Origin of the sequence: Flavobacterium sp. NG2 (assembly GCF_034119845.1) — a bacterium.
GTDB lineage: Bacteria > Bacteroidota > Bacteroidia > Flavobacteriales > Flavobacteriaceae > Flavobacterium.
This window is the reverse complement of the sequence record NZ_CP139420.1, coordinates 2,346,856-2,577,541: the sequence shown is the minus strand read 5'-3', so window position 1 is coordinate 2,577,541 and position 230,686 is coordinate 2,346,856. Positions and strand designations below refer to the sequence as shown.

Below are 230,686 nucleotides of genomic sequence, written 5' to 3'. Positions count from 1 at the left end.
AAATTGATTACCACCGATATAAACACAGTTAAAAACACACTTGAAAACAACGAAATAGTTGCAATTCCTACTGAAACCGTATACGGATTAGCGGGAAATGCATACAATGAAAGTGCAATAAAAAAAATATTCGAATTAAAAAAAAGACCCTTTTACAATCCATTAATTGTTCATATCAAATCGACAGAATTCATCCATCAGGTAGCTTGTGATATTCCAGAAATGGCTATCCGACTCGCAAATCAATTTTGGCCGGGTTCCTTAACGTTAATTGTAAAGAAACAAGCCCACATTCCTGATTTAATTACTGCAGGAAAAGATACTGTTGCTGTCAGAGTCCCTAATCACCCTTTAACTTTAGCTCTTTTAGAAAAACTGGACTTCCCATTGGCCGCACCAAGTGCTAATCCTTTTGGTTCCATTAGCCCTACGAGTGCTAATCATGTAGCTAACTATTTCGAAGATAATCTAGAATTTATTTTAGATGGAGGCGAATGTACTAATGGTGTAGAATCAACCATAATAGGATTTGAAAACAATCAGGCTGTACTCTATAGACATGGCTCTATCGCGATTGAAGAAATTGAAAAGATTACTGGCAAAATCTCTGTCAAATCAAACAACAATAGCAGTCCAGAAGCACCAGGAATGCTCTCGAGACATTATGCTCCAAAAACAACCACCTATTTAACTCAAAACATTGATGAACTCATTACATCATTTGAAAACAAAAAAATAGGCTTGTTATTATTTCAAAACAAAATAAAAAATGAGACTATAATACATCAAGAAATATTATCCGACTCAGGAAATTTGAAAGAAGCTGCCAAAAACCTATATGCTGCCATGCATCGCTTAGACAAAAAGAATTTAGACGTCATCATTGCAGAAAAAATGCCCGACAACGGACTAGGAAAAACTATTAATGACCGACTGCAAAGAGCAATCAAAAAATAAATTAATGAAAACAATTATACGAAAAGCAACTATTGTAAACGAAGGTAAAATTAATGTAGCTGATGTTTTAATATCAAATGATAGAATTGAGAAGGTTAGTGACTCTATTAATTTAAATCCTTCAGAATCGTATTTTGAAATTAATGCCGAAGGCTTAGTACTAATGCCAGGAGTAATTGATGACCAAGTTCATTTTCGTGATCCAGGCCTTACTTATAAAGCAACTATTGATTCTGAATCAAAAGCAGCCGTAGCAGGCGGAATTACTTCATTTATGGATATGCCTAACACGATTCCAAACACACTTACCCAAGAACTTTTAGAACAAAAGTATGACCTAGCTTCAAAAACCTCCATGGCCAACTATTCTTTTTTTATGGGAATAACTAAAAACAATTTAGAAGAGGCATTAAAAACCAATACAGAAAATGTTTGTGGAATAACCGATGACGGCTTGTACTTCAACAATGACGAAGGTATCTTAGCAAATTACCCCGATTTTCTTGAAAAATTATTTGCAAGAACCGATACCTTAGTAGCACTACATAGTGAAGATGAAGCAATCATCAAGCAGAATACAGCAATCTACAAAAAGCTTTACAATAATGATATTCCGTTTAAATATCATGCAAAAATAAGAAGTGAAGAAGCTTGTTATAAAGCAACTAAACAGGTTATAGAAATTGCAAAAAAACACAACAACCGCTTGCATTTATATCATATTTCAACTTTAGCCGAAGCCAATTTATTTAACAACCAAATCCCAATTAATCAAAAAAGGATTACTGCTGAGGCTTGTGTTCATCATCTGTGGTTTTCTGAAGAAGATTATGAAGTTTTAGGCGCTAAAATAAAATGGAATCCATCGATAAAAACAAAAAAAGACAAAAACGGTCTACTTACTGCTTTGCTGGAAGACAAGCTCGATATTATTGCTACTGATCACGCACCTCATTCAATCGAAGAAAAAACAGGCAACTATTTCCAGGCTGTTTCTGGTGGTCCATTGGTACAACACGCCTTAGTGGCCATGCTGGAACTTCACCATCAAGGAAAGATAAGTTTGGAAAAAATCGTTGAAAAAATGTGTCACAATGTAGCAGAATGCTATAAAATTAAAGAACGCGGGTACATAAGAGAAGGATATTATGCTGATTTAGTATTAGTTGATTTAAATAAAACTTGGAATGTTACTCCAAACTCTATTTTATACAAATGCAAATGGTCACCATTTGAAAATCAAAACTTTAAAAGTTCAGTAACCAAAACTTTTGTAAATGGGAAACTGGTTTATGACAATGGTGTTTTCGATGAAAACAATAAAGGAATGAGACTTAAATTTTCAAAAACAAGATAATTAAGTATAAATTTCTAATTTAAAAAACTTACTACCCTATCGTTACTCTTTTTTTTATATAGGTTGAATATTCAATAATCGTTCATTAATAAAGGTTATTGAGTATTCAATCTTTAATAATTAGGAATAAATCACTCCTTAACAATTATAAATTTTCCTTTTACTCCTGTGTCCCAATTTTCCCAAAAATCAGACCGTACATGCTTTCCTTTATCATCATATATCTGGAACTCTGCTGTATTCCCACCCAAACTCCCTCTGTTCAATGCTTCTAATTCAAATGTATTAATACCTTCTTTAAAATAAATACGGAACTCTTGGTAGCTATTTTCTAATAACAATCTACTTTTTACCGTTTGATTATTCAATGTAGCTTTGATTAAATCACCATCAATCTGACCGAAATCTCGACATTTAATGACAAAAAACTCTGATTTAGTTCGAATATCTCCAAAATTCACATCAATTTTCACTAACAATCGAGAATCTTCCTTTAAACCTTGATCTACTAATGATCTATCTAAACTTCTTGACAACTTCGCTTTTAGCTCTTTCCCAGGATCGTCAAAATCATTTTGCTCTATCATCGAAATAGGCGCTGGTTTTTTTCCATTTGAATATGTTGGGTCTTCTAAAGGCTTTTCTAGATTCTTTGCATTAGGAACGGGCACAACTGCAAAAGGATCTTTGTCATTTGGGATTTTAGGCACTGGTTTCACTTCCGCTTTAGGCGGAACAGTTGCAGGCGGAATTACTTTGAAGGTTTTGTTAAACTCAATTTGAGAATACCCTGTAGTAACTATACCAATCATAAAAATAAAAAAAAGAATTCGCTTCATACTATATTATAATGACTACGTCTAAAACTATTTTTTCCAAAAATAAAAAACCAACCTTATATAATACCCGTTTTGGTTGTACTTTAACTTTACTTTATTAGTCGAAAATAGAGCAAAATATATCATCTAGAAGATAAATACTAAAACTCATACAACCACAGATTACTTTGCCTATTCGCTTTCGCTGTTGCTAATTTTATTAAAAAATTTAAATACAAATAAACCGCTTTAAAGCGGAATTACGCTATTTTTTTCGTCTCAAATAAAAATAGATATCTAAAAAAATCTGCCAATTTGCAGTAATTTTATAACTATATACAATTGCCTTTATAAATAAAAAATCAGTGTTTTTTATTTGACTATTTTTTATAAATTGCAAAAAATATACCAGAATCATCATTTAGGTATAACATTTTAATAATCAGCTTAAAACAAACAAAATGAAAAGAGAAAACATATTAACAGGTTCGCCATGGGAGGACAAAATGGGCTATTGTCGTGCGGTACGTATTGGAAACATCATCGAAGTTTCGGGTACAGTGGCTATCATTGACGGTGACAAAGTAAAAGCTGATGATGCTCATGCTCAAACGCTAAACATCCTAGAACGTGTTGAAAAAGTTTTAGAAGATTTAAACGCAAGTATGAAAGACGTTATTCGTACGCGTATTTTTACAACTGACGTAAGTACTTTTGAAGCAGTTGCAACTGCTCATGCTCAATTCTTTAAAGATGTTAAACCTACTACAGGTTTTTACGGAATCAATCAATTAGTTGCTCCAGAATATTTAGTTGAAATCGAATTAACAGCTGTTCTTTCTGTATAAAACATCAGACTTTATAAAATATCCCGAGCAAACTGATGCAATAATAATATAACCGCAGATTCACAGATTTCTTCCTTAAAATTTAAATTTAAGGTTTGTGTAAAATTTGCGCTAATTCCGCTTTAAAGCGGTTTAAATGCATCAGAATAATTCAAAAAAAAAAAATGCAAATCTGCGGTTACATAAACCATTTATTTGCCCTGACAAATAACTTCATGTTAGAAAAAGTCAAAACAATACTGCCTATCTTACTCAAATGGTTTTTCATTTGTGTTTTGATAGGCTTTTTTTCTGGTTCTGCCTCTGCTTTTTTTCTAGTTTCTTTAGAATGGGTTACCCAAATTAGAGAACATCATAATTGGATTGTTTGGCTGTTGCCAATGGGAGGATTGCTTATTGGTTTAGGCTATCATTATTATGGAACATCAGTCGTAAAAGGAAACAACTTACTCCTAGAAGAATATGACAAACCGCAAAAAGTGATTCCATTAAAAATGGCTCCTTTTGTCCTTATTGGAACTTTAATAACTCATCTTTTTGGAGGGTCTGCAGGACGTGAAGGTACAGCCGTGCAAATGGGTGGTGCCATAGCCGACCAGTTCAAAATTATCTTCAACTTAGAAAACACAGATAGACGAGCACTTATCGTCATGGGAATTAGCGCTGGTTTTGCTTCCGTATTTGGCACTCCATTAGCAGGTGCTATTTTTGCCATTGAGGTTTTATACTGTAGTAAAATCGACTTTAAAAGTATCATTCTTTCGTTTGCGGTTGCTTTTATGGCTCATTTTACAGTTGAATTTTGGGCTGTTAAACACACCCATTACAGCATTCCTACTATTCCAAACATAAACGGAACTATTTTACTTTGGATAGTACTAGCAAGTATCTTTTTTGGATTTGCGGCCATGCTTTTTTCTCGAACCACTCATTTCTGGGGGCGATTATTTTCCAAAAATATCAAATACCCACCACTACGTCCTTTTATTGGTGGAACCATTTTGGCATTAGCCATCTACTTTTTCAATGTTCATAAATTTGTAGGCTTAGGAGTCCCAGTTATTGTGGATGCGTTTAGTAATCCAAGTGAGAATTATGATTTTTTGCTCAAAATACTCTTTACAGGTTTTACACTTGGCTGTGGATTTAAAGGAGGCGAAGTTACTCCACTCTTCTTTGTAGGTGCTACTTTAGGTAGTGCTCTATCATTAATCATCCCGCTACCAATCGCATTACTAGCCGGAATGGGCTTTGTGGCTGTTTTTTCAGGAGCTACACATACCCCAATTGCTTGTACCGCAATGGGAATGGAACTTTTTGGGTTCGAAAGTGGCTTATATATTGCTTTGGCCTGTTGTATAGCCTACCTGTTTTCGGGTTCTGTAGGGATTTATAGTTCCCAAAACTCGAAAGGAGCTAAACACAAATTGTACCAACGCTTTAAAAGAGCGAACTTGAAGCATTTGTAAATTTTAAAAAAACATCCCCAAAGTTATTTTCAAATTTCGGGTAATTATATGCGCAATTCATTCGTTCCAATTCGTGGCTCAAGCGAAACCGAACGAGCGAAGCAAATTTGTATCTAAATACAATAGATAAAGTTATCCTCTAAAATCATGTTAATTTTGATTTCAACTCCTATTTTACAGTAAAAAAATGTAAATTCGCACACTATGAAAACACAAGACATACAAGCTATACAGCTATTATTAGCTAGCCCAAAAAAAATTGCCATCATTCCTCACCGTAATCCAGATGGAGACGCAATGGGCTCTACTTTAGCCTTATACCATTTTTTATTAAAATTAAATCATCAAGCAATAGTAATTGTTCCAAATGAATTTCCTGATTTTTTAGCTTGGTTACCAGGTTCAAAAACAGTTAAAGTATTTGAAAAAGACAAAGAAAATTGCACTAAAATATTAAACGAAGCTGATCTTATTTTCACTTTAGATTTCAATGCTTTTCATAGAACAGGTAACGAAATGGAAGTTGTTTTAGCTGAACAAAAAGCTACTTTCATTATGATTGATCACCATCAAAAACCTGATGATTACTCCACTTATATGTATTCTGATACTTCGATTGGATCTACTTGTGAAATGATTTACAATTTCATTTCGTTTTTAGATAAAAAAGAACTTATTGATACAACAATTGGAACTTGTATCTACACTGGAATTTTAACAGACTCTGGATCTTTCAAATTCCCAGGAACTACCGGAAACACTCATAGAATTGTCGCTGAACTGATTGATTTAGGCGTTCAAAACACTCAAATTCCAAATTTACTTTTTGACAATAGTTCTTATAGTCGTTTACAATTATTAGGAAGAGCACTTCAAAACATGAAGATTCTTGCTGAACATAACACTGCTTACACTACCTTAACCCAAGACGAACTTGATACTTTCCATTATGTAAAAGGAGACACTGAAGGAATCGTTAATTATGGATTAAGTATCAAAGGGATTATTTTTACAGCTATTTTTATTGAAAATAAAGATGAAAAAATAATTAAAATTTCGTTCCGCTCACAAGGAGATTTTGATGCAAATCAATTTGCTAGAGACCATTTCAACGGAGGTGGACACCGCAATGCCGCTGGAGGAAAATCAGAATTATCAATGGAAGATACCATTCAGAAATTTGAAAATATAGTAACGCAACTAACCTACACACAACATGAGCTATAAAATAGTATTTGGGGTATTTCTTTCACTATTCCTATTGAATTGCAAACATAATCAAGAAGTTCGAAGACCGATTTCACATGCTTCGGGAACTTTTATGAAAAAATCAATTGATAGAAATAAAAAGTTAAATGCAAGCGAAGAAGAAAGAATCAAAGCCATTATAAAAAAAGATTCTAAAACACAATACTATACATCTGACAAAGGATATTGGTACAATTACATTACTAAAAACCTACAAGACACCATTACTCCCAAAAAAGGAGATGTTGCTTTTTTCAACTATGAAATTAAAGACATTGATGGCAAAATAATCTATTCAGAACTAGAACTCAGACCGCAAACCTATTATGTAGACAAGGAAGACATACTTATAGGATTAAGAGATGGTATTAAATTAATGCATCGTGGAGAAAAAGTAAACTTCTTTTTCCCTTCACACAAAGCATATGGATATCGTGGAGATACTAAAAAAATTGGCACAAATGAACCTTTATTAATCACAGTAACACTTAAAGATTTTAAATCTGAAGTTGCTTACCAAAAAGAACAAGAGGAACGTAAAATAGCAACTCAAGTTGCACTTCAAAACGCTTTAAACGACAGTAACAATCCAACTGAAAAGACAGAACATAAAGCCCCAAAAACACCTATAAAACGAAAAGACAGCATTAAATAACAACCAAATAACTATGAAAAAAAACATCCTATATTTTTTACTTATAATCTTTAGCTTTTATTCGTGTAAAGACGAAAACGATAATTTAGCTGATGGTCTGTATGCTAAAATTGAAACCAATAGGGGCGAAATTATTCTTGAACTCAATTATACTAAAGCACCAATAACTGTGGCAAATTTTATAACATTGGCAGAAGGAAAAAATAATTTTGTTACCAATGAACATCTTAAAGGACGCCCATTTTATGATGGATTAAAGTTTCACAGAGTTATCAATGATTTTATGATTCAAACTGGAGATCCATTAGGAACTGGTTCGGGGGATGCAGGTTATAAATTCAAAGATGAAATTACCGATTTAAGATTTTCGGATGGTGGTGTTTTGGCAATGGCCAATAACGGACCAGCTACAAACAGTAGTCAATTCTTCATCACACACCTTCCTACTTCTTGGCTGGACGGCAAACATACTATTTTTGGACATGTAGTAGATAAAGGAATGGAAGTTGTCAATCAGATACAACAAAACGATTTTATCAAAAGTGTGACAATTATTCGAAAAGGAGAAGCTGCAAAAAAATTCAATGCAGAGAAAACATTTTACGATTATTTCTCAGTTGAGGCTGAAAAACAAAAGAAAAAACTTGCTGAATTATCCGTTTATGATGAAAAATTCAAGGAAGTTCGAGAAGACAAAACCAATTATTTTAATGCATTAAAAGCAAAAGCTACTAAAACGTCAACAGGTTTAAAGTATGTCATTACCAAAAAATCAGCTGGTAAGAAACCTTCAAAAGGAACAGAAATTTTTATTCATTATGCCGGTTTTTTAGAAGATGGTAGACTTTTTGATACTAGTATCCAAAACATCGCTAAAACATTTGGAAAATTTGACCCTGCTAGAGCCGAAGCAAATCAATACATTCCTATCCCATTTCAAGCGGGTAGAAAAGATGGCATGATTCCTGGATTTATAGAAGGACTTGAAAAATTGTCCTTTGGAGATAAAGCTGTATTATTTATTCCTTCCCATTTAGCTTATGGAGCTGGTGGAGCTGGAGATGTAATACCTCCAAATGCCAATATTATTTTTGAAATTGAACTTTTAGAATCACAACAATAAAAAAGACCTTAAAATTATCAAAATGAAATTAAAATTTTTATGCCTTGTGCTCTTAGGTGTTTTAAATATCCAAGCACAAACTACAAAAAAAACAGTTGTTACTAAAAAACCAACAACTACCACCAAAGCAGCTTCTAAAAAACCTGCCGAAGGAATTTTTGCAACGATAAATACTACTAAAGGTACTATTGTTATCGAATTAGAATACCAAAAAACGCCAGTAACGGTTGCTAACTTTATTTCACTTGCTGAAGGAACAAACAAATTCGTAAAAGATGAAAAACTAAAAGGAAAGCCTTTTTTTAACGGTCTTAAATTTCATAGAGTAATTAATGACTTTATGATTCAAGGAGGAGACCCACAAGGAACGGGTGCAGGAGATCCAGGCTACGCCTTTAAAGATGAATTCTTGCCAGAATTAAAATTTGATAAAGGTGGTATCCTAGCGATGGCTAATTCTGGACCGAAAACCAATGGAAGTCAATTCTTTATTACACATAAAGAAACACCTTGGTTAGATGGAAAACATACTATTTTTGGACATGTTACTGAAGGTATGGATATTGTTAATGCTATCACTCAAGGAGATGTAACTACAAAAATTACCATCACAAAGGTGGGTGCTTTGGCTAAAAAGTTTGATGCTGCTAAAGTTTTTACTAATTATTTCAATAACAAAGCAGAAGACGATAAAAAACAAGCTTTGATTGACGAAGAAAACAGACAAAAAGAGATCGCTCTACAAGAAGAACAAAAAAGAGCTTACTTTGAAAAATATGCCCCAGTAATAGCAGCTAAAAAAGCATATATCAATGAAGTTAAAGCTTCGGCTAAAACAACAGCTTCAGGTTTAGCGTATAAAGTAATCAACAAAGGAAACGGAGTAAAACCTGCTCCTGGCTCAACAATCTACTTTCACTATGCAGGTTATTTTGAAGATGGAACCTTATTTGACACTAGTTATGAAGAGTTAAGTAAAACTTACGGACAACACAACCCTAATCGTGCAGCTCAAAACGGATACCAACCTTTCCCTTATGAAGTAGGCAAAAAAGACAGTATGATTCCAGGATTTACTGAGGCTATGGAATTACTAACCATTGGTGAAAAAATCATTGCAGTTATCCCATCCAATTTAGCTTATGGTGAAAGTGGCGCTGGTGGTGTGATTCCGCCAAATGCTACACTTATTTTTGAAATAGAAGCATTTAAAGATAAGACTGCAAGCAAGCAATAAAACCAAATACTTATATAGTAAAAAACTCCAGAGCATTCTGGAGTTTTTTATTATACAATTTTGTGTATTTATATTTTCTTTATGTACACGTAATAGGCAACATTCTCCTCTCCTTTGTCATCTATAAAACTAGCATTTAAAGTTGTTTTACCTGCTTTTAGATGTACTCTAAAGTTAGCTGCAAAATCAGTAGGTGATACATTTACTTTTTCTTTTACAGTATTCCCAAAATTAATAGTTGCTGCTACATAATTCATAACTTTTCCGGCAGGAACATCTTCCTCAAGACCTGAAATTTCTTTTCTAGTTATAGCCTTTGCTGATGCATTTAAAGCTAAATTTGCCTCGAGCGGATATCTTCTTAGTGATAGCTCGTAAGTACCTTCTGAAAGAATGTTTACACTCCAATATCCTGATCCTTTTTGTCCTTCACGAATACTCGGTTGGTTCCAAGGTTGTTGTCCGTTAGCCGCATGTACGTCATGAGCGGTTAGTGTGATTGGATTTTCTAGTTTATTACCTATCTTAAAACAAACTTCTTTATCAAAATCAACAGAAACTTCTTTCCACCAGTTTTCATAGAAATTTCTCATTTCAGCCACTTTATCAGGTTTTTGTGCTGCAATATTGTTTTTTTGACCTTTGTCATTGGCAACGTCATACAATTCTTTTCCGTTAATTAAACGCCATTTGTTTTGCATCACGGCAGAGGATTTCCATTTTTCAGGATTTTGAATACGTTGAGAATCGGTAACTAATATACGATCATCAGAAGTTTGTGTTCCTCTCAATAAAGGAAGAATACTTTTTCCGTTTATTTTTTTATGGTCTTTTGGCAACTCAATTCCACACATTTCAGCCAATGTAGGCATGATATCTAGTTGTGCCGTTAGTTCATCAATATCTTTGGGAGTTGAAATTTTCCCATCTTTCCAATAAATAAAGAAAGGTACTCGATGCCCTCCTTCGTATTCACTTCCTTTTGTGCCACGCATTTCAGCATTGTAACCAGTTACTTTTGCTCCTTTAGCATAATATCCCGCAGCAGTTCCGTTATCTGTCATGTATATCAAAATGGTATTATCAGACACTTTTAATTTTGTTAAAGCTTTACGAAGTTTTCCAAAATTATCATCGATATTAGAAATCATTCCGTAAAAACGTTTTTGTTTGTCAGCTAAAACTGTTTCAGGAAGATCTTTATATAGGTTGTAATATTCAACTGGAACATTGTATGGCCCATGAGGAGCGTTAGGAGCTAGATAGCAAAAGAAAGGTTTGTTTTTATTCGTTTTAATGAAGTTGATAGCTTGTTCAAAAAACACATCTGTACAATACCCTTTGTATTTTTGAGGCTTTCCATTTTTAAAATAAGTATCATCAAAGTACGTATTTCCCCAATAATCAGGTGTTTGTTCAATTCCTCCACCTTGATGCATTACGGTTTCATGAAACCCCCTGTTTTCTGGTTTAAAATCATAATTGTCTCCTAGGTGCCATTTACCAAAAGCCCCAGTTATATAACCTGCTTGAGTAAACATATCACCTAAAGTTTTTTCGTCTTCGCGAAGTAAAGACCATCCTCCTACTGTATGCCAAACCCCAACACTATTAGCGTATCGTCCAGTCATCAAAGAGGAACGAGTAGGTGCGCAAGTAGGTCCAACATGAAAATCTGTTAAGTGGTAACTTTCATTATAAAAAGAGTCAATATTTGGCGTCTTAATAATAGTATTTCCTGTAGCTCCTAAATCGCCATACCCTTGGTCATCTGTAATAATCAGGATTACATTAGGTTGTGATTTCTTTACTGATTGCGCTTCATTTTTAGAGACACACCCTAGAATTAAAACACTCAAAAGTACCGTCGTCTTTAATATTTTCATTTTTATAATTACAATTAATATTTTTCCATTGTTGTTAATTCTGGTGATCCACCTCTATTACCACTTCCTGATGCTATATACAAAACATCCTTATAATTTAATATTCCCGAACCGTGTCGTCCTCTTACTAAAGACGGGAAAACACGCCAAGTATGATTGGTGATATTCAAAGCATCAACCTCATTGTGTGCATGCCCTTGACGAATTGACTCACCTCCTATCACTAAAATTTCGTTATGATAAACAGTAGACATTGATCCAGCACGTTGATTGGGTAACTCCTCCTTCAATGTTTCCCACTTCCTGTTTTTTATATCGTACACATCCACTTCTCCAATTGTTTCAGAAAATGTTTTGTCTGGAGCCATTGATTGCCTACCTCCTAGTACGTAGATTTTACCATTAGTCGTTACTGCCTGAAAATGATCTCTAGCTCGTGGAGCATCTGGTAACACTTCCCATTTAGCTGTAATTATATTATAACTGTCTAAACCTTTTTGGTGTCCACTTCTATGTCCATCAATGATACCACAAGAGACATAAACCATATTCCCTATAATAACGTTACCTGTAGAACCTCTCAAACGAGTTGCAGGAATGACCCCTCCTTTTGACCAAATATCCTTTTTAGTATCATATATATAAATATTAGGCACTGGCGTTTCACTTGGATAAGGTCCTGTCAAAGCTCCAATAATATAAACTTTACTATTATGTACTACAGGCTGAAAGTGATGCAATTCAATAGGTGGTTTTGTTCCTTTAGTCCACTTTTGTGTTTCGATATCAAAAATGCTTGTCGGTTTAATTCCACGCCCGCCTAAAAGAAACATTTTTTTACCCACTCTTATAAAAGCAGCTTCATGACGAGCGATTGGCAATGAATTATCTGCCGATGAAACGGTTGTCCAAACTTTATTAATTTCAGCTGTAGGTTGTAACTTTTTAGCACAAGCCATAGCCAAGAGTAACATTAAGAAACTTACAAATAGTATTTTTTTATTCATTTTAATTTTACAGGTATTCTTTATTCAAAATCACAAAACCTACAGCATCAGGGAAAGGAAATCAATAGACACATTATTGTTTTGTGTAAATCCGATTCCAGGAATTAAAAGACTTAATGTTAGCTGTACAGCTTTTAATATTAATTTTTAAAAGTTATTCCTGTAATTTCTTTAGATTTTGTTTTTTTATTTTCAAAGTCTTTTTCAGTACCAAAATTTAATACAAATCGGTGATTACTACCTTCTAAAGCTGTTTTTACCGGAACACTTATCTCTTGCGTACTATTTCCTGGAGCTACTTTCATCTTAGGTGAAGATGAAATCCAGTTATTACCACTCCATACCGCAACCTGCACATATTGTTCTTTACTAAATTGACAATCAATCTCAAAATCCAATACTTCAGCACTTTGAAGAACATTAGGAGTCAAAGGAGAAAATGAAGCATTATCTGCAAAACGAAATTCTTCATCTACAAATTCAACATTGTAAAGAACCACAGAAGATATGGTTGTTTTCCAGTCTCCATTACGCTCTCTTAGCGCCAACATTAATCGATATCCATCACCAACTGGAATTGGCTTCACTACATCAAGTTTTATTTCAAGTATTCCACGACCTTTTTTTACGGGTACTTTTTTACTCAACCAATACTTTTCTGGACCTTGAGTTAGTTCAAAATTTACATCACGGTCTTCATTTACTACATACCCCACTGTAAAAGAATAGCTATCACCCTTAGTGTATTTTACTGCAACTGGTTTTACATATAATACTTTTTCGACTTCTTGAGCAACTCCTTTTCCTGACAAGAAAATTGTCAACATAAATACAAAAATTAATTTCATTTCTTTCTTCATAATAATCTAGTTTAGTTATTTAATTATAGTTAGTTATTTCAAGTTGTGAAACTTAAAATGAAATATTCAATACATTTTTCTAGTACACCCCTTAAAACATAAATTGTTGAATGGTAAATATACCTTTTTCGATAAAACACAAAAGTCAGTCATGTTTCTAATACTACCACATATGTTTTTTTTAAATATAAAGCTGCTCTATACTACATTAAAACTCAGTAAAATCAACTATTTTAAATGTTTAGGCATCCCCAACTAACATATAATCGTACTGATTTTTGCGGGTACAAAGTCACTATTCAAGATGTTTTAGGATCAGAATCTTAGCATCGGATTATTGCTTCTTCCTATCAAACAATTCAACATAACAGCAAAAACTGTTAAAAAATATTCTGCGGAAAAAATCCTAAAATCAAAAGACACTTCATTACTTTTACAAAAAAAAAAGAATGCCCGAATACTTCCTCGACCAAAACTATAACACCATTTTCTACCAAGAGGAAGAACTCAATTTCAAAGAATTTGAAGCTTGTATTTTTACAAATTGCGATTTCACCCAATGCAATTTCAAAGCTATTACTTTTATCGATTGTACTTTTACCAATTGTAATTTCAACAATGCCAACATCAATCATGTTGCTTTTAGAACAGTTTATTTTAATCAGTGCCAAATCATTGACGTTAATTTTGCAATGACGGATAAATTCATTTTTGAAATCCATTTTAAAGATTGTATTTTGGATTTCTCTAAATTTTATGCACTCAAAATGAAAGGTACCACTTTCACCAACTGTAGTTTGATAGCGGTCGATTTCATGCAAACAGATTTGACTGCAGTTTCCTTTACAAATTGCGACTTATATCGCGCCGAATTTGATAAAGCTACAGCTAATAAAGTAGATTTTTCAACTAGTCGAAATTACACCATTAACCCAAAAACTACCAAACTCAAAAAGGCTGTTTTCTCCTTAGAATATTTAAAAGGGCTGTTATTTAAACATGATGTTATCGTGGAATAAGGCTTAACCACAAAGAACACTAAGAATGGCACTAAGAACACTAATTTTTTTTTACCACGACGGCGCTAAGGCACAAAGATTTTAACAATTACTCCTAACTAGAACCAACCAGAAACAAGATTAAGTATTTTTTCAGAATACTTGGTGTTGCTACAAATGCTAAAAAACAATCTGTGATAATCTGTTTAATCCTTGTCATCTACGGGTTATAAACTATAACTTTTTCTCCATTACATAATCCTCCATCAAATAACCTTGACCAATGTCAATATCCTCTTCTCGAATAATCGAAAAACCTATTTTTTGATAAAAAAATAACGCCTTATTAAATCGATTGACGTTTAATAATAGGGATTGGGATTTTGCTTTAAGAGCCGAATCAGCAATATAATCAACGATTTTCTTGCCCATACCTTTGCCTTGTGTCTCAGGCAAAAGGTAGAGTTTGTGAATTTTGGTTGCCTTTTCGCCATTATAATCATGCTCGAAGGAAGCAAAACCAACAACAGCATTATCATCTTTAGCTAATACAAAATAATGCCCTGATTGCGCTACATTTTCCTTTAGTTTTTCCACTGAGTAAAAAGAATCCAACATATACTCCATTTGCTCTTCGGACAAAATCTGTCCGTAAGCCAACGGCCAAGTTTTACGAGCAATCGCTTCGATAACAGCAAAATCTAGAATGCTTGCAGGGACAATGACAACCATTCTTTATTCGTTAAAAATTCTGTTTTCTTGTTCACTTACTCGAATAAAAGTTGTGCGCTTGGTCAATTCTTTCAATCGAGATGCTCCAACATAGGTACAAGTACTACGCAAGCCTCCCAAAATATCTAAAATCGTATCAATCACATCACCTCTAAAAGGAACTTTAACAGTCTTCCCTTCGCTGGCACGATATTCAGCAACGCCTCCCACATGTTTTTGCATCGCTGTAGTCGAACTCATTCCGTAGAACTGCTTGAATTTCTTTCCGTTATTTTCAACCAACTCTCCTCCACTTTCAGTGTGTCCTGCCAGCATTCCGCCAAGCATCACAAAATCGGCACCAGCTCCAAAAGCCTTTGCTACATCACCAGGTGTAGCACAACCGCCATCACTGATGATATGACCACCCAAACCATGTGCAGCATCAGCACATTCAATGATAGCCGAAAGTTGGGGATACCCCACACCTGTTTTTACCCTTGTCGTACAAACGGAACCTGGCCCAATACCAACTTTAATAATATCAGCACCCGCGAGTAACAATTCTTCAACCATTTCGCCTGTGACCACATTTCCCGCAATAATTACTTTATCAGGATAAGATTTCCTCGTTTGTTTGAGAAAGTTGACAAAATGCTCAGAATAACCATTGGCAACATCAATGCAAATAAATTTTAAAGCTGGAAGTTTTTCTAAAATTTCGGCTAATTTTTTAGCATCGTTTTTACCTGTTCCTGTACTAATGGCAATATAATCATACATTTCAGGAGATAATCGACTAAAAAATTGTGTCCATTCTTCTAACGTATAATGCTTGTGAATAGCAGTGAAAAGTTTTTCTTTGGCTAGAGCCAATGCCATTTCAAAAGTCCCTACGGTATCCATATTGGCTGCAAGAATGGGAATACCTGTCCAAGTTGTTGTACTGTGTAAAAATTTAAAAGTACGTTCTAAATCCACCTGAGCTCTACTTTTAAGAGTAGAACGTTTGGGTCTAATCATCACGTCTTTGAATCCTAATTTGAGGTCGGTTTCTATTCTCATCCGTTTGAAGTTTTGATTACTCCCAAATATACCGATTTTGAAAAAGAAAGCCTTTATATTGCCATTGAAACTAATCCCTAATTTATTAACAATTACGTTTTTTCTATGCTTAAAAATGCCTGCCCTAAATAATTGATAATATCTGAAGCAATAAACGATTGTACTCCCATTTCGGGCAAAGCAATATCAGCAGTAAGACCATGAAGATAAACACCGATAATGGCTGCATTGATGGGTTCGTAAGATTGTGCCAATAAACTGGTAATAATCCCCGTTAAAACATCTCCACTTCCAGCTGTAGCCAAGGCTGCATTCCCAGTAGTGTTTTTGTAGATATGAGAACCATCTATAATGAGTGTAGGAGCTCCTTTTACAACGACAATGACATTGTATTTTTTAGAAAAAGAAATTGTCATGTCAATTTTTTCGTCCTCAGTTTGCCAATCTCCAATTAACCTTTTTAATTCTTTGAAATGTGGCGTAAGAATTGTTTTTGGAGGTAACAGTGCCAATCCTTCTCTGTTTTTAGATAAAATATTTAATCCATCAGCATCTACCACTAAAGGGTAGTGGTTTTTTTTCAAATAATTCAAAACTGCTTTTTGGGTTTGCGATGATAAGCCTAATCCAGGACCTAATCCTACGGCGTTGGGATGTATGCCTACATTAACATTTGAAATTCGTCTTTCTACATCATCTGTATAAACCATCACTTCGGGGTTTGCGAGTTGCATAATATGATAACCGCATCGAGGGACGAAGGCAGTTACTAATCCACAACCCGATTTAATACACGAACGAGTAGCTAAAACTGCTGCCCCCATTTTCCCATAACTTCCTGCTATGAACAAAGCATGCCCTTGCAATCCTTTGTGTGTTGTGGGTGAAATAGGCTTATAAAGTTTCAGAATTTCACTTTTATCGATTGGTTTAAGTGTTTTCATTTTGTGCAATTTTACTTGAAATTACAAATTTAAAATGAATAACAAAAGTGTATTCTATTCCAAATGCCCTAGCCCAGATGGAAGCGGCATCCTTTTCCTCCTTTTTTTTCAAAAGGAGGAAAAGATATAGCGGACAGCTGGATTAGCTCCTTAAAAAAAGACTGCATATCTGCATGGCTTTCGCTTTGGTATGTCCATAAAAAAGCAATAAATTAGCGCCTTCAAAAAAAACAGAAAATCACGATGAAAAATACTGCTCTTACGCACATACACGAAGGTCTTGGCGCCAAAATGCTTCCTTTTGCAGGATACAATATGCCTATTTCGTATGAAGGAATCAATGCTGAACACGAAACGGTACGTAATGCAGTGGGTGTTTTTGATGTTTCGCACATGGGGGAATTTTTACTATCAGGTTCTAATGCATTGGCTTTGATTCAAAAAGTGACTTCAAATGATGCCTCTACTTTAACTGACGGAAGAGCACAATATTCATGTTTACCTAATGCTACTGGTGGTATTGTTGATGATTTATTGGTTTACAAAATCAAAGACGAACAATATTTATTAGTCGTTAACGCTTCGAATATTGATAAGGATTGGGAATGGATTTCGAGCCAAAATGATATGGGTGTCGAAATGAAAAATCTATCGGACGATTATTCCCTATTAGCCATTCAAGGGCCAAAAGCCGTTGAAGCGATGCAATCCTTGACTTCAGTTGATTTGAGTGCGATTGCTTATTACCATTTTGAAGTGGGTGATTTTGCTGGAATCGAACATGTAATTATTTCGGCTACTGGATATACAGGTGCTGGAGGTTTTGAGATTTATTGTAAAAACAGTGAAGTAGAACAAATTTGGAATAAGGTTTTTGAGGCGGGTGCTGCTTTTGGCATCAAACCAATTGGATTAGCCGCTCGTGATACTTTACGCCTTGAAATGGGATTTTGCTTGTACGGAAACGACATCAACGATACCACTTCGCCAATTGAAGCGGGATTAGGTTGGATTACCAAATTCAATAAAGAGTTTACCAATTCAGAAAATCTTAAACAACAAAAAGAAGCAGGTGTTAGCCGAAAATTAATTGGTTTCGAAATGCAAGAACGTGCTATACCGCGTCATGATTATGAAATTGTAGATGCCAATGGAAACGAAATCGGAATTGTAACATCAGGAACCATGTCGCCTTCGTTAAATAAAGGAATTGGACTTGGTTATGTAACTATCGAAAATAGTGCAGTTGATAGCGATATCTATATTCGTATTCGTAAAAAAGATGCTTTGGCCAAGGTGGTGAAATTGCCATTTTATAAGAAGTAAAGAAAGGTGCTGAGGGACTGAGTTACTGAGGAGCTAAGTTTTTTTTAAAACATATAAGTCATAGAAGTTTTTTTACTGGCTTGTGTGATTTAAAACATATAAGAAATTGAAGAACATATAAGCAGTTGAAGCATACGACGAGATTTTTTAAATTTCTCTAATTTCTTTAATCTGTGTTTCAAAAAGTTTAAACATATAAGTCATAGAAGTTTTTTTACTGGCTTGTGTGATTTAAAAACATACAAGAAATTGAAGAACATATAAGCAGTTGAAGCAGACGACGAGATTTTTTAAATTTCTTTGATTTCTTTAATCTGTGTTCCTAAAACTCTAGACAAATAATAAATCATTTTAAAACTTGCGGAATAATTGTATTTTTGCTCCGCATTAAAAAATAATAATCAGAAATGGGAAGAGCATTTGAATTTAGAAAAGGGCGTAAAATGAAACGTTGGTCAGCGATGGCTAAAGCATTTACAAGAATTGGGAAAGACATCGTAATGGCCGTTAAGGAAGGTGGTCCAAATCCTGATGCTAATTCGAGATTAAGAGCCGTAATCCAAAATGCTAAGGCAGCTAATATGCCGAAAGACAATGTGGAACGCGCCATCAAAAAAGCAACAGACAAAGACACTGCCAACTATAAAGAAGTATTATTCGAAGGTTACGCACCACACGGAATTGCACTTTTGATAGAAACTGCTACTGACAACAACAACAGAACAGTTGCGAATGTGAGAAGTTATTTTAACAAATGCAATGGTACAATGGGAACACAAGGTTCTGTTGAATTTATGTTTGACCACACTTGTAACTTCCGTATTCCAAAAGAAGGAATTGATGCTGAAGAATTAGAGTTAGAATTAATCGACTTTGGTGCCGAAGAAGTTTTTGAAGACGAAGACGGAATCTTGATTTACGCTCCTTTCAATAGTTTTGGAACTATCCAAAAAGAATTAGAAGCCAGAAATCTAGAAATTCTTTCTTCAGGTTTTGAGCGTATTCCTCAAATTACAAAAAAATTAACCGAAGCTGAAATGGCTGATGTTGAAAAACTAATCGAAAAATTAGAAGAAGATGATGATGTGATGAATGTTTATCACACTATGGAAGAAGCTTAACCACTTCACCTAAATACACATAAATTGTTTTTTGTTACATAACGATCTAATTCACGTATCGTTATTTCAAATTACAAGACAAATACTTAAAAAACTCTAGTTACGCTAGAGTTTTTTTTTGTCTAAAATCATCCATCAATCCATTTATTTGGCAAAGAAATTGCTTACTTATATTTAGAGAAATTTAATTTCATTTTACCCTCATAAACTTCTCTAAAAAAACTATTTTTGAAATTGATAAAAAACATCTGGACAATGACCCAAAACTTTTCAGCAGCGGTACTTTCTTTCTTTTTAACAGTACTTTTTTCAGCTACTCAAGCACAAGTAAATACTATGCATCCTAAAAACGAATTTAGAGCAGTATGGATAGCAACTGTTGTTAATATTGACTGGCCAAAAACTAGTCTTGATGGTGTTGCAAAACAAAAAGCCGATTTTATCGAAATACTAGATACTTACAAAAAACTGAATTACAATGCTGTTATTGTTCAAATACGTAGCGTAGGTGATGCTTTTTATCCATCAAAATTAGCGCCTTGGTCTCGTTATTTAACAGGTAAAGAAGGCAAAGCACCAGACCCTTATTACGATCCTCTTGAATGGATGATTAATGAAACTCATGCCCGTGGATTTGAATTTCACGCTTGGTTTAATCCTTTCAGAGCTACTTTTGACTTAAAAAAAGAAACCCTAAGTCCTAACCATGATATGATTAAACATCCCGAATGGATGATTAAATACGGTGAGAAATATTACTACAACCCTGGCTTACCTGAAGTACAAAATCATTTGGTTGCTGTAGTAGATGAAGTAGTTAAAAATTACGACATTGATGCTGTTCATTTTGACGACTATTTTTATCCTTATAAAATTGCAGGACAAGACTTTAATGACTCCGCTTCTTATAGAAAATATGGTAACGGCTTATCACTAGCAGATTGGAGACGCCAAAACGTGAACAACTATGTAAAATGCACAAACTACGCTATCAAAAAACTAAAACCTTGGGTACAATTTGGCATCAGTCCGTTTGGAGTTTGGAGAAACAAATCAGTTGACCCTCGAGGCTCTGACACCCAATCTGGTCAAACTAACTACGATGATTTATTTGCTGATCCAATGGCTTGGATGGAATACGGTTGGATTGATTATTTATTACCACAACTGTATTGGAGTATTGAGCACAAAACAGCTTCTTACTCAAAATTATTAAAATGGTGGTCTGAAAACACAAATGGTAATACCGCAATTTACATTGGAAACAGTACCTATAAAATCAATACCGACTCGGATAAAAAGTGGAACAATCCGATGGAAATTCCAAACCAAATCGATTTAAACAGAAGTTATCCTAACATACAAGGGAATGGTTTTTTTAGTGCCAAATGGTTTCTTAACAATAATAACAAAGCCGTAACTGATATCTTAATAAACAATCAATATAAATATCCTGCGTTACCAAATGTGGTTCCACAATCTAAAATGAAGGTCGAAGATTATCCTGAAGTTTGGGATATTAATATTGACAAAGAATCAGACAAAGGTACGATTACAATCAAATATCCAGAAAAAAGTAAAATACGATACCTACTTGTTTATGGTGCCAAAAACCAAAACGAAATCGATACAAACCATCCAAAATACATCGTTGATAAAATTCAATTGAAAGAAAAAAAGGCTGCTTTGACATTCGAAATTCCAAAATGTTATTTAGAGAAACACAATGCTTGTGCTATTTCATTTATTGATTACTACGGAAATGAAAGTGAAGCTACAGTGGTAAAAAAAGTAACAACTACCAAGACTCCAAAAACGAATTCTAAAATTCAAACCACTTTACACCATGAGTAATAAACACAATCCTTGGTACTGGATACCTGTTCTAAATTTCGCTTCTGGATTACCGTATGCTATTATAATATCTGTTTCGGTAATCATGTATAAAAACCTAGGTATCAGCAATGAAGATATCGGAATTTACACGAGTTTATTGTATTTACCATGGGTAATAAAACCACTCTGGAGTCCGTTTATTGATTTATATTCCACCAAACGAAAATGGTTTTTAGCCATGCAATTATTGATATCCATTGCCTTTTTGGTCGTTGGTTTTACAATCCCTCTGAATCAGTTTTTCATGATTAGTTTAGCGGTGTTTTGGGTGGCAGCATTTGCTTCGGCTTCGAATGATGTCGCCAGTGATGGTTTTTATTTATTGGCATTAAAAAAAGAGGAACAATCCTTTTTCCTTGGAATCAGAAGTACCTTTTACCGCCTTTCGATGTTAACCGGAAACGGATTGATTGTTATTATTGGAGGATACCTCGAACAAGAATATGGCGACAAACATAAGGCTTGGTCTTACACTATGATTATCGTGGGATTAATAATGACGCTATTAACGATTTACAATTATTTCACCACACCAAGAACCGAAGTAGCCAGCGAAAAAGAAACCACTTATTCCGATTCTAAGAAAAATTTCGCCTTAGTTTTTGCTAGTTTTTTCAAAAAGAAACAAATAGGATTAGTACTATCGTTTATTTTATTATTTCGTTTAGGTGAATCTCAATTATTAAAGATGTTGACACCTTTTTTAATTGACGATATTAACGTGGGAGGCCTTGGTATTACCACTCAAGATGTCGGTGTTATATATGGAACTTTTGGAATTTTAGCTCTTACTATTGGTGGAATTCTTGGTGGAATTGCCATCTCTAAAGACGGTCTTGGAAAATGGATGTTGCCAATGATTTTAACAATGCACTTACCTATTATTGGTTTTATTTTGCTAGCTCATTTTCATCCTGCATCTATCTATTACATCTATGCTACTGTGATTGCAGAGCAATTTGGTTACGGCTTTGGTTTTGCCGCTTTTATGATGTACTTAATTTATGTGGCTGAAGGCGAATCAAAAACATCACATTATGCCATCGCTACTGGATTTATGGCATTAGGAATGATGTTACCAGGAATGTTGAGTGGCTATATTCAAGATTATTTAGGATACGGTAATTTCTTTATCTGGGTGTTCTTAGCTACGATTCCAGGATTGATTTTGTCGCGATTTTTGATTTACCCTAAGGATTTCGGGAAGAAAATTGATTAAAAATCCTTAAACATATAAGTCATATAAGTTTTTAAACTTAACAAGAAAATAAAAAAGTGCAAATAAGAATTTAAAAATTTTTGAACTTTGCGAAAAACTTAGTGCTCTTTGCGGTTAATTAAAACTTACATGACTTATATGTTTAAATATAAATTTGTGCCCTTCGTGTTTAAATAAACGTTTTTATGACATTAGAACAAAAAATAGGACAATTCTTTTTTCCTGCGGTTTTCATCAATGATACCGAAGAAAACATTCAAGCTACCGAACGTTTGATTCGGGAGCATCATATAGGCGGATTGACTTTTTTTCATTCGCGCGCCAGTGCTGCCACGAATTATGAGAGCAAGAAAAAAGTCGAGTTCAATGACGATAGTTACAATCGCTTGAAAGAACTGATTGTTCGTTACCAAAAATGCGCTTCAACTCCCCTATTAATGAGTATTGATGCCGAATGGGGATTAGCCATGCGAGTGGAAAAAACACCACAATATCCGTATGCGATTACATTGGGAGCTTTGCCTGAATCCCAATCCAATTTGGTTTACGAATTAGGAAAACAAATCGGTTTAGACCTAAAAACCGCGGGGATTCATTATAATTTGGCTCCATTGGCTGATATTAATAACAACCCTGACAATCCCGTGATTGGGTATCGTTCCTTTGGTGAAAACAAAGAAAAAGTAGCGCGTTTTGCTGTGGAATATCTAGAAGGGATGAGTGATTCAGGCGTTTTAGGTTGTCTAAAACATTTCCCTGGTCACGGAAACACAAATGTCGATTCGCATTTAGGATTACCTATATTAGAGGAAAACTTAGAAGAATTATTAGCTAACGAATTATATCCTTTTATCGTTGGAATCGACAATCAAGTCGATTCGATTATGATTGGACATTTGGCTGTTCCCGCTTTAAATGAAGGTAAAAACACTTCAGCAACCTTATCCAAAAATATTATTGAAAAATTATTACGAGAGCAACTAAAATACGATGGTTTAGTTATTTCTGACGCGTTGAACATGCACAGTGTTTCCAAATTATACGATAAGAAAGGACAACTAGAGTGGGAAGCTTTCAATGCTGGAAATGACGTTTTATGCTTTGCCGAAAATGTTCCTGAAGGCATTCAAGAAATCCTTAAAAATGCGACATCAGAACGTATCGAAGCGAGCTACCAACGACTAATGCGTTGCAAAGAAAAAGTGGGTATCTTAAAAGGAAAAACACAACCTGAAGGTAAATTAAACTTTGTCACAACATCCAACTTAAACCGAAAAATAGCACAACAGAGCATTAGCACTATAAAAAACACTGACAATTATACAACCATTACAAAAAGTGCTAAAAAAAACCAATTTGCTGTAATTAGCCTTTACAAAGACAGAAGTTGTGTATTCTCAGAGACAGTTGCCAAAGAACTAAATACAGCTTCTTTTTTCCTCGAAAATGGTTCAGCAGATAACATCGTATCTTTAGAAAACCAAATAGAAAATTTAGACACGCTTGCAATCGCATTATTCGTTCCCAAAGCTAAACCTTACAACAATTTTGAAATCGAAGATTCGGTTTTAGCGCTGTTAGACCGTCTTTTTTCAACCAAAAAATGTATCTTGTATGTTTTTGGAAATCCGTATGCTTTACAAGTGATTCCTAATTTGGCTTCCGCTAAGGGTATCATTCAAGTTTATCAAGATTTCACCGAATTTCAAGAAATAGCTGCAAATCAGCTACTAAACAATACAAAAACAAAAGGCAGTTTACCTGTATCAATTCCAAGTTTACACAACCTATAAACCAACCTCAATGGAAACCAAAATTCATAGAAATAAGGAGTTATCAATAGGAGAAGCTTTAATCCCAATTCTCTTTTTGGTTATTTTATTAGGGTATAATGTATATGTTTTTGGCGACAATGCGTTGAGTGGTAGCAATCAATTTATATTACTTATTGGAGGAGCGATAGCGGCTATTGTTGGTTTTTTTAACAAAGTAAGCTTTCATAACATGATGGAAGAAGTGGCTAACAATATCAAATCTACCGTTCCCGCTATTCTAATTTTATTGATGGTGGGCGCCTTAGCAGGAACTTGGCTCGTGAGTGGTATTATCCCAACCATGATTTATTATGGACTACAAATTCTAAATCCTACTATATTTTTACCGGCTACCTTAATCATTTGTTCAATTATCTCTATTGCAACCGGAAGTTCATGGACAACTAGTGCTACTGTTGGTATTGCGCTTATTGGTGTGGGAGGCGCATTAGGATTTGATTTAGGCATAGTTGCTGGAGCTGTTATTTCTGGCGCTTATTTTGGAGACAAACTATCCCCTATGTCGGATACTACTAATTTGGCACCAGCAATGGCTGGAACAGATTTGTTCACCCACATTCGCTACATGACTTTGACAACAATCCCTACTTATGTAGTAACATTGATTATATTCACTATCCTAGGGCTAAATAGTGAAAGCAAAGGCGATGTCAATATTGGCTCCCTAATACAAGATATACAAAACACCTTTACCATTTCAGCATGGTTATTTTTGGTTCCTTTAGTAGTTATAGGACTTATCATCAAAAAAACAGAACCCTTAATAGCACTTTTGGCCGGAACCATACTGGCTGCAATTTTCGCCCTCATTTTTCAACCACATATCATCAATCAAATTGCAGGCGTGCAAAACATGAGTTTTGAATCTGCATACAAAGGGGTTATGAACGCCATCACAATAGAAGTCGTTATCCCAACACCTAACAAAACTTTGGCTGACCTATTCACTTCTGGCGGCATGCAAAAAATGCTAGGTACCATCTGGTTAATTATTTGCGCAATGGTTTTTGGCGGAATTATGGACGCTATTGGAGCCTTGGCTCGCATTAGCCAATCTTTATTAAAAATGGCACACAGCACTTTTGGTCTATTTGCCTCAACCGTTGGAAGTTGCCTTGCTATCAATATCACTGCCTCTGACCAGTATTTATCGATAGTAATCCCTGGTAAAATGTTTGCCAAGGCCTACGAAAAAAAGGGATTAGCTCCCGAAAATTTAAGTCGTACTCTTGAAGATGCGGGTACTGTAACTTCAGTCTTAATTCCTTGGAACACCTGTGGTGCCTATCAATCTAGTACTTTAGGAGTAAGTACACTTGATTATTTACCTTATGCTATTTTCAATATCTTAAGTCCAATAACCACCTTACTTTTTGCTGCATTCAATATCAAAATCAGGCAATTAATAGCGCAGAAAAATGATATCTAATTGTAGATTAACGATTTTTGACCCGTGCTAAAGCGAACTAGCGAAGCCATAATAAATCTGCAATAATTCACCTATCGATTATCTTTTGGGGCGTGCCATCAGGATACAAAGGGGCTTACAATACTGTAACTTTATAAAGCCCCTTTGCATCCTGCTGTCGTGCTATCCGTGCTACTTCGGTAGCTTACTCCTATCACTCACGCAACAATTGTTTTCATAACTTTTTCTCTTCAACAAAATATAAACCACTAATTTAAAAGAACTTACCCAGAAAAATTAATTAAAAATAGTCAAACACTATTGTAATATAAAATTTTATAATCGGAATTGATTGTTATCACAGTCTTATATCTCTTATTTTTGCCGCATAGAAATTTAATTATAAAATCATAACATTATGGCATTAGTAGGAAAAAAATTCCCAAGTATTGCAATCGACGCTATCTCAGAAATGGGAGACAATTTGAAAATCAACGTTTTTGAAGAAGCTACAAAAAACAACAAAAAAGTACTTTTGTTCTGGTACCCAAAAGATTTCACTTTTGTATGCCCAACAGAATTACACGCTTTTCAAGCTGCATTACCAGAATTTGACAAAAGAAACACAATCGTTATTGGTGCTTCTTGTGATTCTAACGAAGTACACTTTGCTTGGTTAAACACTCCAAAAAACAATGGTGGAATTGAAGGTGTAACCTATCCAATTTTAGCTGATACTACTCGTAATCTTTCTTCTGCATTAGGAATTTTAGATATCGAATCTTCTGAGTACAATGAAGAAACAGATTCTTTAATCATTGAAGGATCAAATGTAACGTTTAGAGCTACTTACCTTATTGACGAAACTGGAAAAATTTTCCACGAAAGTGTAAACGATATGCCATTAGGTCGTAACGTAAACGAATATTTACGTATGATTGATGCTTATGCTCATATCCAAGAAAAAGGAGAAGTTTGTCCTGCTAACTGGGAAGCTGGTAAAGAAGCAATGAGCGCTGATAGAATCAGTACTGCAGCTTACTTGAGCGCGAACTAAAATAAATTCCAAATTTTAAAAATTCCAAATTCCAATAGTAAAAATAGAAAATCCATTTTTTTTAAAATTCCAAATTACAATTTGGATAATGAAATAAAGATTTTAAAATTAAAATATTTTTTACTTGGAATTTGGAATTTAAAAAATTGGAATTTCTTAAATCCTAATTGAAATTTGGATTTGAAACTTATTCAATTCATCATTAAAAACAAACTTTTATGTTAATCGAATTAAACGAAGATACCTTGGCAAACTTAGTTGCCGAAAACAATAAAGTAGTGGTTCAATTTTCAGCTTCATGGTGTGGGAACTGCCGTATCATGAAACCTAAATTTAAAAAATTAGCAACCGAAAACGAAAACATCACTTTTGCACTTGTAGATGCTGAAAATTTCCCTGAATCTCGCAAACTAGCTAATGTAAGCAACTTGCCTACTTTTGCCACTTTTGTAGACGGAAAATTAGTAAACGAAACACAAACGAATAAACAAGAAGTACTAATTGAATTAGTTAACGAAATAGCTTAGTCGTTGAATTGTTTAATCGGTTAAACGGTTAAACAAATAACCAATTAAACAATTTAAAAAATGAAACTACCTGTAATAAAACATCTTACCCAATTTATCGAAGAAAACGATCAAGATTACATCATAGAAACGATTGAAGTACTAGAAGCAATGACTGAAATTCCTTCTTTAAAAGACGAAGAACTTGATGTTATAGGTGAGTTAATTTCGAATATGTATGGCGCCCTCGAAGTGAATAAATTAGTAAAAAGCGGAACTGACAAAAAAGAGGCCCTAAATACTTTCATGAAACGCGTTATGGGCTCAATAGACAAATAATAGACTCTGTTTTTACATTTTTACAAAGAAACGCATACTAAATTTAGGTGCGTTTTTTTTGTTTTAAAACTTAATTCTTAAATAAATTTCATACTTTTGAACCTCAATAAAAATAATACATATGGCTTCAATTACATTAAAAGGTAATGCAATAAACACGATCAGTGAATTACCAAAAGTTGGTTCTAAACTGGCTGATTTCAAATTAGTACAAGAGGACCTTTCGGTTGCTACTTTAGACTCTTTTGCAAATAAAAAATTAGTTTTAAACATATTCCCTAGTATTGACACAGGAACTTGCGCTACTTCAGTTAGAAAATTTAACGAAACTGCAGCCCAATTAAACGATACAGTAGTATTGTGTATTTCAAGAGATTTGCCTTTTGCTCAAAAACGTTTTTGTGGAGCTGAAGGAATTGCAAACGTAGTAAACCTTTCAGACTTCCAAGAAGGTAGTTTCGGAAAAACGAATGGATTAGAAATTGTTGATGGACCACTTAAAGGATTACATTCACGTGCAATTATAGTAGCTGATGCTGACGGAACTATTCTTCACACAGAACAAGTAGGCGAAATTGTTGACGAACCTAATTACGAAGCTGCTTTAGCGGTACTTTAATCAAACATTAATGGAGTTTCAAAAAGACAACACCTTCTTTACCGGAAGGCTTAAAAGCGTTACTTTTGCTGTCAAAGGTGCTATCAAATTAATCACAACCGAACACAGTGTTATGGTTCAATTTTCAACAGGAATTTTGTTGACAATTGCTGGTTTATATTTTGGTATTTCTGCTACAGAATGGCTTTTTCAAACTTTAGCCATTGGCTTAGTTTTGAGTATTGAAGGCTTGAATACTGCTGTTGAAAAAATTGCAGACTTCATCCATCCTGATTATCATGAAAGAATAGGTTTTATAAAAGACATTGCTGCAGGAGCAGTCTTTTTTGCTGCTATCACAGCAATCATTATCGGTTTAATCATATATGTGCCTTTATTTCTATAGGCTATAGTACATCAAGAATGGCAAAATCAAGAAAAGAAACTTTAGACAAGAAAAACAATTCAGAGACTAAAGAAACTAAATCATGGAAAATGACGAGACAGCACAAAATTGTTTTGGGCTGTCTTTTTGTATTATTTTCAATCGCTTTACTAGTTGCTTTTACCTCCTTTTTCATTTATGGTCAAGAAGACCAAAGCGCTATAACCGAACTAACGGACCGTTCCGAAACCGTTCGGAATTGGCTAGGGAAATTTGGAGCCTATCTTGCCGACTTAATCGTTTATCAAGGTTTTGGTTTGGCTTCTTTTCTATTTGTTAGACTATTTTTCCTAACTGGAACTTTTATGATTCTTGGACTTTCTGCCAAAAAACTAAAAGGAATTTGGTTTTGGGATTTATTTGTTCTTATCATACTTTCGGTTTTATTTAGCTTTTTTGCTACTTCATTACCAGAATTAGGTGGCGTTGTAGGCTATGAACTAAACTTACTTCTTCAAGATTATATTGGAAAAACAGGGACTTTATTAGTATTACTTTTTGGTGTGGTTATCTATGTAATTTTCAAACTCCAACTTTCACCACAAAAGATTCAATCCTTTTTTGAAAAATCAAAAAAAGAACTAAAAACGGATTTGGCCTCTATTAATAATACTAAAACTGATGCAAGCTATAATTTGGAAGAATTTGCAGTTCCTGAAGAGGAAATGACTTTACACACCAAAAAACCACAGTTTGAAATCAATAAAGAAGAATTAAAGCCTACGATACAAAATTCCTCTGAAATTAAATTAGATGCCGTTACCCCTCCTCCATTCGAGAAAATTGTAGCAGAACCTTCAACTCATTCAGAAGATTTTGTTATCGAAACTGCTCCCGAAGAAGATATCATCGAAGAAAATCTTGCATCAAGACTAGTTTCTGATTTTGGACTGTTTGACCCAACTTTGGATTTATCTAATTACAAATACCCAACTCTTGATTTATTAAAAGAATATTCTACTGGTGGAATTACCATTAATCAAGAAGAACTAGAAGAAAATAAAAACAAAATTGTAGATACCCTTCGCAATTACAAAATTGAAATTGCACAGATTAAAGCCACTGTTGGCCCCTCTGTTACCCTATATGAAATCGTACCCGAAGCTGGTATTCGTATTTCAAAAATTAAAAGCCTAGAAGATGATATTGCCCTATCACTTTCGGCATTAGGTATTCGTATCATCGCTCCTATTCCTGGAAAAGGAACTATTGGTATCGAAGTGCCAAACAAAAACCCAACCATGGTTTCAATGAAAAGCGTGATTGGTTCGGCTAAATTCCAAGAAGCCGAAATGGAATTACCTATCGCTCTTGGTAAAACCATTTCGAACGAAACTTTTGTCGTGGACTTAGCCAAAATGCCTCACTTATTAATGGCAGGAGCAACAGGACAAGGAAAATCGGTTGGTTTGAATGCTGTACTTACTTCTTTGTTATACAAAAAACATCCAGCTGAAGTCAAATTTGTTTTGGTTGACCCGAAAAAAGTTGAACTTACCCTTTTTAATAAAATTGAAAGACATTATTTGGCTATGCTTCCTGATTCGGAAGACGCCATTATCACTGATAATACCAAAGTAGTAAATACTTTAAATTCTCTTTGTGTAGAGATGGATAACCGTTATTCTTTATTGAAAGATGCAATGGTTCGAAATATCAAAGAATATAACGAGAAATTCAAATCGAGAAAATTAAATCCAGAAAACGGACATCGCTTTTTACCTTATATCATACTTGTAGTCGATGAGTTTGCCGATTTGATTATGACCGCTGGAAAAGAAGTAGAAATCCCAATAGCTCGTTTAGCTCAATTAGCACGTGCCATTGGAATTCACTTGATAATCGCTACTCAAAGACCATCCGTAAACGTAATTACAGGTTTGATTAAAGCCAATTTCCCTGCTCGTATTGCTTTTAGAGTAACTTCTAAAATTGATTCAAGAACAATTCTTGACGCACAAGGAGCTGACCAATTGATTGGTCGTGGGGATTTATTATACACCAACGGTAACGATGTGGTACGTGTACAATGTGCTTTTATTGATACACCGGAGGTAGAAAAAATCACTGATTTCATTGGTTCACAAAAAGCATATGCTACCGCTTATTTACTTCCTGAGTTTATTGGAGAAGAAACTGGCATTAATCTTGATATGGATATATCCGAAAGAGATACTCTGTTTCGAGAAGCAGCCGAAGTTATTGTAAGCGCACAACAAGGCTCTGCATCCTTATTACAGAGAAAATTAAAACTGGGGTATAACCGAGCAGGTCGCTTGATTGACCAACTTGAAGCCGCTGGAATTGTTGGCCCTTTTGAGGGGAGTAAAGCACGTTCAGTGAATATCCAAGATTTAACTTCTCTGGAGCACTTTTTAAACAATGAAAAAAACAGTTAACATCATGCAACTTAACATTCAAAAAAGCAACGGGAATTTCGCTACTATTATGACAAAAAAAATTATTCCAATTTTGTTTGTCGTTTTTAGCTGCATTTCTTTACAAGCACAAGACAAAAAAGCGAAAGCACTTTTAGACCAAGTTACCGCCAAAGTAAAAAGCTATAACACTATTGCTATCGATTTCAAATATTGCTTAAATAACGCCAAAGAAAACATCAATCAAGATAGCAAAGGAAACGTTACCATGAAAGGCAATCAATATGTTTTGAATTTCATGGGAATCACAAAAATATTTGACGGAAAAAAGACCTACACTATTGTACCTGAAGACGAAGAAGTAACCATTTCAAGCTTCAATGAAAAAGACGACAATGCGATTACACCATCAAAGATGTTAACCTTTTTTAATAGTGGTTACCGTTATTCAATGGATATCATACAAGACGTTAGAGGGAGAAAAATTCAATACATCAAACTGGTACCTACAAATACCAAAGACCAAAGAAAAGAAATTCTATTAGGAATTGATGTGCAAACGAAACACATCTATAATTTAATTGAAATAGGTAAAAAAGGAACAAAAACCACTTTAACGGTTAATTCTTTTAAAACCAACCAACCTTTATCAAAAAATCATTTTACCTTTGCACAAAGTAAATATCCAAATTACTACATCAATAAATTAGACTAAACAAGGTAAGTGAAAATACTTGACAAATACTTATTAAAAACATTCCTGATTACATTTGCTACGGTATTTGTAATCTTGTTTTTCATATTCATACTGCAAACCATTTGGTTATTTATTGCTGAATTAGCGGGTAAAGACCTAGACATAGCAATGATTATAAAGTTTTTGATGTTTTCAATGCCTAGAATTGTTCCTCTAGTACTACCTTTATCAATATTGCTAGCATCAATCATGACTTTTGGGAATTTAGCCGAAAATTATGAGTTTGCCGCCATGAAATCGTCGGGTATCTCATTACAACGAGCGCTACGACCACTTACTATATTTATCTGCTTACTCAGTATTGTTGCTTTTTTATTTGCAAACAATGTCATTCCTTATGCGGAATATAAATTTATCAATTTTCGAAAAAATATAGCTCAAGTAAAGCCTGCCATGGCAATCACCGAAGGTCAGTTTAGCGATGTAGGTATTTACAATATTAAAGTCAACAAAAAATCTGGAGAAAACGGAAATAGCTTAACCGGTATTACCATTCACAAAAAGTCCTCAATGGGTGACGGAAGTAAAATAGTCATTAAAGCAAAAGACGGTGAATTAATAAGTAATGAACAATCTAGTATTTTAAAACTTGTTTTAAATGACGGAAACTATTATGAAGATGTTATTCCCAAAAGGTACGAAGACAGACTAAAACTACCTTTTGCTAAAAGTTCATTTAAAAAATACACCATTAACATCGATTTATCACAACTCAACAAAGCCGATGCTAATGAGCAAAACGTTTCCAACACCAATACCATGCTCACTGTAAATGAACTAAACTATACTTTGGATTCTTTACAAAAAAACATGAAAACTGAAGTTGTTTCTTTTACAGAAAATATTAATCTTCAAACAGGGATTACAAATCTTATGAATTCAAAAAATAATATCAATCCCCCTGTAAAAGACAGTATAAAAAAATTAAAGGAAATACCTAAAGACATATTATCTCTATTTAAAAATAGTGAAAAAATGAATATTCTAACTACTGCTAGCAGCAATCTAGTTAGCATTGGGTATAATATAGACGCTTCAAAAGCAAATTTAGAAAACAAACAAAAAAGTATTAACAATCACTTTTTAGCCTATTACGATAAATTTGTAATTGCTTTTGCTTGTTTTCTAATGTTTTTTATAGGTGCTCCTTTGGGTGCTATTATTAGAAAAGGTGGTCTCGGACTTCCTATTGTTTTTGCGATTTTAATTTTCATCTCTTTTCACTTTATCAATACCTTTGGAAAAAGAATATCTCAAGAAGATGGCTTGTCCCCTTTTTTAGGAGCTTGGATGTCATCATTTATACTCGCTCCTCTTGCCATATTTTTAACCTACAGAGCAACCAATGACATTGGATTAATCAATATAGACGTGATTACAGCTCCTATTCAAAATATATTTAAAAAATTCTTTCAAAAACAAAAATAAACACCAAACATGGTTTCAAATAAAATACAACTTAATACTATTGAAGAAGCAATTGAAGACATACGACAAGGTAAAGTTATCATTGTTGTTGATGATGAAGATAGAGAAAATGAAGGTGATTTTCTAGCTGCTGCTGAAAAAGTAACACCCGAAATGATCAATTTTATGGCTACTCATGGCCGCGGGTTAATTTGTACTCCTTTAACCGAAAGCCGCTGTAAGGAACTAGGTTTACATGTTATGGTTAACAACAACACAGACCATATGGAAACAGCTTTCACTGTTTCTGTAGATTTAAAAGGAAATGGAGTAACCACAGGTATATCAGCATCCGACAGAGCTAAAACTACATTAGCTCTAGTTGATCAAAATACAAAACCGCATGATTTAGCACGACCAGGACATATTTTTCCTTTAGTAGCTAAGCAAGGAGGAGTTTTAAGACGAACAGGTCATACGGAAGCTGCAATTGACTTCGCTAGATTAGCAGGTTTTAAATCGGCGGGGGTAATATGTGAAATCTTAAATGAAGATGGAACTATGGCAAGGCTTCCTCAATTGGTCAAAGTTGCAAAAAAATTCGATTTAAAATTAGTATCTATCGAAGATTTAGTAGCCTATAGAATGCAACACGATAGCCTTATTATCAAGAAAGAAGATTTTGACATCCATACGCGTTTTGGAACTTTCCGATTAAGAGCCTATCAACAAACTACTAACAAACAAATTCATATTGCTTTAACCAAAGGAACTTGGAATTTGGGTGATCCTATATTGACTAGAATTCATTCTTCACAAGTAAACAATGATCTATTGGGCACTTTGACAAATAATGTAGACCAGCAGTTAGATGATATGTTCAAGGTAATTAACGACCACGGAAAAGGTGCATTTATATTCATCAATCAAGACATGCAAGCCGTAAATTTATTAAGTCGACTTACTGAGTTAAAAACATTACAAGAGTCAGGTGAAATGAAAGCTCCTAAAATTGTTATCGATAGTAAAGATTTTGGTATTGGTGCACAAATACTTCATGACATTGATATTTCAAAAATACGTTTGGTTTCCAATTCCGTTCAAGGAAAACGAGTTGGAATGATTGGATATGGACTTGAAATTACTGAATACGTAAACTATTAAACTTTATTTTTAAAATTTTATTTTTCATAAATCATAGAAAATGAAACAATTAAAAAATAAAAACTAAAAAATCCTATTTTTTTATTGAATTAGGCTTTAAAAACCAAAAAAGCAACTTATATTTGCACTCGCAATCAGAAATGATAGTGACATACTGGAGAAATGGCAGAGCGGTCGAATGCGGCAGTCTTGAAAACTGTTGACTGTAACAGGTCCGGGGGTTCGAATCCCTCTTTCTCCGCCAGCTGAAAAGCAAATGGTTACAAAACCCACTAAATTCAACGATTTAGTGGGTTTTTTCGTTTCTAGGATAATCAAATTATTCAATTAATCTCAAAGTTTTGGTGTCTTTCGAGGTGTCACTAAATTATAATAATTTAAGTGACACCTCTCACAGAAAATCACCAGTACAGTAAGGTGTTCAACAACATATTCATAATATGTACATCTTGACTGTAATTATTAGAAAATTTAAATTTCATAATAACTAAAAGGTTACCACTTATGAACACAACTGTCTCAATTCTCTTTTACATAAAGAGATCAAAAACCAACAATGAAGGCGTATGCCCTATTTACACAAGAGTAACAATTCAAGCCAAAAGATTTGAGTTTAGTACAAGCAAGTATATAAAACCTGATAGATGGTCAGGAGAAGGCTCTAAAGTCAAGGGTACAAATGAAGAAGCAAGAACAATAAATAGCCATCTCGACTATTTGAAAAATCAAGTATTAGAAGCCGAAAAACGACTATTCAAAAAAGACATTCAAATTACGTCTGAAAATTTGAAGAATGAATTGTTTGGAGCAGGTGAAACCAAGCGAATGCTAATCCCCATCTTCCAAGACCATAACAACAAGATTAAAGAATTGGTTGGCAAAGAATACGCCCCAGGAACTTTAGAACGTTACAACACTTCTTTGAAACATACCAAAGAGTTCTTGCAATGGAAATACCAAATCTCAGATATAGACATTACAAAGATTGATCATGCTTTTATAACCGATTATGAATTCTGGCTAAGAAGCGTTCGGAACTGTGCTAACAATACCGCAGTAAAATACATCAAGAACTTCAATAAAATAATCAAACTTTGTCTGGCCAATGACTGGCTAGAGAAAAATCCATTTGCCAATTATAAGTCTAAAGTAAAAGAAGTCGAGCGTGTTTATTTATCTGAAGATGAAATTCAAAGTATCATTAATAAAGATTTCAAAACAGAAAGATTGTCATTAGTACGCGATATCTTCCTTTTCAGCTGCTTTACTGGTTTGGCATACATCGATGTCAAAAACTTAACTAAGTCACATATAAGTTTAGGCATTGATGGTGAGAAATGGATATTTACACATAGACAAAAAACGGAAAGTGCTTCTAAAATCCCAATCCTTCCGGTAACACAAATGATAATTGATAAATACGAAAACCATCCACAAAACAATAATCAAGAGAAACTACTTCCCATTTTGAGTAATCAGAAAATGAATGCCTATTTAAAAGAAATAGCAGCTATTTGTGAGATAGAAAAAGAGTTAACCTTCCACATTGCCCGACATACTTTTGCTACGACTGTAACCCTTACAAACGGAGTCCCAATAGAAAGTGTAAGCAAAATGCTTGGTCATAAAAATTTGAGAACCACGCAGCATTATGCGAAAGTTTTGGATAGGAAAGTTAGTGAGGATATGAAAATACTAAAAGAAAAACACTCATCATTAGTAAATTTAAAAATAGCTAAATAAGTTAATAAATTATATCATTTTGAATTTAAAAGATTATTTTTGAATTTAAAAAACTATTATTTGGTATGCTTTATCTTACTGGTGTTGTTATTACTTTTTTTCTAGCATTTATTTTACTGAGTAAAAGTCACAAAACTATCGCTGACAAAATTTTATTTTTTTGGTTGATAAGTATTGGACTACACCTTTTGTTATTTTACATCTTTTTCAGCGGAAAATATATCATATACCCTTATACATTAGGACTGAGTATTCCACTGCCTCTAATACACGGTCCTTTTTTATTTTTATATACTGCAGCAGTAACGAATCAATCTAAAAATTGGAAAATCAATTCATTGCACTTTTTACCCGTAATTCTATGTTATTTTTCAATAAGCAACTTTTTACTACTACCTAATGAATCAAAAATTTTAATTTATAAAAATGAAGGTGCGGGATATGAAACGCTACAAAATATAACATTATTTGCCATTTTATGCTCTGGAATAGTTTATGTCATTTGGTCATTAACATTACTTAAAAAACATAAAAAAAATATATTAAATCAATTTTCATATATGGAAAAAATAAATTTAGTCTGGCTACGGTATCTCATATATGGAATTGCTTTAATTTGGCTTTTTGTTGTTATAGGTAATGATGAATTACTATTTTCAGTTGTAGTATTATTTGTTGTTTTCATTGGATATTTTGGAATTAATCAAGTTGGATTATTTAGTAAGATAGAGCCTGTTAGCCAACCAAAAATTAATTATATTGATAAAAAAAGTGTATTTATCGAAAATGAAGATAAATTTAATATTATAGAAGATAAAACTTCAAAATACGTAAAATCGGGACTGAATGAAGAAACGGCTAAAAAAATACATCATTTACTTACCCTAGAAATTGAAAATAATAAGCTATTTACTAATTCGGAATTAACTCTAGTAGAGTTATCTGAAATTCTAAATGTACATCCTAATCATTTGTCCCAAGTGATAAATACTTTTGAAGTAAAAAACTTTTATGATTACATAAATTCTAAAAGAATTGAACATTTTATTTCCCTATTAGACAACACTGATAACCAGAAATATACAATTATTTCACTCGCTTATGAATGTGGATTTAATTCAAAATCTTCTTTTAATAAATATTTTAAAAAGGTTACAAACCAAACCCCTACTGAATATATGAAAGCAATAACATAAAATTTATTTGTAAAATTCAACCTTTTATTAAAAGATACAGTACAAAAAAAGTATGCAGAATTGATAAATTAATTTCGTAAGAAATATTATATTCGTATAAAACTATACAGTCACGAAGTTCGCAATTTCTGTAAGGTAGCAAGTCTAATAAACGACTGTAACATCTTAAAAACAATGCAAAACATACTATTTGACTTTATATCAAAATACATTTCGCTGACCGAAGATGAGAAGAGCGCAATACGGACTGCCGTGGTGTATTGTTACTGAAACAGACACATAATTACCAGATATTAATTTAATTGCGACTATGCTTTTGACTAAACTTCATATACCATCTCTGGGGAAGAATTTAATTCAACGTTCCTATCTTTTTAAAAAATTAAACGAAGGTCTCAATCGCAAATTAATTCTTATTTCAGCACCTGCCGGATTTGGCAAGACTACCCTTATAAGTGATTGGATCAATGAATACAAGATTTTAACAGCATGGGTTTCATTAGAAAAAGGAGATAGTGATCCAGTAGAATTTTTGAATTATATAATCGCAGGTATTCAAACTATTAGTTCAGAATTTGGGCAAAGTGCAATGATGCTTTTAAATTCTCCCGACAAACCTAATTATAAGTCTATTACCAATTTGCTTCTGAATGATATGCTGCAAATTAGTCAAAATATTTTATTAGTACTTGACGATTTTCATTCGACTGATTCAAGTGAAATAACAAAAATAATAGCTGATTTACTGGAATGCATCCCCAATAATATTCATATTGTAATCTCAACCCGATCAGACCCAGCACTTCTTTTAGCTAGGTTAAGAAGCCAACAGCAACTTGTTGAATTGCGATCATCAGATCTTGGTTTTTCGGCAAATGATATTTATGTTTTATTTAATAAAAAATTAAGAATTGGCATATCACGTGATGATGCTAATTCACTTGAGACCAAGACGGAAGGCTGGATTGCTGGCCTACAACTTACAGCATTATCATTACAAGAGCGTAAGGATGTTTCTGGATTTATTCAAGACTTAAATGGAGATAACCGATATATTATGGATTATCTGATTGAGGAAGTGCTTAAAATCCAATTAGATGATATCAAAGAATTCTTGTTGCAAACATCAATATTAGAAAGATTCTCTGCCTCCTTGTGTAATTCCATTTTAGATAGAAATGATAGTCAGATAATTATTGAGAAGCTGGAAAATAATAATTTATTTGTTATCCCGCTGGATTCAGAAAGGAAATGGTACCGGTATCATCATCTCTTTGCTGATTTGTTAAAACAGAAACTTTTACTAAAAGATAAAACTTTAGTTGAAAATCTTCATAGAAAAGCCGCTAAATGGTTTGAAGATAATGAGATGTATGATTTAGCAATAGATCATACTTTAGTCATTAAAGATTACGTAAAAAGTATTCAATTACTTGAACGGGTAGTTGAGAATATGTGGAAAAACGGTCTTCATTCTGCTATTTCAAGTTATGGTGGATTGATTCCACATGATGTTATAAAATACAATCCTGAATTTTGTTTATATTATTCGTGGATATTAATTAATCATGGAGAAATTCAAAAGGCCGAACCACTTTTGAAATTTGCTCAAAAAATAACCAATGATAAAATACTGGATAAAATAACCAAAAAAAAGGAAGTTGAAAATTATATAAAATTACAGGGGAAAATTGCGGTTGCCTTTGCCCATTTATATTCAAATCTACAGAAACCAGAGATAATATTAGATTATTGCCAAATAGCCTTTCAAAATCTTTACAAGGAAGATACCTTATGGCTGGGTTGGGCTTGGAATTCTAAAGGTATTGCAGAATTGAATAAAGGAAATATCAGGCAAGGTATAGATGCATTGATTATTGCTTTAGAATACGCAAAAAAATCGGGGAATCTATATCTTATTTCATCAGCAGCTTCATCTCTATCCTACCACGAGTCAATCTTTGGTCAGTATAAATCCGCATATAAACGCTGCTCCGATCTTTTGGATTTTATGAAGGAAAAAGGATATTCGGAGATTGCGAAAGCAGAATGGACTTATGCAGGAATATTTACTATGATGTCCGTTACAGAATGTCTTTGGGCCGATTTTGATAAAGCTTTGAAAAGTGTAGAAACGGCATATAATCTATGTAAAAATGAAAAGAATATTACTCAAAAAATAATAGCGTTACTGGCGTATTCATATATTTTGCATGCTCATGAAGATAAAACTGGAGCTGTAAATAAATTAAATGAATTAGAGGGAGTACTGAAACAATTTAAGATCTCACCTTATATTATTACAACTTATGTTGGATGGAAAATATACTTACTAATTGAAGCATCGCAACTTGAGAAAGCAAATGATTTTGTTAAAGAATGCGGATTGGAAATTAATGGAGAGATTTCCTATCAAAATGAACATTCCTATCTTAATTTTGCGCGTTTATTGATTGTGCAATATCAATTTGATGAAGCAACATCCATTCTAACTAAAATATTCACGTTAGCAAGTACTGGTGGTAGAATTGAAACACTGGTTCAAGTTGAAATTCTATATACTATCCTGAATATAATGACCGGTTTTCAGAATAAAGCTATTAGAAGCTTAATTGCCGCGATGGAATATGCAGCTGACGAGGATTTAATAAATTATTTTCTTTTTGACTTAACTACTACAAATAAAATATTGGGAGAAGTTTATAAAATACAAGCTACAACCCAAACAAAAATTCCCAAAACATTTATTGACAAACTTAAGTACGCAATAAATAAAAAGCAAAATCGTGTGAAAAATTATGCGAATTTTGAATTAAGCGACCGTGAACTGGAAACACTAAAACTTATTGCTCAAAACTTAACGAATCTGGAAATTGCGGATAAACTGTTTGTTTCTGTCAACACTGTTAAAACACACTTAAAGAATATCTACATTAAACTTGATGTAAACAGCCGGTCTAAAGCTGCTACGAAAGCAAAAAAAAATCAATTGATTTAGTAATAACTCTTCATACTAGATTGTCTTCACGAAATTATTTACCCATAAAATCACCCAAACGGGTGATTAATCTCATGTGGGTACATCATACTTTTGTCTTGTAGTTAATTCTTCAGAATATGCAAAACATGACAAAAATAACGGTCAAAGGACATCTAGATAAAAAATGGAAAAAATCCTTTGATGGGATGAATGTCTCTTATGATGGAGACAATACGGTTCTTTCTGGAAAAATTAAAGATGAAGCATTTATGCATGGAATTCTTAACCGGATAAGGGATTTAAACCTGAAACTTATTTCTGTTTTTACATCTTAAAATTAAAAATAATCACTTAAAAATAAAAAAAATGAAAAATAAAAATTCATGGTATGGACTTCTCATTTTGTTGGCAATCAGTTTCCATGTGAATGCACAAGATGTCAAACAAGATAGTACCTACAGAAAGTGGTTTGTTGGAAGTTCACTCTTTATGTTAGGAAATTTTGACAAAACAAACAACCCAGAGTACATACAATTAAATCTTGGTTATAGAATTACACCAAAAGATGTTGTTTCCTTTGATTTTAAAAGGTCTGTTTATGCTTGGCCATTAGGTATTTCTTTAGCATCATCATCATTTGATAAACCTGGAGAAGGCTATCCTGGACATGCACGAATCCTTGCACCTACAATAGGATACCAACGTTTTTTGTGGAAAGGACTTTTTACATCTGTTCATGCATTGAATGCTTTTGAAAAATATTATGATAGTAATAAAAATGCGATTGGAAATGGATATACGTTATATCTGAACTTCCATTTGGGTTATCAGTTTAAGTTTTTTAAAAATCGGTTCTTTTTTGAACCAGCTATTGCATGTAGTTATTGGCCTGTAAGAACTGGTGTTCCAGAATCTTTTAAAGTAGTAGAAAAAAAATGGGATAACTCCGTTTTTCAACCTGGCCTTAATTTCGGGTATAATTTTGATTTTAAAAAGAATAAATAATTACTACAATGAAAAAAATTAACCAAAAAATCGTCATTTATTCCGTTTTATTATTGCTCGCGACATTTCTTAATTCGTGTGGTATCGGTCACGCCTATGTAACCAACCACAATCAAAACGCTACTGAGGTGCGCTTAAGTGAGAACAACTTCAAAGTAATTGATCAAGTAAGCGGAAGTTCGAAGACGTCTTATGTATTAGCAATTGGAGGTATGAACAAAAGGCAATTATACGAAAATGCATATTCAATAATGATGAAGAAAGCCAACTTAATAAATGGTTCCAAAGCAGTAATCAACGTGATGACAGAGGAACACCTCAGCGGGTTTGCCCCTTTCTTTGTCAGGAGAACTATAACGGTGAATGCCCAAGTAGTTGAATTTACTAGGTAAGTTCAAATAAAAGAGCTGTTTACTATTTTAGAACATACTGAAATGCCTCATGGATTTAAACAAAAAGATGACAAGAAGCCAAAATACACGCCTGAACAAGTGCTGAATTTTGAGTATAATTTTTAAAATGATAATTTATGAATATACAAAAAACAACACAAAATTCACTGGAAGACATCAAAGTCAGTTTAAAATTGAAGCTTGCTACATTGTGGGCGAGTTTCATGTTTCTCTATACTTATGTCGATTATTTTCACTTATATATGCCTGGTACTATAAAAGATATATTGGCAGGAAAAGTATTTGTATTTGATATTTCATATATCTTTCTGCTGATAGCAATGATTTTTGTAACAATTCCAGTTCTAATGATTTTCCTTTCTGTTGCCCTGCCAGCTAATGTAAATCGCTGGACAAACATAATCGTGGCTATGGTATTTATTCCTTATATGTTGTTTAATTTGGTAGGAGAGGCTTGGGTGCACATGTATTTTGCTGCGGCTGTAGAAGTCGTTCTACTTGGACTAATTATCCGTTATGCATGGAAATGGCCTCATATTGAAGCATGAAAAATTATTTAAACGCAAAATTTATTAAAAGTATAGATAGTAATATTAATTAGTATTAAAACGAAAACTGCTTTTTTCTTGATAAAAAAAAACGGTTTTAACTTACTCATATTGCGATGATTCTTTTCACTAAAAAAATAAAATTGTCAATAACTCTACCAAAAAGAATTTAAAACATTCTCCTTTAAGAAAGTAGTTACTTAAAGGCATACCCCCACTTATTTATTAAATGCGTACTTACTTATAAGCAAAGTCGATTAATTGCTTTTGTTTAACAAATATTTGCCAAAAAAAATAAATTATTAGTTTATGAAATTAAAATCTGTTTTTTTAAGAATGTATTTTTTACTCCTTGTTACGACTCAATTTTCTTGCACAGAAATTGCCCCAAATCAACTAGGAGCTTTAGTTCTCAAAAACGTTGATCAAGAAGCAACATTATCCTCACTTTCTGTTAACGAAACTATACTACACGCAAAAACTTTTAGAAATCCACATTATTTTACAAATATAATTCAATAAAAAGAATCCAATTAAAATGAAAACAAAACATAAATTATTAACTCTGTTATTCTTTCTTTCTCTAGTTTCTCATGCACAGAAGGTCACGATTAGTGGAACAATAAAAGATATTAAAACAACAGAAACACTAATCGGCGTTAATGTTTATATTGATGAATTAAAAACCGGAACAAACACAAATGAATATGGTTTTTATTCTTTAACAGTGCCCACAGGAGACTATACGCTTAGAATGAGTTATGTGGGTTTTAAAACTATTGAGGTAAAAATAAATTTATCACAAAGTATAAAAAAAGACTTTTCACTTGATGAAAATGAAAACTCATTAAATGAAGTTATTGTTACAAACGATAAAAAGAAATCTGAAATTAAAAGTACCGAAATGAGTGTCAATAAACTCTCAATTCAAACCATAAAAAAGATACCAGTCATTCTAGGTGAGGTTGATATTATAAAATCGATTCTTCAATTACCTGGTGTTACAAATGCAGGTGAAGGACAATCAGGTTTTAATGTAAGAGGAGGAAGTACCGATCAAAATTTAATATTACTAGATGAGGCTACTGTGTATAATTCATCTCATTTATTTGGTTTTTTCTCCGTATTTAATGCTGATGCCATCAAAGATTTAAAATTGTACAAAGGAGGAATTCCTTCCCGATTTGGCGGTAGACTTTCATCGGTTCTAGACATCTATCAAAAAGAAGGAAATAAAGAAGAATACAGATATTCTGGAGGTATCGGAATTATTTCTAGTAGATTATTAGCCGAAGGACCACTATCAAAAGGAAATGGGTCATTCTTAGTTGCAGGTAGAGCCTCGTACGGGCATTTATTTTTGAAGTTATCTGACAATAAAAACTCGGCTTCATTTTACGATTTGAATACAAAATTAAACTATCGAATAAACGACCAAAATAAATTATTCCTTTCGGGCTATTTTGGACGAGATGCATTTGATTTGAATGGAATTTTTGTAAATACCTATGGTAATTCATTCATGAATCTACGATGGAATCATTTGTTTTCAGATAAATTATTTTCAAATTTATCTTTAATCTATAGTGACTATTATTATGGTTTGGATTTTAATTTACTTGGTTTTAATTGGGATAGTGGTATTCAAAACTATAATTTAAAATACGATTTTAAACACTATTTAGGCAATGCTACCAAATTAACCTATGGGATTAATTCTCAATATTATAAATTTAACCCAGGAACAATCAACCCTACAACAGCAGATTCTGGAATTAACAAAAAACAGTTAGACAAAAAATTTGCCATAGAAACAGCTTTGTATTTTGATGTAGATCAAGAAATCAGCAATAAAATATCGGTAAATTATGGACTAAGGTACAGTACATTTTATCGCCTTGGTAAACAAGAACTCAACATATACCAAAATAATCAAGCAGTACTTTTTAATCCTGAATTCAACATATATGAAAAAGCGACTCCAATAGGTACAAAAAACTATGGTAAAAATGAAACAATAGCAGACTTCAATAATTTAGAACCACGTCTAGCAATTTCATACGCTATTAATGATGAGCAGTCTATTAAGGCAAGTTACAATAGAATGGCACAATACCTACATCTTATTTCTAATACGCAATCACCTACTCCATTAGATATTTGGGCACCAAGTGATGATTTTTTTAAACCACAGTTGTTAGACCAATTTGCTTTAGGATATTTTAAAAACTTTAATAACGATAGGTATTCTTTAGAAATTGAAACCTTTTATAAAAAAATAAAAAACCGTGTAGATTACATTGATGGTGCAGAATTAATTGCTAATAATAATGTTGAACAACTTATTTTGAACGGAAACGGCAGGTCATACGGATTAGAATTTATGTTAAAAAAGAATACCGGAAAATTTAATGGTTGGGTATCCTATACACTGTCAAGAGCAGAACAACAAACACCTGGCAGAACAGCTACAGAAACCGGAATTAACGATGGTAAATGGTACAAATCAGGTTTTGATAAATTACATAACCTATCCATTACTTCAACTTATTTATTGAATAACAAATGGAGTTTTGGTTCTGTATTTAGTTTACAATCAGGACAACCTGTAACGTATCCAAATGGACAATACGAATATGGAGGCATTATCATTCCTAGTTTTGGTAATAGAAATGAAGAAAGATTACCTACGTACCATCATCTGGACTTGTCAGCTACCTATACACCTAAACCTAATAAGCAAAAAGGATGGCAAGGCGAATGGATATTTAGCATCTATAATGTGTATAACCGACAAAATGCTGCTTCCATAAACTTCAGACAAAATGTAGATACAGGCATAAATGAAGCAGTTAAGTTTTCCATTTTCGGGGCTGTTCCTGGTATTACTTACAATTTTAAATTTTAAAAATTACCCAAAAGAAATCATATAAAAACACTTATTATGAAAAAGATACTATTGTTTATATTCTTCACTTGTTTAACGAGTTGTGAAGAAGTTGTAAATGTAAATTTATCTACAGCAGAACCTAAACTTGTTGTAGATGCAACCATTAATTGGAACAAAGGGACAACTGGCAATGTTCAAACCATAAAACTTACTACTACAACAGGATACTATCAAAGTGAGATTCCAAAAGTTTCTGGAGCGATTGTTTTTATTAAAAATAGTTCCAATCAAGTATTCAATTTTACAGAAGATATTAATTCTTCTGGAAATAGTGGTCAATATAAATGTGTGGATTTTATTCCGCAATTAAATGAAACCTACACTTTGACTGTTTCTTATGGTGGACAAAGCTATAGTGCCACTGAGAAATTATTACCTAGTCCGGTAATTACTGATGTTGAACAAAGAGACGACTTGGGTTTTAATAGTGATGAAATTGGTTTAAAGATAAATTTTAATGATTTCCCAAATCAAATTAATCATTATTTAACTCGATTTGATTCGGCTTTCCATCCATTTCCAGAATACCAAACCATCCCTGATGAATTTACAGAAGGAAAAAACATGGCAGCTCTATATTCCAATGAAAAACTCAAAAAAGGAGATGTCATAAATATATCATTAATGGGAATTTCTAAAACTTTCTATAACTATATGACTATTGTTTTATCTAATGCCAATCCTAGTGGTCCTTTTCAAGCGCCACCAGCAAAAATTAGAGGAAATATTGTAAACCAAACTGACAAAAACAATTATGCCTTAGGGTATTTCAGATTGGGTGAAGTAGAGAAATTAGAATATAGTGTGGAGTAATTTAATACCTATTAAACCTATGGATGTATTAAAATATGTTATAACAAAAGATAATGAACCTATTCTATTTAGTATAAAAATACTACACTCAGAAATTAAAAATGATAGTATTAGAGCTGGTTTTCTAATCATTCTTAATGGTTCTAAACCTCGCCAATACACAGTAAGTTGTTTTGGAGAAAGTAGTACGTTAAAACTGAAATCTGACAAAGTAAAAGATAAAACTATTATTGAAAGCTTTTTAAATTCTATTATTAGTTATTAAAATTAGATGATCACTTCAATCAAGGTCGGAAAATTACTAAGACAATCCAATATTTGCCTTATAAAAATAATAATAAACTTCGAACGAATATTCAGTAATTGGAATTCGGAGACATATTCACAACAAGTAAATTTTATAATAACCTTAAAAAAAAAAGAAAATGAACAAAATTAAATTATCAATTACCTGTCTTACAATTTTTTCAATGTCTATTACAGCTCAAATCCAAAAAGGAACAAACCTAGGGGATATAGGTTTAGGTTTATCTTCATATGGCACTCCTATACACCTAGGATTTGAACATCTTGTAACTAATGAAATCGGTGTTGGATTGGCTGTAAATTATACCTCCTATAAGGACAATGATTATTTAAATGATTACAAATGGTCATTTATTTATGGTGGTATAAAAGGGAACTATCACTTTAATAAAGTACTCAATATTGACTCAAAATTTGATGTTTATGGAGGTTTAACACTTGGATACTGGAAAGCGACACTAAAAGATGAAAACACCATATCTCACACCAGTTTGGGTAATTCTGCCTTTTTTTCTGGACAAGTTGGCGGTCGTTACTTTCTTACAGATAAATTCAATGTTTTCTTAGAAGCTGGAGGGGGGAATATTTCAGGATTAACAGCAGGTGTATCTTTAAAATTTTAATAAAAACTATATATAGAAAATTATGAAAACAATGAATGTAATAAAAACAGTTATCTCTCTTTTGACTTTAACCCTAATAATTTCTTGTAGTAAGGATGATAATGGTACATCATCTGACAGTAGGAATGTTAAATATGAAGTGTCTGGAACCGCTATTGGTACCTTTGATATAACCTATATCACAGGGTCTAGTTCAGGGTCAAATGCAGTCCCTTCTGTTTTGCCATGGACAAAAGAAATAGTAGCACCAGATGGTTTTTTTGCTCCCACAATTAATGCCTCAGTATTTGGTGCGACTCCTGGCAAAACCTTGACCGCCAAAATATATGTGGGTGGCGTGGTCAAAAAAGAACAAACAGAAATAGTGCAATCAAACGGAATGGCTATTATTGGAGGGCTTCAATATGTTTTAAAATAGTAAACAACAAGGATAAATGCCTTGATAAATAGTTTCTTATATAATTTACTAGAAAGCTTTTTAAATAAATGGAACAGACTATGAAACAAGAAACACAAATACTTGAGTGCGAGAAAAGACTTTTAGAGGCTATGAAAAATAGCGATATTAAAGAACTGGATGATTTATTGCATGATGATTTAATTTTTAATATTCCAAATGGTCAAAGCATTACCAAAGACATAGATATTCAAAATTATAAATCAGGAATTATGTCTGTTTCTGAAATAATTGTACTCAATCAAAATATAAAATGTAACACAAAAAATGCAACTGTTATTACAACAATTTATTTGAAAGCTAAATATGGTGAACAACTAGTAGAAGGCAAGTTCAGATATTGTAGAGTATGGATACCAACCGTAAATTCTTGGAAAGTTATTGAGGGAAATGCAATTCAAATTTAGGTCAAACAGTTTACATTTTCTAAACTAAATTATAAGGTAAATTTTTCAAAACTTTAAGTAAAACAAGTATTTAATTAGCATTAAGAAATTATAAAAATGGTAGAAATATTTAAGACAAATATCATTAATAAGGAGCAAATAAAACGGGTTGTTAATAAAATACAAGAAAAATTCCCGTATTATAAAATTGATTTTGACATTGATGATTGCGACAAAATTCTAAGAATAGAAAATACCAACAATAAAATCGATTCAGAACAGATTATTAATGTGGTAAGTGGATTAGGCTTTTTTATAGATATTTTGGCTGATACCCACAATCAAGAATAGATTTAAGAAAAATAACCTATTGAAATTATTGAAAAAAGTTAAAAAGGCTTCGGAAATAAAACCGAAGCCTTTTTTTAATTCCGTAATTTCTAAAAAAAAAATCAAATCAACCTGTTTATTTCATTCTATAAAAACCATCTTTTTTCTAATCTTGCAGACAAATATCCCCTGTTTGAATAATATATTTTCGGGTGAAATTAAAATCTTAGAATATTGTGCTTCTAAATATCTAAATTTGAAGTTATGAAAAAATCAATTGTTATTTTCTTAAACCTGTTTTTTTGGTTGTGTTATGTACTTTTAATACTAATTATTTTGGTTGTATTTTATAATGCAAAAGACACAGCCATTCAAACAACCGAATTTATTAACGCCTTGAATTCGGTTTTACTCTTTTCATTTGTTCCGTCCTTGATTACATTTTATGTTTGTTATTGGGTGGTTTTTCCAAAATTTCTACAACAAAAAAAGTATTTGTTGTCACTGTTTTTTGGTTTGTTATCCTCGTTGGGAGCGGCCGTCATGGCTTATGTTTTAATGCGGTATTTGATAGAATCGGGCCAACTAATTGACCTAGATAATGGGGGCAAAAACGGCAGGTCAACCGCTGGTAGGGTTATCTTGATAATGAGTTTTATTGCTGCCATTGCGGGTTTGGTGGCATTTGTGCTCAAGGGGTTTGTAACTTGGGTGAATGAAATAAAATTGAAAGAAGCACTCAAACAAAAAAATCATGAAACAGAAATGGCTCTGATAAAATCCCAGTTAGACCCTCATTTTCTATTCAATACCTTGAATAATATAGATGTGCTTATTTTAAAAGACGCCACTGTGGCTTCTAATTATTTAAACAAATTGTCGGATATTTTGCGGTTTATGCTTTACGAAACCCAAACGGATGAAATTTTTCTTAAAAAAGAAATTGAATATATAGAAAAATATATAGCGTTGCAGAAAATAAGAACAACAAATACCAATTTTGCAACATTTGAGGTTCAGGGCAATCCTGATAATTTAAAAATTGCTCCCATGGTTTTTATTCCATTTATAGAAAACGCTTTTAAACACAGTACCAACAAAAAAATTGACCAGGCTATAAAGGTGCAAATACAAATTGAAAAGGAGCATATTATATTTTTATGCGAAAATAAATTTAATCCCAACCAAAAATTAAAACAAGAAAAATTTGGTTTGGGTAATGTATTGATTCAAAAACGCTTAGATTTGATTTATCCAAAACAACATACTTTAGAATTAAACAATCAAGTCGATTTTTATACCGTAAAATTAATCATCAATAATGGATAAACTATCTTGCATTATTATAGAAGACGAACCTTTGGCTCTTGAGAGAACCAAAGGTTTTGTGCTTAAAATTCCTTTTTTAAAGCTGTGTGGCACTTTTGACAATGCCCTTGATGGACTTTCTTTTTTAAAATCAAATACAGTTGATTTGCTTTTTTTAGACATTAATATGGACGAATTATCTGGTATTGAGTTACTCGAAAGTTCAAAAATAGAAAGTGAAGTCATTATAACCACAGCCTACCAAGAATATGCTTTAAAAGGATATGAACTAAATGTTGCTGATTACTTATTAAAACCCTTTACTTTTGAGCGGTTTTTGAAAGCCGTAAACCGAGTACAGGAAAGTAAAACCCAACCAATAATTGCTCAACACGATTATATTTTTGTGAAAACAGAAAATAGGCTCGAAAAAATAAATTTAAACGACATTTTGTTTATAGAAGGCATGAGGGATTATCGTAAAATTCACACCATCAATAAACGAATCATGACTTTGCAAAATTTTGGCGAATTGGAGCAAATAATCCCCTCGACATTAGTTTGCCGAGTACACAAATCCTATATGGTGGCTATTAATAAAATAGAATCTGTAGAACGCAAGCGAATAAAAGTTGCCAATACAATCATTCCGATTTCAGAAACCTACAAAGACCTTTTTTTTGAATTAATTAAGAATAAAATATAAGTCTCCATTTAATGCTTGCAGACTTTTTATACCCGTTTGCAGGCATCTTTATGTGCTTTGCATAACAATATTGTAGCATTGGTTTTAATCATAGAATTTTGTCTAAATAAATGTATCAATTTAGACAAAATCATTATGGACACAAAACTAATTTATCTCTTAACAGCATTCTTGCTACTTTTTTTTGGTACTGTATTTTCGCAAGAAACCAATGCCAAAGAATTGCTAAAACCAAAATTTACTTTGAGCGGCGTTGTTTCTGACGGTAAGAACAACGAAAACTTAATTGGCGTAACTCTTTATTTTCCTGAACTCAAAACAGGCACTACAACCAATGAGTATGGTTTTTATTCCATAACAATTCCAGAGGGCAGTTATACGGTTCAAATAAGCAATCTGGGGTTTCAAACCCTAGCAACCAAAGTCAATCTGGACAAAAATATTAAAACTAATTTCAGCCTTTTTGCAATTGAAGAAGTGCTAAACGAGGTTGTAATCTCTGAGAGTAGAAAAACAAACATTTCTAAACCCGAAATGAGTGTCAACAAGCTCTCAATAGCTGCTATAAAAAAAATGCCCGTTGTTTTGGGCGAAGTTGATGTACTCAAATCCATCTTGTTGCTACCCGGAGTTACAAATGCTGGCGAGGGAGCTTCTGGTTTTAATGTTCGTGGCGGTGGTGCAGACCAAAATTTAATACTCTTGGACGAAGCTACAATTTTTAACTCCTCTCATGTTTTTGGTTTCTTTTCTGTTTTTAATCCAGATGCTATAAAGGATTTAAAATTATACAAAGGCGGCATCCCCGCAAGATATGGCGGCAGGGCATCTTCGGTTTTGGATATTTATCAAAAAGATGGCAGCAGTACGGGTTTTCATCTCAACGGAGGTATTGGGTTAATCTCCAGTAGATTATTGGCCGAGGGGCCAATTGTAAAAAACAAAGGCTCTTTTCTTATTGGTGGTCGTGCCTCTTATGCGCATTTGTTTTTAAAACTTTCTGAAGAACAAAAAAATAATGCTGCTTATTTTTATGATTTGAACGCGAAATTTTCTTATAAATTAAATGCAAATAACAATGTCTATTTGTCGGGTTATTTTGGTCGAGATTTGCTTAGTATAAGCAAAAGTTTTTCCAATACTTATGGCAATTCAACCTTTAACTTGCGCTGGAATCATTTGTTTCATAATAAATTATTTTCAAACTTATCCTTAATTTTTAGCGATTATTATTATAAAATAGGCATTGACTTGGCTGATTTTGAATGGAAATCTGGAATTAAAAATTACAATATCAAATATGATTTTAAGAATTATGTTTCTGATTCATTCAAATTAAATTTTGGTGTCAATGGTATTTATTATGATTTTAATCCAGGTACAGTAGCACCAACAACTGCAAATTCGGGGATAAATTTTAATCAATTTGACAAAAAATATGCTTTTGAACCCGCTATTTATCTTGATGCCGAACAGCAACTTTCTAACAAAATAGCCCTTTCTTATGGCTTGCGTTATAGTTTGTTTTATAGATTAGGGCAATCAACAATAAATAGATATGCCAATGACCAACCCGTAGCTTATAATCAAAATACGCAAACCTATCAAAAAGCGACCCCTATTGCAACCCAGTTTTATGACCAAAACAAAACCATTCAAAGCTATAATAACCTAGAACCAAGAATGTCTATCGCTTATCAATTGACCGAAAATCAATCAATAAAAGCGAGTTATAATAGAATGGTGCAATACCTACAATTAGTTTCAAATACTTCTTCGCCTACACCGCTAGATGTTTGGATGCCCAGTGATAATTATATAAAACCACAAATTGCAGACCAAGTTGGCTTGGGGTATTTTAAAAACTTTAATACAAACAAATATTCTCTTGAAATTGAAACTTTTTATAAAAAAAACCAAAACAGAATGGATTATATTGATGGAGCAGATTTGGTTGCCAATGAGGCCATTGAGCAAGTTATTCTAAACGGACAAATGCGTTCGTATGGTTTAGAGTTTTTAATCCGAAAAAATGAGGGAAAATTGACCGGTTGGATTTCTTATACTTTATCAAAATCGGAACAACAAACACCGGGCAGAAATAGTTCAGAAATTGGCATAAACAACGGCCAATGGTACCATTCGGCCTACGACAAATTACACAATATTGCTGTTACAAGTTCTTACAACTTAAATAAAAAATGGAGTTTTGGAGCCAATTTTATTCTCCAATCCGGGCAACCCGTAACCTACCCAAATGGTCAATACACCTACCAAGATATTCTAGTGCCAAGTTATGGATTAAGAAACGAAAATAGATTGCCTGCCTATCATCATTTGGATATTTCGGCAACCCTTACGCCTCATAAAAACAATAATCGAAATTGGAAAACAGAATGGGTTTTTAGTATTTACAATTTGTACAATCGCCAGAATACTGCTTCCATCAATTTTAAACAAAATCTGGATACTGGGAATAATGAAGCCATCAGAACTTCAATTTTTGGGATGGTTCCGGCCATTAGCTACAATTTTAAATTTTAAAAAAATATATATTATGAAAAATACAATAAAATTTATAACCCTACTAGTAACAGTTTTACTGTTTAGTAGCTGTACAGAGGTGGTTGAGGTTGCGCTCAAAACGGCCGAACCAAAATTGGTTATTGACGCTTCTATCACTTGGCAAAAAGGAACTGCTGGAAATAATCAAACCATCAAATTATCCAAAACAACAGATTATTATACCAATAGTATTCCTGCAGTTTCTGGTGCAACGGTTTTTGTAAAAAACAGTTCGAATGTTGTTTTTAATTTTATAGAAAAATCAAATACAGGGGTTTATGAGTGCGCCAATTTTGTTCCTGTGATTGATGAGCGATATTTTTTGACCATCATTAGTGAAGGTCAAACTTATACCGCCACCGAAACTTTAAAATCTGTAGCTGCAATAACCACAGTAACTCAAGAAATTCAGTCCGGATTTGGAACTAATTTTTTGAAATTAAAAACATTTTTTAATGACCCCGCCAATACCGAAAATTATTACCTCTACAAATTCAAATTCTCAAAAAACGCTAAACCACAATATGCTTTAGATGACGACCTTTTTTTTGAAGGAAACACTTTTTTTAGTTTAATTCTCGAAGAAAACACAAAAGCCGGCGAGCAAGTAGCGATAACGCATTATGGTGTCTCAAAAGATTATTTTGATTATATGAATATTCTATTAAACGCATCAGGTTCTTTGGGTTCTGGCCCTTTTCAATCGCCACCTGTAACAGTAAAAGGGAATATTATCAATCAAACAAATTCAGAAAATTACCCTTTTGGCTATTTTAGATTGAGCGAAGCCGATGTAAAGAATTATACCATTCAATAAAAAAAAGCTTGATGATGAAAGTAAACCTTAGTGAATTATCTTAAAATAAATACGAAGTATAGAAAAATTTAGTACTCAATAATTATAATTATAAATCAAAAACAAGTATGAAAACAATGAATCTATTAAAAACAGGAATTTCGTTTATGACTTTTGCACTACTACTATCTTGCAGCAAAGATGATGCAAATAGCAATGATAATGCAAGTACGCCAACTGACAGCCGAAATGTAAAGTATGAAGTGTCTGGAACTGCTACTGGCACCTTTGATGTAACCTATATCACAGGGTCTAGTTCAGGGTCAAATGCAGTTCCTTCTGCTTTGCCATGGACAAAAGAAATAGTAGCACCAAATGGTTTTTTTGCTCCCACAATTAATGCCTCAGTATTTGGTGCGACTCCTGGCAAAACCTTGACCGCCAAAATATATGTGGGTGGGGTGGTCAAAAAAGAACAAACAGAAATAGTGCAATCAAACGGAATGGCTATTATTGGAGGGCTACAATATTCACTAAAATAAATTTAACAGTTTTTGTTTATTTTTTTGAAAATAATGAGCCTAAACTATTCTTGATTGGGTGTTATTTTTAAGAAAAAGTTTTAAATCACTTGCGCAACTGATTAATTGCATATATATTTGCAACTAATTAGTTGCGTTTTTAATAAAAAGATAATGAGAAGAGATGTATTTCAGGCAATAGCCGACCCCACGAGAAGAGCAATTTTAGGATTGATTGCAGTACAAGCCATGACTCCCAATGCCATTGCAGCCAATTTTGATTCGAGTAGGCAGGCTATTTCAAAACATATTCAAATTTTGACCGAATGTGAACTTTTGAATCAAGTGCAATCGGGCAGAGAAATTTACTATCACTTTAACCCCGAAAAAATGAAAGAAGTTGCCGACTGGTTAACCCCATTTAAGAAATTATGGGAAGACCGTTTTGACCAATTAGACCAATTGCTTCTTAAAATGCAATCACAATCAAAAGACGAATAGTAATCAATAAACAACCGTTATAATGAATACAGAAAACAGACAATTAAACATTAATAGAATTTTTAAAGCTCCAATAGAACTTGTTTGGAAAGCTTGGACAGAACCAGAACTTATTGCAAACTGGTGGGGACCCAACGGATTTTCTACTACCATTCACAATATGAATGTTGAGGTAGGGGGTGAATGGAAACTCACTATGCACGGTCCTGATGGAACAAATTATCCGAATAGGAGTATTTACAAAGAAATCATCCCATACAAAAAAATTGTGTTTGAACATTTTAATCCAAATTTCATTACTACTGTTTTATTTGAATCTCAAGGAGAAGAAACTCTAATGGATTGGACGATGTTATTTGAAACAGAAGAAATGTTTGAAGCGGTAGTAAAAGCCCACAAAGCAGATGAAGGTTTAAAACAAAACGTAGAAAAATTAGCCGAATATTTAACGAACCTAAAATCCTTGTAAAATGAAAAATAACTTAGTATTCGATTTTAAAATCAATAAAGAAAATCATACTGTTGCTATTGAACGTGAGTTTTTAGGAAATCTTGATTTGGTTTGGAAAGTTCCATTCGTGCATTTCGAATCCTGAATATGGCAATTGTTGGTGTATTGGTGAATACAAAGAAGTTGTACCAAATTCGAAAATTGTATTTACAATGATTAACGCAGATGAAAATGGTAATCCGACAGACCCTACCAAAATCGGAATGGATCCTGATTGGCCAGGGCAAACATTGGTTACCATTACTTTCAAAAAAGAAAATACTAAAACAAGAATGGAATTGCATCAAACAGTTTCTCAAGAATTAGCAATAAAAACGGGTGCCTATCCTAGTTGGTTACAAATGTTAGATAAAATGCAATTGCTTCTCCATCAAAAAAATTAGAATGAAAAAGACAGTCATTTATTCAGTATTATTACTACTTATTCTACTCTCGTGTAGTGCCACAAAAAATAAAATTGAAAGAAATCAAATGAAAGCAACTGAAAATAATTCCTTAAGTTATATGGAAGTAAATGGACTAAAAATGTATTATGAAGTTCACGGACAAGGCAATCCATTAGTATTAATTCACGGTGGTGGTTCTACAATTCAAACGACTTTTGGAAGAATTTTAGCTACACTGGCAAAAACGAATAAAGTAATTGCTGTCGAGATGCAAGCTCACGGGCATACGGCAGACCGAGATACACCACTCACATTTGAGCAAGATGCCGATGATATTGCCTCATTACTTCAGCAACTCAACATTAAAAAAGCAACCATTTTTGGTTTTAGCAATGGAGCAAGCACAACGCTTCAGTTTGCCATTCGACATCCAGAAATGACCGATAAAATCATTGTAGCATCTACATTTTATAAAAAATCTGGTGCTCCAGATTGGTTTTGGGATATGATGAATAACCCCTCGTTTGAAGGTATGCCCCAAATGTACAAAGATGCATTTCTAGAAATAAACCCAGATACCATAGCACTCCGTCAAATGTATGAAAGAGATGTACAAAGAATGCAAACTTTTACGAACATTTCAGAGGAGCAAATAAAATCCATCAAAGTACCTACTTTAATCGTTATTGGAGACAAGGATGTTGTTACTCCTGAACACGCCATTGAAATGCAAAGGCTTATTCCAAATTCTGAATTAGCAATTGTTCCTGGGGGTCACGGTACGTATATGGGAGAAATTACCACATTAAAACCAAATTATAAAGAAACTGACTTTGTTATTATTCCATTGATAAATAATTTTCTAGCCAAAGGAAATGATAAAAATGAATAGTTTTTCTATTCTGACTCAAATTTAAAACTTTAAAAGCACTCGAAAAATTTAACTAACTAAAATCAATAACTATGGAAACAATCAAAAAAATATCGAAAGCAATTGTATGGACATCCTACATTCTACAAGGTATTATAGTCCTAATGTTCTTAATGGGTGCTTTTATGAATCTTTCACAAAATGAAGAAGCTATAAAAGGCGCAGTTGAAATGGGGTACCCTAAAGAAGCTATGCTCTATTTAGGTATTGTGCAACTTATAGCTATCCTTTTATATGCTATCCCCAGAACAGTAATTATTGGTGCTATCCTCATAACAGGCTGGCTTGGTGGTGCAGTTGCAACTCACGTTATCCACAAAGATCCAATGTTCAATATTGTTTTTCCTGTGATTTTTGGAATCATTGTTTGGGGAAGTATTTGGTTGCGAAATGAAAAGCTAAAACTTTTGGTTTTAAACTAAAAAAAAAATGAATACACCTAAACCAAAATCAATTGAGGAATACATTGCAATTCAACCCGAATTTCATCAAGAGTTGTTGTACAAAATAATAAAAACGATAAAAAAAACAGCTCCACAAGTTGAGGAATCGATACGTTACAATATGCCGGCTTTTAAATTAAACAAGACCCATATTTATGTAGCGGCATATAAAAATCATATTGGGATGTATCCTATGTATGGATTGGATGAAATAGAAAATGAACTTTCGAAATACAGAGCGAAAGGCACAAAAGATAGTATTCATTTTCCGTTCAAAAATCCCATTCCTTTTGACTTAATTGAAAAAATAGTTAAACTAAAAATGATCTAAAACCCACTATTATGGCAAATCCAACCGTTGTTACAGCAGAACCAAATAGACAAGAGCTTTTTATAACAAGAGAATTTAATGCACCAAGAGAATTAGTATTTAAGGCATTTACCACACCTGAAATACTATTGCAATTTTATGCCCCTTTTGGAATAAAAATGAAGTTTAATTATGCAGATTTCCAAAATGGAGGATCTTACAGTTGGACACATTCTGATGGAGCAGATAAAATTTATTGCACTTTCAAAGGGGTGATACACGAAATTGTGGCGCCAGAAAGAATGATTCAAACGGCTGAAATGGAAGATTTACCAAAAGGCGGACAAGTGTGTTTGGAAATTTTCACTTTTGAAGAGTTAAGCAACAACAAAACAAAACTTATTATTCAAGATGTATTTCGATCCATTGAAGATCGAGATGAAATGGTACAAAGTGGATTTGAAAGCGGTGTTGTTGCTATTTTTGAGCAATTGGATGAATTATTAATAGAAGGAAAAATTAGATAATAGCATCTATAATTTTAATGAGAACACTATGAAGCCATTAAAAATTTTAAAGACTTGTTCAGAAGGACACCAATTTTATAAAAGTTCCGATTGTCCAACTTGTCCTGTTTGTGAAGAAAATAGAAAACCAAAAGATAACTTTTTATCATTGCTTGGAGCTCCTGCTCGACGGGCTTTGGAAAATAACGGAATAATCACTGTAGAACAACTTTCAAAATTTAGCGAAAAAGAAATTTTAAGTTTTCACGGAATGGGAAAAAGTTCTTTGCCAAAACTTCAAAAAATCCTAACCGACAATAAATTAGAATTTAAAAAGTAAACTAGAAATTTAAAGATATTTAAAAATGGAAAACAAAAACATAATAATCGAACGCGTTTTTAATGCTCCTCTCCCACTCGTTTGGAAAGCATTGACCGAAAAAGAATTAATGAAACAATGGTATTTTGATTTGGAAGAATTCAAAGTAGAAATTGGTTTTAAATTTCAATTTACTGGTGGTCCAAGTCCAGAGAAACAATATGTTCATCTTTGTAAAATTGTGGAAGTTATTCAAGAACAAAAACTAGCTTACACTTGGAGATACGAAGGTTTTGAAGGAAATTCATTGGTTATTTTTGAATTAATTCCTGTAAACGAAAACCAAACTAAACTAAAGCTTACCCATTCTGGCATTGAAACATTCCCACAAAATAACCCTGATTTTGCAATTGGTAATTTTGAAGCAGGTTGGAATGCAATTGTCAATACTAATTTGAAAGATTTTTTAGAACCCAATTTTAAAAATAATTTTACAGTAAATGCTAGCGCTGATGTCGTTTTCGATGCATTAATAAACCGTATTCCCGATTGGTGGACTGAGGATTTTTCCGGATCATCAAATAAAATTAATGATGAATTTACAGTGCGTTTTGGGTCAACATTTAAAACAATGAAAATTTTGGAACTTATTCCAAATCAAAAAATAGTTTGGCTTTGTACAGACACCTTGATTGCTATTCCAGAATTACCGCATAATACCGAATGGAAAGACACTAAAATTATCTGGGAATTGGAAAATAAAAATCTAGAAACAACTATTTCTTTAACTCACGTTGGGCTAACCCCACAATCGGAATGTTATGAAATATGTGAACAGGGTTGGAATTCTTTTGTGCAAAGTTTAAAGCAGTTGTCAGAAACCAATACTGGACTCCCGTTTAAAAAGGAGTAATTTAATTCTTTAACCTTCAAAATGACAATATTAAAGACAATTTTTAAAAGAAATAAACCCATTATACTATATGGTTTTCTGCTCGCTATTTTAGTTTTTATTCTAAAATGGTTGCAATGGAAATTTCTAATTATTGATAATTCTGTAGATATTTATGTGGGTTTAGTGGCTTTATTTTTTACCATTCTGGGAGTTTGGATAGCGACCCAATTGACAAAACCCAAAGTCGAAACTATTGTTATTGAAAAAGAAATAGTTGTATTTAAAAACGAATTTACGATTAACGAAGCGGAATTAAAAAAATTAAATTTAAGCAATCGTGAATATGAAATAATGCTTCTTTTAGCAAAAGGATACAGTAACGCAACCATTGCTCAAAATTTATTTCTTACACTAAGCACTGTAAAAACACATATTTCAAATCTATTTTTGAAAATGGATGTCAAAAGTAGAACGCAAGTAATAGAAAAAGCAAAACGCTTACAAATAATAAAATAATTGATTTTTTTGTATAGAAATTTTCAATTTGGTACTAAAGTATGAATAGGGTATTTCATATAATTTTTAGTTTTGAATTTAATTTAAAAAACAAAAGCTATGAAAAAAAGCGTTCTTATTTTTGGGTTAATACTAGGCGCTGTCTTATGTATTAATATGATTTACACAGTGAATTTATGTTATTCCGATTTTGATTTTAAAAGTAATGATGTTATAGGTTATGCCTCAATGGTTGTTATACTTTCTTTAATCTTTTTTGGGGTGAAAAACTATCGAAACAAGCAGTTGAATGGATTTATTTCGTTCAAAGAAGCATTAAAAACAGGAGCTTTAATTGCTGTAATTGCCTCAACAATATACGTTGCTGTTTGGTTATTTTACTATTATTTATTTGTTCCAGATTTTTTAGACCATTACATACCACATGTATTAAAAGAAACACCTGCAACTGAATTGGCTACTAAAACCCAAGAAATGGCAAACTTCAAAGAAATGTATAAAAATCCATTTTTTGTAGTGCTAATAACCTATGCCGAAGTCTTACCGCTAGGATTAATCGTTTCACTTGTAAGTGCTTTGATTTTAAAAAAGAAAACAATAAAAAATACAATTGGTTAGTTTTAAGTAAAATAGTCGAAGAAAAATAATTTAAAAAACACTTGACTCATACGTATCGTTATGTCTTTACTTTGCATTGTTAATTAATAAAAAATGAAAAAGTATTCAGTAAAGGAATTGTCAAAATAAGCTGGTGTAAGTGTTCGCACACTGCATCACTATGATGCTATTGGGTTACTAAAACCTGCCATCCGTACCGAGGCTAAGTACAGATTGTATGGAGAAAATGAATTGTTGAAATTGCAGCAAATCCTTTTCTATAAAGAACTCGATTTTTCCCTTCAAGAAATTATAGAAACTTTAGAATATCCTGATTTTGATTTGGTTCAAGCGCTTGAAAATCACAAAAGGACTCTTACATCAAAGCAAGAACAAATTGCTGTAATGCTGAATACAATTGAGAAAACAATGTCTAATTTAAAAAACAAAAAAATGATTACAGACAACGAATTGTATGAAGGTTTTTCTAAAAAAGAAAGCAAAAAACTTCGTGATGAAGCTATTGAAAAATATGGTAGTAATGCCGTTAAAACAAGTGAGAATTATTTAAAAAAACTATCCAAAGAGGAAAAAGAGGAACTGGAACAACTGAAAAAGGAACAACAAGAAATATTTAAAAACTTGTTTAAACTATCTTCAAAAAGTGCAGAAACTGAAGAGGTTCAATTAGAAGTAGCACGACACTATTCTAATATAAGAAAACTTTGGGGAACAGCTGGTCTTTTTGACACTCAAAAAAAGGAATATAAAGGATTAGGAAAATTATATCTAGATGACGAGAGATTCACTATGGTGGATGGAAAAGCACAACCTCATTTTGCTAAATTTCTCTCTGGAGCTATGATCTATTTTATGAATTCACAGTTAATATAAAATATTTTCACTTTTTAAGACTATAAAATGTAACAAATTAAGCAGTTACGATACTATTTATAAAAAAACAAAATGAACGATAAAAATAATCAACGTGTTTACAAAATGCCTTTTGCCACGGTCTATCCTCTTTACATAAAAAAAGTAGAACGAAAAGGGCGTACAAAAGCAGAGGTAGATGAAATTATTTTTTGGCTGACGGGATACAATGCACAAACATTGCAAGAGCAAATTGACAATAAAACTGATTTTGAAAACTTTTTTGCCCAAGCTCCTCAAATGAATCCAAACGTTTCTAAAATTACTGGAGTAATTTGTGGGTATCGTGTTGAGGAAATTGAAGATAAAGTGATTCAGCAAGTGCGGTATTTGGACAAGTTGGTGGACGAATTGGCCAAAGGCAAGACAATGGATAAAATTTTAAGAAAATGATTGTTTAAGTCAAAAACAACTGTCAAAGGGTTGTCACTATAATTGAATTTCTTTGTATTATAAATTTAATGATTGTTCCAAATGATAGAAATTTACAAAACCAATATTATCAAAATTGATCAGGCAAAAAAAGTTTATAACCAGCTCAAAAAAAGTTTTCCTAGCTATAAAATTGATTTTGATTTGGAAGATTGCGATCGTATTTTAAGGATCGATACAATTGATAAAGAATTAAACCAAGATGCTATTCTAAAAATAGTAACTGATTGTGGTTTTTATATTGAAGTCTTAGCAGATGAAATTCCGTTTTTAAAGGTCTAAAAATTATTCTATGGCATATACTGATAATATTTCGAGACTATCCCGATTGACAGCGATTCATTTAAAATTACAATCGAATTTGTATGTTTCTGTAGAGCAATTATCCGAACAATTTGAAATTAGCAAACGAACTGTGTATAGAGATTTAGCGGCTTTGGAACAAGCCAATGTACCCATAGTTGCCGTTGAAGGAAAAGGATACACCTTAATGGATGGTTATAAAATCCCACCAGTTATGTTTACAGAATCAGAGGCTAATGCACTCATTTTTGCCGAAAAAATGATGGCAAAAACCAAAGACGAATCACTGATAAACGAATTCAACAAAGCCATTAATAAAGTAAAAGCTGTCTTGCGAAAAGACGAAAAAACAAAAGCCGATTTCCTATCCCAAAGAACCGTAATTGGAAAAAATTGGGAAAATGAAAAAACGAGCAATTTTTTATCGACCATACAAGGTGCTTTGACCAATTTTGATGTTTTAAAAATTGGCTATCAAAAAGAATTTGAAACCAAATCCAATCTCAGAGACATTGAACCTTTTGCTATTTATCACAGTTTTTCTGAAGATTGGATTGTTGTCGCATGGTGTCGATTGAGAAATGAATTTCGGAATTTTAGAATCGACAGAATGAAAACGGTGGTTGTATTACAACAAAAATTCGAACCTCATATAATGACTATGGAAGAGTACGGAGAAATTCAAAGAAAAAAATATAGTGATGGAAATTGCGACAAAAAAGTAAATAAAAATTCTGATTCATTCTCAAAATAAAACTATCTGATATAAATAAAGGAAAAGAAATGGAAAATAAAAGCGCAACAGTAACCCAATTTTTAGACGAGCAAAACCATCCGTTCAAAAATGAAATTGAAGAATTACGCAATTGTATTTTGGCTGCAAACCTTTCTTTGACAGAAAACATAAAATGGAATGGTCCTAATTATTGCGTTGACAATGAAGACCGAATTACGATGAGAATTCAGCCACCTACTAAACAGGTGCAACTAATATTTCATAGAGGTGCAAAAAAGCAAGAACAACCAAAAGATAAATTGATAGCCAATAAAAGTAAAATGTTAGTTTGGAAAGAAAATGACAGAGCCATTATAACTTTTAAAAGTAGGCAAGATATCGAAAATGGAAAAACGGAAATGACAACAATTGTAAACGAATGGATTAACGCCTCGAAATAAAAAATGGTAATCCTTATCTTTGGAAGTGAAAAAATAGTAACCCAATTAGAACAATTGTGAGAAAAATAATAGCAGCAATCAATATGACACTTGATGGCGTTTGCGACCATACTGTTGGGATGCCCGATGTCGAAATTCACTATCATTATACGGAACTTTTAAACCAAGGAGACGTAATACTTTATGGTAAAACAACCTATCAACTTATGGAATTTTGGCGAACGATTTTAGAGACCCCTTCCGAAGAAAAATCAATGAACGACTTTGCTCAAGCTATTCACAAAATTCCGAAAATTGTTTTTTCCCATACACTTACAAATGTGGATTGGGAAACGGCTTCAATTGCTAAACGAGATTTAAAAGAGGAAGTTTTAACACTCAAGCAACAAGCAGGTAAAAATATTTTAGTGGGTTGTCGCAGTTTAATTATTCAGTTAATGAATCTTAATTTAATTGATGAGTTTCAAATTTGCATTTATCCAATGGTAGAAGGAAAAGGGCTAGCCTTGTTTGACAAAATAAATGACAGGAAAATTTTTAAGCTTTTAAAATCAAAAACCTTTGATTTAGGTGCTATAATACTTTATTATGAACTTATAAAACAGTAAAATTTTACCAATCAGAAAATAAAAAAATGAAAAAGCTAAACCATTATGTTTCTATATACAAAGAACAACTCGAAAAAGGTGACATTCAAGAAGCTTATGTTGGTCTAGTCAAGTATGTTACCAAACTAGGAACCTACCTATCCAAAAACTTATCGGAAAGTTATTCCTTTGGAAACCTATTTCAAGGCTATATGGATTATACTTATTTTTATTATACCAATGATTTTTTAAAACAGCGAAAACTAAAAATGGGCCTCGTACTAAACCATTCAAAAATGCAATTTGAAGTTTGGTTATTAGGGCAAACCATTCCTATTCAAGAAAAATATTGGGACTATTTTAAAACAACCCAATGGAATAAAAATAGAACTAGCAGACCTCAATATTCCATTTTGGAAGCGGTGTTAATTGCTAACCCTGACTTCAACGATTTGGATAAACTTTCAAAACAAATTGAAGATAAATTAGTAGTGATTACTCTTGAAATTATTCAAGACATCAAAACGAGTAAATTAAACTAAATCTAAAATATGGAATTCTCCCCTTTTAATAAAGTGGTTCAACTTTGCATTCAAGGTATGGATATGGAAGAAAACAGTCAAAACGCAGAAGCCGAAAAACTATTTCTTCAAGCTTGGGAAGTAGCCACCAATGATTTTGAAAAATTTCTGGCAGCACATTATATTGCCCGACAGCAGAAAACGATTTCTGACAAATTAAACTGGTTAGAAACCGCTTTAGAATTTGCCCTGAAAGAAAATAATGATGCTGTAAAGAGTGCCTTAGCTTCTCTTTATTATACTATTGCCCAATGTCACAAAGCATTAAAAAATGAAGACAAAGCAACTGAGAATTTCAATTTAGCGAGTTCTCATCAAAATAACCCTTCTGATAAAGGTCCGTTTTATCATGGTACAAGAGCAGATTTACAAATTGGCGATTTATTAATTGCAGGTGGGAAATCCAATTACAAATCCGAACTACAAATGAATCATATATGTTTTACCGCTTTGGTGAATGGAGCTGGACTTGCAGCAGCCTTAGCCAAAGGCGATGGAAATGAAAGAGTTTATATTGTGGAACCTACTGGAATTTATGAAAACGACCCGAATTTGACAGACAAGAAATTCCCTGGTAATCCTTCACGTTCCTATCGTTCGGAAGCTCCTCTAAAAATCGTTGGAGAAGTCACCGAATGGGTAAAGCAGTCCCCTGAGGATATCAAAAAATTTCGAGAAAAATTAGAAAATAATAAAGGAGAAATAATAAACTAATAATTACATAACAATAGAATTACGGATAATCTTCCAACCAAACAACACTCTAAAAATTTAATATTATGAAAACGTATAAACCCGAAAATTATAATTCACTTTCACCCTATTTAATTGTTGATGATGCACAAAAATTGGTTGACTTGCTCAAAGCCGTATTTAATGCAACTGAATTTAGAAGATTTGATCGTGAAAACGGAACTATTGCACATGTGGAACTCAAATTAGACGATAGTATTCTAATGATTAGCAACAGCACACCAGAGTATCCAGCAAACAAAACGATGCTTCATATGTATGTTGCCGATGTTTTTGAAACTTTTGACAAAGCCATCGAAAACGGTTGTGAAATAATCGAAAAACCGATCAACAAACCCAACGATCCGGATACAAGAGGTGCTTTTTACGACTTTGCAGGGAATTATTGGGCTGTAAGTATGCAGACAAATTAAACGTTTGTTTTTAAAAGAGAAAAAAAAATAAAAATAGAGAGCAAATGCGAAAATTATCACTCTTCATTGCCACAAGTTTAGATGGTTATATTGCCAAACCAAATGATGACTTAAGTTTTTTAAAAATAGTAGAAAAAGAAGGAGAGGATTATGGTTATGCTGAATTCACAGCAACTATTGACACTATTATTATTGGGAGAAAAACATATGATTATGTCGTTAAGGAAATTGGTGCTTCACACTATGATAATGGAAAAAGAGACGTTTATGTAATTACAAGAACAAGAAGGTCTGATATTGGTAAAGTAAAATTTTACACAGGGGTGTTAAATGAATTAGTAAAAAAACTTAAAAATGAAACTGGCAAAACTATTTACTGCGATGGTGGAGCTGAAATCATTAATGAGCTTTTAAAAAATGATTTGATTGATGAACTCATTATTTCAGTTATTCCAATTTTATTAGGCAACGGAACACGATTATTTAAAGACGGAAGACCTGAGCAAATACTTGAATTTGTGACGGCAAAAACGTTTGATACGGGCTTGACACAATTACATTACAAACGCAAAAAATAAAAAACAATATGAGTGCAAAATTTGAAGCAGGAATTAACATCGCCATAAAAGTCCCTAAAAGTAAATACGAAAAAACAGTAGCTTTTTATAGAGATATTTTGAAATTGGAAGTCGAAGAAAAACCAATAAACAACCCAACCATTTCTAGAACACATGAAGTGAAATTCGGGAATAATATTATTTGGCTAGATTGTGTAGATAACTATAGCCATTCCGAAACTTGGTTACAGCTTACTGTTCCAAACATAGAGGAAGCAACAGGTTATTTAAAATCAAATGGAGTGGAAACTTGTGACGAATTGGAAGAACTTCCCACCAATATGCATTGGATTCAAGATCCAGCTGGAACGGTTTTCAATTTGCAAGAGCGATGAATAACGTAATTTTAATTAATGATCAGTCGAACACCACACCTTAGTTCTAGACATACCCATAACAGAGACAATAAATAGTATAGCATGCCAACAAAAACTAATAAATAAGAGTAAAACAAATTAAAAAATATACCAATTGGTATATTATTTTTTTTATCTTTACATCAAAATAATACCATTTGATGATTTCAAAAGCAGAACGTACCAAACAATTAATAATAGAAAAAACAGCTCCTATATTCAACGCTAAAGGATTTGTAGGTACTTCTATGCATGATATCACAGAGGCTACAGGTCTCACAAAAGGTAGTATTTATGGCAATTTTGAAAATAAGGATGAAGTAGCATTAGCAGCATTTGACTATAACCATAATGAGATTATTGCATACTTACGTAAAAGGATTGAAGCAAGGACAAATACGATAGATCGGTTGTTAGTATATCCTGAAACATATAAAATATTTTTAGAATTACCTATTTTAAAAGCTGGCTGTCCAATTTTAAATACCGCTACCGAAGCTGATGATACACATCCACTTCTAAAAGTAAAGGTCATTAATGCTTTAAAAAATTGGAAGAAAGCAATAGAAAAAATGATAGAAAGAGGTATTGAGCGACAAGAAGTAAAAAGTACTACCAATGCGAGTGATTTTGCTTTTATTATGATGTCTTTAATTGAAGGAGCTATGATGCAAGCCAAAGTTACAGGGGATCCCGAAGTACTTAAAGTAAGTATGTCCTATTTAGAAAAATTAATTAACGAATTGAAACCTTAAAAAAATTTAACTTTAAATATACCAATCGGTATATTTTAAATATAGATTAACAAAAGTTTGACTTATGAAACAGGTACTAATTATACACGAAGTTCAAGATTACAAAGTTTGGAAACAAATATTTGACAACGCTTCTGACATCAGAAAAAAAGCGGGTGAAATCTCCTATCAAGTTCTTAAATACGAGAACGAACCAAATAAAATTGTTCACTATTCGGTCTGGTCCTCAATTGAAAATGCAAAGAAATTCTTTGAATCACCAGAATTGATTGAAATTCGAAAACAAGCAGGAGTAAAATCACCTGATTTTATATATTTAGAAGAGTTAGAAGCAGGTGTGTTATAAATCATTTATACATCAATTAAAATCGAAATAGTATGGATACAAATTATTTAGATAGCGTTATAAAACAATTTGAATACTATAAAATGTTAGGGGACAAAACCTTTGCGCAAATCCCTGACGAAAAATTATTTTGGAAGTACAACAATGAAAGCAACAATATCGCCATAATAGTTAAACATCTTAGCGGAAATATGCTTTCACGTTGGACAGATTTTCTTACTTCAGATGGTGAGAAAGATTGGCGCAACCGTGATGCTGAATTTGAAAATGATATTCAAACAAAAGAAGAATTAATTGAAGTTTGGAATCGTGGCTGGGATTGTCTTTTTTCAACATTAAAAAGCCTAACTGCTAGAGATTTAAATACAATTATTTACATCCGAAATCAAGGGCATACAACTTTAGAAGCTATCAATCGCCAATTAGCACATTATCCTTATCATATAGGACAAATAGTTTTTCTAGGTAAAATGATATGTGACGATAAATGGGTTTCTCTTTCCATCCCAAAAGGCAATTCAAAAACTTATAATGCGGAAAAATTTTCAAAGCCCAAACATAATGAACATTTTACAAATGAATATCTAATTAAAAATAAGGAAAATGAATAAAGAAAACATCATTATCAAACTTAGAGATAATCATTCTGATTTTTGGAAAACAGCTTCTAATCATGAAGATAAGAATAGTTCAACTGATGGTAAATGGACAGTTAACGAAAATGTGGATCATATCAATAAGTCAATTTCAATATTGATAAACTTTCTATCAACTCCTAAACCAATGTTAGAATCAAGATTTGGATTGAACGATGGAAAATCCATCAGTTACGAAGCTCTTGTGGAAAAATACCATTTGGCAATAAAGAATGGAGTCAAGTCACCTCCACCTTTATTACCCAGTACAGATTTAAACCACGAAGAACTAATCAAAGGCGGAAATAAATTAGTAAAAGATTTAATACATTCACTCAACAATTGGAGCGAAAAAGAATTAGACCAGTATCTGTGTCCTCATCCCGCACTCTCTTTAATCAGTGTCCGAGAGGTTTTGTATTTCACAATGTATCACGTAGAACATCATCATCAAATGATTAAAAGAATTTCAATTAATCGTTTCAACTATGAAAACACAATTTGAAAAAGCGGAACTTTTTAAAAAACTCCATGAGGATAAATCCACGTTCATAATTCCAAATCCCTGGGATGTAGCCACAACGAAAATAGTAGAGAATTTAGGCTTCAAAGCATTAGCTACATCGAGTGCAGCGATAGCTTTTAGCGAAGGAGTTTCAGACAATCAATTACCGTTAGATAATGTGCTACAGTACCTTGAAAAAATTTCTAGAGCAACTAATTTACCTGTATCAGCTGATTTAGGGAATGGGTTTTATGATGAACCTAAAAAGATTTTTGACACAATCAAATTAGCTGCAAATACAGGTATCGTAGGTGCTTCAATTGAAGATGTAAAGAATAACGAGAGCTATTCGATTGAATTTTCTGCTGAACGAATTACCGCTGCAACTGAAGCCATAGCAAGTTTAGATTTTCCTTTTTTATTAACTGCTCGCGCAGATAATTATACTATTGGCAAAACTGACTTAAAAGATACAATTAAACGATTACAAGCGTACCAAAGTGCAGGTGCTGATGTTCTTTTTGCACCAGGTATTAAAAGTATAAAAGACATTCAATCTATACTGCATGAAATAGACAAACCATTAAATGTAATGATGGGGTTAAAAGATTGCCATCTTGATTTTGAGAGTTTATCAAAAATAGGTGTAAAAAGAATTAGCCTTGGAGCTTCCCTGTATAGACATGCAATGACGTCATTCATCGAAACAGTAAAAAGTTTAAATCAAAATGGAAAATTTGATTTTGCGCAAACAGCAATTAGTTCGGATGCACTTAATGAATTATTAAATATTTAATCCTTCTAAAAAACAAATATCATGAATAAGACACCCCAGTCAACATACAGAATACGCTTTAATGACTGTGATTTATTTGGTCATTTAAATAACTCGAAGTATTTAGATTATTTTATTAATGCACGCGAAGATCATTTAAAACAATTTTATGAATTTGATTTAAGTGAGTATTATAAAAGCAATTTAGGATGGGTAGTGTGGAGTCACGAAATTGCGTATGTACGACCAGCAAAATATAATGAAATGGTAATGATTCAATCTTCTTTACTTTCTGCATGTGACCAATTTCTACATTTCGAAGCCATAATGCTGGATGAAAATCAAAATCATTTAAAAGCAATAATGAGAACCAAGCTGATACATGTAAGCACGGTTACAGGTAAAAAAGAACTTCATAGCTCCGATTTTTTGAAATGGGCTAAAACAATTGAAAACCAAGAAGCCAATCAAATTCCAGATTTACAAGCCCGGATTAAACAATTGACTTCTATTCTTAAAGACAATAAACACTACTCTTTAACCAATAAATAGAATTAAGCAAAAAAATGTATGAAAACAGTATTAATCACAGGAGCAAGTCGTGGTATTGGAGCAGCTACAGCTGTATTAGCAGCTCAAAAAGGATACAATGTGGCGGTAAATTACTTAAAGAATAAAGAAGCTGCAGAAAAAACTGTAACCGAAATTTTAAATCTGGGCGGAAAGGCTGTGGCATTTCAAGCTGATGTTTCCAAAGAAAAAGAGGTAATAGATTTATTTAAAAACATTGTGTCTCATTTTGGAAAAATAGACACCTTGGTTAATAATGTGGGTATTCTTGAAAATCAATCACGACTTGATAATTTAAAAATGGACAGGTTGGAAAGAGTCATCAATACCAATATTTTCAGTTGCTTTATTTGCTCAAAAGAAGCAATTAAACAAATGTCAACTGCTTATGGTGGCAATGGCGGTGCAATTGTAAATGTTTCATCAATTGCCTCAAAAACAGGAGCTCCAAATGAATATATTGATTATGCGGCAACAAAAGGCGCTATAGATGCACTTACCACAGGTTTGTCTAAGGAAGTAGCAAATGAAGGAATCCGAGTAAATGCAGTTCGTCCAGGCTTTATTTATACCGATATTCATGCAGATGGAGGCGAGCCAAATAGAGTGGAGCGATTAAAAGATAGCATTCCTATGAAACGTGGTGGCTCATCAACCGAAGTTGCAAATGCAATCTTATGGCTACTTTCAGATGAAGCGTCATACGTTACTGGATCCTTTATTGATATCGCAGGAGGTAAATAAATCAAATCTTAATAAGCATGAAATTCGACTTAGATAAATCAATCGAAATACTAGAAAGGACGCCTACTACCATATATTCTTTACTGAATAATATATCAGAAGATTGGGTGCTTTTGAATGAAGGAAATAATTCTTGGTCAGCATTTGATGTACTTGGTCATCTAATTCACGGTGAAAAAACGGATTGGATTCCTCGAGTAACAACTATACTCTCTAATAATTCAGATAAATCATTTCCTCCGTATGACCGCTTAGTCCAGTTTAAAAATAGTAACGGAAAAACGATGGAGGATTTACTTGAGGAATTTGTCCAACTTAGAAAAGAGAACATACAGTATTTAAAATCAAAAAAAATCACTACAAAAGATTTAGAAAAAAAAAGGAGTTCATACGATATTTGGTGAAGTCACTTTGGCACAACTAATCGCAACTTGGATGGTACATGATTTGAATCATATTGCACAAATCACCCGAATATTGGCAAAGCAATACAAAAAAGAAGTAGGTCCTTGGATTGAATACCTAACCATCCTTCAATCAAAATGATTACGCTTTATAGTTTTTACATAAAGAAACGTTACTAAACAATTATCAGTGAACCAAAAAAGAATCAATAGCTATAAAAATAAAATGCTGTCAATTAAAAGCATCGAGTACTTAATCGGTGAAATAGCATTTGCGAATCATATTACTTTTATCGCGATAGACCCACTCCAAGCTGACTAAAACGGTTTGATTGAATTATACCAATTAAAGTCCTATTTGGACACTTTGAATGCTACTAATTTTCAGAAATAAATCATACTTACACCAATGTTACACCCAAACGACAAAATAAATATGTTTGTTATTTCAAACATAAAAACTATATTTGTCCATAATAACAGACATTAAGTATGGCAACTAGTAAAAAGCAATCCGTTTTTCCAAAATACGAAAAGATATTGGAACAGATGGGTGAAAATATAAAGATGGCTCGTAAAAGAAGAAAACTCACTATGATACAAATAGCTGAGAGAGCCGATATATCTCGATCTACTTTACACCTAATCGAGTTAGGAAACTCAAGTGTGGCAATGGGAGCTTATTTCAATGTACTTCGCGTTTTGGGACTACAAGACGACTTCCTAAAACTTGCTGCAGACGATGAATTAGGAAGAAAACTCCAAGACCTCGAACTGCTAAAATAGTTTTAATACAAAAAATGTATTAAAAATGATGTTGTAATTTACGATAATCGACTGTCCTTAGCTTTCGCAGTCGAGTGTCAAATGTTTGAAGAATACGTAAAAAGAAAAGCTGTTTGAGCGTAGCGAGTTCTTTTCTTTTAGTTTTCGAAAACTAATTTGACCGACGAGAAAGCGTTAGACTTGAAATCGAAGATTCATGAATACAAAAAAAAACAATAAATGCGCATGAATATTTTTTTGTTTCTTTTTTGATCAAGCAAAAAAGAAAATAGGTAAAACTAATTTTTACTTTTAAGACAAACTATTGGTATTAATTGAAGATCTGTAATAATCTAATCATATCAAACAAAATATGTCAACAAAAACCTACATATACATTTACGCCCACTGGAAAGGCATGCAAGACCCTAAACTAATAGGCATTTTATCAGCACAACAAGCCAAAGGCAAAAAAGCATTCAGCTTTGAATACGATAAAAACTGGCTCAAAACAGAACAGAAGTTTCTTCTAGACCCAGACATCCAACTCTATGGTGGTCCACAATACCCAAACCAAAAAGAAAACTTCGGAATTTTTCTAGACAGTATGCCCGACACTTGGGGACGCACACTAATGAAACGCAGAGAAGCACAATTAGCTAGAGAAAATAACGAAAAACCAAAAACGCTTTATGATATTGATTTTCTTTTAGGCGTCTATGACGAAAGCCGTATGGGAGCCTTGCGTTTTAAAACAGATCCACAAGGCGATTTCTTAGACAATAATAAAACCACTTCTACTCCTCCTTGGTCTTCTATCCGAGAGTTACAAAAGGCAGCATCCATTTTCGAAAATGACAACGACAACGAAGAAGTCAATAAATGGTTAACAGTATTGATGGCTCCTGGTTCTTCATTAGGGGGAGCAAGACCAAAAGCCAATATTCTAGACAGCGACAAAAGTCTTTGGATTGCCAAATTTCCATCCAAAACAGACACTATCGATAAAGCAGCTTGGGAATTCCTAGCCTATCAATTAGCAATCAAAGCAGGAGTTGAAATGGCACCATGCCGTATAGAAAAAATTAGGGGCAACCACCATACTTTTTTCACCAAACGATTTGATAGAGAAAACGGAGAAAGAATTCACTTTGCTTCTGCAATGACCATGACAGCGAACAATGAAGATACCATTCGAGACAATCAGGCAAGCTATTTGGACATTGCTGAATTTATTAGTAATCATGGTGCTAATGTAGAAGCTAATCTACACCAACTATGGCGAAGAATCGTTTTCAATATTGCTATTTCAAATACAGACGACCATCTACGCAACCACGGTTTTATATTAACTAATGAAGGTTGGATTTTATCCCCAGCATATGACCTTAATCCTTCGATAGACAAAGACGGCTTAGCCCTAAACATTGATATGGATAACAATGCACTCGATTTAGATTTAGTAAAAAGTGTGGGCGAATATTTCAGATTAAACAAGAATCAGATGGATATAATTATAAAAGAAGTTCTTAAAGTAACAAGCAATTGGAAAACCATTGCCAAAGAAATAGGGATTTCAAGAGTAGAACAGGAATTGATGAATAAAGCATTTAATTTTTAAACATAATTATGATAGAATCATCTTTCGATAAAATAATTACAGCTTTAACTGTTAGATTAAAAGATTACCAGAATAATGATTACATTGGTAGTGGTGTCATATACTATCAAGATAACTTAAAGGATAAAGTTTACATACTAACAGCTTCACATTGTCTGTTTATAGATGGGGATAAATTCCAAAATCCACGAAATGAAATCTGTATTGATTTATTAAAATCTAATTTCTCTGATTATGAAACAATCAAAGTTCAGGTAAATTCAGATTTACTTTTTACTTCTGAAAAAAAAGATGTTGCGATCTTAATTTTAGACAAAAAAAATGTTGAAAATATAATCGGTGAAATTCCAAAAATATCTTGCGTTAAAGAAAGAAGCACTTACAGTGGTTTCATAACAAAGGGCTTCCCTAAAGCCACTTTTGGAGAAGAATTGGCGGTTCTGTATCCAACTTGGGATCAAAATATTGATTCTAGATTTCAACTACAAATGAAAGAAGATTATTCAGAATATAGTACACGGGGTTTTTCTGGAAGTGGTGTTTTTTTAATTGCTGATGAAGAAATATATTTATATGGTATTTTCACAAGATTTAGACCTAAAGAAAAAGGAAAAGTAATCTATTGTCAATATATAGAAACTGTAAATGAACTTTTAGATAAAAATTATTTCACAAAAATATCTTTCAGTTATTTTGGGAATTACGGATTAACCCCTAAGTTTTTTAATAAACATATTCAAAATGCAATTAAAGATTTAGGTCCAAGATTTAATGAAAGTTTGAATTTTCAACTACCTATTGCAAAAATTTTCAATGATATTGCAAAAGATAATTTATTCTTTAAACGGTTTTTAAATATAGTAGATAAATGGATTTTAGAGAAAGGCTATAGAAAAATAACGAATAATGTCCATCTTGATAAAATTGAATATGATTATGATGAGCTAAAGCAAAAAGTAACAGATTGGATAAAGAAACAAGAAAATTTAGTTACTGAAAAAATAGAGGTAAATTGGATATTTAATTCGATAGACAAACTCAATGAAGAAATTGAAATAAAAACAAGTGAACTTTATAAATTACAACGAGAAGAAGAGAAAAAAAATAAAGACATCCAAAAAGATTACAGCTATCGACCTCCTTATGAAGAAGAAATTAGCAGATTAAGAGAAATTGAGCATGGTAATAATGAATTTATTGATTCTATTTCGAACAAAATAAATGTCAATTTAGCTAATAATCCATATCTAATAATTAAAGGTGATGCTGGAAATGGAAAATCACATTTACTTGGAGACATTGCAAAAACAAGAATCGAAAGGAATTTACCTACATTGTTATTACTTGGACAGCATTTTGTAGAAAACAAGAATATTTGGGAAAACATCAATTCTAGTTTATCAATTTCTTGTACAAATAAGCAACTATTAGAAACTTTAAATAACATAGGGAAACACATTGGTTCGAGAGTGTTGGTATTGATTGATGCCATAAATGAAGGTGCGGGAGCAAATTTGTGGGAACCACAAATTGCTGGTTTCATAAATGAATTTCATCAATACCCTTTTGTTGGTTTAGTTTTAACTATTAGAACTACCTATTTGGATTTTGTAATCCCTGAAAATGTAAAAAACAACTCTGTCATAACATTTAAGAATCACGAAGGTTTCAAAGGAAATGAATATGCAGCACTTAAATTGTTTTGTGAATTCCATGACTTAAAACAACCACATTTTCCAATACTTGCACCCGAATTCACAAAACCTTTGTTTTTGCAACTAATCTGTAATGCTATTAAAGATACTCCAGATAAAACTTTCCCTCAAGGTTTTCAAGGAGTAAGCAAAATATTTGAAATCTACATCAACTCAATAAATTTAAAGTTTCAGAAAAAACGTGATGAGTATAAATATTCTAATGTTGTTCTAGAAGCAATTCATAAAGTTGCTTTTGCAAATTACAATAACGAAAATAATTCATTGCTTTTAAAAGATGTAAGGGCTTTATTAAAATTAGAATTTCCTGACAATAAACTTTTATTAAATGATTTGATTGAAGAAAACATATTTATAACAAACCCTCAAAGGAACTATAAAAGTAATCAAACAGAAGAAATAGTATACTTTGCTTATCAGCGATTTGGTGACTTTTACGTTGCTGATGAGGTATTAAAGAAATTCAAAAATCAATCGGAAGTTATAGAATCTTTTAAAAATGAAAATGAATTTGGAAAATTACTTTCAGATAGAAATGGATATTGGTATAATAACGGAATTTTAGAAGCATTTTCTATTCTACTACCTGAAAAATTTAATCTTGAGATTTTTGAGGTTTTTGACTGGTACTTTGAATTTGATGAGGATAAACATTATAAATATCATGTCATTGGAGAATTAAACAGGTTTTTATTAGACAGTTTGAATTGGAGGAAAATTGAGAGTATTGATAATGAAAAACTGGTCAATTGGTTTAGAGGAGATTACTTCCGTGTCTCTGATGATGATTATTTTTATAAACTAACTGAATTATCAACGGTTATTGGGCATCCGTTTAATAGTGATAGATTATTTAGAATTTTAAAAAGTTATAAAATGTCCCAAAGAGATAGTTTTTGGCAACAACATTTAAGACTTTTTAATGGTTTTATTGATGAAAATAATGCAAGTCCTCTCCGTAGATTAATAGATTGGGCTTGGACTCCTTATATTTCAAGTAAATTAGACTTTGAGACAACAAGACTTACTGGACAAACATTGGCTTGGGTTTTATCAAGCACTAATCGTAAATTAAGAGATCAAACAACTAAAGCGATGGTCAATCTTTTAGAACAGCAACCAGATGCCTTGATTCAAATCTTGAAAACATTTAAAAGGATTGATGATTTATATATATCCGAAAGATTATATGCTATTGCTTATGGTTGCGTTTTAAGAACCGAAAATATCGATTCTATAAATAAAATAGCATCGTTTGTTTATAATTCAGTTTTTAAAAACGGAAATTCTCCAAAACATATTTTATTGAGAGATTATGCTCGAAATACAATTGAATATGCCATTTATAAAAATTCAAAAATAAAAATAGACGTCAATCTTATTAGACCTCCGTATAGAAGCAATCTCCCTGAACGATTGCCTTCTAAAGAAGAAATATTAAAATACAATTTCCCATATAATGATCCTAAATCTAAAAAAGATGATAGATTAATGAACAATAGAATATATCACTCTGTAACAGGTTTTGGGGATTTTAGTAAGCATATTGATGGTTGTTTGGATGATTTTGCTCCAACAAGTTTTACATTCGAAACAGAATATAAATCATTTTATAGTTCATTAAGTAATGATAAGAAAAAGTTTTTACGAACTTTTATTAGCATTTTAAAAGCAAAAGCTTCTACAAAGAAAAACAAATATCATTTGACGCATACAATTGGAGATGATAAATATAAGTCTCAATTAGAAACGATTTTTAGATTTTTAGATGAAATTTTAAAGCTAATTGAGGATGTTTTTGAAGCTGAAGAAAAATTATATATACAGAATAAAGTACTTCCATTCTTAAAAGCAAAATACCGATTTAATGATTCGAGATTAAATAAAACGGATATTAACTCTTTTAAGTATTGGATTATTGATAGAGTATTTAAACTTGGTTATAACCATAAATGGCACGGTCAGTATGACGATCAAGTCAGCAGACACAATTATAGAAGTGATAATAAAATTGACCGAATTGGAAAAAAATACCAACGAATAGCATTATTTGAAATTCTAGCGATAATTTCAGACAATTATAAGCTTAGTAAATTTAGCTGGAGTAATGATAAAAAATATGAGTTTTACAAAGGCTCTTGGCAAATGTACATTAGAGATATTGATCCGGCATTCATAGTTAAAAATATTGAAGAAGATGAAGAAAGTGATGATTTAGGTATTCTAAATGGGGAAAAAGAATGGTGGGAGGATTTAGATTATAAATATTGGAAACAACCCAACTCTGACTGGATTGAAAAATTAGAAGATTTGCCAAATCTTAAGGATGTTTTAGAAAAAAAAGATTTACAAAACGAGGATTGGCTTTACTTAAAAAAGTTTACTTCTTGGGATGAACCAAAGCCTATAGGTGAAGATAAATACGAAGTTCAACGAAAAGAAATTTTTTATAAAACACAAGGTTATTTGGTTAACAAAAATCATAAAAAGAAAATAATTAGCTGGCTTGTTCAACAAAATTTTTGGGGAAATTGGATGCCTGAAAGTAGCGATTATAGTAAATTAATAAATAGAGAGAAATTTTGGTCACCAGCGTATTTTGATAGTGATGAAGAATTAAAATGGAGTACAATACGAGACACAAACTTAAAAGTTATAATTGCTTCTACAAATGCAGTTGGTAATATGAGTGATGATAAATCTGGAGCTCAATTTAGTTATGATATGCCTTGCAAAACAATTTTTGAGGGGATGAATTTACAATATGCATCAATTGATGGGCAATTTAAAAATGAATTGAATGAAATTATCGTAACTAACAATAAATATAGAGGAGTAATGATAAGAAAAAAAGAATTTTTAAAATTTCTAGATTCAAATAATTTGGAAGTAATTTGGACAGTGTTAGGTGAAAAAATGTCTTATCATTCAAATTGGAAGAATAATTTTTATAAGCGGTTGAGTGGTGTCTATTATCTTGAAGACGGTATTATTAAAGGTCAAACTAATTCTTTTAACGAACAATAGTTTTATAGTATGGAAATCAAATTTTTTCAAGCAGAGTGTGGAGATGCTTCATGTATCAGGTTTTTAGGAAATGATAATAAATATCATAACGTTTTTATTGATTCTGGTTACGAAAGAACGTTTCGGCATGTTTTAGAGAATGAGATTCAGAATATTATTGACAATAATGAAATAATTGATTTATGGATTATTTCACATATTCACGATGATCATATTGGCGGTGTAGTTAAATATATTGATACTGTCAATGATGGTGAATATAGTGATATTGTTAACCAATATTTTTATAACCCGCCTAGGATTTATGACTTCAAAGAATCAGCAAAGAGCATTAGTGAATTTAAAAGTATAAGCCAGGGAGATACATTCTATGAATATTTAAAATCAAACAATAAGCTTTTGGATTATGATATAACGAATTCAATTGAGCCAATAGATCTTTATGGTTTGAAATTAACAATCTTATCTCCAACACAAAAAAAAATAAATGATTTAAGATTAAAATATCCATTAGAGAGTAATAAATCACTTGAAAGAGAAGAAGATGAAAAAATAAGCGATGCGGTTGCTCCAAAACAAAATGACTACAAGACACTTATCAATGATTTTAATTTAAATAAATGGAAAGAAGATGATTCTGTTGAAAATGGAAGTAGTATTTCAGTTCTTACAGAATACAATAATAAAAAAATACTTTGGTTAGCAGATTCTCATCCCACTGACATTGTAAACTCATTAACAAAAATGGGATTTAGTAAAGAAAATAAAATAGTTTGCGATTGGGTCAAAGTTACACACCATGGTAGTAAAGGAAATAACAGTAATGCACTTTATGATTTGATTGAATGCAAAAACTATCTATTTAGCGTCAATGGAGAAAATAAACACAATCTGCCTTCTAAAGAATGTATTGCCAGAATTTTAAGAAATAAACAACGACGTAAAGACTCAAAATATAAGTTTCATTTTACTTATGATAATCAAACTTTGAGAAGTATTTTTAATGTGGAAAATGAAAACACTTTTAAGGAACATAATTTTGAAGTGTTTTATTCTGACAAAAGGTCTGTGGCCATTAACCTGATAGAAATCGAGTAAATAAACAAATAGTTAGACGGTATATTAAAATGCCATTTTTAACCTAACGGATGATATTGAAATTGTTCCTAAAAAACTATACATCGCTTTCAAAAAGAATAAAAACATTGCCGATATTGTAATCCTAAAAAAAGGAATCAAAATCTTTATTAATCTCAAAAAAGGACAATTAGATGATTCCAAAGGATTAATGAAAGACGTTTCAGAAACGGGACATTGGGGTAATGGTGATTATGAAGTAGTCGTAAAAGACACCTCACAGTTAGAGTACATTATGAGTTTGGTCAAACAAACGATACTGTAAAGAGCACCTGCCTACTAAGCAGGCTGTCGAAGCTTCGAATCCTTCTGCGTTTACATATTATTTTTTTTCTCAATAATTATCAAAACAAAATTCAAATAAAAATTGAGTTTAGCTTTCTTCAAACTTAATTATCTTTGATTAATAGATTATGTACCATAATTTCATTCTTTATCATTATGAAAAATATTCCAGTACGTCATATTGCTGAACAAAATGAACCTAAACTTTCCAGTAGTTTTAGTATTAGAGATATAACTCCTTTATTGACTGATAAAGATATGGAACAACAACTGCACAGACATGACTTTTTTTATATATTGATAATCAAGAAAGGTGCAGGAAATCACGAGATTGATTTTACAAACTACGAAATAACAGACCATACCGTTTTCATGATGCGACCAGGACAAGTACACCAGCTTTTATTAAAAGCCAACAGTACTGGATACTTAATCCAATTCAATTTAGATTTTTTATATTCTCATAATAACGCATCCCAAAATCATTTAACCAAACTAATCCAATACAATAATTACAATCTGGATCTGGACGGATTTAATAAAATCGAGTCCATTTTGAAGGAATCTTTAAAAGAATATACTGAGAAAATTAAAGGCTATCAGGAAGTTCTTAAGGCCAATCTTAGTATTTTTCTAATTGAACTATTGCGACAAAGACAAAATAAAATAATGCCTTCAGTGTCTACTAACTCTTATGTGCAAGAAAAACTAGAGCACTTTTTGGAACTAGTCGAAACTAATAGTACAACCTACAAGCAAGTTTCTCAATATACAAATTTACTAAACCTATCTTCCTATCAGCTGAGTGCTATTACAAAGTCATTACTAAATAAAACACCTTCAGAAATCATTAATGATTATATCATCCTTGAAGCAAAACGGCAATTATTGGCAACCTCAAATCAAGTTAGTCAAATAGCCTATCATCTAGGTTATGAGGATGCATCGTATTTTACACGCTTTTTTAAAAAACACACTAATTTATCTCCCGAATCATTTAGGCAAAACTCAAAATAAGTCCTATCCATCCTCATTTTTGTCCTATCAAAAAGATTTTTTTTCGAACTAATTTTGACTTATGAAATTATTAAAAAAGGAAATTATTATGAAAACAAAAATGAAACTAATGGCCTCCATAAAAATATGGCTAGCCATATATCCGTCAATTACACTCTTTTTATTCCTATTTGCTAAGGAGTTAGCAGTATTACCGTTATACCAACGAACATTTATTTTAACGATTGTACTAGTTCCTTGGATTGTATTTATAGGAGTTCCATTTGTAGATTATATACTGCGCCAATTTGGACAAAAAGACATAAACTAATTTTTGAATATGATAGGATTCTCTAAATTACCTGAATCAGGTTACCTTGTGACAAAAATTATTTTGATACATCTTGTTTATGGGTTTGGGTTATACTTCACAGCTCTTATTTTGAAAAAAGTACCAATTACTAAATAAAATGGAAACATCTATAATTAGTCAGCAAAACATAGCACGAAGAAAATTTATTAAACAAGCAGGATTTGGTTTACTAGCAATCACTTTTCCATTTCCATTTAAAAAAAATAGTATGAAAACAAAGACGAAACAATTTGATGTAATCATTATTGGAGGAAGCTACTCTGGCTTAGCCGCTGGAATGGCATTAGGAAGAGCATTGAAAAAGGTTTTAATTATAGATAGTGGCAAACCTTGCAATGCTCAAACACCACATTCCCATAATTTTTTGACACAAGACGGAAATACACCCAAGGCAATAGCTGATTTAGGAAAAAAACAAGTAGAAGAATATCCAAATGTTGAATTTTTCAATGGTATTGCTACAAGCGGTTCTAAATTTGAAAATGGTTTCGAAATCACTACTGAAAAGGGAGAAAAATTCCGTGCATCAAAATTAATATTTGCAACAGGCATAAAAGATAGTATGCCACAAATTGAGGGCTTTGCCGAATCTTGGGGAATTTCTGTAATACACTGTCCCTACTGTCATGGTTATGAAGTAAGAAATACCAAAACAGGAATTCTAGCTAATGGAGACTATGCCTATGAATTTTCAATACTAATCTCCAATTGGACTTCTGATTTAAAAATTTTTACCAATGGTAAATCAACATTGATAAAAGAGCAACAAAATAAATTGAAAAAACATAATATCAGTATTATTGAAAAGGAAATTGATAATATTGAACACATCAAAGGCTATATTCAAAATTTAGTATTTAAAGATGGTACAAAATCACCCTTAACGGCATTATATGCTCCAAGACCATTTGTTCAACATTGTGCCATTCCAGAAGCATTAGGATGTACAATAAACGATGAGGGTTACATAAAAGTTAATGCATTTCAAGAAACATCCGTTGAGGGGATCTATGCCTGTGGTGATAATACAACTCGATTAAGAACGGTGGCAAATGCAGTTGCAATGGGTACAGCAACTGGAATGGCAGTAAGTAAGAAAATGATTTTCGAACAGTTTTAAAGGTATAATGATGAATAACAGAAATAACGAATACAAAGATTTTTGGAATGAACGGTACGGTAAAGCCGATTTTGTTTACGGCAAAGAACCGAATTTATTTTTTAAAGAATGGATACAAAAATTTACTCCTAAATCTATTTTAATGCCAGCAGATGGTGAAGGAAGAAACGGCGTCTATGCGGCCCAATTAGGTTGGAAAGTAATCTCAATTGATTTAAGTGAAGATGGAAAATCAAAGACATTAAAATTAGCAAAAGAGAATCAAGTTAGTCTTGAATATATCATTGGTGATCTTGAGGATATTCAATTAAATAAAGAATCATTTGATGCGATTGGATTAATTTATGCCCATTTTACAGCTGAAAAAAAATCAAAATTGCACAAAAAAATAAATGATTGTCTCAAACCTGGTGGAATTATCATTTTTGAGGCTTTTAGTAAACTTCACTTATGTTACAATGAACATAATCCAAAAGTTGGAGGTCCTAAAGATATTGATATGTTATTTTCTAAGTTGGAAATAATATCCTATTTTCAGGATTATGAAATACTACTTCTAGAAGAAAAAGAGATTAATTTAAAAGAAGGAAACTATCATAACGGAAAAAGCTCTGTTATTAGATTTGTCGGAAGAAAAAAATAATTAATGCTACAAAACAAACATTAAAAAAGTCACTATCGTGGCTTTTTTAATGTTTATAAATTTTACAGTATTTAATAAGCAGCAACTCATATTATTTTCAAATGATTCAGTATAAATCAAATAATTAAAGTGTTCCTACACAATTTGAATTTTATCCTATTCAACTTCATTTTTATCCTATAACCCCCTCAGTACCTCAAACTATCTTTGTTTAATAAAATTATTAATTAAAATTTAATCAAATGAAAATCATTATTGTAGGTGCGACTGGCACCATGGGAACACACTTAGTAAAAGCTTTAGAAAACGAACATGAAGTAATTAAAGTTGCTTCTAAAGGTGGGGATATTGACACCGATATCACCTCGATTGAATCAATTAAAAACATGTTTGAACAAGTCGGTTCATTTGACGCATTAATATCAACAGCAGGACCAACATTCGTTGGGCCATGGAATAAACTTGATAATAATACATTCAGAAAAGGAGTGGAAGGGAAAATGATGGGACAAATTAATTTAGTGCTTATCGGACAACACTATATCAATCCAGGAGGTTCATTCAGTTTAATCACAGGTGCTTTAACGGAAGAACCGCAAGTTAATTTCGCCAATGCATCTGCTGCTAATGGTGCAGTTGAGGGATTCGTTCGTGCTGCAGCTATTGAACTTGACAATGGCATCCGTATTAATGCAATAAGTCCAACCGTTATTGAAGATTCTCCTCAGTATTTTCCATACTTCCCTGGAGAAATTCCAACAACTATGAGGCAATTGGAATTTATGTTCAAGAAAAGCTTATTTGGAAAAGTAACTGGACATATTATTAAACCTTAATTGCAAATACGATAGTTAACTATAGGTCATTATTTGCAGTGGTGTTGACCTATAGTTTTTATGTAGTTTCTCCCGAACTACTTTTCAAAGAAAAAAAAACTAATAAGTGCTTCTAACGGTCATTTATTAAGTAACAAAAAATAAAATACAAGATCAAATATTCAAATAAAAATGAAAAATAATTTAAATAAGACCATAGTAATTGCCTTGTTCGCAATTGCAACAAGCTCGGCACAAAATAAAATAAGTTGGGAGCGTTACGAGGATAATTTTACTGCTTTAAAAAAAGACACTTTAAAAAAAGGGGTAGATAAATTAAAATATATTCAACTTAGCAAAAATAGTAGTGTATCATTGGGTGGAGAAATAAGAGAACAATTTCAATACTACGAAAACCAAAACTTTGGAGATGTATCAACTACAATCACAAACTCTAATGCTGTACAAATATGGCACAGAGCAATGGTTCATGCTAATGTAGAATTAGGAAGCAAGGTGAGACTGTTTGCTCAAATAGGAAGTAACTTCCGCTTCGCCAACCCAGATCCATTAGTAGCACAAATCGATGAAAATCAATTGAGCATTCACCAAGCATTCATCGATTACAAATTTCATAGTAAATGGTTAGCAAGGGTTGGTAGACAAGAAATGTACTATGGAAATCATCGTTTATTCACTTTTAGAGAAGGTCCAAATAACAGACTTACTTTTGATGCTGCTAAAATTGTATATCAGTCAAATAAAAGAAAATATGACCTGTTCATTATGGCACCGGTTATAGCTAAAAAAGGAGTATTTGATGACTCTTCTTTTAATGAAGTCGTAATAGGTTTACACACTACTGAGAAAATTATAACTAATTATTTAATAATGGATTCATATACTCTATACTATAACACAGACAATAGAAGCTATAATTACATGAAAGGTCATGAAAGACGTGAAACTTCAGGAATTAGACTCTATTCTTCAAACAACACTTTAAATTATGAAATTGAAGCGAATTACCAAAAAGGAAAATTCAATGATTTAAAAATAGAAGCCTACAGTTTAAATGCAGATATTAACTATAATATAAATACAAAACACAATCTCATTTTGGGAGTTGGTGCTAACTATACATCGGGAGATAAAAATCCAAGTGATAACAAATTAAACACCTATAATTCAATATTTTCAAAACCTCCATTTGGATTAGTCGCTCCTATTGGTTTGTCAAATATAGTAAACATAAATCCCTATATAAAAATCAATCCTACCGAAAAAAGCAATATATATGCGGGCATTTATTGGTTAAGAAGACAAAGTAATAAAGATGGTACTTATTCTCCAGGCGCAGGAGGAGCTATTGAAACTAGACCTACTCCAGCTCTACTGTATAGTTCTGTTTCTAAAGATATTGGAACTCTATTTTTAATAGAAAGTAATTATTTTATCAACAAAAATATTTCGCTTGGTCTTGATACTTCATATCTAACTGCTGGCAATTATCCCAAAGAAACAGGAACAGGTCAAGATATATTATACATTTCATTTAAATCAACATTCAAGTTTTAAATAGTACTATGTTTTAATCAAAAACTCATTAATTTTAAATTATTAAATATGAAAAATCAATCTCCCACAGAAAATAAAAACAGCTATTATAGCCATTCATTAATCTTAAATAATAAAAGAAACGCAAAGATTACAGGACTATTTTTTATAGCAGCTACGGTATTTGCTATTACAGGACTATCATTATATGATCCTTTATTAAATGAAGAAAATTTTTTAATAATTGGAGATAATAATACTATACAGATGGTATTAGGAGCTATTTGCGAATTAATTTTAGTCGCTTCAATGACTGGAACAGCTATAATGTTATACCCATATTTAAAACGATACAATAATCAGCTAGGTCTTGGATACTTATGCTTCCGTTTATTTGAAGCATTATTTATAAGTTTTGGAATAATTAGTATGTTAGCACTTTTATCTTTAAGTAGAAGCTATAACAACAGTGTAGAGGCTGACTTTATTATGTACCAAACAATTGGTAATCTTTTAAAAGCCATCTATAATTATACTTTCATTATTGGGCCGCATTTCATGCTTGGGATCAACACATTCATTTATAGTTATATATTCTATAAATCAAATCTAGTTCCAAAAAAACTTGCAATTTTAGGGTTAATCGGAGCAGTATTGATTTTTATTGTAGCTAATTTAAAACTATTTAATATTCTTCCTCAACTTTCTTCAACTGCAATTGCATTAGCCATACCAGTTGCATTTTATGAAATGATTTTAGCGACTTGGTTAATTAGAAATGGATTTAATCTTAGATAAAAAAAAAGATTTATTAGAAATAGTCATTAAAAATATTGAAATGATTAATTTAATTAGTACCTCGAGGTTTAGCTATAATTGGAATTGTTGGTGCATTTCCTTTAATTTTTCGATTTATTGCCATAATGTTTGGAATCATAGAACGAACCTCAACTTTTGCAGCTTTATCTGCTTTAATGGTAGCTGTTTTTGAATTTTCTCTAGGAATATATTTTTTGGTAATAAGTAATAAAAATAAATGAAGTAATTCTTTAACTAACGTATTTCTGTTTTATCAAAATATTACATTTCATATTCATAAAAAAACAAATACGTTAATAATCAATAAAACTAGGACTTATCTTTTCAATGGTTCATACGCAAGCATGCTCTCCCATCTCTCCAAAGTCTTATGATTTTGGAGTTTTTTTTATTCAAGTTCATTCAATACTATTTCACATCAATTTAAATGAAAAGCCATTTTTCTTATGTAATTTTGTAATGAAAACATTCATTTTGCGGACAAAAGAGCATATTAAGTTTAATTTAAATGCGGAAATCATGAATAGCAATCTAACCACAATCCCAGACGATTTTAATATCGGTAGTGCTGATACAATGATTTATTTTTATTCAAATAATCATGCATCAGCTAATAATAAAGTGGTATTTACTAAAAACATGATTTGTTTGCTGCAACATGGTTGCAAAGAGATTCATACAGCACTAGGAAAGGAAATCCTTTCTAGTGATGAAGCTTTAATAATGACAAACGGCAGTGCTTTGATGTCAGAAAGCCTAGCTGATAACGGAAAATATGAGGCCATCCTCATCTTCTTTGGTAACGATACTTTAGCACATCATTATCAGGAAGGGAAACATTCCCAAGCTACTAAGATAGAGACACCACCCATTTTAAAAATAAAGAGAGATGAATTTTTAAATAATTACTGTCTCTCGTTGAAGTTATTGCAAAAGCATCAAGACAATAAAATGGAAAAAACTAAGGTACATGAACTATTAAGTTACCTTAAACATTATTTTCCAGAGGTATTTGAACAGTTAATTGCAAAAGCGTTCATCGATAACAGTGAGATAAAAATCAAACAAGTTGTTGAATTGAATACTAATTCAAATTTAACGATTGAAGAACTGGCGTTCTTATCAAACATGAGCCTTTCCTCTTTCAAAAGACATTTTGCTTTAATTTACGGTACGACTCCTCAAAAGTATTTCACGAACTTAAAAATGCAACAAGCCAAAGTCATGTTACATCTTAACAATAAACCATCTGAAGTTGCTTTGCAAGTGGGATATGAAAATCTTTCCTCATTTAGTAAAGAATTCAAAAAACATTTTGGAGTAGCACCAAAGTATTTTCAATTAAATGAACCTTTAGGACAAGTTTTTGAACAAACAGAATAAGGTAGTTATGGTAGTGTTTTTTCAATTTTGTATAAAAACATTTAATCATGAAAAATAACTATCTATTTATCGTTATACTCCTATTAGGAATGAGTATTTCAGCCCAAACTTTTACACTAAAAAGTAAAGAGCTAGGAGGACAAGCGACCAATAAACAATTGCTCAATGGCTTTGGATGTACAGGTGAAAATATTTCACCGCAATTATTCTGGGAGAACGCTCCCAAAGGAACAAAAAGTTTTGCCATTACAATGTATGACGAATCTGCCCCTACAGGTAGTGGATGGTGGCATTGGATTGTTTTTGATATTCCCGCCAACTTAGTAGAGTTGAAATCTAACGCTGGTAACCCAACACTAAAACTAGTACCCTCAACTATTATTCAAAGCATAACTGATTTTAGAACGAAAGGATACGGAGGTCCTTGTCCACCAGAAGGTAGTGGGTTTCACAAATACCTAATTACAATTCACGCTCTAAATACAGATAAGTTAGGATTAGATGAAAACGCAAATCCAGCCTTAGTTGGTTTTATGCTACAACAACATTTGATTGAAAAAGCCACATTAGTATTTTACTTTAAGAAATAATAAAATACTAACCCGTTAGGTGAAATTATTCAGATTAATTTAAAAATGGTAATTCTAATTTAAATCTAAAGTTATTTATACCTAACATGTCAGTCTGAGCCCGTCGAAGACTTCTTTGTACCCAACGGGTAAGATACTATAAAAAACGAATCGTCAATAGTAATACTCTAACCTAAAATGGCGTTTATACATTCAAACAAAAGTGGATTTTTTTATTAAACAGACGCATAACGTCTCATATACAATACTGACATGACTATTAGAATTTTGGATAAAACTGATGCTGATGAATATAGGCACTTACGTAAATTCGCTTTACAAGAATCTCCTTTTGCTTTTTGTGATAGTTTAGAAGATGAAGCAACCAAATCGATAAAGGATTATCAGCAAGAGATTTCGAATGATAGTAATAAATCTGAAAAATTCACTTTAGGTGCTTTTAGTAGCGCAAATGAATTAGTAGGCTTTGTTAAATTTAAGAGAGAGGAACGAACAAAAGCCTCTCACAAAGCGAGTTTACATGCCTTATATGTTCATCCCGAATACAGAAATCATGGTGTAGCCACAAAGCTAATAAATTGTTTGCTAGAGAGGATTGAAGCAATTAACAATTTGGAACAACTAATTCTTTCCACAACAATTACAAGCAAAGTCAGCCTAGTGAAATACTACGAAAAATTTGGTTTCGAAATTATCGGAGGACACTAGTGTCCACTAAAAAATAAAATAAGTTCTTTGAAATTATTGTAAATCTGTATTTTAAGAGTCATATTTGAGCGTGACGATTTGAAATGATTATTATGTTCGTAATTCAACATTACGAATATGAATCAGGGTAAATATGTTTTCTCTCAATTGGTTGAATTTCTACCACAGCGTGTTTTTGATAGGTTAGCTGCTAAATATTTAGGCAATAAATCGGTCAAACATTTTACTTGTTGGAATCAATTATTATGTATGATTTTTGGTCAACTTTCGGCTAGAGAAAGTTTAAGAGATTTGATAATTGTTATAGAAGCACATCAATCAAAATCATATCATTTAGGATTTGGCAAAAACGTGACTCGTAGCAATTTATCGAAGGCTAATGAAAATCGCAATTTTAAAATATTTGAGGAGTTTGCTAATCATTTAATATTAATTGCTCAAGATAAAAACAGCAATGATACTTTTGAAATTAAAGGTAATATTTATGCCTTTGACTCTTCAACAATAGATCTATGTTTGAGCGTGTTTTGTTGGGCTCATTTCCGAAAAACCAAAGCTGGAATAAAGTTGCACACTCTTTTTGATGTTAGCACACAGATACCTGTATTTATTCATATTACAGAGGCAAATGTGCACGATGTTAACGCAATGGATGGTATAGATTATGAGCCATTTGCTTATTACATTTTTGACCGAGCGTATGTTGATTATGAACGACTTTTTCGCATTACAAAAGCTAATGCTTACTTTGTAGTTAGAGCAAAATCTAATGTAAAATTCAAAAGAATGTATTCTCAAAAAGTTGACAAAACAACAGGAATTAAATATGACCAAATTGGAAAAATAGAAGGTTTTTATACTTCGAAAGATTACCCAGAAAAGATACGAAAAGTTAAATTTTTCGATTGTGAAAATAAAAAGACGTTGATCTTTTTGACAAATAATTTTGAATTATCCGCTGAAGATATCGCATTACTTTACAAACAAAGATGGCAAGTTGAATTGTTCTTTAAATGGATAAAACAACACCTAAAAGTTAAGACCTTTTGGGGAACAACAGAAAATGCTGTTAGGATCCAAATTAATGTAGCAATTATAACTTACTGTTTAGTTTCTATAATCTCGAAAGATTTAAAAATCAATCGTTCTACTTACGAAATTCTACAAATTTTATCTGCATCATTACTCGATAAAACATCTATAAATGAATTACTTATGAAATCAGATTACAATAATGTCAATGAACAAAATATTAACCAGCTGGTTTTTAGCTTATTTTAAGTGGACACTAGTGATCGGAGGAATAATAAAAGAAGACTTAATTGTCCAAGGGCAATACGTTGATGCTGTGTACATGATGAAACCATTAAATAACAAGAAATCATGCAGTTCTCACTTAACCAAACTTTAAATCAACTCGAGAATACGCCTGCTGTACTTAAAAGTATGGTAGTAGGTATTCCTACAGATATGCTTACAACTAAAGAAAATGAAGATAGGTGGTCAATCAAAGAAGTCGTGGCGCATCTTATTATTTGTGAAAAAACAAATTGGCTAGACAGAATAAACATCATTCTTTACAAGGGAAATAATCAACCATTTGTTCCAATTGATATGGTAATTCACTTTAAATTGGCACAAGAAAAGACCTTTGAAGAACTCATTTCAGAATTTCAGGAACGTAGAGAAAAAGCAATTACTAAAATTAGATTGTTAAATCTACAACCGTCTGATTTTAATAAAACGGGGTTACATCCTACACTTGGGAAAGTAAATATGGAGCAATTACTAGCTACTTGGGCAACACATGACTTAAGTCATTTAATTCAGGTATCACGTATTTTAGCCAAACAATACGATCATATGGTAGGGCCTTTTAAAAGATACTTAAATGTTTTAAATACTTAAAGAAAATGGAAAATAGGATAGCTAAACAATTTGCTGAAGAATGGATAAAATCATGGAATAGTCATGATATTGACACCATCATGTCTCATTATGCAAATGAGATAGAATTTCATTCTCCTTTTATTAAAATGCTAAATTTTAATGACACTGGAATAATAAGCTCTAGAGCGGAATTAAAAGATTATTTCAAAATAGGATTATTAAAATATCCTGATTTGCATTTTAATTTCCATAAGTATTTTGTTGGCATAAATACAATATGCATCAGTTACACTTCTGTGAATAACAAAGAAGCTTTGGAGGTATTTGAATTAAATAATGAAGGTAAAGCCACCAAAGTTTTTTGTAATTACGCAATTATAGAAGAGTAAAATAGGAAAGTGGGATAAATACTAACTATATTAGTTGTCACAAAACTAAAGAATATGAATATTGAAAAATTAAAATATCCTATAGGGAAATTTACGGCACCAACTAATACAACCAAGGAAATCGTAGAGGAATACATCCTAGATATTCAAGCGTTCCCTGAACGACTAAAAAAAGAAATTGAAACGCTTTCAGAGGCTCAGTTAGACACCGTTTACAGACCAGGGGGTTGGACTATTAGACAACTCGTAAATCATTGTGCAGATAGCCACATGAACAGTCTTATTAGATTCAAGCTAGCTTTGACCGAAGACAAACCAACAATCAAACCCTATTTTGAAGATAGATGGGCTGAATTAATAGACAGTAAAAATATCGATATAAAACCCGCTTTATTAATTTTAGAGGGACTACATGCGCGCTGGTCATTGTTATTGCAAAGTTTATCAAATGAAGAACTCAAAAAAACATTTATTCATCCTGAGACAAATAAAGAGATAAGAATAGATGAAAATATAGGAATCTATGCTTGGCATTGTAATCATCATCTGGCTCATATTATTTCTCTTAAATCAACAATGAATTGGCTGTAGAATTATAGCTAATAAATAAGATGCAACTCTCCAGGATATAATCCATAGAAATTCTTTTTCTTGTAGTAAAATGAACTTTTCATCAAATCCACAACAAAACAAAGAAATTCCAACAAAAGCAGAAGGCAATTGGATTGAACATCCGTTAACATTAGAAAGTGATAACTATTGCTTACTACCTTTAGAAATGGAACACTTCAAGGATTTACTAGAAATTTCCAAAGACAAGCGCATTTGGGAATTTTATATAGTCGATGGCAGTAATTCCGAAAAACTGCTGCAAAGCTGGAATACTGCAACGATTGAAAGAAAAGAGGGTAACCAATATCCTTTTGTAATTAAGACTAAAAAAGATAATAAAATTATTGGAAGTACCCATTTTTTAAATATTCAACCAGAACATAAAAAACTAGAAATTGGTTGGACATGGATACATCCCAACTATTGGAATACGAATGCAAACAAGGAATGTAAAAAATTATTACTTACCTACTGCTTCGAAACTTTAAAAGCAAATAGAGTACAACTTCAAACGGATGAAAATAACATACGCTCTCGCAAAGCAATTGAAAAAATAGGAGGTAAATTTGAGGGTATTCTACGCAATGATTTGATAAGAGATAATGATACAATAAGAAGTTCTGCTTATTACAGTATTATTAGCACAGATTGGGCAATATTGAAAAAACAAATATTCCATTAATATTTTTCTAAAAACAATAACAAATCGTCATTAAAATCACGGGCAATCAAGCGGTCTCTCTTCGGTCGTTCCCTTTGTTCCGTTCGGCTGTTCCAGTCGGGCTACACTATTTTGTGGAATTACTTACTTCAATGTAACTTTCAACAATCCTGAGCTTGTCGAAGGGCCCTCCGTTCCACAGACACGGCGCAGTCACAATAAAACAGCAGCTTGAAAAAAGCAGCTGTTTTATTGCACTGCTTGTTCCTCATCTTCACACGGTCTCTTCCTGCGTTCGGTCGGGCTTATGCATCCACAATACCGCTTCATTCCGTTTCGCTTTCAGAATATTTTGTTTTAACATTACGAAACATCTCCTTTTTATATTTTTTGTCATCCTGAACTTGTCGAAGGACGCTTCACTACATTCCAGCAGTATTATGTCTGCCGCCCTCCGTTTTTTAAGCGGTTGCTCCTTCGCCCAGCCATCGGGGTTGGCTCGCTCCTCAATCTACATATAAGTAAGTTTAATGTAAAAGGTCGATTATGTTTTCTTTTCAACTTTAGTATAGGAAGGTCGCTATGCCCTGAATCAAGGTTACCCGCCAAAAAAAGGCGGGAGTCTTTTATTATTTCCCCGCCGTTACACGCTCATAGCCGCTACGTTTCGCTCCACCTACATATTAAGATTTCTTTTGTCATCCCGAGCGCAGTCGAGGGACTGAGCTTGTCGAAGGGCGCTCAACTCCCGCGTCTATGGTGGCTGTTCGATTGCCGCTACCCCGCCACTGCGCTCCTCATCCGCAAATAAAGTTCCTTGCCCCTGAAAAAGGGGCACCACTTTATTTGCTCCTTGCGGTGCTTGGGGGTGTTTGATTGCCGATTTCCATAAGAACTTTTGTGCTTCTGAGCACGCCGAAGGACCGCAGTACATTTGAAACAATCTGCTCCAAAAAAAAAATAAATAAAAAGAAAGTAAAGATCTGCTACGGTTTCAAATAGTAAAGTTCAAGCCCTCCGGGTTTTTGAAAAAATCTCCACCTTCACTTCTCCCATTCACCATCCGACTTCAAAGTACGTACCGACTTTACAAAAATACTTAGGTAGTATTTTTTCAAAAAAACTTGACTTCATTTGAAACCTTCACAGAAAGGACGACTTTCTTTTTTTTCTTTTTTTCTTTTCAAAAGATATGTTGCGAAGCGTAGCGAAGCAGAACCATAATTTTAAATCCAGAATTATGACTTCTCACAACGTACTGACACACCAACCCCAAAGAACGGTTACACAACCGCATTTCTTTATTTTAAGCAAAGGCAAAAATGCAGGCAAGCCATTAAAGGAAAGTTGTCCAAATTGCTTTTTAATTACAGTTAAAACCGAAGAAGAAACAGAAAGCTTGTATTGGATAGCATACACGCTCTGGAAAGCCAACTTTTGGCACCAACACCAATATGGTTCAGTAATCCCATTTATCAGAATTAGTACTTTCAAAAACTGTTTTCGTGATGAGGTTCTTAAAGCTTATAAGAAACATCAAAAACATCTAGATTTTGTGAATCGCATTCGAAAACTAGAAGAACTACAGCAGCATTATTCAAAAACCATCGATCAAATCGAAAATTTAAAATGGGCTTTACTCCAGAATCAGTTGAGGTAAAACACAAAAAGCCTGATCATCGTGAGATCAGGCTTTAGTATTGTCTCGGAAAAGGTTACCAATCAAAACCGAAACTATTTTTTGGATTTTATCATCCTTTTTAAAAGGAGCGACACGATAAAACTGACTGTGGCTCCTATGACTGCTAAGATAATGGTTTTTAAAATATCTTCAGATAAAATATTGGGTACAATACTCAAAAAAGTCCCTGAAACAGTCCCAATCGGAAGGCTGTTATTCGTTTCCATCACGGGCTAAGTTTTCGTTGTCTTTTTGCAATTGCTTTAAAATCGCTTCGTCCGTTTCAGCCTCTTGATCAACTGTAATTTGGCTAATCGCCGAAATTACACCACCTGCTACTACCAAATACCCCGCTGCACTAACTACCACCGCAGGCAATGCCACTGGCGCAGCGACAATCGTTCCGCTGATGGCTAATAAGGCCAAACCAATACTTCGTAAGACTTTAAAAAACTTTGGTGTAGGTGCTTTTGCTCTTTCTACTAAATTCATAATATAGCTTCTTTATTTAATCTTTTTCATCTTACACAGAATCGAAGAATTAAGATTCAACAATTAGTTCAACACACTCACTACTGTCAAGAGCTTTGTATACCATGTCTTTTAATTTCGTAAACGCGATTCTAGACATCAGTCCCAATCCTGGACCAGATAGTTTTGTGACCGGAGCGATACATCCATTTAATTCGCTCAAAGCATTATTGGCGGGATGGAACAAAATATAGCTTCTATTTTGTACATCAACAACTTCCAAATGCCATTTGAATTTTTGACTGTAACGCTTTCTAATAAAATACTTCCCTTCCGGAATACAGGAAACTCGCTTTTCATTATTCTTCCAAGGCAATTCAATCGTATTACAAATTAATTTACCCTCACATTCGAGTTTCCCATTAGTTCCATCAGGGAAATAAGTTCTGTTTAATATAAGTCTCATACTAATCACTTAAAACTAAACACTGAATACTGGCTATTAAACGCCTCCATCAACTTTAATAAGCGATAGCGGGTTGTACGCTCCATTTTTCAACGAATACATGCTACCGTTTACTTCTTGATAGAACTCAAGACCTAAAGCCAAAAACAAGGGCTTAGTGCTGTTAGGAGTAACTGTGTTTACTTGGTTAATTACAGCTGTAGCCGTAGCGTCCCAAGGTAAAATTGCCGTTTCTGAATGTTCCTCAACAAAGGTTTCATTCTCGAAATCTACCTCAACACCAGCCGAAATGATTTTAAAGTGAGTAGTTCCTCCAGGAGCAGCAATCATATTCGATGGAATAAATGAAGGAATATCTACAGACAATTCACCAGTTACTCTGTCGATAGCTCCAGTATAAGGGGCATACAAACTAGTTCCTAGTTTTCCACGAATATTGAATTCAAATCCTGCCAATAATTGCGCTTCACCGTCAATCACATTTCGCAATCCACGTTCGTTAGTGGCATCAGCCTGAATTACCTTAACCATGGATTGTGTCAAACGACTCACCATTCTACCATCAGCCGAATTCAAAAGCAAGACACGTAAAGCCGTTCTTAAAACCTTTCCTGCTTTCCCAGCTCGACCGAACTCAGAACCATTTTCACGCGTTCTTTGAAAAGCTGGATCGTTTTTGATTCTGTCAGCATCAATGCCTCCTTTCTCACGGGCTAAATGCCCGTCTTTCGTTTTGTAAAAAGTAATATCTCCGATAGTACCTTTCAATTTAATTATGCCTTTTTGCCTTGCCATAATTCCTAAAATTTAGATTAATAATTGCTCTAAATCATCATCCTGTTGCAACATTTCTGAATTGATTTCTAAGCAAATTTTAGGAGAATTATATTTATAAAAAAGCACACCCTTACAATATGGCGCAATTGAACATAAATGGCTTAAACAGTACAATATGTCAACTGATATTCAAAATAAAACACATAACAAAGCTATATGCTTTTACATATAAACTTTAATTTAATAATGTATTTATATGCTTTTACATATAATTTACTATATTTGTATAAAATCGTTGCATAAGCATATAATTATGAAAACAATAGCCAATTTTGTAAAGGAGAAAAGAAATGAAGTTAACCTCACACAGGAAGCTTTTGCGGAACGTGCTGGAGTAGCATTAACGGTAATCCGAAAAATAGAACAGGGAAAAGAAAACCTGAATCTAGAAAAAGTAAACCAAGTACTAAAAATGTTTGGTCATACATTAGCACCTGTAAATGCGAGGGAACTTTCCAAAAATGAAGAGGAGAACAAATGAGAAAAGCAGCCATATACTATAAAGACTTCCTAGCGGGTATGCTCACAGAAACAGATGAAGGAGAATACCACTTTCAATACGATGACAATTTCATAACAGAACATCCTAAAGAAAGCATCAGTTTAACCATGCCGGTTCGCTCCAAAACATACACTGACAAACGATTATTCCCGTTTTTTGAAGGATTGATTCCTGAAGGATGGTTACTGGATATCGCTTCTAAAAACTGGAAAATTAATCCAAACGACCGCATGGGACTCCTTTTGGCTTGTTGCCAAAATTGTATCGGTGCAGTAAGTGTTCAACCAATACCTAATGAAGATGCCTAAGAAATGTTTATATTGTTACCAATCATTAGACGATGCCATCGTTGGTGATTTTCATGAGCAGTGCAGCTTCGCTTTTTTCGGTTCCAAACAACCACCAGTATTCGAGCATTCGCTAAAGCAAATGGTTGAATTGGCCAAAAATGTAGTCGAACGAAGTGTTGCTGTTCCTGGAGTACAACCCAAATTATCCTTATCTATTGTAAACAATACGATACAGGACGGAACTAAGGGACGGCTTACGGTAGTTGGTGCATTGGGCGGAAATTATATTTTCAAACCACCATCCGAACATTATTCTGAAATGCCCCAAAACGAACACCTCACCATGCGAATAGCGGAAGCCTTTGGAATCAACACTGTCCAATCCAGCTTAATCCGATTGCAATCAGGGGAACTCTCGTACATCACCAAACGCATCGACAGAACAGAAACTGGAGAAAAAATCCACATGCTCGACATGTTCCAAATCACAGAGGCTTTTGACAAATACAAAAGCTCCATGGAGAAAATAGGCAAAGCCCTGGATGAGTATTCAGATAACACCTTACTCGACAAACTATACTTTTTAGAACTGGGTATCTTCAGTTTCCTAACAGGTAATAATGATATGCACCTCAAAAACTTTTCGATGATCCATTCGGCAGATACCTGGACATTGGCACCAGCCTATGACTTATTAAACGTAGCCATAGTAAACCCCGACGACACCGAAGAACTAGCACTAACATTGGAAGGTAAAAAGAAAAAACTAAAATGGGAACATTTCAAAAGACTAGGAATCAGCCTTGGCTTAAACGAAAAACAACTAAAAGGAATTGCAAACCGTTTCAAAAAAAATAAACCCATCGCCCACCAGTGGATCGATAATTCATTCCTTTCAGTAGAGTTTAAAGAAAAATACAAAGCACTGCTAGAAGAAAGATATCATAGATTATTTGAAACGGACTAAGCAAACACTTTTTTTTTCATAAATTTATGCTTAATAAAGTCTAACAAATAGTACTTTACAGTATATCAAAGCCGAGTCAAAGCAATAGATAGAGTATGAAAATAGAGAAACAAAGAATTTGCATTTATCCAAAGGACATACAACGCATTACAGGAAAGAGTTATCGTCAAAGCACAAGATTGATGCAAAAAATAAGAACAGACCTCAAAAAACTCGAAAATGAGTTGGTGTCCATTGAGGAATTCTGCCAATACACCAGCCTAAAAATGGAACAGGTTGAACCTTTAATTATTGGATAAAAAATAGAGTATTGATGTTCAAAAATTAAACCTATTCCCTATCATTTTTTGAGCATCTTAAGCCCCATTTTTGAACTTAATTTTGTAAATTTGAGTCATGCAATATAAGTGCTAAATGGAGTCAAAAAAAAGGGTGCACAATTCGGTGCACTTATTCTGAGAATTGTCTGTAAAGTCAACAAATACAAGGGGTTCATAATTCAAAACAGTCCCTCTTTCTCCGCGAGCTGAAAAGCAAATGGTTACAAAACCCACTAAATTCAACGATTTAGTGGTTTTTTTCGTTTCTAGGATAATCAAATTATTCAATTAATCTCAAAGTTTTAGTACTGAAACAACACCTAAACAAGTTCAGTTACCAACTTTTTAACTGCATTGTAAAGCAAATCATTTTTAATTGGTTTAGACAAATAATCATTCATTCCGATTTCAATTACTCTTGCCTTTGTCCCTTCCATAACATCAGCAGTTACAGCAATTATAGGTACTGAACTATTTTCTTGCCCTGCTTCACCATTACGAATAGCAATTGTAGCTTCATAACCATCCATAACAGGCATTTGTAAATCCATTAATACTAAATCAATGGAATGGCTTTTAAAAGCATCTAAGCCTTCTTGCCCGTTATTTGCAAACACCACATGAGTATTCTTCCATTTTTTCAAAATCATTTTAATCACCATTTGGTTTATTGAATTATCCTCAACAACCAAAATAGTTCTCCCTTCCAAATCATATACTTCTGGTAATGGCGCAATAATTTCTTCTTTGGGAGCTTCGACCATTTTAAAATCCAAAGTGATGACACAGCTGGTGCCTTTATTCAAATAACTATTCATCACAATAGTTCCGTCTTGCATATCTACCAAGGTTTTTACAATGTAAAGTCCTAATCCTAAACCTCCAAATTTTCGTTTATTATCAATATTGTGCTGTGTAAAAGAATCAAAAATACTATCCATTTTATCTTTAGAAATTCCGACTCCTGAATCCGAAATTGTCAATACTAAACTTGCACAATTATCCGACTTCATTTTAGTCTCAATCTCAAATTTGACAAATCCTTCAGAAGTAAATTTAATCGCATTACTCAATACGTTATTAATGACTTGCGCTAATCTTGCTTCGTCTCCTAACAGCAATCTAGGCATCGAATTTCTAGCTGTAAACACAAAATCTAAGCCTTTATCTTTTGCTCTTAATTCGGCACTATTTTTCACTTGCTCAATAAGTGATGCAGGATTAAAAACAACATTATCCAACTTAATTTCTTTCTTCTCAATTTTGGAAAAATCTAAAATATCATTTACTGAACTCAATAAACTATGGGATGAATATTTAATTACTTGGCAGTTTCTTTTGATTTTCTCATCTTCAACATCATTAGAAACCGAATCAATTAAATTCATTATAGCATTCAGAGGCGTACGCAATTCATGACTAATATTCGATAAAAAATAAGTTTTTAAATCATTCATCTCTTCTGAACGAACTAATGCCAGGCGATTCAGTTCGTTTTTCTCGTTCTTTAAATTCCGAATCAAATTGGCCATCGAAAGCGAAAGAAAGATTATCTCTAAACCTGTTCCAAACTTAGAGCTATTTTGAATTAAAAAAGTATTAGGGAGTAATCCAAAATTATTGAGAATAAAAACCCCAAATCCTACTATTAAAAATAAAATACCCGAAGCAAAAAAGGAATCAACCCTTACTTTTGCACGCATAAGCACCACCATCGAACTAATGATAAGTAACAAAATAAATAACCCTAAAACATTTGCAATAGGATAACAATACACCAAGGCTGAAGGAACAAAAAGAATAAAACCTATTAAAACAAAAGCCAACCCATATACCACATTAAACAATTTGTAGATTATAGTATTATGCTGTTTTATCTTCAAAAACACCTCACTATATTTTCCTAATAAAATACCCGTTATCATCGAAAATAGCAATACGGAATGTTGTGATAACCAACCACCATTTGGAGTGAAGTATTTATAAAAATAACCATCTAATGACAACTGCATTAAACTGACGAAAAACACATATAAACTATAATACAAAAACGTTTGCTCCTTCAAGGCAAAGAAGAAAAAGAAATAAATAATCGACGCAATTAGAAGTATCCCATAGAATACACCAAAAATAAACTGCTCAAATGACTCTGTTATTACAAAACTATCCGAATTAGATAACTCTAAAGGCATTTTCACCACCTCACCATCACTCTTTAAATGCAAATAAATATCAAGAGAGCTATTAGGTTTAAAATTTAATTTAAAAATTGTTTTTCGGTTATCAAAAGCTCTTTCCTTAAAAGGCATTTTGTCGCCACTAACAAACTTTGTGATAACTCCTGATTTTTTATCCACTACATAGAGTTCGACACGATCAGTAATAGGTCTTGCTGTTTCTAAATAATAATGCAAATCCAAACCAGATTCATTTTTGACCGAAAATTTTCCCCAAAAATAATCTTGAGTAAAACCTAAATCATCATTATCTGATTTTAATTTTGAAGTGTTAAATGTATTGTAGTTCTGAATTACATACTGAATCTCTAGCTTTTCTTGGCCAACATTTGCAATGGAAGCAAATGGATGTAAGGATATTTTTTCGGGAATAGTCTCTTTATAAAAGACATACTGAGAATAAGTACTTGTAATAAACATCATAAAAAAAGCCAAAATGATGCTTTTACAATTAAGTGTGGTATTTAATTGCATGTTCTATTGTTTTTGGGATAATTGAATTTACGATAAATAAGTGCGCTTGGTTTTAAAAAAACTTATTTTTTTTGGATCAAGTCAAAAAGTTGTGGGGAAATATTAAATTTCGATATTTGTGTTTTAAATTAAATGCAAATGAAAGATTCCTTAGTTGAACTTCTCAAGTTATTGTTGCCAGAAATTATCGTTGATTATTTTGAACTTACTTCTTATGAAAAAGGTGAAGAAATTCTTCATTTATACTTAAAAGAGATTAATTCGATTCCAAAAGAATACCGTCAAAACAAATTAAGTTCAAAAGGTTTTTTTGATGAGATAACTGTTCAAGATTTTCCAATACGTGGACATCAAGTGTACCTACACATTACTCGTAGAAGATGGCTTAACGAAGATACTGGACAAGTTGTATTTAGAGATTGGAATTTAGTAGCAGACGGAACTCGGGTAACACAGGAGTTTGCGTCTTTTTTAAAAGAAATCAATAGATTCAAAGCCTAATGATTGTAATGCTATCGCCTCTTTCTATGGTGTCAAAGGCAAAAACCTACTATATCAATACAAGGATTTCTTAAGTGATTTTAAAATCTGGAATCAAAAAGCACATGCGAAACAATGGCTTATTTTTCCTGAAAACATTGGAAAACGGTTATCTATTGATGAAACCTCTCTTTCTAATGGCGAGCTTTACACCGTTTTAACAAACAAAGCTGCTAACGGTAGAAAAGGCACTATAGTAGCGATGGTTGCTGGAACAAAAGCAGAAACAGTAATTGCAATTATTGAAAAAATCCCTCTTAAACAACGAAACCTAGTTAATGAAATAACATTGGACATGGCTGGTAATATGGGATTAATTGCTAAAAAATGTTTTCCTAAAGCAATACAAGTGACCGACCGCTTTCATGTTCAAAAACTTGCCACTGAAGCTTTGCAAGAGATCAGAATTAAACACCGATGGAAAGCTATAGACCAAGAAAACGAAGCAATGGAACAAGCTAAAAGCAGCAAAACGAAGTATGAACCAAAAATATTAACCAACGGCGATACCCTCAAACAACTACTAGCTAGGAGTCGTTATTTTTTATACAAAAACAAATCAAAATGGTCTCAGAACCAAAAAGAACGTGCGGACTTATTATTCAATTTATATCCCGATATTCATAAAGCATACAATCTAACACAAGACTTACGCAATATCTTTGAAAACACAACTGATAAAATAATTGCTTTTACTAGACTGGCCAAATGGCATGAAAAAGTAAATCAATCAGGATTTAAGTCTTTCAACACAATATCTCGAACCATAACCAATCATTATCAAAACATATTAAACTATTTTGACAACAGAAGTACTAATGCTTCGGCAGAATCCTTCAATGCCAAAATAAAAGCTTTTAGGTCGCAGTTTAGAGGAGTTAGAAACATTGAGTTTTTCCTTTTTAGGCTAACTAATATTTATGCTTAATTTTTGTCGCTCCACAGGTTTTAGGATTGATCCTTTTTTTTCAAAAATTCTATAACATGCAGATAAATTGAGATTTTAAAGCACAAAAAAAGCCTTGAATTTCTTCAAGGCTTTTACTTTCTGGGTGGGAGACGGGGCTCGAACCCGCGACCCTCGGTACCACAAACCGATGCTCTAACCAACTGAGCTACAACCACCATTTGCGTTTGCGGTTGCAAATATACAACTAAACTTTACATCTACAAACGTTTTTTTAAAATAAATTGAGAAAAATTACATCAAATCTCCTAAACTATTGACAGCCAAATATCTTTCAACCGTAAAACCTTCTGCATGATCTACCCCTACTAACCTACCTAAGTCTCTGGAACGATAATTTAGGCTTTCAAAAAAGTTTTTGGATGTAATTGGAGACTCGGGCTCCTTAGAATTTGGGTCATAAAATTGCGATTTATAGGCTAAAATAGATTCTGTTTTTTTATCCGTAAATCCAGTTATATCAACTACAAAGTCAGGAACGATGTTTTTCCATTGAATATAATGATACACTACCTTAGGCCGCCAAGCTTTTTGTGACAATCCTTCATATTCCGTTTCTATTTTCATCAATCCTGATAAGAAACAAGCATCAGAGACTAGCTTACTTCCTTTGGCATGATCAATATGACGGTCATCAATGGCATTACACAAAACGATTTCAGGTTGGTACTTGCGAATCATCTTTATGACTTCTAGCTGGTGTTTTTCATCATTTATAAAAAAACCATCTCGCATTTCTAAATTTTCACGAACCTTAACCCCTAATATCTTTGCAGCAGCAGCAGCTTCTTCATCTCTAATTGCAGCTGAACCACGGGTACCTAATTCTCCACGAGTTAAATCAACTATTCCTACTGATTTCCCTAACGAAATCTCTTTTAAAATTGTTCCTGAACAACCTAATTCGACATCATCAGGATGAGCCCCAAAGGCTAAAATATCTAACTTCATTTATTTTAAATCTATGAGTAATTACTTAAACTACTCCTATCTATAATTATTTACTACAAAACCCTTTTCATCGTCAAAGACTTATTGACACTTTCCTTCCATTCGTTTACAGGAATACTATCCTTGGTAATACCACATCCCATATACAAATGCGCTTCTTTATCTTTAATTTGCATACAGCGCAAATTCACATAAAAATCTGACCTTGTTTGATGCTTATCAAACTCCTTAATATTTAATTCCCCTAAGAAGCCTGTATAATAACTTCGGTCATAATCTTCATTGGCTAAGATAAACTCTTTGGCAACATTTTTTGGCAATCCACAAACTGCTGGGGTGGGATGTAATACTGCAACTACCTCACCTAAATTCGAATTCTCATCAATAACTCCCTCAATATCAGTTATAATATGAAGCAATTTTCCCGCTTGTAAAGTATAAGGACTTGAAATAGCAATTTCCGAGGTTTTATTTTTTAAATTTTCTAATATAAAATCCGTTACAATCTGTTGCTCTTCCATTTCTTTAGCATTCCAGACTGCATTTTCGGCATTGTCTCCAATTTTTGTACCCGCCAAAGCCATGGTGTAAAATTGCTTCCTATTTGCTTTTAATAATCGTTCAGGTGTTGCTCCCATCCACAGACCAATTTTAGGATGGTACCAACAGTAACAAAAAGCTTCTGAATAATTTTCAATCAATTTTTTAAAAACAGTGACTAAATCAAATTCTGGAACCGATACTATTTCTTCTCTTGACAACACGACTTTATTGAAATCTCCTTTGATTATTGCATCAATTCCTTTTTGAACCAAAGATTCAAAATGAGCTTTACCAATCGTGTTTTCATTACTAGAATACTCCCCTAGTTCTAATTCTTCCGATTCCTTAGATAAAACAATTCTTGTTTCCCATTTAACCGATTCTTCTTTAGGAATAAGAATCATTTGACAGCCTTCAAAAGGAGCAAAGACGAATCCTCTCTCTTTAAAATTTTCAGCAAAATACAAATGATCATTGTTTTGAAAAAAACCAACTAATTTTTTCTTATTTGGCTTTTTATAAATAACAAATGGTAAATGCTGAGCTTCTTGCTGTTTCACTTTAATAAAAAAATCAATCATAGGCTTTCATTAACTAAATACTGTATTAAACAACATATTATTACTTGATTTTTTTATCTAAAACTATATTAGATAATTTACATAAAGAGATTAAATTCCCTTCTTCATCAGTAATTTTTATTTCCCAAAGATGTATGGTCCTTCCTTTATGAATCATTCGCGCTGTGCCATAAACAAAGCCCTCACGGATACTTTTTAGATGATTGGCTGAAATTTCAATTCCTCTAACTTCCTGTGTTTTTGAATCGACAAATAAATGCGAAGCTGCACTACCAACACTTTCTGCTAAAGCTACAGAAGCCCCTCCATGCAACAACCCCATAGGTTGATGAACCCTAGAATTCACTTCCATTCGACCAACTAAAAAATCAACACCAGCATCAACAAATACAATTTGCAAGGTTTCCATCAAAGTATTTCGACTTATCGAATTACATATCTCAAGGACTTTTTCTCTATCAAATGTCATCTTATTTATTTTAACGATTGTAAAAATAAACAAAACTAATCTAGCAAATTAGTAAATAATATTGATTTTTAATACCTATAATTGAAAATCATTTTTAAAATTAAATTTGTTTTTCCCTATTTTTACAAAAAAAAATTCAATGCGTTACTTTTCCCTACTCTTTTTTGCTGGAATTCTAATTACAATCTGCTCCTGCCGTACTGATTTTGAAACAGTAGCTAGTAATGGTAATTTAGCTTTTTCTAAGGACACTATTTATTTAGATACTGTTTTTACTACTATAGGTTCAAGTACTTACGCCTTAAAAGTGTACAATAATTCCAAAAACGATCTAAACATCCCAACTATAAAATTAGGCAAAAGATTAAATTCCAAATACCGCATGACAGTTGACGGAATGGGTGGAAATCAAGGTAAAGAATTTGAAAACATTACTTTACTAGCCAAAGACAGCATGTATATTTTCATCGAAACAACGGCTTCAATTACAGATGCCAACCCAACTGATTTTTTATACACTGATAAAATCGAATTTGATTCGGGTGCTAACTTACAAACCGTCGAATTAGTAACCCTGATACAAGATGCTACTTTTTTATACCCTCAAAAATTCAATGACGGAACAACTGAAACACTGACTATTAACAACGAAAAAATTAAAGGATTTTATTTAGATGAAAATGACCCTATAAACGGGAACGAACTTCATTTTACGAATCAAAAACCTTATGTTATCTACGGATATGCGGCAGTTCCTGAAGGAAAAACAGTAACGTTTGATGCGGGTTCAAGAGTTCATTTTCATGATAACTCAGGACTTATTGTGTCTAAAAACGGAACTCTAAACATCAACGGAACAACTTCAACTACTGAAAAATTAGAGGGCGAAGTCATTTTTGAAGGCGATCGCTTAGAACCACTTTATTCCGATATTCCTGGACAATGGGGTACTATTTGGCTTCTCAATGAAACTAAGAACAACTCGATAAACCATTTAACATTAAAAAATGCAACCATCGGTTTATTAGTCGAAAACAACACCGGCACTATCATGCCTATCAAGAATACCAAAATCTACAATTGTACAAATTACGGAATATTAGCTAAGAATGCGAAAATAGAGGGCGAAAACATGGTTATCAACAATACAGGACTATCAAGCCTAGCCTGTACTTATGGAGGGAATTACAAATTCACTCATTGTACTTTTAATAATAACTGGAATGGCAACAGTCCTTTGGCAGTAAGCATAAGCAATTACACATTTGGAGCAACACCAGAAGCAAAAGATTTAACTCAAGCTACTTTTAATAATTGTATCATCTACGGCTCGTATTCAAATGAATTGAGTTTAGATAAAAAAGATAGTGCAACATTCAACTATGCTTTTAATAATTGTTTGATTAAATATTCTGGTTCAACAACTAATCCTTTGTACCAATTTACAACCGATGCGACTCATTACACCAATATTATCACAAACAAAGACCCAAAGTTTTACAAAGCAGCACAAAACAATTTTAATATTGATAATACTTCCAGCGCTTTCGCAAAAGGGAATCCTGCTTATATTATACCGTTGGATATCACTGGAGCAACAAGAACTTCACCACCCGATTTAGGAGCTTATCAAAATAAAGATTTTCCGAAAAAAGAATAACCTTCCTTATACTACAAATGCACGAATTCGGACTTTTTCAATAATCTAAATTCGTGCATTCGTGGCTAAAAAAACACTATATATTACCCGTTTAATGTAATTAGTTTTTGATACACGTCACTTCGAGTGCGAAGCGAATCGAGAAGTTTTGTTCCGTTTCTCTCCACAAAAAACACTCGAACTGACGTTTTTAATAATTACACCCGACGCGTAATATATTGGATTATTCAAATTAAAAAACTAACTACCAGACCAAATCTGGAGACAAAAAAATCACCGCAGATTGCTTCGTCTGTGCGCTATCACTCGGGTCGCTAATTTTTCAATTTATTTTGATTGTGAACAAACCGCTTTAAGCGGCATTAGCGTAAATTTATTCGTTCCTAATAACAAAATTTAAGAAAAAAATAAATTAGCGAATCTGCGGTTGTAAAACTCATGCGTTTACCCTGGCCAAATTGCAAATTATTACTACCTATTTCCTTGTTACTGGCTACTAATTTCTAGTCACTAAAAAACAATTACCAAACTCTATTTAACAAACTAAAAAAACACTGTTAATTGCATTTGCTGTTACTACTTTTTTAAACTAAATTTGCACCGCAATACATCAAATTATATAAAATGATCCATTTCTTTGAAAACCAAAGCAAAACTGTTTTTGCAGTACAAACGCAAAACGAAATTTCGGCTCAAGACATATCTAAACTAAACTGGCTTTTTGCCAATGCAAATAAAATAGAGAAATCCGCACTGACGGATTTTTTTGTTGGTCCTCGCGCCACAATGATTACGCCTTGGAGCACCAACGCTGTTGAAATCACTCAAAACATGGGGATTTCAGGAATCATCAGAATCGAAGAATTCCACGCTGTAGACTTTGATTTCACTGATTTTGACCCAATGCTTTCTCAAAAATATTCAGAACTTAATCAAGACATATTCACTATCAATATTGAACCAGAAGCTATTTTGGACATTGATGATATTGCCGCTTACAATCAATCCGAAGGATTGGCTTTAAGCCCAGAGGAAGTGGAGTATTTGAATGATTTGGCAACCAAATTAGGAAGAAAACTAACAGATTCTGAAATTTTTGCTTTCTCACAAGCCAATTCAGAACACTGTCGTCACAAAATTTTCAACGGAACTTTTGTAATTGATGGTGTTGAAAAAGAAACTTCTCTTTTTAAATTAATTAAGAAAACATCTCAAGAAAACCCTGGAGATATCGTGTCTGCTTATAAAGACAATGTGGCTTTTGTAAAAGGGCCAAAAGTGCAACAATTTGCTCCAAAAAGCGCTGACAAAGCCGATTTTTATGAAACAAAAGAATTTGATTCGGTTCTTTCATTAAAAGCAGAAACACACAACTTCCCTACTACCGTAGAGCCTTTCAATGGTGCTGCAACTGGTGCAGGTGGAGAAATTCGTGACCGTTTAGCAGGAGGACAAGGTTCGTTGCCTTTAGCAGGAACAGCCGTTTACATGACTTCTTATTCAAGATTAGAGTCCTTCGACTCCGCTCAGGATAGCAGACCTTGGGAAAATGCAGTGGAAGAAAGAAAATGGTTGTACCAAACACCAATGGACATCTTAATCAAAGCATCAAATGGAGCATCTGATTTTGGAAACAAATTCGGGCAGCCTTTGATTACCGGTTCTGTACTGACTTTCGAACATGAAGAAGATGCTCGCAAACTTGGTTTTGACAAGGTAATCATGCAAGCAGGTGGTATTGGTTACGGAAAAGTAGAACAAGCATTAAAACACAAACCACAAGAGGGTGACAAAATTGTTATCCTTGGTGGAGAAAATTATAGAATTGGAATGGGTGGAGCAGCAGTTTCATCGGCTGATACAGGTGCAATGAGTACAGGTATTGAGTTGAATGCTATTCAACGTTCGAATCCAGAAATGCAAAAACGTGCTGCCAATGCCATTCGTGGTTTAGTAGAAAGCGACATCAACCCTATTGTATCGATTCACGATCACGGTGCAGGTGGACACCTAAACTGTCTTTCTGAATTAGTAGAAGATACAGGAGGTTTAATTGATTTAGATAAATTACCTGTTGGTGACCCTACTCTATCAGCTAAAGAAATCATTGGTAACGAATCTCAAGAAAGAATGGGATTGGTTATTGCTCAAAAAGACATCGATACACTACAACGTATTGCCGACAGAGAGCGTTCTCCTATGTACCAAGTAGGTGATGTAACGGGTGACCACCGTTTTACTTTCGAATCAAAAACTACGGGTGCAAAACCAATGGATTATGCTTTGGAAGACTTCTTTGGTAGTTCGCCAAAAACCATCATCAACGATAAAACTATCACTCGTAACTACGCTGATTTAAGTTATGCTGTAAAAAACATTTCAACTTACCTTGAACAAGTATTACAATTAGAAGCAGTAGCTTGTAAAGACTGGTTGACAAATAAAGTTGACCGTTGTGTAAGTGGTAAAGTTGCTAAACAACAATGTGTAGGTCCTTTACAATTGCCATTGAATAACTGTGGTGTAATGGCACTGGATTATTTAGGAAAAGAAGGTTTAGCTACTTCTATTGGTCACTCTCCTATCGCTGCTTTGATTGATGCTGCTGCAGGAAGTAGAACGGCTATTGCTGAGTCTCTATCAAACATTGTTTGGGCACCAATTAAAGATGGTATAAACGGAATTTCATTGTCGGCCAACTGGATGTGGGCTTGTAAAAATGAAGGTGAAGACGCTCGTTTGTACGAAGCTGTACAAAGTTGTTCTGATTTCGCTATCGAATTAGGAATCAATATCCCTACAGGAAAAGATTCTCTTTCGATGAAACAAAAATATCCTAACGACGAAGTTATCGCTCCTGGAACGGTAATTATTTCGGCGGCAGGACATTGTACGGACATCAAAAAAGTGGTAGAACCTGTTTTACAAAAAGATGGTGGTTCGATTTACTATATCAATTTATCTCAAGATGAGTTTAAATTAGGCGGAAGTTCATTTGCTCAAACTTTGAATAAAATTGGTACAGAAGTTCCAACAATTAAAGATTCTGCTTTCTTCAAAAGAGCTTTCAATACGGTTCAAGAATTAATTTTAGATAACAATATCGTTGCTGGTCACGATATTGGAAGTGGTGGTTTGATTACTACTTTACTTGAAATGTGTTTCGCTGATGTGAATTTGGGAGCAAAAATAGATTTCTCTGTTTTTGAAGAAAAAGACATTATCAAATATCTTTTTGCTGAAAACATCGGACTTGTTTTTCAAGCGAAAAATGATGGTGATTTAGAAGCTAAATTAAAAGCTAACGACGTTTCTTTTTATAAATTAGGAACTGTTACTACAGATGCAAGACTAGACTTTGGTCCTTGTGGATTAGATATTGCAAAATACAGAGATATTTGGTTTAAAACATCATTCTTGTTAGACCAAAAACAATCTAAAAACGGAACAGCACACGCTCGTTACGAAAACTATAAAAACCAACCGTTACAGTTTAGTTTCCCTACACATTTCACAGGTGTAAAACCTTCAGTTGACAATAGCAAACCACGTCCAAAAGCGGCCATTATTCGTGAAAAAGGAAGTAACTCGGAACGCGAAATGGCGAATGCCATGTACTTAGCTGGTTTTGATGTAAAAGACATTCACATGACCGATTTGATTTCGGGACGTGAAAACCTAGAAGACATACAATTCATTGGAGCTGTTGGAGGATTCTCTAACTCGGATGTATTAGGTTCTGCTAAAGGTTGGGCTGGTGCTTTCTTGTACAACGAAAAAGCAAAAACTGCCTTAGATAATTTCTTCAAAAGAGAAGACACTTTATCTGTAGGTATCTGCAATGGTTGTCAGTTATTGATGGAATTAGAGAAAATCAATCCAGAGCACGAAGTACACGGAAAAATGCTTCATAATGATAGTCATAAACACGAGAGCATCTTTACATCGGTAACGATTCAAGAAAACAAATCGGTGATGTTATCTACTTTAGCAGGAAGTACTTTAGGAGTTTGGGTATCGCATGGTGAAGGTAAATTTGAATTACCATTAGCCGAAGAAAACTACAACATCGTAGGTAAATACGGTTATGATAGTTATCCAGCAAACCCTAATGGTTCTGATTACAATACAGCAATGTTATGTGACGCTACAGGTCGTCACTTAGTAATGATGCCACATATCGAGCGTTCTACTTTCCAATGGAACTGGGCAAACTACCCAGCAGGTAGAAATGACGAAGTAACTCCTTGGCTAGAAGCCTTTGTAAATGCTAGATTGTGGATTGAAAAACACTAATCTTTATTTTTAAAATAATTTTGAAAGCGTCTCGATAATTTCGGGACGCTTTTTTTATACAAGCCATCCTAAATATATTTAACAAAATAAAGTTTATTAAAATCAATATCTTACAAAAAAAACCTTAAATTTAATTCGGCCACTAACTTACCCAATTTGTATATGAGCAAAGAAACCAATAAACTAAAATTAGTATGGGATACCGGTAAAAAAACGGCTATCCAAAAAACGGTGTTGCCTGAAATCAATTTCAATAACATCATAAGCAACATCGTTAGTTTAGGTCCTTACTACTCTTATATAATTGACTTTTTTGATGGTTCCATTTCGCATGTAAGTCCTTCCATACAAGACATTCATGGTTTTGACCCTGAAACAGTAACACTTGATGATATTATTAATAGTATCCATCCTGACGATATGGATTTTGTAGCCAAAGCAGAAGAATCTAATATTAATTTCCTTTTTAACACCATCGGCAAAGAACAGGTACTAAACTATAAAACCAATTATTCTTTTAGAAGTCGAATGAAAAATGGCGAATATGCCATGTTGAATCATCAAGCCATTTTACTAACCTTAGACGACAACGGGCGTTTTGGAAAATCGTTAAACATTCACACCGTAATAGATCATATTACCAAAACCAACAGTTTTACTTTTTCTTTAATTGGATTACAAGATCATCCTTCCTATACTGATATTAAAGTATGTCAAAACATAAATGAATATATTGCTTTTTCAACCAGAGAATTAGAAGTTATCAAACTAATCTACTCCGGATTATCCACCAAGGAAATAGCTCTAGCTCTTTCTATCAGTGAACATACCATCAAGACACACCGCAAAAATATTTATAAAAAGTCAAACTGTAAAAACGTATCAGAGTTGATTCATAGATGTATTGCTTCGGGCTTGATATGAGGCAAAATACCCCTTTGTAGGTATTGATAGTTAATGAAGTGTTAATTATTTTTATAAATTCTTTAAAAGACAAAATGCTACAATATATACAGAACCATATATATTCCTTAATTTATTTATTTTTAGCGTTTCATACAGCTAAAGTTTCCGCACAGGTTGTATCTTTTGAAACCCAAATCCACTACTCTCCTACTGAGCTTACTAATTTTTTATCTTCAATTAATTCAGATGAAAATCAATTGTACTTCATAGCGAGTGACTACAATTTATATTGTTATGACAAAAATACTTTTGAGTTGAAATACAAAAAAGAACTCAATAGTAAAACCAACACAACACCTTACCTCTATAAAAACACCCTCATAACAAGCATATATGAAGATAAAAAACATTATGCAGCATTTCTAAATAAAAACACTGGAGAAACAATTCAAAAAATAAATCTATCACCTTTAAAAACAAAGTCCTATTTCATTGATGAATCCACATTTATTTCTACCATTATTGACGATAATGGCGGACAATTAGTCTGTTATGATTTAAAAAACGATACCCTTTTATGGAAACATTATATAGGTCATGGTGTTGATAAACCATTTTATATACAAGAAGAATCTATACTAGCCAATTTTGATAACGATGAATGGAAGATTGTCAGTTTTGATGGAACAATTCAAGAAGAAATAGTTGAAGAGTATCAAACAAACACCAAGTATAAACGACACAGTCTATTCTTTGATTTAACACATGATAAAAAGGAAATCAAAGTAGAATTTTTGAATAATTATTTTTCTAATACACAAAACTTAAAGGTCAAAACAAATGCTACTGCTACCGTATTATTGAATCCCAAAAAACTGATTGTACTTGCTGATAACCTAAAAGTTATTTCAAATAAAGAATTACACAAAATAATTCAATTACCCGATGAAGGCGAAAACGAGTATTTAGAAATTCTAAAAAAAGACACCAAAAATGTATGGTTCTTTTACCAAAACCTTATAGTCAATTTTGACTCTAAAAAAAACAAAGTAGCTAAAACCTACGACCTAACAAAATGGAATGTACACCAAGCTATTTTAGAAGAACATACATTTTGGTTGATTTCTAAAAACGACGGGCAATTGTATGGTTTGCAATTAGAAGTTACTCAAAGACAATTAGACGAAAAAACTGCAAGGCAGAAATATTATAACTGTACCGAACCTGAGAAAGCTAGAATTGAGGCTGAGAAAGCGGCGGAGGAAAAAACAAAAATTAATTAAATCTAGAAACATGAAAAAAATCATCACAATTTTCCTAGTAATGGCAACCGTATATACGGTAAATGCAGTAGCTCACAAAAATAACTATCTCAATAATATTCCAGATAATATTGACCCAAAAAATCAAATTATTTTATCACCAGACAATTTAAATAGTTATATGAATTTCAAACTTGGAACAAAAAAATCGTCTTATTCAAAAAATTTATTTATAGAACATGAAAAAGGAATTTATAAAATTAATACCAATGAGCTCGTATTAGATAATTTTTTTGATAACAAAGTTTATAAATGCCTTATTAAATTCAAAGGTGATAAAATAACAGAAATAGAGGTTGAATTAATGCTTCTTAAACCTATAGAAGACAAAAAAGATGAAGAAGATATTGTAAATATCATGACACAAAAAATCAATACCCAAATTGGCAACCTTAATAAAACTGAAAATGGCAACAAAGGAACTTTTGTTGTCTGGAATGGCCAAAAAGTACAAGTAAAACTATTTACTGGAAATGCTATAGCAAAAGGATTAAATTCAACTGGCATAATAAAAATTCCTTATTATAAAAGGACCATTACAATAAGTTACCTATAAAGAAACTTAAAAGACTTACATTTAGTTCTTATTTCATCATGTTAAAAAGTATTTTAAAACATGTAGAATTATTTTAAGATGAATCATAAAATAAGTAGTAATAAGTAAAACTTGACCAAGTTTTACTTATAAATAAAAAACAAAAACGAAGATGAGAGATATGGCTATATTGATAAAAATGGTCTGGAAGTAATTCCACGCATTTATGAATTTGTTTCTGATTTCAATATTGTAAAAGTAAAATTGCAAATCGCAAATTCTACATAGATAAATCAGGAAAAGAAATTAGATAACTAATAAAAGATTATTTTAGAGAAATAACAATAATTTAGTTATATAAAATTATGAAACATCTAATAATCATATTATCCTTATTCCTATATGCTTTTACAATACAAGCACAAAGCCATTATGAAATTTACAACCCTATTGATACGATCAATTCGCTTTTATATAAAAACCGAAATATCTATTTTGTCGATAATGGAGAAATAATAAAATTAAAGAAAATACAAGCTAATTCAAACGGAATAATTTCAATTATAAATAATACTAACATTGATGTTGACACTTCTGAAATTAAAACTATCGCTAAAAAAGCCCCCTTTCTAGATTTATTTGAGTTTGAAAAAATACAAATATCGGGTTCTAAATTAGAATTTAAAACAGAGCAAAATAGAACACACAGAACTATCTATGGCTTTAACAATAAAGACATATTTATTTTTAAGAAACAAATAGAACTATTACAAACATCTTACTATAAAAACAAGTCGCTTAGATTAATAAAAAGATATTATTTTGATTTCAAAACAGGTTATGATACACCAGGAGGATTTTTTACCGTAACAGATAATTATAAAGTAAAAATACTAAATAGTATTTTCACGATGAGCTTTGATATCTTTAAGTTTAAAGAATTTCAAAAAACAGAAAAAATAAGCTTTGACCTAAAAGATATAATAAGTATCTATAATAAAGGAACCGTATATCAAGAGTTTGAAAATGGTTATGTAATACAACCTGTAAGTTCTAGCATTGGCTTTAAATCAAAAACAATGGAGTATTCTCTAAATATTAAATTAAATAAGCAAATACAACCTGAAAACACCGAAATATATAAAGCATTTCAAGAATTATTAAAACAACAATAAAAAAAAAAAGAAAAATCTAAATATGAAAACAAAGAAAAATGTATTAATGATAATTGTACTCTTAACTTCTACAATAGGTCTAAGTCAGAATTTTGCAAAACTTTATTATAATAACGGTAAACTAAAATCTATTGGTAAAAGAATAGATGGTAAGCCATCAGGAGAATGGAAAATTTATAATATAAGTGGTCAATTAGAAGCAATTGTTAATTATGTTGATGGGAAGCAAGCTGGAGAATATAAATCGTTTCACGAAAATAATAAATTAGAAATAATTGGCAATTACATTGATGGAATGAAAACAGGTAAATGGACTTATTATCACGATAATGGACAATTACACGGAATTGAAAATTATATTAATGGAAAACAAGTAGGAGAAGAACTATCATATCACAGTAATGGTAAATTAATTTCAAGTGTAAATTATATTGATGGGAAACAAATAGGTATGCATAAATCCTATAATAAAAAGGGCCAATTAGAAAAAATCGGAAACTATATTGATGGCAAGAAAGCAGGAGAATGGAAAACATATTATGATAATGAGAAATTAATGCAAATTGGTAATTACATTGATGACAAACCTAATGGAGGATGGAAGCACTATTATAATAATGGGACATTAGAAAAAATGGGATATTACTATGATGGAAAAGAATTGGGTAAATGGGAGTTTTATGACGAAGATGGTAAATTAACTATTGATTACTACGTTAATGGCGAAGATATGGGAATAGGTAAATTTTATGATGTAAATAAAAAATCACATGAAACAGAAAAAATTTCAATTGATAAACTATCTGGAGAATGGAAATCTTATCATAAAAACGGAAAATTAAATTTCATTGGAAAATTTAAGAACGGAAAACACTCAGGAGAATGGAAATCTTATCACGAAAACGGAAAATTAAGAGAAATCAGAAATTATACTGATGGAACTAAAACCGGAAAATGGGAAGAATATTATGAAAATGGGCATAAATATACAATAGCAGAATATAAATTTATAGGTGGAGAATGGAAACTAACCGGAAATATCTATAAAGAAGATGGATCAGTTCAATATGAATTTTAAAAGTATTTAATGTTTTATAAAAACAAACAAGAAACGAATCACAATTAATAAAAATGACTCTCTCAAAGGAAGAAAAGAAATTCTGGCAGCGGCATTTTCGAATTGAAAAACTCGAAGATATTCCTAAGGAACTGCCTTTAATTGGCGGTTATGGCTTTGGGGATGAACAGGATGATGAGTATTTTTATTTCATCAGCATACGTGTTCCTATTGTCCATGAAATAATACTAAATGATTCCTATGTTACAGATGAAGGTGTAAAACACATGGCTAATTTCAAAGAATTAAGATTACTCTACCTGAGAAAGCATAAAGAAATCACCAAAAACAGTATTCCGTTTTTCAACCAAATGCAATCTTTACAAAGTTTGAATATTACCAAAACAGCCATCACTTTGACTAATTTAGTGGAGAGTTTAGACAATCAAAGCCTTAAAGAAGTTTTTTTGGATTCAGAAGAAGATGAAGCAAACATATTGGATAAAGCTTTTATACTAAAAGAGCGAATGCCCAAATGCAACATTTATTTAAACACTTGCTTTACTACTGAAAATGACGGTAGCCCAATTCTCCCTATTTTCTAAATCAACCACATTTTACAATTAACGCTTTATAATTTTAAACCAACACCTACCAAACGTCCTGAACACTCAGGACGTTTTTTTATTCCAAACTATTTATTAGATTTGCTTATAACCAAAAATTATCCTCAGATGAAACTACAGTACGCTACCCTTCTATTATTTATTTTCACTGTTTGTAATTCTTATTCTCAAAACGACACCACAAGAATAAAAGTCCATAATAAAGAACATTTTCTAACAACCGTTATTGGCTACACCATTACAGGAACCTATCTTTATGATGGAGAAGCAGAACCTATCGTACAACTCAACGCTAATGGAACAGGGATTTTTCAGCAGAAGGACTTAACTAGAAACAACATCATTTGGGGAATCGAAAGCAATGCCAATGGCAATCCAAAATACGAAGAAGGCTTCAATAGCGCTGCTTACACCCTTTGGTACAAAAACAATGCTGATAACGACGAAAAATGGGTAGCAACCCAGTTTTCAATCCATTACGACAAAAAGAAAATATTCATCGCTGGCGAAAGAAGCAAAGAGTACCAAGAAGAAATCAAATAATCCCAAATATGAATATGAAATAGTATAACTATTTTTTATATGACTGTCCGCTATGCGTACCAAAAAAATTATTATCTTTTTTACACCATTAAGAAATTAAGAAAATTAAGTTTTTAAACTTAACTAACCTTAATTTCTTAATGGTGCGTAATAAAAATAACTTTATTTTTATTGTAAGACTACAAAATTTTTAATTTACATTATAAACGGATAGTCATAATTTTTTTATTATAATATCTTAGATAAAAACTAAAAAAAACGTTATTTTTTTATATTTTGCAGTAAAACTCAACCTTCGGACCTATGGCTTCAATCACTAGACTTTTCGATATTCCTTACTACCAAAAGGAGCAATTTAATTCCATTCCTGATGCTTTGACTACCAAAGAAAATGGTGTTTGGGTAAAGACATCTACTCAAGAATACATCGATAAATCCAATGCCATTTCAAGAGCGCTATTGCAAATGGGCGTTCAAAAAGATGATAAAATAGCCGTTATCTCTTCAAACAATAGAACCGAATGGCATATTATGGATATTGGTATTTTACAAACTGGTGCTCAAAATGTCCCTGTTTATCCTACGATATCCGAAGATGACTATGAGTACATCCTCAATCATTGTGGTGCTACTTACTGTTTTGTTTCAGATACTGAAGTGCTTCGAAAAATTAATTTAATCAAAGACAAAGTACCACAACTGAAAGAAGTATATAGCTTTGATACCATCAACGGTTGCAAAAATTGGACAGAAGTACTAAAACAAGGAGAAGAAGCAAACAATCAAGACGAAGTTGAAGCTAGAAAAAATTCGATTATAACTGATGACTTAGCAACGATTATTTATACTTCTGGAACAACAGGAAGACCAAAAGGTGTGATGCTTTCGCACCGAAACATTGTTTCGAATGTAATTGACAGCGCTCCTAGAATTCCTTTTCAAGCAGGAAAAAGTCGTGCTTTAAGCTTCTTACCTATTTGCCATATTTTTGAGCGAATGGTCGTTTATTTATACCAGCACTATGGCGTGGCAATCTACTTTGGCGAATCAATTGAAAAAATTAGCGACAACATTAAGGAGGTCAAACCTACAGTTATGACAGTTGTCCCTAGACTAATTGAAAAAGTATACGATAAAATTTATGCCAAAGGAAATGATCTTTCAGGCATCAAACGAAAACTATTTTTCTGGGCTATCGAATTAGGTCTAAAATACGAACCCTATGGAGCCAATGGATTTTGGTATGAATTCCAACTAAAAATAGCTCGTAAATTAATTTTTAGCAAATGGAAAGAAGGCCTTGGCGGAAATCTAGAATTGATGGTTTCTGGAAGTGCCGCACTACAACCTAGACTTTGCCGCGTTTTTGCAGCTGCCGAAATCCCTGTCATGGAAGGTTACGGCTTATCAGAAACTTCGCCTGTAATTTCCGTAAATGATATGCGTAATCGCGGTTTCAAAATTGGAACCGTGGGCAAGCCTATCGATAATGTAGAAGTAAAAATTGCCGAAGATGGCGAAATCCTTTGCAAAGGCCCTAACGTTATGCTAGGCTATTTTAAAGACGAAACCAAAACTGCCGAAGTCATTGAAAACGGCTATTTCCACACAGGAGACATTGGCGAAATAGATGCCGAAGGATTCCTAAAAATCACCGACCGTAAGAAAGAAATGTTCAAAACATCAGGAGGGAAATACATTGCTCCACAAATTTTAGAAAATGCTATGAAGCAATCGCGTTTCATCGAGCAAATTATGGTCATAGGTGACGGTCAAAAAATGCCCGCTGCTTTCATTCAACCTAATTTTGATTTTGTCAAAGATTGGGCTAAAATTCACAAAATAAATATTGGCAACACCAATGAATCTATGATTGCTAACAAAATTGTAATTGGTCGTTTTCAAGAAGAAATAAACGTCATAAACGAAAAATTTGGTCATTGGGAACAAATCAAGCGATTCGAACTTACACCTGATGTATGGACGCCAGACAATGGACATCTGACTCCTACGATGAAACTAAAACGTAAAATCATCTTAGAGAAATACAAAAACTTATACGATAAAATATACAGCTAAACTTCAAAACCACGCCACATCAAGCGTGGTTTTTTTTTTGGAGTAAAACGATTTGAAATCACAACAACATCTCGCCCTGCTGTCCGCTATATCTCTCCGTCCCGAAAAAGCGGGACTACGAGGATGCCGCTTCCATCAGGACTATTTATGAACGTTTCATTTTCATAATGAAGTATAAATTTATCTAAATTACAACTTTAAATAAATCACAATAAAAGATTGATAATTACAAAGTTTTTAATGCAGCAATAAAAATATCAATATCCTCTTTTGTATTATAATGACTCAACGAAATACGCAAATTAGGTCTCTTCAACTCTTCAACTGAAAGCATCTCTGCTAATACGTGTGAAGGACGAATACTTCCACTCTGACAAGCACTACCACGAGAAACCGCAATTCCTTTCATATCCAAATGAAACAAAATCATCGCCGTTTTATCAGGAGAAAAAGGCAAGCTTACATTTAAAACCGTACACAAACTATTTTCATTTCCATTGATTATAAATCCCGGAAAAGCTTCTGAAAGTTGGGACACTAAATAGGATTTCAAATTTGATATTTCGGCTATTTCTTCATTCATCAGCTTGGTTGACAACTCTAGCGCTTTTGCCATTCCAGCAATCTGATGCACTGCTTCAGTTCCAGCACGCAATCCCTTTTCTTGTTCACCACCATACAATAATGGTTGCAAACCTGAATTTTTCTTTACAAAAGCAAAACCTACCCCTTTTGGTCCATGAAATTTATGCGCACTAGCCACAATAAAATCTACCGAAACCAATTGTAAGTCAATATCAAGCTTTCCTATAGATTGCACGGTATCCGAATGAAACAATGTCTTATACTCTTTGCAAAGCATACTTACACGCTGTAAATCCAAAACAACACCAGTTTCATTATTGACATGCATCAAACTCACCAAAGTCTTCCCTTCTATCCCTAAAAGCTCTACTAAATGCGTTAAATCAACTGTTCCATCTGCTTTAATATCCACATAATCCACCTGAATATTAAACTCTTTTTGCAATTCCTGAACCACATACAAAACAGCATGATGCTCGATTCTACTAGTAATAATGCGACGCACATTCAAATCCACCACAGCTGAGCGAAGAATCCAATTATTAGCCTCAGTAGCCGAAGAAGTAAATATGATTTCCGAAGCCGTAGCGTTGATACATTTAGCAATCCCTTTTCGTGAAAGTTCTAGGATGCTTTTACTATTACGACCTAAACTATGCGTTGAAGAAGGATTACCATAATCCTCCAACATTATTTTAGTCATTTCTTGTACAACTTCAGGTCTGATTTGAGTTGTTGATGCGTTATCTAGATATACTTTTTTCATTGTAGCAAAGTTATGAAATATCAATTGTGAAATCTTCAATATCATTTGCCATTTTTTTCGCTATTTTTGTGGCAAATATTCTTTACAATGAAAAAAATAGCAAGCCTACTGGCTTTTATGTTGATTTTAAATGGCTGTGACGACGGAAACCTTACTCAAGAAGACATTGATTTTGAAGATTTCACTACTCAAAGTTGTTCAACAAACAATATCATTTACAAAATCAACGACAAAGAAGCTTTACTTATCGAAATTCCACCTACTAGCTTTGGCACTGAACCTACTACCACATCACTAACAATAGGCACCACAACTAATCGTGTAATTTATCGCTTTTATGACGGTGCTGTTTCATCTGATAATTTTTGCGAAACAATCCAGCCAGCAACACCTATTGTTCTTGATCAATGGACTGCTACTTCTGGAACTATCAAGATAGTAACTACTGCTATAGCCCCTCCTTCAACAGACGGCAATAACAGTACTAAAATTACTGGATACAATCATCTCATAACCCTAACAGACATAACTTTTTCGATAAAAAATGGAGAACAAACTTTTAGAACACTTCCTTTTGGTAATTATGTAAAAACAATCACTCCACTTCAGTTAAATTTTGAAAAATTACTAACTAAATGTAGCGATTCAAATATATTATATGAATTCAAAAAGGACGAAGCCATCATGCTTAACATAGACCCTGCATTAATCGTTAACGAAGTTACAGCTACAAATAGCCCAAGAACAGGACTTATTGGCTCTACAACTAACACACTTACGTATCGATTATTTTCTGGTCTTTTAAGTAGTTCTTATTTCTGTAACACAACCACACCTACCACACCTACTCTTTCTCAAGAATGGACTGGCCTTGCAGGTGTATCTGGCACAAGTGGTATTATTGAAGTAACCACAACTACAAACGGTCCTAATGCTTTCAAGCACACAATAACATTAAAAAAAGCAACCTTAAAGAAAGGAAATAATAGTTTTACATTGGGTGATAGCTATATTTTAGGCGAACTAAACACGACTAATTAGTAGTAATTTCAGAACAATATTTCACATAAAAAAGGGATTAATTTCAAATGAAATTAATCCCTTTTTTATGTGATCAAAAACGCTAATTATTTTTACTTTGTTTGATATAAACCTCGGTAGCACCTTGTCCATATTTTTGATAATTGGCTTCTTGAAAATCGATATTATCATACCTTCCCAAAAGGAAATCCAACTCTGCTTTTAACACTCCTTCACCAACTCCATGAATAAAAACAATCTTCGGAATTCGGTTTTTAATAGCGAACTCAATATGTCTTTTTGCCGTTTCAGATTGCAATGTTAGAATGTCATAATTCGACATCCCGTGTTTGTTTTTGACCAGTTTTTCGATGTGCAAATCAAACTCAGGAACTGGTGTTTCACTTTTACTTTTACGTTCCTTCACAAAACTTCTGGGTTTTGGAATGGCTTTTTCTTTTTTAACCTCACTTATATTAATTCTTTTAATAGAATCATCTAAACTACTGGAATCGTTTACTTTAATTATTTCGTTGACAAAATATGTCATCACAAACCCATCGGTAGTTTCAATTACTACCTCCTTATCTTTCACCGAAATAACGACACCATCTACAGCATCATCTAGAACCGAAACCTTATCTCCTTTGCTAAACATTTTCTTCTTCTTTACTTTGATTCTTACTAGGTGTTTTGGCACTCAATTGCATCATTCCAAACATGAAAACAACGATAGCACCCACCATCAAGTACACATTTTTTTTGGCGCTCACTTGCTCTGTCAAAATAACAAGTATCGCAATTATCATAATTAAAATTCGAATTATTTTCATTGTATTTTTTATCTGGTTTCAAAAATAAGAAATTAAAAACTAGCATCCTTTTTTACACTCAAAACATTCTTTTTAATTTTGTAAATTGCCTCAAAAATCACCCCTTGGAAACCCAAAAAATCTTACTCCCCTGCATCAGTAAAACCCTCTTTGGAATGGAGTGTTTAGGCTGTGGTTTTCAACGTTCCTTTTTACTTTTAGCGCAAGGCAATTTTCAAGCTGCTTTCGAAATGTATCCCGCTATTTTTACGACCATTCTTTTTTTAGTTTTTATCAGCTTTCAATATTTGTATAAAAAAACCGTTTCCCAAAAAACTATTCAATTACTATTTTGGACACAACTCCTATTTATGATTATAGGTTATGGTTACAAGAATTATTTCCTTTTGTCTTCTTAAAAGATACCGTTAATCAAAAATAGTTCAATATATTTGTGAAGCATAATTACCGAAAAATCATTTCAAAAATGCAAATCAACTATTCACAAGATTCATTCTCTTTCAATTCACAAACTCCATTGTGTCATTGTTGTTGCTGTTGCTAAAAATTACAGCATGAATTTACATTTTCTTTCACCTTTTAAACTTTTATAATCATGACAAAAGATCTGATTATCCAAAATATTGACGCTTTAAAAAGTCATTTATCTATCAATTATGGAATCAAAACTAAAATAGAAAATTTCACCGAAAAATTATTCTATACTCTTTTTGACTCCAATGCCTCTTTAACGGAGAGTGTCGATGAACTTGAAAAGATTTTCAAAGACATCTCAAAAGTAGCTTGCAAAAAACCTCAAAGTGATTGTGACACCATTTGGATTAGCTTTCTTCAAAAACTACCTACTGTACTTGAAAAACTTAATCAAGATGCCGCTTACATTCTGGAAAACGACCCAGCATCTAATAGTATTGAAGAAGTTTACTTGGCTTACCCTGGTTTTTACGCTATCGCCATTTACAGACTAAGTCACGAACTTTACTGTCTTGATTTAATGCTTTTCTCTAGACTAATGAGTGAGTATGCCCATAAAATTACTGGAACCGATATTAATGCGGGAGCTCAAATCGATTCTCCTTTCTTTATTGACCATGCAACAGGAATTGTAATTGGTGAGACATCTGTTATAAAAAAATACGTCAAAATATACCAAGGAGTTACTTTAGGCGCATTAAGTGTAAGTAAGGACATGAAAAATGCCAAACGACACCCAACAGTAGAAGAAAATGTTTGTATCTATGCCAATGCAACCATTTTAGGTGGAGAAACCATAATTGGCCAAAATAGTATTGTAGGTGGAAATGCTTGGGTTACTAAATCTATACCAGCTAGGTCAATTGTGCTAAACACCACCACCACCGAAGTAAAAGTTAAAGAAATTAAATAATTTAAAAGCCGTTTTTTGCTTTTAAACATACCGTCCAAAATATGAAACCTCAAAAATTAGTTGACTTAATAGGAAACACTCCACTTGTTGAAACAGTCAATTTAGTACAAAATAAAAATGTAAAACTCCTTTTAAAACTAGAAGGAAATAACCCTGGCGGCAGTGTCAAAGATAGAGCCGCTTATTATATGATTAAAGGCGCTCTTGACCGTGGTGAAATCAAAAAAGGAGACAAATTAATAGAAGCCACGAGTGGGAACACTGGAATTGCTTTAGCGATGATTGCACAATTACTTGGCATTGAAATCGAATTAATCCTTCCTGAAGATTCAACCAAAGAACGCACTCAAACCATGCGTGCCTATGGCGCAACTGTAATCTTGACTTCTGCCAAAGAAGGAATCATCGGTTCTAGAGATTATGCCGACAAAAAAGTAGCCGAAGGCGGTTACATTATGCTCAATCAATTTGCGAATGAAGACAACTGGAAAGCGCATTACAACACCACTGGTCCAGAAATTTGGAGAGATACTGAAGGTAGCATTACTCATTTTGTATCCGCAATGGGAACTACAGGAACCATCATGGGAACTTCGACATTTTTAAAAGAAAAGAATCCAGCAATTCAAATCATAGGAGCACAACCTAGCGAAGGTTCTCAAATTCCAGGAATCCGTAAATGGCCACAAGAATATTTACCAAAAATATTCAATCCTTCAAAAGTAGATCAAACCATCGATATCTCTGAAGCTGAAGCACGCGAAATGACCAAGCGTCTCGCTCTTGAAGAAGGCGTCTTCGCCGGAATGAGTAGCGGTGGCTCTGTAGCTGTAGCCGTAAAAATTGCCAACCAACTAGAATCTGGTGTGGTTGTAGCTATCATCTGTGATCGTGGAGACCGATATTTATCTTCGGATTTGTTTGATTGATATGAAATTACAACTCAAAATCTAAGCACTAATTTTAGTGCTTTTTTTATATAAAAAAACCAGCTCAAAATTACTTGAACTGGTTTTGATCATTATTTTATCTACCATCTAATTTTTAATAATTTTTGAAGTAAATATTTTAGAGTCTACAATTACTTGCATAATGTAAGTTCCCGAAGGAAAATGATTTCCGAAACTATAATTCTGAACATTATTACCAGTTGTTGTATATATTAATTTACCTAACATATCAACTATTCTAATACTAACATTCGAATCATTATTAGCCCCTTGAATTTCAATATTAAACACATCATTCGTAGGAATCGGGTATGCTACAACATTTAATTCAACTTTTTGATTATCTACTTCACCTTCTTCAATTAATTCTGATTTAGAAAAATCTACTTTTGAAGTTACAGTCCCAACACTAAATCCACTATGAACAACTAAATTCCCACCCGACAATATCTTCTTAATAGTATTACTACTAACCCAATTACTAGAGTACAACAATGTATTACCATCATATAAAGAAAAACCAATTTCATCCATATTCCCTGGTTCTCCCTTATCAACCATGTTTACTTGCATTAACAAACCTCCTCCTAAAGAAATAGGATTTACAGGGTCCGTTATATCTTTTAAGTTACATTTTGAAACAAACACTGCTGTTTTTGCACTGGCATTTGAAATATTAACTCCTAAAGATTGCATTGCATTTGATTTTACTTGATACACTTTAACAACACCTGCAACAGTTCTACGGAAAATAAAATTCATATTCCCTTGCAAACTTTTCCCTGATTTATTGTATTTAACATTAAACCCAAAATTAGTTTTTCTACCTGCATCAGAAGCATAACTTCCTGCTGATTGCGTAGGTACAATATATCCTCCTCCTGTAATAAAATCTCCAGTAGGTTTATACACAGTGATTACTACATTGTCTTCCGAAGAGTTTCTTTTATAATAGCCTCCTACTTCAATACCGATTGTGTAATCCATTGAAGTCATACTTCCAATATTAACTGGCCAAGATACGGAAATAGTCCCTGTTTTTGTGTCGCTTGCATTTACTAATGCAATTGGATTTAATACCCAGCCATTAATATCTGTCAGACCATCAATAACAATTGGAACATTATCATTTAAAAACCTAACTTTTGCTTTTCGTATATCTCCAAAATCAGCATCTCCCGAAGCCTCTGATGTAGCTGTTATATCCTGAATAGTAGCCCTTAATTCAATAACAGCAATACTACTAGAAGCACTTTGGGTCGCTACAATGTCAGTTCCAGTAAATTCTGCTCTGGCGTCTTCTTGTATTATTGTTAGAGAACCACAGTTCCAATTTGTTACACCTGTAAAATTAGTTGTTGCAGGACTAAACACCGCTATGATTGTATATGTTCCCGGAGCATACAACATGGTAAATTGCTTCGAAACAGTACCGTCACTATTATTAAAATCTGAAAGTAACGAAGTTCCTAAACTTGTTACGATACCTCCAGAAGATTTCAATTTAAATTCAACTGTACCACCATGTGCATTCAATTGCGCCTGTGCCGTAGCCGAAGTTACCGATGCTACCATGGTCACTTTGTCTGAATATTGAACTGGATTTGGTAATACTATAGTTGTAATAGATGTCGGAGAAGTACTTATAGTAGCAGAAGTACTTGCGATTGTATTTACCAAGTTATAATTCCCTGCAGATACTCCACTGATACTAATTCCTGTTACCGAAACATTCCATGTACCTATATTCTCATTTGCAAAATTTGCAGTAGTATATGCTGTCGTCAAAGTCAATGCATCCCAGCTAAAACGGTTGTCACTCAAAGAAACTGTTGCTATTGTATTACCATCGTATACTTTATTAATTCCAGTTGCAGATATTAATAAGGCTTTTGCATTTACTGTCAACGCTCCATCGGCATAGGTAATGGTATAATTCCCTAAGCCTGTTCCTGTGGCGGCACTTGCAACTATAGGGTAAGTAGAACCTGCTACTGTAGCTGTATTAACAGATCCTGTACTGCTTAAGGATACTCCTGTAATAGCATCAAAACTCTCCAAGGCAGGGGCTGTAAAGGCTGTAGTTCCCAACACTTTTGTCTCTCCATAGGTTTTGGATTGATTATTGGCTGTAATTAATAAGGCTTTTGCATTTACTGTCAACGCTCCATCGGCATAGGTAATGGTATAATTCCCTAAGCCTGTTCCTGTGGCGGCACTTGCAACTATAGGGTAAGTAGAACCTGCTACTGTAGCTGTATTAACAGATCCTGTACTGCTTAAGGATACTCCTGTAATAGCATCAAAACTCTCCAAGGCAGGGGCTGTAAAGGCTGTAGTTCCCAACACTTTTGTCTCTCCATAGGTTTTGGATTGATTATTGGCTGTAATTAATAAGGCTTTTGCATTTACTGTCAACGCTCCATCGGCATAGGTAATAGTATAATTCCCTAAGCCTGTTCCTGTGGCGGCACTTGCAACTATAGGGTAAGTAGAACCTGCTACTGTAGCTGTATTAACAGATCCTGTACTGCTTAAGGATACTCCTGTAATAGCATCAAAACTCTCTAAGGCAGGGGCTGTAAAGGCTGTAGTTCCCAACACTTTTGTCTCTCCATAGGTTTTGGATTGATTATTGGCTGTAATTAATAAGGCTTTTGCATTTACTGTCAACGCTCCATCGGCATAGGTAATGGTATAATTCCCTAAGCCTGTTCCTGTGGCGGCACTTGCAACTATAGGGTAAGTAGAACCTGCTACTGTAGCTGTATTAACAGATCCTGTACTGCTTAAGGATACTCCTGTAATAGCATCAAAACTCTCTAAGGCAGGGGCTGTAAAGGCTGTAGTTCCCAACACTTTTGTCTCTCCATAGGTTTTGGATTGATTATTGGCTGTAATTAATAAGGCTTTTGCATTTACTGTCAACGCTCCATCGGCATAGGTAATGGTATAATTCCCTAAGCCTGTTCCTGTGGCGGCACTTGCAACTATAGGGTAAGTAGAACCTGCTACTGTAGCTGTATTAACAGATCCTGTACTGCTTAAGGATACTCCTGTAATAGCATCAAAACTCTCCAAGGCAGGGGCTGTAAAGGCTGTAGTTCCCAACACTTTTGTCTCTCCATAGGTTTTGGATTGATTATTGGCTGTAATTAATAAGGCTTTTGCATTTACTGTCAACGCTCCATCGGCATAGGTAATGGTATAATTTCCTAAGCCTGTTCCTGTGGCGGCACTTGCAACTATAGGGTAAGTAGAACCTGCTACTGTAGCTGTATTAACAGATCCTGTACTGCTTAAGGATACTCCTGTAATAGCATCAAAACTCTCCAAGGCAGGGGCTGTAAAGGCTGTAGTTCCCAACACTTTTGTCTCTCCATAGGTTTTGGATTGATTATTGGCTGTAATTAATAAGGCTTTTGCATTTACTGTCAACGCTCCATCGGCATAGGTAATGGTATAATTCCCTAAGCCTGTTCCTGTGGCGGCACTTGCAACTATAGGGTAAGTAGAACCTGCTACTGTAGCTGTATTAACAGATCCTGTACTGCTTAAGGATACTCCTGTAATAGCATCAAAACTCTCTAAGGCAGGGGCTGTAAAGGCTGTAGTTCCCAACACTTTTGTCTCTCCATAGGTTTTGGATTGATTATTGGCTGTAATTAATAAGGCTTTTGCATTTACTGTCAACGCTCCATCGGCATAGGTAATGGTATAATTCCCTAAGCCTGTTCCTGTGGCGGCACTTGCAACTATAGGGTAAGTAGAACCTGCTACTGTAGCTGTATTAACAGATCCTGTACTGCTTAAGGATACTCCTGTAATAGCATCAAAACTCTCCAAGGCAGGGGCTGTAAAGGCTGTAGTTCCCAACACTTTTGTCTCTCCATAGGTTTTGGATTGATTATTGGCTGTAATTAATAAGGCTTTTGCATTTACTGTCAACGCTCCATCGGCATAGGTAATGGTATAATTCCCTAAGCCTGTTCCTGTGGCGGCACTTGCAACTATAGGGTAAGTAGAACCTGCTACTGTAGCTGTATTAACAGATCCTGTACTGCTTAAGGATACTCCTGTAATAGCATCAAAACTCTCCAAGGCAGGGGCTGTAAAGGCTGTAGTTCCCAACACTTTTGTCTCTCCATAGGTTTTGGATTGATTATTGGCTGTAATTAATAAGGCTTTTGCATTTACTGTCAACGCTCCATCGGCATAGGTAATGGTATAATTCCCTAAGCCTGTTCCTGTGGCGGCACTTGCAACTATAGGGTAAGTAGAACCTGCTACTGTAGCTGTATTAACAGATCCTGTACTGCTTAAGGATACTCCTGTAATAGCATCAAAACTCTCCAAGGCAGGGGCTGTAAAGGCTGTAGTTCCCAACACTTTTGTCTCTCCATAGGTTTTGGATTGATTATTGGCTGTAATTAATAAGGCTTTTGCATTTACTGTCAACGCTCCATCGGCATAGGTAATGGTATAATTCCCTAAGCCTGTTCCTGTGGCGGCACTTGCAACTATAGGGTAAGTAGAACCTGCTACTGTAGCTGTATTAACAGATCCTGTACTGCTTAAGGATACTCCTGTAATAGCATCAAAACTCTCCAAGGCAGGGGCTGTAAAGGCTGTAGTTCCCAACACTTTTGTCTCTCCATAGGTTTTGGATTGATTATTGGCTGTAATTAATAAGGCTTTTGCATTTACTGTCAACGCTCCATCGGCATAGGTAATGGTATAATTCCCTAAGCCTGTTCCTGTGGCGGCACTTGCAACTATAGGGTAAGTAGAACCTGCTACTGTAGCTGTATTAACAGATCCTGTACTGCTTAAGGATACTCCTGTAATAGCATCAAAACTCTCCAAGGCAGGGGCTGTAAAGGCTGTAGTTCCCAACACTTTTGTCTCTCCATAGGTTTTGGATTGATTATTGGCTGTAATTAATAAGGCTTTTGCATTTACTGTCAACGCTCCATCGGCATAGGTAATGGTATAATTCCCTAAGCCTGTTCCTGTGGCGGCACTTGCAACTATAGGGTAAGTAGAACCTGCTACTGTAGCTGTATTAACAGATCCTGTACTGCTTAAGGATACTCCTGTAATAGCATCAAAACTCTCCAAGGCAGGGGCTGTAAAGGCTGTAGTTCCCAACACTTTTGTCTCTCCATAGGTTTTGGATTGATTATTGGCTGTAATTAATAAGGCTTTTGCATTTACTGTCAACGCTCCATCGGCATAGGTAATGGTATAATTCCTAAGCCTGTTCCTGTGGCGGCACTTGCAACTATAGGGTAAGTAGAACCTGCTACTGTAGCTGTATTAACAGATCCTGTACTGCTTAAGGATACTCCTGTAATAGCATCAAAACTCTCCAAGGCAGGGGCTGTAAAGGCTGTAGTTCCCAACACTTTTGTCTCTCCATAGGTTTTGGATTGATTATTGGCTGTAATTAATAAGGCTTTTGCATTTACTGTCAACGCTCCATCGGCATAGGTAATGGTATAATTCCCTAAGCCTGTTCCTGTGGCGGCACTTGCAACTATAGGGTAAGTAGAACCTGCTACTGTAGCTGTATTAACAGATCCTGTACTGCTTAAGGATACTCCTGTAATAGCATCAAAACTCTCCAAGGCAGGGGCTGTAAAGGCTGTAGTTCCCAACACTTTTGTCTCTCCATAGGTTTTGGATTGATTATTGGCTGTAATTAATAAGGCTTTTGCATTTACTGTCAACGCTCCATCGGCATAGGTAATGGTATAATTCCCTAAGCCTGTTCCTGTGGCGGCACTTGCAACTATAGGGTAAGTAGAACCTGCTACTGTAGCTGTATTAACAGATCCTGTACTGCTTAAGGATACTCCTGTAATAGCATCAAAACTCTCCAAGGCAGGGGCTGTAAAGGCTGTAGTTCCCAACACTTTTGTCTCTCCATAGGTTTTGGATTGATTATTGGCTGTAATTAATAAGGCTTTTGCATTTACTGTCAACGCTCCATCGGCATAGGTAATGGTATAATTCCCTAAGCCTGTTCCTGTGGCGGCACTTGCAACTATAGGGTAAGTAGAACCTGCTACTGTAGCTGTATTAACAGATCCTGTACTGCTTAAGGATACTCCTGTAATAGCATCAAAACTCTCCAAGGCAGGGGCTGTAAAGGCTGTAGTTCCCAACACTTTTGTCTCTCCATAGGTTTTGGATTGATTATTGGCTGTAATTAATAAGGCTTTTGCATTTACTGTCAACGCTCCATCGGCATAGGTAATGGTATAATTCCCTAAGCCTGTTCCTGTGGCGGCACTTGCAACTATAGGGTAAGTAGAACCTGCTACTGTAGCTGTATTAACAGATCCTGTACTGCTTAAGGATACTCCTGTAATAGCATCAAAACTCTCCAAGGCAGGGGCTGTAAAGGCTGTAGTTCCCAACACTTTTGTCTCTCCATAGGTTTTGGATTGATTATTGGCTGTAATTAATAAGGCTTTTGCATTTACTGTCAACGCTCCATCGGCATAGGTAATGGTATAATTTCCTAAGCCTGTTCCTGTGGCGGCACTTGCAACTATAGGGTAAGTAGAACCTGCTACTGTAGCTGTATTAACAGATCCTGTACTGCTTAAGGATACTCCTGTAATAGCATCAAAACTCTCCAAGGCAGGGGCTGTAAAGGCTGTAGTTCCCAACACTTTTGTCTCTCCATAGGTTTTGGATTGATTATTGGCTGTAATTAATAAGGCTTTTGCATTTACTGTCAACGCTCCATCGGCATAGGTAATGGTATAATTCCCTAAGCCTGTTCCTGTGGCGGCACTTGCAACTATAGGGTAAGTAGAACCTGCTACTGTAGCTGTATTAACAGATCCTGTACTGCTTAAGGATACTCCTGTAATAGCATCAAAACTCTCCAAGGCAGGGGCTGTAAAGGCTGTAGTTCCCAACACTTTTGTCTCTCCATAGGTTTTGGATTGATTATTGGCTGTAATTAATAAGGCTTTTGCATTTACTGTCAACGCTCCATCGGCATAGGTAATGGTATAATTCCCTAAGCCTGTTCCTGTGGCGGCACTTGCAACTATAGGATAAGTAGAACCTGCTACTGTAGCTGTATTAACAGATCCTGTACTGCTTAAGGATACTCCTGTAATAGCATCAAAACTCTCCAAGGCAGGGGCTGTAAAGGCTGTAGTTCCCAACACTTTTGTCTCTCCATAGGTTTTGGATTGATTATTGGCTGTAATTAATAAGGCTTTTGCATTTACTGTCAAACTATTACTATCATTTCTCTCAGCATAACTTGCATCGCCAGCGAAACTAGCAGTTACTCCAGTGGGATATGTTGATGCATTAATCCCTATTAAACTGGCGTTACTTAAAGTTGCAACCCCACTTGAATTCGTTACTGCTGAACCTACTAGGGTTCCATTCAGAGAGAAGTTTACAGTTTTCCCATCAAGATTAGTTGTTCCAGAAGATAGCGTGGCACTTAGTACCACTGTACCACCATATGTGCCTGTAGCACTACTAACTGATAAATTTGTTGAAGAAACACCACTATATGTGCCAATTATTGCATTTGATCCCGTATAATTTGATGTTCCGATATTAAAACCTTGCGTATATGACGAAACACCTGTCCAATAATAAGTTATAGTCCCTACAGTTACTGGATTAAATACCCATGAAATGGAAGTACCATCTTTAGCTCCAACAGTTTCTGTTCCATTATTTTTAAATGTAATTGTTTCTGTTACTAATGTGTTTGTAGTTGCTTTTGTGTAAGTAACAGTTGCAGTCATATTAATATTTTGACCAGGCACCCCCGTTTGACCAAAACCAACATTACCATCTGTAAAAGTTCTATAGGCTATGAATCCCGAAGATTCACCAGTTGCTGTCAAAACAAAAGTAACTCCAATATGATTTACTTTTATCAAAAACTGATCATTATAAATATTCCCACTAGAATCCGCAATTGCGACTAAATCATGCGAATTGACACAAGTAGCTGGTTTGGGGGTTTCATCAAAATGAAAACTCACAGTTTCCCCTGGTGACCAACCAGTTCCTGTAATAATAACATACTCACCAGGAGCATAATCATCCTTATCTGTTGTTACTGTTGCCTGTCCAAATACAGAGTTGACAACAAACAAATTAGCAATAAAAAAAACAATAAACAAAAATCGGGAGGTGGGTAAAAATACTTTCATATTTATTCAATTTTAAAGTAATAAAACAACGAACAGCAAAGCAATTACAAATAGTAATTGCTATTATGAAAAACGATAAACAAAAAGTGGTATTTTTTTTTATGCTAGTCTGAAATAAATAAAAACAGATACTTCCTATTGAAGATGAAAAGCATTATCCTTTATTATTGTTTTTTCAAAGACAGACTACTAATTTAAAACAGAACTCAAAAAATAATTCATGACATTAGCATGTTTTCGATAAAAGTGTTAAAAAAAACTTTAAACTACATCTTTAACCAAAATAACAACTAATACAATTCTTACAAATTAAAATCAACAAGTTAATTTCAAAGAAAACAAACACTTCATCCTTAATTATCAAACAGTTAAAACAACTTAATTATAAATCCAAATCACTTCATTAACATTAAAAAATATAGTAAATAACAATAATACAATTAAACATCGACCACAGATTAATTTTAAATTAGATAAATTTGCATCAAAATTAAAGCTACCTTAAATGACAAAACAACAACAAGACTGGCCTTATTTAAAGAGATACGAAGCAGAAAACGTCTCTACTCCACCACCTACTAAAGAAGAAAATAGAGTAGTGTTTTTGGGCGACTCAATTACCGAATTTTGGAAAAATCTAATGCCTGAATTCTTTGATGGTAAACCGTATCTTAATCGTGGTATCAGTGGACAAACGACACCACAAATGCTCGTTCGCTTCAGAGCCGATGTGATTGCGTTACAACCTAGAGTCGTTGTTATTTTGGCTGGAGCCAATGATATCGCAGGAAATACAGGCCCTACCACTATAGAAATGATTACGAATAATCTTTTTTCGATGATAGAATTGGCGCAAGTACACCATATAAAAGTTATTTTATGTTCAGTTTTGCCTGCTAACAGATTTCCATGGAAACAGGGAGAAAATCCTTCTCAAAAAATTATTGCTTTAAATAAAATTCTTAAAGAATACGCAGCGCTAAATAAAATTCAGTACTTGGATTATTACTCCGTCATGGTGGATGAGAAGGATGGAATGATTAGTACTTACGCAGATGATGGCGTACATCCAAACCGATTGGGCTATGAAGTAATGGCTGATTTATTTTACCGTAAAGTTTGCTAGTTTATTATTTAGCCAAAAGTTAGAAAAGTTTAAATGCAAAGAGCTCTCTAAATCCCCTTACATAACGATACCTTTTTTTAAATCATTAAAAAGTTAAGTCATATTAAACTTGACTTAATTTCATTAATTACTCGATAAAGACATAACAAAAATTCACAGAATTAAACTAGTATCGCGTTAAAGGCAAAAATAAAAGCAATCACAGAAATTATGATTCCTATCATAAAAATATTATAGGTAATTCTTAGCAGTCGGTATTTTTTCTCAAGAACTACCCCTAAGTAGTACAAGTCTTTAATCATAGCGTTGTACAAATAATCACGGTCTTTCATCATCTCATTGACCGCCCACTGATATTCTTCAACAGGCATTTTATAAAAATTTCCAAAAAACAGTAAATTGACTTTTTGGTTGTCAATATCTTCACGGGTGAAAGTTCCCGTAGTCACTTTTGGTCGGGTGGACAAAATAGCAAAAATGATAGAAACCACACTAAACATTAGCAAAACAAAAGTTGGCAAAATCAAATGAGCGTTCCCTGGACTGTCTAATTTTGGGATAATAGAAGATAAAGCAATCGAAATGATAATCGCATTTACAGACAATAGAATATTTGCTTTACTATCGGCAATACCACTCAAACGGGTGTGATTGCTCAAGGTAATTCGAAACAAAGTATCAATCCCACGATCTGGTTTATCCTTCTTTGCTTTCTTCTTTTTAGTCTTCTTTACTGAGGACGAATCTATAACATCTAACGGATTCTCTTGAATCATTTTCTTTATTAATTTAATGTTTTCTTCTTTTATAGGTTGCCAATGCTGAATCGCATAATCTGTATAATACTGATGCCCATGCTCTAAAATATTTAAGTTTTCCTTACTCCATTCCTCATCAGTAAACTTCTTTTTCATTGTCACCTCCCACTCGTCTCTAAGAAGCTCACAATAAACAAAGTATTTCTTATCCCCAAAATGAGAATAATCAGCATCCCTAATAATTTTTTCTAATTCATTTTGAGGGACATAATTATAAACTGTTGCTTGAATTAACGAATTTACCTTTTGAATAAACTCATCCGATTGCCCCTGTTCTTTTAAAAATTCAGTTGCAATTTCCACACTAGAATCTTCATGCTTGGTACAGCCTTTAATATAACCTGTATCATGAAACCATGCCGCTACCACTAGCGCTTCATAATCAGAACCCGTGATTCCTTGACTTTCGGCAATTTCTTTAACAGCATTAACCACCACTAAACTGTGGTTGCAATTATGATATGTAAATGAAATAGAAAGTTTATCTTTGAGTAAATTACACACAAAAGATTCCGTTTGGTCGATAAGATGCATAGGAATTATTTATACTACTAAATTATGAAATTGTTTTTGGAAAAAAGACTTATTCAACTATTTATATCCTTTTTACTGTTTTCTTGCGCAACTCACAAAGAACAATTTGGTAAAAATGTTGCGAACTGGAACCCAACTAACGAAAAAGACACTTCAAAAATTGCCCATACTTTTTATTTGATTGGCGATGCTGGAAATACCACAGATGAAAATTCAAAAGAAGCCCTGCTTGCTCTAAAAGAAAAACTCAAAACTGCCGATAAAAATTCGACTTTAATTTTCTTAGGAGACAATGTTTACCCAAAAGGAATTCCTGCTAGTGCAAAAAATACTAATTATGAAGGGGCTAAACTAAAATTGACCAATCAACTCGAAATCACCAAAAATTACAAAGGTAAAACCGTTTTTATTCCTGGAAATCACGATTGGTATAATGGCAAAAAAGGACTTGAAGAGCAAGAGGATATTGTAACTGATTATTTCAAAAACAAAAAATCATTTTCACCAAGAAAAGGTTGTGCTATTGATGATATTAAAATAAATGATAACGCTATCCTGATAACAATTGACAGTCAATGGTTTTTAGAAGATTGGGACAAAACACCCACTTTGAATGATGACTGCGACATCAAAACCCGTGACGCTTTCTTTGAAGAATTAGAAAGCCTTTTGAACAAAAACAAAGACAAGACAGTAGTGTTGGCAATGCATCATCCATTGATGACAAATGGATCGCATGGAGGGCAGTTTTCTTTGGAAAAACAATTGTTTCCACTAGAACAAAAAATCCCTTTACCTATTATTGGGTCATTTGGCAATCTGCTGCGAAAAACTTCTGGCGCCAGTCCACAAGACCTTCAAAACAAACTATACAGCAAACTTACCAACCGAATCAAAACCTTAATTCAAGGACTAGACAATGTAATTGTTGTGTCTGGTCACGACCACAATTTACAATACATCGAGCATCATAACATCAAACAAATTATCAGTGGTGCAGGTTCTAAACAAGAAGCTGCCAAAGCGATTTATCCCAATGATTTCTCGTATGGACAAAAAGGTTTCGCTACACTCTCCCTGTACAACAATGGAAAAGCAACTGTTTCCTTTTTTGGAAAAAGCAAACTCCTATTTGAGCACACTATTTTTACTCCAAAAACAATAATAAATACTGATTATGCTTCATTTTCAAAAACCAAAAAAGCATCGGTTTATACCCCTGAAATGACTCAGAAAACAGGAGCTCATAATTTTATTTTTGGACAACATTATCGCCCTTACTACAGTACCCTTGTCGAAAGTAAAACAGCAAATCTAGACACATTATACGGCGGATTAGCACCGAAACGAGCTGGAGGCGGACATCAATCCAAGTCCTTACGTTTGATAGATTCGAACGGTAAAGAATACGCCATGAGAGCGTTGAAAAAGAGTGCTACACGATTTTTACAAAGTGTAGCTTTCAAAGAACAATTTGTAGAACATGATTTTGAAAACACCTCAGCTGAGGATTTTCTACTTGATTTTTATACCAGTTCGCACCCTTATACACCAATGGCTGTTGGGAATTTGGCGGATAAAATTGGCGTAAGCCATTCTAACCCAGTTTTGTTTTATATTCCAAAACAAAAAGCTTTAGGCGAATTCAACACTAATTTTGGGGACGAATTGTATTATATCGAAGAACACACTTCCGACGGACATAACGATTTGGCTAGTTTTGGAAAACCTTCTGCTATCATCAGTACCGAAGAAGTTTTAGAGAAAATTCACAAAGATGAAAAGTACCATATTGACGAAAAAGAATACATCAAAGCGAGATTATTTGATATGCTTATTGGGGATTGGGACAGGCATTACGACCAATGGCGTTGGGGAGAACATAAAATAGGCGACCAAATCATTTACAAACCGATTCCAAGAGATAGAGACCAAGCATTTTCTAAATACGATGGTGCCCTATTGTCAATATTAATGAATATTCCTGATTTGCGACATATGCAAAGCTTTAAAGAGGATATCAAAAATGTAAAATGGTTCAACCGCGAACCTTATCCTTTGGATGTAGCTTTTTTAAAAACAGCAACTCAAGAAGATTGGCTCACACAAGCAGCATACATTCAAGAGCACTTGACCGACAACGATATTGACAATGCTTTTGCCAACCTACCTAAAGAAGTTCAGGACGAAACGATTAAGTCTATTCAAGAAAAATTAAAACTTCGCAAAAAACAACTTCAAAAATATGCTAGCAGTTATTACAAAAGCTTGCAAAAAACGGTTATCATAGTTGGAACCAATAAAAAAGACCAATTTTTAATTGAAAAGAAAGCTGGAAATACTATTGAAGTTAGGGTTTCTCGTTTAAAGAAAGAGGGACTAGAATTTGAGTACACCAAATCCATTTCAGGAAAGGAAACCAAAAATATTTGGATTTACGGACTAGATGACGATGATGAATTCAAAGTGATCGGTAACCAAAAATCGACTATTAAAACCCTATTGATTGGTGGTCAAAATCACGATATGTACTCGGTTGACAATGGAAAAAAAGTGAGTATTATCGATTTTAAATCTAAGAAAAACAGTTTTGTGTTAGATTCTAAAACATCCAAAAAACTAACTGACGATTACCAAACCAACCTTTACGACTACAGACGTCCTAAATACAATGCTTTTTCAGGTTTGCCAACTATTGGCTTTAATCCTGATGATGGTATCAAACTAGGAATCAATACCAATTACACGGTAAATAATTTTAAACAAAACACGTATACAAACAAGCATATGCTAACTGCAAATTACTATTTTGCTACCAGTGGTTACGAGTTGCTTTATGCTTTTAAATCACCAAAAGCCATTGGGAAATGGGATTTTAACCTTGAAACTCGTTTTACCAGTCCTAATTTCGCAATCAATTATTTTGGTTATGGAAACCAAACAATAAATAACGATGAAACCTTAGGCATGGATTACAATAGAGTGCGTATCAGTATTATTAAAATAGCACCACAATTTGTAAAAACAGGTCGTTTTGGAAGTCGTTTAGAATTCCAACCAAGCTTTGAAAACATCCAAGTCGAAAAAACCGCAGATCGTTTTATTGCAACATCAAATACAGTCAATACAGCAGTTTTTGATAATCAACAATTTGCAGGAGCCAGTATTGGGTACCATTTTGAAAATTATGACACGCCTTCACTCCCAACGATGGGAATGGGATTTTCAGTTGTGGGAAGTTGGAAAACAAACCTTCAAGACAGCCGTAAAAACTTCCCTTCGATAGAATCTAAACTGAATTTCAATCATAAAATTGACGCTCAAGGCAAATGGGTTTTGGCTACTATTATGAAAGCCAAAATGATTCTGAACAACAACTTTGAGTTTTATCAAGGAGCCGTTTTAGGAGGAAATAACAATTTGCGTGGTTTTAGAAACGAACGCTTTTTAGGAAAAAGTTCGTTTTATCAAAGTAGTGATTTGAGATTTAACATCGGACAAATCAAAGAAAGTTTTATTCCGATGAGCTATGGTATTCTAGGTGGATTTGATTACGGTCGTGTGTGGCTTGATGGCGAAAACTCAGACCAATGGAAGCAATCCTATGGAGGTGGTTTGTGGCTTAACGGTATTAACACCATCACCGCCAGACTTACTTATTTCAAAAGCAAGAATGAAGAAGCAAGAATTAGTTTTGGGGTTGGTTTTGGATTTTAAATTCATACAGCTTCCCTCCTGTCTTTTTGACTTTTTCGTCAGCGATGTATAAAGTTGCATTGTCTTTGAAACAAACCGCTTCTTTTTGAGAAAAATGATTCAATTCTAAATCGGTTCTTTTTCCAGATAGGAAGTCGTCATTTTTAAAATTTTCGAATAAAATAATTTTGCTATGCGTCAACAGCACTAATTTCTTTTCATCAGGACTTATCGCTGCACTGGTAATGGCATAATTTTCAAAATCAGGACCCGTTTTGAATTCTCCAATGCGTTGCGCTTGATGGAAACCAGCAGTATTGGGAATTTTATAAATGAAAGCAGTTCCATCAAAATTGGAACTTCGGTTTTTGGTAAACAAATAAAAATTGCCCTTCCACTCTATAAAACCTTCAACATCAAAATGCCTATTTTTCTTTTTTGGTGGAAAATCCTTCTGTTCTGGATAGGCAAACCGAATGATAGCAGCAGGAGTTGTTTCTGAATCTGAAAGTGCCGTTTTATCAATTTTATAAATCGCTAAATCTTTTCGATAATTGTCGTTATTCCCAAAATCACCAACGTATAAATTCCCAAGTTTATCCTTGGTAATATCTTCCCAATCGTTGTTTTCAACACCGTTTACACGAATCGTTTGTTGAATTTTTCCGTTTTTATCTAGAGCGTAGATTTCATTTTTATTGCCACTATCTTCAATTGCCCAAATCAATCCAGATTCATTACTGTTTATACCTGACACTTCTTTAAGTGATTTTGGAAATGAAAACAATTCTATTAAATCTTCAGTTTTTTGGTGACAAGCTAAAACTAAAAACACCAATAAGAGTTTATAATATTTTTTCATTAGCTGTCTTTAGAAATCAAAAATCTGTTTTAAAAATGTTAGCATTTTTATAGTTTCTAGAAACAAATTCAAAAGCAGCTTCTAGTACTTTCCCCATGGAGGCGGCATTTTTAAAATTCAAATCATTCGTGTAACGGTACAATTCTAATTTTAGCCTTTTGATATGCTCGTCAGGTGCAATGACATCTTTGCTCATAATTTGCAACAATCTATTTATACGTTTGTTGGCAGAGTGCAATCTTTTGGCCAGAGCGGCACGTTCTTCATTTTTATATTGTTCGATGGAAGAATCTTGTAATTTGGTTTTTACCAATTGTACCATAGGATTGTTTTCTTTAAAAAACTGTGGTCGGTAAATTTTAAAATTTCCTTCGTAACATTGCTGATCGAAATCGATTGGTCGAATTTTATACACTACTTGATCAAAATCATGGATAGGCAATACCACATAATTATAAGCTCTCATATCACCCAAAAGCCGAATCATACAACGTTCATTGAATTTCACAAACTCTTTAGCTATTTGGGATTTTTCGGTTTCGGTACAGTTTTTCAACAAGGTTTCCATAAAAACATCACCAGGAATACCAATAATATGCTCCTCAATCAAAGTATCATGATAGACCAAAAAATTTATTTTGTCGGGCGAAAGTATATCTTCTAATTCAAGACCGTAGATTCGAGAGGCATCTGCTTTTTTGATATAAAAATGAACATAGTTATCATTGAGAATATTTCTAACTTTTATTCGAAACGGTTTGGAATTCCCAAACGTACAATAATCTATAGCATCTATGTTCAAAAACTTTATAATTTCGACGTTCCCATCAGAATGCAACAGCGTATAGATTTTTTTTAAATTTAAATCAATCTCTTTCCTTTCATGTTCTGAATAATATACCCGCACCCATAAGGTATCTTGATCATTTTTGTCGTACACACTTATGGCCCCAGAAAATCGCAATAAATCATCATAACAAACAGAAACGCTTGATATGCGATCAAAACGCTCTAGATATCCTAACAATGCGTCATTAATTGGATAGGTAGGCTTTTTAAATAAAACAGAAGAATCACTCATAATTATTGGATTTAATACAAATTTACACTAAATAAATCCTTTATTTCCTGAATTACTGGTTGAATTTAATTTTAATATTCTATGATAGAAAACAATTTGTTCTAATACGATTCCTTTGAAATTATCAGAATTTGATAATAAATTAAAAAAAATGGGGTAAAATATTTTTTTTATGCTTTTTTTAACAGCCTACACCTCAAGAAAATATTGATTATATCATCAAATGTGAAAAAAATTATCATTATTTTTATCATATGAAAAAAATACCACTTGTTTTATTGATATTACTATCATTAAATTGTTTTGCGCAATTTAGCAAAACACATTATATACCCCCTATAAGTTGCAATACGAATTTAGCATTTGATCACTATTTTTACATTTCTACACCTAGTACCACTAATGTCAGTTTTAAAATTATAGCTATCGGAGGTACAGTCATCAATGGAGTAGTAAACAACACCACTCCTTATGTTCATTCCATTGGAACTGGCAGCGGCACTCAGTTAATGACACCAAAAACCGTAATTGGAAAAATTATAGATAAAGGATACATTATCGAAGCCGATGATTTAGTTTATGTAAGTATGAGAATCAACTCCGCTTTAAACACTAATACTGGAAATTTCAATCATGCTGGAGGACTCGTTTCTAAAGGTAATAGTGCTTTAGGAACTATTTTCAGATTAGGAGCCATGTTTAATCCCGTTTACGATGTTTCTTTGTTAAATTTTTCATCTATACTCGCAACTGAAAATAATACCACATTAACCATTTCTAATATCCCAAACGGTACAATTCTTACCGATGGCACCATCATAAATGGACCAATAACACTTAATTTAAATAAAAATGAAAGCTATGTATTAGCATTAGAAAACTACAACAATTCTAATTCTAATAGTTCAAATATGATTGGTGCATTAGTAGAAACAGACAAACCCGTGGCCGTTAATTCAGGTTCATTTGCTGGTAGCAATAGCATTTCCTCTGGAAGAGACATTGGTTTTGACCAGATTGTCCCTTTCGAAAAAACAGGAAAAGAATATGTTTTTGTCAAAGGATTGGGTTCCGATGATTTAGAACGCGTTTTAATAATTGCTCAAAAAGACCAAACTGTAATTTACCTTAACGGTAGTACAACACCATTTAAAACACTTAATGCAGGAGAGTTTGCAGATATCGGAGGTAGTTATTTTAGTAATGGTAATTTATACCTCACTAGTTCTGAAAACGTATTTGCGTATCAAAGTATAGGAGCGAGAGGTTCATCGGCAGCCAACCAAAATCTTTTCTTTGTACCTCCTGTAAATTGTACCACACCTAGAATTGTAGACAATATCCCATTAATTCAATCCATAGGAAACACAACCTATACCGGTGGTCTTAATATCGTAACCGAAACAGGCGCTAGTGTCACCATAAATAATAGTCCTATTACAACTTCTCCTGTACCAATTACAGGTAATCCTGGACTCGAACGATATACTGTTGATGGGCTATCAGGAAATATCTCGGTAAAATCTACAAAACAACTTTATGTTTCTTATTACGGAACCAATACATCCGCAACTTACGGCGGCTACTATTCTGGTTTTGATACCAAACCAGAAGTAATTTCGAGTAAAATTTCGAATACCGCTTCATCTTGTATCCCAAATATTATTCTAAAAACAAGTACGATTTCCTCCTATGATGCTTTCCAATGGTTTTTTAATGATGTAGCCATCACTGGTGCGACAACACCAGAATATACCCCAACAGCACCAGGTTACTACGCTGTACGTGGAACTATTTCAAATTGCCCAAACACCATTCCATTATTTTCGGATAAAATTCCTGTAAGCGAATGCCCAACTGATTTTGATGGTGACACTATAAATGATAATATTGACCTCGATAATGATAATGACGGAATTACAAATTGTACCGAATCCTACGGTAATCAAAATATCAATACCGCAAACAGTAGCACAGGAACTATTGCTATAGGTGATTATTCAAATACATTTTCAGGACAAATTACTACTTCTACCAATTCTAGTACAACTCCATTTACTGGAAATGCAAATGGAATTATTGTAACCGAAACTCCAACTGGAATTGGCAATTTTGTTAAGTATAAAATGACATTCAATCAGCCTATTTCGATTGGATTAGAATACGCTCCATCCGCCAATACTACTGATTTACTAAACTCTAATGCTGAGTTTATCGTTAACTCCGATACCAATCGAACCATCACAGTTCTAAACCCTTCTAATCAATTATTAATTGACACTAATTATGATGGGATTTACGAAAGTGGTGTAACAGAATATTCATCGTTTGAAATTCGATTTAGACTAAACAATGTAGTACCATTAGCAGCTGGCACAGGTGATTTCAAATTTCTCACTTCATTAACGAAAACTTTTAGCATCCAACACAAAAACTTATCGGAGACGAATACTAATAAAGCAACATTCAAACTTTATGCCCAATGTATCCCTAGAGATTCCGATGGTGATAGCATTGCTGATCAATTTGATTTAGACAGTGATAACGATGGCATTTTAGACAGAATTGAAGCCCAAAACAACAATGCATTAGCACTAGCAAATAGCGACACTAACAAAGACGGTATAGACAATGCTTTTGGAAATGGTTTAACCCCAGTTGATACAGATAATGATGGAATTCCGGATTATATCGATTGGGACAGTGACAATGATGGAATAAATGACATTGACGAATCTGGAACAAATGCAACTAATCCAGATGTAGATAACGATGGCATAAAAAATTACCGAGAATTAGACAGTGACAATGATTTATGTAATGATGTTATTGAAGCTGGTTTTTTTGACTTTAATAATGACGGTATATTAGGAAGTTCCCCTGTAACAGTAAATACAAGAGGACAAGTTACCAGTGCTATAGGCTATACTACACCCAATAACAATTATATAATTGCCGCTCCAATACTAATCACAACCCAACCAATAGCCACTCCTTTTTGTGAATTACAAAACTCGACCATTAGTATCGCTTCAAACGGTGATAGTTACCAATGGCAAGTATCAACAGATGGTTTAATTTGGAATTCACTAACTAACAATACTACTTACTCAGGTGTAACAACTAATATTTTAGCGATTTCGAATGCTACACTCAGTATGAATGGCTATAAATATAGAGTATTTGTAAATAAATCTGGAAATTCATGTGGTTTATTATCCTCAGAAACAACATTGCAATTAAATCCAGCACCTGTTGTTAATGATATTACAATTGTACAATGTGATGATAATTCAGATGGTTTCACTGCTTTTAATTTAACTGTGAAAAACAAGGAAATAAGTGCTAATTCAACTTCTGAAACATTTAGCTACTACAGCTCACAGACAGGGGCCACAACTGCTAATCCAGCTCAATTAATTACAAATCCTCAAGCATATACTAACACAGTAGCTAGTCCGGTTGATGTTTGGGCAAGAGTAACCAATGCTAACGGATGTTTTAGAGTTGCTAAAATCACTTTAAAAGTCAGTACAACGACTATTCCATCCTCTTTCAACAAAATCTTCGAAGTCTGCGATGACTATATTGACGAAATCAATAATGATAAAGACGGAATCGCTACTTTTGATTTTAGCAGTAGTTCAAGCGCCCTCCTAGCCCAACTTCCAGCTTCCTCGTCCTCCTATAGTATAAAATATTATGCCAATGGAAAAGATGCTTTGGCAGAGATAAACGAAATTACTAACACTAATAATTACAGAAACCAACTTTCTCCAAATCAACAATTCATCTGGGTTAGAGTGGATAGCGATACCGATAATTCTTGTTACGGAATAGGACCATATGTCAAACTTGTAGTAAATCCAAAACCAAAAATAGACCTAAATAGTGATGGATCGAATGATGTATTAATTTGCTCTAATCTTCCATCTTTTGTAGTTGAATTAAATGCAGGAATCCTAGATGGCAGCTCGACTTCCAATTACACTTATATCTGGTCAAAAGACGGTCAAAACATCCCAGGTGCTACAAACCCTACCCTTAACATAAACAGTTTAGGTAATTACAGTGTTGAAGTAACCTCAAAAGCAACAGGATGTAGTCAAATTCGCAACATAAAAGCAACTCCTTCAAATATTGCAACAATTACTAGTATTGAAGTTATTGATTTTTCCGAAAACAACTCCATAACAGTAAATACCACAGGACCTGGGAAATATGTTTACAACATCGATGATGTTAATGCCTATTTTCAAGAGTCTAATGTTTTTGATAATGTAGCTTTAGGGATTCACGTTGTTTCTGTCAAAGACTTAAACGGATGCGGAACCGTAAATCAAACCGTTACAGTCGTAGGCGCTCCAAAATTTTTCACTCCTAATAATGATGGATATAATGACTATTGGAACATCAAAGGAATTACCAATTCCCAAACGTTCATCTATATTTTTGATCGTTATGGAAAACTATTAAAAACCATAAGTCCTTTAGAACAAGGATGGGATGGGCTATACAATGGTAGTTTACTTCCTGCCGATGATTATTGGTACACTATAAAACTAGATGATGGTCGTGAAGCAAAAGGGCATTTTAGTTTAAAACGATAATAAAATTAATCACGACTATAGTTATAGAAATAAAACTCTTTTGTTGAATTGCTTAACGTTGAAATCCGTTTTACATCAATTTAAATTCATTACTGTTAATTTATTTCCAGAAGAAGGATTCTTTAATGTTTTTTTAATAAAAATATTATGTTTTTTATTGTAACTTTGAGAAAAGACCATCACTTTGTTACGAATACGAATAAAAACTACTATTATTAACCTAAAACCGCTGTATAATGAAAAATTTAAAATTACTAATACTCGCACTGATTGTCCTTTTCTCTTTCTCTTTTACAACAGCTGAAGCGCAAAACAAAAAAATAGATGTTTCTAAGAGTCTTATTACTTGGACAGGAAAAAAAATAACAGGACAACATGAAGGAACTATTAAATTTAAAGAAGGAGTTCTAGTTTTCAAAAATAATAAAGTTGTAGGAGGAAATTTTGTAGCCGACATGACGACACTTAACAATACTGACCAAACAGGAAGTTCAAAAGCTAAGCTCGAAGGACATTTAAAATCAGATGATTTTTTTGGTATTTATAATTTCAACACTTCTATGTTAGATTTTAGAAATATTACTCCTAAGGCAAATAATGTATATACTGTAATTGGAAGTTTAACCATCAAAGGTGTTTCGCACCCAATTATTTTTGACTTAATTGTAAAAGGCAATTCTGCTACCGCTAAGTTAACAGTTGACCGAACAAAATATAGCATTAGATATGGTTCAGGAAGTTATTTTGACGACTTAGGGGACAAGACCATTTACGATCAATTTGATTTAAAAGTGGATTTAGTTTTTTAAATTAAGACCTATTAAAATCAACAACACATTTTTATTCCTTAAAATTTGAAAAATCAAAATTCATTTCTATATTTGTATCAACAAAAAATATTATGATAGCAATTACAAACAATACTTGGTGGTGGAACAATTTACGTCAGACGTCGTGAACAAAGCTCCTATAGTATTGTAAACTATAAATATATAAAGGCTTGTCGTCACGACAAGCCTTTTTTACGTTAATTTAATTAATATCTCAGAACTATTAATCATTAAAAAATCATTTCTATTGAAACCTTTTATACTTAAAACACATTACAAGCAAATCCTAGCAGATATGATAACTCCTGTTAGTGTATATCTAAAAATTAGAGATAAATTCCCTAATAGTTTGTTGCTGGAAAGTAGCGACTATCATGGAAACGATAATAGTTTTTCGTATATCTGCTGCAATCCTATTGCATCGATAAAGATCGAAAATGAAACTATCTATAAATCTTTCCCTGATGGAACTTCTGAAACAATTGCGATTGATTCAAAAACGAACATCCCTGATATTATCCAAGAATTTTCAGGTCAGTTTAAGTCTGAGAAAAATGATTTCAAATTCATTAATAATGGATTATTTGGATACATTTCTTATGATGCCGTGCGTTATTTTGAAAAAGTAACCATTGCTAAAAAAGAAAACAGCAATACCATACCTGATGTCTATTATGCAGTGTACCAAAACATCATTGCAATCAATCATTTCAAGAACCAAGCATATATCTTTAGCCATAGTTTAGACGGTAGAAACAACATTGCTGAATTAGAGCAGTTATTACAATCTAGAAACTTAGCTACCTATCAATTTACGAGAGATGGCGAAGGATTTTCAAATTTAACAGACGAAGAATTCAAACAAAATGTAGCCTTGGCTAAAAAACACTGCTACCGTGGTGATGTGTTTCAATTAGTATTGTCTAGACGTTTCACACAAGGATTCAAAGGAGATGAATTTAATGTTTACAGAGCGTTGCGAAGCATCAATCCTTCTCCCTATTTATTCTTTTTTGATTATGGTGATTTCAAAATATTTGGTTCTTCCCCTGAAGCTCAAATTATTGTAAAAGACCGTAAAGCTGAGATACATCCTATTGCTGGTACTTTCAAGCGTACTGGTGACGACGAAAAAGATGCGGTACTTGCAAAACAATTATCAGAAGATAAAAAAGAAAACAGCGAACACGTAATGCTTGTTGACTTAGCTCGTAATGACCTTAGCCGCCACGGACACAATGTAAATGTAGAACGCTACAGAGAAGTTCAATTCTTTTCTCACGTTATCCATTTGGTATCCAAAGTTACTGGTCATTTGCATGACAATGCCACTACCCTACAAGTTGTAGCCGATACTTTCCCTGCAGGGACTTTAAGTGGAGCTCCTAAACATAGAGCCATGCAGTTGATTGAAGATTATGAGAAAACCAATCGTAATTTCTATGGTGGAGCCATCGGTTTTATGGATTTTGAAGGCAACTTTAACCATGCCATTATGATTCGAACTTTTTTAAGCAAAAATCATCAATTACACTCTCAAGCTGGAGCTGGAATAGTTGCTAGTTCTGACGAAGAAAGTGAAATGCAAGAAGTTTATAATAAACTAAGAGCCTTAAATACCGCTTTAGATTTAGCAGAAACAATATAAAGTAATGACAAGTTGCGACTTGTCACTAAACAATACCTATAAAATGAAAAAAATATTAGTCATAGACAATTACGATAGTTTCACTTATAATTTAGTGCATTATCTTGAAGATTTAAACTGCGAAGTAACCGTGTATCGAAATGATGAATTTGATATTGATGAAATAGCGCATTTCGATAAAATATTACTATCACCAGGACCAGGTATTCCTGATGAAGCGGGCTTACTTAAACCCGTAATTGAAAAATATGGTGCTACCAAAAGTATTTTTGGAGTTTGCCTTGGACAACAAGCCATTGGTGAAGTTTACGGAGGAACACTATCAAACCTTGATAAAGTCTATCATGGTGTGGCTACTAATGTAAAAACAGTAGTTGATGACGAAATCTTATTCCAAGGATTAGAAAACGAATTTGAAGTTGGCCGCTACCATTCATGGGTTGTAGATGCTACTTTACCCGAAGTTTTAGAAGCTACTTCATTTGACGAAAACGGACAAGTAATGTCGCTGCGTCACAAAACATTTGATGTAAGAGGCGTACAATTTCACCCTGAAAGCGTATTAACTCCTACAGGTAAAAAAATGCTAGAAAACTGGGTCAACAATTAGTATTCAGTCATTCGTAATCAGATAAAACCATCATATAGAATTTGCGCCTTTGCGTCTTAGCGGAATAAAAAATGAAAAATATTTTAAACAGACTAATCAATCACGAAATACTCTCTAAAGAGGAAGCCAAAAACGTGTTGGTAAACATCTCTAGTGGCAATTACAATCCGAGTCAAATAGCAGCTTTTTTAACTGTTTATATGATGCGAAGTATTAGTATTGATGAGTTAGCGGGTTTTAGAGAAGCCTTACTTGATTTGTGTATTCGAGTTGATTTATCGGATTACAATACCATTGATTTATGCGGAACTGGTGGTGATGGAAAAGACACTTTCAATATTTCGACTTTAGCCTCTTTTGTGGCAGCTGGTGCAGGAATAAAAGTTGCTAAGCATGGAAATTATGGGGTTTCCTCAATATCTGGTTCTAGTAACGTAATGGAACAATTAGGTATCAAATTTAGCAATGATAATGATTTTCTAAGAAAATGTATGGAAAAAGCGGGTATCTGTATTTTACACGCTCCTTTATTTCATCCCGCAATGAAAAACGTGGGGCCAATTCGTAAAGAATTAGGGGTAAAAACCTTCTTCAATATGTTAGGTCCAATGGTAAACCCTGCCTTTCCACAAAACCAATTAGTAGGTGTTTTTAATCTCGAATTGGCTCGTATGTATGGCTATTTGTATCAAAACACAGATAGAAACTTTACCATTTTACATTCATTAGACGGATATGATGAAGTATCATTGACATGTCCTACTAAATTCATTTCAAACACCAAAGAAGGAATATTAAATCCATCCGATTTTGGTGTTAAACATTTATTGCAATCGGAAATTGAAGGAGGAAAAACCATTGAAGAATCAGCGCAACTATTTACTACTATTATCGCAGGTAAAGGAAATGAAGCGCAATCTAATGTGGTTTGTGCCAATGCAGCCATGGCAATTGCTACAGTAACAGGATGTACCCCTCTTGAAGGATTTGAGCAGGCCAAAGAAAGTTTGTTTTCAGGAAAAGGATTAGAAGCACTCAATATTCTGAAAAATCTAAGCAGTCAACAATAATATAGAAAAGCTGATAGAATCCGTCCTATTAATATTAAATGACATGAAAAATTTCATCACTAAAACTGCTTTTCTTCTCTTTTTAGTCGTTGCAACAGCTACTTATAGTCAAGAAAAATTAGCTATAAAAAAGGATTCAATAAAAGCCAAAGATTCTTTGAACACAGCTTTACTAACGGAATACAATAGTAAGATTGCGCAAATTGAGAAACAGCGAATTCAAGATTCTGTAAAAAGAGCTGGTTTAGAGTCCAAATTAAATTCGCTTAAAACTACTGATAATTTAAAAAAAGAAGCCCTTCTAAAGCAAATAGAAGAACTCAACAACCAAGATAGAATACGTATTGAGAAGAAAAAAGCACAAATAGATGCCTTGCGTTCAACTGCAAAAGCTTATCCTGTAAAAGGCTTTTTTGACGATACTTTGTTTTTGATTTACAGCAAACTAGGAAGCTTCTCAGCCAGTGATAGAGCTGATGCCATTAGTAATCGTGTGCAACAATTAGCAGATCATTTTACATTTACAAAAGATTCGCTGAAGATTGTTCCTTCTGAGACGGTTTTAGATATTACCTATGGTGAAAAAATCATTATGAGTATCTCTGAAAACGATGCCATTTGGAATGGCAGTAGTAAAGAAGCACTGGCTCAAAAATACCAATCGATTATTGCAAATTCAGTAAGTCATTATAAAAACGAAACAAGCACCTCGACTTTAATAAAAGAAGTTGGTACTGCTTTATTGATTCTATCTATCTTAGCCATTGTACTTTTTTACATCAACCGTTTTTTCAATTGGACGGCCTTAAATATCGAAGGAAAGAAAGGAAATCGCTTAAAAGGTTTTACAATAAAAAACTATACTTTATTTGATGAAGAAAGACAAGTATCATTTGTTTTGTTTTTGAATAAATTATTGAAGTGGATTGTAAATTTAGTTCTCATCTACGTTACTTTACCGGTGTTATTTGGAATTTTCCCTTGGACCAAAAACTTTGCAAATACCCTTTTTGGCTATGTACTGACTCCTTTAAAAAATATTGGTTTAAGTATTTGGAATTATTTACCCAATTTAATTACCATCATTGTCATCTATTTTGTATTTCATTATGTTTTAAAAGGCATTGAATTCTTAAAAGAGGAAATCGCAAAAGGAAACTTACAGTTAACGAATTTTTATCCCGAATGGGCAAATCCTACCTACCAAATAATAAGAGTGCTTTTGTACGCTTTTATGTTTGTGTTAATTTTCAAATATTTACCAGGTAGTGATTCTCCTATCTTTCAAGGAGTTTCTGTTTTTCTTGGTTTTTTGTTTACATTTGGTTCTTCGGGTGCGTTATCAAATGTTATTGCAGGAATCGTTTTAACTTATATGCGATTATTCAAAATTGGGGATCGTGTCAAGATAGGAGACATCACTGGAAATGTAATCGAAAAATCGCTTTTGGTCACTAGAATTAAGACAATAAAAAACGAAATTATTTCTATTCCTAATTCAACGGTTATGAACAGTCACACTACGAATTACACTAGTGAAACCTTAACACAAGGATTAATCATTCATACCACAATAACCATTGGATATGATGTACCATGGAAGACCGTTCACCAAGCTTTATTAAACGCTGCTGACAGAACTAATTTACTTTTAAAAGAACCTAAACCCTTTGTTCTACAAACGAGTTTAGATGATTTTTATGTGTCTTATCAAATTAATGCACATACAAAAGATGCTAATAAACAAGCTATAATCTATTCTGATTTACATCAAAACATTCAAGATTGTTGTAACGAATTAGGTATCGAAATCTTATCTCCTCATTACCGAGCAGCTAGAGACGGAAACAGAACCACTATCCCTGAAAGTTATTTACCCCAAGACTATCAAACACCTAGTTTTAATGTAAATATGGATAAAAAATAAACAAAACTGATACGATTTATAATAAAAAAGCTCGAAATTATGAACGAATATCTAGACAAAGTAATTTTTACAAATACTACTCATGTTATTACGGTAGGTTCCATTTTAGCATTGGTTGGTTTTCTTATTTTAATAAATATTGTACTTAGAATTCTTCAAAAATCCATTAATTCATATGGAAAAATTGATGAAGGAAAAAAATACTCTATTTACTCCTTATTAAAATATTTCATTTATGTTTTTGCCTTTACCTTTTCTTTAGAGATTTTAGGTTTTAATATTTCTTTACTAGTAGCTGGTTCTGCTGCCTTGTTAGTAGGTTTAGGTTTAGGTATTCAAAATTTATTCAGTGACTATGTTTCTGGAATTATCATTCTTTTTGATAATAGCGTCAAAATTGGAGATGTAATTCAAGTTAATGACATTGTATGCCAAGTAATGGAAATCAACCTTAGAACCACAATCGTATTAACTAGAGATGATAAATATATTATTCTACCCAATACCGATTTAACTCGTAATCCTTTAATCAATTGGACACATAATGCTAAAGCAGCTCGATTTGAATTTTCAGTAGGAGTTTCATACAGTTCAGACGTGACTATCGTTAAAAGAATATTGAAAGACTCCGCAATGAAACATACGGCAATTTTAAAAGGCAAAGAACCATTTGTTCGCTTTGATGATTTTGGAGACTCAGCACTAACATTTACCCTCTTTTTTTGGTCAGAAGAAGTTTTTCGAGTAGAAAATATAAAAGGCGAATTGAGAGAAATCATTATAGAAGCCTTTCGAAAAGAAAATATTGAAATTCCGTTCCCACAACGTGTTATTCACCAATCATAAGACATCATGAACGAACAAATTAATCAGATACTGTATGACCCTATAATTGGGAAACTTGCAACTATTTTTATTGGTGTCACCATAATATGGCTTATCATCAAAGCCTTGCAAAAAAATTTGGTTACCAAAATTAAGGATACAGACAACCGTTACAAGGCTAAAAAATTCAGCAGTTTTATTGGTTACTTCCTTTCTATAGTGTTGCTTACGGTTATCTTTAGTGACAGACTAGGCGGACTTACAGTAGCATTAGGAGTAGCGGGTGCTGGAATTGCTTTTGCATTACAAGAAGTCATTGCCAGTGTAGCGGGTTGGTTGGCCATTATGTTTGGTGGGTTTTACAAAACTGGTGATCGTGTACAGCTAGGTGGAATTAAAGGTGACGTGATGGATATTGGGGTCTTGCGTACTACCATCATGGAAACTGGACAATGGGTAGATGGCGATTTATACAATGGCCGCATAGTTCTCATTGCCAACAGTTTCGTTTTCAAAGAGCCCGTTTTTAATTACTCAGGTGATTTTCCGTTTCTATGGGACGAAATTAAGATTCCAATCCAATTTGGAAGTGATTACGATAAAGTCAACGAAATTTTACTAGAAGTAGGAAAAGAAGTTGCAGGGGACTTAACGGCGCAATCTCATGAAAAATGGATTGCCATGCAAAACAAATACCTGTTAGAAGATGCTCAAACAGAACCTATGGTTTCCTTGATTTTCAATGACAACTGGGTTGAATATACCTTACGATATGTAGTAAGCTATAAAAAACGGAGAGCAACTAAAACGCAATTATTTACCAAAATATTAAAAAAAGTAGATGCCTGTCAAGGAAGTATCAAATTTGCGTCGGCTACTTTTCAACTGGTGGAAGCACCTGATTTTAATGTTAACATAAAAAATAATAGATAATTTCGCTTTTAGTACTAATGGTTAAAAAGCACTTCTTGTCGTTTTAGCCTTATCTATAGGAAAGGAATTAGAAAAAGATTTTTGAATTACTATTACCAATCTTGTACAAGAAATGTCAATCGGTAAATTAGTAACTTTGCTGAAGAAATAGTTTAGAAAACAGTTTCAAGTTTAAGGTTTCAAGTTACCGTTTGAAACCTGAAACCCGAAACAAAAAAACCTGAAACAAAATAGTAATAAATGAATATTTTAGATAAAATTATAGTTGACAAAAAACGTGAAGTCGTTCTTAAAAAATCAATCATCCCCGTTTCACAATTAGAGGCTTCTGTCTTTTTTGGGAAGAAAACAATCTCCTTAAGTAACAATTTAAGAAATAGTACTTCAGGAATTATTGCCGAGCACAAACGCCGTTCTCCATCCAAATCAGTGATTAATCACGGTTTTACAGTGGAAGAAGTTGTAAAAGGATACGAAGATGCTGGTGCTTGTGGAATCTCCGTTTTGACCGATGGAAAATACTTTGGTGGTTCCTTAGATGATTTACTATTAGCAAGAGCTTCTGTCGAAATTCCTTTGTTACGCAAAGAATTCATCGTTGACGAATACCAAATCCTAGAAGCCAAAGCCCACGGTGCCGATTTAATTTTGCTTATCGCAGCTGTTTTGACTCGTGACGAAATCAAATCGCTTTCTGAGTTTGCGCAAGGTTTAGGATTGGAAGTTTTACTAGAAGTACACAACCAAGAAGAACTAGAAAAATCAATTATGCCAACGTTAAACATGATTGGTGTAAATAATAGAAACCTAAAAACATTCGAAGTAAGCCTAGATTTCAGTAAGCAACTAGCAGATCAAATCCCAAATGATTTTGTAAAAGTATCTGAAAGTGGTATCTCTTCTATCGAAGCCATCAACGAATTAAAGCCTTACGGTTACAAAGGATTCTTAATTGGAGAAAACTTCATGAAAACGGATAATGCTGGTAAAGCAGCAACGGAGTTTATATCAAAATTAACTTAAACACGAAGTTCACTAAGCATTCACTAAGCACACAGAAAAATTAAAACTTAGTGACCTTTGTGCTTACTTTGTGTCTTTGTGGTTAAAAAAAGAAAAAATGAATAATTCAACCCAACATAACACAACGCCTCCCTTCCCTTCGGGGAGGGCTGAGGTGGGGATAAAAATCTGTGGTATGAAATATCCCGACAATATCGTCGAGTTAGGAGCACTCCTACCCGATTATATGGGATTTATTTTCTGGGAAAAATCGGCTCGCCATTTTGAGGGGACTATTCCTGCCTTGCCTGCATCAATCAAAAAAACAGGTGTTTTTGTGAATGAAACCCTTGCTAATGTTATTGACAAAGTTAACCAACATGATCTGCAAGCGGTTCAGTTACACGGCAAAGAAACTGTTGCCTATTGCACAGAACTTAAAAGCGAGTTAAAAAAACTCAAACCAGCACAGACACAGATTGAAATCATAAAAGTTTTTTCTATCTTAGACGACTTTAATTTTGAGGTCTTAGCCCCCTTTGAATCGGTTTGTGATTACTTCCTTTTTGATACCAAAGGCAAGCTTCCAGGAGGTAACGGAACCACCTTTGACTGGACAGTTCTCAAAGATTATCCATCCTCTAAACCCTTCTTCCTCAGTGGCGGAATCGGATTAGACGAAATGGATGCTGTCAACGAAATATTGAAAACAAATTTGCCTATTTTCGCCATCGACCTAAATAGCAAACTAGAAATAGAACCGGGATTAAAAAACATACAATTGTGTAAAGATATATTGTTGTTTAAAAATTCATAAATACGTGATATCGTAAAGAGGCACTGCGGTGCCTCTCTACAAAACCAAATTAAAATAATCATATCGTACGGACAGCTCGCGAGCTGTCCCTACAGAATAAATAAAAAACAAAAAATGACATCATATAACGTAGATGAAAAAGGCTATTATGGCGAATTTGGTGGGGCATACATCCCTGAAATGTTGTATCCTAATGTAGAAGAATTACGCCAACAATACCTGACTATCACCGCTGAACCTGAATTCAAAAAGGAATTTGACCAATTATTGAAAGATTATGTTGGTCGCCCTAGTCCCTTGTATTTTGCTACACGTTTGTCTGAAAAATACGGAACTAAAATTTATCTAAAGCGTGAAGACCTGAATCATACAGGAGCACACAAAATCAACAATACGATTGGCCAAATCTTAGTGGCTAAAAAACTAGGAAAGAAACGTATCATTGCTGAAACTGGAGCAGGGCAACACGGAGTGGCTACGGCTACCGTTTGTGCTTTGATGGGATTAGAATGTATCGTTTATATGGGCGAAATCGACATTGAGCGTCAAGCGCCAAACGTTGCCCGTATGAAAATGCTCGGAGCAACCGTTCGACCAGCCTTATCAGGTTCTCGTACGTTGAAAGATGCAACAAACGAAGCGATTCGCGACTGGATTAACAATCCTGTTGATACGCATTATATCATCGGTTCAGCCATTGGGCCACACCCTTATCCTGATATGGTGACTCGTTTTCAGAGCATCATTTCTGAGGAAATCAAATGGCAGTTAAAAGAAAAAGAAGGACGTGAAAACCCTGATTATGTAGTCGCTTGTATCGGGGGTGGAAGCAACGCTGCAGGAACTTATTACCACTTTTTACACGAGCCAGAGGTGGGAATCATCGCTGTCGAAGCAGCTGGAAAAGGCGTTAATAGTGGTCACAGTGCAGCTACAAGTAAACTCGGAAAAGTGGGCGTTATCCACGGTTGTAAAACCTTATTAATGCAAACTCCTGATGGTCAAATCACTGAGCCGTATTCAATATCTGCAGGATTGGATTACCCTGGTGTTGGACCTATGCACGCGCATTTGGCAACCACAGGTCGTGCCGAATTTTATTCAATTACAGATGACGAAGCCATGAAATCTGGTTTGGAATTGTGTAAACTCGAAGGAATTATTCCAGCGATTGAATCCTCACACGCTTTGGCGGTTTTGAACGAGAAAAAATTCAAACCTACAGACGTGGTCGTAATCTGTTTATCAGGTCGCGGTGACAAAGATTTGAGTACTTATATAGATCATTTTAATCTATAATTAAAAAGTTAATCGTTTAAAAAAACTTTAAACTTTAAACTTTAAACAAAATAACATGGGCGTTCCCGCCAGAAAAAGGCGGTCGGGCTGTACGCTATATCTTTTTTAGGTGGCAAAAAAGCCCCCTAAAAAAGGATGCCGCTCCCATCCCTAACGCAGACAGTAGTCATAATAACGAAAGTATAAAAAACATAAAAATGGCAAAATTATTCGCATACGGAACTCTAAAAGACATAGATACTCAGCAAACCATTTTTGGTCGCATACTCAAAGGAGAACATGATGTATTGAAAGGATTTACCGTTTCTGAAATCAAAATCGAAGAGGAGTTTGGAATAGCTAAATATCCTATTTTAGAAGAATCAGAAAACCCAACAGATGTGGTTAGTGGAATGTTATTTGAAATAACCGAAGAAGACATCCATCTAGCAGACACTTACGAAGGACTGCACTACAGACGCATCGAGGTAAAACTAGAATCAGGAGAAGTAGCTTGGGCGTATATCGTTACCAACTAATTTTTCCAACACAAACAAAATAATTTCATCAATGAATTTGTGCAATTTGTGCAATTTGTGGTAAAAACCATTTGTCATTAATAAATAGTACAGACAAAGCATCTGATAAAAAACATACGAATGAACAGAATCAATCAAAAATTACAAGAAGATAAAAAGATACTTTCCATCTATTTTTCAGCTGGATACCCTAACCTTAACGATAGCGTCCAAATCATTGAGGATTTAGAAAAAAACGGTGTCGATTTAATCGAAATCGGATTGCCTTTTAGCGACCCTTTGGCGGATGGACCAACCATTCAAGCCAGTTCAACACAAGCTTTACACAACGGAATGACGACCGAAGTCCTATTCAATCAATTGAAAGACATTCGTAAAACCGTTTCGATTCCGTTGATTATTATGGGATATTTCAACCCGATGTTACAATATGGTGTAGAAGCCTTTTGTGCTAAATGTGCCGAAATAGGAATCGACGGATTAATCATCCCAGACCTTCCTGTTGATGTATATGCAGACCAATACAAAGCTATTTTTGAAAAATACGGCCTAATCAACGTATTCTTAATCACACCGCAAACCAGCGACGAACGTATCCGTTTTATTGATAGTGTTTCTAATGGATTTATCTATATGGTAAGTTCAGCAAGTGTGACAGGTTCACAATCTGGTTTTGGAAACACACAAGAAGACTATTTCAAGCGTATCGCAGGAATGAACCTTAAGAATCCACAAATCATTGGTTTTGGAATCAACAATGCCGAAACCTTCAAACAAGCTACAGAGCACGCCAAAGGAGCGATTATAGGTAGTGCTTACATCAACCACCTTACCGAAAACGGAAGCAAGAAAAATGCCGAATTCGTGAAAGCTATTCGATAACAATTTCATACTTTATTTTAAACCGCTAATTCGCAAATTTTAAATTTGTGAATTAGCGGTTTTTTTAATTACTGTAAGATTATTTCTTTATATTTGGGATTGGAATAAAAATTGATTACCGTCAGATTTATCCACCCAAATAGGGGTGTATAAGTCTGATAACATCAGTAGTATACACAAGTTAGTGGCTATTTTGCCGCAGGGTGAGAAAATTAAGAATTTAAAAAAAAGAAAATGGAAGATAATTGTTTTGTAATAATGGCTATAAGTGATCAAAAATATGATGATTTAGAAATTTCAGCTGATCAATTGAAAGATGATTACGAAAATGTAATAAAACCTGCAATTTTAAGTGCGAGATCAAAAATGAATATTGTAAGAGCTGATGAATGTGCTGTTCCTGGTACTATTACAACTGATATTTTAACACATTTAATGTATGATACTTTTGTTATTGCAGACGTGACATTTCCAAATCCGAATGTATTTTATGAATTAGGACTTAGACATAGCTTTAAACCAGGTACGATTTTAATAAGAAACTCTAGTGTTAAAATAAAAACTCCATTTGATATTTCGCATCAAAGATATATTGAATATGAATGCACGCCTAAAGGAATACAAGACTTAGCGAAACAGCTTAGAGAGTTTTTTAATTGGTACGAAAAAAACCCATTGAAACCAGATAATCAAGTTTTGCATTTAGCTCAATTAATAAAATTTGAGTTTCCCAAATATGCACAACCTAAACAAGAAATCCAAACAGACTTAATGGTAAATATGTTCTCTCTTTTAGCTGCAAATCCTGATATGCTTCCATTAATTACAGATAATTCACTTGGAGACATGGAAAAAGGTATGATGGCATTACAACTATTTAAAGACCAGCCAGATGCAATTAAAACACTAATTCAATTAGGACAACAGAACAATAATGAATAAAAAAAACAGCCACTAACACACGTAGCTGTTGCGCAACCCTCTTTAAAAGTGAATTTTAAAAAATAAACATAAAAAACTACCTCGTTTAAGCACATTTAAGCGAGGTTTATTTTTGCTTTTAAGTTGGAAGTTTTAAAATTGAGGTGCTTAAAAACAAGTATTTCAAGTCATAGAAATCCCGATCGCTCGAATATGCAATAAATACTCTCGTGAACGGATAGCGCAGAATTGCATTCTGTGCCCGCAACAATGAGCAAATAAAGTACGTAAACACTTTGTAGAGTTACTTGTGAAGATTCTTCCTTCGTCAGAAAGACATGATTGGGGTTACTGTGACTTAAAACTTTGTGAATCTTTGTGTTTTTTTCTTTGAGTTTCTTTGTGAAATACTAAAACCCGATTGCTCGAATATGCAATAAATACTCTCCTAAACGGATAGCTCAGAATTGCATTCTTTGCCCCTAGCTGTTCCGAGCAGAAATCGTCAAACGGCTGGCGCGATGCCTCTGGCTCGTGCCCACAACAATGAGCAAATAAAGTACGGAAATACTTTGTAGAGTTACTTACGGAGGTTCTTCCTTCGTCAGAATGACAAGATTGGGGTTACTTTGACTTAAAACTTTATGAATCTTTGTGTTTTTTTTGTGAACCTTAGTGTTTTTTTTGTGAACCTTAGTGTTTTTTTTCTTTGAGCGTCTCTGTGAAATAATCCCCTATTACACTTATGCCTCTGGATTAGCGTTCTTTTATTCCATTATAAAATTTACATTTTTATTGTAATTTTATAAAATTGAGATACTTTTACTCGTACTAAATTGCACCAACCCCATGAAAAACACCATAAGCATCAATCCAGCCAATGGAGAAACTATAGGAACCTATCCACGCATTACTGTCACAGAAGCAAAAGAAACCTTAGTCAAAGTCAAAAAAGCTTTTGATTCTTGGAAGAAAACCAGTTTTGAAGAACGAGCTACTTTGATGAAAAATTTGGCTGATATACTGGATGCAGATAACGAAAAACTAGCCCAACTTGCCACTGCCGAAATGGGAAAAACGATTGGACAAGCGCGCAAAGAAATAGAAAAATGTGCTTTGGTCACTCGCTATTATGCCGATCATGCTGATAGCTTATTAAAAGACGAAACCGTAAAAACGGAGGCTAGTAAAAGCTATGTAACTTTTCAGCCTATGGGTACCGTATTAGCGGTTATGCCGTGGAATTTCCCTTTCTATCAAGTGATTCGGTTTGCGGCTCCTGCTCTTATGGCTGGAAATGTTGGGGTTTTGAAACATGCCTCAAACGTCCAAGGATGTGCCTTTGCGATTGAGGAAGCTTTTATTAAAGCGGGATTCCCAAAAGGTATTTTTACCAATTTTAATATTAATGCAGAAAACGTCAAAGATATTATTGAAGACCAAACAATCGTAGCGGTTACATTGACGGGTAGCGAACCTGCCGGTCGCTCTGTTGCAGCTATTGCCGGACAAAATTTAAAGAAAACAGTGCTAGAATTAGGAGGTAGTGACGCTTACATCATTTTGGACGACGCCGACTTAGAAGCAGCTACTGATTTAGCGACTTTTGGCAGGTTACAAAACAACGGACAAACCTGTATTGCTGCCAAGCGTTTTGTGGTTTTGGAATCGATTTATGATGCTTTTTTGGCCTTATACACCACCAAAATGAAAGCCGCCAAAATGGGCGAACCTACAGATGAAACGACTTACTACGGCCCATTAGCCCGAGTGAATTTGCGTGATGATTTACACAAACAAGTTGAAAAATCCATTTCGCAAGGCGCCCGATTGGTTTTAGGTGGAACAATTCCCGAAGGAAAAGGTGCTTATTACCCAGCGACTATTTTGGCCGAGGTAACTCCCGGAATGGAAGCTTTTGACAATGAACTTTTTGGACCCGTTGCCTCAGTCATTAAAGCGAAAGACGAAAATCATGCTATTGCATTGGCTAATAATTCGGTATTTGGTTTGGGTTCAGGAGTGATTACATCGAATACGGAAAGAGGCGAAAAAATAGCGCTACAATTAGAAGCAGGAAATAGTTTTGTCAATAAATTGGTGGTTTCAGACCCTAGAATGCCTTTTGGAGGGATTAAAAATAGTGGTTTTGGAAGAGAACTATCAGGTTATGGTATTCGGGAATTTGTGAATATCAAAACCATTTGGATTGAGTAAGATTTTTTTAATTAGCCACAGATTTAAAGGATTAAATGGATTAATCTGTGTTAATCATTTTAATTCTATCTAACTCTTTGTCTAAATGTGTGTTTATCAAATATTTCTATTAAAAAAAATCTGTGTAAATATGCGTGCAAAAAATAAGCACGCAGATTTGGCAGATTTTTGCAGATAATAATTTTGATATTAATTAGAAATTTGTGTAATTCAATTTAATACATTTTTGAATTTGTGCTAATTTGTGTAATTTGTGGTCTTTTTCCAAGTTAGCAACTCTTTGTCAAAGTCCGACCACTTTCTTTAAATCTGTGGCTAAAAATTTTAGAAGCTAAATCACTAACTTTATCTTCATTTGTAACCTATAAAAATTTATTCTCATTAATCAATGAAAAAACTCTCCCTACTATTACTATTATTGTTTTCCTTTATAGCTTCTAGTCAAGAAAAAATAGCCGTTAAAAAAGTGATGATCAAATCGACTTTATCCTTCCAATCTGAAAACGAAATTCCTAAAGTGATTGCCTTAAAAAAGGAATTTGAACCTGCTGTAAAAAAGATCAATCAATTTATTTTAGATGAGTTTATGATTGAAGGCTATCAACTAAAGAAAGAGGAAGATTTTCGATTTTCAGGTTGTACGTTTGAATACCAAATCAACAATGACTATTTGTTCCTAAAAATGGATATTGGGTATTTAGGTCCTTATCCTAGTGAGTTTGAAAAGGAATTTATCTTTCACATTAAAACAGGAGCCATTCAAGATAGCCAAAAAATTCCGTTCCAAGCGTTATTTACGTTGAATGGCTATTTAGATTTTATGGAGAAATATTGGCTACCCGACATTAAAAAAGAATTTACAACCTCCATAGCCGATTGTGAAGGTTCAGAACCTTTTTGTTCTTACTATGATATTGAAAAGTATGAAGTAAAAGACAACCAACTCAATTTTTCATTGACCAATGATTGTTATCCTCATGTTGCCCAAGCCTGCACGCCCTATTTTACGAAATCAGTCTCCAAAGAGGTGATGAAACAATACCTAAATGATTGGGCATATCGAATGCTTTTTACCAACAATTATACTTCAAAGAATAAAATTGCTCTTTTTTTAATGAACCAAAAAGAAAAACCCAACTGTGAAAACAACATCTATCTTTTTGGAAAAATAAATAATTTGTATCCAATTAGTATGGCACTAAATCTTTCAAAAAAGGACAATTCTGTAAGTGGTTATTACTATTATGACAAGAAGAAAATCAAAATAAAACTTAGCGGAACGTATTCTAAAAAGGCAATTTCATTAAACGAATTTTCTAACAATGTAAATACAGGTAAGTTTAGTTTAAAGTTTGAAAATGATTATAACGATAAAGGATTTTTTGTCTACGAAAATGAAAACAACTCCCAATATTTAACGGGACAATGGTCTAATCAGAAAAGTGATTTTCAAATCATTTTTAACGAAGTAAAATTCAATCAGTATAACAAAGTGTTACTCGGAAATTAGCGGTTTTTATTTAACGAGTGCTTAACCAACTTTAGTTTTATTTTATGATTCACTATTCAACGAAGCTAGCAAAACAGCCTTATATTTGTATACACAAATAAAGAAATTATGCCTACCAAAAATATTGCTTATTCTATTTTAGATTTAGCTATTGTTACCAAAGGAAATTCTACTCAACAAACAATAAAAAACACCGTTAGCTTAGCGCAAAAGGCTGAGGAAGCAGGTTACACCCGATTTTGGTTAGCCGAACATCACAATATGCCTGCTATTGCTAGTAGTGCAACGGCCGTTTTGATTGGTCATGTGGCACAAGCAACCACAACTTTGAAAGTGGGTTCAGGTGGTATTATGCTCCCTAATCATTCTCCGCTTATTGTGGCGGAACAGTTTGGAACTTTAGGAACAATTTACCCTAACCGAATTGATTTAGGCTTAGGAAGAGCACCTGGAACCGACCAAGAAACCGCGCGTGCGATTCGCTCTGATTTTATGGATGCCGCACATTCTTTTCCTGATGAGATTGAAAAAATTCAAACCTACTTTTCGGCTAACAATCAGAATTCGAAAGTAAGAGCCACCATAGCCGAAGGTGTTGATGTGCCTATCTATATTTTAGGTTCTAGTACGGAGAGCGCGCACTTAGCCGCCAGAAAAGGATTGCCTTATGCTTTTGCTAGTCATTTTGCAACGGCTCAATTGTTTCCTGCTTTGAAGATATACCGTGATGAGTTCATGCCGTCAGCGGTCTTATCAAGACCTTATGTTATGACAGGAATTAATGTTTTTGTAGCCGATACGGATGAAGCAGCAGAACGAATGGCGACTTCGTTTATCAAAATGATTGTGGCTTTATTGACGGGAACCAAAAGGGAATCATTAGACGAAGCTTGCGAAATGACACCTGATTTAAGAGAAACACTAGAACATCCTACGGTTCAGCAAATGGCACGTTATACTTTTATTGGTTCAAAAAACACGGTTAAAAACCAACTGATTGATTTTATTGCTAAAACAGAGGTGGATGAATTGATTGTAACGACCAATTGCCACAACCAAGAGGCGCGAATCAAATCGTATCAATTAGTGGCTGAAATTATTCAGGAAATAAATCAAGGTTAATTAGTAGGCAGCATGTCAGTCTGAGCTTATACGGTATGTTTTTTTTAAACACACTTCGACTTTGCTCAGTGCAGCCTCGGGTCATAGGCTTGTTTTGCTCGATAAGGCGTTTTACTTGGCATAGGAAATCATAGGGTTTGGATTATCATTTACTTTTAGCCCAAAATCCCCATTAGAATTTCAATGATTTTTTTCACGCAGATTAGGCCGATTTTCGCAGATTTCATGTTATAAAACAATTAAAAAATCAGTGTAAATCCCTTTCATCTGTGTTATCTGTGTTCCAATGTGTAATCTAAGTTTAATTCCATATTAATGCTATTTGAAATTTCATCTTAAGAATAATTATTTCCTTTACAAAACTCAATTTTCATAGGAACACAGATGTCCTAGCCCTGATAGAAGTGGAAATCCTTGTGGGGGCTTTGCCTTTGCCCCCACAAGATTGAAACGGATAGCAGGAAATAGCTCCTAAAAAAATAGATTATTTATTTCATATTAAACGGCTAATTTCTTGATAAAAAACGTTTTTAGGCTGTCCTAAATCCTAAAATTCTACCTATATTTGTGCCTTTCAAAAAAATAACACACAATGACGACTTTAAACGAATTGAATGCTATTTCTCCTATTGACGGAAGATATAGAAGTAAGACGCAAAATTTGGCTCCTTTTTTCTCTGAAGAGGCCTTAATAAAATACCGAGTTTTAATTGAAGTTGAATATTTTATTGCTTTATGCGAAGTGCCTTTGCCTCAGCTTGCTGGTGTAAACAAGGATTTGTTTGAAAGTTTGCGTGCGATTTATAAAAATTTCTCTACTGAAGATGCACTTTGGATTAAAGAGACTGAAAAAGTAACCAACCACGATGTAAAAGCGGTGGAATACTTTATTAAAGATGCTTTTGAGAAATTAGGCTTATCAGAATATAAAGAGTTCATCCACTTTGGATTGACTTCACAAGATATCAACAACACTGCGATACCATTATCTACCAAAGAAGCGTTTGAAAAAGTGTACATGCCATCATTGATTTCAGTGATTGCAAAGTTGAAAGAGTTAAGCCAAGAATGGGCACATATCCCAATGCTTGCTCGTACACACGGACAACCGGCTTCGCCAACACGTTTGGGGAAAGAAATTGCGGTTTTCGTAGAACGTTTAGAAGAGCAAATGCGTTTGTTGTTTAATGTTCCGTTTGCTGCTAAATTTGGTGGTGCAACAGGAAACTACAATGCACACCACGTGGCTTACCCACAGATTGACTGGAAACAATTTGGAAACAAATTTGTTCAAGATACTTTAGGACTACACCATTCGTTCCCAACAACACAAATTGAGCATTACGATCACTTTGCAGCGTTTTTCGATGCTTTGAAACGCATCAACACCATCATCATCGATTTAGATCGTGATATCTGGACGTATGTGTCTATGGATTATTTCAAACAAAAAATTAAAGCAGGCGAAATCGGTTCGTCAGCGATGCCACATAAAGTAAACCCTATTGATTTTGAAAACTCAGAAGGAAACTTAGGAATTGCCAATGCGATTTTCGAACACCTTTCGGCTAAATTGCCTATCTCAAGATTACAACGTGATTTGACAGATAGTACGGTTTTAAGAAACGTAGGTGTTCCTGTAGGTCACACGATCATTGCCTTTGAAGCTACTTTGAAAGGACTAAACAAATTGTTATTGAACGAAAGTAAATTCGAAGAAGATTTAGAGAAAAACTGGGCGGTAGTAGCTGAGGCGATCCAAACTATTTTACGTCGTGAGGCTTATCCTAATCCTTACGAAGCTTTGAAAGGTTTAACAAGAACTAACGAAGCGATTACAAAGGATTCTATTCATGCTTTTATTGGAACACTTGAAGTATCTGATGAAATTAAAAATGAATTATTACAAATTACTCCTAGTAATTTCATAGGTATATAATTAAAATATGAAAATTGTTGTGCTGTAAGAATTTAATTAGCAAAAATTCAGTTATATCAGTAGGACGACTACGATTTCAAACTAAATATTCAAAAAAAAGCTATCTTTATCGATAGCTTTTTTATTGATTTTAATTACCAAAATATAAACAATGAGTGCCGCAGCAACGATAGCCGAAACAACGAATCATTTAAAACCCTTAATAAGCGACTTAGGATTAATCCTGATGACCGCCGGAATTGCAGTACTATTATTTAAAAAACTAAAACAACCTTTAGTTCTTGGTTACTTAATCGCAGGATTTTTGGCAGGTAATCACTTTGATTTCTTCCCTTCTGTAAAGGATATTAAAAGTGTCGAAATCTGGGCTGACATTGGTGTTATCATCTTACTATTTAGTTTAGGTCTTGAATTTAGTTTTAAAAAACTAATGAAGGTGGGCGGAACTGCTTCCATCACCGCCGTCACCCAAATCATTACGATGGTTCTAGTGGGGTTCTTAGCCGGGAAATGGATGGGTTGGAAACCGATGGATTGTATATTCCTCGGAGTTATTCTCTCGGTTTCTTCTACAACCATTATCTTAAAAACCTTTGATGAATTAGGTGTTAAGGCTCAAAAGTTTGCCGGAATTGTGATAGGTTCCCTTATTGTTCAGGATATAGTTGCCATCTTGATGATGGTATTACTATCGACAGTCGCAGCAACGCAACAATTTTCGGGTGGAGAATTAATTTTTTCGGTTTTAAAACTGGCTTTTTTCTTGACTGCTTGGTTTGTGGGAGGTATATTTTTCATTCCTACTTTACTCAAAAAAGCAAAAAGCTTATTAACCGATGAAATGCTATTGATTATCTCGTTAGCCTTGTGTTTAACGATGGTAATTCTAGCTTCTAATGTAGGTTTTTCACCTGCTCTTGGCGCTTTTATTATGGGTTCCATCATAGCCGAAACCACACAAGCAGAACATATTGAGCATCTTATAAAACCTGTAAAAGATTTATTTGGAGCGGTATTCTTTGTATCAGTAGGAATGTTGATTGACCCAACGGCCCTATACGAACATTATATTCCTGTAATAATTTTGACATTTATCACCATTTTTGGACAGTCTATCAGTTCAACAGTGGGAGCGCTAATATCAGGGCAGCCTTTAAAACAATCTGTACAAACAGGGATGAGTTTGGCGCAAATTGGAGAGTTCTCTTTTATCATTGCGACGCTAGGAATGACGATGAATGTTACTAGCAGTTTCCTTTATCCAATTGTAGTAGCAGTATCAGCGATTACGACTTTTACCACACCCTTTATGGTGAAGGCGGCAGTACCTTTTTCTGAATTTCTAGAAAAAAAATTACCCCGTAGAATTACAAAAAAAATAAATCGTTACAGTACCAATGCCCAAGCTATTAGAGCCGTAAGCACATGGCAGGTAGTAATACGAGCACACTTATTCCAAATTATCATTCATGCCATCATTATAACTTCAATCACCTTATTGTCTTCTCAATATGTATTGCCTTTGGTTGCTAATTCTATTTTTGGAAATACCATTGCAGCGCTGATTACAATGGTTATCATATCCCCTTTTTTATGGGCCTTATCACTGAGAAGAGTTGCTGTAAAAGAAGTCGAAATTCTATTTCAAGAACGTAAATACAAAGGACCTATTTTGATGCTCTTTTTCTTCAGAATGGGATTAGCCTTATTATTCATTGGTTTCTTACTGAATATCTTTTTCTCGCCAATCGTAGCCTTTTTTGCCTTGATATTAGCTATTGTCGTATATTTTTTATTCCCTAAAAAATTACACGAACAGTACCACAAAATTGAAGAGCATTTTTTAAAAAATTTCTATGAAAAAGACACCAAAGTGATTGACAGACGTTATGCAAACATCACTCCTTGGGACGGTCACATGACTACTTTTAAAATTCAAAAAGAATCCAATTTGGCCGGTAAAACCCTTCGAGAAATCCGTATGAGGGAAGAACTGGGAATTAATATCGCTTATATCAAACGGGGAGGAATTATGATTCAGGTCCCTAACAAAACCGAACGTTTATTTCCAGGCGATGAAATTTGTGTCATCGGTACAGATAAACAAGTAAACGAGTTTTCACATTTCTTGACTCAAAATGAAATTGAAGTTCCTAAAATAACACCACAGGATGAGATTGTATTACGCCAAATAGAATTACATAACGAAGACTTTATTGGCTTAAGTATTGGACGCTCCAAACTTCGTGAACGCACCAATGGTTTGATTGTTGGTATCGAACGTAATGGTAACCGAATTCTAAATCCCGAATCGAATATCGTTCTTGAAAAAAATGACAACCTTTGGATTGTAGGGAACAAAAAATTATTGAATGACTTATTTCATGAGAAATAAATAAACTTTTACTACTATTAAGAAAACAGCTTTATAGAGTTTAAGTGGATCATTAACTTAAACAACTATATCAAAGCTAAACCACTATGGACTGAAAGTCTGCATGTAGAAACACTATATTTACCATAGATTTCAAGAAAATGGTTTTGAGACTTTAACGTTAGTGTTGCTAACTTGGTGAAGCGACTAGATTATATGATTTAGAATAGCCACGAATTCACAAATTACGAAATTTAATTCGTGAATTTGTGGCTTTCATTTATCCGATTCAAAAAAAGAAGTTAGATAGAATCAATCCTTTGAATCTTTAAAATTCAATCTAACTCTTTTGAAAATCTGCGTAAAAAAAATAGTGCACGTAGATTTGGCAGATTTTTGCAGATAATAATTTAGATTTTAATCTAAATTAAAGTTAGCAACACTTTATCACCCAAGCGAAAGCAAAATACACTAAAGTACATCCTTTTAACTATTTTGGGGGCAAATAAAAAAGGCAAAAGTTATAAAACTTTTGCCTTTTTACTTATATCAATATCGCTAAAATTATCTTGAATAATTTGGCGCTTCTTTAGTAATAGTTACGTTGTGTGGGTGACTTTCGTTGATTCCACTTGAAGTAATACGAACAAAACGTCCTGTTGCTTTCAATGTTGGAATGTCTTTAGCTCCACAGTACCCCATACCAGCACGAAGACCTCCAATAAATTGTAACATACTTTCGTTTAATTCTCCTTTGTATGGCACACGACCTACAATTCCTTCTGGAACTAATTTCTTAACATCATCTTCTACATCTTGAAAATAACGGTCTTTAGAACCACCTTGCATAGCCTCAACTGACCCCATACCACGGTATGATTTGAATTTTCTACCTTCGAAAATAATTGTTTCTCCAGGAGATTCTTTTGTACCAGCTAAAAGAGAACCTAACATCACACAGTCAGCACCAGCAGCCAAAGCTTTAGGAATATCTCCTGTGTAACGAATTCCACCATCAGCAATTACTGGCACTCCAGTTCCTTCCAAGGCAGCTGCTACTTCTAACACTGCAGAGAATTGAGGAAAACCAACACCAGCTACGATACGAGTCGTACAGATTGAACCTGGTCCAATACCCACTTTCACACCATCAGCTCCATTTTCAACTAAATACTTAGCTGCTTCTGGAGTAGCTATATTTCCAACAATAACATCAATTTGAGGGAATTTTGATTTTACTTCTTTCAACGTGTTTACCACTCCTTGAGTATGACCATGAGCCGTATCAATAATAATAGCATCAACTCCAGCGTTAACTAAAGCTTCTGCTCTTTGAACAGCATCACCAGTAACACCAATAGCAGCCGCTACACGCAAACGTCCGTAAACATCTTTATTAGCAATAGGTTTTTGTGTTAATTTAGTAATATCTCTAAAAGTAATTAAACCTACTAACTTATTGTCTTTACTTACAACAGGTAATTTTTCGATTTTGTGACCTTGTAATACTACTTCAGCTTGTTCTAAGGAAGTACCTTCCGCCACAGTGATTAGGTTTTCACTAGTCATTACCTCAATAATAGGTCTTGCATTGTTTTTCTCAAAACGCAAATCACGATTAGTAACGATTCCTTTTAAGGTTTGATTTTCGTCAACAATTGGAATACCACCAATACCATATTCTTTCATAGCAGCTTTAGCATCTTTTACAGTAGATGTTAAAGGTAAAGTAACAGGATCGATAATCATTCCAGACTCTGCACGTTTTACTTTACGTACTTTAGCAGCTTGCTGATCGATAGTCATATTTTTATGTAGTACACCTATTCCGCCTTCTTGCGCCATAGCAATAGCCATTGCACTTTCAGTAACGGTATCCATTGCAGCGGATACAATTGGAACGTTAAGTGTTATGTTTCTTGAAAATTTTGATTGGATACTCACTTCGCGAGGAAGCACATTGGAGTAATTTGGAACTAATAATACATCATCGTAAGTTAAACCTTCGCCGATAATCTTTGTGTTGTGTGCTATCATGTTGCAATTTCTAGTTGAATTGCGTGCAAATATAGTGAATATATTTGAATTAAAAATTGATTTTTGAAACGTTTTATAATTTACTAATATGTGGTTAATCTATTTGATTTAAATAAACTAAAAAGTAGCTTTTTTTTAATATCACGCAGCTAACTATTTAATTAGAATGCAATCAGGTTCTTTTATTACCCTATATTCTTATGCAACATTTTAAAGTATGTAAAGGCTTTTAAAAGTCGGGTTCCGTACCATGAAAACATTTCGCCATCCACTAAAATAATTTGAGATTTAGACACTAGCGGTTGAATTTCATAAGCATCCTCTTTTTTGAAAGGATAAGGCTCTGAGGACAGCAATAGTACATCTGGTTGGTGTTCTTCTTGTAGATTTTCCAATGTTACTTCAGGGTATCTTGGAATAGAATCATAGACGTTTGTGAAATGATTAAGTTGGAGCAATTCATTGATGTAATTTTCAGACCCTGCTACCATATAAGGATTTTTCCATATAAAATAAGCTACTTTCCTACTTGGTTTATCCTTAATAAATTGTTTAAAATCGCTCAAGGCAAAAGTGAGTTTATCAGTCCATTTACGAGCTTCCGTACGACGGTTGAATAATTGCCCGAAGTCGGATATCATTTTGATATTATCTTCAATAGTAAGAATATCAGTTACCCAAACAGGACATATTTCGCTTAATTTTTCAACTATTTCTTTGGTATTTTCTTCTTTATTGCAAATAATAATATCTGGTTCTAGCAACCTTATCTTCTCATAATGCACCTTCTTAGTCCCTCCTACTTTGGTTTTAGTTGGTTTAAAGTGATAAGGGTGTACACAAAACTTGGTGATTCCAATGATATTTTCCTCTAAACCTAAATCATACAACAATTCGGTTTGCGAAGGAACAAGCGAAATAATTCGCTGAGGAGTAGTTTCAAAGGTATGCGTAGTTCCGAGTTGATCAACGAAAGTTTTCATAGGCTGTTTAAACACAAAGGGGTAATCGGTTAACTGGTTAACTGGTTAACTGCTTAACTGCTTAATTGTTTAACTGGTTAGAATTCAGATAATCTTACAAGTCTGTACTTTTTCAATTAATCAAAAAACCATTATTTAAACTAATAAAGTCGCCATCTCTTGTTGCATTTTCAAAGCTTCGGCTCTTGCTTTTTCAGCAAAATCATGCCCTTTAGATGCATATATAATTCCACGAGAAGAGTTGATTAACAAACCTACTTTGTCATTCATTCCGTATTTACAAACTTCAGAAAGACTTCCTCCTTGTGCTCCTACTCCAGGAACTAACAAGAAACTATCAGGAACAATTTTACGAATTTCTGTAAAGTATTCGGCTTTGGTCGCACCAACTACATACATTAAGTTATGGCTGTTTTTCCAAGTTTTTGAAGTTTCCAATACTTGTTTGTACAATTCCTTTCCATCAACATTCAAAGTCTGAAAATCAAAAGCACCTTCGTTAGAAGTCAAAGCCAACATAATAGTGTGTTTGTTTTCGAATGCCAAGAACGGCTCCACCGAATCTTTCCCCATATAAGGAGCGACAGTCACACTATCAAAGTTTAAATCTTCAAAAAATGCTTTGGCATACATCGAAGAAGTATTCCCAATATCACCTCTTTTAGCATCGGCAATTGTGAATACATTAGGATAATTTTCGTTGATGTAATTAATGGTTTTTTGCAAAGACATCCATCCTTTTATTCCATAGGCTTCAAAGAAAGCCGTATTAGGCTTATAAGAAACACACAAATCATGCGTCGCATCAATTATGGCTTTGTTAAACTCAAAAATAGGATCTTCAAGTGCTAATAAATGTTCTGGAATTTTGTTTAAATCGACATCTAAGCCTACGCATAGAAAAGATTTTTTAAGCTGAATTTGGTTGTAAAGTTCTTCTGTTGTCATTTGCAGTTTGATTCTGAGACAAATTTACAAACTAGAATTTTAAAAAACTTGGAATTTTACAATAATCCTTAAAAATTGTATAATCAATTATATTCCTAATAACAATATATTTGGTAATACACTTTTTTCAAAATAACAATAGGAATCATATAAACTAAAGAATCAGTAATTCGTTATTCCAATCCCTATTAAAAAAACACTGTCACACAAGAAAAGTAATTCTTATATTCACAATGAATTATATTTGTAAAGACGGATTTATATAAATAATACCCTATATGAATACAACAGCTAAAAGAAATCATCTCGCACTGGACTTACTAAGTTTTATTTCTATTGTTTTCTTGTCATATATTTTACAAGATTTTTTAATTCCATTGATCTTTGCTATTATTCTTAGTGTGCTAATTTATCCAATTGTACAATTTTTTGAATCTCGCTTGTACTTCAATAGAATTGTATCTATTTCCATAGCAATCATCATATTTACCTTCATCATTTTTGCCATTTTTGTTTTGATTGGAATACAATTTGAAGAAATCATGAATAAAAGTGATGCCTATTACAAACAAATTGGTCAAAAACTAACTCCCCTTTTAGCACAAACAGAACAGTCTACAGGAATTAACAGTAAAGACATTGTGGGTGATGGGAACCTAGGCGTCAAAGAGATTGTTAAGAAAAACTCTAACAAGATTGTTAACTTCATTACTACTTCGGGCAGTATTTTGGGTGATTTTGTTTTGTCACCTCTATACATGTTTTTATTCCTATTATACCGTAATTTCCTTGTGAGTTTTATATACAAAATCACTACTGGAATAAGTACAAAGCAACATACAAGAGTTATTTTACAACAATTATACAAAGTACAACAAAACTATTTACTAGGCTTGGTTAGTGTTATGGCAATTGTGGGGTTACTCAATAGTCTAGGATTACTTATATTAGGTATTGAACACCCATTTTTCTTTGGTTTTCTATGTGCCCTTTTATTACTCGTTCCTTATATAGGAATTATCATTGGCTCGTTATTACCAGCCCTAATAGCCTTAGCCACGAAAGATTCTTATTGGTACGCTATTGGTGTCATTGGAATATTTGGTTTTATCCAATTTATCGAAGGTAATTTTATCACTCCAAAAATCACTGGCTCCAAAGTATCATTGAATGCCTTTGTTTCTATTTTGTCTATTGTTTTATTTTCTATGTTGTGGGGAATTCCTGGTATGATTTTGGCTTTGCCAATCACAGCTTCCTTAAAAGTACTATTTGATCATTCTGAGAGGATGAAACCTATTGGCTTTTTATTAGGAGAAGCTAAACAAAAATACTTTTCCATAAAAACCATGAATCGATTGAAAACTTGGAAAAAAATAAGAACTAAAAAAAACAAAAAGCTAATTAACTGAATTATAACTTACAAACTAGCTAAACCTAAACTTTTAATATTTCTAGAATTATTAATCGAATATTAAGAAAATGAAAGTATTGTTAATAAAATGAGTCTCCGTGATTTTTTAATTAATTTAGTGCCAAAACAATGAAATATGAAGGTATTTATAAAATTTGATTTTAACAGTATTTGCAATAAAGTCCTAGAGGAAAATTTAGAGAAATCTGGTATAAAATATAAAATATTAGGCTTTGGAGAAGTTGAATTTTTAGAAAAAGTAGACAACGAAAAGCTAAATTCCTTTACTAATTCGCTAGAAAATTACGGAATAGAAATTGTCGAAAACCAGAAATCCATTCTGATTCAAAAAATAAAAGATACTATTGTCGATATGGTTTTTAACGAAGAAACCAATGTTAGCGTCAAAAGTTCAGTTTATTTGGCAGAAAAACTAGGGCATAGTTATGGTTATTTATCAAATATCTTTTCGGAAGTCACTTATACATCTATCGAAAACTTTATTATTTTACAAAAAATAGAATACACCAAACAATTAATCATTAGCAACCAACTATCTTTAACCGAAATTGCCTTTAAGCTCAATTATTCGAGCGTGGCGCACTTGAGTTCACAGTTCAAAAATACAACTGGAATCACACCCTCAGCTTTTCAAAGAATTATAAAACAACGAAGGGAAATCGCTTCACAAAAAATAAATTAAAATGCAGAACGATCATATTATTATAACACTTGCAGACGACGATGAAGACGACAGATTGTTTTTTACTGACGCTTTTGATGAATTAAAAATAAATACCGTTGTCAACACAGTTAATGATGGTAGAGAATTACTTCGTTTCTTAAATCATCCTGACACTGTTTTACCCAATATCATATTCTTGGATTTAAATATGCCCATCATGAATGGTATTGATTGCTTGAAAGAAATCAAGCAAAACGAAAAATTCAAGGATATTGTAATAGCTATATATTCGACTTCTTCATCGGATAAGGATGTTGAAAATACTTTTGTTTTAGGTGCCAACATTTACATCAAAAAACCAAGTAATTTTAATGACTTAAAAAAGATATTATCAGAAGTTGTCGTTACCAATTGGCAATATCATACTAACGGCTTGAATAAAGAAAACTTTTTACTGAGACTTTAATTTTTATGAAAGATATCAAACACAAATCATCCACTTTTCACCAAATTATATTTGCGATAAGCACCTTTATAATCTTGTTTATTGGGGTGATTACCGTGAAACATATCAATAACATCTCCGATTCGTCCAAATTACTTATTCATACCTATGAAGTAAATCTTGAATTAGAACATCTCTTTTCTCATATCAAAGATTCGGAAAACAGCATTAGAGGCTATTTAATTTCAAAAGACACCCTTTATTTTAAGCCGTATCAAGAAGCTACCAAAAACGTCAACAACTCTTTTTTACTTTTAAAAGAATTATACGCAGACAGCCCTGTACAGTTGCATCATTTAGAAAAACTTTATGAAATTGTAAATAAAAGATACGAATACATCTCGAATTATGTAGACAAAAAAAAAGCTGTTGAGATTTCAGAGAGTACGGATTTCAAACAAAATTTCAAAGAAAGCAGTACGCTACTACTTGAAATAAGAGACAAACTGAACCTGATGGTTAATATTGAAGAATTATATTTAAAACAACGTAATTCCCAATACAACAACCAAATTTATTTTACTCCCGTTCTAACTCTTAGTATCTTATTCATCACGCTTATTCTTATCATTTTTGCTTATCATCAAACCACAAAAGATGTTGAAAGACTTCAAGCATCAAATGTTAAATTAAACAAATCCCAATTCTTAAGCTACCAAGCCGAAATTTTATCTGAATTTGGTACTTGGGAATGGAATTTGAATACTGGAGTAATTACGTATTCAGACAATTTGTATCGTATTCTTGGTGTAACACCACAATCCTTTGAAGCTGGTCAAGAAAACTTTATAAAATTTGTTCATCCCGATGATATCAACAATGTCAATGCCGCTTTTGATAAAATTTTGGAAGATGAAGATTTACCTTATTTTTATTTTAGAATTATTAGACCTGATGGTCAAGTACGTATTTTAAGATCTGTGGGTAAATTATTTGTTGACAGCCCTGGAAATAAGACTGTACTAGGGGTAACTGGAGATATTACTGACGAACACAATAAAAATGAATTACTAAAAAGCAATTATCAGGACCTTATAAAGGTTAATAACGATCTCAAAATATCTGAAGAATCAAGTAAACAAGCCGAAATTTTAGGAAATTATGGTAGCTGGATACTAGATTATGACAGTTTAAAGTTTAGATATTCTGACAATAAATTTAGGTTATTAGGCTGTGAGCCACAATCTTTTGAACCTACTATCGAAAAACTTTTAGAATTTGTTCACCCCAAAGACAAACATATTGTAATTGAAGCCAATGAAAGCGCTCTAACGACAAGGAAAATTCCAACTATGAATTATCGAATCATTCGTACAGATGGAAAAATTAGACGTTTTAAAACCATTGCAACCTCATTTACTGATTTAAGTGGAGCCCACAGTATGATAGGCACCACACAAGATGTGACTGAAGATTACAATAAAAGTTTACAACTAAAAAAACGAAACAAAGAACTAGAACAAAACATCAAAGAATTAAATGAATTTAACCATGTTGCCAGTCATGATCTGCAAGAACCATTGCGAAAAATTCAAACTTTCACTTCTAGAATTAATGATAAAGAAAAAGAAAACTTATCTGATTTTGGAAAAGAATATCTCAGTCGCATTGAAAAAGCGGCTGATAGAATGCGTGTTTTAATCAATGATTTGCTACAGTATTCTAGAACTAATCGAACCGAAAAAAATCTAATCAAAACAGATTTGAATGAAGTTATCCAAGACAGCATGAATGAATTATCTCAAAACATTGAAGATAAAAATGCCGTCATTAATCATTCGCAATTGCCTATAATTAAAGGGATTCATTTTCAAATGCTACAGCTATTCTCTAATTTATTAAGTAATTCTTTAAAATATTCCAAAGAAAACCTAGCGCCTATTATCGACATAAATAGTACCGAAGTAATTGCGAAAGACGAACAAATATTAAAAGATAAATCAGAAAAAAAATACTATAAAATCACATTTACGGATAACGGAATCGGTTTTGAACAAGAATATGCTGAAAAAATATTTCTTCTATTCAACCGACTTCATGGTAAAACCGAATATCATGGAACTGGTGTTGGATTGGCTATTTGTAAAAAAATTGTTGAAAATCACCGTGGCTATATTTTTGCCACTAGTCAACCTCAACTAGGGACAACATTTACAATTTACTTTCCTGTATAATTCAAAATCCTTAAATCATGGTAATTATACAACCATATCGTAAAATATTATAATATAATCACTTATAATATACCGAAATTTGTAGGAAACTAAACTTATGAAAAATTTTCTACTCTTTCGGCTAACTCATTATACAATTTGCCTTATATTTATTATTGGCAGTTTAGTCTCTTGTAACAAAAAGGGGAAAGATTTTACTGAATCTATTTTTGGAACAACAACAGACGAAATTGAGTCTACTATTGATTTTAATTTGATTAATTACCTCAGCAAATCAAATACAAAAATAATTGATATCACTGCTCTTGCCGTTAAACATAGTAACGACAAAAACAAACGCCAACTCCTTTTAAAAATAAAAAGAGACCATCAAGACATTGAATTAGAATTAAAAGAACTAACCCAAAAAAACCTAATCATCGTTCCTAAATCAATTTACACATTAAATTCCAAAGCCGATTCATTACAGGGACAAAATGCGGAGGTGTATCTTTCACAATGGTTAATTAACGAAATTAAAAATCAGCTTTCCCAATTTGACAGTATTGAAACTACCTCAAAAAATACTGACTTTGTACAATTTGCAGTACGATCAAAACTAACCCTAAAGCAAAACATTATTGCTTTAAATACAAGTTTAAGTAAATGAAAATATGATGCTAACTAAATCCTATTTTATTTCATTACTACAAGTAATAAAACAAGCGTTTCAAGGATTTTTAGAACATAAAGTTTTAAAAATGAGTGCATCTCTTGCCTATACTACTATGTTCTCAATGGGGCCCTTACTTTTAGTTATCTTATACTTATCGGATTTATTTTTAGGCAGACAAGCTATAGAAGGAACTGTTTATAACCAAATAAAGAATTTTGTAGGACCATCAAGTGCCAAGCAAATTCAAACTATCATTGAAAACCTAACGCTCTCTAACGATGGAAATATTGCAGGACTCGTAGGTGTAATCACTTTATTGATAGGAGCCACTTCAGTATTTGCTGAAATTCAAGATTCCATCAATACCATTTGGGGAATTAAGCCGAAGAAAAAATCGGGCTTCTTATTATATCTCAGAGCTCGCCTGCTGTCCTTTGGAGTCATAGGTAGTTTTGGTTTTATCTTATTAGTTTCGTTAGGTGTATCAACAATCATGGACGCATTAAGCGAACGCTTTTTTTCACAATTTTCGGATCAGTTATTTTATATTATTTACACATTCAATAGCCTACTTACATTTACGATTATCTCGTTGCTTTTTGGTGCTATTTTTAAGATTTTACCCGATGCAAAAATCAAATGGAGACAAGTCAGACTAGCCTCTTTTACAACTGCCTTTTTGTTCATGATTGGTAAGTTTTTAATTTCCTTTTACATCGCCAACTCCAATATTCAAAACGTGTACGGCACGGCAGGTTCTTTTGTCATCTTAATGGTTTGGGTTTATTATTCCTCTGTAATCCTATATTTTGGTGCCGAATTTGCAAAAAGTTATGCAATACGGTTTTCAAGTCCTATCGTCCCTTCTGAATTTGCCGACTTGGTCCAGTCTATCGAAATCATTTCAGATGAACAAACATTGCAAAAAGCCGAAAAAAAATTCCAAGCAATCAAAAAAAATCAAAATACTTAATCGATTCACTATTGCTAATTTTAGAACCTAATTCGACTCCATTGTAATTGATAGTCATAATCAATTTCGATACTAGTTTTACGATTTTTGAATTCTGATTTTGTAATGGCAAATATTATTCGTATATTCAACCAACATGAATTTCTGCAATGATTTTCCATTTCACAATACCATAGTCCCAAAACTTTTTATCCAAAAACTAGTTTAACTTACCCTAAACAGTAAGCTTTGACTAAAGAGATTTTTGTCCAAATTTTATCAGAATGGAAATTCTATAAAACAACCAAAATATCATATAACATAAACGGCTGATATCTATTGCATCTTTGTAATGTAGGAATCAAAAAAAATTTATGTTATGAAAAACACAATTAAATCTTTAGCTCTTTTTGCTTTCTCGTTGGGAGCAGCAGTTACAACAGTCCATGGTCAAGTTAATAATGGCGAAGCTCAATTTGGTATTAAAGGAGGAGTTAACTTCTCTAATATGTACACGGAAGATGTTGACGACAACAATGTATTAACCAGTTTTAATGCTGGTATTTACGCCACATTGCCCATCAGCAAATTCATTGCCATACAACCAGAGGTGCTTTACAGTCGAAAAGGTTCTGAGTTAACTTATGACAACGTTTTTGCAGCAGGTAAAGCACAGTTTAAATTAAATTATATCGAAATGCCCATCTTAGTAAAAGCCAACTTGACTAAGAATCTTAACATTCACGCGGGACCTTATTTTGCCTATTTAGTGGATGCTCAAGTTAAGAACATTTCAGATGATGGAAGTTTCGACTTCGAAGACAATTTGAACAACGACGACTTCAACAAATTTGATGCTGGTCTATCAGCTGGAATTGGGCTAGACTTTGAAAATATCGGAATTGGAGCACGATACAACTATGGATTAACAACTGTAGGTAAAGAAAGAACTACTGCTGGAAACACTTATACTGTTCCAGATGGAAAAAACAGCAATGTTAGTTTATATATGACATTTAAACTAAACTAATAAAAGGTACTATCAACAAAATGTAAAAAATAGAAATCATGCAAAACTTATTGTATCTAATTGCAGTCATCTTGGTTATCTCATGGGCTCTGGGAGTCTTCGTGTATAGCGCAGGATCATTAATTCATATTTTATTAGTAATAGCTGTAATTGCTATTTTACTAAGGCTAATCAAAGGAAAAGGAATTTAATAATCATTTAAAAAATAAATAATATGAAAACAAGAAACACAATTTTAGGAGTTATTGGAGCAGCAGCAGTTGGAGCTGTATTAGGAATTTTATTTGCACCAGACAAAGGTTCAAAAACACGCAAAAAAATTATCAAAAAAACCGCCGAAACTACAGATGAAATAAAAGAAAAACTGGAACAGTTAAGCCAAACGGTATCTGAAAAATACAGCAGTTTTGCTAAAAATGGAGAAGAACTTTTCGAAAAAGGAAAAAACAAGTATGATAACATCAAAAATATCAATTAAGACTTGACTCCAAAAACATTTTCTCCCTATTCGATTAAAATCAATAAAATTTTATAAAATGGAAAAGAAAAAAGTCAAAATATCATTATTACTTATTGCTTCAGCTTTAATATTCACCGCTTGTAAAGATGAAAATCAAGAACAAGCTGAAAAAACTATTGAAAATTATGTTCATTACATTGATTCGATAACTAATGTAACTGAAGAGAAAGCAGCCGAAAATTGGGCTACTATTGAAAATGATTATACCCAATTAAAAATGGAAGCCGAAAGCGCTATCGCTCTTGCTACAGATAAAACTAAATTACAACCTGATTTTGAAAAGTCCTCTATGGATTATGAAGATTACAAAATGAAAGTAGTCGCTCATAATACAAAATCAAGTAAAACAGCAATGTATACTGCCTTATTGGGACCCGATTATGTTAATGATGACATGAAATTTGAATGGGTAAACAAAAACAACATTGTTGCTGTTTATGAAAATTTTGTAAACACTGTAAAAGAAAACAAAGACGCTTACTCTCGTGAAGATTGGGACGAAATCAAATTAGTTTATGAAGCCTTAGACAATCGAAAAAACACGGTTGAAAAAGAAGGCTTGACCAGCAAAGACAATATGAAAATTGCAGGACTGAAACTGAAATTTGCCCCAATGTACACTCTTAATAGAATGGGAGCTAAAGCCGATGAAAACGCAGAAGCAAAACAATAAAACCTGCAAAATACTACAGGGTACAGACAAAAAATGAGGTCTTTTATGACCTCATTTTTTTATATAATCAATTCTAAAAATTAGAATATTTCACTAGCATCTTTTAATTTCTCTGTATTGTTCACCAATTGTAATTCGTCAACAATCTTCTGGATATCACCATTCATGATATTCCCCAAATCATACAAAGTCAATCCTACACGGTGGTCAGTCACACGTCCTTGTGCGTAGTTGTACGTACGAATCTTAGCCGAACGGTCACCTGAACTTACTTGAGATGTACGTTTAGTAGCATCCTCAGCCTGCTTTTTAGCTAACTCTTGTTCGTACAAACGAGAACGCAATACAATAAACGCCTTGTCTTTATTCTTGTGTTGAGATTTTTGATCCTGACATTGCGCCACTAATCCCGTAGGAATATGTGTTAAACGTACCGCCGATTTAGTCGTATTTACCGATTGTCCACCAGGTCCTGACGAACAAAAGAAATCCACACGCACATCATTCATGTCAATTTGTACATCAAACTCTTCAGCTTCTGGCAAAACCATTACCGTTGCGGCAGATGTATGCACACGACCTTGCGTTTCCGTTTGAGGTACACGTTGTACACGGTGAACACCCGCTTCAAACTTCAAAGTACCATATACATCCTCACCTGTCACCTCAAAGATTACCTCTTTAAAACCTCCAGAAGTTCCTTCATTCATATCCACTACTGAGGTTCTCCAACCTCTATTTTCACAGTATTTAGTGTACATACGGAACAAATCACCAGCAAAAATACTTGCCTCATCTCCTCCCGTACCCGCGCGAATCTCCACCATCACGTTCTTAGCATCCTCAGGGTCTTTAGGTATCAACATAAACTTGATTTCCTCCTCTAGTTCTGGCAAGCGTTCCTTTGCTTCCTCTAGTTGCATCTTGGCCATTTCGGTCATATCCGCATCACTACCGTCAGCAATAATTTCGTTTGCTTCGTCAATATTCGCCATCAAGAGCACGTACTCGTCTCTTTTTTCGGCTAGTGCCTTCAGGTCTTTGTATTCTTTATTTAGTTGTACATAACGCTTTTGATCAGCAATTACATCCGGCTGAATAATCAAATCCGAAATCTCGTCAAAACGCTGTTTTACTATTTGAAGTCTATCTAACATACTATATATTCCTTTATTGGAGTGCAAAAATACAAAATTTCTATTCATATTCTCGCTTTCCTTTTCGCTATTTTTATTGAGATAAAACTCCAAATGAAATATAAATTCCAATTATAAAATTCCAAATTCCAAAACTGTGACTGAATACTACAAGCAGGTGCTCAATCCCATCATCCGTTTCAAGCTTTCCGTTTTCAAACCCTTTTTCTACGCGCTGGCAGGAGCTTCCTCTGGTCGCTCTGCCACCGCAAGAAAAAAGTGGTTCTCAACCGCAAAGGCTTTTCACTGCTACTGGGGCTAGGGGTTTTGTTCAAATAATTACAAATTGTGGTTTGCAGTAAAACTCAAAATTATAAAGAGCGTAATTTTGTAGGAAAAAATTATTTTTAGGACTAAGTATTTTCTTAATTAAATTATATATTTGGGAACAATAACATCTAAACAAAAATCATGATTACACCTAATAAAATAATACTGCTATTTTCTTTCATCCTAGTTTCATTTACTTCTTGTACGACACACAAGACAACATTAGCTAATGGCAAACAAATAGACAATCGTTTGGTTGGAGTTTGGCAAGGTTCTGAATATGACAAACAAAAAGCTGATTTAAAAAAAGAATGGATTATGGAACGCAATTTGGACGGAACCTTCACTTTAGATTTCAAAACTATATACAAAGGAAAAACAGATGGTTTTACCGAATCAGGAAATTGGTGGATAAAAGGCAATACATTTTACGAACACCATACCAATTCAGACAAAACAGACACCTATAAGTATACTGTACTAAATGATCAGCAAATTGAATTTAAAATGCTTAGCACCGAAATTGATTTTAATGATGCAAATTATACTTTCATTGATACTAAAGTTTCAAAGGAAACTCCTCAAAGTTCAAATGCTGATGGTTTGTCATTAGACACAGCTTTAAAAGTAAAAAGTATAAAAGAAGAATATGAATACGTACGAAATAAATGTGAAAATTGCCAAATGCTAGGACAAGCTCTTATACAACACAAAGGCAAGCCTTATGACAAATTAACATTAAAAAACACAAGTGGTCAAGAGGTATCCTACTTTTTCGACATCTCTTCCTTTTTTGGAAAATGGTAACAAATTTCAATAACCAAAGTATGTTTTACTTGCCTTCAAAAATCAATGGAAGCAATTTCTCAGCGAGAATTTACTCTTGAAAAAAGTAAATTTTAAAATATTCATTATAAAAGATATTTAACTCAATACGCTTAACTAGAAAAAACAGAAATACTAGAACCCGATAGCACGGAAACACTTTCCCTGCCCACACAGATTAGACACACAGACTTGAGCTACTTACGGAGATCACTCCTAGGTCGAGATGACAAGAATGCGAAATAATTTGTTGAAATTGGTAGCCAAGCGGAGCTTCACTCCGCATTCTATGATTAAAAACAAAAATAAATAAACCCAATATTCTTGAACGGCAAAATAAAATATGAGTTTTCAGAAAAACCATGGCAACATTCTTCGCCAGGTGGTTGGTATTTTGTTTCACTTCCAAAAGAAATGGCAAAAGAAATTAGATGTTCCCTAAAACTGGAAGAAGAAGGTTGGGGAAGACTTAAAGCAATAGCAAAAGTCGGTAAAACTGAGTGGAAAACTGCAATATGGTTTGATACGAAAGCAAACACTTATTTGTTGCCTTTAAAAGCTGAAATACGCAAAAAAGAAAATATTGAAATGACAAAGAAATACATTTAACTATATGGCTATGAGTACACTTATAAAAACTACTAAAAGCAAATTTGTTACTCTCGCTACACTGATACGTTCCCGTAAAGATTGGACAAACAGAACTTAAGCTACTTACGAAGTCTCTTCCTTCACCAGGTAGACAAAACTGTGGTCACGAGCTATTATGAAAATAAAATAGCTACAGAATAACAAACTTTACGAATTAAGGTTGTGATACCCTAATCGCTTTAAAAAAATTCATTAAAAAAACAACAAAATCGACGACCTATAGGGTAGCGGTATCCTTGTGGCCGCGGGTATTTATACCTCTACAAGACCTTTCAACAGAAAGTCCGTTACAGCATACAATAGGAACAGTCATTCCCGAAAAAGCGAAATGTCCTGCTCTTAGATATATCTTTAAAACAATGGCGGACTGCTATATCACAATTAAAACCCAATAAATCACTATTCCCTTTAATTAATGGTACATTACCAAAAAAATGAATATTGAGAGCAAGGTGCAACTGGTTGAAGAATTGTTTAAAAAACTAGAGGTAGAGATTCATCAGTTTCAAAAGGAAAGCCTTTTGCAATGCGTTGCTGGTTGTGGAAAATGCTGCTCTACGCCCAATATCGAAGCTTCTCCTTTAGAGTTCTTACCTTGGGCGTTTCATCTTTTTATTGAGGGTCAAGCCGAAAAAACATTAGACGAACTCAAACAAAACCCTAATCTTAGTTGCCATTTGTACCGCCCTTTGTCAACTGTGGATGCTACTAATGGAAAATGCTCCAACTACCAATATCGGGGGCTTATTTGCCGTCTCTTTGGTTACGGAGCGAGTAAAGATAAAGTTGGAAAATTGAGATTAGCAACTTGCAAAATCATCAAAGAAAACCAACAAGAATACTATCAAAAAACATCCAAAGCAATCAATAATGGGTTTTATGTACCTATTTTCTCTGACTATTATATGAATCTTTCTCAAATAGATTTTGTGTTAGGCAGAACAATGTTGCCAGTAAACCTAGCTTTGAAAAGAGCCATAGAAGAAGTCTTGCATTATTATGCCTATCGCCCATTTCCTAGCGGATTCAATAAAATTGCGTAATAAAAAACGCATATAAAGTTAACTAACATTCGTAAAAAGAATATAAATTAAGTTATTTATCTTAACTTTAATATAACTTATTGAATCAAAACCAAATAGCACATCGTAATAATAACACTAAAATATTATTTTTTAATAATTCAGAAATGTTATTATACTAATTACGTAATAATAAAAAAGTTATGTAAAGAAGACTAGTACTATAAATTAATGCAAAATGTTTAATACTCTAAATCTACTATTATGAGAATTATAGTATCTTTTTTGTTTTTCATAATGAATTTTATTTCGATGACTATTTCTGGTCAAGAAAAGAATTTATTTCTAGTTCACAACAAATCCAATAAAGTTTTAATCATCAAAAAAAATAGCGCAATCGTGCTAAAAACTATTGATGGACAAAAAACAAGGGGACAATTGACAGCCATTGATAGTATGAATCTATACCTTCAAACTAACAAAAAAATTATATCTAAAATACCGATTGAGAATATCGGACTATTAAAAAAAGATTTACTCAACAACAAGAAATGGACAGAACCATTTGCTTATACTATTACAATTGGGTTAATTTCCCTAATAATTACTCCTATAGTTTGGGCATTTGAAGGAAATAAAGAAGCACTAGGAACACTAGAGTTATCAGGAGCAATGGCTGCTATTTCAACTCCAGCACTACTAGTTTCTTTAAGTAAGAGAAAATTTAATATTGAAAAAGATTGGAGAATTGAAATTAGGGAATAACATCTATGGGCTATCCATCCCAAAAAAATATTTACATGCGTTATTCCTTATTAAAAACTACAAAATGATAACACTATTTTTAAAAATATCATTTCTCATTTTGATAATAAGTAGCAGTATTAGTTGTGCCACTTTTCCAAATAAAATAGTAAATAAAACATCATTAATAACCAAAATATTCATTTGTTAAATGGAAAATATACACTAAAAGAAATATCTAGAAGTTCACTTACTGATTCTACCTCTTTTTCTTTTAGCAAATCAGATGGTAATTATACCTTTTATAATGAAATAGACCGTAGCTTATCTAACTGGAACATTGGAAAAGAATTTGCAGAGAATTTTTACTTCAAATTATCAGTTTTAAACTCTAAAATCATTCATATAAACTATTATCATTCAGAAGTCGAAGAAAGTATCCGACAGCATACCCTAAAGTATAAATTAAATAAGAATGGTTATGTATATTTAAAAAATAGAAATTTCAAAATCATTGGGATACCTTATATATTTGGCGCTTTTTCTCTTAAGCGAAATAGAATTACTCTGAATGATGCCAATAATCTAGTTTTTGAAACTTCGGAATTTGTTAGCGGTGGTGTTGCTTTACTAATGGTTATACCTATTGGAAAGGAGAAGTACTTAAAAATTTATGAACGTAAAGAATAGCTATCCCTTAACAAAACGAAATGATAGCATAACTCGTTAATAAGTCCTGCTCGTTTCTGTTTAATACCAACTTATAAATTCCTAATTTGCACCTTCAAATTTAGTCAAAGAAAATGAAAGTCTGTATTGCCGAGAAACCAAGTGTAGCAAGAGAAATCGCATCTGTATTGGGTGCTAATACCAAGCACGATGGGTATTTTGAAGGCAATGGCTATGCAGTAACTTATACTTTTGGTCATTTATGCACCTTAAAAGAACCGAACGATTACAAATCGTATTGGAAAAGTTGGGACTTAAACAACTTACCCATGCTGCCTGAAAAATTTGAGACCAAAGTAGTAGAAAATTCAGGAATTCAAAAGCAGTTTAAAATCATCAAGGGATTATTCGATAAAGCCGAATTGGTCATTAACTGCGGGGATGCTGGACAAGAAGGAGAACTGATTCAGCGCTGGGTAATGAACGAAGCCAATTATAAAGGCGAAGTTCAACGTTTATGGATTTCGTCCCTTACTACCGAAGCTATTAAAGAAGGTTTTGAGAACTTGAAACCAGCCTCTAATTATGATAATCTATACTATGCTGGCTTTTCAAGAGCCATAGGCGACTGGTTGCTTGGGATGAATGCCACACGTTTGTACACCGTAAAACACGGTGGATACAAGCAGGTTTTGTCTATTGGTCGGGTACAAACGCCTACGTTGGCTATGGTGGTTGACCGTTTTAAGGAAATTGAAAATTTTAAACCACAACCCTATTGGGAATTACAAACCTTATATAGAGAAACCCTTTTTAGCTATGAAGAAGGTCGGTTTTTAAAAAAAGAAGACGGAGAACTCTTAGCTAATAAAGTCAAAGAAAGTGATTTCGAAATTGTATCCATCGACAAAAAGAACGGAAATGAATACGCTCCAAAACTCTTTGATTTAACAGGCTTACAAGTTTATTGCAATACTAAATTTGGCTTTTCGGCCGAAGAAACGCTAAAAATTGCCCAAACACTATACGAACAAAAAGTAGTGACCTACCCTAGAGTAGATACCACTTTTTTACCCAATGATATTTATCCTAAAGTACCTGGAATTCTGCAAAAATTGACTAATTATGCTGAATTAACCCAACCACTTTTGGGCAAAAAAATAAAAAAATCACCCAAGGTTTTTAATGACAAAAAAGTCACGGATCACCACGCTATTATTCCCACGGGAATTCAATCGAATTTGCAATACAACCAGCAACTGGTGTATGATATTATCGTAAAGCGTTTTATTGCTTCGTTTTATGATGATTGTTCGGTTGCCAATACCACTGTAATAGGTAAAGCTGCCGATGTACTTTTTAAAACTACAGGAAAAGTCATCTTGAAAAAAGGATGGCGCGTTGTATTTGATACTTCGACTCCGCTCAGTACAAACGCCAAGGAAAAAGAAGCCGACTTATTACCAAACTTTGTTATTGGTGAAAAAGGGCCACACCAACCTTCATTTCTAGAAAAAGAAACCAAACCACCCAATCAGTTTACGGAGGCAACCCTACTGCGTGCGATGGAAACCGCAGGTAAACAGGTCGATGACGAGGATTTACGTGAGTTAATGAAGGAAAACGGCATTGGTCGTCCTTCTACCCGAGCGAATATTATCGAAACCTTGTTCAAGCGTCAATACATTGTTAGAAACAAAAAACAGGTATTACCTACTCCTACTGGTATTCAGTTAATTGATACGATTCAGAATGACTTAATCAAATCAGCTGAATTGACAGGAACATGGGAAAAACAGTTGAAAGATATCGAAAAAGGCACCTATACGGCTGGTTTGTTCATCAATAACATGAAACGAATGGTCGATGCTTTGGTTTACGAAGTGCGAAGCGAAACCAAGCGTGCTAATATTTCACATGCCAGTAGCGTTCAACAACAAGAAGTCAAGGCAGAAAAAAAGAAAGCCGCAGGAATTACAGCCGAAAGCTGTCCGAAATGTAAGAAAGGAACATTAATCAAAGGGAAGTCCGCTTATGGCTGTAGTGGCTATAAAGAGGGGTGTACCATGGTTTTGCCTTTTGTATTTGCGGAGAAAAAAATATCCGAAAATCAATATTTGCGTTTGCTTCAAAAAGGTTCAACAGTCAATCTGAAAGACTTTAAAACCGAAGCAGGAACAGTAGAAGGTTTGTTGCGTTTTGATGAAGATTTCAAACTGGTTTTAGAGCCTAAAAAAGGGGCTACTCCTCCTCCTCCAACATCTACAAAGCCTAGCTCTGATGATTTGGCTTGTCCAAAATGTCAAAAGGGAATTGTGATTAAAGGAAAAACAGCTTATGGTTGTAGCGATTATAAATCTGGTTGCGATTTTAAAGTAACTTTTGAAGTTGTTAGAGAAAAAATCAATGGACAACAACCCACTAAAGAATTGGTGTACAGGATTTTGACGGATAATTTTTAAAATTAACAGAATTCTGATGCGGTTTCAAAATGCTGTTAAATTATAGCAATTAGGTATTGCGGTAAAAAGGCACTGTAGTGCCTCACCTATTTTACAGCAACAATAATCAAGCTTTCAGAAGAGGCACTGCAGTGCCTCTTTACATAACTTTAGATAGGGAATTAGTAAACATACTATTCAAAAAACAACCCTAACCGCAACAGAGATGTACTGTAGTGCATCTCCACATAAAGTCTCTCTACAAAGTAGGTCTCAGCAAAACATTTATCATTCAAAACAAAAATCCTTCTCTATTCTATTTTTTTATAATTTAGCCATTCAAATCAACCTTACAAAATCCCTGAAAAATGGTTCAAAAAATTACTCTTTTATTGCTTATTATTGCCTTAGTTTCTTGCAACAACAGCAATTCCAAATCAGACAAAGAATTAATTCAATCGGCACAAGGTTTATTGGGAACTTGGGAATATCAAGCTCCTGACGGAATTTTAGTAGAAAACTGGATTAAAGTCAACGATAGCACCTATAACGGAAGTTCGTTATTTATAAAAGGAAAAGATACTATTCATCAGGAGCGTATTGTTTTGCAACAGTTAGGAGAAAACTTAACATACAAAACACTTATCAAAGGACAAAACAACAATGAGCCCATCGTTTTTCTGTACAAAGAAACAGAAGAAAATAAATTGGTTTTCGAAAACACAAATAATGATTATCCGCAACTCATCAAATATACCGTTACAGTTCCTAACAAATTGACAGCGGAAATCTCAGGATTACAATTGAAAAAACCACATAGCGAAAAATATACTTTGGGTAAAAAAAACTAAAAAATAGCTAGAGTTTAAGCTTTAAACTCAAATAGCCACGAATTACATAATTACAGAATTAAATTCGTGAATTCGTGGCTTTCTTTCTTTTGTCTGCAAAAATATTCTAAGTCTGCTTGCTATTATTTCACGCAGATTTAGGAAATTTTCGCAGATTTTTTTGAACTAGATCAATCACTACTTTTTAAATTCGTGAATTCGTGGCTATAATTTATTTGGCACTAAAAACAATACTTTTTGATATACTTTTAACCCAAAATCCGCATTAGGATTTTATTATTTTTTTTTCACGCAGATTAGCCAGATTTACGCAGATTTTTTTTGAACTAGATCAATCACTACTTTTTAAATTCGTGAATTCGTGGCTATAATTTATTTGGCACTAAAAACAATACTTTTTGATATACTTTTAACCCAAAATCCGCATTAGGATTTTATTATTTTTTTTTCACGCAGATTAGCCAGATTTACGCAGATTTTAAGCTATAAAACTATTAAAAAAAAAACGTTGGGTGTAATTAGTTTTTGATGATTACACCCAACGCGTTATAAAAACCTGTGTATATCCGTTTTATCTGTGTTATCCGAGTTCCAATGCGCAATATAGGTTTAAGGTAGATAACCCCATAAAATCAAAAGAGGCTGCCTTTTCAGACAGCCCCTTTTCTCACAAGTAAACACAAAACAAATTAATTGCAATAAATTAATTCCATCCTCCTCCTAATGCTTTGTACACATCTACAAAAGCATTCATTTGTTGTTTTTTGGTTTCAATTAATTCAAATTTAGATTCCAAAGCATCACGCTGCGTGAGCAACACTTCCATATAATCAGCTCTGGCTGAACGAAACAAATCATTTGAAATCGTAATCGATTCGTTCAGTTTTTTAACCTGTTCGGCCTTTAGCGTATAGCTTTGCTCCATATTATTCATCTTAGCCAGCTGATTAGCCACCTCAACGTATGCATTTACAAGCGTTCTTTCATAGTTAAAAGCCGCTTGAATTTGTTTTGCATTAGCACTAATATAACTCGCTTTGATAGCATTTCTATTAATCAATGGCGCCACTAAATCGCCTGCAAAAGAATAAATCAACGACTCAGGTGTGTCTAACAAATACTTCGCATTAAACGCTTGATAACCAATACCAGCCGATATCCCTAAAGAAGGATAGAAACGGGCTTTAGCCACTTTAATATCTAATTTGGCTGCCATCAATTCCATTTCAGCTTGTTTGATATCGGGTCTGTTTTCTAATAATTGAGAAGGAATTCCCGCTTGAACTTTTGCAGGAGTTAAGTTCTCAAATGCTGAACGGTCTCTATCAATTGTTTGTGGAAAACGCCCTACCAAGAAATTGATTTTGTTCTCCGTCTCGGTAATTTGTTGCTGAATGTTGAACTGCAAACTTTTGGTATTCAAAACCTGCGCTTCAAAACGACGAACCGCTAATTCGGTTACACGAGCTGCCTCTTTTTGCAACCTTACAATCCCTAACGCATTGTTTTGAATTTCGATATTTTGCTTTACAATAGCTAACTGATTGTCTAAGGCTAATAATTCATAATACGAATTAGCAATCTCAGCAATCAAATTAGTCACTACAAAATTCCGACCTTCAACCGTAGCTAGATAATGACTCAAAGCCGATTTTTTGGCATTGTGTAATTTGTTCCAAATATCAATTTCCCAACTCGCCGAAAGACCAAATTTGTAGTCTTGTAACGGCTCTGGAGTTTCTTTTCCTGGCATGATTTCGGTAGTGGCTTCACTTGCACCTATATTGGTATAGCGTCCCACTTTGTCCACTCCTGCTCCTGCATTAAATCCTACGAAGGGTAAATATTCTCCTTTTCGAGCACGCACTTCGCTTCGGGCAATTTCAATTTCTTGCAAAGTGATATTCAGTTCCTGATTGTTCTTCAAAGCAGTATCAATCAAGTTTTCCAAATAACGATCTGTAAAATAGGCTTTCCATTGTAGTTTTGCCGTATTAGTCGAATCTTGAGAAACATTTGCGTAAGCACTTGGAACTGTTTTATTTTCTTCTTTAGAAACTACCGAAGGAACTTTACAACTCCCTAAACTTAATAATACGCAGGCAAAACCTGCGTATGTTATTTTCTGTATATTATTCATGATTTTTCTGTTCTTCGTTTTCTTCAGTTGTATTGAAATCATCTATATAATGAGTGAATCCTTCTGACAAGGTACCTTCCTCTTCTCCTTTAATTAATTTTCTACCATCTGCCAAAGAGCCAAAGATGTAGTACAATCCAGGAACGATTACGACTCCAAACACGGTTCCAAACAACATCCCTCCAAGTGCAGAACCTCCAATGGTGCGGTTACCAATAGCTCCCGCTCCTGAGGCTAAAATCAAAGGAATCAATCCGGCAATAAAGGCAAAGGAAGTCATCAAAATAGGTCTAAAACGAACCTTAGCGCCTTCAATAGCAGCTTCACGTATGCTTGCGCCTTGCGAACGTTTTAAAACGGCAAATTCCACAATCAATACGGCATTTTTACCTAAAAGTCCGACCAGCATGATGAGCCCAATTTGGGCATAAATATCATTTTGAAGTCCCAAAGCTTGTAGCCATACAAATGACCCCAGAAGTCCCACAGGAATCGAAAAGATTACGGCTAACGGAATAATAAAACTTTCGTATTGCGCTGCCAAAACAAAATAAACAAAGGCTAATACAATTAAGAAAATATACAAAGATTCATTTCCTCTTGCTGCTTCATCATAGGATAATCCTTCCCAAGCAATGTCATAATTCTTAGGTAAGGTTTTAGCAGCTACTTCTTGAATGGCTTTAATAGCATCAGCAGTGGTATAGCCTTCAGCAGGAAGTCCTTGAATAGCAGCCGAATTGTACATATTATAACGTGTAATCTCATTAGGTCCTTGTGTCTTTACGAGCTTCATAAATGCCGAATAAGGCACCATTTCTCCATGATCATTTTTTACAAAAAGATTTAAGATATCTGATGGAAGTCTACGAAATTTAGGGTCTGATTGTACATACACTTTAAAGAAACGCCCAAAACGGATAAATCCTTGTTCGTAGGTACTTCCAATCATAATGTTCAAGTTTTCCATCGCTTTTCCGATAGAAACTCCTTTTTGCATCGCTAAATCGTTATTAATCTCTAATTCATATTGAGGATAATTAGCTGCGAAGAAAGTAAACAAACCTGTTAATTCTTTACGCTTCCCTAATTCAGTCATAAAATCTTTGTTGATTTTATCAAATTCATGATAATCTGTGGTAGTAGTTTTATCTAACAAACGCATAGAAAAACCTCCTGAAGATCCAAATCCAGGAATAGCTGGTGGCTCAAAAAACTCGATTACCGCTCCCAGTCCTTTAGTTTTTCCTTCTAATTCCTCCATGATTTCCTTAACCGTATGCTCTCTTTTTGACCATTCTTTTAAGTTAATCAAACAAGTACCTGCATTAGACCCCCTACCTTCAGTCATAATCTCATAACCTGCTAATGAAGATACTGATTCGATTCCGTCAACTTCCTCACAAATTTTCTGCAATTTTCTTGCTACTTGATTGGTTGTTTCTAAGGTTGAACCTGGAGGAGTTTGAATGATACCATAAATAGTACCTTGGTCCTCACTAGGAATAAATCCAGAAGGTAAAATTTGGTTTTCAAAAAATATTCCCGCACAAAAGGCGATTAAGATTCCGAAAGTAAGCCATCTTCTGCTTACAATTGATTTTAATAAACGAACGTATTTCCCTGTCAATTTATCAAAAGTACGGTTGAAAGCATCCAGTGATTTCGTTAATATATTGCCTTTCTTTTCTTTACCATGTTCGTTTTTCAATAACATCGCACACAATACAGGAGTTAAGGTCAAGGCAATAACAGCCGAAATCACGATCGAACTCGCCATCGTAATCGAGAACTGTCGGTAAAAAGTACCTACTGGTCCAGACATAAAGGATATTGGCAAGAAAACCGAAACCATTACAGCAGTAATCGCGATAATTGCCCCACTTATTTCTCCAAGTACTAATTTCACTGCATGATAAGGCGTAATATGAGGATGTTCTTCAAACTTAGCATGAACGGCCTCGACGACGACAATCGCATCATCGACCACAATACCAATAGCGAGAACTAACGCAAATAAGGTTACCAAGTTAATCGAAAGTCCAAACAACTGAATAACAAAGAAAGCTCCAACTAAGGACACAGGAACGGCAATAATCGGAATTAAAGTCGAACGCCAATCTCCTAAGAATACAAATACTACTAAGGCTACAAGGATAAAAGCATCTCTTAAAGTATCTATTACTTGATCAATAGAAGCATCTAAGAACTGTGATACATCATAACTGATTTTATAGTCCATTCCCGGAGGAAAGGTCTCTTTCATTTCATCCAGTTTCTCCTTTACGGCATCAATTACATCACTAGCATTACTACCATAATTTTGTTTCAATACAATTGCGGCAGATGGATGACCATCTAAATTAGAATAGATATCAAAAAACTCACTACCTAATTCTACTTTTCCAATATCTTTTAAGTGAATACTTTGACCGTCAGCATTAGCACGGATAACTATATTCTCATATTCCTTTGGTTCACTAAACCTCCCTTTATATGTCAAAACATATTCTAACGACTGTGCTTCAATACCCGAACTCTGTCCTATACGTCCTGGACGCCCAATAATGCTTTGTTCTTGCATGGCTTCCATTACTTCATCGATAGAAACCTTATAAGCTCTCATACGATCAGGATTCAACCAAACACGCATTGCATAGGTTCTACTTCCTAAAATTTGGGTTCTAGCTACTCCTTTGATACGGTTGATTTCAGGAATCATTTTTACGTTGGCGTAGTTGTACAGGAATTTTTCATCCATGTTTTTATCTTTGGCATAAAGATTCACATACATCAACATACTAGGCTGAATAGGTGTAATTACCACCCCTTCACGCTGAACTAATTCAGGCAACAAAGGCATGACTTGATCGACCCTTGTCTTAACATTAATGACGGCCTGATTGGGGTCAGTACCAGGTTCAAAAATCATTCTAAGAGTTGCTTCTCCCGCACTGGTGGCATCAGTTGCCATATAACGCATTCCAGGAGTTCCGTTAATAGCGTTCTCTAAAGTAATCAGTGTGGATTTGACCAATACATCAGCACTTGCTCCCGGATAGGCAATAAAAATATTGACTGTTGTAGGAGCAATTTGCGGGAATTGTGATATAGGCAGCTGCTTGATAGCCAGCGAACCTATAAAAACAATCATAATCGAAATCACAATTGCAAAAACGGGTCTATGTATAAATTTACTAAACATTTTTTTCTATTTTTTGATATTCGATTACTCTGCGTACAGTTCTAAATGAGCTAAGACATACTGAGGTTTCTCTAATTTTACAGCAATTTTCTCATTTTCTTTCACAAGACGTAATCCTTCCAAAAGAATTCTATCATTAACTGATAAACCTTTTTTGATTACAAAAAGATGAGGCATTTCAGCAGCTATTTCGACCTCTCTTGATTTTACTTTGTTATCCTTGGTAATCACATACACATACTTTTTCTCCAAAACTTCAAAAGTGGCTTTCTGCGGAATTAAAAGTGCCTTTTTAAAAGGAATAGGCATTTCGATATTACCTGTTTCACCATGTCTAAGTAAACGCTTTGGATTAGGGAAAGTCGCTCTAAAAGAAATATTCCCCGTTTCATTATCAAAATCCGCTTCAATTGTTTCTACTACTCCCGATTGTTCAAATAGTTCGTTGTTAGCCATTTTAAGCCCCACTTTCATTTTATTTCCTTTGTTTGCATGAGTCTGATAATCTAAATATTCTGCCTCGGGAACATTATAGTATACCCACATCGAACTATTATCTGAAAGCTCTGTTAACAATTCCCCTTCATCTACTAAACTTCCGGGTCTTACATGGAAACGGTCAATAATACCGTCAAAAGGGGCTCTAATTTCTGTAAATTGTAAATGCACTTGACTCAAAGACATTTCTGCTTTGGCTTTAGCCAATTTAGCTTTGGCCATAGCCAATTCATTAGCCGAAACAACATTTCCATCCGCTAATTTTTTGGTGTTTTTGTATTCAATTTCAGCAAAATCAGCTTCGGCTTTTGACTTTTGTAATTCAGCTTCATATAAATTAGGCATGATTTTAAATAAGAGTTGCCCTTTTTTAACTGCTTGACCTTCGTCAACATATATTTTTTGTAAATACCCTCGTTCTTGAGCTCTCAATTCGATATGACGTATAGAATGAATTTGAGCAACGTACTCTTTAGTTAAAGTGGTATCTTTTATAATTGGGTTAGTAACTAAAAACTTAGTATGTTCCTCTTTTTCTTCTTCTTTGTTAGATTTACAGCTTGTATGGCACAACAAGGCACACAGGCTTGCGAGCATGAAAATTCTCTTCATAATAGTGTAGCTTTTTAAGGCAATAATGTTTATTTGTGATACTTAATAAGAAACTATTTTGCACAAAAGAATGCGTTCTCTAACTTGGTTAAAAACCAAAATAAAGAATCATTAATTCATAAAAAATGTGCAAAATTAGACCTAAGAATTGGCCTAAAATGAATTCAAATCATAACCGAAATACCTGAAAAACAACAAATATTTTGCAGGCTGTAAAATGATAAAAAAAGCTGTAGAATGGAGCTCTTTTTTTGAGATAACTCGTAAAGTCATTAGCAGATAAGCTCGAATAGAACGATGAAAAATAGTTATTGGAAACTATCACTTTCTTTGATGAAGTGATTTCTTCTTCTTCAACTTCGTTATCCGTAGCACGAAGTTTAATATTTCTATATTTATCTGGAGATTGACTTAATTGTAGTGTATTAAAACACCCCTTCAATGGAGTTTCATGTGTGATATTTTCATAACTCACAAAGGCTGAAGTCATTTTATCTAGGCAACTATGAGCGTATAGTTGTCCGTATCCGCTAAAAAGGATAACAAAAAATGGGAGAAAAAATTTTATTTTTAAATTCTTCATCAGCCGCGAAATTACATAAACATTATCAAATATGCCAAGTTCGTTATTGTAAAATACTGTTAAATGGTAATAAAGCCTATTTTTTTATGGATTTTAGCAATATATGCCCGAAAAAAATATAGTTTCCCATATACATAAAGTTAAATATTCACAATGATGGTTCTTTATAGGTAAAAAAAATATTTAACCATAATCAAATCCATTTAATTAATTATCAACACTTTAAAACTAAACTTACAATTATTATTTTTATTTATTCTAAATAAACTTTGCGTAATCAAAAATCAATTCTATTTTTGCGCTATTATTTTTAATAAATCTAAATAAAAACAATGAGAAATAAAGTACTAATTGTAACAATGGCCTTGGTTGGATTTGCAACACAAGCCCAAGAAATTGCCTCTAGCTCCATTTATCAAACTACAAATGATTTTGTAAGTATAGAAAATGATACTGTAAAAAATAAAAAAGGGGAAATTCTACGTGAAGTTTTCATTACCTGTAATAAGCAACGAAAACCTGTATCAGCATTACGTTCTGGTCTAAAACCTATGGATATACCTCAAAGTATTCAAATTATTGAAAGTAAAATTATAGGACAACAACAAGCTATAAGATTGAGTGAAGTTATTAAAAATGTAAATGGTGTATATGTAGGTTCTGCTCGTGGTGGCGCTCAAGAAACTTTTTGGTCTCGTGGTTACGATATGTCGGCAAATAATATGTTTAAAAATGGGTTCCGATTCACTAATGGTTCTTTACCAGAAGTATCTTCTCTTGAAAGAGTAGAAATTCTTAAGGGAAGCGCAGCCTTACTTTATGGAAATGTAGCACCTGGAGGAATTTTGAATATGGTTACAAAAACACCTTCATTTGAAAAAGGTGGTGAAATCAGCATGCAAACTGGAAGTTACGAGTTCTATAAACCATCAGTTGATATTTACGGCCCTTTGAATAAAAATATCGCATATCGTTTTGTAGGCTCTTATGAAAACTCCAAAAGTTTTAGAGATATTGTCGCAAGAGAGCGCTATTACATTAATCCTGCATTCTTATTCAAATTAAGTAACAAAACTGATATCACCTTACAAGGGGATTATCTTAACGATGATTGGACACCTGATTTTGGAACTGGTATCATTGGTAAAACAATTGTTGATATTCCGAGAAATACGTATTTAGGTGCTACTTGGTCTAATGGAAATACCAAACAAACCAGTGTTTCAGCTTTAATCAAGCATGAATTTAACAAAAATTGGATGTTAAACTTTAATTCATCATTCCAAGATTACAACCGAACATCAAAAGGAACAGAAAGAATTCAACCAAGTGCAAACGGTGATTGGAGTCGTCCATTAGGACAAAACAAAAATGAAGAACAAATCATTGGAGAACAACTAAGCCTACAAGGAAACTTTACTACAGGTACAATCAAACATCAAATTTTCACAGGGGTTGATTTAGAAAACTCTTTGGCGGATGCCTATACCTTTAAATTTAATCCAACCACTTACGGCAGTGGTAATATCTATGATTTTGAAAATTTTGACCAAGGAACTGGAATTCCTGATGCAACCAACACCAAAATTGTAAAAACCAATACCAACCGTTTTGGAATCTATGCCCAAGATTTAATCTCTCTAACGGAAAAATTCAAAATCTTAGCAGGTATTCGTTGGTCTTGGCAGGAATCTTTAGTTACTACAACTGATTTTACCATTACCCCTACTGTAATCACCGATGCCCCTATTCGAAACGATCAAGCATTTACGCCTAAACTAGGATTGGTGTACCAACCTAATCAAGATATTTCATTATTTGCGAGTTATGCCAACTCATTTACGCCTAACTCTGGTACTACTGTAGATTTAAAAGTAATAAAACCTTCAATCATTGACCAATATGAGATAGGTATCAAAAAAGATTTCTGGAGAGGTTTGTTGAGTACTAATCTGACTTTGTACCAAATCACCAACAGCAATCTAGCACAAATGGCTGAATTTAAGTCTGATGGATCGATAAACACGGACAGCACTATTAAAACACTTAGTGGTGCAACCAAAAGTAAGGGAGTTGAAGTTGATATAACGGCTTCTCCATTGGAGGGATTAGACATCATTGCTGGATATAGTTATAACGATATGCGTTATACTAAAACTTCAGGTCTAAATGGAAGTTTCATAGAGGGAGATCGCTTGGCCAGAACTCCTGCAAACACGGCGAATCTAAGTTTCTTTTATACCTTACCATCAGGAAAATTAAAAGGCTTAAAAATGGGTGCATTGGCTAGCTATATTGGAGACCGTGTTGGAGGATGGAACAACCAATTAATTATAAACGCTACTACTGGCGCGACCTCTATAAATGATCGAGAAATTCCAATTGAGGGCTACACTACAATTGACATTTCACTTGGGTATGATTGGAAAAAATTTACTTTCTTATGTAAATTATCTAACATCACTAACGAATTGAATTATACCGTACACGAAAACTACAGTGTTAACCCAATTGCTCCTAGACAATTTATAACTACTATTAAATACCAACTTTAATAAAATCTTTTTAAAATAGTCCAAATGATAAAAAAAAGCACTCTTAGAAATCTACATCGCGACCTTGGTTATTTTTATCTAGGTCTAATTATTTCCTTTGCCTTTTCAGGTTTAATGATGAACCATAGGGAAAATTGGCATCCAGAAAAGTACACGATAGAAACCAAAACCATCGAAGTAAAATTACCCGAAAAAGGCGAAATTGATGATGATTATGCTAAAGACCTTGGCGAAAAATTAGGCATAAAAGATAAAATGAGACGTCAAATGATCAAAAAAAATACCTTTAGAATATCATTTGAAAAACACGATGTAGAAATTGATATGAAAACAGGAAAAGGTGAAATTGTATCATTTTTTAAAACACCAATAATTAGCCAAAGTATGAGTTTACATAAAAACACCTCAAATTTTTGGATTTACTATTCTGACATTTTTGCTTTGAGTTTAATATTTATAGCCCTCACAGGAATTATCATGGTAAAAGGAGGTAAATTCAGTTTCAAAAATCGAGGATGGAAACTTGCCCTTGCAGGCATTATTTTTCCTTTACTATTTTTAATCCTACTCTCTTAAAGCAACTATTACTTAAAAAAAATCCCAATACTGAAATTTTCAGTATTGGGATTTATACTATATAAGGGCTGTCAATTATTGTAAACCAGCCAAACTTTGTTCGATTGTAGCAATCTTAGCCAAAGCATCAGCCTCCTTTTGACGCTCGTTTGCAATCACTTTCTCAGGTGCACCTGCTACAAATTTCTCATTTGAAAGTTTCCCTTGTACTGATTTAAGGAATCCTTTAGTGTAATTCAATTCAGCTGTCAATTTCGCAATTTCCTCTTCGACATTAATATTTCCAGTAATTGGAATAAAATATTCATTAGAGTTTACACGGTAAGACAAAGCACCATCTACTTTTTCAGTTACATATTCAAATGACGAAATATTCCCTAATTTGGTGATAATACTATCAAAATAAGTCGAAACCGCATCGTTATTAATTGCTTTTAACTCAATAGTATCTTTGAACGGTATGTTTTTATCCTTACGAATAGTTCTCAACCCTGAAATAACGTCCATAGTGATTTCAAAATCTGAAATCAGGTTCGCTTTAAACGGTTTTGATTCTGGCCAAGTCGAAACGATAAGCGCTTCTTCAGTGGTTCTTTCTGTAATATGTTGCCAAATTTCTTCAGTTAAGAAAGGCATGAATGGGTGTAATAATTTCAGGTTATTTTCAAGCATTTCTATTGCTTTCGCAAAAGTGGTGCTATCAATTGGCTGTTGGTATCCTGGTTTAATCATTTCTAAGAACCAAGAACAGAAATCATCCCAAACCAATTTATAGATTCCCATCAAAGCCTCTGAAATCCTGTATTTTTCAAAATTATCTTCAATCTCAGCCAAAGTTTGTTGGAACTTCGCCTCGTACCATTCAATGGCCACTTTTGAAGATTCAGGTTGTGGAATAGTCTCTGAAACTTCCCATCCTTTGATTAATTTGAAGGCATTCCAAATTTTGTTCGAAAAAGCTTTTCCTTGGTTACATAACTCCTCATCAAACATAATGTCATTTCCTGCCGAAGCACTCAATAACAATCCTACACGAACCCCATCGGCACCAAATTTCTCAATCAATTCCAAAGGTTCAGGAGAATTCCCTAATGATTTAGACATTTTACGTCTTTGCTTGTCACGAACCAAACCAGTCAAATACACATTTGAAAACGGTTTTTCACCAGCGTATTCGTAACCTGCGATAATCATTCTCGCTACCCAGAAAAACAAGATATCTGGACCGGTTACCAAGTCATTTGTTGGATAATAATATTTAAACTCTTCGTTCTCTGGATCCATAATTCCTCCAAAAACCGACATTGGCCACAGCCAAGAAGAAAACCAGGTATCTAGTGCATCAACATCTTGTCTTAAGTCAGTAGTTTGAAGCTGGGAATTAGCAGTTTTTTCTTTGGCTAAAGCCAAAGCATCTTCTATGTTCTCGGCAACTACGAAATCTTCTTTCCCATCTCCATAATAGTAGGCCGGAATTTGTTGTCCCCACCACAATTGACGAGAAATATTCCAATCACGAATATTGTTCAACCAGTGTGCATACGTATTTTCAAAACGTTTTGGATGTAATTTAATATCACCGTCTTCAAGAACCGATTTGATTGCTGGTTTTACTAAATCCTCCATTTTAAGGAACCATTGGTCAGACAAACGTGGCTCAATAACCGCTTTTGTTCTTTCAGAAGTTCCCACTTTATTAAGGTGAATTTCTGTTTTAGCTAAATCACCATTTTCTTCTAATTCTTTAGCAATCGCTTCACGAACCGCAAAACGATCTTGACCTTGGTAATGCAAACCAAAACTATTCAAGCTAGCATCTTCGTTGAAAATATCGATAATTTCCAAGTTATGCTTCTCTCCTAGTGTTTTATCATTCATATCGTGTGCAGGCGTTACTTTCAAACAACCTGTTCCAAATTCGATATCTACATATTCATCTTCAATAATAGGAATCACACGACCACATATAGGTACAATGGCTTTTTTTCCTTTTAAATGAGCAAAACGCTCATCGTTAGGATTGATACAAATAGCAGTATCTCCAAAAATAGTTTCTGGACGTGTCGTTGCTACTGTCAAAAAGTCCTCAGAACCTTCGATTTTATATTTTAGGAAATACAATTTTCCTTGTCTTTCTTCAAAAATAACCTCTTCGTCAGACAAAGTAGTTTTTGCTTCTGGGTCCCAATTTACCATTCGGTACCCACGGTAAATCAAGCCTTTGTTGTATAAATCCACAAAAGATTTTATCACAGAAGCCGACATATCAGGATCCATGGTGAACTTCGTACGTTCCCAATCGCAAGAACAACCCAATTGTTTTAATTGTTCTAAAATAGTGCCTCCATATTTATCAGTCCAATCATAAGCATGTTTTAGGAATTCCTCACGTGTTAAATCAGATTTATTAATTCCTTCCGACTTTAATTTAGCCACAACCTTAGCTTCAGTCGCAATCGAAGCGTGATCTGTTCCAGGAACCCAACAAGCGTTGAATCCTTTCAAACGAGCTCTTCTAATTAAAACATCCTGAATAGTATTATTCAACATATGCCCCATGTGCAAGACTCCTGTCACGTTTGGCGGCGGAATAACTATACTATAAGGTGTTCTGTGGTCTGGAGTTGAATGAAAATAGTTGTTTTTCATCCAGTAGTCATACCACTTATTCTCAATATTCTTAGCGTCAAATTGTGCAGGAATTGTCATTTTATCGTCGATCATTTTAATCATTTAATTGGACTAACCACCTGATTCAGTTACCATAACAACCGAACCCGTAATTATGTTTTTAGACTTTGGTCTGATTCTTGTAATTCAATAAGGGAACAAAAGTAAATAATTAAGTACACTATAAAAAGAGAAATAAAAATTTGTGTACTAATTAAAACAAAGTATATTTACTTTATTAAACCAAACCAAATGAAAAAAATAGCCACTTTTATAGCTTTCCTGACTTTTTCTTGTATTGGATTTGCACAAAATGGAGCTAAAATAGACTTTAAAGCTAAAAACAATACTATTGATTTCGGAGCTATTTCAAAAGACAAAGACAATGGTGTACGCGTTTTTGATTTCACGAACATTGGTAACAGTTCGTTAATCATCTACTCTGTACAATCGACCGCTAGCTGTTCTATTCTTTCAAAAACACCTATTACTGTTTTGCCAGGAAAATCAGGAAAAATCGAAATTAAGTACAATATGAGCCCTGGGCCTATTAGAAATACCATTACAGTTGAATCTAATGCTGTAAATTACGACGAAGGTCGAATCCCATTAAAAATAAAAGGTGAGGTACTCGCTAATTAAAAAACAAAATACTCCTTGAAAAACTTGGAGTATTTTTTTTTTACAAAATATCAATTAATTTAAACCTAAATACCATTACTCTCCCCTGCCTATCGACTTCAATTGTGATCCATTTTTCATGCTCAGATTGTAACAGCCCATTTAGCTCTTGCAAAGAATATTTGTAAGCCTCCTCATTATCAACCCTAAGAATAATATCTCCTATTTGCAAACCAGAGGCTGCCGCTAACGATTTTTCTCTAATATTTGAAATTTTATAAACAGGCTTTAATTCAAAATTATATTTCAAATCTGAAGTTGTTTTTTCGATACCAGAATCAAAGATAGTATGCGTTTTAACCGAAATTGTTTTTTGTTTTTCCTCAATTCTTACTAGCTGCATCCCAGCGTGAATAATTTCGATACCACTTTTATTATACAAAAATGGAGCGTTAAACTCCCTATTAGGTGCCAAAAACAAAGTACTGTTTTTATAATCCATCACCAAGGAAAATCTTTTAAAAATACCTCCTCCAACCGAACCCATTCTTTCAGGTATGAACTTAAAAAGCTTTACAGCTATAGAGTCTGGGAAAGCAACTATGGGTTTTGAAAATTTAAAATCAAAAATTTCAAAACTTTTAGCCAAAGCCCTTCGCCCCATTATATCACCATTAAATCCGCGCCCTAAATAGTCTTTAAAATTTTTATCTGGAACTTTTATTTTATCGTTTTCATTTTCAAATAGCCATACTGAATCACTATTCCCAATATCTACAAGTAATTTAACTGGAATATAATTATCTTCAAACTTCACTTTCCCTTTTAAATAGGGTTTACCCTTAACGATTTCTATTGGAACCTTAGTGAATTTTCGATTAATCAATTTTCTATTCTTACTATTATCATCATAGACCGTTATCATTTTATTATGATAATCAATCTTTACCAAATTATTCTTAAAAAAAGTGTGACCGATAACTCCATTAACTGGAATGCCAATATAGGTCGAGAAATTAAATTCCTGTCCTAATATAATGTATACTATATTGGGGTAGGACTTCATTCCTTTAATTTCTAATAAATTATCCGATGATTTCAATCCATCAACAATAGTATCACTACCAAACCCCCTAATGGCAATTTTTTCAACATTTTTGAAACGGAGATTATCTTTTTCCTCTACGCTAAATAGCAGAGTTTGACCTATTCCTGAGTCCAACAGAAAAGTTAATTCTACACCGTTTACTTTTATAGGGATAAACACCAAATTATTAATCAATTTAAAAGAAAAACGAACCTTATTCTTCTTTTTTATAAATTGAAAATCACTTTGTCCCATGACAGAAAAGACATAGAAAAACAGAAAAAAAAAGTAACATATTTTTTTCATGAATCGTCGTTTTCATAAAATTAAGCAAAAATCCTGCTTTTACAGTTATATATCTACAAATAGTGAGTACAACGTAGAGGAGATTAAAAAAAAATTCGCAAATTTGTATTAAAATAAATAAACAATGCCAAATATTTCTATTAGAGGTAAAAGAATGCCCCAATCCCCAATTCGAAAACTTGCTCCTTATGCAGATATTGCCGTTCAAAAAGGACATAAAGTATATCACTTAAACATCGGACAACCTGATATTAAGAGCCCCGAATTAGCCATTGAAGCCCTAAGAAACTTTGAATTAGATATCATTGAATATGGCCCTTCGGCTGGGTTTGATAGTTACAGAAAGAAACTAGCCAAGTTTTATAATGACCAAGATATTGATGTTAATTTTGAAGACATCATGATTACTACTGGAGGTTCAGAAGCATTGCTTTTTGCTTTAGGAAGTATTATGGATCCGGGAGATGAAATTATCATCCCAGAACCATTTTATGCTAATTACATTGCCTTTTCTGAAGAATCAAGTGCAACCGTAGTCCCTGTAAATACTGTTTTAGAAAATGGCTTTGCTTTACCATCAATGGATGCTTTTGAAAAAGCAATTACTCCAAAGACTAAAGCGATACTAATATGTAATCCAAGTAATCCAACAGGAAATTTATATTCTGAAGACGAAATTAAGCAGTTAGGAGAAATCGTTAAAAAACACGATTTGTTTTTAATTGCAGATGAAGTATATCGTAAATTCATTTATGATGGAGATGAGTTCTTCTCAGTAATGAATTTAGTTGGGCTTGAACAGAATGTCATTATGATTGACTCTGTTTCTAAAAGATACAGTATGTGCGGTGCACGTATAGGCTGTATGGTGACTCAAAACAAGCAAGTTATCGCAACAGCAATGAAATTTGCTCAAGCAAGATTATGCCCTCCTACTATTGGACAAATTGCTTGTGAAGCTGCTATTGCTACACCTCAAAGTTATTTTGATGAAGTAATTGCTGAATACAAAGAAAGAAGAGACACTCTTGTGGCTGAGTTAGACAAAATTAAAGGGGTTGTGGTAAACAAACCAAAAGCTGCTTTTTATTGCATCGTAGAATTACCTGTTGACAATACAGAAGATTTTGCACAATGGTTGCTTGAAAAATATGACCTAAACGGTGAGACTGTAATGATTTCACCTGCTTCTGGATTTTATTCAACTCCTGGATTAGGATTAAATCAAGTTCGAATTGCTTATGTATTGAAAAAAGAAGATTTAATACAAGCTGTTCATATTTTAAAAGATGCAATTCAGGTTTACAACAAACAGAAAGAAATCAATACTGTTGAAGCTAACAGCTAAGAAAATAATATATATAAAAACAACGGCAATTACTAAATACTAGTTTTGCCGTTGTTTTTTTTAATAGACAAATGCGCTTTTAACAATAAAATGATTTTAAATTAATTATTAAAACCTTTAGAAATTCTTTAGTATTTATTAATTATCTTTACCGCCTTAAAATATACACCCATTATAATAGTAGTTTTTGATGATACAAAATGAAGAATTACATGACGAAATAGGAGACAATCATATTGGTTCATGTGCAAAAAATCCCCTCCGAGAAGACGCTTTTGATATTTCTGACGAAGAAAAAATTGAAAAAATAAAAAAAGATGTTGAAAATATCCTACAAACGCTAGGAATGGATTTAACAGATGACAGCATCAAAGGGACTCCAAATCGTGTTGCCAAAATGTTTGTAAAGGAAATTTTTGGAGGATTAAATCCTTCTAAAAAACCTAAAGCATCAACATTTGAGAATAATTACAAGTATGGTGAAATGTTGGTTGAAAAAAACATCACATTATATTCGACTTGTGAACACCATTTACTTCCAATTATTGGTAGAGCGCATGTTGCTTACATTTCTAGCGGAACCGTAATAGGACTTTCAAAGATGAATCGTATCGTAGAACATTTTGCTAAAAGACCTCAAGTACAAGAGCGTTTGACCATGCAAATTGTTCAAGAATTACAAGAAGCTTTAGGGACTGAGGATGTTGCTTGTGTAATTGATGCGAAGCACCTTTGTGTTAATTCACGCGGTATCAAAGACATTGAAAGTAGCACCGTAACCTCTGAATTTGGAGGAAAATTTAAAGAAGACAAAACACGTAGAGAGTTTTTGGATTACATCAAATTTGATACTAAATTTTAAATGCTTGCCTAATGCCCTAGCCCTGATGGAAGCGGCATCCTTTTTATGGCTTTTTCTGCCATAAAAAGATACAGCGGACAGCAGGAAAAAGCTCCAAAAAAAATAAAAATGCCTTTATATAGCACTCAAACCTTAAAATTATACAACTCACTTTCGGGAGAAAAGGAAACGTTCACACCTATCCATGAAGGAAATATAGGAATGTATGTTTGTGGTCCTACCGTATATAGCAATGTTCATTTGGGAAATTTACGAACGTTTATGTCGTTTGATGTGATTTTTCGTTACTTTCTCCATTTAGGATACAAAGTGCGCTATGTACGAAACATTACAGATGTGGGGCATATGGTGGATGATGCTGACGAAGGGGAAGATAAGATTGCAAAAAAAGCACGTATCGAACAACTGGAACCTATGGAAGTCGTACAACGCTATACCGTTGATTTTCACGAAATCCTTAAAGCTTTTAATTTCCTTCCGCCTAGTATTGAACCTACAGCGACTGGACATATCATTGAACAAATTGAGATTATTAAAAAAATCATAGATTCAGGGATAGGTTATGAAGCTAATGGCTCTATCTATTTTGATGTTGTAAAATTTAATGAAACCAATAATTATGGTAAATTAAGTGGTCGCAATATCGAAGATATGTTAGCAAACACTAGAGATTTAGACGGTCAATCTGACAAGAGAAACCCTCAAGATTTTGCTTTATGGAAAAAAGCAGAGCCACAGCACATTATGCGCTGGCCTTCGCCTTGGAGTGATGGTTTTCCTGGTTGGCATTTAGAGTGTACAGCAATGAGCACCAAATACCTTGGCAATCATTTTGATATTCACGGTGGTGGAATGGACTTGAAATTCCCACACCATGAATGTGAAATTGCTCAAAACGAAGCTTGTACAGGGCAAACACCAGTAAATTACTGGATGCATGCCAATATGTTGACTTTGAACGGTAAAAAAATGGCCAAATCAACGGGGAACAACATCTTGCCTGGAGAGATTTTATCTGGAAAAAATTCAATTTTAAGTAAAGCTTTCTCCGCTTCGGTAACACGTTTTTTCATGTTACAAGCACATTACAGAAGTATTCTTGATTTTTCGGACGATGCTATTGTTGCTGCAGAAAAAGGATATAAACGTTTGATGGAAGCACTAAGCACAATCAAACAACTGAGTCCTAGTACAACTAGTTCAATTGACATTGCATCTTGGAAGCAATTGTGCTATGATGCGATGAATGACGACTTCAACTCCCCTATCTTGATTGCTCAATTGTTTGAAGGAGTTCGTTTCGTAAACTTACTTAAAGACGGAAAAGAAACTTTAAATGCTGCCGATTTAGAAACTTTCATTTCAGCGATGCATGCTTTTGTTTTTGATGTACTAGGTCTAGAAAACGAAAAAGCTGGAGATGGCTCTAATGACAAATTAGAAGGTACCGTAAAACTCTTAATCGAAATGCGAAATCAAGCACGAGCAGATAAGAATTTTGCTTTATCAGACCAAATTAGAGACCAATTATTAGCGATTGGCATCCAATTAAAAGACAGTAAAGAAGGCACTAGCTTTTCTATATAAATCAGATTCAGGTTCGCTTTTGTTTTAAAAAGCGAGCCTGTTTTTTTTTCAACCAAAGACTATCCAAATGAAAATTACCACTCCATTCATAGTTCTTGTTCGGTTTTATCAGACGGCAATTTCGCCATTTACTCCTGCTGCTTGTCGTTTTGAACCTACTTGTTCCTCGTATATGATTGAGGCTTTACAAGTTCACGGCCTCATACGTGGTGGTTATTTGGGGATAAAAAGAATTTTAAGCTGTCACCCTTGGGGAAAGACAGGTTATGACCCTGTACCTCCTAGAAATTGTAAGCATTAAAAAAAAATTAAGGACTTAGAATAATAGAAACTTTTTTTTTGATGTAGCCATTTTACTTAAGATAGAAAATCATAGCTACAGGACTCAAAACAACTACAATTCCATTTCATAAGAAAAAGTTATAACAGCAATTTAATATTGCTACTAGCAACAAAAACAGTATTTTTACGCCAAATTATTAAAATAAGATGACACACGCTTTAAACATTGTTTGGAACCCATCAGAAGGTATCGATTTAGGATTTTTTATCATTCGTTTTTACAGTTTAATGTTTGTAATTGCCTTTGGACTAGGTTGGTACATCATGAAGAAAATCTTCGAACGCGAAAATGAATCTATTGAGAATTTAGATTCTTTATTTGTATGGACTGTTTTAGCCACTTTAATTGGTGCGAGATTAGGACATGTTTTGTTTTACGATTGGGAGTATTTTCGTAATCATCTTGCTGAAATATTTTTACCTTTCCGTTTTTCACCTCAATTTGAATTTACAGGATATCAAGGATTAGCAAGTCATGGTGCTGCTATATCCATTATTATCGCAATGTATTATTACAGTAAAACCGTAATCAAAAAGCCGTTATTATGGATTTTAGACCGCGTTGTAATTGCAGTAGCTAGTGGGGCTATCTTTGTTCGTTTTGGTAACTTTTTCAATTCGGAAATTGTAGGTAAAAAAACAGACTCGGCTTTTGGTATCCAATTCATTAGAGATCATTTTTCACCTAGAGAGGCCGTTTCGTTGACCAATATCGCAAACCCAACAGAAGCATATGCTGCTATAGCCACCAATCCAAAATTTGCTCCGTTATTACAACAAGTACCTATGAAGCATCCAGCTCAGCTATACGAAGCTTTTTGCTACATCTTTGTATTTGTACTATTGTACTTTTTATACTGGAAAACTGAAGCCAGAAACAAACGAGGATACCTATTTGGGTTATTCTTAGTATTATTATGGACCATTCGTTTTATTGTTGAGTTTGTAAAAGAAAGTCAAGGTGGATTTGAGAGTTCTTTAGGTTTGTTTTCAACAGGACAATGGCTTAGCATTCCCTTTATTTTTATTGGCTTCTATTTCATCTACACTGCAGACAAACCGATTAAAATAAACTAAAAGAAAGTTCTAAAAAAGAAAAGCGGGTATTCCAATTAGTGAATACCCGCTTTTCTTTTTACCTTTATTTATTCTTATTATCTCTTTAGAGAAAAGTGAGATCGAAACTTTTTAACTACGTTATTTTCTACATAATCAATTTGAAACCAATAATCTGTTGCAGGCATTGGGTTTCCATTATAATAACCATTCCAGCCAGCTCCATTTGGTCTAATCTCCGCTAAAAGCTTACCATAGCGATCAAACACATTTATTTTTGCATTTATATCATTTTTTAATGAAACAATATTCCATGAGTCATTTAGTCCATCACCATTTGGAGTAAAAAATCGTGGAAAATCAACTACGAGGATATTCGATTTAGTAATCGGAAAACTACATCCAGCAGGATCAATAACCGTTACAGTATGAAGCCCATAAGATACGTTTTCAAAAATAGGACTTGATTGTAAAGGTCCAAAATCCATTTGATATAAATAATCATCTGGTAGCGTAGCATTTATCGTTACAATTTGATTCTCTGCAAAGGCATCAGAAACCGTCCACTGAAAATCGACTAAATTATTAGTAGGCTTAACAGTTATTGCTAGCGTTTTACTACTAGCACATTGACCTGCATCAGGAGTAAACACATAATTAGTCGTTCCTAAAACAGAACTATCAACAAATGAAGGACTCCAAGTACCTGTTATTTGCGGCGTATTTTCAGAAGCAGCTGGTAAAACATAGTTTCCAGAATTTTCACAAACCACTGAAGGTACCGAACTAAAATTAGGTTCTATAATTGGATTTACAATTATAGTCATATTAAATATAGTACTACATTGGCCCGCATCAGGGGTAAAAGTATAGGTTGTTGTCTTCGTATTATCTATTGCTGGAGACCAGCTTCCAGTATATCCGTTATTTGATGTGGTAGATAATGCAGCCAATGCACCTCCTGAACATATTGGAGATACTGCAGTAAATGTTGGATTTACCCTAGGATTAACCGTTATAGTCATACTCGTATTTAAAGCACACTGACCAGGTGTTGGAGTAAAAGTGTAGGTAGTTGTAGTCGTGTTATTTATTGCTGGAGTCCAAGTCCCTGTAATCCCATTATTTGAAGTTGTTGGTAATGGCGCTAATGCATCACCAGAACAAATAGGACCTACTGGATTAAATGTAGGCGTAACATTGTTTGGTATTACCGTAATTGTAACCGTTGTAGGTGATGCTGTAACACATTGTCCTGGATTAGGATTGAACGTATAAGTTACAGGTCCTAAAACCGCTGTATTTACAGTCGAAGGTGTCCATGTTCCAGTTATAGGAGGTGTATTATTTGAACTCGTAGGTAAAACTGGTGCTGCTGTATTTTGGCAAACTGTCGATGGTATACCATTAAAAACTGGAGAAGCCACAGGCAATACGGTGACATTTAAAGTTTGCGTAGATGCGCAAGGAAACAAAACTGGATTAGGTGTAAAAACATAACTTCCGCTAGTTGTATTGTTTATTACTGCCGGTGACCAAGTACCTGAAATACCATTAGGAGATGTAGGTCCTAAAACTGGAGCTACAGAACCTGAACAAATAGGCGGAATGGGAGCGAAATTTGGATTTACAGTAGTAGGACTACAAGGTACAGTACATGTTATAACCGAACGATCACAAGGGTAGGTAGTATGCCATAAAGTCAACGTTACCGATTGTCCTGGTGATAACCCAAAAACCTGTAAATTAGAAGGACCTGTAGTTCCGTTAACTGCAGGACCACCATTAACAGTATAAAAATAAGTGTATTGATTAGGCAATCCAAGAGTATTCGTCCAATCAAAGTAAACAGAAGAGTATTTATCTGCAGCAGCGATTTGAGTTGGATCACATCTTAAAAGTAAAATTTTAGAACCGTTATCCGCCACTACATTCACAACTATAGAAGCACGAGGACTTACAGCCGTACCATCCGTTTGACTAACATAATAAGTAGTAGTACCTACTGAATTAGTAGAAGGTGTCGGCGCTGTAGTTGTTGGTATACCTCCTGTTGCAGCTGTACCATACCAAATTAAAGTATGACCACTCAAAGCTGTAGCTGTTAGTGGCGAAGCAACACTATTTTGACAATAATATATTGGAGAATTTACAACAGGTGCTGGTGGAGCAAGAACATCTAGATTTGGGTGATTGAAAACGCTCATTTTTGAGTTCAAAATAACCTTTTCATTAACATAATCAACATTAGCATTCTCAATTAATGAGCTAGCAAACAGACCAGTATAACAACAAAAGAAAATTAAACTAAGAAAACTTAATGTATGGATTTTTTTTTTCATAATTTAAATCATTTACAATTGAACCAAACGGAAGAATTTCATTACGTCAATATTTAGTAAATATATAAAATTTGAGACTCTAATAAAATTAAAACGAGACAGAATTAGGAATAATTAAAGTAAAAAAATAAAAAATAAGCTGCTGCATTTACAACTTATAAAGAAGTCCTAATTCTATATTTTTGGTATTAAAACCAGCATTTGAACTTTGCAGTCCAGCATTAGACACATGTCTGACATTAGCCCCTAAATCTAATCTGAGATTGTACTTCTCTATAGAAATGCCAAAACCAAACACATCCGAAAAAGCAAATCCTTTTGATAATCGTTCCGTTTCTGTATCGGAAATCATTGGCCCTACACTAGCCTGAACATAAACACTTAACCCTCTATATATTGCTGTTCTAACTATACCACCAATATTTACAATATATTGATTAATATCCTTCATTTTTGTATATTTCTCTCTTCTTTCTAAGTAATTATACTCTTCTGGTTGCACAAAATAGAAATTCAAAAGCTGATGGGTACCAAAATTAATTTCAGGCTGGACTACTAATTCGTACGTAAAAACGCTAGACTTTTTCAATTGATAATTCCATTCTAATTTATAATATTCATTGGTAAAAGTATAATTAGAATTTTCAAACTCATTTCCAAAACCAGATTTTAGTCCTATAAAGATTGTATGATTTTCTGCTTGGGAATAAACCGCACACCAAACAAAAACGAAAAACAAACAAAGAATTTTATGCAAACTTTTTATTTCCATTGTTAAAACTATTATTAAACCAAAAATAACAATTCAGAGAACAAAACTGAATCATATAATCAATTTATTAATTATCCATAAAAAAAGACCCAACTAAAAGTTGAGTCTTTTTAAAAAACTATTCGGTCTTTTTAAGCCGCTTCATGTTGTCTTTCAACAATTGATTTATCTTCTTTTGAAATTGTATCCACTAATACTGGTGTTGCAATAAACAATGAAGAATAGGTTCCTACTATGATACCAACAAGCATAGCAAAGATGAATCCTCTAATAGACTCTCCACCAAATACAAACATAATCAACAATACCACAATCATTGTTAATGACGTATTGATTGTTCTAGACATCGTTGTATTAATCGATTGATTTACAATTTCAGAAAAGTTACCTTTTGTTTTTCCTGCTAAGAACTCACGTACCCTGTCAAATACAATTACTGTATCATTCATCGAATAACCAATAACTGTTAAGATTGCAGCAATAAAGTGTTGATCTATCTCCATTCCGAAAGGCATAAACTTATAACATAAAGAGTAAATCCCCAATACGAAAATAACATCATGGGCAACCGCTGTAATAGCTCCTAAACTGTATTGCCATTTTCTAAAACTAATCATTAAGTATAAAAACACTAACACCATAGCACCTAAAACAGCCCAGTATGCATTAGTTTTAATATCCTCAGCAACTGTAGGTCCAACTTTCGAAGCTTGTAAAACCCCAACTTTTTTACCATCATACGCATTGATAAACTTATCATAAGTCAAATCAGCAGCATAATGATGCTTTAAAGACTCGAACAAAAGTTTATTAACTTCTTGATCAGCTTTAATTCCGTGCTCTTGAACTTTGTATTTTGTAGTTACTTTTAATTGATTGTCATTACCAAATACTTTTGCTTCAGCACTTCCAAAAACTTTTGTCAATTCTTCTTTCACAACTTCTGCTTCAACTGGTTTCTCAAAACGGATTTGGAAAGTTCTACCTCCTACAAAATCCACACCTTGATCTAATCCATTAGTAGATAATGATACAATACTAACAACAACAACGATAGCTGAAAATATATAAGCTAATTTTTTCTTTCCTAAGAAATCAAAATTGAAATTGTTGAATATTTTTTTAGAGAAATTAGTAACGAAAGTTAAATCATTCTTAGATCTTAAATTTCTATCCAAAAAGATTCTTGCGATAAAAATAGAAGTAAACAATGAAGTAGCAATACCAATTAACAAAGTAGTAGCAAAACCTTTAATTGGTCCTGAACCAAAGATAAACAAAACTGCACCTGTTAAAATATGCGTTACGTTAGCATCTGTGATTGAAGACATCGCTCCAGTCCAACTATAAGAAGTTTTTATAGCTTCTTCAAGCGTTTTACCATCTCGTAATTCTTCCTTGGCTCTTTCATATATAATAATATTCGCATCTACCGCTGTACCCATTGTTAATACAATACCCGCAATACCAGGCAATGTAAGTACTGCACCTAAACTTGCTAAGATTCCAAACAAGAAAAGTAAGTTGACTGCCAATGCAATATTTGAATACCAACCTGCTCTTCCATAATATACCATCATCCAAAGAGAAACGATAAGCATCCCAATAATTGCAGAAGTAGTTCCATTATCAATAGCTTCTTGCCCTAAAGATGGCCCTACCACTTCAGACTGAACAATATCAGCTGCTGCTGGTAATTTACCTGCTCTCAATACATTTGCTAAATCTTTAGTTTCAGTTACATCAAATGTCCCTGAAATGATTGAACTTCCACCAGAAATAGCTTCGTTCACATTTGGTGCAGAATACACAACATTATCCAAAACAATAGCAATTGCTCCTTTTTTAGCAGCCACACTTGCCGTTAATGCTTCCCAAGCTTTTGCACCTTGTCCACTCATCTGCATAGAAACAGAAGGTTTTCCTAATTGGTCAAACGAATCTTTAGCGTCAGTTACAACACCACCGCTCATAGCAGCAACGTTATCTCTATTTCCTTTTAATGCATATAACTCAACAGCATCAACACTTTTATCTTTTGCATCTTTGATCGTTGTCAATTTACCCCAAACAAATTTAGCATAACGCTGTTCTGGAGCTAATAAAACTCTAATATCAGCTCTTTTTAAATAACTATTAATAACAGCCGTATCTTTTGGCGCGAATAATCCTAAAATTGGACCACCACCTTGTGATAACATTTTATCGAATAAAGGATTATTACCCGCTTTAGTAGCAGTAGAATCTTTAGCATCCGTTAATAAAGCACTCAATGAATCTTTAACAACTGCTTTCTTTTCAACCTTATTGATTTCAGTTTTTTTCAACGACTCATTAGCAGCCATTAAAAAGTTTCCGATTTCTTCAACTTTATAAGTTTCCCAAAACTCTAATTGAGCTGTACTTTGTAATAATTTTTTAATTCTATCCACATCTTTAGCACCTGGCAATTCCACCAAGATACGTCCAGATTCTCCTAATTTTTGAATATTTGGTTGTGTAACCCCAAATTTATCAATACGCTTTCTAAGTACACCAAAAGCACTTTCTACTGACTCATCAACTTTTCTTTTGATTACTTTTTGAACTTCAGCGTCTGACATTTGAAAATCAACACCACCTTCACCTTGCAATGAACGGTTTGCGAAAATATCAGGAGAAGCTAGCTTTACAGTCCCTTTTGAATTTGCAGCAAAAGCCTCAAAAAAAGCATCTATATACGTTTGATTTCCTTTTTGATTAGCAGTAGCATCTGCCAAAGACTTATTAAAAACAGGATTTTTAGAGTTATTAGACAACCCTTTCAAAATGTCTTTTACAGAAATTTGCAATATCACATTGATACCACCTTCTAAGTCAAGACCTTTATTAATTTGTTTGTCTTTTACTTCATCAAAAGTAAAATCAACAAATCCTAAGTTAAACACTTTTTCTTTACTAATAGAATCTAAGTATTTCAATTCTTTATCAGGATCTCCAGCGGCATAAGCTTTTGCGTCACTTTTAATTGAACTCGAAACAAATGTGAAAGAGAGTTGGTAAATACTTACCAATGCAAATAGAATTGCGAAAAATTTAATAAGTCCTTTATTCTGCATTATTACTAAAAATTAATTATTTTATTATTTATATTATTTTTTATTTTAAATCCTAAAATACATACCTATACCTTCTTTTTATGTCTAAAAAGAAAAAATTAAATTGTATTATTTTAATAAACCGAGCAAATATATAATTCTGGTCAAGACTAACCAATTTATTTATTAATTAATCTCAAAAAAAAGACTGCAAAAGTGCAGTCTTTACTTTTATATGGTCTATTTTTTATCCTAAAATAGCTTTCAAGGCATCATTCATCTGTCGAACAGCGTCGGCACTCTTCGCGAATAATGCTTTTTCAGTTTCGTTTAACTTAATATCTAAAATTTCCTCTACTCCATTTTCTCCAATAATACAAGGAACACCAATACAAATATCATTTTGCCCATACTCCCCTTCTACATAAACAGAGCAAGCAATCATTTTTCTTTGATTATTCAAAATACTATCCACTAAGAAAGCAACCGATGCTCCTGGTGCATACCAAGCTGAAGTCCCTAACAATCCCGTAAGAGTAGCTCCTCCTACCATTGTATCTGCAGCTACTTTTTGTAACACTTCATCAGACAAAAACTGTGTTACAGGTATTCCATTGTATGACGCTAAACGTGTTAACGGAATCATAGTCGTATCACCATGACCACCAATAACCATAGCTGAAATATCATTTACTGGTTTATCTAAAGCTAACCCTAAATAAGTTCTAAAACGAGAGCTATCTAACGCCCCTCCCATTCCTATAATTCTATTTTTAGGCAAGCCCGTTGATTTCAATGTCAAATAAGTCATAGTATCCATAGGATTGGAAACAATGACAAAAATAGCATTAGGCGAATATTCCAATACATTTTGAACTACCGACTTAACGATTCCTGCATTAATACCGATGAGCTCTTCACGAGTCATTCCTGGTTTTCTAGGAATTCCAGAAGTTACTACTACTACATTACTATTAGCAGTTTTAGAATAATCATTAGTCACCCCTGAAACGGTAGTGTTAAAACCAGTATTTGTAGCACATTGCATGATATCTAACGCTTTCCCTTCGGCAAAACCTTCTTTAATATCTAATAACACTACTTCACTCGCTATTCCTCTATAAGAGATTACATCCGCACAAGTTGCACCTACATTACCTGCACCTATTATTGACACTTTCATATTAAACAATTTAATCAGTTAATTAGTTATTTAAACAGCCATTTATAAAACGACTGCTCTAAAATACTAAATTAAGCATCAATATTTGCATAAACTGCATTTTTTTCGATGAATTCTCTACGTGGCGGAACTTCATCCCCCATCAACATCGAAAACACACGATCAGCTTCAGCTAAACTATCAATAGTTACTTGTCGTAAGGTTCTGAAATCTGGATCCATTGTCGTTTCCCACAACTGCTCTGCATTCATCTCTCCAAGACCTTTATAACGTTGAATAGCGGCATTTCCTCCCATTCTTTCGTTGGCTTGATCACGTTGATCATCCGTCCATGCATATTCTTTCTTGTTTCCTTTTTTAACTAAGTACAAAGGTGGTGCTGCAATATATACGTGCCCTTCTTCAATCAATTCTTTCATAAATCTAAAGAAGAATGTCAAAATCAAAGTTGAGATATGACTACCATCGACATCGGCATCACACATAATGATTACTTTATGGTAACGTAGTTTTGAAATATTCAGAGCTTTACTATCTTCTTCAGTTCCAACAGTTACACCTAGTGCAGTGAAAATATTTCGAATCTCTTCATTTTCAAAAACTTTGTGATGCATTGCTTTTTCAACATTCAAAATCTTACCTCTTAATGGTAAAATTGCTTGAAAATTACGGTCACGACCTTGCTTAGCCGTTCCACCCGCCGAGTCTCCCTCGACAAGATACACCTCGCATTTTGCAGGATCTTGCTCAGAACAGTCAGATAATTTACCTGGCAATCCACCGCCACCCATTACAGTTTTACGTTGCACCATTTCACGCGCTTTTTTAGCAGCGTGACGCGCTTGAGCAGCCAAAATTACTTTTTGAATAATAACACGAGCATCATTTGGATTTTCTTCCAAATAAATCTCCAGCATTTCGGCAACAGCCTGACTTACTGGCGAAACTACTTCTCTATTCCCTAATTTGGTTTTAGTTTGCCCTTCAAATTGTGGCTCTGCTACTTTTACCGAAATAATTGCAGTCAATCCCTCACGGAAATCATCCCCAGCAATTTCAAACTTTAACTTATCCAACATTCCAGAAGCATCCGCATATTTCTTAAGGGTTCTTGTCAAACCACTTCTAAAACCTTGTAAATGCGTTCCTCCTTCGTGTGTATTGATATTATTCACATAAGAAAAGATATTCTCTCCATAACTAGTGTTATAAATCAAAGCCACTTCAACAGGAATCTCGCCTTTATCGCTATCCATTGAAATTACATGCCCAATAATTGGCTCACGGTTTCCATCAAGGTAACGGATGTATTCTTTCAATCCTTCATTCGAATGAAACACCTCCGAAAGGAAATTCCCATCCTTATCGGTTTCTCTTTTATCTGTAAACGTAATCGTAATTCCTTTATTCAAGAAAGACAATTCACGCATACGAGCAGACAACGTATCGTATGAATACTCTGTAGTTTGCGTAAAAATAGTTGGATCTGGATAAAAAGTTACAATGGTCCCTCTTTTAGTAGTATCACCAATTTGTTTTACAGGATACAAAGCCTTTCCTCTTTCGTACTCTTGCTCATAAATCTTTCCGTCACTACTATGAACAGTCGCTCTTAAGTGAGATGATAAGGCGTTCACACAAGAAACCCCTACACCATGTAAACCTCCAGAAACTTTATAAGAGTCTTTATCAAATTTACCTCCAGCACCAATCTTAGTCATTACAACCTCAAGCGCAGAGACTCCTTCTTTTTTATGCATTCCAACTGGAATACCACGACCATTATCTTCAACCGAGATAGAACCATCTTCATTTATATCGACTCTAATGGTATCACAATGACCTCCCATTGCCTCATCAATAGAGTTATCTACAACCTCATAAACCAAGTGATGAAGTCCTCGAACACCTACATCTCCAATATACATGGAAGGACGCATTCTTACGTGCTCCATTCCCTCTAACGCCTGAATACTATCAGCTGAATAATTATTTTCTTTCTTGATTTCTTCGCTCATATTTTTTATTCTAAAATGTACTTTTTTTGTCTAACGAACAAATATATAAAAACAGAATTTAGAACACGACTTAAATAGAGTTTTAACCACTTAAGTTATTAACAAAAATTGTCAATTTCGACAGTAAAAATCAGCAAAACAACAATCAATTTCCATTAAAATATTGATTCTTGAATTTGATTATTATTTGGGCGTGCCACCACTAAGCAAAGGGGCTTACTTTTGATTGCGCTTATTAAGCCCCTTTACTTAGTGCTGTCGGGCTATCCGCTCCGCTATGGCGGATTGCTTCTATCCCTCACGCAAGTCCGTGCACACTACTCCACAAACAACATTCATCAAAATTAGTTTCAAAATAGCACCTGCGTAATTCTGCTAAATCTGCGTGCTTATTTTTTTACGCAGATTTGTCAGATTTAAAAAACTTAAAATAGAACTACATAAAAATGCAACAGTAAATTAATTTCATGTAAAACCTACCTGTCCGCAAAATCAGTATGCTAATAATATTTGAAAATACTAACAACAGTTTGTACTTTTACACCATGAATGACAACTTTGTAAACGAATATTTCGGAATCGGAATATTAAACGGAAAAACTCCTGAAAACTTAGGTGTTTTATGGCGCTCAGCGCAAAATTTAGGCGCTAGCTTTATTTTTACCATCGGAAACCGCTATGCCAAACAAGCTTGCGACACACACAATGCCGTAAAATCAATGCCGTACTTCCATTACGAAACCTTTGAAGATTTCCTAAAAAACCTACCCAAAGGGGCTCGCTTAGTTGGCGTAGAACTTGACGAAAGAGCCGAAGATTTAGAAACTTTTGAACACCCAAGACGTTGCGTGTACCTACTAGGTGCCGAAGACAACGGACTCTCAAAAGCAGCCATTGAAAAATGCCATTTTTTAGTAAAATTCAAATCACATTATAGCTTAAATGTATCCGTTGCAGGAAGTATTGTGCTTTATGATAGAGGTCTTAATAAACCGAGATCCTAATTACAACTTCATACAAAATAAACAGAGAAAAAATGCAAGCAGAAAACAACCGCAGATTCGCAGATTTTTCTTTAGAAATTTATATTTGATTAATTGTGACCAATAAATTTGCGCTAATTCCGCTTTTAGTGGTTTCTAAATTTTAAATTATTTAAAAAATTTGCGAATCTGCGGTTAAAAAATATTTATAAAAAAAGCGGACTCATACTTTCAATACGAATCCGCTTTTATTTTATTTATAGAATTTGAGAAATCTACTTTCTCATAATCTTCACATTCATTTCCTCCACTTTACGGTCTGATAAAATCGATGGTGCTCCGAATAATAAATCTTCACTAGAACCTGTTTTAGGAAACGCCATTACCTCACGAATCGAAGCTTTTTTCTCCAAAATCATCATCAAACGATCAATTCCCCATGCGATTCCACCGTGTGGCGGTGCACCGTACTGGAAAGCTTTGTACATCGTTCCTACACTTTTCATCATTTCTTCTTTGTTGTACCCCATATTTCTATAAGTTGCTTCAAGAATCTCCGATTTATGTGCTCGAACAGATCCTCCACCTATTTCGTAACCATTCAAAATAATATCGTATTGTTGTGCGATGATGGTTCCGATTTCTTCTTCTTTACCATCCATATGCTTTTTCAAATCATAGATAGCAGGCATTGAGAACGGATTGTGTGTAAACGTCCATCTTCCTTCATCTGTTTTCTCAAACATTGGAAAATCAACTACCCAAGCCGGACGCAATTCTTTTGGATTGATCAAGTTCAACATTCTTCCCATTTCTTGACGTACAGCATCCAAGGCTTTATTTGCCGTAGCATAATCTGCCGCCGAGAAGAATACAATATCACCTACTTGCGCATTAGTAGCTTTGATAATTCCAGCTGCTATCTCTTCACCCAAGAACTTAATAATTGGTGATTGCAATTCGCCTTCATTCACAATAATATAAGCTAATCCGCCTAAACCGTGTTGTTGCGCCACAGCAGTTAAGGTTTCGATTTGCCCTTTCGACATACGCTTATTTCCTTGCTCTGCAGCCGAAACTTTGATACATTTTACGATTCCTCCATCTTCAATTGGTTTAGAGAAAACTTGGAAAGTGGTATCTTTTACGATTTCGGTAATGTCTTGCATTTTTAAACCGTAACGCAAATCAGGTCGGTCACAACCATAGAAATCCATCGCGTCTTTATAGGTAATCACTTCAAACGGATGTAAAATCCATTTTTTACCATAAATTTTGGTTACAATTTCATTGAACATTTTCGTATTCAAATCGATAATTTGTTGCATACTTGCGTACGCCATTTCGATATCCAACTGCGTAAATTCGGGTTGACGATCTCCACGAGAATCCTCATCTCTAAAACAACGTGCAATTTGGAAATACTTTTCATACCCACTCACCATCAACATTTGCTTGAACTGCTGTGGTGCTTGCGGTAACGTATAAAACATCCCTGCTCCTTTACGAGTAGGCACAATAAATTCGCGTGCTCCTTCATCGGTACCAGCACTCAAAATTGGCGTTTCAATTTCTAAGAACTCTTCGTTATCTAGAATGTCACGCAATAACTTAATTACTTTATGACGGTTAACAATCGCTCTACGAACCTCTTCATTTCTGTGATCCAAAAACTTGTATTGAAAACGAGTTGCCTCATTTGTTTTGGCCGCTCTTTTAATCTCAAAAGGCAAGGTTTTAGACAAGTTTAAAACTTCTAATTCAGATGCTTTTAATTCGATTTTACCTGTACGTAAACCTGCATTGTAATCGTCTTCGTTACGACCTACTACAATTCCTTTTACCGAAATCACAGATTCTGGCTTCAATTTTACCAACTCATCGATATTAGGAAAAGTTTCTCTACTAAGATTAACTTGGAAAATCTCATAACTTGAATCACGCAAATCAATAAACATCAAATCTCCGTGGTCACGCACACTCGCTACCCAACCTGACAACATCACTTCTTCGTTGATGTTAGCTTCCGATAATTGTGAAATTTTATGAGTTCGGTACGTATCTTTTATAATGATAGGAATTTCAGGAAGGGATTCTTCTTGTGCGGATGAATCTCGTACGGACAGCTCGCGTACGGACAGGTCGCGACCTGTCCCTACGGCATTATTTTCTGGATTTTGTACGGACAGGTCGCGACCTGCCCCTACCGTCCCTACGGATAATTTATCTAAAATAATCTGACGAATTACTTTACCATTCGCTCCTTTTCCGATGATTCCCAAAACTTTTCCAACCAAAATACCAGCTTTTCCTTGATCTCCTGCCTTGACATCATTGGCAACAGCCTCATTTTCTGAAAGTACTTTTTCAATTACTTCTTGAATTTTATCTTCAGAGATGGTATTGTCTGCAAAGTATTTGTTGTAATCAAAATTTTGATCTTTCAAATAACCCGCAATGGCATTTTGAACTAAAACTGCCGTAATTTTTTCTGCTTTAAACAACACAAAAATGGTTGTTAAATGCTCAATATTATGGATTTTAGCATAATCTTCTGCCTTGATATTGTTTGCCAACGTTTTAGCCACAAATGAAGGATCATTGATTTTATCGTTTAATGTCACAAACGTTCTTGAACGCAAAGCATCAGCCGTGAAAAATTTAGCGTCTTGAGGTAAAACACCGCCACCAATCAAAATTGATTCCACTGCATAAGGTAAGGCACTAGTATCTACAGAAATCGCTTCTATCTCCGCTTTGATGTTGACAAACGGTAAATCTGGCTCTGAAATAAAACGATAATCCGCTTCGAATTCTTTCTTACGCATCGTTTTGGTTTGCTTCAAATCGGCATCCCATAAAACCGTTGTTTGGTCAGGTCTAAATTCTTTGTGTTCTTCGTAATAATTGAACTGTTTTTCTACCTCTTCTTTCAAAGCTTCGACCATAAACTTAAACGAGTTCAAGTTTTTGATTTCGGTTCTTGGGTTCAAAACATTCGAGTTGATTTTACGCAATGAAACCGAAACATCCGATTTGAATTCTCCTTTTTCCAAATTGGCCTCAGAGATTCCTAAATTCTGAACAATACGCTGAATGTATTGCGCATAGGTCGAAGCGTCTTCTATATTGCGAATACAAGGTTCGGTTACAATTTCAATCAAAGGAACACCCGCTTTGTTAAAATCAACTAACGAAATTTTCTTTTCGTGCATTAATTTGGCCGCATCTTCCTCAATATGAACCTGAGTTAGATTTACCGTAAATTGCGAACCGTCATTACGGTAACAAGAAACCTTTCCATCAGGAATCACAGGATTATGAAACTGCGTTATTTGAATATTTTTTGGGTTATCAGGATATTCGTAATGCTTTCTATCCCAAGAAATCACTTCATTACTAAAGGATGATTCTACCGCTTTGCCAAAATAAATCGCCTTGGTAATCGCTTCTTTATTGATAGCTGGCAAAACTCCCATTTGCCCAGTACAAACTGAACATATATTTTGGTTCGGTGTTTCAATTTCTTGATTGGGACAAGAACAAAACAACTTGGTTTTGGTATTCAATCGGACGTGCGTTTCTAGTCCGATTACCAATTCTAAATCGTGGGCTTTTAATGCCGCTGTTAATTGCTCCAATTCCATTATAGTGTATCTTTTAAGAAGTTTGCAAATTGCAATACTAATTCATCATTATTTTTTGCTGCTGTAATTTGAAGTCCAGTGCTTGTTCCTTGTGGCACGGTTAAAGTTGGCAATTGCCCTAAACTAAATCCAACCGTATAAGCATCCGACAAGTACATCGCCAACGGATCTTTCAAACTATCTCCAATTTTAGGAGGCGTACTTGGTGTCACTGGCGATAAAACGATATCTACCTCTTCGAAATCTTTGCTGAAATTCTCCGAAATCTGGTCTCTTACAGCTAATCCTTTCAAATAGATTTCATCCGAAAAACCTTGAGACAATACTTGGTTCCCTCCTACGATTCTGCGTTTGGTTTCTTCTGAAAAATTTTCAGAACGAGTCACCGCATAGGTATCTATTAAATTTTCTCCTTCAATTCGGTTTCCGTAATTGGTTCCGTCCAAACGAGACAAATTTGAAGCAGTTTCCGCCATTGCCAAGGTATAATAAGTCGAAACTAAAATATCCGATTTAAAGAAATCCAATTCTTTTACAGCAATTCCTTTGGCTTTAATTTTTTCGATAGCAGCTAAGAAATCCGCTTTTACTTGGGTGTCAATTGCTTCACTTTCGATGAAATTTTTGAAATAACCCACCGTTTTCACTTTTGAAGTTGCAACAGCCTCTTCGCTAATTTCGTTTGAAATGATAGAAGTTTGATCTTTTGGATCTTTTCCACTCATCACGTTCAAAACAATGCGGATATCTTCTAATGATTTTGCCAATGGTCCCACGCAATCCGTAGAAGACGCATAAGCCATCAATCCGTATCGTGAAATTCTTCCGTAAGTAGGTTTGAATCCGTAAATATCATTATAACCCGCAGGTTGACGAATCGAACCTCCCGTATCTCCTCCAATAGAAAAAACCGTATACTCTTTGGCTACGTTTACCGCAGAACCTCCACTGGAACCTCCAGCTACCAATTCTGGATTAATAGCGTTTTTCACCGCTCCAAAAATCGTATTTTCGCTAGACGAACCGTGACCAAAACTATCACAGTTTTCTTTTACCAACGGAATAGCACCTGCATCCAATAATTTTTGAATAGCAGTAGCCGTGTACGGTGATTTATAATTTTTCAACAACTCAGAACTTGCAGTAGTGTAAGTTCCTTGCAGCATGTACACATCTTTAATCCCAAACGGAATACCTTCTAACAAACCGATAGTTTCACCATTTGCAATTTTAGCATCCACTTTAGCCGCCAATTCTAACGCTAAATTATCTAACAAAGAATTGACTGAGTTGTATTTATTTTCTTTAAGTAAGTCTAATTTTTCTTGTACCAAAGCTGTACAAGTAATTTGTTTAGACACCAATTGCTGGTGTATTTTTTTTATCTGAGAATCCATTTTTTATCCTTCTATAACTTTAGCAACTACCAAAAAACCGTTTTTCTTGTTCGGGAAATTCTCTAGTATAAGTTGTTTTTCAATAGCCGAACTCTCTATTACCACATCTTCTCTTAAACTACTTACTGACACACAATTACGATTGACATTATTGGCAGCATTTTCATTAGATGGATGCGCATTTTTAATCACATCAAATAATTTGTTCACGGACTCCGAAGGCTGTGCTCCTTTAATACTCGACAAGATGTCAACTGTCATTGTTTTACTCATAATTTTATTTCGTTTAATCGTCAAACTTTTAAGGTCGCGAATTTACGAAAGTTTTTTTTAGGGAATCCTATTTTTTAGTAATGATTTCGATAGTTATGAATATAAAAGAAGGAATCTAAAAATCATAATTTATCAAAGAGATAGTCCTTTTTAGGCATTGTTTAGAAAAACCTCATGACTCGAACACCGATGACTCGGAAACAAGCAAAGCAGATTTTAAAGGATTTTATTATTCAACACTCTCAACCAAATACTTCGTTCCATTAATCTCAAATGTAAATCCTACTGCATTCCCCATCAATTTATTTCCCAAAGGTGATTGTGGCGAAAGTGCAATCACATTTACTCCATCAATATTTATTTTTGGCAAAGCCAAAGACAGATACAAATAAATCCCATTAGCTTTCACTAAACTTCCTAATGAAATAATTTCTGAACTTATTTCTGGATTTATTTTATCCAAAACTGCTTTTTGTTGTAAAACCTCAACTAATTTGGAATTTAATTTTTCTTGTTCCAAATGCATCATGGATAAAGCGGTTTCATGTTTATCGCCTGCGGAACCTTTGGCATCATTTTTTGAATCCTCTGTCAATCCCGAAATCATATCTCTGAAAACATCGATTCTATCTTGTACTAGTCGTAAATAATGTTGGTAAATTTTTTGTTTGAAAGTCATCTGTTTTTTTGAGGAGCTAAGATTCTTAATTACTGAGATACTAAGAATTTCAATGTATAAAAAACAAATTTAGGGTTTTATTCTATAGTGCCATTAGATTCATTTTAAAATTTTAACACCAAATCTTACCAATTTCCGAAAGCAATCGATAAATTTAAATTCTAATCAATTCAATCAACAGTATGAAAACTACAACATTAATCAGTTCTATTGCACTCGGAGTTTCCCTATTTTTATCTTTTAATGTTTATTCTCAAAAATTCCCAGCTTTAGACAAAAGTCCTATGGACGTTGCTGCTTACCCAACCGATCATAAGGAAGCAACCAAATCAGTAAAAATATACTACAGCAGACCACAGTTAAAAGGTCGTAGTATAAGCGAATTAGCTCCCAACGGAAAAGTTTGGAGAACAGGAGCAAATGAAGCCAATGAAATCACTTTTTACAAAGATATGTACTTGGGAAAAACCAAAATAAAAGCTGGCACTTATTCATTATTTACTATTCCTGAAAAAGATAATTATACCATCATCATCAACAAAGACACTAATGTTTGGGGTGCCTACACTTATAAAACTAAAAACGACATTGCCAGACTTGTGGTGCCAGTTACTCAAGCCGAAGAATCGCTAGAAGCGTTTTCTGCGGTTTTCACCAAAGCTGATAATGGCATCATTTTAAACTTAGGATGGGATAAAATCCGTGTTGCGATTCCTTTCACAGAATAACCTTTTATAAACACAAAGAGCACTAAGATTTCGCAAAGAACAGCAAAGAAATATAAAAAAACTCTGTGAACTTGGCGTAAAACTTAGCGCTCTTTGCGGTTAAAAAGACCTTAGGGATAAAACTAGATTTAAAAATCGAATTTATAATTGGCTCCAACAACAATTTGCAACCCTTGAACAGGGTAGTTCAACCATTTTTGATAATTTTGATTGGTGATATTGTTTACTTTTAAGAATCCGGTTAAACGCTCATTGTGTTTATAACCAACATGAGCATTAACATCAAAATAACTATCCAAAATAATAGGGTCAGGTTGGACTAGATAAAGTATATCTGTATTCAACTGCAGGTCTTTCCTTTCACCAACATAGAAAACTTGCGCTCCAGCAAACCATTTTTGAGTAATATTAAAATCTAATTTGGAGTCTAATTTAACTGTTGGTAAATTCCAAGCTTCTTGTTGAAAATCGTTTTTAAAACTGTATACAGAACCACCAATACTAAAAGTTACATTTTCAGAAAAACTAGCTTTTAAATCTCCTGTAAAACTCAATGTTTTCATATCGTCATACACCACCTGGAATGAGTTTCCAAAAGCATAGAATTCGTTAGAGGCATTTTCATTATAATCATTACTTTTAAACAATGCCTTATTCTTTTCATTCAAATAAGATGCTCTCAAGTTATAACTCACATTGTTAGCCAATTTCCCTTTCAAACCAGCAAATATATCATATTGTTTGTCTGTTGGTCTCATAAAACCTGAAGTACCATTATCCCCCATTGTAGGTGATAAAAACGGATTTCCATCCACAAAATTTTGATATGAGTTTTGCTCTAAACTACCTTGCGCACCTGCATAAAATATCATCAAATCCCCTACTACATTATAAGAAGCGGTAACTTGAGGATAAACAAATAAAGCATTCTTCGCATTTTCTAAACCAAAACTATAAAAAATACTCGCTCCTAAATTTAGAGTCCAATCGTCTTTTAACATAACAAAACTCGGGCTAATTCCAATATTGGTATACCCATACTTAATTGGCGCTACATTATTTCTTGCATAATTATGCTCAAAACTACCTCCAACATAATCCACAATCAAATTAGTTTTCACTAGTTCATCCCCTACCTCAAATTCAAAAGAGGGCTTAGCATAAAATCTATTCTCTGCAGAGCCAAAAGTATCTGCAAAATGAATAAACTTCAATTGTGCTTCATTAATAAAACTATCACTAAAATGAACTCTACCACCTACTGAATAAGTGTTATAGGAATGTTTTGGATTAATACTACTAATTAAGTTTGCTCTATCCTGCGGAGTTTGAAAACTTCCAAAATCCATTGGCAAACCATACCAATTGTAAATTTGGTTTTTATATCCTAAATCAAAATTAAATGTAGCGTCATTATAATCTGTCCCATAAGTCAAATCAACTGAAGTATTTGAATAATCACTTGGTAATTCTACATCATTAACTCCGGCTTGGGAGGATAAATGACGAAACATTCCTCCTACATAATCATTGTTATTCAACTCTTGATTAACAAACAACTCTCCATTTAAGGTTCTGTAATTCCCAAAACCTAAGGTTGCATAATTATTATACAAATGGGCTTTTTTTGATTTTTCTACCCCTTCTGCTTTCCCTTTCAGCGGAGCAAATGTAGAAGCCACTGGAAAAGAAAAAATAGAATACTTAATAGTTTCTTTTTTGGTATTACCATCATCATCCAGCGAAGGTGTTTCCTTTATTTTTGAAGCATCTGAAATAGATGGGTTGTATGATTTTACAACAGTAACTTCTTCTGAACCTATGTTGTCTTTTTTCTGAGCAAAGGTGTACTGAAAACTCACCAATGCAATTGCAATTATTGTTTTATGCTGGAAATTAAATTTCATATTTTTTTTCTTTAATTCTCCTCTAAATCTCTCTATACAAGAAATAGCTGAAAGTCGCTAATAGGTTTATATTTCTATTTCTTAATACACTAATTTGTTATCGATGAATTTGTTTTAGACTCTTCGGCTTTGATACTGTCTAATTCTTTTTTAGCCTCTGATACAACATCTGGAAAATCCGTAAAATTCTTAATTACATTATCCAATATATAAGTCGCTTGGAAACTATCTTTCAAACCATAAAAGTTTTTAGCCATTACCACTAAACCTTTGGCTCCATAATAACGATAACTGGAATAACTTTTCGCTATTTTTTGAACACTAACATTTGAAGCTTCAAATTTGCCATCTTTATTTTTAAAATAAGCATCATAATATAATGCTTCGGCTGCCAACTCTCCTTTTGCAATAGCCAATACTTTAGTATAACCAGCTCTTGCTTTTGTTTCATCACCAGTTTGAATAGCAGAACGCGCTATGATAATTTGAGCATCACTTTTTACATTATCATCTATTTTAGAACTATTCAGAACCTTTTCGGCATAAATCACCGAACGTGAATAATCTTTTTTGTCATAATAACATTTCATCAAATTAGACTGCGCAAAAACCTTATTTTGAGACAGTTCTGCTTCATTCTCCAAACGCTCTAATATTGAAATCGCTTTAGTTTTATCAGTATTTTTTAGAAAAATTTGCCCTAATCTAGTCAATGATTGCTCCGTGAATTCGTTTCGTGATTGATTGACCACGTATTCATAATTAGAAACCGATTTGGCTTCCTGACCTTCGGTAAAATACAATTGAGCCAAATAAAAATTAGCCTGTAAACTATGTAAACCTCTAGGGAAACTTGAAATATAGGCATTGAATCCAGAAATAGCTTGACTGTTATTTTTTTGTTCAAATTGTTTATAAGCCGATTCGTAACTATCATTATCCAATTCAACATCTGAAACAGCAACAAAATCCAATGTTCGAACCCAAGTAGCGTATTCATTCACTCGTCCACTATCAACATAAATTAACCTAGATGTTGAAACAGCTTCTAGTGCTTCGGGACTTTTAGGAAAATCAGTCACTACTTTTTTAAATTTGGCTAAGGCCAAATCATTTTTATCTGAGTTATAATACACTAATCCTTGGCGTAAAATTGCTTTTGGTGTAAAAGAACCTTTTTTATAATCTTCAATTAAACGATCGTATGTTTTCAATGCTAAATCTTGTTTGTTTGTCGCCACATAAGTGTTAGCCAATTCAAATAGAGCATCGTCTCTATAACTTGATTTCGTATATAGCTTAATAAACATGTTCAATTCGTCAATTTTTTTGTCACTCTTACCAACAAAACCATAACAAAGTGCTTTTTGAAAATAAGCATAATCAGCATCAAATCCATTATACTCAATAGCTTTATTATAAGCTTCCATAGCTGGATAATATTTTGAATTTACAAAACGGCAATCACCCAAACGTAAATATGAATCATTTAAGCGATCTTTATCCCCTTTTTCTTTTTCAATCTGTTTTTGAAAATAATCACCCGCTTGATCGTATTCTTTCAACTTAAAATAAGCGTAGGCAATATTGTAATTAATATTTTTATATTCAGAAGTTACATAAGCGCGTGGGAGCCCCATAAACTGTTTAAAACTCAACAACGCATTTTTATGATCTTCTAGAATATTTTCAGTTTCAGCTTTCCAAAAAGTAGCTCTTGCAGTAAACTCAGCATCCGTTTGATTATCTATTGACTTTTTAAACATTTTTTGAGCCTCTTGATAACTTCTATCCGTAAACAATTCTAATCCTCTGTAAAAAGTTACTTTTTGATAAGCTAATTTGTTCTCAGGTCTCTTGCTTTTTTCTAAAAGCACCAAAGCTTCATCATAATTTTTAGACGAAATATAGGAGTCAATCAATAATTTTTCGATAGTTGGTCTGTTAGTGTTATTTGGATATTTGTTAATAAATCCTAATAATACCGCTGGTACACTTTGATAAGAATTCCCAATTTCATAACTTAATTTTGCATAATTCAAGCTAGCATCTTCTTGAATAGTAGCATCAAAATTCATTTCGGATGCATTTTTAAAAGCATTTAAAGCTTCTTGTTTTTTATTTAGGTTCAAATAACTTTCGCCTAGATGGTAGTAGGCATTTTGCGCCACAAAATCTTTACCATTAATGATTTTATTAAATTGGGAAATGGCACTTTCTAAATTATTTTGCTTGTAATAAGCATATCCTAATTGATAATAATCGGTATTGCTCCATCTTCCTCTTTTTCCTTTATATGCTGTCAAATAAGGAATAGCTTTGTCGTATTTTTTTAAGTTAAAATAACTTTCACCAATAATTTTATTCAATTCAGATTTTTCAATAGCTGTAGATTTTGCCATCGCTTTTTCACCTAACTCAATTGCTTTTTGAAAATTCCCTTGTTTAAAATTCATATCCGCTTGATAGTAAGACAATTTTTCTTTGTACTTATCATCACCAGACACTTCATCAAAATATTTATTAGCTTGAGAATAATCATTTCCCTCATATGCCATAAACCCCAGGTAATATTTAGCTTGTGAGCCATACTCAGGGGACTTCACCACTTTATTCAGGTAAATAGTAGCTTCTTTTTTATTTTTAGCATTAAAAAGACAATATCCTTTTTGGAAATTAAATTTATCTCTATCTTCTCTCTTCAGTTGATACTCCTCAACTTTTTGAAAATATCGTAAAGCACTTGAATAGTTTTTTTGTTCAAAATAATACTGAGCTATTT

General features: G+C 33.7%; 210 protein-coding genes and 2 tRNA genes (1 of these 212 cut by a window edge). 166 read left to right on the top strand and 46 right to left on the bottom strand.

The window, feature by feature from the left end; genetic code table 11:
• The first annotated feature begins 3 nt into the window (after positions 1 to 3).
• On the top strand, positions 4 to 957 hold the full coding sequence (locus SLW70_RS10690) for an L-threonylcarbamoyladenylate synthase (RefSeq protein ID WP_320888362.1): 954 nt from the start codon (positions 4 to 6) through the stop codon (positions 955 to 957).
• A gap of 4 nt (positions 958 to 961) precedes the next feature.
• Positions 962 to 2,314: a dihydroorotase gene (locus SLW70_RS10685; RefSeq protein ID WP_320888361.1), complete on the top strand. Its 1,353-nt coding sequence runs from the start codon at positions 962 to 964 to the stop codon at positions 2,312 to 2,314.
• 131 nt (positions 2,315 to 2,445) lie between these two features.
• Here the strand turns inward: SLW70_RS10685 and SLW70_RS10680 are convergent, their stop codons facing one another.
• Positions 2,446 to 3,153 (bottom strand): hypothetical protein, encoded by a 708-nt coding sequence (locus tag SLW70_RS10680; protein ID WP_320888360.1) that lies wholly within the window; start codon positions 3,151 to 3,153, stop codon positions 2,446 to 2,448.
• 440 nt (positions 3,154 to 3,593) lie between these two features.
• Here SLW70_RS10680 and SLW70_RS10675 point away from each other — a divergent pair, with 440 nt between their 5' ends.
• From SLW70_RS10675 to SLW70_RS10650, 6 genes are all read left to right on the top strand, one after another.
• The gene (locus SLW70_RS10675) at positions 3,594 to 3,980 is read left to right on the top strand and encodes a RidA family protein (RefSeq protein ID WP_320888359.1); all 387 of its coding nucleotides are present in this window, start codon (positions 3,594 to 3,596) and stop codon (positions 3,978 to 3,980) included.
• A 215-nt stretch (positions 3,981 to 4,195) separates the two neighbouring features.
• Complete coding sequence (locus SLW70_RS10670; protein ID WP_320891787.1) at positions 4,196 to 5,449, top strand: voltage-gated chloride channel family protein; 1,254 nt, start codon at positions 4,196 to 4,198, stop codon at positions 5,447 to 5,449.
• Between the two features lie 204 nt (positions 5,450 to 5,653).
• Positions 5,654 to 6,676, top strand: coding sequence for a bifunctional oligoribonuclease/PAP phosphatase NrnA (locus SLW70_RS10665; RefSeq protein WP_320888358.1), 1,023 nt, complete (start codon positions 5,654 to 5,656; stop codon positions 6,674 to 6,676).
• Positions 6,666 to 7,352 (top strand): gliding motility-associated peptidyl-prolyl isomerase GldI, encoded by a 687-nt coding sequence (gene gldI, locus SLW70_RS10660; protein ID WP_320888357.1) that lies wholly within the window; start codon positions 6,666 to 6,668, stop codon positions 7,350 to 7,352. Before SLW70_RS10665 ends, gldI begins: the two co-directional genes overlap by 11 nt.
• A gap of 13 nt (positions 7,353 to 7,365) precedes the next feature.
• Entirely contained in the window at positions 7,366 to 8,475 is a 1,110-nt protein-coding gene (locus tag SLW70_RS10655) for a peptidylprolyl isomerase (RefSeq protein ID WP_320888355.1), read from the top strand.
• Between the two features lie 22 nt (positions 8,476 to 8,497).
• Positions 8,498 to 9,712, top strand: coding sequence for a peptidylprolyl isomerase (locus SLW70_RS10650; RefSeq protein WP_320888354.1), 1,215 nt, complete (start codon positions 8,498 to 8,500; stop codon positions 9,710 to 9,712).
• Between the two features lie 68 nt (positions 9,713 to 9,780).
• Here the strand turns inward: SLW70_RS10650 and SLW70_RS10645 are convergent, their stop codons facing one another.
• The 3 genes from SLW70_RS10645 to SLW70_RS10635 form a co-directional block, all read right to left on the bottom strand.
• A complete protein-coding gene (locus SLW70_RS10645; RefSeq protein WP_320888353.1) occupies positions 9,781 to 11,598 on the bottom strand; it encodes an arylsulfatase in 1,818 nt (605 codons plus the stop codon).
• Between the two features lie 14 nt (positions 11,599 to 11,612).
• Positions 11,613 to 12,605 (bottom strand): Kelch repeat-containing protein, encoded by a 993-nt coding sequence (locus SLW70_RS10640; protein WP_320888352.1) that lies wholly within the window; start codon positions 12,603 to 12,605, stop codon positions 11,613 to 11,615.
• A gap of 140 nt (positions 12,606 to 12,745) precedes the next feature.
• Positions 12,746 to 13,465, bottom strand: coding sequence for a hypothetical protein (locus SLW70_RS10635; RefSeq protein WP_320888351.1), 720 nt, complete (start codon positions 13,463 to 13,465; stop codon positions 12,746 to 12,748).
• A 449-nt stretch (positions 13,466 to 13,914) separates the two neighbouring features.
• Between SLW70_RS10635 and SLW70_RS10630 the strand changes: the two genes are divergently transcribed.
• On the top strand, positions 13,915 to 14,484 hold the full coding sequence (locus tag SLW70_RS10630; RefSeq protein ID WP_320888350.1) for a pentapeptide repeat-containing protein: 570 nt from the start codon (positions 13,915 to 13,917) through the stop codon (positions 14,482 to 14,484).
• A gap of 213 nt (positions 14,485 to 14,697) precedes the next feature.
• On the opposite strand, the gene SLW70_RS10625 is transcribed toward SLW70_RS10630, so the two are convergent.
• The 4 genes from SLW70_RS10625 to SLW70_RS10610 form a co-directional block, all read right to left on the bottom strand.
• A complete protein-coding gene (locus SLW70_RS10625; RefSeq protein ID WP_320888349.1) occupies positions 14,698 to 15,195 on the bottom strand; it encodes a GNAT family N-acetyltransferase in 498 nt (165 codons plus the stop codon).
• A gap of 3 nt (positions 15,196 to 15,198) precedes the next feature.
• Positions 15,199 to 16,239 (bottom strand): GMP reductase, encoded by a 1,041-nt coding sequence (gene guaC / locus SLW70_RS10620; RefSeq protein ID WP_320888347.1) that lies wholly within the window; start codon positions 16,237 to 16,239, stop codon positions 15,199 to 15,201.
• Between the two features lie 92 nt (positions 16,240 to 16,331).
• The gene (locus tag SLW70_RS10615) at positions 16,332 to 17,183 is read right to left on the bottom strand and encodes an NAD(P)H-hydrate dehydratase (protein WP_320888346.1); all 852 of its coding nucleotides are present in this window, start codon (positions 17,181 to 17,183) and stop codon (positions 16,332 to 16,334) included.
• On the bottom strand, positions 17,170 to 17,295 hold the full coding sequence (locus tag SLW70_RS10610; RefSeq protein WP_320888344.1) for a hypothetical protein: 126 nt from the start codon (positions 17,293 to 17,295) through the stop codon (positions 17,170 to 17,172). The genes SLW70_RS10615 and SLW70_RS10610 overlap by 14 nt, the downstream gene beginning before the upstream one ends.
• 131 nt (positions 17,296 to 17,426) lie before the next feature.
• Here SLW70_RS10610 and gcvT point away from each other — a divergent pair, with 131 nt between their 5' ends.
• From gcvT to SLW70_RS10165, 89 genes are all read left to right on the top strand, one after another.
• Positions 17,427 to 18,509 (top strand): glycine cleavage system aminomethyltransferase GcvT, encoded by a 1,083-nt coding sequence (gene gcvT / locus SLW70_RS10605; protein ID WP_320888343.1) that lies wholly within the window; start codon positions 17,427 to 17,429, stop codon positions 18,507 to 18,509.
• 407 nt (positions 18,510 to 18,916) lie between these two features.
• Positions 18,917 to 19,630: a YebC/PmpR family DNA-binding transcriptional regulator gene (locus SLW70_RS10600; protein WP_320888342.1), complete on the top strand. Its 714-nt coding sequence runs from the start codon at positions 18,917 to 18,919 to the stop codon at positions 19,628 to 19,630.
• 255 nt (positions 19,631 to 19,885) lie between these two features.
• On the top strand, positions 19,886 to 21,484 hold the full coding sequence (locus tag SLW70_RS10595; protein ID WP_320888341.1) for a glycoside hydrolase family 10 protein: 1,599 nt from the start codon (positions 19,886 to 19,888) through the stop codon (positions 21,482 to 21,484).
• Positions 21,477 to 22,745, top strand: coding sequence for an MFS transporter (locus SLW70_RS10590; RefSeq protein WP_320888339.1), 1,269 nt, complete (start codon positions 21,477 to 21,479; stop codon positions 22,743 to 22,745). Before SLW70_RS10595 ends, SLW70_RS10590 begins: the two co-directional genes overlap by 8 nt.
• A gap of 185 nt (positions 22,746 to 22,930) precedes the next feature.
• Entirely contained in the window at positions 22,931 to 24,538 is a 1,608-nt protein-coding gene (locus tag SLW70_RS10585) for a glycoside hydrolase family 3 protein (protein WP_320888338.1), read from the top strand.
• A gap of 10 nt (positions 24,539 to 24,548) precedes the next feature.
• Positions 24,549 to 26,009 carry a Na+/H+ antiporter NhaC gene (gene nhaC, locus SLW70_RS10580; protein WP_320888336.1) on the top strand — a complete coding sequence of 487 codons (1,461 nt, stop codon included), beginning with the start codon at positions 24,549 to 24,551 and terminating at the stop codon, positions 26,007 to 26,009.
• Positions 26,010 to 26,406: 397 nt separating this feature from the next.
• Entirely contained in the window at positions 26,407 to 27,045 is a 639-nt protein-coding gene (locus SLW70_RS10575; protein WP_320888335.1) for a peroxiredoxin, read from the top strand.
• Between the two features lie 218 nt (positions 27,046 to 27,263).
• Positions 27,264 to 27,572: a thioredoxin family protein gene (locus SLW70_RS10570; RefSeq protein WP_320888334.1), complete on the top strand. Its 309-nt coding sequence runs from the start codon at positions 27,264 to 27,266 to the stop codon at positions 27,570 to 27,572.
• A gap of 60 nt (positions 27,573 to 27,632) precedes the next feature.
• Positions 27,633 to 27,890: a DUF6952 family protein gene (locus SLW70_RS10565; RefSeq protein ID WP_320888333.1), complete on the top strand. Its 258-nt coding sequence runs from the start codon at positions 27,633 to 27,635 to the stop codon at positions 27,888 to 27,890.
• A gap of 121 nt (positions 27,891 to 28,011) precedes the next feature.
• Complete coding sequence (gene tpx / locus SLW70_RS10560; RefSeq protein ID WP_320888332.1) at positions 28,012 to 28,509, top strand: thiol peroxidase; 498 nt, start codon at positions 28,012 to 28,014, stop codon at positions 28,507 to 28,509.
• 10 nt (positions 28,510 to 28,519) lie between these two features.
• Entirely contained in the window at positions 28,520 to 28,894 is a 375-nt protein-coding gene (locus SLW70_RS10555) for a diacylglycerol kinase family protein (RefSeq protein ID WP_320888330.1), read from the top strand.
• Positions 28,895 to 28,911: 17 nt separating this feature from the next.
• Positions 28,912 to 31,332, top strand: coding sequence for a DNA translocase FtsK (locus SLW70_RS10550; RefSeq protein ID WP_320888329.1), 2,421 nt, complete (start codon positions 28,912 to 28,914; stop codon positions 31,330 to 31,332).
• Positions 31,333 to 31,336: 4 nt separating this feature from the next.
• Positions 31,337 to 32,026, top strand: a complete 690-nt coding sequence (locus tag SLW70_RS10545) for a LolA family protein (RefSeq protein ID WP_414458254.1) — start codon at positions 31,337 to 31,339, stop codon at positions 32,024 to 32,026.
• A 9-nt stretch (positions 32,027 to 32,035) separates the two neighbouring features.
• Entirely contained in the window at positions 32,036 to 33,496 is a 1,461-nt protein-coding gene (locus tag SLW70_RS10540; RefSeq protein WP_320888326.1) for an LptF/LptG family permease, read from the top strand.
• Between the two features lie 9 nt (positions 33,497 to 33,505).
• Positions 33,506 to 34,639, top strand: a complete 1,134-nt coding sequence (ribB, locus tag SLW70_RS10535; RefSeq protein ID WP_320888324.1) for a 3,4-dihydroxy-2-butanone-4-phosphate synthase — start codon at positions 33,506 to 33,508, stop codon at positions 34,637 to 34,639.
• A gap of 156 nt (positions 34,640 to 34,795) precedes the next feature.
• Positions 34,796 to 34,883 (top strand) — tRNA-Ser (locus SLW70_RS10530).
• 260 nt (positions 34,884 to 35,143) lie between these two features.
• Complete coding sequence (locus SLW70_RS10525; protein ID WP_320888323.1) at positions 35,144 to 36,382, top strand: site-specific integrase; 1,239 nt, start codon at positions 35,144 to 35,146, stop codon at positions 36,380 to 36,382.
• Between the two features lie 65 nt (positions 36,383 to 36,447).
• Entirely contained in the window at positions 36,448 to 37,578 is a 1,131-nt protein-coding gene (locus tag SLW70_RS10520) for a helix-turn-helix domain-containing protein (protein ID WP_320888322.1), read from the top strand.
• 310 nt (positions 37,579 to 37,888) lie between these two features.
• Positions 37,889 to 40,576, top strand: coding sequence for a LuxR C-terminal-related transcriptional regulator (locus tag SLW70_RS10515; protein ID WP_320888321.1), 2,688 nt, complete (start codon positions 37,889 to 37,891; stop codon positions 40,574 to 40,576).
• Positions 40,577 to 40,695: 119 nt separating this feature from the next.
• The gene (locus SLW70_RS10510) at positions 40,696 to 40,893 is read left to right on the top strand and encodes a hypothetical protein (RefSeq protein WP_320888320.1); all 198 of its coding nucleotides are present in this window, start codon (positions 40,696 to 40,698) and stop codon (positions 40,891 to 40,893) included.
• Between the two features lie 31 nt (positions 40,894 to 40,924).
• A complete protein-coding gene (locus SLW70_RS10505; protein WP_320888319.1) occupies positions 40,925 to 41,563 on the top strand; it encodes a hypothetical protein in 639 nt (212 codons plus the stop codon).
• A gap of 8 nt (positions 41,564 to 41,571) precedes the next feature.
• A complete protein-coding gene (locus SLW70_RS10500; protein ID WP_320888317.1) occupies positions 41,572 to 41,955 on the top strand; it encodes a DUF6567 family protein in 384 nt (127 codons plus the stop codon).
• A 224-nt stretch (positions 41,956 to 42,179) separates the two neighbouring features.
• Positions 42,180 to 42,524: a DUF6326 family protein gene (locus tag SLW70_RS10495; RefSeq protein ID WP_320888315.1), complete on the top strand. Its 345-nt coding sequence runs from the start codon at positions 42,180 to 42,182 to the stop codon at positions 42,522 to 42,524.
• 309 nt (positions 42,525 to 42,833) lie between these two features.
• Positions 42,834 to 43,046: a hypothetical protein gene (locus SLW70_RS10490; RefSeq protein ID WP_320888314.1), complete on the top strand. Its 213-nt coding sequence runs from the start codon at positions 42,834 to 42,836 to the stop codon at positions 43,044 to 43,046.
• A 16-nt stretch (positions 43,047 to 43,062) separates the two neighbouring features.
• Entirely contained in the window at positions 43,063 to 45,432 is a 2,370-nt protein-coding gene (locus SLW70_RS10485) for a TonB-dependent receptor (protein WP_320888312.1), read from the top strand.
• A 36-nt stretch (positions 45,433 to 45,468) separates the two neighbouring features.
• Positions 45,469 to 46,287, top strand: coding sequence for a DUF4249 domain-containing protein (locus SLW70_RS10480; protein ID WP_320888310.1), 819 nt, complete (start codon positions 45,469 to 45,471; stop codon positions 46,285 to 46,287).
• Between the two features lie 19 nt (positions 46,288 to 46,306).
• Positions 46,307 to 46,552, top strand: coding sequence for a hypothetical protein (locus tag SLW70_RS10475; RefSeq protein WP_320888309.1), 246 nt, complete (start codon positions 46,307 to 46,309; stop codon positions 46,550 to 46,552).
• A 160-nt stretch (positions 46,553 to 46,712) separates the two neighbouring features.
• Entirely contained in the window at positions 46,713 to 47,216 is a 504-nt protein-coding gene (locus SLW70_RS10470) for an outer membrane beta-barrel protein (RefSeq protein ID WP_320888308.1), read from the top strand.
• Positions 47,217 to 47,238: 22 nt separating this feature from the next.
• Entirely contained in the window at positions 47,239 to 47,634 is a 396-nt protein-coding gene (locus SLW70_RS10465) for an MmpS family transport accessory protein (RefSeq protein ID WP_320888307.1), read from the top strand.
• An 80-nt stretch (positions 47,635 to 47,714) separates the two neighbouring features.
• The gene (locus SLW70_RS10460) at positions 47,715 to 48,080 is read left to right on the top strand and encodes a nuclear transport factor 2 family protein (protein ID WP_320888306.1); all 366 of its coding nucleotides are present in this window, start codon (positions 47,715 to 47,717) and stop codon (positions 48,078 to 48,080) included.
• A 96-nt stretch (positions 48,081 to 48,176) separates the two neighbouring features.
• Complete coding sequence (locus tag SLW70_RS10455; protein WP_320888304.1) at positions 48,177 to 48,410, top strand: hypothetical protein; 234 nt, start codon at positions 48,177 to 48,179, stop codon at positions 48,408 to 48,410.
• 243 nt (positions 48,411 to 48,653) lie between these two features.
• The gene (locus SLW70_RS10450) at positions 48,654 to 49,718 is read left to right on the top strand and encodes a sensor histidine kinase (protein ID WP_320888302.1); all 1,065 of its coding nucleotides are present in this window, start codon (positions 48,654 to 48,656) and stop codon (positions 49,716 to 49,718) included.
• On the top strand, positions 49,711 to 50,403 hold the full coding sequence (locus SLW70_RS10445; protein ID WP_320888300.1) for a LytTR family DNA-binding domain-containing protein: 693 nt from the start codon (positions 49,711 to 49,713) through the stop codon (positions 50,401 to 50,403). The genes SLW70_RS10450 and SLW70_RS10445 overlap by 8 nt, the downstream gene beginning before the upstream one ends.
• Positions 50,404 to 50,538: 135 nt before the next feature.
• Positions 50,539 to 52,947 (top strand): TonB-dependent receptor, encoded by a 2,409-nt coding sequence (locus tag SLW70_RS10440; protein ID WP_320888298.1) that lies wholly within the window; start codon positions 50,539 to 50,541, stop codon positions 52,945 to 52,947.
• A gap of 13 nt (positions 52,948 to 52,960) precedes the next feature.
• A complete protein-coding gene (locus SLW70_RS10435) occupies positions 52,961 to 53,785 on the top strand; it encodes a DUF4249 domain-containing protein (RefSeq protein ID WP_320888296.1) in 825 nt (274 codons plus the stop codon).
• A gap of 107 nt (positions 53,786 to 53,892) precedes the next feature.
• A complete protein-coding gene (locus SLW70_RS10430) occupies positions 53,893 to 54,306 on the top strand; it encodes an MmpS family transport accessory protein (protein WP_320888294.1) in 414 nt (137 codons plus the stop codon).
• A 153-nt stretch (positions 54,307 to 54,459) separates the two neighbouring features.
• Positions 54,460 to 54,786 carry a metalloregulator ArsR/SmtB family transcription factor gene (locus SLW70_RS10425; protein WP_320888292.1) on the top strand — a complete coding sequence of 109 codons (327 nt, stop codon included), beginning with the start codon at positions 54,460 to 54,462 and terminating at the stop codon, positions 54,784 to 54,786.
• A 22-nt stretch (positions 54,787 to 54,808) separates the two neighbouring features.
• On the top strand, positions 54,809 to 55,255 hold the full coding sequence (locus SLW70_RS10420) for an SRPBCC domain-containing protein (protein ID WP_320888291.1): 447 nt from the start codon (positions 54,809 to 54,811) through the stop codon (positions 55,253 to 55,255).
• Position 55,256: 1 nt separating this feature from the next.
• Positions 55,257 to 55,382, top strand: a complete 126-nt coding sequence (locus SLW70_RS10415) for a hypothetical protein (protein WP_320888290.1) — start codon at positions 55,257 to 55,259, stop codon at positions 55,380 to 55,382.
• On the top strand, positions 55,339 to 55,680 hold the full coding sequence (locus tag SLW70_RS10410; protein ID WP_320888289.1) for an SRPBCC domain-containing protein: 342 nt from the start codon (positions 55,339 to 55,341) through the stop codon (positions 55,678 to 55,680). Before SLW70_RS10415 ends, SLW70_RS10410 begins: the two co-directional genes overlap by 44 nt.
• 1 nt (position 55,681) lies before the next feature.
• Positions 55,682 to 56,575: an alpha/beta hydrolase gene (locus SLW70_RS10405; protein ID WP_320888287.1), complete on the top strand. Its 894-nt coding sequence runs from the start codon at positions 55,682 to 55,684 to the stop codon at positions 56,573 to 56,575.
• A gap of 71 nt (positions 56,576 to 56,646) precedes the next feature.
• Complete coding sequence (locus SLW70_RS10400) at positions 56,647 to 57,036, top strand: DoxX family protein (RefSeq protein WP_320888286.1); 390 nt, start codon at positions 56,647 to 56,649, stop codon at positions 57,034 to 57,036.
• A 7-nt stretch (positions 57,037 to 57,043) separates the two neighbouring features.
• Positions 57,044 to 57,388: a DUF1801 domain-containing protein gene (locus SLW70_RS10395; RefSeq protein WP_320888285.1), complete on the top strand. Its 345-nt coding sequence runs from the start codon at positions 57,044 to 57,046 to the stop codon at positions 57,386 to 57,388.
• A gap of 11 nt (positions 57,389 to 57,399) precedes the next feature.
• A complete protein-coding gene (locus tag SLW70_RS10390; protein ID WP_320888283.1) occupies positions 57,400 to 57,894 on the top strand; it encodes an SRPBCC domain-containing protein in 495 nt (164 codons plus the stop codon).
• A gap of 28 nt (positions 57,895 to 57,922) precedes the next feature.
• Positions 57,923 to 58,213 (top strand): RNA polymerase alpha subunit C-terminal domain-containing protein, encoded by a 291-nt coding sequence (locus tag SLW70_RS10385; protein ID WP_320888282.1) that lies wholly within the window; start codon positions 57,923 to 57,925, stop codon positions 58,211 to 58,213.
• Between the two features lie 25 nt (positions 58,214 to 58,238).
• The gene (locus tag SLW70_RS10380) at positions 58,239 to 59,105 is read left to right on the top strand and encodes an SRPBCC domain-containing protein (RefSeq protein ID WP_320888281.1); all 867 of its coding nucleotides are present in this window, start codon (positions 58,239 to 58,241) and stop codon (positions 59,103 to 59,105) included.
• A 21-nt stretch (positions 59,106 to 59,126) separates the two neighbouring features.
• A complete protein-coding gene (locus SLW70_RS10375; protein ID WP_320888280.1) occupies positions 59,127 to 59,603 on the top strand; it encodes a response regulator transcription factor in 477 nt (158 codons plus the stop codon).
• Positions 59,604 to 59,702: 99 nt separating this feature from the next.
• Positions 59,703 to 60,221, top strand: a complete 519-nt coding sequence (locus SLW70_RS10370) for a DUF4199 domain-containing protein (RefSeq protein WP_320888278.1) — start codon at positions 59,703 to 59,705, stop codon at positions 60,219 to 60,221.
• A 150-nt stretch (positions 60,222 to 60,371) separates the two neighbouring features.
• On the top strand, positions 60,372 to 61,094 hold the full coding sequence (locus SLW70_RS10365) for a MerR family transcriptional regulator (RefSeq protein WP_320891786.1): 723 nt from the start codon (positions 60,372 to 60,374) through the stop codon (positions 61,092 to 61,094).
• Between the two features lie 72 nt (positions 61,095 to 61,166).
• Complete coding sequence (locus SLW70_RS10360; protein WP_320888277.1) at positions 61,167 to 61,526, top strand: DUF2200 domain-containing protein; 360 nt, start codon at positions 61,167 to 61,169, stop codon at positions 61,524 to 61,526.
• Between the two features lie 81 nt (positions 61,527 to 61,607).
• Complete coding sequence (locus SLW70_RS10355; protein ID WP_414458253.1) at positions 61,608 to 61,847, top strand: hypothetical protein; 240 nt, start codon at positions 61,608 to 61,610, stop codon at positions 61,845 to 61,847.
• Between the two features lie 10 nt (positions 61,848 to 61,857).
• A complete protein-coding gene (locus tag SLW70_RS10350; RefSeq protein WP_320888275.1) occupies positions 61,858 to 62,622 on the top strand; it encodes a YafY family protein in 765 nt (254 codons plus the stop codon).
• A gap of 29 nt (positions 62,623 to 62,651) precedes the next feature.
• Positions 62,652 to 63,044: a DUF1801 domain-containing protein gene (locus SLW70_RS10345; RefSeq protein ID WP_320888274.1), complete on the top strand. Its 393-nt coding sequence runs from the start codon at positions 62,652 to 62,654 to the stop codon at positions 63,042 to 63,044.
• 56 nt (positions 63,045 to 63,100) lie between these two features.
• Complete coding sequence (locus tag SLW70_RS10340) at positions 63,101 to 63,652, top strand: dihydrofolate reductase family protein (RefSeq protein WP_320888273.1); 552 nt, start codon at positions 63,101 to 63,103, stop codon at positions 63,650 to 63,652.
• 26 nt (positions 63,653 to 63,678) lie between these two features.
• Entirely contained in the window at positions 63,679 to 64,173 is a 495-nt protein-coding gene (locus SLW70_RS10335; RefSeq protein WP_320888272.1) for a DUF7000 family protein, read from the top strand.
• Between the two features lie 411 nt (positions 64,174 to 64,584).
• The gene (locus SLW70_RS16695; protein WP_414458252.1) at positions 64,585 to 64,926 is read left to right on the top strand and encodes an NAD(+)--rifampin ADP-ribosyltransferase; all 342 of its coding nucleotides are present in this window, start codon (positions 64,585 to 64,587) and stop codon (positions 64,924 to 64,926) included.
• Positions 64,927 to 64,991: 65 nt separating this feature from the next.
• The gene (locus tag SLW70_RS10325) at positions 64,992 to 65,378 is read left to right on the top strand and encodes a VOC family protein (protein WP_320888269.1); all 387 of its coding nucleotides are present in this window, start codon (positions 64,992 to 64,994) and stop codon (positions 65,376 to 65,378) included.
• Positions 65,379 to 65,422: 44 nt separating this feature from the next.
• The gene (locus tag SLW70_RS10320; protein ID WP_320888268.1) at positions 65,423 to 65,956 is read left to right on the top strand and encodes a dihydrofolate reductase family protein; all 534 of its coding nucleotides are present in this window, start codon (positions 65,423 to 65,425) and stop codon (positions 65,954 to 65,956) included.
• Between the two features lie 8 nt (positions 65,957 to 65,964).
• The gene (locus SLW70_RS10315; RefSeq protein ID WP_320888267.1) at positions 65,965 to 66,330 is read left to right on the top strand and encodes a hypothetical protein; all 366 of its coding nucleotides are present in this window, start codon (positions 65,965 to 65,967) and stop codon (positions 66,328 to 66,330) included.
• Positions 66,331 to 66,512: 182 nt separating this feature from the next.
• Positions 66,513 to 67,106 carry a TetR/AcrR family transcriptional regulator gene (locus tag SLW70_RS10310; RefSeq protein WP_320888266.1) on the top strand — a complete coding sequence of 198 codons (594 nt, stop codon included), beginning with the start codon at positions 66,513 to 66,515 and terminating at the stop codon, positions 67,104 to 67,106.
• Between the two features lie 64 nt (positions 67,107 to 67,170).
• Positions 67,171 to 67,452: an antibiotic biosynthesis monooxygenase gene (locus SLW70_RS10305; RefSeq protein ID WP_320888265.1), complete on the top strand. Its 282-nt coding sequence runs from the start codon at positions 67,171 to 67,173 to the stop codon at positions 67,450 to 67,452.
• Between the two features lie 32 nt (positions 67,453 to 67,484).
• On the top strand, positions 67,485 to 68,063 hold the full coding sequence (locus tag SLW70_RS10300) for a DUF1572 domain-containing protein (protein ID WP_320888264.1): 579 nt from the start codon (positions 67,485 to 67,487) through the stop codon (positions 68,061 to 68,063).
• Positions 68,056 to 68,592 carry a DinB family protein gene (locus SLW70_RS10295; RefSeq protein ID WP_320888263.1) on the top strand — a complete coding sequence of 179 codons (537 nt, stop codon included), beginning with the start codon at positions 68,056 to 68,058 and terminating at the stop codon, positions 68,590 to 68,592. The genes SLW70_RS10300 and SLW70_RS10295 overlap by 8 nt, the downstream gene beginning before the upstream one ends.
• Positions 68,576 to 69,388 (top strand): isocitrate lyase/phosphoenolpyruvate mutase family protein, encoded by an 813-nt coding sequence (locus SLW70_RS10290; RefSeq protein ID WP_320888262.1) that lies wholly within the window; start codon positions 68,576 to 68,578, stop codon positions 69,386 to 69,388. Before SLW70_RS10295 ends, SLW70_RS10290 begins: the two co-directional genes overlap by 17 nt.
• 21 nt (positions 69,389 to 69,409) lie before the next feature.
• Positions 69,410 to 69,919 (top strand): acyl-CoA thioesterase, encoded by a 510-nt coding sequence (locus SLW70_RS10285; RefSeq protein ID WP_320888261.1) that lies wholly within the window; start codon positions 69,410 to 69,412, stop codon positions 69,917 to 69,919.
• Between the two features lie 18 nt (positions 69,920 to 69,937).
• The gene (locus SLW70_RS10280; RefSeq protein ID WP_320888260.1) at positions 69,938 to 70,681 is read left to right on the top strand and encodes an SDR family oxidoreductase; all 744 of its coding nucleotides are present in this window, start codon (positions 69,938 to 69,940) and stop codon (positions 70,679 to 70,681) included.
• Between the two features lie 17 nt (positions 70,682 to 70,698).
• Positions 70,699 to 71,085 carry a DinB family protein gene (locus SLW70_RS10275; RefSeq protein ID WP_320888259.1) on the top strand — a complete coding sequence of 129 codons (387 nt, stop codon included), beginning with the start codon at positions 70,699 to 70,701 and terminating at the stop codon, positions 71,083 to 71,085.
• 7 nt (positions 71,086 to 71,092) lie between these two features.
• Positions 71,093 to 71,227, top strand: a complete 135-nt coding sequence (locus SLW70_RS10270) for a hypothetical protein (RefSeq protein ID WP_320888258.1) — start codon at positions 71,093 to 71,095, stop codon at positions 71,225 to 71,227.
• Between the two features lie 350 nt (positions 71,228 to 71,577).
• Entirely contained in the window at positions 71,578 to 71,871 is a 294-nt protein-coding gene (locus SLW70_RS10265) for a helix-turn-helix transcriptional regulator (protein ID WP_320888257.1), read from the top strand.
• Between the two features lie 352 nt (positions 71,872 to 72,223).
• On the top strand, positions 72,224 to 73,471 hold the full coding sequence (locus tag SLW70_RS10260) for a HipA domain-containing protein (RefSeq protein WP_320888256.1): 1,248 nt from the start codon (positions 72,224 to 72,226) through the stop codon (positions 73,469 to 73,471).
• A gap of 488 nt (positions 73,472 to 73,959) precedes the next feature.
• A complete protein-coding gene (gene avs2 / locus SLW70_RS10255) occupies positions 73,960 to 78,213 on the top strand; it encodes an AVAST type 2 anti-phage system protein Avs2 (RefSeq protein ID WP_320888255.1) in 4,254 nt (1,417 codons plus the stop codon).
• A 9-nt stretch (positions 78,214 to 78,222) separates the two neighbouring features.
• On the top strand, positions 78,223 to 79,311 hold the full coding sequence (locus SLW70_RS10250; protein WP_320888254.1) for an MBL fold metallo-hydrolase: 1,089 nt from the start codon (positions 78,223 to 78,225) through the stop codon (positions 79,309 to 79,311).
• 34 nt (positions 79,312 to 79,345) lie between these two features.
• Positions 79,346 to 79,615: a DUF5655 domain-containing protein gene (locus SLW70_RS10245; RefSeq protein ID WP_320891785.1), complete on the top strand. Its 270-nt coding sequence runs from the start codon at positions 79,346 to 79,348 to the stop codon at positions 79,613 to 79,615.
• A gap of 176 nt (positions 79,616 to 79,791) precedes the next feature.
• Positions 79,792 to 80,652: a helix-turn-helix transcriptional regulator gene (locus SLW70_RS10240; RefSeq protein WP_320888253.1), complete on the top strand. Its 861-nt coding sequence runs from the start codon at positions 79,792 to 79,794 to the stop codon at positions 80,650 to 80,652.
• 88 nt (positions 80,653 to 80,740) lie between these two features.
• The gene (locus tag SLW70_RS10235) at positions 80,741 to 80,962 is read left to right on the top strand and encodes a hypothetical protein (RefSeq protein ID WP_320888252.1); all 222 of its coding nucleotides are present in this window, start codon (positions 80,741 to 80,743) and stop codon (positions 80,960 to 80,962) included.
• 139 nt (positions 80,963 to 81,101) lie between these two features.
• Complete coding sequence (locus SLW70_RS10230; RefSeq protein WP_320888251.1) at positions 81,102 to 82,124, top strand: NAD(P)/FAD-dependent oxidoreductase; 1,023 nt, start codon at positions 81,102 to 81,104, stop codon at positions 82,122 to 82,124.
• 7 nt (positions 82,125 to 82,131) lie between these two features.
• Positions 82,132 to 82,767: a class I SAM-dependent methyltransferase gene (locus tag SLW70_RS10225; RefSeq protein ID WP_320888250.1), complete on the top strand. Its 636-nt coding sequence runs from the start codon at positions 82,132 to 82,134 to the stop codon at positions 82,765 to 82,767.
• Between the two features lie 275 nt (positions 82,768 to 83,042).
• Entirely contained in the window at positions 83,043 to 83,603 is a 561-nt protein-coding gene (locus tag SLW70_RS10220; protein WP_320888249.1) for a short chain dehydrogenase, read from the top strand.
• Positions 83,604 to 83,810: 207 nt separating this feature from the next.
• A complete protein-coding gene (locus SLW70_RS10215; RefSeq protein ID WP_320888248.1) occupies positions 83,811 to 85,160 on the top strand; it encodes an alginate export family protein in 1,350 nt (449 codons plus the stop codon).
• Between the two features lie 48 nt (positions 85,161 to 85,208).
• Positions 85,209 to 85,937, top strand: a complete 729-nt coding sequence (locus tag SLW70_RS10210; RefSeq protein WP_320888247.1) for a DUF4386 domain-containing protein — start codon at positions 85,209 to 85,211, stop codon at positions 85,935 to 85,937.
• 540 nt (positions 85,938 to 86,477) lie between these two features.
• Complete coding sequence (locus tag SLW70_RS10205) at positions 86,478 to 87,341, top strand: helix-turn-helix transcriptional regulator (RefSeq protein ID WP_320888246.1); 864 nt, start codon at positions 86,478 to 86,480, stop codon at positions 87,339 to 87,341.
• A 47-nt stretch (positions 87,342 to 87,388) separates the two neighbouring features.
• Positions 87,389 to 87,931 (top strand): YbhB/YbcL family Raf kinase inhibitor-like protein, encoded by a 543-nt coding sequence (locus SLW70_RS10200; RefSeq protein WP_320888245.1) that lies wholly within the window; start codon positions 87,389 to 87,391, stop codon positions 87,929 to 87,931.
• A 252-nt stretch (positions 87,932 to 88,183) separates the two neighbouring features.
• Complete coding sequence (locus SLW70_RS10195; protein WP_320888244.1) at positions 88,184 to 88,639, top strand: GNAT family N-acetyltransferase; 456 nt, start codon at positions 88,184 to 88,186, stop codon at positions 88,637 to 88,639.
• A gap of 117 nt (positions 88,640 to 88,756) precedes the next feature.
• Positions 88,757 to 89,920, top strand: coding sequence for an IS4 family transposase (locus SLW70_RS10190; protein WP_320888243.1), 1,164 nt, complete (start codon positions 88,757 to 88,759; stop codon positions 89,918 to 89,920).
• A 102-nt stretch (positions 89,921 to 90,022) separates the two neighbouring features.
• Positions 90,023 to 90,547: a DinB family protein gene (locus SLW70_RS10185; protein WP_320888242.1), complete on the top strand. Its 525-nt coding sequence runs from the start codon at positions 90,023 to 90,025 to the stop codon at positions 90,545 to 90,547.
• A 5-nt stretch (positions 90,548 to 90,552) separates the two neighbouring features.
• Positions 90,553 to 90,918: a nuclear transport factor 2 family protein gene (locus tag SLW70_RS10180; RefSeq protein ID WP_320888241.1), complete on the top strand. Its 366-nt coding sequence runs from the start codon at positions 90,553 to 90,555 to the stop codon at positions 90,916 to 90,918.
• 54 nt (positions 90,919 to 90,972) lie between these two features.
• Positions 90,973 to 91,509: a YfiT family bacillithiol transferase gene (locus SLW70_RS10175; protein ID WP_320888239.1), complete on the top strand. Its 537-nt coding sequence runs from the start codon at positions 90,973 to 90,975 to the stop codon at positions 91,507 to 91,509.
• 70 nt (positions 91,510 to 91,579) lie between these two features.
• Entirely contained in the window at positions 91,580 to 92,212 is a 633-nt protein-coding gene (locus tag SLW70_RS10170; RefSeq protein ID WP_320888238.1) for a GNAT family protein, read from the top strand.
• Between the two features lie 1,219 nt (positions 92,213 to 93,431).
• Positions 93,432 to 93,851, top strand: coding sequence for a DUF6943 family protein (locus tag SLW70_RS10165; protein ID WP_320888237.1), 420 nt, complete (start codon positions 93,432 to 93,434; stop codon positions 93,849 to 93,851).
• A gap of 74 nt (positions 93,852 to 93,925) precedes the next feature.
• Here the strand turns inward: SLW70_RS10165 and SLW70_RS10160 are convergent, their stop codons facing one another.
• Genes SLW70_RS10160 through SLW70_RS10145 form a run of 4 tightly spaced genes read right to left on the bottom strand, consistent with a single transcriptional unit; the run spans position 93,926 to position 95,604 of the window.
• Complete coding sequence (locus SLW70_RS10160) at positions 93,926 to 94,099, bottom strand: hypothetical protein (RefSeq protein ID WP_220763405.1); 174 nt, start codon at positions 94,097 to 94,099, stop codon at positions 93,926 to 93,928.
• The gene (locus SLW70_RS10155; protein ID WP_320888236.1) at positions 94,086 to 94,364 is read right to left on the bottom strand and encodes a hypothetical protein; all 279 of its coding nucleotides are present in this window, start codon (positions 94,362 to 94,364) and stop codon (positions 94,086 to 94,088) included. Before SLW70_RS10155 ends, SLW70_RS10160 begins: the two co-directional genes overlap by 14 nt.
• Before the next feature lie 49 nt (positions 94,365 to 94,413).
• Positions 94,414 to 94,809, bottom strand: coding sequence for a DUF5675 family protein (locus SLW70_RS10150; protein WP_320888235.1), 396 nt, complete (start codon positions 94,807 to 94,809; stop codon positions 94,414 to 94,416).
• A 36-nt stretch (positions 94,810 to 94,845) separates the two neighbouring features.
• Entirely contained in the window at positions 94,846 to 95,604 is a 759-nt protein-coding gene (locus SLW70_RS10145) for a hypothetical protein (protein ID WP_320888233.1), read from the bottom strand.
• Between the two features lie 295 nt (positions 95,605 to 95,899).
• Here SLW70_RS10145 and SLW70_RS10140 point away from each other — a divergent pair, with 295 nt between their 5' ends.
• Genes SLW70_RS10140 through SLW70_RS10130 form a run of 3 tightly spaced genes read left to right on the top strand, consistent with a single transcriptional unit; the run spans position 95,900 to position 97,405 of the window.
• Positions 95,900 to 96,127, top strand: coding sequence for a type II toxin-antitoxin system Y4mF family antitoxin (locus SLW70_RS10140; RefSeq protein ID WP_320888232.1), 228 nt, complete (start codon positions 95,900 to 95,902; stop codon positions 96,125 to 96,127).
• On the top strand, positions 96,124 to 96,456 hold the full coding sequence (locus SLW70_RS10135) for a HipA N-terminal domain-containing protein (protein ID WP_320888231.1): 333 nt from the start codon (positions 96,124 to 96,126) through the stop codon (positions 96,454 to 96,456). Before SLW70_RS10140 ends, SLW70_RS10135 begins: the two co-directional genes overlap by 4 nt.
• On the top strand, positions 96,443 to 97,405 hold the full coding sequence (locus SLW70_RS10130) for a HipA domain-containing protein (protein WP_414458222.1): 963 nt from the start codon (positions 96,443 to 96,445) through the stop codon (positions 97,403 to 97,405). Before SLW70_RS10135 ends, SLW70_RS10130 begins: the two co-directional genes overlap by 14 nt.
• A gap of 640 nt (positions 97,406 to 98,045) precedes the next feature.
• Here SLW70_RS10130 and SLW70_RS10125 read toward each other — a convergent pair.
• Positions 98,046 to 100,436, bottom strand: coding sequence for a hybrid sensor histidine kinase/response regulator (locus SLW70_RS10125; RefSeq protein WP_320888230.1), 2,391 nt, complete (start codon positions 100,434 to 100,436; stop codon positions 98,046 to 98,048).
• Positions 100,437 to 100,574: 138 nt separating this feature from the next.
• Here SLW70_RS10125 and SLW70_RS10120 point away from each other — a divergent pair, with 138 nt between their 5' ends.
• Both SLW70_RS10120 and SLW70_RS10115 read left to right on the top strand, forming a co-directional pair.
• Positions 100,575 to 100,937, top strand: coding sequence for a transposase (locus tag SLW70_RS10120; RefSeq protein WP_320888229.1), 363 nt, complete (start codon positions 100,575 to 100,577; stop codon positions 100,935 to 100,937).
• A gap of 13 nt (positions 100,938 to 100,950) precedes the next feature.
• Positions 100,951 to 101,904: a transposase gene (locus SLW70_RS10115; RefSeq protein ID WP_320891742.1), complete on the top strand. Its 954-nt coding sequence runs from the start codon at positions 100,951 to 100,953 to the stop codon at positions 101,902 to 101,904.
• 122 nt (positions 101,905 to 102,026) lie between these two features.
• Here the strand turns inward: SLW70_RS10115 and SLW70_RS10110 are convergent.
• The 4 genes from SLW70_RS10110 to SLW70_RS10095 all read right to left on the bottom strand — a co-directional run bounded on the left by SLW70_RS10110 (position 102,027) and on the right by SLW70_RS10095 (position 104,487).
• Positions 102,027 to 102,102: transfer RNA gene (locus SLW70_RS10110), tRNA-His, on the bottom strand.
• 75 nt (positions 102,103 to 102,177) lie between these two features.
• The gene (gene bshB1, locus SLW70_RS10105; RefSeq protein WP_320888228.1) at positions 102,178 to 102,894 is read right to left on the bottom strand and encodes a bacillithiol biosynthesis deacetylase BshB1; all 717 of its coding nucleotides are present in this window, start codon (positions 102,892 to 102,894) and stop codon (positions 102,178 to 102,180) included.
• 53 nt (positions 102,895 to 102,947) lie between these two features.
• Complete coding sequence (locus SLW70_RS10100; protein ID WP_320888227.1) at positions 102,948 to 104,018, bottom strand: isochorismate synthase; 1,071 nt, start codon at positions 104,016 to 104,018, stop codon at positions 102,948 to 102,950.
• A gap of 40 nt (positions 104,019 to 104,058) precedes the next feature.
• A complete protein-coding gene (locus SLW70_RS10095) occupies positions 104,059 to 104,487 on the bottom strand; it encodes a hotdog fold thioesterase (RefSeq protein ID WP_320888226.1) in 429 nt (142 codons plus the stop codon).
• Positions 104,488 to 104,626: 139 nt separating this feature from the next.
• Here SLW70_RS10095 and SLW70_RS10090 point away from each other — a divergent pair, with 139 nt between their 5' ends.
• The 11 genes from SLW70_RS10090 (at position 104,627) to SLW70_RS10045 (ending at position 118,686) form a co-directional block, all read left to right on the top strand.
• Positions 104,627 to 106,147 carry a hypothetical protein gene (locus SLW70_RS10090; protein WP_320888225.1) on the top strand — a complete coding sequence of 507 codons (1,521 nt, stop codon included), beginning with the start codon at positions 104,627 to 104,629 and terminating at the stop codon, positions 106,145 to 106,147.
• A 624-nt stretch (positions 106,148 to 106,771) separates the two neighbouring features.
• Positions 106,772 to 110,443: a phosphoribosylformylglycinamidine synthase gene (purL, locus tag SLW70_RS10085; protein ID WP_320888223.1), complete on the top strand. Its 3,672-nt coding sequence runs from the start codon at positions 106,772 to 106,774 to the stop codon at positions 110,441 to 110,443.
• Between the two features lie 162 nt (positions 110,444 to 110,605).
• Positions 110,606 to 111,367 carry a LuxR C-terminal-related transcriptional regulator gene (locus tag SLW70_RS10080; RefSeq protein WP_320888221.1) on the top strand — a complete coding sequence of 254 codons (762 nt, stop codon included), beginning with the start codon at positions 110,606 to 110,608 and terminating at the stop codon, positions 111,365 to 111,367.
• Positions 111,368 to 111,441: 74 nt separating this feature from the next.
• Positions 111,442 to 112,632: a hypothetical protein gene (locus tag SLW70_RS10075; RefSeq protein WP_320888219.1), complete on the top strand. Its 1,191-nt coding sequence runs from the start codon at positions 111,442 to 111,444 to the stop codon at positions 112,630 to 112,632.
• A 40-nt stretch (positions 112,633 to 112,672) separates the two neighbouring features.
• Positions 112,673 to 113,227, top strand: coding sequence for a hypothetical protein (locus SLW70_RS10070; protein ID WP_320888218.1), 555 nt, complete (start codon positions 112,673 to 112,675; stop codon positions 113,225 to 113,227).
• 132 nt (positions 113,228 to 113,359) lie between these two features.
• Positions 113,360 to 113,494, top strand: coding sequence for a WG repeat-containing protein (locus SLW70_RS16690; RefSeq protein ID WP_414458251.1), 135 nt, complete (start codon positions 113,360 to 113,362; stop codon positions 113,492 to 113,494).
• A 77-nt stretch (positions 113,495 to 113,571) separates the two neighbouring features.
• Positions 113,572 to 114,381 (top strand): hypothetical protein, encoded by an 810-nt coding sequence (locus tag SLW70_RS10065; RefSeq protein WP_320888217.1) that lies wholly within the window; start codon positions 113,572 to 113,574, stop codon positions 114,379 to 114,381.
• A 22-nt stretch (positions 114,382 to 114,403) separates the two neighbouring features.
• A complete protein-coding gene (locus SLW70_RS10060; RefSeq protein WP_320888216.1) occupies positions 114,404 to 115,459 on the top strand; it encodes a toxin-antitoxin system YwqK family antitoxin in 1,056 nt (351 codons plus the stop codon).
• 53 nt (positions 115,460 to 115,512) lie between these two features.
• Complete coding sequence (locus SLW70_RS10055) at positions 115,513 to 116,043, top strand: hypothetical protein (protein WP_320888215.1); 531 nt, start codon at positions 115,513 to 115,515, stop codon at positions 116,041 to 116,043.
• A gap of 129 nt (positions 116,044 to 116,172) precedes the next feature.
• Positions 116,173 to 116,607: a hypothetical protein gene (locus SLW70_RS10050; protein WP_320888214.1), complete on the top strand. Its 435-nt coding sequence runs from the start codon at positions 116,173 to 116,175 to the stop codon at positions 116,605 to 116,607.
• Positions 116,608 to 116,910: 303 nt separating this feature from the next.
• The gene (locus SLW70_RS10045; protein WP_320888213.1) at positions 116,911 to 118,686 is read left to right on the top strand and encodes a long-chain fatty acid--CoA ligase; all 1,776 of its coding nucleotides are present in this window, start codon (positions 116,911 to 116,913) and stop codon (positions 118,684 to 118,686) included.
• A 226-nt stretch (positions 118,687 to 118,912) separates the two neighbouring features.
• Here SLW70_RS10045 and SLW70_RS10040 read toward each other — a convergent pair whose 3' ends face one another.
• Entirely contained in the window at positions 118,913 to 120,037 is a 1,125-nt protein-coding gene (locus SLW70_RS10040; protein WP_320888212.1) for a cysteine desulfurase family protein, read from the bottom strand.
• An 87-nt stretch (positions 120,038 to 120,124) separates the two neighbouring features.
• Between SLW70_RS10040 and SLW70_RS10035 the strand changes: the two genes are divergently transcribed.
• Positions 120,125 to 121,078 (top strand): hypothetical protein, encoded by a 954-nt coding sequence (locus SLW70_RS10035; protein WP_320888211.1) that lies wholly within the window; start codon positions 120,125 to 120,127, stop codon positions 121,076 to 121,078.
• Positions 121,079 to 121,160: 82 nt separating this feature from the next.
• On the opposite strand, the gene SLW70_RS10030 is transcribed toward SLW70_RS10035, so the two are convergent.
• Positions 121,161 to 121,715 carry a Smr/MutS family protein gene (locus tag SLW70_RS10030; RefSeq protein WP_320888210.1) on the bottom strand — a complete coding sequence of 185 codons (555 nt, stop codon included), beginning with the start codon at positions 121,713 to 121,715 and terminating at the stop codon, positions 121,161 to 121,163.
• Positions 121,708 to 121,890, bottom strand: coding sequence for a hypothetical protein (locus tag SLW70_RS10025; protein WP_320888209.1), 183 nt, complete (start codon positions 121,888 to 121,890; stop codon positions 121,708 to 121,710). The genes SLW70_RS10030 and SLW70_RS10025 overlap by 8 nt, the downstream gene beginning before the upstream one ends.
• A gap of 155 nt (positions 121,891 to 122,045) precedes the next feature.
• Between SLW70_RS10025 and SLW70_RS10020 the strand changes: the two genes are divergently transcribed.
• The 3 genes from SLW70_RS10020 to cysM all read left to right on the top strand — a co-directional run bounded on the left by SLW70_RS10020 (position 122,046) and on the right by cysM (position 124,206).
• Positions 122,046 to 122,288, top strand: coding sequence for a DUF2752 domain-containing protein (locus SLW70_RS10020; protein ID WP_320888208.1), 243 nt, complete (start codon positions 122,046 to 122,048; stop codon positions 122,286 to 122,288).
• A 197-nt stretch (positions 122,289 to 122,485) separates the two neighbouring features.
• Entirely contained in the window at positions 122,486 to 123,277 is a 792-nt protein-coding gene (locus SLW70_RS10015; RefSeq protein ID WP_320888207.1) for a serine O-acetyltransferase, read from the top strand.
• Between the two features lie 41 nt (positions 123,278 to 123,318).
• On the top strand, positions 123,319 to 124,206 hold the full coding sequence (gene cysM, locus SLW70_RS10010; RefSeq protein ID WP_320888206.1) for a cysteine synthase CysM: 888 nt from the start codon (positions 123,319 to 123,321) through the stop codon (positions 124,204 to 124,206).
• Positions 124,207 to 124,314: 108 nt separating this feature from the next.
• Here cysM and SLW70_RS10005 read toward each other — a convergent pair whose 3' ends face one another.
• Together SLW70_RS10005 and SLW70_RS10000 are read right to left on the bottom strand one after the other, a co-directional pair.
• Positions 124,315 to 129,450 carry an MBG domain-containing protein gene (locus SLW70_RS10005; RefSeq protein ID WP_320888204.1) on the bottom strand — a complete coding sequence of 1,712 codons (5,136 nt, stop codon included), beginning with the start codon at positions 129,448 to 129,450 and terminating at the stop codon, positions 124,315 to 124,317.
• A complete protein-coding gene (locus SLW70_RS10000) occupies positions 129,447 to 132,434 on the bottom strand; it encodes a beta strand repeat-containing protein (RefSeq protein WP_320888203.1) in 2,988 nt (995 codons plus the stop codon). Before SLW70_RS10000 ends, SLW70_RS10005 begins: the two co-directional genes overlap by 4 nt.
• Positions 132,435 to 132,939: 505 nt before the next feature.
• On the opposite strand from SLW70_RS10000, the gene SLW70_RS09995 reads away from it, so the two are divergent.
• A complete protein-coding gene (locus SLW70_RS09995; protein ID WP_320888202.1) occupies positions 132,940 to 133,560 on the top strand; it encodes an SGNH/GDSL hydrolase family protein in 621 nt (206 codons plus the stop codon).
• 161 nt (positions 133,561 to 133,721) lie between these two features.
• Here the strand turns inward: SLW70_RS09995 and SLW70_RS09990 are convergent, their stop codons facing one another.
• On the bottom strand, positions 133,722 to 134,912 hold the full coding sequence (locus SLW70_RS09990) for a Pycsar system effector family protein (protein WP_320888200.1): 1,191 nt from the start codon (positions 134,910 to 134,912) through the stop codon (positions 133,722 to 133,724).
• Between the two features lie 24 nt (positions 134,913 to 134,936).
• Between SLW70_RS09990 and SLW70_RS09985 the strand changes: the two genes are divergently transcribed.
• Positions 134,937 to 138,629: a metallophosphoesterase gene (locus tag SLW70_RS09985; protein ID WP_320888199.1), complete on the top strand. Its 3,693-nt coding sequence runs from the start codon at positions 134,937 to 134,939 to the stop codon at positions 138,627 to 138,629.
• On the opposite strand, the gene SLW70_RS09980 is transcribed toward SLW70_RS09985, so the two are convergent.
• Together SLW70_RS09980 and SLW70_RS09975 are read right to left on the bottom strand one after the other, a co-directional pair.
• The gene (locus tag SLW70_RS09980) at positions 138,601 to 139,470 is read right to left on the bottom strand and encodes a hypothetical protein (RefSeq protein WP_320888198.1); all 870 of its coding nucleotides are present in this window, start codon (positions 139,468 to 139,470) and stop codon (positions 138,601 to 138,603) included. The genes SLW70_RS09985 and SLW70_RS09980 overlap by 29 nt on opposite strands.
• Positions 139,471 to 139,486: 16 nt before the next feature.
• Positions 139,487 to 140,551 carry a hypothetical protein gene (locus SLW70_RS09975; protein WP_320888196.1) on the bottom strand — a complete coding sequence of 355 codons (1,065 nt, stop codon included), beginning with the start codon at positions 140,549 to 140,551 and terminating at the stop codon, positions 139,487 to 139,489.
• A 254-nt stretch (positions 140,552 to 140,805) separates the two neighbouring features.
• On the opposite strand from SLW70_RS09975, the gene SLW70_RS09970 reads away from it, so the two are divergent.
• The 19 genes from SLW70_RS09970 to SLW70_RS09880 all read left to right on the top strand — a co-directional run bounded on the left by SLW70_RS09970 (position 140,806) and on the right by SLW70_RS09880 (position 167,626).
• On the top strand, positions 140,806 to 145,161 hold the full coding sequence (locus tag SLW70_RS09970) for a T9SS type B sorting domain-containing protein (protein ID WP_320888194.1): 4,356 nt from the start codon (positions 140,806 to 140,808) through the stop codon (positions 145,159 to 145,161).
• Between the two features lie 236 nt (positions 145,162 to 145,397).
• Positions 145,398 to 145,970, top strand: a complete 573-nt coding sequence (locus SLW70_RS09965; RefSeq protein ID WP_320888192.1) for a YceI family protein — start codon at positions 145,398 to 145,400, stop codon at positions 145,968 to 145,970.
• A gap of 268 nt (positions 145,971 to 146,238) precedes the next feature.
• A complete protein-coding gene (locus SLW70_RS09960) occupies positions 146,239 to 147,639 on the top strand; it encodes an anthranilate synthase component I family protein (RefSeq protein WP_320888190.1) in 1,401 nt (466 codons plus the stop codon).
• A 43-nt stretch (positions 147,640 to 147,682) separates the two neighbouring features.
• Positions 147,683 to 148,249 carry an aminodeoxychorismate/anthranilate synthase component II gene (locus tag SLW70_RS09955; protein ID WP_320888189.1) on the top strand — a complete coding sequence of 189 codons (567 nt, stop codon included), beginning with the start codon at positions 147,683 to 147,685 and terminating at the stop codon, positions 148,247 to 148,249.
• Between the two features lie 71 nt (positions 148,250 to 148,320).
• Positions 148,321 to 149,319, top strand: a complete 999-nt coding sequence (gene trpD, locus SLW70_RS09950; RefSeq protein WP_320888188.1) for an anthranilate phosphoribosyltransferase — start codon at positions 148,321 to 148,323, stop codon at positions 149,317 to 149,319.
• A gap of 43 nt (positions 149,320 to 149,362) precedes the next feature.
• The gene (locus SLW70_RS09945; RefSeq protein WP_320888187.1) at positions 149,363 to 151,246 is read left to right on the top strand and encodes a mechanosensitive ion channel domain-containing protein; all 1,884 of its coding nucleotides are present in this window, start codon (positions 149,363 to 149,365) and stop codon (positions 151,244 to 151,246) included.
• 39 nt (positions 151,247 to 151,285) lie between these two features.
• Positions 151,286 to 152,092, top strand: coding sequence for a mechanosensitive ion channel family protein (locus SLW70_RS09940; RefSeq protein ID WP_320888186.1), 807 nt, complete (start codon positions 151,286 to 151,288; stop codon positions 152,090 to 152,092).
• Between the two features lie 6 nt (positions 152,093 to 152,098).
• On the top strand, positions 152,099 to 153,004 hold the full coding sequence (locus SLW70_RS09935; protein WP_320888184.1) for a mechanosensitive ion channel family protein: 906 nt from the start codon (positions 152,099 to 152,101) through the stop codon (positions 153,002 to 153,004).
• 240 nt (positions 153,005 to 153,244) lie between these two features.
• The gene (trpC, locus tag SLW70_RS09930; RefSeq protein ID WP_320888183.1) at positions 153,245 to 154,027 is read left to right on the top strand and encodes an indole-3-glycerol phosphate synthase TrpC; all 783 of its coding nucleotides are present in this window, start codon (positions 153,245 to 153,247) and stop codon (positions 154,025 to 154,027) included.
• Between the two features lie 175 nt (positions 154,028 to 154,202).
• A complete protein-coding gene (locus SLW70_RS09925; RefSeq protein ID WP_320888182.1) occupies positions 154,203 to 154,823 on the top strand; it encodes a phosphoribosylanthranilate isomerase in 621 nt (206 codons plus the stop codon).
• 114 nt (positions 154,824 to 154,937) lie between these two features.
• On the top strand, positions 154,938 to 156,122 hold the full coding sequence (gene trpB, locus SLW70_RS09920) for a tryptophan synthase subunit beta (RefSeq protein ID WP_320888181.1): 1,185 nt from the start codon (positions 154,938 to 154,940) through the stop codon (positions 156,120 to 156,122).
• 197 nt (positions 156,123 to 156,319) lie between these two features.
• Positions 156,320 to 156,640, top strand: coding sequence for a gamma-glutamylcyclotransferase family protein (locus SLW70_RS09915; protein ID WP_320888180.1), 321 nt, complete (start codon positions 156,320 to 156,322; stop codon positions 156,638 to 156,640).
• 120 nt (positions 156,641 to 156,760) lie between these two features.
• Positions 156,761 to 157,522: a tryptophan synthase subunit alpha gene (gene trpA, locus SLW70_RS09910; RefSeq protein ID WP_320888179.1), complete on the top strand. Its 762-nt coding sequence runs from the start codon at positions 156,761 to 156,763 to the stop codon at positions 157,520 to 157,522.
• A gap of 234 nt (positions 157,523 to 157,756) precedes the next feature.
• Positions 157,757 to 158,464 carry a hypothetical protein gene (locus SLW70_RS09905; protein WP_320888178.1) on the top strand — a complete coding sequence of 236 codons (708 nt, stop codon included), beginning with the start codon at positions 157,757 to 157,759 and terminating at the stop codon, positions 158,462 to 158,464.
• 828 nt (positions 158,465 to 159,292) lie between these two features.
• Entirely contained in the window at positions 159,293 to 160,660 is a 1,368-nt protein-coding gene (locus SLW70_RS09900) for an NAD-dependent succinate-semialdehyde dehydrogenase (RefSeq protein ID WP_320888177.1), read from the top strand.
• 388 nt (positions 160,661 to 161,048) lie between these two features.
• Positions 161,049 to 162,170, top strand: coding sequence for a hypothetical protein (locus SLW70_RS09895; RefSeq protein ID WP_320888176.1), 1,122 nt, complete (start codon positions 161,049 to 161,051; stop codon positions 162,168 to 162,170).
• A 108-nt stretch (positions 162,171 to 162,278) separates the two neighbouring features.
• The gene (locus SLW70_RS09890) at positions 162,279 to 163,292 is read left to right on the top strand and encodes an LLM class flavin-dependent oxidoreductase (protein WP_320888175.1); all 1,014 of its coding nucleotides are present in this window, start codon (positions 162,279 to 162,281) and stop codon (positions 163,290 to 163,292) included.
• A gap of 592 nt (positions 163,293 to 163,884) precedes the next feature.
• A complete protein-coding gene (gene purB, locus SLW70_RS09885) occupies positions 163,885 to 165,231 on the top strand; it encodes an adenylosuccinate lyase (RefSeq protein ID WP_320888174.1) in 1,347 nt (448 codons plus the stop codon).
• Between the two features lie 151 nt (positions 165,232 to 165,382).
• Positions 165,383 to 167,626: a cation:proton antiporter gene (locus SLW70_RS09880; protein ID WP_320888173.1), complete on the top strand. Its 2,244-nt coding sequence runs from the start codon at positions 165,383 to 165,385 to the stop codon at positions 167,624 to 167,626.
• Positions 167,627 to 168,169: 543 nt separating this feature from the next.
• On the opposite strand, the gene guaB is transcribed toward SLW70_RS09880, so the two are convergent.
• From guaB to pyrF, 3 genes are all read right to left on the bottom strand, one after another.
• Positions 168,170 to 169,642: an IMP dehydrogenase gene (guaB, locus tag SLW70_RS09875; RefSeq protein WP_320888172.1), complete on the bottom strand. Its 1,473-nt coding sequence runs from the start codon at positions 169,640 to 169,642 to the stop codon at positions 168,170 to 168,172.
• 185 nt (positions 169,643 to 169,827) lie between these two features.
• Positions 169,828 to 170,625 carry a helical backbone metal receptor gene (locus SLW70_RS09870; protein ID WP_320888170.1) on the bottom strand — a complete coding sequence of 266 codons (798 nt, stop codon included), beginning with the start codon at positions 170,623 to 170,625 and terminating at the stop codon, positions 169,828 to 169,830.
• Positions 170,626 to 170,760: 135 nt separating this feature from the next.
• Entirely contained in the window at positions 170,761 to 171,573 is an 813-nt protein-coding gene (pyrF, locus tag SLW70_RS09865; RefSeq protein ID WP_320888169.1) for an orotidine-5'-phosphate decarboxylase, read from the bottom strand.
• A 278-nt stretch (positions 171,574 to 171,851) separates the two neighbouring features.
• Between pyrF and SLW70_RS09860 the strand changes: the two genes are divergently transcribed.
• From SLW70_RS09860 to SLW70_RS09815, 10 genes are all read left to right on the top strand, one after another.
• Positions 171,852 to 172,985: an AI-2E family transporter gene (locus tag SLW70_RS09860; RefSeq protein ID WP_320888168.1), complete on the top strand. Its 1,134-nt coding sequence runs from the start codon at positions 171,852 to 171,854 to the stop codon at positions 172,983 to 172,985.
• Between the two features lie 138 nt (positions 172,986 to 173,123).
• Positions 173,124 to 173,690, top strand: a complete 567-nt coding sequence (locus SLW70_RS09855; protein WP_320888167.1) for an AraC family transcriptional regulator — start codon at positions 173,124 to 173,126, stop codon at positions 173,688 to 173,690.
• A 1-nt stretch (position 173,691) separates the two neighbouring features.
• Entirely contained in the window at positions 173,692 to 174,138 is a 447-nt protein-coding gene (locus SLW70_RS09850) for a response regulator (protein ID WP_320888166.1), read from the top strand.
• Between the two features lie 5 nt (positions 174,139 to 174,143).
• A complete protein-coding gene (locus tag SLW70_RS09845; RefSeq protein WP_320888165.1) occupies positions 174,144 to 176,351 on the top strand; it encodes a PAS domain-containing protein in 2,208 nt (735 codons plus the stop codon).
• Positions 176,352 to 176,448: 97 nt separating this feature from the next.
• Positions 176,449 to 177,000, top strand: a complete 552-nt coding sequence (locus tag SLW70_RS09840) for a hypothetical protein (protein WP_320888164.1) — start codon at positions 176,449 to 176,451, stop codon at positions 176,998 to 177,000.
• Positions 177,001 to 177,004: 4 nt separating this feature from the next.
• Positions 177,005 to 177,979, top strand: a complete 975-nt coding sequence (locus tag SLW70_RS09835) for a YihY/virulence factor BrkB family protein (protein WP_320888163.1) — start codon at positions 177,005 to 177,007, stop codon at positions 177,977 to 177,979.
• Between the two features lie 358 nt (positions 177,980 to 178,337).
• Positions 178,338 to 178,988 (top strand): porin family protein, encoded by a 651-nt coding sequence (locus SLW70_RS09830; protein ID WP_320888162.1) that lies wholly within the window; start codon positions 178,338 to 178,340, stop codon positions 178,986 to 178,988.
• Positions 178,989 to 179,026: 38 nt separating this feature from the next.
• Positions 179,027 to 179,179 (top strand): lmo0937 family membrane protein, encoded by a 153-nt coding sequence (locus tag SLW70_RS09825; RefSeq protein WP_320888160.1) that lies wholly within the window; start codon positions 179,027 to 179,029, stop codon positions 179,177 to 179,179.
• A 23-nt stretch (positions 179,180 to 179,202) separates the two neighbouring features.
• Positions 179,203 to 179,466: a YtxH domain-containing protein gene (locus tag SLW70_RS09820; protein ID WP_320888158.1), complete on the top strand. Its 264-nt coding sequence runs from the start codon at positions 179,203 to 179,205 to the stop codon at positions 179,464 to 179,466.
• Between the two features lie 58 nt (positions 179,467 to 179,524).
• Entirely contained in the window at positions 179,525 to 180,181 is a 657-nt protein-coding gene (locus SLW70_RS09815; protein ID WP_320888156.1) for a DUF6565 domain-containing protein, read from the top strand.
• Positions 180,182 to 180,261: 80 nt separating this feature from the next.
• Here SLW70_RS09815 and prfA read toward each other — a convergent pair whose 3' ends face one another.
• Positions 180,262 to 181,338, bottom strand: a complete 1,077-nt coding sequence (gene prfA / locus SLW70_RS09810; RefSeq protein ID WP_320891783.1) for a peptide chain release factor 1 — start codon at positions 181,336 to 181,338, stop codon at positions 180,262 to 180,264.
• A gap of 450 nt (positions 181,339 to 181,788) precedes the next feature.
• Here prfA and SLW70_RS09805 point away from each other — a divergent pair, with 450 nt between their 5' ends.
• The 7 genes from SLW70_RS09805 (at position 181,789) to SLW70_RS09775 (ending at position 188,850) form a co-directional block, all read left to right on the top strand.
• Positions 181,789 to 182,454, top strand: a complete 666-nt coding sequence (locus SLW70_RS09805; protein WP_320888155.1) for a hypothetical protein — start codon at positions 181,789 to 181,791, stop codon at positions 182,452 to 182,454.
• A gap of 342 nt (positions 182,455 to 182,796) precedes the next feature.
• Positions 182,797 to 183,081: a DUF1905 domain-containing protein gene (locus SLW70_RS09800; protein ID WP_320888154.1), complete on the top strand. Its 285-nt coding sequence runs from the start codon at positions 182,797 to 182,799 to the stop codon at positions 183,079 to 183,081.
• A gap of 476 nt (positions 183,082 to 183,557) precedes the next feature.
• The gene (locus SLW70_RS09795; protein WP_320888153.1) at positions 183,558 to 184,166 is read left to right on the top strand and encodes a YkgJ family cysteine cluster protein; all 609 of its coding nucleotides are present in this window, start codon (positions 183,558 to 183,560) and stop codon (positions 184,164 to 184,166) included.
• Positions 184,167 to 184,409: 243 nt separating this feature from the next.
• Entirely contained in the window at positions 184,410 to 184,910 is a 501-nt protein-coding gene (locus tag SLW70_RS09790; RefSeq protein WP_320888150.1) for a hypothetical protein, read from the top strand.
• 183 nt (positions 184,911 to 185,093) lie between these two features.
• Complete coding sequence (locus SLW70_RS09785) at positions 185,094 to 185,579, top strand: hypothetical protein (protein WP_320888148.1); 486 nt, start codon at positions 185,094 to 185,096, stop codon at positions 185,577 to 185,579.
• A gap of 113 nt (positions 185,580 to 185,692) precedes the next feature.
• Positions 185,693 to 188,020, top strand: a complete 2,328-nt coding sequence (locus SLW70_RS09780) for a DNA topoisomerase 3 (protein ID WP_320888146.1) — start codon at positions 185,693 to 185,695, stop codon at positions 188,018 to 188,020.
• A 347-nt stretch (positions 188,021 to 188,367) separates the two neighbouring features.
• Positions 188,368 to 188,850 carry a DUF6265 family protein gene (locus SLW70_RS09775; RefSeq protein ID WP_320888145.1) on the top strand — a complete coding sequence of 161 codons (483 nt, stop codon included), beginning with the start codon at positions 188,368 to 188,370 and terminating at the stop codon, positions 188,848 to 188,850.
• Between the two features lie 703 nt (positions 188,851 to 189,553).
• Here the strand turns inward: SLW70_RS09775 and SLW70_RS09770 are convergent.
• The 4 genes from SLW70_RS09770 to SLW70_RS09755 all read right to left on the bottom strand — a co-directional run bounded on the left by SLW70_RS09770 (position 189,554) and on the right by SLW70_RS09755 (position 195,888).
• Positions 189,554 to 190,990 (bottom strand): efflux transporter outer membrane subunit, encoded by a 1,437-nt coding sequence (locus tag SLW70_RS09770; protein ID WP_320888144.1) that lies wholly within the window; start codon positions 190,988 to 190,990, stop codon positions 189,554 to 189,556.
• Positions 190,983 to 194,195, bottom strand: a complete 3,213-nt coding sequence (locus SLW70_RS09765) for an efflux RND transporter permease subunit (protein WP_320888143.1) — start codon at positions 194,193 to 194,195, stop codon at positions 190,983 to 190,985. The genes SLW70_RS09770 and SLW70_RS09765 overlap by 8 nt, the downstream gene beginning before the upstream one ends.
• A 24-nt stretch (positions 194,196 to 194,219) precedes the next feature.
• Positions 194,220 to 195,305, bottom strand: a complete 1,086-nt coding sequence (locus tag SLW70_RS09760) for an efflux RND transporter periplasmic adaptor subunit (protein WP_320888142.1) — start codon at positions 195,303 to 195,305, stop codon at positions 194,220 to 194,222.
• A 169-nt stretch (positions 195,306 to 195,474) separates the two neighbouring features.
• Positions 195,475 to 195,888 (bottom strand): hypothetical protein, encoded by a 414-nt coding sequence (locus tag SLW70_RS09755; protein ID WP_320888141.1) that lies wholly within the window; start codon positions 195,886 to 195,888, stop codon positions 195,475 to 195,477.
• A gap of 332 nt (positions 195,889 to 196,220) precedes the next feature.
• Between SLW70_RS09755 and SLW70_RS09750 the strand changes: the two genes are divergently transcribed.
• Entirely contained in the window at positions 196,221 to 198,443 is a 2,223-nt protein-coding gene (locus SLW70_RS09750; protein WP_320888139.1) for a TonB-dependent siderophore receptor, read from the top strand.
• A gap of 24 nt (positions 198,444 to 198,467) precedes the next feature.
• Positions 198,468 to 199,019: a PepSY-associated TM helix domain-containing protein gene (locus SLW70_RS09745; RefSeq protein WP_320888138.1), complete on the top strand. Its 552-nt coding sequence runs from the start codon at positions 198,468 to 198,470 to the stop codon at positions 199,017 to 199,019.
• Between the two features lie 75 nt (positions 199,020 to 199,094).
• Here the strand turns inward: SLW70_RS09745 and SLW70_RS09740 are convergent, their stop codons facing one another.
• Positions 199,095 to 201,728, bottom strand: a complete 2,634-nt coding sequence (locus SLW70_RS09740) for a valine--tRNA ligase (protein WP_320891782.1) — start codon at positions 201,726 to 201,728, stop codon at positions 199,095 to 199,097.
• A gap of 213 nt (positions 201,729 to 201,941) precedes the next feature.
• Here SLW70_RS09740 and SLW70_RS09735 point away from each other — a divergent pair, with 213 nt between their 5' ends.
• Positions 201,942 to 202,331: a DUF1573 domain-containing protein gene (locus SLW70_RS09735; RefSeq protein ID WP_320888137.1), complete on the top strand. Its 390-nt coding sequence runs from the start codon at positions 201,942 to 201,944 to the stop codon at positions 202,329 to 202,331.
• A 40-nt stretch (positions 202,332 to 202,371) separates the two neighbouring features.
• Here the strand turns inward: SLW70_RS09735 and SLW70_RS09730 are convergent, their stop codons facing one another.
• The gene (locus SLW70_RS09730) at positions 202,372 to 203,703 is read right to left on the bottom strand and encodes a PDZ domain-containing protein (RefSeq protein ID WP_320888135.1); all 1,332 of its coding nucleotides are present in this window, start codon (positions 203,701 to 203,703) and stop codon (positions 202,372 to 202,374) included.
• A gap of 124 nt (positions 203,704 to 203,827) precedes the next feature.
• Here SLW70_RS09730 and SLW70_RS09725 point away from each other — a divergent pair, with 124 nt between their 5' ends.
• The 5 genes from SLW70_RS09725 (at position 203,828) to lgt (ending at position 208,919) form a co-directional block, all read left to right on the top strand.
• Entirely contained in the window at positions 203,828 to 205,051 is a 1,224-nt protein-coding gene (locus SLW70_RS09725; protein ID WP_320888133.1) for a pyridoxal phosphate-dependent aminotransferase, read from the top strand.
• Between the two features lie 190 nt (positions 205,052 to 205,241).
• Positions 205,242 to 205,913: a GTP cyclohydrolase I FolE gene (gene folE, locus SLW70_RS09720; RefSeq protein ID WP_320891781.1), complete on the top strand. Its 672-nt coding sequence runs from the start codon at positions 205,242 to 205,244 to the stop codon at positions 205,911 to 205,913.
• A gap of 108 nt (positions 205,914 to 206,021) precedes the next feature.
• A complete protein-coding gene (cysS, locus tag SLW70_RS09715; RefSeq protein WP_320888132.1) occupies positions 206,022 to 207,500 on the top strand; it encodes a cysteine--tRNA ligase in 1,479 nt (492 codons plus the stop codon).
• 67 nt (positions 207,501 to 207,567) lie between these two features.
• Positions 207,568 to 207,801 carry a membrane protein insertion efficiency factor YidD gene (gene yidD / locus SLW70_RS09710; protein WP_320888130.1) on the top strand — a complete coding sequence of 78 codons (234 nt, stop codon included), beginning with the start codon at positions 207,568 to 207,570 and terminating at the stop codon, positions 207,799 to 207,801.
• A gap of 188 nt (positions 207,802 to 207,989) precedes the next feature.
• Positions 207,990 to 208,919: a prolipoprotein diacylglyceryl transferase gene (gene lgt / locus SLW70_RS09705; protein ID WP_320888128.1), complete on the top strand. Its 930-nt coding sequence runs from the start codon at positions 207,990 to 207,992 to the stop codon at positions 208,917 to 208,919.
• A gap of 77 nt (positions 208,920 to 208,996) precedes the next feature.
• Here the strand turns inward: lgt and SLW70_RS09700 are convergent, their stop codons facing one another.
• From SLW70_RS09700 to gyrB, 5 genes are all read right to left on the bottom strand, one after another.
• A complete protein-coding gene (locus SLW70_RS09700) occupies positions 208,997 to 211,240 on the bottom strand; it encodes a T9SS type B sorting domain-containing protein (protein ID WP_320888127.1) in 2,244 nt (747 codons plus the stop codon).
• Between the two features lie 148 nt (positions 211,241 to 211,388).
• Positions 211,389 to 212,012, bottom strand: coding sequence for an acyloxyacyl hydrolase (locus SLW70_RS09695; RefSeq protein ID WP_320888126.1), 624 nt, complete (start codon positions 212,010 to 212,012; stop codon positions 211,389 to 211,391).
• Between the two features lie 131 nt (positions 212,013 to 212,143).
• A complete protein-coding gene (gene secDF, locus SLW70_RS09690; protein WP_320888125.1) occupies positions 212,144 to 215,110 on the bottom strand; it encodes a protein translocase subunit SecDF in 2,967 nt (988 codons plus the stop codon).
• A 226-nt stretch (positions 215,111 to 215,336) separates the two neighbouring features.
• Positions 215,337 to 216,272 carry a malate dehydrogenase gene (mdh, locus tag SLW70_RS09685; RefSeq protein ID WP_320888124.1) on the bottom strand — a complete coding sequence of 312 codons (936 nt, stop codon included), beginning with the start codon at positions 216,270 to 216,272 and terminating at the stop codon, positions 215,337 to 215,339.
• A gap of 71 nt (positions 216,273 to 216,343) precedes the next feature.
• Positions 216,344 to 218,290: a DNA topoisomerase (ATP-hydrolyzing) subunit B gene (gene gyrB, locus SLW70_RS09680; RefSeq protein ID WP_320888122.1), complete on the bottom strand. Its 1,947-nt coding sequence runs from the start codon at positions 218,288 to 218,290 to the stop codon at positions 216,344 to 216,346.
• Positions 218,291 to 218,835: 545 nt separating this feature from the next.
• On the opposite strand from gyrB, the gene SLW70_RS09675 reads away from it, so the two are divergent.
• Positions 218,836 to 219,294 (top strand): RNA methyltransferase, encoded by a 459-nt coding sequence (locus SLW70_RS09675; protein ID WP_320891780.1) that lies wholly within the window; start codon positions 218,836 to 218,838, stop codon positions 219,292 to 219,294.
• Between the two features lie 254 nt (positions 219,295 to 219,548).
• Here SLW70_RS09675 and gatB/aspS read toward each other — a convergent pair whose 3' ends face one another.
• The 4 genes from gatB/aspS to SLW70_RS09655 all read right to left on the bottom strand — a co-directional run bounded on the left by gatB/aspS (position 219,549) and on the right by SLW70_RS09655 (position 225,269).
• Positions 219,549 to 222,920 carry a bifunctional amidotransferase subunit GatB/aspartate--tRNA ligase AspS gene (gene gatB/aspS, locus SLW70_RS09670; RefSeq protein ID WP_320888120.1) on the bottom strand — a complete coding sequence of 1,124 codons (3,372 nt, stop codon included), beginning with the start codon at positions 222,918 to 222,920 and terminating at the stop codon, positions 219,549 to 219,551.
• Positions 222,920 to 224,317 (bottom strand): amidase, encoded by a 1,398-nt coding sequence (locus SLW70_RS09665; protein ID WP_320888118.1) that lies wholly within the window; start codon positions 224,315 to 224,317, stop codon positions 222,920 to 222,922. Before SLW70_RS09665 ends, gatB/aspS begins: the two co-directional genes overlap by 1 nt.
• A gap of 3 nt (positions 224,318 to 224,320) precedes the next feature.
• A complete protein-coding gene (locus tag SLW70_RS09660; protein ID WP_320888116.1) occupies positions 224,321 to 224,590 on the bottom strand; it encodes a hypothetical protein in 270 nt (89 codons plus the stop codon).
• A gap of 229 nt (positions 224,591 to 224,819) precedes the next feature.
• Entirely contained in the window at positions 224,820 to 225,269 is a 450-nt protein-coding gene (locus SLW70_RS09655; RefSeq protein ID WP_320888115.1) for a hypothetical protein, read from the bottom strand.
• A gap of 182 nt (positions 225,270 to 225,451) precedes the next feature.
• Between SLW70_RS09655 and SLW70_RS09650 the strand changes: the two genes are divergently transcribed.
• The gene (locus SLW70_RS09650) at positions 225,452 to 225,997 is read left to right on the top strand and encodes a DUF2911 domain-containing protein (protein WP_320888114.1); all 546 of its coding nucleotides are present in this window, start codon (positions 225,452 to 225,454) and stop codon (positions 225,995 to 225,997) included.
• Positions 225,998 to 226,125: 128 nt separating this feature from the next.
• Here SLW70_RS09650 and SLW70_RS09645 read toward each other — a convergent pair whose 3' ends face one another.
• Both SLW70_RS09645 and SLW70_RS09640 read right to left on the bottom strand, forming a co-directional pair.
• The gene (locus SLW70_RS09645; RefSeq protein WP_320888113.1) at positions 226,126 to 227,904 is read right to left on the bottom strand and encodes a TonB-dependent receptor; all 1,779 of its coding nucleotides are present in this window, start codon (positions 227,902 to 227,904) and stop codon (positions 226,126 to 226,128) included.
• Between the two features lie 89 nt (positions 227,905 to 227,993).
• Positions 227,994 to 230,686 carry the 3' portion of a tetratricopeptide repeat protein gene (locus SLW70_RS09640; RefSeq protein ID WP_320888112.1) on the bottom strand. It continues 322 nt past the right edge of the window, so 2,693 of the gene's 3,015 nt are visible here — the last part of the coding sequence; its start codon lies beyond the right edge, outside the window — the gene reads right to left on this strand; it ends in the stop codon at positions 227,994 to 227,996.

Coding starts and splice junctions, on each gene's coding strand:
- SLW70_RS09790 (WP_320888150.1), top strand. CDS start 184,410: ATGAGAATTATAGTATCTTTTTTGTTTTTCATAATGAATTTTATTTCG.
- SLW70_RS10440 (WP_320888298.1), top strand. CDS start 50,539: ATGGACACAAAACTAATTTATCTCTTAACAGCATTCTTGCTACTTTTT.
- SLW70_RS10070 (WP_320888218.1), top strand. CDS start 112,673: ATGGCAACCGTATATACGGTAAATGCAGTAGCTCACAAAAATAACTAT.
- pyrF (WP_320888169.1), bottom strand. CDS start 171,573: ATGACAACAGAAGAACTTTACAACCAAATTCAGCTTAAAAAATCTTTT.
- SLW70_RS10565 (WP_320888333.1), top strand. CDS start 27,633: ATGAAACTACCTGTAATAAAACATCTTACCCAATTTATCGAAGAAAAC.
- nhaC (WP_320888336.1), top strand. CDS start 24,549: ATGGAAACCAAAATTCATAGAAATAAGGAGTTATCAATAGGAGAAGCT.
- SLW70_RS10430 (WP_320888294.1), top strand. CDS start 53,893: ATGAAAACAATGAATCTATTAAAAACAGGAATTTCGTTTATGACTTTT.
- bshB1 (WP_320888228.1), bottom strand. CDS start 102,894: ATGAAGTTAGATATTTTAGCCTTTGGGGCTCATCCTGATGATGTCGAA.
- guaB (WP_320888172.1), bottom strand. CDS start 169,642: ATGATAGCACACAACACAAAGATTATCGGCGAAGGTTTAACTTACGAT.
- SLW70_RS09880 (WP_320888173.1), top strand. CDS start 165,383: ATGAGTGCCGCAGCAACGATAGCCGAAACAACGAATCATTTAAAACCC.
- SLW70_RS10515 (WP_320888321.1), top strand. CDS start 37,889: ATGCTTTTGACTAAACTTCATATACCATCTCTGGGGAAGAATTTAATT.
- SLW70_RS10175 (WP_320888239.1), top strand. CDS start 90,973: ATGAATATTGAAAAATTAAAATATCCTATAGGGAAATTTACGGCACCA.
- SLW70_RS10460 (WP_320888306.1), top strand. CDS start 47,715: ATGAAACAAGAAACACAAATACTTGAGTGCGAGAAAAGACTTTTAGAG.
- SLW70_RS09820 (WP_320888158.1), top strand. CDS start 179,203: ATGAAAACAAGAAACACAATTTTAGGAGTTATTGGAGCAGCAGCAGTT.
- SLW70_RS09695 (WP_320888126.1), bottom strand. CDS start 212,012: ATGGAAATAAAAAGTTTGCATAAAATTCTTTGTTTGTTTTTCGTTTTT.
- SLW70_RS09675 (WP_320891780.1), top strand. CDS start 218,836: ATGAATGACAACTTTGTAAACGAATATTTCGGAATCGGAATATTAAAC.
- SLW70_RS09795 (WP_320888153.1), top strand. CDS start 183,558: ATGAATATTGAGAGCAAGGTGCAACTGGTTGAAGAATTGTTTAAAAAA.
- SLW70_RS09995 (WP_320888202.1), top strand. CDS start 132,940: ATGACAAAACAACAACAAGACTGGCCTTATTTAAAGAGATACGAAGCA.
- SLW70_RS10235 (WP_320888252.1), top strand. CDS start 80,741: ATGAAAACAAAAATGAAACTAATGGCCTCCATAAAAATATGGCTAGCC.
- SLW70_RS10645 (WP_320888353.1), bottom strand. CDS start 11,598: ATGAAAATATTAAAGACGACGGTACTTTTGAGTGTTTTAATTCTAGGG.
- SLW70_RS10505 (WP_320888319.1), top strand. CDS start 40,925: ATGAAAAATAAAAATTCATGGTATGGACTTCTCATTTTGTTGGCAATC.
- SLW70_RS09935 (WP_320888184.1), top strand. CDS start 152,099: ATGAACGAACAAATTAATCAGATACTGTATGACCCTATAATTGGGAAA.
- SLW70_RS10240 (WP_320888253.1), top strand. CDS start 79,792: ATGAAAAATATTCCAGTACGTCATATTGCTGAACAAAATGAACCTAAA.
- SLW70_RS10455 (WP_320888304.1), top strand. CDS start 48,177: ATGGTAGAAATATTTAAGACAAATATCATTAATAAGGAGCAAATAAAA.
- SLW70_RS09890 (WP_320888175.1), top strand. CDS start 162,279: ATGCCTACCAAAAATATTGCTTATTCTATTTTAGATTTAGCTATTGTT.
- lgt (WP_320888128.1), top strand. CDS start 207,990: ATGACACACGCTTTAAACATTGTTTGGAACCCATCAGAAGGTATCGAT.
- SLW70_RS10650 (WP_320888354.1), top strand. CDS start 8,498: ATGAAATTAAAATTTTTATGCCTTGTGCTCTTAGGTGTTTTAAATATC.
- SLW70_RS10420 (WP_320888291.1), top strand. CDS start 54,809: ATGAATACAGAAAACAGACAATTAAACATTAATAGAATTTTTAAAGCT.
- SLW70_RS10665 (WP_320888358.1), top strand. CDS start 5,654: ATGAAAACACAAGACATACAAGCTATACAGCTATTATTAGCTAGCCCA.
- SLW70_RS09755 (WP_320888141.1), bottom strand. CDS start 195,888: ATGAAGAATTTAAAAATAAAATTTTTTCTCCCATTTTTTGTTATCCTT.
- SLW70_RS10205 (WP_320888246.1), top strand. CDS start 86,478: ATGAATAGCAATCTAACCACAATCCCAGACGATTTTAATATCGGTAGT.
- SLW70_RS10550 (WP_320888329.1), top strand. CDS start 28,912: ATGGCAAAATCAAGAAAAGAAACTTTAGACAAGAAAAACAATTCAGAG.
- SLW70_RS09665 (WP_320888118.1), bottom strand. CDS start 224,317: ATGGATTCTCAGATAAAAAAAATACACCAGCAATTGGTGTCTAAACAA.
- SLW70_RS10575 (WP_320888335.1), top strand. CDS start 26,407: ATGGCATTAGTAGGAAAAAAATTCCCAAGTATTGCAATCGACGCTATC.
- SLW70_RS10225 (WP_320888250.1), top strand. CDS start 82,132: ATGATGAATAACAGAAATAACGAATACAAAGATTTTTGGAATGAACGG.
- SLW70_RS10470 (WP_320888308.1), top strand. CDS start 46,713: ATGAACAAAATTAAATTATCAATTACCTGTCTTACAATTTTTTCAATG.
- SLW70_RS10465 (WP_320888307.1), top strand. CDS start 47,239: ATGAAAACAATGAATGTAATAAAAACAGTTATCTCTCTTTTGACTTTA.
- SLW70_RS09990 (WP_320888200.1), bottom strand. CDS start 134,912: ATGCATCTTATCGACCAAACGGAATCTTTTGTGTGTAATTTACTCAAA.
- SLW70_RS10095 (WP_320888226.1), bottom strand. CDS start 104,487: ATGACATTTGATAGAGAAAAAGTCCTTGAGATATGTAATTCGATAAGT.
- SLW70_RS10090 (WP_320888225.1), top strand. CDS start 104,627: ATGCGTTACTTTTCCCTACTCTTTTTTGCTGGAATTCTAATTACAATC.
- SLW70_RS10275 (WP_320888259.1), top strand. CDS start 70,699: ATGAAATTCGACTTAGATAAATCAATCGAAATACTAGAAAGGACGCCT.
- SLW70_RS10395 (WP_320888285.1), top strand. CDS start 57,044: ATGAATACACCTAAACCAAAATCAATTGAGGAATACATTGCAATTCAA.
- SLW70_RS09955 (WP_320888189.1), top strand. CDS start 147,683: ATGAAAAAAATATTAGTCATAGACAATTACGATAGTTTCACTTATAAT.
- SLW70_RS09830 (WP_320888162.1), top strand. CDS start 178,338: ATGAAAAACACAATTAAATCTTTAGCTCTTTTTGCTTTCTCGTTGGGA.
- purL (WP_320888223.1), top strand. CDS start 106,772: ATGATCCATTTCTTTGAAAACCAAAGCAAAACTGTTTTTGCAGTACAA.
- SLW70_RS10160 (WP_220763405.1), bottom strand. CDS start 94,099: ATGGAAACGAATAACAGCCTTCCGATTGGGACTGTTTCAGGGACTTTT.
- SLW70_RS09725 (WP_320888133.1), top strand. CDS start 203,828: ATGCCAAATATTTCTATTAGAGGTAAAAGAATGCCCCAATCCCCAATT.
- SLW70_RS10370 (WP_320888278.1), top strand. CDS start 59,703: ATGAAAAAAAGCGTTCTTATTTTTGGGTTAATACTAGGCGCTGTCTTA.
- SLW70_RS09915 (WP_320888180.1), top strand. CDS start 156,320: ATGGCAAAATTATTCGCATACGGAACTCTAAAAGACATAGATACTCAG.
- SLW70_RS09735 (WP_320888137.1), top strand. CDS start 201,942: ATGAAAAAAATAGCCACTTTTATAGCTTTCCTGACTTTTTCTTGTATT.
- SLW70_RS09740 (WP_320891782.1), bottom strand. CDS start 201,728: ATGACAATTCCTGCACAATTTGACGCTAAGAATATTGAGAATAAGTGG.
- SLW70_RS10400 (WP_320888286.1), top strand. CDS start 56,647: ATGGAAACAATCAAAAAAATATCGAAAGCAATTGTATGGACATCCTAC.
- SLW70_RS10480 (WP_320888310.1), top strand. CDS start 45,469: ATGAAAAAGATACTATTGTTTATATTCTTCACTTGTTTAACGAGTTGT.
- mdh (WP_320888124.1), bottom strand. CDS start 216,272: ATGAAAGTGTCAATAATAGGTGCAGGTAATGTAGGTGCAACTTGTGCG.
- SLW70_RS09745 (WP_320888138.1), top strand. CDS start 198,468: ATGATAAAAAAAAGCACTCTTAGAAATCTACATCGCGACCTTGGTTAT.
- SLW70_RS10295 (WP_320888263.1), top strand. CDS start 68,056: ATGAATAAAGAAAACATCATTATCAAACTTAGAGATAATCATTCTGAT.
- SLW70_RS09835 (WP_320888163.1), top strand. CDS start 177,005: ATGATGCTAACTAAATCCTATTTTATTTCATTACTACAAGTAATAAAA.
- SLW70_RS10685 (WP_320888361.1), top strand. CDS start 962: ATGAAAACAATTATACGAAAAGCAACTATTGTAAACGAAGGTAAAATT.
- SLW70_RS09850 (WP_320888166.1), top strand. CDS start 173,692: ATGCAGAACGATCATATTATTATAACACTTGCAGACGACGATGAAGAC.
- tpx (WP_320888332.1), top strand. CDS start 28,012: ATGGCTTCAATTACATTAAAAGGTAATGCAATAAACACGATCAGTGAA.
- SLW70_RS09985 (WP_320888199.1), top strand. CDS start 134,937: ATGAAATTGTTTTTGGAAAAAAGACTTATTCAACTATTTATATCCTTT.
- SLW70_RS10050 (WP_320888214.1), top strand. CDS start 116,173: ATGAAACTACAGTACGCTACCCTTCTATTATTTATTTTCACTGTTTGT.
- SLW70_RS09970 (WP_320888194.1), top strand. CDS start 140,806: ATGAAAAAAATACCACTTGTTTTATTGATATTACTATCATTAAATTGT.
- SLW70_RS10165 (WP_320888237.1), top strand. CDS start 93,432: ATGACTTCTCACAACGTACTGACACACCAACCCCAAAGAACGGTTACA.
- SLW70_RS10405 (WP_320888287.1), top strand. CDS start 55,682: ATGAAAAAGACAGTCATTTATTCAGTATTATTACTACTTATTCTACTC.
- SLW70_RS10630 (WP_320888350.1), top strand. CDS start 13,915: ATGCCCGAATACTTCCTCGACCAAAACTATAACACCATTTTCTACCAA.
- SLW70_RS09825 (WP_320888160.1), top strand. CDS start 179,027: ATGCAAAACTTATTGTATCTAATTGCAGTCATCTTGGTTATCTCATGG.
- SLW70_RS10555 (WP_320888330.1), top strand. CDS start 28,520: ATGGAGTTTCAAAAAGACAACACCTTCTTTACCGGAAGGCTTAAAAGC.
- SLW70_RS10510 (WP_320888320.1), top strand. CDS start 40,696: ATGCAAAACATGACAAAAATAACGGTCAAAGGACATCTAGATAAAAAA.
- prfA (WP_320891783.1), bottom strand. CDS start 181,338: ATGTTAGATAGACTTCAAATAGTAAAACAGCGTTTTGACGAGATTTCG.
- SLW70_RS10250 (WP_320888254.1), top strand. CDS start 78,223: ATGGAAATCAAATTTTTTCAAGCAGAGTGTGGAGATGCTTCATGTATC.
- SLW70_RS10500 (WP_320888317.1), top strand. CDS start 41,572: ATGAAAAAAATTAACCAAAAAATCGTCATTTATTCCGTTTTATTATTG.
- SLW70_RS10310 (WP_320888266.1), top strand. CDS start 66,513: ATGATTTCAAAAGCAGAACGTACCAAACAATTAATAATAGAAAAAACA.
- SLW70_RS10390 (WP_320888283.1), top strand. CDS start 57,400: ATGGCAAATCCAACCGTTGTTACAGCAGAACCAAATAGACAAGAGCTT.
- SLW70_RS09925 (WP_320888182.1), top strand. CDS start 154,203: ATGAAATATCCCGACAATATCGTCGAGTTAGGAGCACTCCTACCCGAT.
- SLW70_RS09780 (WP_320888146.1), top strand. CDS start 185,693: ATGAAAGTCTGTATTGCCGAGAAACCAAGTGTAGCAAGAGAAATCGCA.
- SLW70_RS10355 (WP_414458253.1), top strand. CDS start 61,608: ATGATAGAAATTTACAAAACCAATATTATCAAAATTGATCAGGCAAAA.
- ribB (WP_320888324.1), top strand. CDS start 33,506: ATGGTTTCAAATAAAATACAACTTAATACTATTGAAGAAGCAATTGAA.
- SLW70_RS10155 (WP_320888236.1), bottom strand. CDS start 94,364: ATGAATTTAGTAGAAAGAGCAAAAGCACCTACACCAAAGTTTTTTAAA.
- SLW70_RS10055 (WP_320888215.1), top strand. CDS start 115,513: ATGACTCTCTCAAAGGAAGAAAAGAAATTCTGGCAGCGGCATTTTCGA.
- SLW70_RS09645 (WP_320888113.1), bottom strand. CDS start 227,904: ATGAAATTTAATTTCCAGCATAAAACAATAATTGCAATTGCATTGGTG.
- SLW70_RS10475 (WP_320888309.1), top strand. CDS start 46,307: ATGGATGTATTAAAATATGTTATAACAAAAGATAATGAACCTATTCTA.
- SLW70_RS10450 (WP_320888302.1), top strand. CDS start 48,654: ATGAAAAAATCAATTGTTATTTTCTTAAACCTGTTTTTTTGGTTGTGT.
- guaC (WP_320888347.1), bottom strand. CDS start 16,239: ATGAGAATAGAAACCGACCTCAAATTAGGATTCAAAGACGTGATGATT.
- SLW70_RS09975 (WP_320888196.1), bottom strand. CDS start 140,551: ATGAGTGATTCTTCTGTTTTATTTAAAAAGCCTACCTATCCAATTAAT.
- cysM (WP_320888206.1), top strand. CDS start 123,319: ATGAAACCTCAAAAATTAGTTGACTTAATAGGAAACACTCCACTTGTT.
- SLW70_RS10375 (WP_320888280.1), top strand. CDS start 59,127: ATGACAATATTAAAGACAATTTTTAAAAGAAATAAACCCATTATACTA.
- SLW70_RS10635 (WP_320888351.1), bottom strand. CDS start 13,465: ATGAAGAAAGAAATGAAATTAATTTTTGTATTTATGTTGACAATTTTC.
- SLW70_RS10380 (WP_320888281.1), top strand. CDS start 58,239: ATGGAAAACAAAAACATAATAATCGAACGCGTTTTTAATGCTCCTCTC.
- SLW70_RS10520 (WP_320888322.1), top strand. CDS start 36,448: ATGCTTTATCTTACTGGTGTTGTTATTACTTTTTTTCTAGCATTTATT.
- SLW70_RS10425 (WP_320888292.1), top strand. CDS start 54,460: ATGAGAAGAGATGTATTTCAGGCAATAGCCGACCCCACGAGAAGAGCA.
- SLW70_RS10525 (WP_320888323.1), top strand. CDS start 35,144: ATGAACACAACTGTCTCAATTCTCTTTTACATAAAGAGATCAAAAACC.
- SLW70_RS10065 (WP_320888217.1), top strand. CDS start 113,572: ATGAAACATCTAATAATCATATTATCCTTATTCCTATATGCTTTTACA.
- SLW70_RS10615 (WP_320888346.1), bottom strand. CDS start 17,183: ATGAAAACACTTAAACCAATCGATAAAAGTGAAATTCTGAAACTTTAT.
- SLW70_RS09805 (WP_320888155.1), top strand. CDS start 181,789: ATGATTACACCTAATAAAATAATACTGCTATTTTCTTTCATCCTAGTT.
- SLW70_RS10300 (WP_320888264.1), top strand. CDS start 67,485: ATGGATACAAATTATTTAGATAGCGTTATAAAACAATTTGAATACTAT.
- SLW70_RS09845 (WP_320888165.1), top strand. CDS start 174,144: ATGAAAGATATCAAACACAAATCATCCACTTTTCACCAAATTATATTT.
- SLW70_RS10020 (WP_320888208.1), top strand. CDS start 122,046: ATGGAGTGTTTAGGCTGTGGTTTTCAACGTTCCTTTTTACTTTTAGCG.
- SLW70_RS09980 (WP_320888198.1), bottom strand. CDS start 139,470: ATGAAAAAATATTATAAACTCTTATTGGTGTTTTTAGTTTTAGCTTGT.
- SLW70_RS10210 (WP_320888247.1), top strand. CDS start 85,209: ATGAAAAATCAATCTCCCACAGAAAATAAAAACAGCTATTATAGCCAT.
- secDF (WP_320888125.1), bottom strand. CDS start 215,110: ATGCAGAATAAAGGACTTATTAAATTTTTCGCAATTCTATTTGCATTG.
- SLW70_RS10325 (WP_320888269.1), top strand. CDS start 64,992: ATGAAAACGTATAAACCCGAAAATTATAATTCACTTTCACCCTATTTA.
- SLW70_RS10595 (WP_320888341.1), top strand. CDS start 19,886: ATGACCCAAAACTTTTCAGCAGCGGTACTTTCTTTCTTTTTAACAGTA.
- SLW70_RS09855 (WP_320888167.1), top strand. CDS start 173,124: ATGAAGGTATTTATAAAATTTGATTTTAACAGTATTTGCAATAAAGTC.
- SLW70_RS10415 (WP_320888290.1), top strand. CDS start 55,257: ATGAAAAATAACTTAGTATTCGATTTTAAAATCAATAAAGAAAATCAT.
- gatB/aspS (WP_320888120.1), bottom strand. CDS start 222,920: ATGGAATTGGAGCAATTAACAGCGGCATTAAAAGCCCACGATTTAGAA.
- SLW70_RS10680 (WP_320888360.1), bottom strand. CDS start 3,153: ATGAAGCGAATTCTTTTTTTTATTTTTATGATTGGTATAGTTACTACA.
- SLW70_RS10350 (WP_320888275.1), top strand. CDS start 61,858: ATGGCATATACTGATAATATTTCGAGACTATCCCGATTGACAGCGATT.
- SLW70_RS09770 (WP_320888144.1), bottom strand. CDS start 190,990: ATGAATAATATACAGAAAATAACATACGCAGGTTTTGCCTGCGTATTA.
- SLW70_RS10675 (WP_320888359.1), top strand. CDS start 3,594: ATGAAAAGAGAAAACATATTAACAGGTTCGCCATGGGAGGACAAAATG.
- SLW70_RS10170 (WP_320888238.1), top strand. CDS start 91,580: ATGAACTTTTCATCAAATCCACAACAAAACAAAGAAATTCCAACAAAA.
- SLW70_RS10185 (WP_320888242.1), top strand. CDS start 90,023: ATGCAGTTCTCACTTAACCAAACTTTAAATCAACTCGAGAATACGCCT.
- SLW70_RS10140 (WP_320888232.1), top strand. CDS start 95,900: ATGAAAACAATAGCCAATTTTGTAAAGGAGAAAAGAAATGAAGTTAAC.
- SLW70_RS09870 (WP_320888170.1), bottom strand. CDS start 170,625: ATGAAAACTTTCGTTGATCAACTCGGAACTACGCATACCTTTGAAACT.
- SLW70_RS10385 (WP_320888282.1), top strand. CDS start 57,923: ATGAAGCCATTAAAAATTTTAAAGACTTGTTCAGAAGGACACCAATTT.
- SLW70_RS10045 (WP_320888213.1), top strand. CDS start 116,911: ATGGCTTCAATCACTAGACTTTTCGATATTCCTTACTACCAAAAGGAG.
- trpB (WP_320888181.1), top strand. CDS start 154,938: ATGACATCATATAACGTAGATGAAAAAGGCTATTATGGCGAATTTGGT.
- SLW70_RS09650 (WP_320888114.1), top strand. CDS start 225,452: ATGAAAACTACAACATTAATCAGTTCTATTGCACTCGGAGTTTCCCTA.
- SLW70_RS10315 (WP_320888267.1), top strand. CDS start 65,965: ATGAGTGCAAAATTTGAAGCAGGAATTAACATCGCCATAAAAGTCCCT.
- SLW70_RS10590 (WP_320888339.1), top strand. CDS start 21,477: ATGAGTAATAAACACAATCCTTGGTACTGGATACCTGTTCTAAATTTC.
- SLW70_RS10130 (WP_414458222.1), top strand. CDS start 96,443: ATGAAGATGCCTAAGAAATGTTTATATTGTTACCAATCATTAGACGAT.
- SLW70_RS10000 (WP_320888203.1), bottom strand. CDS start 132,434: ATGAAAGTATTTTTACCCACCTCCCGATTTTTGTTTATTGTTTTTTTT.
- SLW70_RS10230 (WP_320888251.1), top strand. CDS start 81,102: ATGGAAACATCTATAATTAGTCAGCAAAACATAGCACGAAGAAAATTT.
- SLW70_RS10670 (WP_320891787.1), top strand. CDS start 4,196: ATGTTAGAAAAAGTCAAAACAATACTGCCTATCTTACTCAAATGGTTT.
- SLW70_RS10335 (WP_320888272.1), top strand. CDS start 63,679: ATGAAAAAGCTAAACCATTATGTTTCTATATACAAAGAACAACTCGAA.
- gldI (WP_320888357.1), top strand. CDS start 6,666: ATGAGCTATAAAATAGTATTTGGGGTATTTCTTTCACTATTCCTATTG.
- SLW70_RS10015 (WP_320888207.1), top strand. CDS start 122,486: ATGACAAAAGATCTGATTATCCAAAATATTGACGCTTTAAAAAGTCAT.
- SLW70_RS10060 (WP_320888216.1), top strand. CDS start 114,404: ATGAAAACAAAGAAAAATGTATTAATGATAATTGTACTCTTAACTTCT.
- trpC (WP_320888183.1), top strand. CDS start 153,245: ATGAATATTTTAGATAAAATTATAGTTGACAAAAAACGTGAAGTCGTT.
- SLW70_RS10040 (WP_320888212.1), bottom strand. CDS start 120,037: ATGAAAAAAGTATATCTAGATAACGCATCAACAACTCAAATCAGACCT.
- SLW70_RS10190 (WP_320888243.1), top strand. CDS start 88,757: ATGAATCAGGGTAAATATGTTTTCTCTCAATTGGTTGAATTTCTACCA.
- SLW70_RS10280 (WP_320888260.1), top strand. CDS start 69,938: ATGAAAACAGTATTAATCACAGGAGCAAGTCGTGGTATTGGAGCAGCT.
- trpA (WP_320888179.1), top strand. CDS start 156,761: ATGAACAGAATCAATCAAAAATTACAAGAAGATAAAAAGATACTTTCC.
- SLW70_RS10035 (WP_320888211.1), top strand. CDS start 120,125: ATGAAAAAAATAGCAAGCCTACTGGCTTTTATGTTGATTTTAAATGGC.
- SLW70_RS10445 (WP_320888300.1), top strand. CDS start 49,711: ATGGATAAACTATCTTGCATTATTATAGAAGACGAACCTTTGGCTCTT.
- SLW70_RS09815 (WP_320888156.1), top strand. CDS start 179,525: ATGGAAAAGAAAAAAGTCAAAATATCATTATTACTTATTGCTTCAGCT.
- SLW70_RS10600 (WP_320888342.1), top strand. CDS start 18,917: ATGGGAAGAGCATTTGAATTTAGAAAAGGGCGTAAAATGAAACGTTGG.
- SLW70_RS10285 (WP_320888261.1), top strand. CDS start 69,410: ATGAATAAGACACCCCAGTCAACATACAGAATACGCTTTAATGACTGT.
- SLW70_RS10260 (WP_320888256.1), top strand. CDS start 72,224: ATGTCAACAAAAACCTACATATACATTTACGCCCACTGGAAAGGCATG.
- SLW70_RS10495 (WP_320888315.1), top strand. CDS start 42,180: ATGTTTCTCTATACTTATGTCGATTATTTTCACTTATATATGCCTGGT.
- SLW70_RS10345 (WP_320888274.1), top strand. CDS start 62,652: ATGGAAAATAAAAGCGCAACAGTAACCCAATTTTTAGACGAGCAAAAC.
- SLW70_RS10435 (WP_320888296.1), top strand. CDS start 52,961: ATGAAAAATACAATAAAATTTATAACCCTACTAGTAACAGTTTTACTG.
- SLW70_RS10290 (WP_320888262.1), top strand. CDS start 68,576: ATGAAAACACAATTTGAAAAAGCGGAACTTTTTAAAAAACTCCATGAG.
- SLW70_RS10150 (WP_320888235.1), bottom strand. CDS start 94,809: ATGAGACTTATATTAAACAGAACTTATTTCCCTGATGGAACTAATGGG.
- SLW70_RS10125 (WP_320888230.1), bottom strand. CDS start 100,436: ATGCAATTAAATACCACACTTAATTGTAAAAGCATCATTTTGGCTTTT.
- SLW70_RS10195 (WP_320888244.1), top strand. CDS start 88,184: ATGACTATTAGAATTTTGGATAAAACTGATGCTGATGAATATAGGCAC.
- SLW70_RS09765 (WP_320888143.1), bottom strand. CDS start 194,195: ATGTTTAGTAAATTTATACATAGACCCGTTTTTGCAATTGTGATTTCG.
- SLW70_RS09860 (WP_320888168.1), top strand. CDS start 171,852: ATGAATACAACAGCTAAAAGAAATCATCTCGCACTGGACTTACTAAGT.
- SLW70_RS09655 (WP_320888115.1), bottom strand. CDS start 225,269: ATGACTTTCAAACAAAAAATTTACCAACATTATTTACGACTAGTACAA.
- SLW70_RS09965 (WP_320888192.1), top strand. CDS start 145,398: ATGAAAAATTTAAAATTACTAATACTCGCACTGATTGTCCTTTTCTCT.
- SLW70_RS10265 (WP_320888257.1), top strand. CDS start 71,578: ATGGCAACTAGTAAAAAGCAATCCGTTTTTCCAAAATACGAAAAGATA.
- yidD (WP_320888130.1), top strand. CDS start 207,568: ATGAAAATTACCACTCCATTCATAGTTCTTGTTCGGTTTTATCAGACG.
- SLW70_RS09840 (WP_320888164.1), top strand. CDS start 176,449: ATGAAAAATTTTCTACTCTTTCGGCTAACTCATTATACAATTTGCCTT.
- SLW70_RS10080 (WP_320888221.1), top strand. CDS start 110,606: ATGAGCAAAGAAACCAATAAACTAAAATTAGTATGGGATACCGGTAAA.
- SLW70_RS10220 (WP_320888249.1), top strand. CDS start 83,043: ATGGGAACACACTTAGTAAAAGCTTTAGAAAACGAACATGAAGTAATT.
- SLW70_RS10545 (WP_414458254.1), top strand. CDS start 31,337: ATGCAACTTAACATTCAAAAAAGCAACGGGAATTTCGCTACTATTATG.
- folE (WP_320891781.1), top strand. CDS start 205,242: ATGATACAAAATGAAGAATTACATGACGAAATAGGAGACAATCATATT.
- purB (WP_320888174.1), top strand. CDS start 163,885: ATGACGACTTTAAACGAATTGAATGCTATTTCTCCTATTGACGGAAGA.
- SLW70_RS10075 (WP_320888219.1), top strand. CDS start 111,442: ATGCTACAATATATACAGAACCATATATATTCCTTAATTTATTTATTT.
- gyrB (WP_320888122.1), bottom strand. CDS start 218,290: ATGAGCGAAGAAATCAAGAAAGAAAATAATTATTCAGCTGATAGTATT.
- SLW70_RS10025 (WP_320888209.1), bottom strand. CDS start 121,890: ATGAAAATAATTCGAATTTTAATTATGATAATTGCGATACTTGTTATT.
- SLW70_RS09900 (WP_320888177.1), top strand. CDS start 159,293: ATGAAAAACACCATAAGCATCAATCCAGCCAATGGAGAAACTATAGGA.
- SLW70_RS09895 (WP_320888176.1), top strand. CDS start 161,049: ATGAAAAAACTCTCCCTACTATTACTATTATTGTTTTCCTTTATAGCT.
- SLW70_RS10100 (WP_320888227.1), bottom strand. CDS start 104,018: ATGATTGATTTTTTTATTAAAGTGAAACAGCAAGAAGCTCAGCATTTA.
- trpD (WP_320888188.1), top strand. CDS start 148,321: ATGAAAAATATTTTAAACAGACTAATCAATCACGAAATACTCTCTAAA.
- SLW70_RS09700 (WP_320888127.1), bottom strand. CDS start 211,240: ATGAAAAAAAAAATCCATACATTAAGTTTTCTTAGTTTAATTTTCTTT.
- SLW70_RS09775 (WP_320888145.1), top strand. CDS start 188,368: ATGGTTCAAAAAATTACTCTTTTATTGCTTATTATTGCCTTAGTTTCT.
- SLW70_RS10120 (WP_320888229.1), top strand. CDS start 100,575: ATGAAAGATTCCTTAGTTGAACTTCTCAAGTTATTGTTGCCAGAAATT.
- SLW70_RS09660 (WP_320888116.1), bottom strand. CDS start 224,590: ATGAGTAAAACAATGACAGTTGACATCTTGTCGAGTATTAAAGGAGCA.
- SLW70_RS09905 (WP_320888178.1), top strand. CDS start 157,757: ATGGAAGATAATTGTTTTGTAATAATGGCTATAAGTGATCAAAAATAT.
- avs2 (WP_320888255.1), top strand. CDS start 73,960: ATGAAAGAAGATTATTCAGAATATAGTACACGGGGTTTTTCTGGAAGT.
- cysS (WP_320888132.1), top strand. CDS start 206,022: ATGCCTTTATATAGCACTCAAACCTTAAAATTATACAACTCACTTTCG.
- SLW70_RS09945 (WP_320888187.1), top strand. CDS start 149,363: ATGAAAAATTTCATCACTAAAACTGCTTTTCTTCTCTTTTTAGTCGTT.
- SLW70_RS10585 (WP_320888338.1), top strand. CDS start 22,931: ATGACATTAGAACAAAAAATAGGACAATTCTTTTTTCCTGCGGTTTTC.
- gcvT (WP_320888343.1), top strand. CDS start 17,427: ATGAAAAATACTGCTCTTACGCACATACACGAAGGTCTTGGCGCCAAA.
- SLW70_RS10570 (WP_320888334.1), top strand. CDS start 27,264: ATGTTAATCGAATTAAACGAAGATACCTTGGCAAACTTAGTTGCCGAA.
- SLW70_RS10145 (WP_320888233.1), bottom strand. CDS start 95,604: ATGGCAAGGCAAAAAGGCATAATTAAATTGAAAGGTACTATCGGAGAT.
- SLW70_RS10625 (WP_320888349.1), bottom strand. CDS start 15,195: ATGGTTGTCATTGTCCCTGCAAGCATTCTAGATTTTGCTGTTATCGAA.
- SLW70_RS09760 (WP_320888142.1), bottom strand. CDS start 195,305: ATGAAGAGAATTTTCATGCTCGCAAGCCTGTGTGCCTTGTTGTGCCAT.
- SLW70_RS10030 (WP_320888210.1), bottom strand. CDS start 121,715: ATGTTTAGCAAAGGAGATAAGGTTTCGGTTCTAGATGATGCTGTAGAT.
- SLW70_RS10320 (WP_320888268.1), top strand. CDS start 65,423: ATGCGAAAATTATCACTCTTCATTGCCACAAGTTTAGATGGTTATATT.
- SLW70_RS10640 (WP_320888352.1), bottom strand. CDS start 12,605: ATGAATAAAAAAATACTATTTGTAAGTTTCTTAATGTTACTCTTGGCT.
- SLW70_RS10180 (WP_320888241.1), top strand. CDS start 90,553: ATGGAAAATAGGATAGCTAAACAATTTGCTGAAGAATGGATAAAATCA.
- SLW70_RS10655 (WP_320888355.1), top strand. CDS start 7,366: ATGAAAAAAAACATCCTATATTTTTTACTTATAATCTTTAGCTTTTAT.
- SLW70_RS10485 (WP_320888312.1), top strand. CDS start 43,063: ATGAAAACAAAACATAAATTATTAACTCTGTTATTCTTTCTTTCTCTA.
- SLW70_RS09730 (WP_320888135.1), bottom strand. CDS start 203,703: ATGAAAAAAATATGTTACTTTTTTTTTCTGTTTTTCTATGTCTTTTCT.
- SLW70_RS09940 (WP_320888186.1), top strand. CDS start 151,286: ATGAACGAATATCTAGACAAAGTAATTTTTACAAATACTACTCATGTT.
- SLW70_RS10135 (WP_320888231.1), top strand. CDS start 96,124: ATGAGAAAAGCAGCCATATACTATAAAGACTTCCTAGCGGGTATGCTC.
- SLW70_RS10305 (WP_320888265.1), top strand. CDS start 67,171: ATGAAACAGGTACTAATTATACACGAAGTTCAAGATTACAAAGTTTGG.
- SLW70_RS10490 (WP_320888314.1), top strand. CDS start 42,834: ATGAAATTAAAATCTGTTTTTTTAAGAATGTATTTTTTACTCCTTGTT.
- SLW70_RS10200 (WP_320888245.1), top strand. CDS start 87,389: ATGAAAAATAACTATCTATTTATCGTTATACTCCTATTAGGAATGAGT.
- SLW70_RS10360 (WP_320888277.1), top strand. CDS start 61,167: ATGAACGATAAAAATAATCAACGTGTTTACAAAATGCCTTTTGCCACG.
- SLW70_RS09750 (WP_320888139.1), top strand. CDS start 196,221: ATGAGAAATAAAGTACTAATTGTAACAATGGCCTTGGTTGGATTTGCA.